This is a genomic window from Granulicella paludicola (assembly GCF_025685545.1).
In the GTDB taxonomy this organism is placed as follows: domain Bacteria; phylum Acidobacteriota; class Terriglobia; order Terriglobales; family Acidobacteriaceae; genus Granulicella; species Granulicella paludicola.
Genome location: NZ_JAGSYC010000023.1, coordinates 1 through 230686 on the forward strand (window position 1 = coordinate 1; position 230686 = coordinate 230686).

General features: G+C 58.7%; 189 protein-coding genes, 3 tRNA genes and 1 other RNA gene (1 of these 193 cut by a window edge). 93 read left to right on the forward strand and 100 right to left on the reverse strand.

All coding sequences use genetic code 11. The annotated features are described in order from the left end of the window. The first annotated feature begins 102 nt into the window (after nucleotides 1-102). From OHL14_RS07370 to OHL14_RS07395, 6 genes are all read left to right on the forward strand, one after another. Entirely contained in the window at nucleotides 103-1833 is a 1731-nt protein-coding gene (locus OHL14_RS07370; protein WP_263378695.1) for a phage tail tape measure C-terminal domain-containing protein, read from the forward strand. 59 nt (nucleotides 1834-1892) lie between these two features. Continuing rightward, nucleotides 1893-2525, forward strand: coding sequence for a hypothetical protein (locus OHL14_RS07375; RefSeq protein ID WP_263378696.1), 633 nt, complete (start codon nucleotides 1893-1895; stop codon nucleotides 2523-2525). Between the two features lie 2 nt (nucleotides 2526-2527). Continuing rightward, nucleotides 2528-3082: a hypothetical protein gene (locus tag OHL14_RS07380; protein WP_263378697.1), complete on the forward strand. Its 555-nt coding sequence runs from the start codon at nucleotides 2528-2530 to the stop codon at nucleotides 3080-3082. A gap of 2 nt (nucleotides 3083-3084) precedes the next feature. Then, nucleotides 3085-3525 carry a DUF6950 family protein gene (locus OHL14_RS07385; RefSeq protein ID WP_263378698.1) on the forward strand — a complete coding sequence of 147 codons (441 nt, stop codon included), beginning with the start codon at nucleotides 3085-3087 and terminating at the stop codon, nucleotides 3523-3525. Nucleotides 3526-3591: 66 nt separating this feature from the next. Further along, on the forward strand, nucleotides 3592-6435 hold the full coding sequence (locus tag OHL14_RS07390; protein WP_263378699.1) for a phage tail protein: 2844 nt from the start codon (nucleotides 3592-3594) through the stop codon (nucleotides 6433-6435). Between the two features lie 41 nt (nucleotides 6436-6476). Beyond that, complete coding sequence (locus tag OHL14_RS07395; RefSeq protein ID WP_263378700.1) at nucleotides 6477-6659, forward strand: glycoside hydrolase family protein; 183 nt, start codon at nucleotides 6477-6479, stop codon at nucleotides 6657-6659. Between the two features lie 98 nt (nucleotides 6660-6757). Here the strand turns inward: OHL14_RS07395 and OHL14_RS07400 are convergent, their stop codons facing one another. Both OHL14_RS07400 and OHL14_RS07405 read right to left on the reverse strand, forming a co-directional pair. Further along, entirely contained in the window at nucleotides 6758-7813 is a 1056-nt protein-coding gene (locus tag OHL14_RS07400; RefSeq protein WP_263378701.1) for an LPO_1073/Vpar_1526 family protein, read from the reverse strand. Nucleotides 7814-8108: 295 nt separating this feature from the next. Further along, a complete protein-coding gene (locus OHL14_RS07405) occupies nucleotides 8109-8861 on the reverse strand; it encodes an SOS response-associated peptidase (protein ID WP_263378702.1) in 753 nt (250 codons plus the stop codon). A 229-nt stretch (nucleotides 8862-9090) separates the two neighbouring features. Here OHL14_RS07405 and OHL14_RS07410 point away from each other — a divergent pair, with 229 nt between their 5' ends. Beyond that, entirely contained in the window at nucleotides 9091-9753 is a 663-nt protein-coding gene (locus OHL14_RS07410) for an ELKS/Rab6-interacting/CAST family protein (protein ID WP_263378703.1), read from the forward strand. A gap of 19 nt (nucleotides 9754-9772) precedes the next feature. Here the strand turns inward: OHL14_RS07410 and OHL14_RS07415 are convergent, their stop codons facing one another. The 7 genes from OHL14_RS07415 to alaS all read right to left on the reverse strand — a co-directional run bounded on the left by OHL14_RS07415 (nucleotide 9773) and on the right by alaS (nucleotide 21623). Further along, complete coding sequence (locus tag OHL14_RS07415; RefSeq protein ID WP_263378704.1) at nucleotides 9773-11752, reverse strand: ATP-binding protein; 1980 nt, start codon at nucleotides 11750-11752, stop codon at nucleotides 9773-9775. 111 nt (nucleotides 11753-11863) lie between these two features. Beyond that, complete coding sequence (locus OHL14_RS07420) at nucleotides 11864-12598, reverse strand: hypothetical protein (RefSeq protein WP_263378705.1); 735 nt, start codon at nucleotides 12596-12598, stop codon at nucleotides 11864-11866. 149 nt (nucleotides 12599-12747) lie between these two features. Next, nucleotides 12748-13914 (reverse strand): tyrosine-type recombinase/integrase, encoded by a 1167-nt coding sequence (locus tag OHL14_RS07425; RefSeq protein WP_263378706.1) that lies wholly within the window; start codon nucleotides 13912-13914, stop codon nucleotides 12748-12750. Nucleotides 13915-14185: 271 nt separating this feature from the next. Further along, nucleotides 14186-15400: an ATP-grasp domain-containing protein gene (locus tag OHL14_RS07430; protein ID WP_263378707.1), complete on the reverse strand. Its 1215-nt coding sequence runs from the start codon at nucleotides 15398-15400 to the stop codon at nucleotides 14186-14188. A gap of 20 nt (nucleotides 15401-15420) precedes the next feature. Further along, the gene (rfaE1, locus tag OHL14_RS07435; RefSeq protein ID WP_263378708.1) at nucleotides 15421-16890 is read right to left on the reverse strand and encodes a D-glycero-beta-D-manno-heptose-7-phosphate kinase; all 1470 of its coding nucleotides are present in this window, start codon (nucleotides 16888-16890) and stop codon (nucleotides 15421-15423) included. 42 nt (nucleotides 16891-16932) lie between these two features. Further along, entirely contained in the window at nucleotides 16933-18042 is a 1110-nt protein-coding gene (locus OHL14_RS07440) for a glycosyltransferase family 9 protein (protein ID WP_263378709.1), read from the reverse strand. A gap of 443 nt (nucleotides 18043-18485) precedes the next feature. Continuing rightward, entirely contained in the window at nucleotides 18486-21623 is a 3138-nt protein-coding gene (gene alaS, locus OHL14_RS07445) for an alanine--tRNA ligase (RefSeq protein WP_263378710.1), read from the reverse strand. Nucleotides 21624-21705: 82 nt separating this feature from the next. Between alaS and OHL14_RS07450 the strand changes: the two genes are divergently transcribed. Further along, nucleotides 21706-22452 (forward strand): YqaA family protein, encoded by a 747-nt coding sequence (locus tag OHL14_RS07450; protein ID WP_263378711.1) that lies wholly within the window; start codon nucleotides 21706-21708, stop codon nucleotides 22450-22452. Here the strand turns inward: OHL14_RS07450 and OHL14_RS07455 are convergent. After that, a complete protein-coding gene (locus OHL14_RS07455) occupies nucleotides 22433-23122 on the reverse strand; it encodes a DUF2306 domain-containing protein (protein ID WP_263378712.1) in 690 nt (229 codons plus the stop codon). The genes OHL14_RS07450 and OHL14_RS07455 overlap by 20 nt on opposite strands. Nucleotides 23123-23201: 79 nt before the next feature. Here OHL14_RS07455 and ffs point away from each other — a divergent pair. Both ffs and OHL14_RS07465 read left to right on the forward strand, forming a co-directional pair. Continuing rightward, an RNA gene (ffs, locus tag OHL14_RS07460) (signal recognition particle sRNA small type) lies at nucleotides 23202-23300 on the forward strand. A 165-nt stretch (nucleotides 23301-23465) separates the two neighbouring features. Continuing rightward, a complete protein-coding gene (locus OHL14_RS07465) occupies nucleotides 23466-24482 on the forward strand; it encodes a beta-ketoacyl-ACP synthase III (protein ID WP_263378713.1) in 1017 nt (338 codons plus the stop codon). A 146-nt stretch (nucleotides 24483-24628) separates the two neighbouring features. Here the strand turns inward: OHL14_RS07465 and OHL14_RS07470 are convergent, their stop codons facing one another. Beyond that, entirely contained in the window at nucleotides 24629-26416 is a 1788-nt protein-coding gene (locus OHL14_RS07470; protein ID WP_263378714.1) for a MutS-related protein, read from the reverse strand. 145 nt (nucleotides 26417-26561) lie between these two features. Here OHL14_RS07470 and OHL14_RS07475 point away from each other — a divergent pair, with 145 nt between their 5' ends. From OHL14_RS07475 to OHL14_RS07490, 4 genes are all read left to right on the forward strand, one after another. Then, nucleotides 26562-27596, forward strand: coding sequence for a pectinesterase family protein (locus tag OHL14_RS07475; protein WP_263378715.1), 1035 nt, complete (start codon nucleotides 26562-26564; stop codon nucleotides 27594-27596). Between the two features lie 84 nt (nucleotides 27597-27680). Then, the gene (locus OHL14_RS07480) at nucleotides 27681-28004 is read left to right on the forward strand and encodes a hypothetical protein (RefSeq protein WP_263378716.1); all 324 of its coding nucleotides are present in this window, start codon (nucleotides 27681-27683) and stop codon (nucleotides 28002-28004) included. A 257-nt stretch (nucleotides 28005-28261) separates the two neighbouring features. Further along, a complete protein-coding gene (rimO, locus tag OHL14_RS07485) occupies nucleotides 28262-29857 on the forward strand; it encodes a 30S ribosomal protein S12 methylthiotransferase RimO (protein WP_263378717.1) in 1596 nt (531 codons plus the stop codon). 26 nt (nucleotides 29858-29883) lie between these two features. Then, complete coding sequence (locus OHL14_RS07490) at nucleotides 29884-30345, forward strand: GyrI-like domain-containing protein (RefSeq protein ID WP_263378718.1); 462 nt, start codon at nucleotides 29884-29886, stop codon at nucleotides 30343-30345. A gap of 210 nt (nucleotides 30346-30555) precedes the next feature. On the opposite strand, the gene OHL14_RS07495 is transcribed toward OHL14_RS07490, so the two are convergent. Then, the gene (locus OHL14_RS07495; protein ID WP_263378719.1) at nucleotides 30556-30894 is read right to left on the reverse strand and encodes a hypothetical protein; all 339 of its coding nucleotides are present in this window, start codon (nucleotides 30892-30894) and stop codon (nucleotides 30556-30558) included. A 283-nt stretch (nucleotides 30895-31177) separates the two neighbouring features. Between OHL14_RS07495 and OHL14_RS07500 the strand changes: the two genes are divergently transcribed. The 5 genes from OHL14_RS07500 to infB all read left to right on the forward strand — a co-directional run bounded on the left by OHL14_RS07500 (nucleotide 31178) and on the right by infB (nucleotide 37868). Then, nucleotides 31178-31408, forward strand: coding sequence for a DNA gyrase inhibitor YacG (locus tag OHL14_RS07500; RefSeq protein ID WP_263378720.1), 231 nt, complete (start codon nucleotides 31178-31180; stop codon nucleotides 31406-31408). Further along, complete coding sequence (locus tag OHL14_RS07505; protein WP_263378721.1) at nucleotides 31408-31902, forward strand: phosphatidylglycerophosphatase A family protein; 495 nt, start codon at nucleotides 31408-31410, stop codon at nucleotides 31900-31902. The genes OHL14_RS07500 and OHL14_RS07505 overlap by 1 nt, the downstream gene beginning before the upstream one ends. A gap of 243 nt (nucleotides 31903-32145) precedes the next feature. Beyond that, nucleotides 32146-32727 carry a ribosome maturation factor RimP gene (locus OHL14_RS07510; protein ID WP_263378722.1) on the forward strand — a complete coding sequence of 194 codons (582 nt, stop codon included), beginning with the start codon at nucleotides 32146-32148 and terminating at the stop codon, nucleotides 32725-32727. A gap of 125 nt (nucleotides 32728-32852) precedes the next feature. After that, entirely contained in the window at nucleotides 32853-34481 is a 1629-nt protein-coding gene (gene nusA / locus OHL14_RS07515; RefSeq protein ID WP_263378723.1) for a transcription termination factor NusA, read from the forward strand. 213 nt (nucleotides 34482-34694) lie between these two features. Beyond that, nucleotides 34695-37868 (forward strand): translation initiation factor IF-2, encoded by a 3174-nt coding sequence (gene infB, locus OHL14_RS07520; RefSeq protein WP_263378724.1) that lies wholly within the window; start codon nucleotides 34695-34697, stop codon nucleotides 37866-37868. A 334-nt stretch (nucleotides 37869-38202) separates the two neighbouring features. On the opposite strand, the gene OHL14_RS07525 is transcribed toward infB, so the two are convergent. After that, nucleotides 38203-39840, reverse strand: coding sequence for a S53 family peptidase (locus tag OHL14_RS07525; RefSeq protein ID WP_263378725.1), 1638 nt, complete (start codon nucleotides 39838-39840; stop codon nucleotides 38203-38205). A 267-nt stretch (nucleotides 39841-40107) separates the two neighbouring features. Next, on the reverse strand, nucleotides 40108-40842 hold the full coding sequence (locus OHL14_RS07530) for a hypothetical protein (RefSeq protein ID WP_263378726.1): 735 nt from the start codon (nucleotides 40840-40842) through the stop codon (nucleotides 40108-40110). Nucleotides 40843-40975: 133 nt separating this feature from the next. On the opposite strand from OHL14_RS07530, the gene OHL14_RS07535 reads away from it, so the two are divergent. Genes OHL14_RS07535 through OHL14_RS07545 form a run of 3 tightly spaced genes read left to right on the forward strand, consistent with a single transcriptional unit; the run spans nucleotide 40976 to nucleotide 42793 of the window. Beyond that, a complete protein-coding gene (locus OHL14_RS07535; protein ID WP_263378727.1) occupies nucleotides 40976-42166 on the forward strand; it encodes a M24 family metallopeptidase in 1191 nt (396 codons plus the stop codon). Nucleotides 42167-42200: 34 nt separating this feature from the next. Beyond that, nucleotides 42201-42623: a DUF6677 family protein gene (locus OHL14_RS07540; protein WP_263378728.1), complete on the forward strand. Its 423-nt coding sequence runs from the start codon at nucleotides 42201-42203 to the stop codon at nucleotides 42621-42623. Beyond that, nucleotides 42623-42793 (forward strand): hypothetical protein, encoded by a 171-nt coding sequence (locus tag OHL14_RS07545; RefSeq protein WP_263378729.1) that lies wholly within the window; start codon nucleotides 42623-42625, stop codon nucleotides 42791-42793. The genes OHL14_RS07540 and OHL14_RS07545 overlap by 1 nt, the downstream gene beginning before the upstream one ends. A gap of 27 nt (nucleotides 42794-42820) precedes the next feature. Here OHL14_RS07545 and OHL14_RS07550 read toward each other — a convergent pair whose 3' ends face one another. The 9 genes from OHL14_RS07550 to OHL14_RS07590 all read right to left on the reverse strand — a co-directional run bounded on the left by OHL14_RS07550 (nucleotide 42821) and on the right by OHL14_RS07590 (nucleotide 52276). Continuing rightward, nucleotides 42821-43738: a type II secretion system protein gene (locus tag OHL14_RS07550; protein WP_263378730.1), complete on the reverse strand. Its 918-nt coding sequence runs from the start codon at nucleotides 43736-43738 to the stop codon at nucleotides 42821-42823. A gap of 33 nt (nucleotides 43739-43771) precedes the next feature. Then, nucleotides 43772-44449, reverse strand: a complete 678-nt coding sequence (locus OHL14_RS07555) for a hypothetical protein (protein ID WP_263378731.1) — start codon at nucleotides 44447-44449, stop codon at nucleotides 43772-43774. Beyond that, nucleotides 44446-45138 carry a hypothetical protein gene (locus tag OHL14_RS07560; protein ID WP_263378732.1) on the reverse strand — a complete coding sequence of 231 codons (693 nt, stop codon included), beginning with the start codon at nucleotides 45136-45138 and terminating at the stop codon, nucleotides 44446-44448. Before OHL14_RS07560 ends, OHL14_RS07555 begins: the two co-directional genes overlap by 4 nt. Then, the gene (locus OHL14_RS07565; RefSeq protein ID WP_263378733.1) at nucleotides 45135-45998 is read right to left on the reverse strand and encodes a PilN domain-containing protein; all 864 of its coding nucleotides are present in this window, start codon (nucleotides 45996-45998) and stop codon (nucleotides 45135-45137) included. The genes OHL14_RS07560 and OHL14_RS07565 overlap by 4 nt, the downstream gene beginning before the upstream one ends. Beyond that, nucleotides 45999-46991 (reverse strand): type IV pilus biogenesis protein PilM, encoded by a 993-nt coding sequence (locus OHL14_RS07570; protein WP_263378734.1) that lies wholly within the window; start codon nucleotides 46989-46991, stop codon nucleotides 45999-46001. A 93-nt stretch (nucleotides 46992-47084) separates the two neighbouring features. Further along, complete coding sequence (locus tag OHL14_RS07575) at nucleotides 47085-48722, reverse strand: GspE/PulE family protein (protein WP_263378735.1); 1638 nt, start codon at nucleotides 48720-48722, stop codon at nucleotides 47085-47087. A 46-nt stretch (nucleotides 48723-48768) separates the two neighbouring features. Continuing rightward, complete coding sequence (locus tag OHL14_RS07580; RefSeq protein WP_263378736.1) at nucleotides 48769-49965, reverse strand: type II secretion system F family protein; 1197 nt, start codon at nucleotides 49963-49965, stop codon at nucleotides 48769-48771. A 92-nt stretch (nucleotides 49966-50057) separates the two neighbouring features. Next, the gene (locus OHL14_RS07585; protein WP_263378737.1) at nucleotides 50058-51791 is read right to left on the reverse strand and encodes a 30S ribosomal protein S1; all 1734 of its coding nucleotides are present in this window, start codon (nucleotides 51789-51791) and stop codon (nucleotides 50058-50060) included. 98 nt (nucleotides 51792-51889) lie between these two features. Further along, nucleotides 51890-52276 (reverse strand): HesB/IscA family protein, encoded by a 387-nt coding sequence (locus OHL14_RS07590; RefSeq protein WP_263378738.1) that lies wholly within the window; start codon nucleotides 52274-52276, stop codon nucleotides 51890-51892. 169 nt (nucleotides 52277-52445) lie between these two features. Here OHL14_RS07590 and OHL14_RS07595 point away from each other — a divergent pair, with 169 nt between their 5' ends. The 3 genes from OHL14_RS07595 to OHL14_RS07605 all read left to right on the forward strand — a co-directional run bounded on the left by OHL14_RS07595 (nucleotide 52446) and on the right by OHL14_RS07605 (nucleotide 53624). After that, nucleotides 52446-52610 (forward strand): hypothetical protein, encoded by a 165-nt coding sequence (locus OHL14_RS07595; protein ID WP_263378739.1) that lies wholly within the window; start codon nucleotides 52446-52448, stop codon nucleotides 52608-52610. A 226-nt stretch (nucleotides 52611-52836) separates the two neighbouring features. Further along, nucleotides 52837-53118 (forward strand): hypothetical protein, encoded by a 282-nt coding sequence (locus OHL14_RS07600; RefSeq protein WP_263378740.1) that lies wholly within the window; start codon nucleotides 52837-52839, stop codon nucleotides 53116-53118. Between the two features lie 233 nt (nucleotides 53119-53351). Next, nucleotides 53352-53624: a hypothetical protein gene (locus OHL14_RS07605; protein WP_263378741.1), complete on the forward strand. Its 273-nt coding sequence runs from the start codon at nucleotides 53352-53354 to the stop codon at nucleotides 53622-53624. 81 nt (nucleotides 53625-53705) lie between these two features. Here OHL14_RS07605 and gnd read toward each other — a convergent pair whose 3' ends face one another. After that, entirely contained in the window at nucleotides 53706-55169 is a 1464-nt protein-coding gene (gene gnd, locus OHL14_RS07610; RefSeq protein ID WP_263378742.1) for a decarboxylating NADP(+)-dependent phosphogluconate dehydrogenase, read from the reverse strand. A 267-nt stretch (nucleotides 55170-55436) separates the two neighbouring features. Between gnd and OHL14_RS07615 the strand changes: the two genes are divergently transcribed. Then, nucleotides 55437-56597, forward strand: coding sequence for a pyridoxal phosphate-dependent aminotransferase (locus OHL14_RS07615; protein ID WP_263378743.1), 1161 nt, complete (start codon nucleotides 55437-55439; stop codon nucleotides 56595-56597). A gap of 70 nt (nucleotides 56598-56667) precedes the next feature. On the opposite strand, the gene OHL14_RS07620 is transcribed toward OHL14_RS07615, so the two are convergent. Then, nucleotides 56668-57537 carry a prephenate dehydratase gene (locus OHL14_RS07620; RefSeq protein WP_263378744.1) on the reverse strand — a complete coding sequence of 290 codons (870 nt, stop codon included), beginning with the start codon at nucleotides 57535-57537 and terminating at the stop codon, nucleotides 56668-56670. A 235-nt stretch (nucleotides 57538-57772) separates the two neighbouring features. Here OHL14_RS07620 and OHL14_RS07625 point away from each other — a divergent pair, with 235 nt between their 5' ends. Beyond that, nucleotides 57773-57922 (forward strand): lmo0937 family membrane protein, encoded by a 150-nt coding sequence (locus tag OHL14_RS07625; RefSeq protein WP_263378745.1) that lies wholly within the window; start codon nucleotides 57773-57775, stop codon nucleotides 57920-57922. Nucleotides 57923-58053: 131 nt separating this feature from the next. Beyond that, nucleotides 58054-58341: a CsbD family protein gene (locus OHL14_RS07630; RefSeq protein ID WP_263378746.1), complete on the forward strand. Its 288-nt coding sequence runs from the start codon at nucleotides 58054-58056 to the stop codon at nucleotides 58339-58341. Nucleotides 58342-58433: 92 nt separating this feature from the next. Here the strand turns inward: OHL14_RS07630 and OHL14_RS07635 are convergent, their stop codons facing one another. From OHL14_RS07635 to OHL14_RS07650, 4 genes are read right to left on the reverse strand one after another with little or no spacing between them, the layout of a single operon-like run. Further along, complete coding sequence (locus OHL14_RS07635; protein WP_263378747.1) at nucleotides 58434-59300, reverse strand: UbiA-like polyprenyltransferase; 867 nt, start codon at nucleotides 59298-59300, stop codon at nucleotides 58434-58436. Nucleotides 59301-59343: 43 nt separating this feature from the next. Beyond that, nucleotides 59344-63606: a translocation/assembly module TamB domain-containing protein gene (locus OHL14_RS07640; RefSeq protein ID WP_263378748.1), complete on the reverse strand. Its 4263-nt coding sequence runs from the start codon at nucleotides 63604-63606 to the stop codon at nucleotides 59344-59346. Then, on the reverse strand, nucleotides 63603-64394 hold the full coding sequence (locus tag OHL14_RS07645) for a SurA N-terminal domain-containing protein (RefSeq protein ID WP_263378749.1): 792 nt from the start codon (nucleotides 64392-64394) through the stop codon (nucleotides 63603-63605). The genes OHL14_RS07640 and OHL14_RS07645 overlap by 4 nt, the downstream gene beginning before the upstream one ends. 4 nt (nucleotides 64395-64398) lie before the next feature. After that, complete coding sequence (locus tag OHL14_RS07650; protein WP_263378750.1) at nucleotides 64399-67506, reverse strand: outer membrane protein assembly factor; 3108 nt, start codon at nucleotides 67504-67506, stop codon at nucleotides 64399-64401. A gap of 410 nt (nucleotides 67507-67916) precedes the next feature. Here OHL14_RS07650 and OHL14_RS07655 point away from each other — a divergent pair, with 410 nt between their 5' ends. From OHL14_RS07655 to OHL14_RS07670, 4 genes are all read left to right on the forward strand, one after another. Next, entirely contained in the window at nucleotides 67917-68972 is a 1056-nt protein-coding gene (locus OHL14_RS07655; protein WP_263378751.1) for a ThiF family adenylyltransferase, read from the forward strand. Between the two features lie 393 nt (nucleotides 68973-69365). Further along, nucleotides 69366-70004, forward strand: coding sequence for an RNA polymerase sigma factor (locus OHL14_RS07660; RefSeq protein ID WP_263378752.1), 639 nt, complete (start codon nucleotides 69366-69368; stop codon nucleotides 70002-70004). Continuing rightward, complete coding sequence (locus tag OHL14_RS07665) at nucleotides 70001-70276, forward strand: hypothetical protein (RefSeq protein ID WP_263378753.1); 276 nt, start codon at nucleotides 70001-70003, stop codon at nucleotides 70274-70276. Before OHL14_RS07660 ends, OHL14_RS07665 begins: the two co-directional genes overlap by 4 nt. 132 nt (nucleotides 70277-70408) lie before the next feature. After that, complete coding sequence (locus tag OHL14_RS07670) at nucleotides 70409-70831, forward strand: hypothetical protein (RefSeq protein WP_263378754.1); 423 nt, start codon at nucleotides 70409-70411, stop codon at nucleotides 70829-70831. Between the two features lie 315 nt (nucleotides 70832-71146). On the opposite strand, the gene OHL14_RS07675 is transcribed toward OHL14_RS07670, so the two are convergent. After that, nucleotides 71147-71818 carry a hypothetical protein gene (locus OHL14_RS07675; RefSeq protein ID WP_263378755.1) on the reverse strand — a complete coding sequence of 224 codons (672 nt, stop codon included), beginning with the start codon at nucleotides 71816-71818 and terminating at the stop codon, nucleotides 71147-71149. Nucleotides 71819-72132: 314 nt separating this feature from the next. Between OHL14_RS07675 and OHL14_RS07680 the strand changes: the two genes are divergently transcribed. From OHL14_RS07680 to OHL14_RS07710, 7 genes are all read left to right on the forward strand, one after another. Beyond that, on the forward strand, nucleotides 72133-73083 hold the full coding sequence (locus OHL14_RS07680; protein WP_263378756.1) for a TIGR03435 family protein: 951 nt from the start codon (nucleotides 72133-72135) through the stop codon (nucleotides 73081-73083). Between the two features lie 285 nt (nucleotides 73084-73368). Further along, complete coding sequence (locus tag OHL14_RS07685; RefSeq protein WP_263379070.1) at nucleotides 73369-73926, forward strand: shikimate kinase; 558 nt, start codon at nucleotides 73369-73371, stop codon at nucleotides 73924-73926. A 193-nt stretch (nucleotides 73927-74119) separates the two neighbouring features. Then, the gene (locus OHL14_RS07690) at nucleotides 74120-75187 is read left to right on the forward strand and encodes an AI-2E family transporter (protein ID WP_263378757.1); all 1068 of its coding nucleotides are present in this window, start codon (nucleotides 74120-74122) and stop codon (nucleotides 75185-75187) included. 124 nt (nucleotides 75188-75311) lie between these two features. Next, nucleotides 75312-75869, forward strand: a complete 558-nt coding sequence (locus OHL14_RS07695; protein WP_263378758.1) for an RNA polymerase sigma factor — start codon at nucleotides 75312-75314, stop codon at nucleotides 75867-75869. After that, complete coding sequence (locus tag OHL14_RS07700) at nucleotides 75866-76402, forward strand: anti-sigma factor (RefSeq protein WP_263378759.1); 537 nt, start codon at nucleotides 75866-75868, stop codon at nucleotides 76400-76402. The genes OHL14_RS07695 and OHL14_RS07700 overlap by 4 nt, the downstream gene beginning before the upstream one ends. A gap of 71 nt (nucleotides 76403-76473) precedes the next feature. Further along, nucleotides 76474-76995, forward strand: coding sequence for a Spy/CpxP family protein refolding chaperone (locus tag OHL14_RS07705; protein ID WP_263378760.1), 522 nt, complete (start codon nucleotides 76474-76476; stop codon nucleotides 76993-76995). Nucleotides 76996-77221: 226 nt separating this feature from the next. Next, nucleotides 77222-78478, forward strand: coding sequence for an SGNH/GDSL hydrolase family protein (locus OHL14_RS07710; RefSeq protein ID WP_263378761.1), 1257 nt, complete (start codon nucleotides 77222-77224; stop codon nucleotides 78476-78478). A 240-nt stretch (nucleotides 78479-78718) separates the two neighbouring features. Here OHL14_RS07710 and ndk read toward each other — a convergent pair whose 3' ends face one another. The 4 genes from ndk to sucC form a co-directional block, all read right to left on the reverse strand. Beyond that, the gene (gene ndk, locus OHL14_RS07715; protein WP_263378762.1) at nucleotides 78719-79135 is read right to left on the reverse strand and encodes a nucleoside-diphosphate kinase; all 417 of its coding nucleotides are present in this window, start codon (nucleotides 79133-79135) and stop codon (nucleotides 78719-78721) included. 181 nt (nucleotides 79136-79316) lie between these two features. Then, nucleotides 79317-80204: a succinate--CoA ligase subunit alpha gene (gene sucD / locus OHL14_RS07720; protein ID WP_263378763.1), complete on the reverse strand. Its 888-nt coding sequence runs from the start codon at nucleotides 80202-80204 to the stop codon at nucleotides 79317-79319. A gap of 31 nt (nucleotides 80205-80235) precedes the next feature. Next, nucleotides 80236-80826: a GIY-YIG nuclease family protein gene (locus tag OHL14_RS07725; RefSeq protein WP_263378764.1), complete on the reverse strand. Its 591-nt coding sequence runs from the start codon at nucleotides 80824-80826 to the stop codon at nucleotides 80236-80238. A gap of 5 nt (nucleotides 80827-80831) precedes the next feature. Beyond that, the gene (sucC, locus tag OHL14_RS07730) at nucleotides 80832-82004 is read right to left on the reverse strand and encodes an ADP-forming succinate--CoA ligase subunit beta (RefSeq protein WP_263378765.1); all 1173 of its coding nucleotides are present in this window, start codon (nucleotides 82002-82004) and stop codon (nucleotides 80832-80834) included. Between the two features lie 220 nt (nucleotides 82005-82224). Between sucC and trpD the strand changes: the two genes are divergently transcribed. The 6 genes from trpD to OHL14_RS07760 are packed head-to-tail and all read left to right on the forward strand — an operon-like array spanning nucleotide 82225 to nucleotide 86739. Beyond that, nucleotides 82225-83250: an anthranilate phosphoribosyltransferase gene (gene trpD / locus OHL14_RS07735; protein WP_263378766.1), complete on the forward strand. Its 1026-nt coding sequence runs from the start codon at nucleotides 82225-82227 to the stop codon at nucleotides 83248-83250. A gap of 20 nt (nucleotides 83251-83270) precedes the next feature. Next, nucleotides 83271-83651 carry a VOC family protein gene (locus OHL14_RS07740; protein WP_263378767.1) on the forward strand — a complete coding sequence of 127 codons (381 nt, stop codon included), beginning with the start codon at nucleotides 83271-83273 and terminating at the stop codon, nucleotides 83649-83651. A gap of 60 nt (nucleotides 83652-83711) precedes the next feature. Then, a complete protein-coding gene (locus OHL14_RS07745; protein ID WP_263378768.1) occupies nucleotides 83712-84203 on the forward strand; it encodes a MarR family winged helix-turn-helix transcriptional regulator in 492 nt (163 codons plus the stop codon). A gap of 52 nt (nucleotides 84204-84255) precedes the next feature. Then, nucleotides 84256-85200: a VOC family protein gene (locus OHL14_RS07750; RefSeq protein ID WP_263378769.1), complete on the forward strand. Its 945-nt coding sequence runs from the start codon at nucleotides 84256-84258 to the stop codon at nucleotides 85198-85200. A gap of 58 nt (nucleotides 85201-85258) precedes the next feature. Beyond that, on the forward strand, nucleotides 85259-86032 hold the full coding sequence (locus OHL14_RS07755; protein WP_263378770.1) for a 3-keto-disaccharide hydrolase: 774 nt from the start codon (nucleotides 85259-85261) through the stop codon (nucleotides 86030-86032). 32 nt (nucleotides 86033-86064) lie between these two features. Next, nucleotides 86065-86739 carry a 1-(5-phosphoribosyl)-5-[(5-phosphoribosylamino)methylideneamino]imidazole-4-carboxamide isomerase gene (locus tag OHL14_RS07760; RefSeq protein WP_263378771.1) on the forward strand — a complete coding sequence of 225 codons (675 nt, stop codon included), beginning with the start codon at nucleotides 86065-86067 and terminating at the stop codon, nucleotides 86737-86739. 17 nt (nucleotides 86740-86756) lie between these two features. Here OHL14_RS07760 and OHL14_RS07765 read toward each other — a convergent pair whose 3' ends face one another. Continuing rightward, nucleotides 86757-87212 (reverse strand): cytochrome c oxidase assembly factor 1 family protein, encoded by a 456-nt coding sequence (locus tag OHL14_RS07765; RefSeq protein WP_263378772.1) that lies wholly within the window; start codon nucleotides 87210-87212, stop codon nucleotides 86757-86759. A gap of 38 nt (nucleotides 87213-87250) precedes the next feature. Next, complete coding sequence (locus OHL14_RS07770; RefSeq protein ID WP_263378773.1) at nucleotides 87251-88324, reverse strand: VWA domain-containing protein; 1074 nt, start codon at nucleotides 88322-88324, stop codon at nucleotides 87251-87253. A 286-nt stretch (nucleotides 88325-88610) separates the two neighbouring features. Between OHL14_RS07770 and OHL14_RS07775 the strand changes: the two genes are divergently transcribed. Both OHL14_RS07775 and OHL14_RS07780 read left to right on the forward strand, forming a co-directional pair. Further along, nucleotides 88611-89903 (forward strand): VWA domain-containing protein, encoded by a 1293-nt coding sequence (locus tag OHL14_RS07775; RefSeq protein ID WP_263378774.1) that lies wholly within the window; start codon nucleotides 88611-88613, stop codon nucleotides 89901-89903. Further along, complete coding sequence (locus OHL14_RS07780) at nucleotides 89903-90772, forward strand: DMT family transporter (protein WP_263378775.1); 870 nt, start codon at nucleotides 89903-89905, stop codon at nucleotides 90770-90772. The genes OHL14_RS07775 and OHL14_RS07780 overlap by 1 nt, the downstream gene beginning before the upstream one ends. A gap of 2 nt (nucleotides 90773-90774) precedes the next feature. On the opposite strand, the gene OHL14_RS07785 is transcribed toward OHL14_RS07780, so the two are convergent. Together OHL14_RS07785 and OHL14_RS07790 are read right to left on the reverse strand one after the other, a co-directional pair. Continuing rightward, nucleotides 90775-91653 (reverse strand): polyphosphate kinase 2 family protein, encoded by an 879-nt coding sequence (locus OHL14_RS07785; RefSeq protein WP_263378776.1) that lies wholly within the window; start codon nucleotides 91651-91653, stop codon nucleotides 90775-90777. A gap of 127 nt (nucleotides 91654-91780) precedes the next feature. Beyond that, nucleotides 91781-92008: a Sec-independent protein translocase subunit TatA/TatB gene (locus OHL14_RS07790; protein ID WP_263378777.1), complete on the reverse strand. Its 228-nt coding sequence runs from the start codon at nucleotides 92006-92008 to the stop codon at nucleotides 91781-91783. Between the two features lie 377 nt (nucleotides 92009-92385). On the opposite strand from OHL14_RS07790, the gene OHL14_RS07795 reads away from it, so the two are divergent. Continuing rightward, nucleotides 92386-93144, forward strand: a complete 759-nt coding sequence (locus OHL14_RS07795; protein WP_263378778.1) for a hypothetical protein — start codon at nucleotides 92386-92388, stop codon at nucleotides 93142-93144. Between the two features lie 96 nt (nucleotides 93145-93240). Here the strand turns inward: OHL14_RS07795 and glgC are convergent, their stop codons facing one another. The 3 genes from glgC to OHL14_RS07810 form a co-directional block, all read right to left on the reverse strand. Further along, entirely contained in the window at nucleotides 93241-94497 is a 1257-nt protein-coding gene (gene glgC / locus OHL14_RS07800; RefSeq protein WP_263379071.1) for a glucose-1-phosphate adenylyltransferase, read from the reverse strand. A 234-nt stretch (nucleotides 94498-94731) separates the two neighbouring features. After that, nucleotides 94732-95046 carry a hypothetical protein gene (locus OHL14_RS07805; RefSeq protein ID WP_263379072.1) on the reverse strand — a complete coding sequence of 105 codons (315 nt, stop codon included), beginning with the start codon at nucleotides 95044-95046 and terminating at the stop codon, nucleotides 94732-94734. 221 nt (nucleotides 95047-95267) lie between these two features. Beyond that, entirely contained in the window at nucleotides 95268-95411 is a 144-nt protein-coding gene (locus OHL14_RS07810) for a hypothetical protein (protein WP_263378779.1), read from the reverse strand. Nucleotides 95412-95539: 128 nt separating this feature from the next. Here OHL14_RS07810 and OHL14_RS07815 point away from each other — a divergent pair, with 128 nt between their 5' ends. The 3 genes from OHL14_RS07815 to gcvT all read left to right on the forward strand — a co-directional run bounded on the left by OHL14_RS07815 (nucleotide 95540) and on the right by gcvT (nucleotide 97873). Beyond that, on the forward strand, nucleotides 95540-96043 hold the full coding sequence (locus OHL14_RS07815; RefSeq protein ID WP_263378780.1) for a hypothetical protein: 504 nt from the start codon (nucleotides 95540-95542) through the stop codon (nucleotides 96041-96043). 63 nt (nucleotides 96044-96106) lie between these two features. Then, the gene (locus tag OHL14_RS07820) at nucleotides 96107-96652 is read left to right on the forward strand and encodes a hypothetical protein (RefSeq protein WP_263378781.1); all 546 of its coding nucleotides are present in this window, start codon (nucleotides 96107-96109) and stop codon (nucleotides 96650-96652) included. Nucleotides 96653-96712: 60 nt separating this feature from the next. Next, a complete protein-coding gene (gcvT, locus tag OHL14_RS07825) occupies nucleotides 96713-97873 on the forward strand; it encodes a glycine cleavage system aminomethyltransferase GcvT (protein WP_263378782.1) in 1161 nt (386 codons plus the stop codon). Between the two features lie 66 nt (nucleotides 97874-97939). Here the strand turns inward: gcvT and OHL14_RS07830 are convergent, their stop codons facing one another. The 3 genes from OHL14_RS07830 to OHL14_RS07840 all read right to left on the reverse strand — a co-directional run bounded on the left by OHL14_RS07830 (nucleotide 97940) and on the right by OHL14_RS07840 (nucleotide 100135). Beyond that, on the reverse strand, nucleotides 97940-98443 hold the full coding sequence (locus OHL14_RS07830) for a MarR family winged helix-turn-helix transcriptional regulator (RefSeq protein WP_263378783.1): 504 nt from the start codon (nucleotides 98441-98443) through the stop codon (nucleotides 97940-97942). After that, on the reverse strand, nucleotides 98440-99081 hold the full coding sequence (locus OHL14_RS07835; protein ID WP_263378784.1) for an alpha/beta hydrolase: 642 nt from the start codon (nucleotides 99079-99081) through the stop codon (nucleotides 98440-98442). The genes OHL14_RS07830 and OHL14_RS07835 overlap by 4 nt, the downstream gene beginning before the upstream one ends. Before the next feature lie 70 nt (nucleotides 99082-99151). After that, a complete protein-coding gene (locus OHL14_RS07840) occupies nucleotides 99152-100135 on the reverse strand; it encodes a ring-cleaving dioxygenase (protein WP_263378785.1) in 984 nt (327 codons plus the stop codon). Between the two features lie 165 nt (nucleotides 100136-100300). Here OHL14_RS07840 and gcvH point away from each other — a divergent pair, with 165 nt between their 5' ends. The 4 genes from gcvH to gcvPB all read left to right on the forward strand — a co-directional run bounded on the left by gcvH (nucleotide 100301) and on the right by gcvPB (nucleotide 104120). Continuing rightward, a complete protein-coding gene (gene gcvH, locus OHL14_RS07845; RefSeq protein WP_263378786.1) occupies nucleotides 100301-100690 on the forward strand; it encodes a glycine cleavage system protein GcvH in 390 nt (129 codons plus the stop codon). 79 nt (nucleotides 100691-100769) lie between these two features. Then, on the forward strand, nucleotides 100770-102134 hold the full coding sequence (gene gcvPA, locus OHL14_RS07850; protein ID WP_263378787.1) for an aminomethyl-transferring glycine dehydrogenase subunit GcvPA: 1365 nt from the start codon (nucleotides 100770-100772) through the stop codon (nucleotides 102132-102134). Nucleotides 102135-102173: 39 nt separating this feature from the next. Beyond that, nucleotides 102174-102518, forward strand: coding sequence for a hypothetical protein (locus tag OHL14_RS07855; protein ID WP_263378788.1), 345 nt, complete (start codon nucleotides 102174-102176; stop codon nucleotides 102516-102518). 54 nt (nucleotides 102519-102572) lie between these two features. After that, nucleotides 102573-104120 (forward strand): aminomethyl-transferring glycine dehydrogenase subunit GcvPB, encoded by a 1548-nt coding sequence (gene gcvPB / locus OHL14_RS07860; protein WP_263378789.1) that lies wholly within the window; start codon nucleotides 102573-102575, stop codon nucleotides 104118-104120. A gap of 67 nt (nucleotides 104121-104187) precedes the next feature. Here gcvPB and OHL14_RS07865 read toward each other — a convergent pair whose 3' ends face one another. Next, complete coding sequence (locus OHL14_RS07865) at nucleotides 104188-104757, reverse strand: DUF2911 domain-containing protein (protein ID WP_263378790.1); 570 nt, start codon at nucleotides 104755-104757, stop codon at nucleotides 104188-104190. Nucleotides 104758-104840: 83 nt separating this feature from the next. On the opposite strand from OHL14_RS07865, the gene OHL14_RS07870 reads away from it, so the two are divergent. Continuing rightward, nucleotides 104841-104917, forward strand: a tRNA-Arg gene (locus tag OHL14_RS07870). 22 nt (nucleotides 104918-104939) lie between these two features. On the opposite strand, the gene OHL14_RS07875 is transcribed toward OHL14_RS07870, so the two are convergent. Together OHL14_RS07875 and bcp are read right to left on the reverse strand one after the other, a co-directional pair. Further along, a complete protein-coding gene (locus OHL14_RS07875) occupies nucleotides 104940-105674 on the reverse strand; it encodes a polysaccharide deacetylase family protein (protein ID WP_263378791.1) in 735 nt (244 codons plus the stop codon). 76 nt (nucleotides 105675-105750) lie between these two features. Continuing rightward, nucleotides 105751-106206, reverse strand: coding sequence for a thioredoxin-dependent thiol peroxidase (bcp, locus tag OHL14_RS07880; protein WP_263378792.1), 456 nt, complete (start codon nucleotides 106204-106206; stop codon nucleotides 105751-105753). Nucleotides 106207-106799: 593 nt separating this feature from the next. Between bcp and OHL14_RS20215 the strand changes: the two genes are divergently transcribed. After that, entirely contained in the window at nucleotides 106800-106937 is a 138-nt protein-coding gene (locus OHL14_RS20215; protein WP_396271096.1) for a helix-turn-helix domain-containing protein, read from the forward strand. A gap of 298 nt (nucleotides 106938-107235) precedes the next feature. Then, entirely contained in the window at nucleotides 107236-107706 is a 471-nt protein-coding gene (locus tag OHL14_RS07885; protein WP_263378793.1) for a PA2169 family four-helix-bundle protein, read from the forward strand. 101 nt (nucleotides 107707-107807) lie between these two features. Here OHL14_RS07885 and glgP read toward each other — a convergent pair whose 3' ends face one another. From glgP to OHL14_RS07900, 3 genes are all read right to left on the reverse strand, one after another. Beyond that, on the reverse strand, nucleotides 107808-109577 hold the full coding sequence (gene glgP / locus OHL14_RS07890; RefSeq protein WP_263378794.1) for an alpha-glucan family phosphorylase: 1770 nt from the start codon (nucleotides 109575-109577) through the stop codon (nucleotides 107808-107810). A 340-nt stretch (nucleotides 109578-109917) separates the two neighbouring features. After that, nucleotides 109918-110208, reverse strand: a complete 291-nt coding sequence (locus OHL14_RS07895; RefSeq protein ID WP_263378795.1) for a hypothetical protein — start codon at nucleotides 110206-110208, stop codon at nucleotides 109918-109920. Nucleotides 110209-110329: 121 nt separating this feature from the next. Beyond that, entirely contained in the window at nucleotides 110330-112021 is a 1692-nt protein-coding gene (locus OHL14_RS07900; RefSeq protein ID WP_263378796.1) for an adenosine deaminase family protein, read from the reverse strand. 279 nt (nucleotides 112022-112300) lie between these two features. Here OHL14_RS07900 and OHL14_RS07905 point away from each other — a divergent pair. Then, a tRNA-Phe gene (locus OHL14_RS07905) sits at nucleotides 112301-112375 on the forward strand. A gap of 238 nt (nucleotides 112376-112613) precedes the next feature. On the opposite strand, the gene OHL14_RS07910 is transcribed toward OHL14_RS07905, so the two are convergent. The 5 genes from OHL14_RS07910 to OHL14_RS07930 form a co-directional block, all read right to left on the reverse strand. Beyond that, on the reverse strand, nucleotides 112614-113468 hold the full coding sequence (locus OHL14_RS07910; RefSeq protein WP_263378797.1) for a M48 family metalloprotease: 855 nt from the start codon (nucleotides 113466-113468) through the stop codon (nucleotides 112614-112616). 44 nt (nucleotides 113469-113512) lie between these two features. Next, nucleotides 113513-116623, reverse strand: coding sequence for a DUF2339 domain-containing protein (locus OHL14_RS07915; RefSeq protein WP_263378798.1), 3111 nt, complete (start codon nucleotides 116621-116623; stop codon nucleotides 113513-113515). A gap of 345 nt (nucleotides 116624-116968) precedes the next feature. Beyond that, a complete protein-coding gene (locus tag OHL14_RS07920; protein WP_263378799.1) occupies nucleotides 116969-118267 on the reverse strand; it encodes an alkaline phosphatase family protein in 1299 nt (432 codons plus the stop codon). A gap of 161 nt (nucleotides 118268-118428) precedes the next feature. After that, nucleotides 118429-119787, reverse strand: a complete 1359-nt coding sequence (locus OHL14_RS07925; protein WP_263378800.1) for a hypothetical protein — start codon at nucleotides 119785-119787, stop codon at nucleotides 118429-118431. Next, the gene (locus tag OHL14_RS07930) at nucleotides 119784-121856 is read right to left on the reverse strand and encodes a TonB-dependent receptor (protein WP_263378801.1); all 2073 of its coding nucleotides are present in this window, start codon (nucleotides 121854-121856) and stop codon (nucleotides 119784-119786) included. The genes OHL14_RS07925 and OHL14_RS07930 overlap by 4 nt, the downstream gene beginning before the upstream one ends. Before the next feature lie 264 nt (nucleotides 121857-122120). Between OHL14_RS07930 and OHL14_RS07935 the strand changes: the two genes are divergently transcribed. Beyond that, complete coding sequence (locus OHL14_RS07935) at nucleotides 122121-123548, forward strand: hypothetical protein (RefSeq protein WP_263378802.1); 1428 nt, start codon at nucleotides 122121-122123, stop codon at nucleotides 123546-123548. Between the two features lie 153 nt (nucleotides 123549-123701). Here the strand turns inward: OHL14_RS07935 and OHL14_RS07940 are convergent, their stop codons facing one another. Then, nucleotides 123702-127241, reverse strand: a complete 3540-nt coding sequence (locus OHL14_RS07940; protein WP_263378803.1) for a TonB-dependent receptor — start codon at nucleotides 127239-127241, stop codon at nucleotides 123702-123704. A 300-nt stretch (nucleotides 127242-127541) separates the two neighbouring features. On the opposite strand from OHL14_RS07940, the gene OHL14_RS07945 reads away from it, so the two are divergent. Next, on the forward strand, nucleotides 127542-128630 hold the full coding sequence (locus OHL14_RS07945) for a hypothetical protein (protein ID WP_263378804.1): 1089 nt from the start codon (nucleotides 127542-127544) through the stop codon (nucleotides 128628-128630). 193 nt (nucleotides 128631-128823) lie between these two features. Here the strand turns inward: OHL14_RS07945 and OHL14_RS07950 are convergent, their stop codons facing one another. The 3 genes from OHL14_RS07950 to OHL14_RS07960 form a co-directional block, all read right to left on the reverse strand. Continuing rightward, on the reverse strand, nucleotides 128824-131730 hold the full coding sequence (locus OHL14_RS07950) for a glycoside hydrolase family 2 protein (protein ID WP_263378805.1): 2907 nt from the start codon (nucleotides 131728-131730) through the stop codon (nucleotides 128824-128826). A 314-nt stretch (nucleotides 131731-132044) separates the two neighbouring features. Further along, entirely contained in the window at nucleotides 132045-134951 is a 2907-nt protein-coding gene (locus OHL14_RS07955) for a M14 family zinc carboxypeptidase (protein ID WP_263378806.1), read from the reverse strand. Between the two features lie 168 nt (nucleotides 134952-135119). Beyond that, the gene (locus OHL14_RS07960; RefSeq protein WP_263378807.1) at nucleotides 135120-135785 is read right to left on the reverse strand and encodes an Ig-like domain-containing protein; all 666 of its coding nucleotides are present in this window, start codon (nucleotides 135783-135785) and stop codon (nucleotides 135120-135122) included. A 134-nt stretch (nucleotides 135786-135919) separates the two neighbouring features. On the opposite strand from OHL14_RS07960, the gene OHL14_RS07965 reads away from it, so the two are divergent. Beyond that, on the forward strand, nucleotides 135920-136918 hold the full coding sequence (locus OHL14_RS07965; protein WP_263378808.1) for a hypothetical protein: 999 nt from the start codon (nucleotides 135920-135922) through the stop codon (nucleotides 136916-136918). Between the two features lie 11 nt (nucleotides 136919-136929). Here the strand turns inward: OHL14_RS07965 and OHL14_RS07970 are convergent, their stop codons facing one another. The 3 genes from OHL14_RS07970 to OHL14_RS07980 are packed head-to-tail and all read right to left on the reverse strand — an operon-like array spanning nucleotide 136930 to nucleotide 138643. Continuing rightward, nucleotides 136930-137487 carry a Spy/CpxP family protein refolding chaperone gene (locus OHL14_RS07970; RefSeq protein ID WP_263378809.1) on the reverse strand — a complete coding sequence of 186 codons (558 nt, stop codon included), beginning with the start codon at nucleotides 137485-137487 and terminating at the stop codon, nucleotides 136930-136932. Next, nucleotides 137484-138011 (reverse strand): anti-sigma factor, encoded by a 528-nt coding sequence (locus OHL14_RS07975; protein WP_263378810.1) that lies wholly within the window; start codon nucleotides 138009-138011, stop codon nucleotides 137484-137486. Before OHL14_RS07975 ends, OHL14_RS07970 begins: the two co-directional genes overlap by 4 nt. Then, nucleotides 138008-138643: an RNA polymerase sigma factor gene (locus OHL14_RS07980; RefSeq protein WP_263378811.1), complete on the reverse strand. Its 636-nt coding sequence runs from the start codon at nucleotides 138641-138643 to the stop codon at nucleotides 138008-138010. Before OHL14_RS07980 ends, OHL14_RS07975 begins: the two co-directional genes overlap by 4 nt. Before the next feature lie 157 nt (nucleotides 138644-138800). Here OHL14_RS07980 and ku point away from each other — a divergent pair, with 157 nt between their 5' ends. Together ku and ligD are read left to right on the forward strand one after the other, a co-directional pair. After that, complete coding sequence (ku, locus tag OHL14_RS07985) at nucleotides 138801-139730, forward strand: non-homologous end joining protein Ku (protein WP_263378812.1); 930 nt, start codon at nucleotides 138801-138803, stop codon at nucleotides 139728-139730. Between the two features lie 78 nt (nucleotides 139731-139808). Continuing rightward, a complete protein-coding gene (gene ligD, locus OHL14_RS07990) occupies nucleotides 139809-142649 on the forward strand; it encodes a DNA ligase D (protein ID WP_396271104.1) in 2841 nt (946 codons plus the stop codon). A 61-nt stretch (nucleotides 142650-142710) separates the two neighbouring features. Here the strand turns inward: ligD and OHL14_RS07995 are convergent, their stop codons facing one another. The 7 genes from OHL14_RS07995 to OHL14_RS08025 all read right to left on the reverse strand — a co-directional run bounded on the left by OHL14_RS07995 (nucleotide 142711) and on the right by OHL14_RS08025 (nucleotide 156603). Further along, entirely contained in the window at nucleotides 142711-145200 is a 2490-nt protein-coding gene (locus OHL14_RS07995) for a TonB-dependent receptor (RefSeq protein WP_263378814.1), read from the reverse strand. 468 nt (nucleotides 145201-145668) lie between these two features. Then, nucleotides 145669-148455 carry a M14 family zinc carboxypeptidase gene (locus tag OHL14_RS08000; RefSeq protein WP_263378815.1) on the reverse strand — a complete coding sequence of 929 codons (2787 nt, stop codon included), beginning with the start codon at nucleotides 148453-148455 and terminating at the stop codon, nucleotides 145669-145671. Nucleotides 148456-148505: 50 nt separating this feature from the next. Continuing rightward, complete coding sequence (gene rbsK / locus OHL14_RS08005; protein WP_263378816.1) at nucleotides 148506-149453, reverse strand: ribokinase; 948 nt, start codon at nucleotides 149451-149453, stop codon at nucleotides 148506-148508. A 22-nt stretch (nucleotides 149454-149475) separates the two neighbouring features. Then, nucleotides 149476-150468, reverse strand: coding sequence for an AcrB/AcrD/AcrF family protein (locus OHL14_RS08010; RefSeq protein ID WP_263378817.1), 993 nt, complete (start codon nucleotides 150466-150468; stop codon nucleotides 149476-149478). 121 nt (nucleotides 150469-150589) lie between these two features. Next, nucleotides 150590-151528, reverse strand: coding sequence for a metallophosphoesterase family protein (locus OHL14_RS08015; protein ID WP_263378818.1), 939 nt, complete (start codon nucleotides 151526-151528; stop codon nucleotides 150590-150592). A gap of 27 nt (nucleotides 151529-151555) precedes the next feature. Beyond that, entirely contained in the window at nucleotides 151556-155044 is a 3489-nt protein-coding gene (locus OHL14_RS08020; RefSeq protein ID WP_263378819.1) for a TonB-dependent receptor, read from the reverse strand. Between the two features lie 215 nt (nucleotides 155045-155259). Beyond that, complete coding sequence (locus OHL14_RS08025) at nucleotides 155260-156603, reverse strand: TonB family protein (RefSeq protein ID WP_263378820.1); 1344 nt, start codon at nucleotides 156601-156603, stop codon at nucleotides 155260-155262. 154 nt (nucleotides 156604-156757) lie between these two features. On the opposite strand from OHL14_RS08025, the gene OHL14_RS08030 reads away from it, so the two are divergent. The 3 genes from OHL14_RS08030 (at nucleotide 156758) to OHL14_RS08040 (ending at nucleotide 159936) form a co-directional block, all read left to right on the forward strand. Beyond that, complete coding sequence (locus OHL14_RS08030; RefSeq protein ID WP_263378821.1) at nucleotides 156758-157438, forward strand: response regulator transcription factor; 681 nt, start codon at nucleotides 156758-156760, stop codon at nucleotides 157436-157438. Beyond that, complete coding sequence (locus OHL14_RS08035; protein WP_263378822.1) at nucleotides 157435-158838, forward strand: sensor histidine kinase; 1404 nt, start codon at nucleotides 157435-157437, stop codon at nucleotides 158836-158838. The genes OHL14_RS08030 and OHL14_RS08035 overlap by 4 nt, the downstream gene beginning before the upstream one ends. Nucleotides 158839-158910: 72 nt before the next feature. After that, nucleotides 158911-159936: a YncE family protein gene (locus OHL14_RS08040; RefSeq protein WP_263378823.1), complete on the forward strand. Its 1026-nt coding sequence runs from the start codon at nucleotides 158911-158913 to the stop codon at nucleotides 159934-159936. Nucleotides 159937-159984: 48 nt separating this feature from the next. On the opposite strand, the gene OHL14_RS08045 is transcribed toward OHL14_RS08040, so the two are convergent. From OHL14_RS08045 to OHL14_RS08055, 3 genes are read right to left on the reverse strand one after another with little or no spacing between them, the layout of a single operon-like run. Then, on the reverse strand, nucleotides 159985-163095 hold the full coding sequence (locus tag OHL14_RS08045; RefSeq protein WP_263378824.1) for an efflux RND transporter permease subunit: 3111 nt from the start codon (nucleotides 163093-163095) through the stop codon (nucleotides 159985-159987). Then, complete coding sequence (locus OHL14_RS08050; protein ID WP_263378825.1) at nucleotides 163092-164375, reverse strand: efflux RND transporter periplasmic adaptor subunit; 1284 nt, start codon at nucleotides 164373-164375, stop codon at nucleotides 163092-163094. The genes OHL14_RS08045 and OHL14_RS08050 overlap by 4 nt, the downstream gene beginning before the upstream one ends. A gap of 4 nt (nucleotides 164376-164379) precedes the next feature. Beyond that, a complete protein-coding gene (locus tag OHL14_RS08055) occupies nucleotides 164380-165726 on the reverse strand; it encodes a TolC family protein (protein ID WP_263378826.1) in 1347 nt (448 codons plus the stop codon). Between the two features lie 204 nt (nucleotides 165727-165930). Here OHL14_RS08055 and OHL14_RS08060 point away from each other — a divergent pair, with 204 nt between their 5' ends. Together OHL14_RS08060 and OHL14_RS08065 are read left to right on the forward strand one after the other, a co-directional pair. Further along, a complete protein-coding gene (locus tag OHL14_RS08060) occupies nucleotides 165931-167271 on the forward strand; it encodes a Gfo/Idh/MocA family protein (RefSeq protein ID WP_263378827.1) in 1341 nt (446 codons plus the stop codon). Nucleotides 167272-167295: 24 nt separating this feature from the next. Continuing rightward, a complete protein-coding gene (locus tag OHL14_RS08065) occupies nucleotides 167296-168711 on the forward strand; it encodes an FG-GAP repeat domain-containing protein (protein WP_263378828.1) in 1416 nt (471 codons plus the stop codon). A 105-nt stretch (nucleotides 168712-168816) separates the two neighbouring features. Here the strand turns inward: OHL14_RS08065 and OHL14_RS08070 are convergent, their stop codons facing one another. The 4 genes from OHL14_RS08070 to exaC all read right to left on the reverse strand — a co-directional run bounded on the left by OHL14_RS08070 (nucleotide 168817) and on the right by exaC (nucleotide 176580). Continuing rightward, on the reverse strand, nucleotides 168817-170361 hold the full coding sequence (locus tag OHL14_RS08070) for a sulfatase-like hydrolase/transferase (RefSeq protein ID WP_263378829.1): 1545 nt from the start codon (nucleotides 170359-170361) through the stop codon (nucleotides 168817-168819). 18 nt (nucleotides 170362-170379) lie between these two features. Next, a complete protein-coding gene (locus OHL14_RS08075; RefSeq protein WP_263378830.1) occupies nucleotides 170380-174261 on the reverse strand; it encodes a carboxypeptidase-like regulatory domain-containing protein in 3882 nt (1293 codons plus the stop codon). A 409-nt stretch (nucleotides 174262-174670) separates the two neighbouring features. After that, nucleotides 174671-175033, reverse strand: a complete 363-nt coding sequence (locus tag OHL14_RS08080; protein WP_263378831.1) for a DUF779 domain-containing protein — start codon at nucleotides 175031-175033, stop codon at nucleotides 174671-174673. A 14-nt stretch (nucleotides 175034-175047) separates the two neighbouring features. Next, complete coding sequence (exaC, locus tag OHL14_RS08085; RefSeq protein ID WP_263378832.1) at nucleotides 175048-176580, reverse strand: acetaldehyde dehydrogenase ExaC; 1533 nt, start codon at nucleotides 176578-176580, stop codon at nucleotides 175048-175050. 197 nt (nucleotides 176581-176777) lie between these two features. Between exaC and OHL14_RS08090 the strand changes: the two genes are divergently transcribed. Next, nucleotides 176778-177797: a helix-turn-helix domain-containing protein gene (locus tag OHL14_RS08090; protein ID WP_263378833.1), complete on the forward strand. Its 1020-nt coding sequence runs from the start codon at nucleotides 176778-176780 to the stop codon at nucleotides 177795-177797. 572 nt (nucleotides 177798-178369) lie between these two features. Here the strand turns inward: OHL14_RS08090 and OHL14_RS08095 are convergent. After that, entirely contained in the window at nucleotides 178370-181360 is a 2991-nt protein-coding gene (locus tag OHL14_RS08095) for a glycoside hydrolase family 2 protein (RefSeq protein WP_263378834.1), read from the reverse strand. Between the two features lie 579 nt (nucleotides 181361-181939). On the opposite strand from OHL14_RS08095, the gene OHL14_RS08100 reads away from it, so the two are divergent. Further along, nucleotides 181940-183247, forward strand: coding sequence for an MFS transporter (locus tag OHL14_RS08100; RefSeq protein ID WP_263378835.1), 1308 nt, complete (start codon nucleotides 181940-181942; stop codon nucleotides 183245-183247). On the opposite strand, the gene OHL14_RS08105 is transcribed toward OHL14_RS08100, so the two are convergent. The 4 genes from OHL14_RS08105 to OHL14_RS08120 all read right to left on the reverse strand — a co-directional run bounded on the left by OHL14_RS08105 (nucleotide 183231) and on the right by OHL14_RS08120 (nucleotide 186461). Continuing rightward, nucleotides 183231-184277, reverse strand: coding sequence for a ComEC/Rec2 family competence protein (locus tag OHL14_RS08105; RefSeq protein WP_263378836.1), 1047 nt, complete (start codon nucleotides 184275-184277; stop codon nucleotides 183231-183233). The genes OHL14_RS08100 and OHL14_RS08105 overlap by 17 nt on opposite strands. A gap of 4 nt (nucleotides 184278-184281) precedes the next feature. Continuing rightward, entirely contained in the window at nucleotides 184282-185076 is a 795-nt protein-coding gene (locus OHL14_RS08110; RefSeq protein ID WP_263378837.1) for an SDR family NAD(P)-dependent oxidoreductase, read from the reverse strand. After that, complete coding sequence (locus OHL14_RS08115) at nucleotides 185066-186142, reverse strand: galactitol-1-phosphate 5-dehydrogenase (RefSeq protein WP_263378838.1); 1077 nt, start codon at nucleotides 186140-186142, stop codon at nucleotides 185066-185068. Before OHL14_RS08115 ends, OHL14_RS08110 begins: the two co-directional genes overlap by 11 nt. Before the next feature lie 226 nt (nucleotides 186143-186368). After that, nucleotides 186369-186461: transfer RNA gene (locus OHL14_RS08120), tRNA-Ser, on the reverse strand. A 212-nt stretch (nucleotides 186462-186673) separates the two neighbouring features. Between OHL14_RS08120 and OHL14_RS08125 the strand changes: the two genes are divergently transcribed. Then, entirely contained in the window at nucleotides 186674-188101 is a 1428-nt protein-coding gene (locus tag OHL14_RS08125) for an APC family permease (protein WP_263378839.1), read from the forward strand. Between the two features lie 177 nt (nucleotides 188102-188278). Here OHL14_RS08125 and OHL14_RS08130 read toward each other — a convergent pair whose 3' ends face one another. After that, the gene (locus tag OHL14_RS08130) at nucleotides 188279-189238 is read right to left on the reverse strand and encodes an AraC family transcriptional regulator (RefSeq protein ID WP_263378840.1); all 960 of its coding nucleotides are present in this window, start codon (nucleotides 189236-189238) and stop codon (nucleotides 188279-188281) included. A gap of 197 nt (nucleotides 189239-189435) precedes the next feature. On the opposite strand from OHL14_RS08130, the gene OHL14_RS08135 reads away from it, so the two are divergent. The 4 genes from OHL14_RS08135 to OHL14_RS08150 all read left to right on the forward strand — a co-directional run bounded on the left by OHL14_RS08135 (nucleotide 189436) and on the right by OHL14_RS08150 (nucleotide 192668). Further along, nucleotides 189436-190338, forward strand: a complete 903-nt coding sequence (locus OHL14_RS08135; protein WP_263378841.1) for an SDR family oxidoreductase — start codon at nucleotides 189436-189438, stop codon at nucleotides 190336-190338. A 68-nt stretch (nucleotides 190339-190406) separates the two neighbouring features. Beyond that, complete coding sequence (locus OHL14_RS08140) at nucleotides 190407-191291, forward strand: SDR family oxidoreductase (RefSeq protein WP_263378842.1); 885 nt, start codon at nucleotides 190407-190409, stop codon at nucleotides 191289-191291. Between the two features lie 98 nt (nucleotides 191292-191389). After that, nucleotides 191390-191800: a nuclear transport factor 2 family protein gene (locus tag OHL14_RS08145; RefSeq protein WP_263378843.1), complete on the forward strand. Its 411-nt coding sequence runs from the start codon at nucleotides 191390-191392 to the stop codon at nucleotides 191798-191800. Nucleotides 191801-191870: 70 nt separating this feature from the next. Next, on the forward strand, nucleotides 191871-192668 hold the full coding sequence (locus tag OHL14_RS08150; protein WP_263378844.1) for a GAF domain-containing protein: 798 nt from the start codon (nucleotides 191871-191873) through the stop codon (nucleotides 192666-192668). A gap of 83 nt (nucleotides 192669-192751) precedes the next feature. Here OHL14_RS08150 and OHL14_RS08155 read toward each other — a convergent pair whose 3' ends face one another. Further along, nucleotides 192752-195661, reverse strand: a complete 2910-nt coding sequence (locus OHL14_RS08155) for a M14 family metallopeptidase (RefSeq protein ID WP_263378845.1) — start codon at nucleotides 195659-195661, stop codon at nucleotides 192752-192754. Between the two features lie 440 nt (nucleotides 195662-196101). Further along, nucleotides 196102-196635, reverse strand: coding sequence for an inorganic diphosphatase (locus tag OHL14_RS08160; RefSeq protein WP_263378846.1), 534 nt, complete (start codon nucleotides 196633-196635; stop codon nucleotides 196102-196104). A gap of 331 nt (nucleotides 196636-196966) precedes the next feature. Between OHL14_RS08160 and OHL14_RS08165 the strand changes: the two genes are divergently transcribed. The 5 genes from OHL14_RS08165 (at nucleotide 196967) to hemG (ending at nucleotide 202151) form a co-directional block, all read left to right on the forward strand. Further along, nucleotides 196967-197500: a hypothetical protein gene (locus OHL14_RS08165; protein ID WP_263378847.1), complete on the forward strand. Its 534-nt coding sequence runs from the start codon at nucleotides 196967-196969 to the stop codon at nucleotides 197498-197500. Nucleotides 197501-197777: 277 nt separating this feature from the next. Next, entirely contained in the window at nucleotides 197778-198404 is a 627-nt protein-coding gene (locus tag OHL14_RS08170; protein WP_263378848.1) for an outer membrane beta-barrel protein, read from the forward strand. A 67-nt stretch (nucleotides 198405-198471) separates the two neighbouring features. Next, nucleotides 198472-199560 carry a uroporphyrinogen decarboxylase gene (hemE, locus tag OHL14_RS08175; protein ID WP_263378849.1) on the forward strand — a complete coding sequence of 363 codons (1089 nt, stop codon included), beginning with the start codon at nucleotides 198472-198474 and terminating at the stop codon, nucleotides 199558-199560. A gap of 30 nt (nucleotides 199561-199590) precedes the next feature. Beyond that, nucleotides 199591-200739 (forward strand): ferrochelatase, encoded by a 1149-nt coding sequence (locus tag OHL14_RS08180; protein WP_263378850.1) that lies wholly within the window; start codon nucleotides 199591-199593, stop codon nucleotides 200737-200739. Further along, entirely contained in the window at nucleotides 200736-202151 is a 1416-nt protein-coding gene (gene hemG / locus OHL14_RS08185) for a protoporphyrinogen oxidase (RefSeq protein ID WP_263378851.1), read from the forward strand. The genes OHL14_RS08180 and hemG overlap by 4 nt, the downstream gene beginning before the upstream one ends. A 106-nt stretch (nucleotides 202152-202257) precedes the next feature. On the opposite strand, the gene OHL14_RS08190 is transcribed toward hemG, so the two are convergent. Then, on the reverse strand, nucleotides 202258-203010 hold the full coding sequence (locus OHL14_RS08190) for an SDR family oxidoreductase (RefSeq protein ID WP_263378852.1): 753 nt from the start codon (nucleotides 203008-203010) through the stop codon (nucleotides 202258-202260). A 106-nt stretch (nucleotides 203011-203116) separates the two neighbouring features. On the opposite strand from OHL14_RS08190, the gene OHL14_RS08195 reads away from it, so the two are divergent. The 3 genes from OHL14_RS08195 to OHL14_RS08205 are packed head-to-tail and all read left to right on the forward strand — an operon-like array spanning nucleotide 203117 to nucleotide 205785. Beyond that, nucleotides 203117-203773 carry a TetR/AcrR family transcriptional regulator gene (locus OHL14_RS08195; protein ID WP_263378853.1) on the forward strand — a complete coding sequence of 219 codons (657 nt, stop codon included), beginning with the start codon at nucleotides 203117-203119 and terminating at the stop codon, nucleotides 203771-203773. Nucleotides 203774-203791: 18 nt separating this feature from the next. After that, nucleotides 203792-204838 (forward strand): cyclic dehypoxanthinyl futalosine synthase, encoded by a 1047-nt coding sequence (gene mqnC / locus OHL14_RS08200; protein WP_263378854.1) that lies wholly within the window; start codon nucleotides 203792-203794, stop codon nucleotides 204836-204838. A 5-nt stretch (nucleotides 204839-204843) separates the two neighbouring features. Then, nucleotides 204844-205785, forward strand: a complete 942-nt coding sequence (locus OHL14_RS08205) for a VWA domain-containing protein (RefSeq protein ID WP_263378855.1) — start codon at nucleotides 204844-204846, stop codon at nucleotides 205783-205785. Between the two features lie 112 nt (nucleotides 205786-205897). Here the strand turns inward: OHL14_RS08205 and OHL14_RS08210 are convergent, their stop codons facing one another. Next, a complete protein-coding gene (locus tag OHL14_RS08210) occupies nucleotides 205898-207682 on the reverse strand; it encodes a DUF885 domain-containing protein (RefSeq protein WP_263378856.1) in 1785 nt (594 codons plus the stop codon). Nucleotides 207683-207836: 154 nt separating this feature from the next. On the opposite strand from OHL14_RS08210, the gene OHL14_RS08215 reads away from it, so the two are divergent. Further along, nucleotides 207837-209453, forward strand: a complete 1617-nt coding sequence (locus tag OHL14_RS08215; RefSeq protein ID WP_263378857.1) for a cellulose synthase family protein — start codon at nucleotides 207837-207839, stop codon at nucleotides 209451-209453. A 242-nt stretch (nucleotides 209454-209695) separates the two neighbouring features. Here the strand turns inward: OHL14_RS08215 and OHL14_RS08220 are convergent, their stop codons facing one another. Next, nucleotides 209696-210736, reverse strand: coding sequence for a hypothetical protein (locus tag OHL14_RS08220; protein WP_263378858.1), 1041 nt, complete (start codon nucleotides 210734-210736; stop codon nucleotides 209696-209698). A gap of 233 nt (nucleotides 210737-210969) precedes the next feature. Between OHL14_RS08220 and OHL14_RS08225 the strand changes: the two genes are divergently transcribed. After that, nucleotides 210970-211677, forward strand: coding sequence for a YggS family pyridoxal phosphate-dependent enzyme (locus tag OHL14_RS08225; protein WP_263378859.1), 708 nt, complete (start codon nucleotides 210970-210972; stop codon nucleotides 211675-211677). Next, on the forward strand, nucleotides 211674-211976 hold the full coding sequence (locus tag OHL14_RS08230) for a DUF167 domain-containing protein (protein ID WP_263378860.1): 303 nt from the start codon (nucleotides 211674-211676) through the stop codon (nucleotides 211974-211976). Before OHL14_RS08225 ends, OHL14_RS08230 begins: the two co-directional genes overlap by 4 nt. Here OHL14_RS08230 and OHL14_RS08235 read toward each other — a convergent pair. Together OHL14_RS08235 and OHL14_RS08240 are read right to left on the reverse strand one after the other, a co-directional pair. Continuing rightward, the gene (locus tag OHL14_RS08235; RefSeq protein WP_263378861.1) at nucleotides 211973-212191 is read right to left on the reverse strand and encodes a hypothetical protein; all 219 of its coding nucleotides are present in this window, start codon (nucleotides 212189-212191) and stop codon (nucleotides 211973-211975) included. The genes OHL14_RS08230 and OHL14_RS08235 overlap by 4 nt on opposite strands. Before the next feature lie 39 nt (nucleotides 212192-212230). Next, a complete protein-coding gene (locus OHL14_RS08240) occupies nucleotides 212231-213505 on the reverse strand; it encodes a glycoside hydrolase family 28 protein (protein WP_263378862.1) in 1275 nt (424 codons plus the stop codon). Nucleotides 213506-213637: 132 nt separating this feature from the next. Between OHL14_RS08240 and OHL14_RS08245 the strand changes: the two genes are divergently transcribed. Both OHL14_RS08245 and OHL14_RS08250 read left to right on the forward strand, forming a co-directional pair. Beyond that, nucleotides 213638-214945, forward strand: coding sequence for a POTRA domain-containing protein (locus OHL14_RS08245; protein ID WP_263378863.1), 1308 nt, complete (start codon nucleotides 213638-213640; stop codon nucleotides 214943-214945). A gap of 124 nt (nucleotides 214946-215069) precedes the next feature. Beyond that, nucleotides 215070-215546, forward strand: a complete 477-nt coding sequence (locus OHL14_RS08250; protein WP_263378864.1) for a hypothetical protein — start codon at nucleotides 215070-215072, stop codon at nucleotides 215544-215546. A 53-nt stretch (nucleotides 215547-215599) separates the two neighbouring features. Here OHL14_RS08250 and guaA read toward each other — a convergent pair whose 3' ends face one another. From guaA to leuS, 4 genes are all read right to left on the reverse strand, one after another. Then, on the reverse strand, nucleotides 215600-217186 hold the full coding sequence (gene guaA, locus OHL14_RS08255) for a glutamine-hydrolyzing GMP synthase (protein WP_263378865.1): 1587 nt from the start codon (nucleotides 217184-217186) through the stop codon (nucleotides 215600-215602). 58 nt (nucleotides 217187-217244) lie between these two features. Then, entirely contained in the window at nucleotides 217245-217418 is a 174-nt protein-coding gene (locus OHL14_RS08260) for a hypothetical protein (RefSeq protein WP_263378866.1), read from the reverse strand. A 58-nt stretch (nucleotides 217419-217476) separates the two neighbouring features. Then, nucleotides 217477-218415, reverse strand: coding sequence for a hypothetical protein (locus tag OHL14_RS08265; protein WP_263378867.1), 939 nt, complete (start codon nucleotides 218413-218415; stop codon nucleotides 217477-217479). A gap of 95 nt (nucleotides 218416-218510) precedes the next feature. Next, a complete protein-coding gene (leuS, locus tag OHL14_RS08270; RefSeq protein ID WP_263378868.1) occupies nucleotides 218511-221117 on the reverse strand; it encodes a leucine--tRNA ligase in 2607 nt (868 codons plus the stop codon). A 104-nt stretch (nucleotides 221118-221221) separates the two neighbouring features. Between leuS and OHL14_RS08275 the strand changes: the two genes are divergently transcribed. After that, nucleotides 221222-222790 carry a carboxylesterase/lipase family protein gene (locus tag OHL14_RS08275; RefSeq protein WP_263378869.1) on the forward strand — a complete coding sequence of 523 codons (1569 nt, stop codon included), beginning with the start codon at nucleotides 221222-221224 and terminating at the stop codon, nucleotides 222788-222790. 66 nt (nucleotides 222791-222856) lie between these two features. Here OHL14_RS08275 and OHL14_RS08280 read toward each other — a convergent pair whose 3' ends face one another. After that, nucleotides 222857-223717, reverse strand: a complete 861-nt coding sequence (locus OHL14_RS08280; RefSeq protein ID WP_263378870.1) for a deoxyribonuclease IV — start codon at nucleotides 223715-223717, stop codon at nucleotides 222857-222859. A gap of 167 nt (nucleotides 223718-223884) precedes the next feature. Here OHL14_RS08280 and OHL14_RS08285 point away from each other — a divergent pair, with 167 nt between their 5' ends. Beyond that, nucleotides 223885-224325, forward strand: coding sequence for a DUF6526 family protein (locus tag OHL14_RS08285; protein WP_263378871.1), 441 nt, complete (start codon nucleotides 223885-223887; stop codon nucleotides 224323-224325). Nucleotides 224326-224417: 92 nt separating this feature from the next. Here OHL14_RS08285 and OHL14_RS08290 read toward each other — a convergent pair whose 3' ends face one another. Next, on the reverse strand, nucleotides 224418-225599 hold the full coding sequence (locus tag OHL14_RS08290) for a diflavin oxidoreductase (protein WP_263378872.1): 1182 nt from the start codon (nucleotides 225597-225599) through the stop codon (nucleotides 224418-224420). A 194-nt stretch (nucleotides 225600-225793) separates the two neighbouring features. Next, the gene (locus tag OHL14_RS08295; protein WP_263378873.1) at nucleotides 225794-226111 is read right to left on the reverse strand and encodes an HU family DNA-binding protein; all 318 of its coding nucleotides are present in this window, start codon (nucleotides 226109-226111) and stop codon (nucleotides 225794-225796) included. Nucleotides 226112-226576: 465 nt separating this feature from the next. Between OHL14_RS08295 and OHL14_RS08300 the strand changes: the two genes are divergently transcribed. Further along, nucleotides 226577-227398, forward strand: coding sequence for a dolichyl-phosphate beta-glucosyltransferase (locus OHL14_RS08300; RefSeq protein ID WP_263379073.1), 822 nt, complete (start codon nucleotides 226577-226579; stop codon nucleotides 227396-227398). Between the two features lie 342 nt (nucleotides 227399-227740). Here OHL14_RS08300 and OHL14_RS08305 read toward each other — a convergent pair whose 3' ends face one another. The 3 genes from OHL14_RS08305 to OHL14_RS08315 form a co-directional block, all read right to left on the reverse strand. Further along, complete coding sequence (locus OHL14_RS08305; RefSeq protein WP_263378874.1) at nucleotides 227741-227962, reverse strand: helix-turn-helix transcriptional regulator; 222 nt, start codon at nucleotides 227960-227962, stop codon at nucleotides 227741-227743. After that, complete coding sequence (locus OHL14_RS08310) at nucleotides 227962-228390, reverse strand: hypothetical protein (RefSeq protein WP_263378875.1); 429 nt, start codon at nucleotides 228388-228390, stop codon at nucleotides 227962-227964. Before OHL14_RS08310 ends, OHL14_RS08305 begins: the two co-directional genes overlap by 1 nt. 139 nt (nucleotides 228391-228529) lie before the next feature. Beyond that, nucleotides 228530-229264: a hypothetical protein gene (locus tag OHL14_RS08315; protein WP_263378876.1), complete on the reverse strand. Its 735-nt coding sequence runs from the start codon at nucleotides 229262-229264 to the stop codon at nucleotides 228530-228532. Between the two features lie 190 nt (nucleotides 229265-229454). On the opposite strand from OHL14_RS08315, the gene OHL14_RS08320 reads away from it, so the two are divergent. After that, nucleotides 229455-230075 (forward strand): ATP-dependent Clp protease proteolytic subunit, encoded by a 621-nt coding sequence (locus OHL14_RS08320; protein ID WP_263378877.1) that lies wholly within the window; start codon nucleotides 229455-229457, stop codon nucleotides 230073-230075. Nucleotides 230076-230282: 207 nt separating this feature from the next. Here OHL14_RS08320 and OHL14_RS08325 read toward each other — a convergent pair whose 3' ends face one another. Further along, a protein-coding gene (locus OHL14_RS08325; protein ID WP_263378878.1) for an IS1595 family transposase crosses the window boundary here: on the reverse strand, nucleotides 230283-230686 show its 3' portion. 190 nt of this gene lie beyond the right edge of the window; the window shows 404 of its 594 coding nt (coding positions 191-594); the start codon falls outside the window, past its right edge; its stop codon occupies nucleotides 230283-230285.

Genomic DNA, 230686 nt, shown 5'->3' on the forward strand with positions numbered 1-230686 from the left:
GGGGTGTGGGGAGGCGGGAATCGCTACGCTCATCCCGCCTCCCCACACCCCTAATGGCGGTTATCTGAACACAGAGATAGCTGCGCTACACTAACACGCAAGATGGTTCAAAAGCTCGGGCAGGCCAAGGTGATGCTGGGCGAGCATAATCGCTATGTCCAACAAGCCGGTAGCGTACAGGATCAGTTCAACGAATCCACAAGCTATGCCCGCGCTCTTCAAACCCGTCTTGCTGAGTTGCAGCGGATGAAGAAGACCAATGAAGATACGCAGGTCTCCGCAGCAGAATCTGGCTCCGGTGGTACAGCGATCCTTACTCGCTACGACGAGGAAATCAAAGCCGTCCAGCAGTTGATGAAGTGGCAGGGTCAGGAACAGCAGAACATCCAGAAGACTATAGACCTTCAAAAGCAGGAGGCTGCTACACAGACTGCGCGTGATCAGCACGAACAGGGTGTTGCGGATCATTCCGCTTCCGAGGCTGCGAACAAGGCGGCTGAAGCTCGCCTAAAGGCGATGGAAGCGACGGTCAACCAGTGGAAGACAAATGCACCTGTTACCGCAAAGGCCATCAACGATTATTGGGAGTTGCAGAAGTCCACTTTCTCATCAAAGTCTAGTGAGTTCAACTCCATCGTTGCGAAGCAAGCTGACCTCGCAGAGGCAGGCGCTCGTGCTGCTCACGAGCAGATGCAGAAGCTGCGCCAGTCACTCAAGCAAGACTCCACCGGTACTCCTGCGGGTATCGACCGCAACGTTGACTTCCTCGGGAACACGGCTGAATCCGCTCGGTCGCTCAATCGTGCTGGACTCACCAACGCACTCGGCGATGCTGAGGCGCAGGCCACGATTGATAAGACCAGGATCTCTATCGAACTTGCTTCAGGCTCAATTTCTAAGCTGACTGCGGACCAACGCCTTGCAGCTATAGAAGCTGAGCTACACGCCAAACGTCTAGCAGACCTCAATACGCAATTGCACGACTTGCAGCAGAACTCCGGTACATACAACAGCGTGACGGGTATGTTCGGCTCGGATAGAGATCAGCAACAGGCGAACTCACTCCAGAGTCAGATGGTGAAGGAACAGGCATCTGCGACCGTCGACGCTATGAAGTCAGCTGCTGACATCGCCGGTCAATCATGGCAAACCGCCCTAACGAATGCGAATGCTATGTGGGTGCAGAACGCACAGGACACCGCTGCACAAGTCGTGTCCATCTACCACCAAGCGATAGACGGCCTCAATGACAACCTATCAAACCTGATAGTCGGCAAGAGAGCCAACTTTGCCGGGATGTTCCAAGGACTCGGTAAGAGTCTAGGGAACGACGCGTTACAGCAGGGAGAGTCATCTCTGCTTGGCAAGTTTGGTATCTCCGCTGGCAAGCCTGACGGCTCAGCGTCAAAGCCCTTCAACGTGAGAATCGTAGGGAGCATGACGGGTGCAGCTAGTGGCTTGGGCAGTCTGTTTAGCCAGTCGTCAAGCTCCTCTACAACTCAAAGCGCGCTGGGTGGTATCGGTGGTTTCATCGCTCATCTCTTTGGTGGTGGTCGAGCTATTGGCGGAGGCGTGAGCAGTGGCACAACCTATCTAGTAGGTGAAGCTGGCCCGGAACTGTTTAGCCCTGGCACCTCTGGCACCATCATCCCAAACCATGCACTGAGTGGCGGCAATGCCTACTACAACGTTCAGGTTGCAAACGGCGTAACGCCTGAGCAGATGAACATGCACATGCAGACGGTGCTCCAGCAGTACCACGGCACTGTGATGAAGGATTCGGTTGCAGCGAATAAGAATCACGCGCAACGTCGTCCCTCGATGGCACGGTAACTCAATCAACACTTAGCCCCTGTTTCGGCGGGGGCTTCCTCTTTTAAGGCAATCGCAATATGGCAATCACAGGCACCTTCAACGGCGCGCAAATAGTCGCGCTTCCGATTAAGCCCAGCATCAAGCAGATCGAACTCGCGATGAACGACACCGTATCGGCCTCGCGCTCACCCTTCTCCGGTGCAACGCAGTTGCAAGTCTGGCCCGGTGCCGACTGGTGGGAAGCAAATATCACCCTGCCTCAGATGGTGGAGTCGGATGCGATGGTCTGGACAGCTTTCTTATCCGAGTTGCGCGGCATGATGAACTCTTTCTATCTTGGCGACCCTCTTCGCGTGCAGCCCAGCGGCTCAGCACTAGGTTCCCCTGTCGTGAATGGCGTAAACGCTGCGATGGCTACCACGCTGAACACACGTGGCTGGACGGCCAACTCAACTGGATTGCTGCTACCCGGTGACATGTTGCAGATAGGTGTGCGTCTTCATCGGGTGCTGGACGCGGTAAATGCCGACGCCAATGGAGACGCCTCTATCTCTATCTGGCCTTCGATCCGCGAAGCGACTACAGACGGACAGGCAATCATCCTCAACAATCCGCAGGGTCTGTTCCGCCTCGCAGAGAATCGCCGCTCCTCCCTCACCACAGAGACCCGCTTGAGTGGTATCAGCTTCAAGGCTGTCGAGGCACGATAACCATGCCAAGAGCACTCGATAGCAACATGCAAGCGGCTCTGTCCGCTGGCGTCATTCAGCCTGCGATTCTGGCCGATCTCACGTTCTCTACCGGCACTCAGTATGTGTGGACTGGCGTCGGCGACCTTCTCTATAACACCTTCACCTACAAGGGAGTCGGCACACTGGCCTCCCTCGGCACCATCACTGAAGGCACCGCAATTAGAGCCGATGGTACCAGCGTTGGCCTATCAGGTATCGACCCGACCTTGTATGCAGACTGTCTGAGCGAGATTCAGCTCGGCGCGCCTGCTGTGATTCGGTTGGCGCTACTTACGCAAGGCACCATCATCGGCGCTCCCTACGTGCTGTTCAAGGGACTTGTAGACAAACCCACCATTAGTGCTGGCCCCGACGCCATCAGCATCTCTCTCGCGCTGGAAAGCCGCATGACCAATCTTCAGCGAGCGTCCCAACAGCGTTATACGTCCGCCGATCAGCACATCAAGTATCCCGGCGATACCGGTTTCGGCTGGGTCGAAATGCTCAATGACATCGCTTTGCTGTGGGGTTCCTAACCATGCCAATCAAACGAACAGAACATTGGGCTACCCGCGAGCTAGATCAGTATCTCCGCGACCATGCAAAGGACGAGTTTCGGTGGGGTGTACAGGATTGCTGCTTGTTCGCTGCGAACTCAATCGAGGCCATGACCGGCGTAGATATTGCTGACGACTTCCGGGGCAAATACAACACACAGGCTCAGGCATTCGCGCTGATAAAGAGTCTCACCGGCGGTGCCACGGTAGCTGATGCCGCAGCGCACTGCGCTACAAAGCATGGCCTCACGGAATGGTCGTCGCCACTTCTAGCTCAGCGAGGCGACCTCGTTGTGATTCAGGACGGAGATCAGCTCATCGCTGGAATCGTTCATCTGAATGGTCGCCACGTCATCAGCATCGGTGCGGGCGGTCTCAAGAGATTGTCCATCCGCAACGTCACTCGCGCTTGGAAGGTCTAAGCCCTCCCTCTATCAATCTTCACCAAGCCGCCTATCCGGGCGGCTTTTTCTTTTAAGGATCACCCCATGTCAAAAGCCATAGAGGGAGCTGCGCTCCTCGGAGGAGCACTCATCGCTGCAACTGCCGCTGCGATCTATGACCCCGCACTCTTCTTCACTTCACCTCTGTTTGACCACGCTCTTGAGTCGATGGTGCTGATGGGCGTGTCGATGGAAGCTGGTGCTATCGCAGGCGCTCTCACGGCAAACCGTGGCATGAACATCACCACGCGTCAGCCAGCGTCCTTCAGACAGATCGTCTATGGAACTCAGCGTATTGGTGGTGTTGAGGTCTATCGCTCCACAACGGGAAGCCATAAGGATCAGTTCAATTACGTCATCGTTCTGGCGACGCATGAAGTGGCTGGCATCACCGGTCTCTATCTCGATGGACGCAAGGTCAACTTCGTCAACGATACGAACCATGGGACTACCACTAGCTCTGGTGGCGTAACTTTTGGCGGCAATGCCGACTCGAACACCTACACCGGGCCGAATGGCGCACAGTACAACTTCGGCGGGGCTGTCTACTGCGAAGCCTACTACGGTACTCAGACCAGCGCACCGAACACTACTTCGGGTGGCGGCTTCTCTACCGGTTTACAGGCCAATGACCCCACTTGGTCACCAACGTCAGCGGGTACTCCGTACCTCGGTGGCTGCACGTATGTATATCTGAAGATCGAGTACAACACCACCCTGTTTCCGGGTGAACCAGAGATACGTTTCGACGTGCTGGGCAAGCCCGTATACGATCCCCGCACTCAGAGGACTGCCTACTCGTCGAACTGGGCACTCATCGTCAACGATGTTTTGACCGATCCTGTCTTTGGTCTAGGTGACTCCAGCGTCAATCAGGATCAGCTTATCGCTGCTGCCAACGTATGCGACGAACTCGTGACCCTAGCTGCTGGTGGAACAGAAGCCCGCTACGGCTGTCATTACCACTACGACACATCACAGGCACCCGGCGACGTTCTCAACACCATCATGTCTGCCGCAGCCGGAAGACTCTCGCGCATCGGTGGCGAGTGGTATATCTGGCCTGCTTACTATCAAGGCCCGACGGCCTCGTTTGATGAAAGCTCCCTCACCGCTGCTGTTCAGTGGATGCCGACTCGCTCCTTCCACGAACTCATCAACCGGGTGACCGGAACCTACGTTGCACCGAACTATCCATACAACACGGCGGGCAATCTCTACGACGCGAACGGCTGGTATGACGGCACAATCGCCAGCACGTTTAATTTGGCTTTCCAACCTACTAACTTCCCGCAGTATGCTGCCGACGTTCTCCACGGCTATGCTGCTGACGAATATCTGACGCAGGACGGTGGTGTTGAGCTACCGCATGAGATGGGTCTGCAATGCGTTCTGTCTGTGGCGCAGGCACAACGTCTCGCGAAGATCACGCTGCTTCGGAACCGTCAGCAAGGCACCGGAACCTTTCAGATGTCTCTGGCAGCTTTCCAACTTCAGCCTTGCGACACGTTCAACATGACGTTCGCGCAGAATGGTTGGGCTGGCAAGCTGCTGGAGGTCTCATCTGTTCAGTTCAAGGTGGACTCGCAGAGCGGCCAAGCCCCGCAAATCTCTCTCACGGTAGGCGTCAACGAAACGGACGCCTCAGTGTATGAGTGGAGCGCGGCTGAAGAGCTTACGATCTATGACGTTCCAGCTCTATCCACTCAGGCTCCGTACACCCCGGCTCCGCCTACAAACATGGTCGTCACTTCCTCCTCAGCAACTGCCTTAGTGGGAGCGGATGGCATCGTGACTCCCCGCTTGCAGGTGTCCTGGGATACGCCTTTGGACATCCGCGTTACCGGCATCCAGCTTCAATATCAGTTGGTCGGTTCCGGCGCGTGGCTCGATGGTGGCACCGCTGACGTGAGCCTGAATGCTGCCTTTATCGGCCCGGTCGTTGCCGGTCAGCAGTACAACGTCCGCATTCGTTCCGTTCGTGCTGCTGGCACAACGTCCGCTTGGGTCGAGGTAGACGGCAGCACCGCTGGTTTGGTTCTGTCGATTACAACCACTTCGGGTATTGGTATCGGCTCCATCGTTGGTGAAGCCTATACGGATGGCACGGCTGGTATCGAGTGCAACCCGTTCACGGCAATGCTTGGCAATGCGTCAGTATCGTACTTCCCCTCTGGCCCGGTTCCGCTGTATGGGCTGACTCAACAGACGCTCTATTACGTGTATGTGGTCGACCCAAACATCACAGGCGGCAACCTCACACCGATAGCGACGACGAATCAGTCGGACTATCTCGGCAAGCTCGGTTACTTCTTGATTGATTCGACGGTGACACCATACGCGGCGAAGGCTGGTTCAAGCTCAAGTGGTTCGTTGTATTACCCGACGACCTCAAACGACTTTGGGACACGTACCACGCTGACTCCTGACAGTGCGTTCGATGGCGACTTGAACACGTTTGCGAGTGTCTCTGGTTCTTATATCCAGAGACCCACAACCACTCCGACTCAGCCGGACGAGCCAAGCTCCGACGGCATTTCCGCACAGGTCGAGTCTTCTCCGACTGATACACCCACGTATACGACTGGCGACTGCACATGGTCAGGGTGGCCGACTATGACCCTCACCGCAGCATCTACGCTGACGGTTGTTGCTGCGGCCACTGTCTTCAACGGTGGTGAGCTAACGATCACGGCTTTGGTCGGCAACAGCACAACCATCATGGCCGATCTCACAACTACTACCGCACAAGCAACGTACACGCTATCCGTCGCGGCTGGTGTTGACCTCAGCACTCTCACTGTCGAGTGCTCGGCTTCGGCTGATAGCCCGACAGGGACGAGTGCGACCTGCTCTCTGCGGGTCTACGAGATTTACGTGCAGAGCTAGAGCTAACCCAAGCTGAGTTTGACAGGCTGGTGGACTTCGCCTTGAATGCTGATATTGGGGCCTTCTTGGGCTCCACTCGGCTGAAGGATCTTAAAGCTGGCAAGATCGTCGAGGCCGAGGCGCAGTTCGAGGCGTGGGATAAGGTCTCGGGTAAGGTGGTGGCTGGTCGGTTTCGTCGGAGGCTGGCGGAGGAGCGGCTGATTGAAGGTACGGCTGCTGCGTAGAACGCAAGTGAAAAGAAACGATGAGACTCCGGTGATGAGCCGGAGCCTTTCATTGACATTCTTGCCACAGCTTTGCGTTTAACGCGCCGACAAAATGATCAATTAATCCATTGGGAAAGCTCGGCAAACTTCCTACCGAGCACGCGCTGAACATTCGCATGACCAATCGCGATGCCTACACTCGTGAGAGTCATCTTGCCGATAATTGACGCTGTCCAAACTTCAAAAAGATCTTTCAAGTATGGACGCACACTTTCGCATTTTGTTCTTATCTCCGGTCCACTCATCTTGTTCTTGTCGAATAAAGTCTTGATTTGAGCAGCGACTTCATGAGGGATAGATTGAGTTGATAGTTCGGCGGTCAGCGACACTCCATTTAGTGCATTCACTTGGATCTTTGTCGGATCATTTAGGCATTGGATGAAAAACATTTTCTTAGCGATAGCCGAGAGTCCCGAAGGTATATCGCTGTTGTCGAACCCTTTGCAGAACAGGCCTTGGTATGTCACGGCAATTTGATTAGAGAGTGAGTTGTCCATCAAGCCGTTGATGGATGCGCACCCCGTGAACGCGATGTGCTGATAGCAAGCATCACTTCGCACAATCTTAGGAATGAACGGCAGTACATGATCGTCCAGATAAAGGCCGAAATTAGCGTGGTTAGTACTCGCATGGTTCATCGTATTGCGGAAAAGAAAGACTAGCGCGAGGGCGGCAAGTTGGCTTTCGGTAAGCTTCGGAGCAGTGTTAAGAGCTTCATTCAAAACAATCTGAATGATTTCTCGCTTCTCTTGCTTACTTCGATCTACCAACAGTTCTACCAGCAAATCTCCTAACTCTTTATTTCCGCTACGAGCGTACTCTTTTTGGACAGTCAGCAGCGCGTACTGAAAGTCAGGATCCTGAGACTCCCCTATTCCTGCCGGATTGTCCTTCTGAAGCTTTTCTAAAAACTGATCTGTAATCTCTTCTGCGCGAGCAGACGCGATCTCTCCCGCTTTATTCGCGAGTTTGTAGAAGTTCGCATGAAACGTGTCAAGCGCGATGTCACGTACTTCAGAATATGACAGGCCGCTTTCAATTGTTACATTGCCTCCTGATTGGATAGCGAGGCCGCCAGCCGCGACCTTTTGATTTTGATCGCTATTCGCCATCTCGTCCCCTTGTTATATTCCCGACTCTTACATCTCCCCCTGCTTGAACGCCGATTGCAGACTTAGCCACCTTTTGACGTTGCTGCGTGCGTTCAGTTCGACGTTTGACTCCAACGAAAGTGGTGGCAAAGGTAGCGAGCGCGGCGAACGCCGCGAAGACTGAGTCATATCCGGGTCGCTGATGAACCCATGCTAACGAAATAATGAACGCAATTGCGGCGGTGATTCTTACGTAAACAATCATCTTAATGACCTTTAGGATAGGGAGAAGTCAGTCTACATCGGCTGGAGGGTTTTAGGCACTATTCAGCGGTAGCCCTGGAATCGGCTGCGGACATTCCAGCATCTCCGGCCCATTGTTCTTCACATTGCCCACCAGTGGATTGCAAGGGTTCATCTCCATCAGGTCTGACTCGTAAGGTCTGAGTAGGTCGATAGGTGGCTGCTCTGTCACCGTGCGGTCTAGCCACCGCGCCCAATCCCTCTCATGGAGTATCACCGGCATACGGGTGTGAATCTCGCTCATCAACTCATTCGCTTCCGTCGTGATGATGCTAAAGGATTGCAGCCATGTGTCCGGCGTGTGCAGCGTGGAACCGGCTGGCTTCGGTTCCTTCCATGCGTCCCATAGGCCAGCGAAGGCGAACGGCTCACCGCTCTTCAGGCTGATCGCATAAGGCTGCTTCACCGGCTTCTTCGCACCTGTATCGAGGGTCTTCCACTCATAGAAGAGATCAGCCGGAACAATACAGCGGCGAGACTTAAATGGGCCGCGCCATGTTGCACTGCTGGTAATGGTCTCGGCCTTGGCATTGATCGTGCTGAAGCCTTTCCACTCAGCTAGCGACTTAGCGAAGAACGGAACCAATCCCCATCGCAGTTTCACCATCTCCCGCTCGGTAGAGTCTCGCTCCTCACGGATGACCGGCTGGAACGTGGATGGCGCAATGTTGTAGTTCGCTGTGAATGGTTCCTCGAAGATCTTCCCTACGTGGAAGGCCTCAGCGATCTGCTGCTTCTGTCGTCGGGTTGCATATCGTCCACACATGGATCGAGGTCCTCCTTTTGAGACTGAAATGCTATCGCGAACAAAGCGTCGGTGTCATGGCACAGTGTCCTCATCTGTTGGCATGTGCCAAGCAATGTCCTTGTGTCTAAAGAATTCTGGCTTACGTCGAGTCGCTGCGTCGAGCAATCGACTAGCGATCTTTACCGCAAAATCAAGCTCTGCCTCCCAATCTCTGTTCGAAAGATTCTCACTGTACTCAGGCGGACGCTTGGCAGTACGTATCGCAAGGATGATGCTGGCCGAGATCATCAGGGTGGGGCCTAACCTCTCAAGGTCGATCTCTCTGTTGTATCCGCCGACCTTCATGGCTCACCATCCTGCGAACAGCATAGGAGAATATAAGGCGAAAGTCATCAACAACGTTTTCCGCACCTGCAACCCCTTCATTCCACTTCACATGACCTCTCAGAAAGGCCCAGCCACCAATGGACACATCATGCTATTCGCTCCCCCATCACTGATGAGCATCATCAGCACCGCCGTCACAACAGTTCTCTGCCCTCTCATTGTTTGGGCCGTCCAGAAGCTCGTCCATCTCCTCGACCAGTTCACCATTCTTGAGGATCAGTTCATATCCATGCGCCAGGAGGTGAAGGCCCTCCAAGAATCGGACAAAGCCTCTGACCGCAAGTTGATCCTCCTGGAGGAAGCGATCACCGAGATCTCGGCGTTACGTGAACGCACCGATGAGCAGTTCTCGGAGATCAAAGCCGATCTCAAACAGCTGCCGCGCATCCTGACATTGCTAGAACAGTATGGTCAGGCAATCGCCAGCAGTGTTCCCCGCAACGAAGTGGAATCACGGCTCAGAGCCACTGAGGATCGGATACGCATGGTTGAGCAAGACATCAGAACGGGCAAGCAGAAATAGAAAAATAGTTGAGTTGGAATCAACCTCGATATGCCTGCTTTTGTCGAGCCTCTTCTGACTGCGGGTCGATCATCCAATTCATTAGATCTTCGAGAACGAGTACTTCGAAAATAGGTTGAGAAGATCCATCAACGAACGCTTTATGTGTTGATCCAAAGATTTGACGAGTCGATCCCTCATCTCCAACCAACAGAGATTCAAGCGTGAATCGTTCTCGGTATGCTTTACCAGCGGTCCAGCACACAACGAAATTGATGTGTTGCACGAACTTCAACTCTTTACCGAAGTCCGCCACTAGTCCATCAAGGGAGAATTTATATTCGAGAGTCTTTGGTTCAGTTTGGCCTTCTGGGAAATCACGGCTGATACCAAGACGCTGGGACTGACTTTCCCAGTAGATTGAGTCTTCTTTCCTGTAGTCCATCATGAAAAGTGAGTCATATCTATCGATTGGAGATGTTGCGAAGAACCTAAAGCCTCTTAGCGTTTGCGCTCCTACCAATTCATGAAACAAGGCAATCACATCTTGCTCTTGCTGCGGCGTCGATAAGAGGCTGATAGCGGTATCGGTAGACCTTCTAACAAGAGGGTGCTCATCGCGAAATCTTTCTTGCTCTCTCTTCCAATCGTAAAGAGCTTTATCGGGCGTTATTGATTGTGCTCCAGAATCTGCCCGAAGATGCGATATAAATCTTCGAAAGATTGTCACTACACGTTTGGCAAGTTCTTCAGCGAGATCAGTAAGCTCTGGTTGGAATACCTTTCTTCCCATATCTGGACTTCCGTCCTGAAAATGGACAATGATGTGAGAGTTGTTTTGATATCCAATCGCGCTTGTCAACGGGATCACACTCACTTCACCTTGAGCCATGTTGTCCGAAGCTAATTGCATTCCCCCGTGCATGATTCTAAGTGCTTTTCTCAACCCGAGTACTTCGTCGTTAAGCCGATTCCACGTCTTCGCAGTGCTCAGGAATGCACCGTAAATCGCCACGTTATGCTTCTCGATGAGTTCGCGACCTTTCTCGTCTATAGCTGAGCCGAAATCGGAGTCGTCTGCAAGGAGTGCATCTTTGTCCCAAATTTCCCAGATACAATCAAGTCGTTTAAATTCTTGCGGAAGACTCTTGAATTTGGTGCTGGCGTCTCCTTTAACAAGATTCTGTGATCGGATGATGTCTTCCAACTGTTGGACTTTCATGTCCGGAATTTCGTGAGGATAGTAGTACTCGGCTCTGTTCGTTTGAACCACCGTGGGTTCGGCTTTCGACGCTATCACTTTGATCTCAATTTGAGGAGCAAAAGCGATACCGGAAAGGTACACCCCGCCAAGTGGAGTCTTGATTCTGAGCACATCAAGCCACTGCTTAGCTGAATAAGCACCGATCCAGGTGAAATCTCTGGGGCGCTCACCAGGGGCCTTGCCGCAAATGATTTCGAGACAAGTTCCTGACGGCTCGTTGACGAGTTCTGGTACGGCAAAGCCTTGAGACTCAAATGTGGGGCGTGGTATTACGCCTCTCTCGTCCTCTGCCCATTGTCGTCCCTGACGCAAAATTGCAGCCAACTCAGAGCCGTTCTTCTTGCTTTGAAGAGAAATGAATGAGAATCCATAAGCCAAGAAGGTTGCTCCGACGCCCTTCTCGCCGCGAACATTGGCTTGTTTCTTAAAGCTCACGTTCGGTCGAAAGCAGTACTTAAACTGATCCAAATCCATTCCCACACCATTGTCGACGATGCGGAAACTAGAGCCTGGTATGTCAATGGTGATCCAAATCTTCGGGGAGTAGCGTTCGCCTCTCTCCCTAGAAGCGATCTCCACGGCATCGAGAGAATTCTGAATGGCTTCAGAAAATAGATCGTAGAAGCCCGTATAGCTTCTTAGAATGTTGTGGACTACTCGCTTCGTTGCGTCCTCGAAGATCGCAGAGCCGCCACTGATCGTTTCATCCCCATGAGATAGTAGTGGATCAAAACCCTTCAAATCTTCCGTTGCCATTCTTACCCTCTATGTACTCGTTGTCATTACAACACAGCATAGTTGAGCCACTATGCACATTCACACAATCTCAGCGTTGCTGAGCGTGTGTGTCGGGTCTGGGAAGCTGCTTTACCATTTCGACAATGCTGAGACGAGGTTGTAAAAATACCAGCCTTCGTCCATCATTCCTAGCTTGCTCGGAATGAACACCTTCCCAGGGCCGTGGTTTCCATGTATTCCGAAGCCGTCAACAAACGACTCAAAGCGCAAGATGGAAGGGTAGGGGAGACGAAAATTTCTGTGCTGGCCGCTGTAAATGATGGACTTCGTTGTGATCACCATCAAGCCATCATCAATCGGCACAAGGCCTGTCTGGGACGTTCGCGGCTGTGACATTCCTACACGATAGTAGAGGCCTCCGCCAATGGGGAGACCTACCGACTGGAAGCTTCGTCCAGTAGGTATAGATCGATATTCAGCCAAGGTGGCGTAGCGGCGAAGGATAGGAAACTCATCATGCTGGAAATTGAAGTCATCAAAACCGCCGGGTTGCGCGTATGGAACCTGACCGTGAAGTACCTGATAAAGAGTGTTCGCATGTAGTGCCGAAAGGAAACCGGGGAAGTTTGCTCGTTCCTTAATGTCCCGCTCTGACCACTTTGAATCTGCTGCGCTGTAGTAGCTTCCTAGCCGTTCAAGTTCGTCATCACTGATGGGTTTCGATAAGACAGCTTCCAGAATCGCTGCATCCGATGAACGAAGCATCAACTTGCGAACCTCCTCTTCGAGGAGACGACCTTCGAACTGAAGCCTCGCTATAACGGGCGCTATCTTCGCCGGTTGCTTCCCTGTGGCTACTGCCATTTTCACAGCGTCTGCAATTTGCCTACGCGCAGCTTCAGCCTCTGCGGCGCACGCCGTGTGTTCACTCTTAAACAGTCCTGCTTTCTCGCGACAGTAGGTACAATTTGCCATCTCTACGCTCCTACGCTAGTTGCAGAGATCATACCGACTCAAGCTGCCTTATGGTTCAACACAGCCATAGCGTCCAAGACCTGAGACGGCGCAAAGTGAGCGTACCGCATCGTAGAGGCGATGCTGCTGTGGCCCGCTGCCTCTTGTACGACCTTCAGATGAACCCCAGCTTGGACCAGCCGCGAGCAGAATGTATGCCGATTGTCATGCCAGCGGTAGTTCTCGATCTTCGCCTGTCTTAGAGCCTCAGCCCACCACTTCTTATTCTCACCCTTGGCAAAGACTGAATCCTTTGGTGCTGTACTAGGCTGTTCTCTGGATCGCCCCCGACGTTCAAGGCTCAATAGCAATAGTTCATTTAGCGCCTTTGCTACATCGTCAATGATGTATGCGTTCCTGGGCTTCCCATTCTTCGTCACCCGCAGTCGCATCACACGCCGATTGAAGTCGATATCGGGCCAGACTAGGTTGTATTGCTCACTCTTACGAATACCTGACTTGACGGAAACTTCGAACTCCAGAAGACGCTGGATCGCCTCTTTACGAAGCTGGGGATGTTGTTCTGGATCATACTGCTCTATCCAGCCATTCAGGACCGCCCGAAGGCGCTCTTCTTCATCAGCTGACAGGAATCGTTCAACGCCATTCCCTACATGCTTCAGCGGTACGTCAACCGCCGGATTCACATCAACCTGGTCCTTACGTCTGCCATGCCTATAAATCTTGGAGAATGTGCCGCGCAGTTTATTTATCGTGGCGTTTGCGAGTTCCCTGTCCTCCTGAACCGCATCGAGCCAGTCCTCAATTTCGCTAGACTTGATGCTTGCGGCTGGCCGATCCCCAAACTCATCCTTGATTTCCCGAATGCGTCGGGGAGGGTTCTTCTGATCGCGGTACTCCTCAGGATGGGCCTTCACATAGGCAAGGAAGTCATCACAGAGTTTGCCTAACGTAATCCCGGTGGCGTGGCGGTTCAGCTCTGTGAAGGTCAGAACATGTTTCTTGGCGCTGCGAGGGAGAACGCCCTCGCCAGATCGCCTGATAGTTCGAGCTTTCTCCGCATAGGAGACAGCAGCAGCATGATCCTCGCCGAAGGATTTGCGGACCCATTTCCCATCTACGCGGTAGCGGGCATACCAGTTGCCGCTTCCCTCAGGCCTCTCATAGACCCCTTTCACTTTCAGGTGCTTCCGACCTCTCGCCATTGTTCTCCGACGCCTCCATGCTCCTTAATTGTGGCATGAAACTGTGTCACAATTGAGTCACTTTTTGCAGGTAGTTCCGGCGACGCTGTGCGACACGAGGCGACAGAAGAATTGTCATATACCATTGATTAATATAGGGTTATTTGCATTGATTGCCGACGGGTGCAACAGAGTGCTGTCACCAATTTTCGTCCTTTTAAGGCGCTGGTCCTGGGTTCGAACCCCAGCCCGCTCACCACTTTCCCATTTCCAATTAAACCCGCAAAGCGGATCAGGACGTCGGCTTGTCCGGCACGTCCATTCGCGTGCAGAACTCGTCCAGAAATCGCTGGCTGTACGCGTCTAGCAGCGCCTGGACTTTCTCTGCCGACGATGACTTTACGATCAGACCAGCGTGATGGTGTTTGTGCATCCGCAACACCACCTCCAGCGCATCGTAGCTCGAAATATCCGGCGTTTCCTGCTTAGCAAGACAAATCACGCTGCCCGCGTAGTCGGCGCTCAGGAGTGGCAGCTGATAGACCTCGCCGCGCAGCTCAGCGACCTCGATCTTCGCCCACTCTGCCCAGGGATTGACGCCTGCCGCAAACTCCACGACCTCGGCAATGTAGGCCCCGCCCACGCGGGCAGCTGTCTCCAGGAAGTAAAACCTGCCGTCGGTATGAGCTCGGATGAACTCGGTATGCGTAATACCTGTGACAGCGCCAAGAGCAGCAATCGTCTGAGCATGAATCGCAAACAAAGCCTTCGCCTCTTCGCCTTCACGGTCGAGCGTACGCGTGGTGAACACACCGCCTTCGTGCATCGTCTGCATCGGAGGTCGCCCGTACTTATGAGCAGCGGCAAACTTCAGCTCGCCATGCCACCAGATGGCGTCTACGTGGAAGACCTCACCTGGCACAAAGCTTTCCAGCAGGTGATGGCTTGCCTCATCACCAAGCTGCTCCAGCACCGGCCAGATCTCCGCTTGGCTGGCGATCTTCTTGATGCCGATGGCCGAAGCGCTCGAGCGTGGCTTCAATAACCATGGGCCGCGCACTTTCTCCATGAACGCCCACAACGCATGATGATTGGCCACGGACGAAAACGCCGGCACTGCGATGCCTCCGCGCAGGGCGCCCTCGCGCATCGCCAGCTTGTCGCGAAAGAACCTCGTCGCCGTCTGTCCCATGCCCGGCAGCCGCAGATGCTCGCGTACCAGCGCGGCCAGCTCCAGGTCGAACTCATCGAGCGCCACCACGCGCCCATAGTTGTTATGCCGAAACAGCCGCGTGACAAAGGCAAGTGCCTCATCCAGATGCTCGAAATTGTCTGGCATGAAGTGGACCTGGCTCAGCGAATCCCACGGCCAGTCCGCGTGGCGCAGTTTCTCCACTGTCAACAGTGTCACAGGTACACCTGTCTGCGCTGCGGCGCGAAGAAACGCCTGTCCTTTTTCGTAGGTACTAATGCAAAGAATTCCCGGCTGCTTCTGCTCTTCCACCATCGCAACGCCTCCGAAGTTGTTTACGTATTCTCCGTCATCTTTTTCACGATACTGGTCGTCGAAAAGCCCTGTACAGTTGGGACAATCGCGACACGACCACCCGCGGCAATCACAAGCTCATGGCCGACCACCGTCTCCACGCTGTAGTCGCCGCCCTTTACGAGGACGTCCGGCTTCAGCGCTGCGATCAGCTCCAGCGGAGTATCTTCGTCGAACAATACCACGGCATCGACCGCGGCTAAAGCGGACATCACGCGTGCCCTTTCGCGTTCACCAACAACTGGTCGCGTCGGCCCTTTTAGCCTCTGCACCGAAGCATCCGTATTCAGCCCAAGGACCAGCTTCGATCCAAAGCCGCGACATTCTTCAAGTAACGTCACATGACCGACATGCAGGAGGTCGAAGCAACCGTTGGTGAAGACGATGGTCTCGCCCGCTGCGCGCCACTCAGCCACGCGACGCGACGCCTGATCGATCGTCAACACCTTTTCACCGCTGCGAATGCCGCTCGAAGGCGTCAGCGCAGCCACCAGTTCATGACTGGCAATCGGAACGGTGCCGACCTTGCCGACGACGATGCCTGCGGCAAGGTTGGCAAGCTCGACTGCCGACTCCATCGGCAGACCGCCAGCCATCGCTGCTGCCAGAGTTGCGATCACCGTATCGCCCGCGCCGGAGACATCGAAGACCTCGCGCGCGCGGGCTGGCGATTGATGCACACCAGATTCCGACAGCACGCGAATGCCCTTCTCGCTCATCGTCACGGTGAGGTACTCAATGCCATGATTGAGTCGCTGGATTTCACCAGCCACCATGAGGGCATCGAGGCGGTGCGCGTCCACGTCGGTCGCCAGCGCAAGTTCGCCGAGGTTGGGGCAGACCATCGTCGCACCTGCGTACTTGCCGAGATCTGGCGTCTTCGGGTCAGCAAAAACCGGGACTTTCAGCTCGCGAGCTTTTTCGATGATGCCCGCGCACAGCTCACGCGTCAGAACGCCCTTGGCGTAATCAGACAAGATGACGGCGTCAACCTTTTCGAGCAGCGGATTCAGTCGCTCCCACAAGCGTCGACGATCCTGCACGGCGGGCTGCTCGCGGCTTTCGATATCCAGCCGCAACAGCTGCTGTCTGCGGCCTACGATGCGGGTCTTCGAGATCGTCGGCAGTGAGGTTGTTACGACGCCGACAGTGTCGACCTTGGCTTCTTCGAGGATGGCTGCGAGTTCATGTTGTTCACCGTCGTCGCCCCAGAAGCCGGCCAGCATCGCCTGGCAGCCGAGACCTGCGAGGTTCATGGCGACGTTTGCGGCTCCGCCTGCGCGCTCGTAGCGCTGTGCGTGGCGCAGGACAGGAACTGGCGCTTCAGGCGAGATACGATCGACTTCACCGAGAATGTAGCGGTCGAGCATGAGGTCGCCGACGACCAGCACCTTCAGGTGGCTGAAGCCAGATTCCAGCAACCCGAGCACTGCATGAACGTCCTTCAGCATTCGATCCGTCTCCGTTCACCATCATCGCATCTGCGAGGATTCCTAGTGCTTTGGCGCGACCATCTCCAGAGCGACGCGCACCTGATCCATTACCTCGTCCACCGTGATCGAGAGCAGGCAACGCTTGCCTTCGTCGACGCAGGTCTCCAGACCGCAGCCTGCGCACTCGACCTTGTGATAGATCACGCGATGCTGCGCGCCCATTGGAAACCATTGGCCCGGGATGTTTCTAGCTGCGAACAGAGCGACGCAGGGCGTGCCAACGGCGGCGGCGAGATGCATTGGGCCGCTGTCGTGGCCGACGAAGATCTGCGCCAACTGCAGAGCAGCTGCGCTCTGGCGCGGGCTGAGGCGGCCGCAGAGGTTGACGACTGGACCGCCGCCGTTCAATCGCCACGCTGTGGCGGCGAACTCGCTTGCGGCAGACTCTTCGGGAGCGCCAACTAGCAGCAGCGTGCGGCGCGGGTATTCGTCTGCGATGCGTCCGACCAGCGTGCGCCAGTTCTCTACGCCCCAATCCTTTGCCTGGACTTTGGTGCCAACGCAGACGGCGAGGGGACGCTTTTCGAGAGCCTCTGCGCCGATCTGGCGGCGCGCTTCGGCGTTTTCCTTGTCGTCGAGGTGAAGGTCCCAGCTGGAGATATTGTCGACGCGGGCGTCGCCGAGCTCGCGGATGCAGCGGGCGAGGCGCTCGGCTTCGGGTTCCCAGTTGTCGACGCATTCGGCGTCGGTGTCGGCGCCGTAGAAGTTGCGCTGCGTGGCTTCGGTTGAGGGAAGTCCGATGATCTGCTTTACGCCGCACCAATCGAAGAACTTTGCGTCGCGCTCGACTGTTTCGAGGCCGCGCGCGGGGCCGAGGTAGATCACGACCTCCGGTTTCCAGCGGCGGATCGACCAGACCAGCTTCGCGAGCTCGAACCAGCTGCGCGTGCCTGCGGGATAGCCGAAGTAGCCGCCGATGAGGCCGATTCCACCGAGGACGGCTTCGGCTGCGGGAGCCTTCGAATGGACGGGAAGGTTGGTCAGCAGGCGACGATCGGCGTCAGGAAATGCGCGCGCGATGAGGTGCAGGCTGGGGAGCGCAACGACCATATCGCCGAGGCTTCCGAGGCGATAGATGAGTACGCGGCGCGGCTTCGTACCGATCTCCAAACAGGTATCCCCCCTCCCCCCCCCTACTTAGTGGCCCAAAGTCTTGATTCGGGGCAGGATAGGTCTGGAGAGTTGTGCGCGTAAGAAAGCCGCCAGGTCGTGGAGGCCGGCGGCTGCTCTGTTGCTCTATTTCTATTATAGCGAGCGGGAGAGGGTGAACATGCAATTACTTTTGGGCGCGAAAAGCCGCATGGTTGCTGGGGATTTCGAGTTTTCCGAGTTTTGCGGGGGTTGACAGCGTTTGGAGGTAGCGGCGGGTCGAGATGCAGATTCCTCCGCTTCGCTACGGAATGACAACAAAAAAGCTGCGCTACCGAAGGACAACAAAGCTTCGCTACGGAAGGACGACAAAGCTGCTACCGAAGGACAACAAAGAGGGGGGCGAGGGATGGGTTCGTCGCCCACGTCTCAGAAGCGAGACGTGGGGCACCCGAGTGGTTGGCTTAGCCGAGGAGGTCGCTGACGATGTCTTTGGCTGCCGAGAGGGTGGCGTCGAGGGCAGAGGTATCGCTGCCGCCGGCTTCGGCGAGGTCGGGACGACCGCCGCCTTTGCCGCCTACCTTGGCGGCGAGAGCGCCGACGATCTTGCCGGCCTGCAGCTTGCCAGTGAGGTCCTTGGAGACGCCGACGATGAGCGAGACCTTGCCTTCGTTTGCGGCACCGAGGATGACTACGCCGGAGCCGAGCTTGCCGCGCAGTTCGTCGACGAGGTTGCGCATCTGGGACTTGTCGAGGCCGTCGACGCGCTGGGCGAGGACCTTGATGCCCTTGACCTCAACGGCTGAGCCTGCAGCGTCAGCGGTTGCGGCGGAGGCGCTCTTCATCTTGAGCTGCTCCAGCTCGCGGCGGAGCTTCTTCATCTCTTCTTCCTGCGCGTTGACGCGGGAGCGAAGAGCTTCGGCGCTGAGATCACTGCCGCCGACGAACTGGCTGGCGACCTTTGAGACTTCGGCATCGCGACGGAAGAGATCGAGAGCACCGGTACCGCTGACGGCTTCGACGCGACGGACGCCAGAGGCGACGGCACCTTCGCCTACCAGCTTGATGAGACCGATCTCGCCGGTGGCGGAGAGATGGGTGCCGCCGCAGAGTTCGGTGGAGAAGTCGCCGATCTTGACGACGCGGACACGGTCGCCGTACTTTTCGCCGAAGAGGGCCATCGCTCCGTACTCGTGAATGGCTTCGTCGATTGGAACATCGACAAAGGTCTGCACGGTGGAGTTTTTGAGGATCTGAGCGTTCACGATTTCTTCGATCTCGCGCAGCTCTTCTTCGGCGACGCCGGTGAAGTGCGAGAAGTCGAAGCGGAGACGATTGGGGTCGTTGAGCGAGCCAGCCTGCTTGACGTGGGTGCCGAGCACCTGACGCAGAGCGGCGTGCAGGAGATGGGTGCCGGTATGGTTGCGCATGACGGCGGAGCGGACCTCGCCGTTGACCTGGGTGTCGACGGTGTCGCCGACGGCGATGGTCTGCTTGGCGATGACAGCGTGGGCAAAGACGCCCTGGACGGGCTTTTTGCAGCCGGTGACCTCGGCGACGATGGTGTTGTGGTCGCCGGAGTAGAGCCAGCCGACATCGCCGACCTGACCGCCGGAGTCGGCGTAAAAGCTGGTGGCGTCGAGGACGACCTCGCCGGTTTCGCCGGGCTGGAGGGTGGCGACACCGACGCCTTCTTTGACGAGAGCGAGGACCTTCGCGCCATCGACGCGGAGGGCGGAGTAGCCTTCGAATTCGGTCTTGGGGAGTTCGCGGTAGACGGGGGCTGCGGACTTTTGATTGCCGCCTTTCCAGGAGGCGCGGGCACGGGCTTGTTCTTCTTCTTTGGCGCGCTCGAAGCCTTCGAGGTCGAAGTCAAGACCCGCGTCACGTGCGGCATCCTGAATGAAGTCAAGGGGAAGCCCGAACGTTTCGTAGAGATTGAAGGCGTCTTTACCTGCATAAACAACGGGCTCACGCAGGATGTGATTCGTGCCTCCTTCATCGCCCCAATATTCACCGTTGAAGTCCGGTTGGTACTTCTCTTGAATGTTGTAATAGGCCTTATTCAGCGCGCTTACTTTTGCAACCTGCTCTTGAGATGAATCCTCTCCCGGTTTCGGGTGAGGTCCCGCTTCGTGAGCCGCTTCGGCGCGCTTGAACTCATCAAATAGTTTCTTGCGCTCGATCAATGCCTCTAATTGCTCATCGAGTTTTCCAAGAGCAGATGCAATCACCCGCGCGAACTGCTGCTCTTCTGCGAGGACGACCTTGGCCACGCGCTCTGCTGATTCCTTCAACTCCGGATACGCCGCAGCCATCTCATCGCGGACGGCGTAGACCATCTCGTGCATGAAGGGCTTTTCCTGACCGAGGAGGCGACCGTGGCGGATGCCGCGGCGGAGGATCTTGCGCAGGACGTAGCCGCGGCCTTCGTTGGCGGGGAGCACGCCGTCGGAGATGAGGAAGGTGCTGGCACGGGCGTGGTCGGCGATGATGCGGAGCGAGGCTGCGTGCTTGTCGTCGGAGACGGCGAGGTGGGCGATGTCGGCGGGGGTGAGGGTGGCAGAAAGCGGTTGGGTGGTGGCGGCGCGGTCATGAGCGTCGGGGTTCTTCGACTGCGCGTCACGATGAAGCTGTGACGCTTCGCCCAGAATGACGGCATTCGTGGGGGTGTCGGCAGGGGAAAGTCCCTCAGGGGCTAAAGCCCCTCCTTCAGGTTGCGCAGTAACGGACGGGCTGAAGCCCGTCCCCTTCAAAGCGGGCGAAGTCCCGTTACCTGCGCCGGAGTGGGTGAGGCGGGCGGCGGCGGCGATGAGGGGGGTGAAGAGGTCAGACTCGTAGTTGGAGAGCTTGCCCTGGAGAACGGCGCTGAGGCGTTCGAGGCCCATGCCGGTGTCGATGCTGGGCTTGGGCAGTGGGGTGAGGGTGCCGTCGGAGCTGCGGTCGAACTGCATGAAGACGAGGTTCCAGATTTCGACGTAGCGCTGGTCGTCCTGCGGGAAGGGTTTGTCTTCACCTGTTTCGCTGGCAGCGAAGCCGAGGTCGTAGAAGATTTCGCTGCAGGGGCCGCAGGGGCCGGTGTCGCCCATCTGCCAGAAGTTGTCCTTGGCGGACATCTCGAAGATGCGTTCCTTGGGGACGCCGATTTCGATCCAGAACTGCTCGGCCTCGTTGTCGCGCGGGACAGAGTCTGTGCCTTCGAAGATGGTGACGTAGAGGCGGTCCTTGTCGATGGCGAACCAGTCGGGCGAGGTGAGGAGCTCCCAGGCGAAGGCGATGGCGTCGCGCTTGAAGTAGTCGCCGAAGCTGAAGTTGCCGAGCATCTCGAAGAAGGTGTGGTGGCGGCGGGTGAAGCCGACGTTTTCGAGATCGTTATGCTTGCCGCCGGCGCGGACGCACTTCTGGCTGGTGGCGGCGCGGGAGTAGGGGCGGACCTCGGCGCCGAGGAAGACGTCTTTGAACTGGTTCATGCCAGCGTTGGTGAACAGCAGCGTCGGGTCGTTGGTGGGAACGAGGGAGGACGAGTGCACGCGGCGGTGCTGCTTGGTTTCGAAAAACCTCAAAAACTCTTCACGAATCTGGTTGCCGCTCAAGTTGCGCATAGAGATTAAGTTTATCAGTGCAACGGATGGCAAAAACTTCCCCGAGACTCTTCGCGTTCAGGTAGCGTCATATCCATTAGCTATGATCCTGGCCCCTCACGCGCTCGCTTTCCTACTCGCCGCACCGGCGGCTCATGCTTCTGCGGCGCACCATGGCGGCAATTCTTTTGTGCATTTTCTGTTTCGGTTTGGGCTGTTCGGGTTGCCGTTGATTTCGGCGGTGGACAGCTCGTTTGTGCCGCTGCCGATTCCGGGTGTGACGGATATCTTGATCATCGTGTATGCGGCGAGCAAGGCAAACCTGTTCCTACTGGTGGCGCTCGCGACGATCGGGTCGGCGGCGGGTGGGCTGTTTTCCCATGCGGCGGGGCGGGCCGGTGGGCTGGCGTTCCTGGAGAAGCATGTGTCACCCGCGATATTGAAGCGGGTGACGGAATGGATGGACAAGCACGCGATCCTGGCGGTGGCTCTGCCGGCGCTGCTGCCGCCGCCGATGCCGCTATCGCCGTTTGTGCTGGTGGCGGGGGCGGCGCATATGTCGCGCAGGAAGTTCATGACGGCGTTTACGATCAGCCGCTTTGTGCGGCACTGCCTGGCGGCGTGGATCGGCGTGCATTATGGGCGGCATGTGATCCATCTGTGGAACCAGTTTTCGGCAAAGTGGGGCGTGACGATTCTGGTGGTGCTGTGGACGACGATCATTCTGTTTACGGCGATTGCGATCTGGCAGCTGTATAAGACGTCGCGGGATTTGAAGCAGGGTGGGGCTTCGAGTGGAGCCGGTTCGCAAGGAGCGAAGTCTCAGGGAGCTAAGCCGCAGCAGGCATAGGGGTTCGGGGGGCGAACTTGCGCTTGTAGTAGGCGGTGGTGAGGACGATGGCGGGGACTCCGAGGGCGGTGGGCCAGAGCCACAACCACAGATGGTTTCCGAAGAGGCGAGGCAGCGTGACGACGCTGAAGGCTGTCCACGCTGCGATGTAGCTGCCGATAAAGTTGCCGAGGTGGGTGTACCACCAGAACATCTTTTCGGTGGGTTTGCGGAGAAAGCTTTTCATCTGGACGAAGGCGAGGCGCATGCCGAGCAGGCCGAAGACGATGGCAACGGGGCCCATGTTCTGGACGACGGCGTTGTGGAAGGCTCCGAGATAGGCGAGCAGGAAGCTGGAGGCAAAGGTGAGGCCGCCGGCGATCCAGTCGATAGGTTTGGCGTGGCCGCCGCGGGTGAGGTCTTTGAGCTTGAGCACGCGATAGCCGGAGAACGCGGCATAGAAGCTGAAGACCGCAACCATCGCAAGGAAGAGCACAGGACGATAGAGCGCCATGGGGAGCGCGGTGATGGCGACGCCGCCCATCGCCCAGAGATAGACCATGCCCCAGCGCTTATGCAGCTTGCCGCCTTTGGCGGTGGCCAGCGCGACGGGTGCGAGCAGGAAGGAGCCGAAGCCGCAGGCGATGTGTATGGCTAGCAAGGTCTTCATCCAGAGTGGATCGGATGCCATGGTTCACCTCGGGTGTTCGGTGTGCGGCTGTCTGCAGACACTATATCCACAAACGTGGGCAATGCTAAACTTGTCCATGTGCCGGGTCCTACGCGACGTATTCCCGCCAACCCCGCCAGGTCCGGAAGGAAGCAACGGCAACGGGCCAATATGGGTGCAGTAGGGAAACCCGGTACACTTCCCCCAACTACAATTTCAGCTTTCATGCCGTTTCGGTGCCTCGGGGTTATCGACAGGATGAGGCTGTGTGGTCCTTGTTGAGCAGCGTTGAGTGGTCGGAACGCGATACCATTCACATTGTTGTTCTTTTGCCTAATGCTGTTTGTACCTGGAGGTTGAAGTTTTGAGTCTGTCGTTGAAGCCCCGCCACTCGGTCCGTGCCAAGATTTCAGCTGTCGGAGCGTATGTTCCGCCTCGCCTGCTCACCAATGCGGACCTGGAGAAGATGGTGGCCACCAACGATCAGTGGATTACTGAGCGGACCGGCATCCGGGAGCGGCACATCGTCGAGCCGGGAACGCCGACGAGCGATCTGGCGACGGAGGCGGCGAAGATCTGCCTGGCGAACCGCGGGATTGGGGCGGAAGAGGTGGATGCAATCATCGTGGCGACGGTGACGCCGGACATGATGTTTCCGGCTACGGCCTGCCTGGTGCAGGCGAAGCTGGGAGCTACGAAGGCCTGGGGTTTCGATCTGTCGGCGGCGTGCTCGGGGTACCTGTACGCGCTGCAGATGGGGGCGAAGCTGGTGGAGTCGGGCGCACACAAGAAGGTGCTGGTGATCGGAGCGGACGTGATGAGCTCGATCATCGACTATACGGACCGATCCACGTGCATTCTGTTCGGCGACGGTGCGGGAGCGACTCTGATTGAGCCGTGCGAAGAGGGTGAGGTCGGCTTGATCGATTACCTGCACGAGGTGGATGGCTCCGGCGCGAGCGCGCTGAATATGCCGGGTGGCGGCAGTCTGCATCCGGCGACGCATGCGACGATCGATGCCAAGCAGCACTTTGTGCATCAGGATGGCGGCTCGGTATACAAGGTGGCGGTGCGCAAGATGGCGGAGCTGGCTGAAGGCGTGCTGAAGCGGAACGAGATTACGGGCTCAGACATCGACTGCTTTATACCGCACCAGGCGAACCGCCGCATCATCGAGGCGACTGCAGACCGGCTGGGGATGCCGCTGGAGCGGGTGGTGATCAACATCGACCGCTACGGCAACACAACGGCGGCGACGATTCCTCTCGCGATGGATACGGCGATCAAGGAAGGCCGCCTGAAGAAGGGCAGCCTTGTGCTGCTGGCCAGCTTTGGTGGCGGATACACGATCGGGTCGACGCTGCTGCGCTGGGAGTTCTAGCGTCGCGTCGGTAGAGTATTTGCATTTTGGGTCGGACCTTCGGCCCTCTGGTTCCGTTGCGACTCTGAACCCAGGCCTGCGGCCTGGGTTGTTATGTGACCGCGCCGTTGGCGCTAAACAAAAAAATCCGACTCGTCGAGCATGGGCTATTCCATCAGACCCAGCAGGCGCACTATCGCCAGAGCGTTGGTAGTGCGGTTGACGCCGGGTTTGAGCAGGTAGTCGAAGCCCAGCGGGTCGTCCTCGTTGGGGCTTGCCATGTGGACGTTGCTGCCGCGCAGTTCTTTGATCTCGGCGAGTTCTGCCAGGGCGAGATCGTGCGTGGAGAGAGCGCCGATAGCTCCAGTGTGGAGCAGGCCGCGAACGACGGCTCCAGCTGCTTCGCGCCGGTCGGCAGAGTTGGTGCCACTCAGGATTTCATCGATCAGGAAGAGACATTGCGAGGGGTTCTCGCGAGCGAGAGTAAGCAGAGAGCGAAGGCGTTCGACCTCGGCGAGGAACTTGGATTTGCCTTCGGCGAGCGAGTCGCGAACGGCGAGGGAAGCTCCTACGCGCAGGACACTGAGGCGCAGCTTTTTTGCAGGGACTGGAGCGCCTGCGAGGCCTAGCACCGTATTGATGCCCACGGTGCGGAGCAAGGTGGATTTGCCTGCCATGTTGGAGCCTGAGATGAGCAGGAATTGCGTGTCGCCGCTGAGACGGACGCTGTTTGCCACCGCCTTACCACGCGGCAGCAGAGGGTGCCGCATAGCGACGGCGTCGAAGACAGCAGAGCCTTCGACGATTTCGGGGTAGACGTTTTGATCGTGTTCTGCGGCGTAGGTTGCGAGGGCGAGCAGGGCTTCGAATTGAGACCACGCTGCGACCCATTGCCGCATCGGTTCGCCGTAGCGTGCCTTCCAGTGGCGAAGCGCGTAGGCGGCGTGCGTGCCTCCGCAGAGGATGACGGATAGCGTGGAGAACCATTCCTTGTCGCGATGCTCGACGACCATCAGCCAGCGTTCGAGGTAGCGGAGCACCTCGTCCTGATTGACGCAGGCGCGTTGCAGTTCGAGGAGCAGGTCCGATTCGAACCTGGCTTCCTGCAGAATCTTAAGGCCACGGCGAAGGATGGCGGTTTGTCCGAGGAGTTTCTTGGCTGCCTTGAGTTCCTTGACGACGTCGGGCTTGAGCCAGAGGCACAACATGCCCTGCGCCAGCAGCAGCGATTCGATGAAGCGGAGATACTTTGTGAAGGCTCCATAGCGAAGTTCGCCGAGCAGGAGAAGCGAGATCCAGGCGATGTTGACGGCGACCAGCAATGGGCGAATCCATGGCGCGGGAGCGGGGGTTTCTACGTCGAGCCACTGCTCGTAGGTCTCTGCGGGGATCTCTTCGAACTTCGAGGCACCGAGCAGGGCGACGCGCTCGCGTAGATCGAGCGCAGGGGTTAGTTCTTTGACGGCTTCTTGTCGGCGGCGCGTCTCCGCTGCGGTGGTGGAATCGAGCAGCAGACCGACGAGCGCCTTCTGGCCGATGGCGGTGCGTGTCGTTGCCAGCAGACCTACGAGAGACTCGGGGCCGACGACATCGAGATCCCAGGCGCAGAGATGGTCGTAGGAGACGAGAGCTTCGCCAGTATGTCCGCTCTGGGTTTCGACTTCGTTGACGCGGTCGAGCGCGGTTCCGTAGAGGCTCGAGAGGCGCATGGCCTTCTGCTCCTGCGCGCGGAGCATGCGCCAGTAGATGCCCACGGCCGCTAATGGTACGAGGACCGCGAGAACGGCCCAGTAACTGCCGTGCGCGAAGATCGCAAGGTAGCCCTGTCGGCAGGCCATCGCTACGAGTATCGCTACGCCGAAGCCATACATATCACCTCGGGTCTTAAGCCGCGCAAACTCTCCGTTCGCAGCCGACCTGCGCCGCTCGTACTCACCAACGATCTGTTCTGCCATGTGCTCAGGATAGCCTTTATGGCGAAGACAGATGCAAACGCAGAACCCCCTTCGGGGATGACGAGCAAAGATGACAAACAAAAAGCGAGGGCAAGAGCGCCGGGAACGCTTGCCTGTTTCGAGAGGAAACACATACCCTTGCGCCATGCGATTGTTCCTCTTACCGCTGGCCCTTTGCGCAACGTCTGCGCTTGCTCAGGATGTCCACGTGAAAGTCGATCCGAACGGCGGCGGCAGCATTGCCAGCACGGATAACTTCCCTACGATTCAGAATGCACTCGATCATCATCCGTTTGCGCCGCCGGGGTATCGCGTGGTCATCTCGATTGCGCCGGGGGTGTATCACGAGCGCATCGTTGTGACGCAGAACCATAGCGACATCACGCTGATCGGTCTTGGGAGGTCGCCGGAGGATGTGGTGATTACGAATTCGCTGAATGCGAAGACGGCTGGCGGCACGTATGTGACGGAGACGGCCGAGATCAATGGCACGGCGTTCGAGGCGGATAATTTGACGTTCGAGAACGCTGCGGGGAACACCGGGCAGGCGGTGGCGATTGCCGTGCGGAGTGATCGTGCAGTGTTCAAGCATGTGCGCTTTCTGGGGCACCAGGACACGCTGTTCGCCGACTATGGGCGGCAGTATTACGTGGACAGCTACATCGAGGGTGGGGTGGATTTTATCTTCGGCAATGCGGCTGCGGTATTCGATCGCTGCGAGATTCATGCGAACGGCCCAGGGTATCTGACGGCGCAGTCTCGCACCGATGACAAGCAGTCAACGGGGTATGTGATTACGCACTCTCGGGTGACGACCTCGCTTGAGGCGACGCCTCCTCCGGCTGCAGGAGAGGCTGGTGCGGCGTCTACTGCTGCGGCGAAAAACATGACGGCACTGGGTAGACCGTGGCGACCATTTTCGAGGGTGGTGGTGATGCATACGGAGCTGCCAGCGCAACTGAATCCGGCAGGGTATACGGTGTGGAAGCGTGGCGATGCGGAGCCTCCGCAGGCGTATTACGCGGAGTATCAGAACTCTGGCGATGGGTGGCAGCCGGAGAAACGCGTGAGCTGGGAGCACATGCTGACTGCGAAGGAGGCGGCTGCTTTCGAGCCGCGGGTATTTCTTCGTGGCAGCGACAAGTGGGACGCCGTTGCTGCGGCGGCGAAGCTGCCTTAGGCTGCCAGAATCTGGTAGAAATGCAGAAGGCAGGAAGCAGACCTCTATTGCATGCTTCTTGTTTGCTACGCCCTGTTTCCGCTTATGCATCACATTATTGCCGCTATCAAATCCGGAACCGATCCTGTTGCGCCGCTTCCGCCGGGAGCCTTTACGCGTCAGCTTGATGAGGCGATTTACTGCCCGAAGTGCAGCGTGTATTACCTGCTGCATGCCGACTATGAGGCCTCGGTGAACCGATTCTTCGAGCAGGAGACTCGGCGGCATCTTTCGATTCTGAAGAAGGCTGTGATGATGGGTCACGAACTCGATCATCGCGTGACGCACTTCGAGACGAATGGCGTGACGGTGGTTCGGCATGTGCCAGAGAAGATCGAACTGCCACCGATGCCTCGGCGGGTGATGTAGGGTGTTGGATCAGGAAGTGTCTAACGAATCGTTGCGACCTCAATGGTGGGTCCAGCCGCAGCTGTCGCAGACTGTTGGGCTACGGCACTTCCGCCAAGAGTCAACGTCAACGCCAACAACATCATCCGCATCCGCACACCTCACTTCTACTCTAAGACGCGCAGGAGCGGCATCGGTCTCTTATCGGGACGGAGGCACCCGTCCGCAGGGATCGTTCGAACACGAAACCCATATAAAACCTGCTAAAATAAACCTCTGTGAGCCTTACCCCCACCCTCGAAATCCCAGTCGCAGAGTCTGAGCAGAAAGCCCGCCCCAAGGTCGGCTTCGTCTCCCTCGGCTGCCCCAAGAACCTCGTCGACTCCGAGGTCATGATGGGCCTGCTCCATCGCGGTGGCGCGGAACTGACGCCGCGTGCGGAGGATGCCGAGATTCTGGTGGTGAACACCTGCTCCTTCATCGACTCTGCCAAGCAGGAGTCCGTCGACACCATCCTGGAGATGGTGCAGCACAAGATTGGGAATGGCGGCAAGGCGCAGAAGCTGATCGTTGCAGGCTGCCTGGTCGAGCGCTACCGCGACGAGATCCGCAAGAACATTCCCGAGGTCGATGCGGTGGTGGGCACCGGCGAGCTGGAGGCGATCCTGGAGGCTGCAGGGTTGAACCGGCCAACGGCTGCCGAGAACAACTCGCCTTTCGCGATTTTGACGACCGCTCAAATTGAGCGCCATGCTTCTGCGGTGAATCAACATTCGCGGCCTGAAGGCACCGGCGACCAGATCGTCAACGAGACCTCCAGCCGGCCCGAGGGCGATGCCCGCGAACAGGCTGGCCGCTTCTCTCGCGAGGCTTGGGATGGTGCGACGGCGGCCCTGCCGAGCTACCTGTACTCAGACGAGACGCCGCGTATTTTGACCACGCCGCGCGCTTCGGCGTACATAAAGATCGCGGAGGGCTGCGATCATCCGTGCAGCTTCTGTATCATCCCGCAGCTACGCGGGAAGTTCCGATCGCGGCCGCTTGCCTCGATCGTTGCTGAAGCAAAGTCGCTGATTGCGCAGGGCGTTCGCGAGATTACGCTGATCGGTCAGGATACGACCTGCTACGGCGAGGACCTGCCGAAGAGTGAGACTACCGGGAAGCGGCCGGAGCTGGCGGACCTGCTCGACGCGCTGGCGCCGCTGCCGGGGCTGAAGTGGCTGCGCTTCTTGTACGCGTATCCGAACAAAGTCACCACGCGCCTGCTGGAATCGATTGCGAAGCACGACAGTGTCGCGAAGTATCTGGATGTGCCGCTGCAGCATGCGAGCGCGAATGTGCTGCGTCGCATGAAGCGCGGAGGCTCTGCGGATCGCTTTCTGCAGATCATCGAGAAGGCGCGTTCGATCGTGCCAGGCCTGGTGCTACGGACGAGCTTTATCGTCGGCTTCCCAGGCGAGACCGAAGACGACTTCGAAGAACTGATGGCGTTTATTCAGGCAGCGAAGATCGACTGGCTTGGCGTGTTCAGCTACTCGGATGAAGAAGGTGCGGGCGCGTTCGAGTTGGACCAGAAGGTGCCGAAACGGACGATTGAATCGCGCCGCCGCAAGTTGATGAAGTTGCAGCAGAAGATCAGTAAGAAGGCACGCAAGCAGTGGATTGGGCGTGAGCTCGACATCCTTGTTGAGGGCGAGAGCGAAGAGACGGAGCTGCTGTGGCAGGGCCGCTCGCTCGATCAGGCACCGGAGATCGATGGCAAGGTGCTGATCAACGATTTTGGGCCGCATGAGGTGCTGGTACCCGGCACGTTCTACCGCGCCGAGATCACTGAGTCGCATGATTACGATGTTGTGGCTCGCATCATCGAGTAGGCGATTCGGAGTAAGCTGAGCAGACCATGGCTGACCTCTCTTCGAGCTTTCGCGATCTTCCTATGTTTCGGCTTGCGGGGATTCGCCGTTTCCACGATCTGGCGACTGCGCCTGCGACGATTCCCGATCAATGGCACGACCTGCACGCGAGTGGACTGCCCGGGCTGGCTGACGCGACCGTCACCTATGGCGCTACGTGCCAGGTGGATATGCCGAACCAGCGGCTGGAATATCTTGCAGGGTACGAGGTGCTGGACTTCGAGAACATTCCGGTGGATGCACGCATGATCGTCCCAGCGGCGCACTATGCAGTCTTCGAGATCGCGACGGTGGCGGAGGTTCGGCCGTTCTGGCAGCAGTTTTTTGAGGAGTGGCTGCCGGCATCGGGTCATCAGCCTGCCGATACGCCCAACTTCGAGCGCTATGACGAGCGGTTCGATCCGGTGACGCGCGGGCCGTTTGAGATTTGGATACCGATCCAGCGGTGAGGTTTTGGGGACAGGCTCGTGCTTCGCACATCGCTACTGCAAATACTGAGGTTTCTCCACTGCGCATCGCGATGAAGCTGCGATGCTTCGGTCGAAATGACAGGCTTATGGGAAGAGGAGGAAGTCAGCTTTCACTCTTCACAAAGTGGAAAAGAAAGGCCCCCATTTGGGGGGGCCTTTCTCACATCTCAACTTCGCTTTGCAGCGAAATTACATGCCACCGTTGCCGGTGTTGTGAGCTACAGCTGCCTTGTAGCCCTGGGTGAAGGTGCTGCGGTATGCATCCTTGTCAGCTCCCTTTACGGGCGGGTGGTTGTAGAGGTAGCTCTTGGAGGCTTCGACGGGGCGCTTGGCAACCGTGTCCAGCTTGGCGGCTTCGATGCCGTCCTTGTAAGCCTGTGCCTGCTCTGAACCTGCGGGGGGCGTCATCCAGTCTTCCTGGGCCGCTGCCTGTGTCTGGTTCTGAGAGCTCTGGGCCGCCATCATCATCGGGGCGGTCATCATCGTCACTGCCATCAGTGACGTAGCGATACGGGTCATCATCTTCATGGGTCTTGCCTTTTACTGCATTGATACCGTCGACGTCGTGGTCGAGGCTTGTTGCTGGGCGGTGATCTGCACAATCAAACAGACGAAAGATACGCCCGCAGAGTTGCCATTTGCAAGTGGAATCTCAGTAAGAAACACTCTTTTAATGCAAAAGGCTTCGCAGTAATCGTCTCGCGATGCGATTTAGCGATTGCGGCTGGACTCTATTCCGATCTGGGCGACGTGGATTATCCTTGTAGATGCCGTCGCGGGTGCCTCCCTCCTGCGACCTTAGGAAATCGCCATGCCAGCTACTAAGCCTATCTTTTGCCCCATTTGCCGAAAACTCGTTGAGCCAACGAACGAGGACTTTCCGTTCTGCTCCGACCGATGCCGCGTGATCGATCTGGGCAAATGGGCCTCCGGAGACTACAAAATCAGCTCGCCGATCCTCGATCCCGACCTTCTAGAAGATCTGGAGCATGCGCAGCAGCAGAACCACCCGTTTTCGGACGATTCGAAGTGGAAGAATTAGTGGCTACCCCGGTCGCAATCGGTCGTAAGACTCGCTGGGCATGGCTCACGGGGACATTCTTTGGCGCGGGCTATCTGAAGCCTGGGCCGGGCACCTATGGCAGCGTCGCCGCGATGCTGCTCTGGTATGCGGCGGCGCACGCGATTCCGTCGAGCGCGACGGCGCTTTCGATCGCGACGGCAATTTCTGCTGTGGTGGTGACGCTGATCGGGATTCCGGCTTCGACGATCGTCGCCCGGGAATCGGGGCGCGAGGATCCTGGCTTTGTGGTCGTGGACGAGGTGGCGGGGCAGCTTATTGCGCTGATCCCGATGCACGCAGACTGGCGGCATGCGCTGATCGGGCTGCTGTTGTTTCGGCTTCTGGACATCTTCAAGCCGTGGCCGATACGCCGTTTCGAGGCGCTGCCGGATGGGACCGGGATTATGCTCGATGATGTGGCTGCCGGGTTGATCGCGCTGGTTCTGGGGGCGGTGGCGCAGCACTACGCCTGACAATCACAGGCTAGGGTTGAATTTTCTCCGCCGCAGGCCTAGACTGTTACTAGCAGACGAGTTTGTTCTGCCGCAGTCGTCCAAAGTATCGGCGACATAGCCGTGAACGCACCGGCAAAAACGGCGGAGTAGATGAGTGAGCGAAAGCTCACTTTTTGTTTGCTCTAAAGACTGTTTTCATTCCGGCTGCCGATGCCGGAGAGTTCGAACAAATCGGCAAGCACCCGCACCACAAGACGACCCATGGCCCTGCAGATAGAGACAATTCGCGCCACCGCCGACCGCGTAGCGGCATCCTTCCACCTCGACGTCGTCGACATCGAGTTCACCGGCGGCAGCAAGCACCGCACACTCCGCGTGTTCCTCGAGAAGGACGCCGAGGCGCGGGCCAAGTTTGCTGCTGAAGCCGCAGCGAGCGAAGAGGCTGGTTTGCCCAAAGGCGTGCCGGTCGAGCAGCTTTCGTTCGTTACCCATGAGGACTGCGCTGATTTCGCTCGCGACTTTGGCACAGTGCTTGACGTGGAAGACCTGATTCCAGGCGCGGAGTACACGCTCGAGGTGAGTTCCCCGGGCCTCGAACGAAAGCTGTTGAAGCCCGCAGATTACACCCGGTTTATCGGTTCGATCGCGAAGCTGCAGACCTTCACGGCAGTGGAGAATAATCGCCACTTCACCGGCCGCATTACCGCCTTCGCGGATCAGACCGTTACGCTCGACCTGAGTGCGGTCAAGCAAAAGGGCAAGAACAAGAAGGCGCCCGCCCAGCATTTGGTTAATCTGCCTCTCGCCAACATCGAGAAGGCCAACCTGGTCGCTGAAATTTAGAACGAGTTGTCTATTCTCAGTTCCCAAGAAAGCAATTCAACACTGAGAACTAGCAACTGAGAACTGACTATCGGAACACCGCATCACACAATTTCATAGCCGCACCACAGAAACGAGAACACATTATGGCAAGTCCGCTATACCAGTCCATCGAGCTCCTGAGCCGCGAGAAGAGCATCGATCCCGAGATCGTCGTCACCGCCGTTGAAGATGCAATGGCCCTGGCCACGCGCAAGTTTTACAAGACCGTCGAAAACATGCGCGGCGAGCTCGATAAGGAAACCGGCGAGATCCGCGCCTACGTCTACAAGACCGTCGTTGAAACGCCGGAGCTGGTCGAAGATCCTGACAACCAGCTGACGCTGGAGCAGGCGCGCGAGATTGCGCCCGAAGTTGAAGTCGGCAGCGAACTGCGTTTTTACAAGGACACCACTCCGCTTGGCCGCATCGCTGCCCAGATGGCGAAGCAGGTGATCTTCCAGAAGGTCCGCGAGGCAGAGCGCGATACCGTATTCAACGAGTACGGCAGCCGTACGGGCGAGATTCTGAATGCGACCGTCAAGCGCCTTGAGCCGATGGACGTGATCTTCGATATTGGTAAGGCGGAGGCACGCATGCCCAAGCGCGAGCAGTCGCGCCTGGAGCAGTTCGCTATCGGCGAGCGCGTTCGCGTGGTGCTGCTGCGCGTCGATCGCGCGGCCAAGGGACCGCAGGTGATCGTCTCCCGTGCCGCGCCGGCGCTGGTGCAATCGCTCTTCCAGAGCGAAGTGCCCGAGATCTACGACGGCACCGTCAGCGTGCGTGCCATCGCACGTGAGGCCGGCGAGCGTACGAAGATCGCTGTCCAGAGCCGCGATAAGGACGTCGACCCGGTCGGCGCCTGCGTGGGTATGAAGGGTATGCGAGTGCAGTCCATTATCCGCGAGTTGCGTGGCGAGAAGATCGACATCATCGAATTCTCGGAAGAGATTACGACGTTCGCCGAGAAGGCTCTGCAGCCTGCAAAGGTCAGCCGCGTCAGCATCACTGACCTGGCGGAGAAGCAGCTCGAAGTGATCGTCGATGATACGCAGCTTTCGCTGGCCATCGGCAAGAAGGGGCAGAACGTCCGTCTTGCTGCCAAGCTGCTGCAGTGGAAGATCGACATCAAGAGCGAAGAAGAGAAGCGCCAGGAGGTCGAACAGCAGATGTCCGGCATGGGCGGCGGACCTTCGACGCCCATCGAGCAGGTCGTCGAGCTGGGCGAGTCTGTAATGGAGAAGCTGATCGCGGCGGGTATCACCACGGTCGAGAGCCTCGCCGACATGACTGCCGAAGAGCTGGGAGAGATCCCGGGCATCGGTGAGAAGACGGTCGAGAAGATTGCTGTTGCTGTTCGCCACTACTTCGGTCAATACGAAGAGGGCGAAGAGCGTCCGGCAGCTCCGACTCCGCTGGTTGAGCCGACGCTCGCAGCCGGTGAGGAGGCGATTGCCGCCGCAGCTTCTGACGGTGAAGTCGCATCTGATAGCCCTGAGGTGCATTCCATGACACACACGCCCGAAGAGATCCTCGCCTCGCACGCCGGTGAGGGCACGCTCGAAGAGATCGATACCGTTTCGTCGGAAGATATTGCCGACGAAGAGGACCGCGAATCCCTCTCCGACGCGAACGACGAGAACGATGCGCGCGAAGAGCGCATCGAGCAGGACAACGACACGATCGATACGCTGGTCGACGAGGCGCAGGAAAACTCGAACGAAGGCATCGACTAACCCAGTATTTGAAGGGGACGGACTTCGGTTCGTCCCTTTCATGCCCTGAAAGCGTGGGGCAGACCCGGATTCCCGGCCTTAATTGGCTGAAATCTTAATCATTTCAAGGGATAATAGCCTTGAACCCAACTTCTGCTCGATTGAGGCTCTATGAATAGCTAAGTGCCGCAGGAACAGACATCGCCCGGCTAACGCCGGAACCAGAAGGATTGAATGAGCAAAGTTCGCATCAACGATCTTGCACGAGAGCTGGAAGAAAAAAGCAACGCCATTCTCGATGCACTCAAAGCGGTAGGCGTCACGGAAAAGAAGACGCACTCCAGCTCCATCGAGGCTGATGAGGCCGAGAAGGTGCGTGGCTACTTCAAAGGCGGATATCGCCAGACGGCCAATCGGGCACCTGCCGAGCCCAAGAAGCTTGACCTCTCTGCCGCTTCCAAGCCCGGCGACATTGCGCGCGCCATCCTTGAGCGCAAGCAGCAGGCAGAGGCCGCAAAGAATGCCCCACCGCCGCGGCCGTCCGTCGCTGTCGTCGCTCCCGGCAGGCCTCCTGTCGCTGTCGTTCCTCCAGCTTCCGTGCCCGCTGCTGCCGCAACATCTCAGACCGCTCGGCCTGTAGTTTCGGTGGCTCCGCCGCCCGCAGGTTCCACGCAGACGCCCGATGGCCCACCGCCGCCGCGGCGTATCGTTCCCATTCCGCGTCCACCTGCGCCGGTCTATACCGTTGCGCCGCCTCGGCCCCCTGCTGTTGTGGTTCGGCCTGCCGCTCCGGCGGTCGCTTCGACCACTCCCACGGCACCTGTCGTCGTGAAGCCAGCGGCTCCCGCACCGACAGCTCCGGTCGCAAGCGCAGCTCCGGCGGTCGTTCCCTCCGTCGCAGCAGCAGGGACATCTGCTCCCGCAGCTCCGGCTGCGCCTGTGGCCCCATCGACGCCGGCGGCTGAACCCGCTGCCGCAGCCCCTGCGGCTCCGGTCGCACCCGCAGCGCCTGTCCGTCGCGTCATCATGCCGCAAACCGGCCCGCGCCCCTCTTATAACGCTCCCCCGCCGCCTCCGGGTGGTCCGCGCACGCCGATCTTTCAGCGTCCGCGCCCCGGCTTTGCAGGTGGTCCTGGCGGACCCGGCGGTCCCGGTGCACGTCCTGGAATGGGCGGCAGCATGGCTCCCGGCGCTCGCCGCCCCATGCACCCCACACGTACCTTCCCGGGCGGCCCTGGTGCTGGTCCTGGAGGTCCCGGTGCACGTCCTGGCTTCGCGCCCGGCGGTCGTCCCGGCTTCCCGCCGCGCCCCGGCTTCGGTGGTCCGCGTCCTGGAGGCCCAGGTGGCCTGCTACCGCCGACCGAAGGAGCTCCGGCACCCGGTCGTCCCGCTCGTCCCGGCCCAGGCCGTGGCGGTCGTGGAGCACCACGCTACGAAAAGAACAAGGAAGTCGCGCTCAAGGGCTATGCCCCGAGCCGCGGTGCTGCGCACATCCCGATGGGCGAAGTGCCTATCACCAAGACCATCACTGTCACGGAAGGCATTTCGGTAAAGGATCTCGCCGAGAAGTTGGAAGTTCGCGGTAAGGACCTAATCGCCACTCTTCTTATGAAGGGTGTCATGGTCACGGTGAACCAGTCGCTTGACGGCGAACTGGTGAAGGAAGTCGCCCGCCAGTTCGGCGCCGACGCTACCGTCATCTCCGTAGAAGATCAGCTCGAGAACGAAGCTCTCGAAGGTCTTCTGCAGGACACCACCGGCCTCGTCGAGGTTGTGCGCGCGCCTGTGGTCACCATCATGGGTCACGTCGATCACGGTAAGACCTCGCTGCTCGATGCCATTCGTTCCACCGACGTCGCCGCTGGCGAAGCCGGAGGCATCACCCAGCACATCGGTGCCTACAAGGTCCACGTGACGAAACCCGATTCGCCGGCCTTCGGTCGCGAGATCGTCTTCCTCGATACACCGGGTCACGAGGCCTTCACCCGCATGCGTGCTCGCGGAGCGAAGATCACCGACATCGTCGTGGTCGTGGTCGCTGCCGATGACGGCGTGATGCCCCAGACGCTCGAGGCCATCGATCACGCTCGCGCTGCGAAAGTCCCCATGATCGTCGCCGTGAACAAGATCGATAAGCCCGAAGCCGATGCCTCCCGCGTGATGCAGCAACTGGCCGCTCGCGGTGTGCAGGCTACCAGCATGGGTGGCGACATCGAGTTTGTCGAAGTCTCCGCGAAGAAGCGTCTCAATCTCGACGGACTGGAAGAGATGATCTGTCTCGTTGCCGATACGAATGAGCAGAAGGCTACGCCGGATCGTCCCGCAGTCGGAACGGTCATCGAAGCCAAGCTCGATCGTGGTCGCGGTGCAGTTGCGTCGATCCTTGTGCAGAACGGAACTCTTCGCCTGGGAGACAGCTTCATCGTCGGCAACACCTTCGGCAAGATCCGCGCCATGTTCGACGATCGCGGTAAGGAGATCAAGGAAGCCGGACCCTCGACCCCCGTCGAGATCCTCGGCCTCGAGTCCATCCCGGATGCGGGCGATACCTTCCTCGTCATGGCCGATCGCGATCGTGCCAAGGAGATTGCCAAGTACCGCAGCATGAAGGAACGCGAAGCTATGCTCGCCAAGTCCTCTCGTGTTTCGCTCGAAGGCCTCGCCGAACAGATCAAACAGGCGGGCGTCAAGGACCTCAACCTCATCCTCAAGGGCGACGTGCAGGGCTCGGTCGAAGTGCTGGCCGATTCGCTGCAGCGCATGTCGACCGAAAAGGTACGCGTCAAGGTGCTGCACTCCGGTGTGGGTGCCATCACAGAATCCGACGTGCTGCTGGCGACGGCTTCGAACGCTGTCATCATAGGCTTCAACGTCCGCCCCGACCGCAACGCTGCGGAAGTGGCTGCCCGCGAGAACGTCGAGATTCGTCTGCACTCGATTATCTACGAGCTGCAGGACGAGATCACGAAGGCGATGTACGGCCTGCTCGATGCCGTCTACAAGGAGAACTATGCGGGCCGTGCAGAAGTCCTGCAGGTCTTCAAGATCACCAAGGTCGGTCAGATCGCAGGTTGCATCGTTCGCGATGGTCTCATCAAGCGCGACGCGCAGGTACGCGTTCTCCGCGATGGCACGGAAGTCTGGAAGGGCAAGATCTCCAGCCTCAAGCGCGTCAAGGAAGATGTGTCCGAAGTCCGTCAGGGCGTCGAGTGCGGTATCGATCTCGCCGGCTTCAAGGACATCAAGGCAGGCGACGTCATCGAGGCCTACACCACGGAGAAGCTGGCCGACGAGCTCGGTCGCAACTCCGCGGAAGCCAAGAAGGAACGCGATGCCGAGGCGCTCAAGGCTGCGAAGGATGCAGCCAACGAGGCAGCCAGGGCCGCGGAAGAGACTGCCAACGCCTAAAGCATCACAACTACATAACAGGAAGGGCCGGGATACTCTCCCGGCCCTTCCTGTTTGCGTCGCGGCCAAGGGCGCTCTTGTGGACTCAGCCCTCTTCGGAAGCAAAGATAACAGCAACTTCGAAGATCTCGAGGATCAGAGTATTGCTGGGTTTATGGCATCACGCCTGGCTTTGGCGTGAACAGCGGCGTGGAAACAGGATTGGGGGGCGCCGGTGACCTCCGTCATGGACGAGTTGCCCTGGTTGGCGACCCACACGAATTTCAGAGGGTCTAGAGATGTCCGGGCGGCGGCTGCTCCAATGCAAGCGAGCAGCTCCGACTCGTCAGGCTATTTAGCTTTTTTTCTTCTTTGCCGGAGCGACCGCGGCTACGAGCGCCGCGATGATTCCTGTACCGATGGGTGTGCCGAGGCCGGTGCAGGCGTCCCAGCCGGGGCCAGCGCTGAACGCGCCATTGTTACCCGAGGTGATGTCACGAAAAGCTTTCTTAGCGCTCGCCGCGTAGAGCACAGGATTCACAAAACCGACGGGGGTCTTGCTCTGGGCGTTCGCTAAGGCGATGAGCCCCGCCCAGAGCGGGGCCACAGCGCTGGTGCCGCCGATAACGGTGGTAGAACCGTCTACACGGACCACGTAACCTGAGGCAGGATCGGCATCTCCGGCAACATCCGGCACACCGCGGCCGCCACCAGCTGCGGAAGCCGCCGGCACTCCTGCGTTCGCTTGCCACGCGGGCAGTGGAAAGATGGTGCTGACACCGCCGCCCGTTGCGCCTTCGTTGGAAGCGAGCTCGTTCCAAACGACCTCGCTGGTAATCGTGGAACCTGAGCCGGCGATTTTAGTGCCACCGCAGGCCAGGACATTCGGGCTGGACGCCGGGAAGTCTACGTTGTTGCCGGTGCCACCATCAGTAGAGCCGTCATCACCGGCGGCCACTGTAATCGTGACCCCCAAGGCTGCGGCTGCCTGGCAGGCGGCGTTCAGTGACTGGATGGATTGCGACGTCCAGCTGGCTTCAGGGCCTCCCCAGCTGATGGAGATGACGCTGGGCTTGTTGGTCGTGTCATGCACGGCGGTAGTGATGGCGTCGATAAAGCCCTGGTCCGTGTTGGGAGCGAAGTAGACGGCAAGGTTGGCCCCCGGAGCGACGGCAGCGGAGACTTCGATGTCGAGCATCACCTCACCGTCGGCTCCGCTGGCGGTGCTGGGGGAGTTCTTGCCACCATCAACGGAGATAGCAACAACCGAGGGCGCCGTCTGCCCTAGGGTCTTGAAGTAGGCGGTGAGGTCAGCCGTCTTATAGCCGCCGCCCAGCTCAATCAGGCCGATGGTCTGCCCTTTCGCGGAGGCTCCGGCGGGGAAGCCGTAGAGCTGCGCGATCTGGACGGGAGTAAACGAGTTATTGGTCGCCTTTTTGCCGGCCTGTCGAAAGTGCGGTTTCGCCTGCGGACGGTTGTCCAGACCAAGGACAGCCAGCACGAGGCCGTCGAGCGACTGCGGAACGTACACGACACCTTCGCGGACACGAAAGGTTCCCTCGTTCGTCGACACTTGCGACAGCGTGACACCGAAGGCTTTCTGGATGTTGGCAGCAGTGCCCTTCACCTGCACGATACAAGGTCCAGGGCCATTGGTTGCTGTGAGCCCAAACTCTTTCGCGAAGGACTTCACGAGCTTGACCGAAGCCGGATCAGCGCCGTAATTCTTCGCGAACGCCGCGCGCGACATGCGTTCGGAAGGAGTTCCCTTCTTCAGCTTCAGCTGGTCTTTGGGGTTCAGCACCAGCGATACCGTGATGCTGCCTGAAATTTTCGCGACTTTGGGGCTGATCCCGCCAAATGCTGGCTTGTCGCTGCCTTCGATTGCTACCTTCGCCTGTGTCGCAAAGCTTGCTGCCGCTGCCTTTTTCGCTGGGCTTTTCTTCGCTGCACTCGTCTTCACAGACTTCTTCGCCGCCACCTTTGTCGCCATGATGAAACCTCCCGTTCTCTGTATTGGTAGAGCTGAATCATAGACGCTGAGAGTCATGCAACCAGGAACGGACAGCAGGTCCTACCCTGCGGTCAGGATGCCGCTTCCATCCGTTCAAGACGATAACTGCAACAGAGACTACCTATGAAACGTGCCCTAGTAAGTGAGGACCCGCCGAACATCGGACATTCGGAGACTACACCACCCTTGGATGCCACGCACCAGAAAGAAGGGAGACCGGACGCACCTGTCTCCACTTCCTCCACCCTACTTCAACTGATTCATGGTCTCGATCACGGTGCGTTCGGGAGTTTCTCCGAGAGCGACCTTGAGGATTTGCGCCTGCATCCATAGGTAATCTTTGCCAGTGGAATCTTTCTGATAATGCTGGTTGAAGTAGGTCGGCACATCCTGCCCTTCGGGTACGGGACTCGGCTCCTTATCGAGCGCGGCCGCGATGATTGTGAGCTTCGCAACGACCTCGGGATCGTGCTCTTTCCAGTAGGCCAGCGCCACGCGAACGCCCGCGAGCTCGCGCTGGTAGGGCGTCAACTTCAGGGTAAGGTTCTTGCAGTTCTCCCACCAGTGCACGGTTTCGGCAACGACGATCCACTGGTGCGCGTAAACATCGAAGAGTTCCCTGGCCTGCGCCTCGGTGGCTCCAGCTCCGGCCAGGTTATAAAACACCGCGGACTCCTCAGGCTTCAACTGCTTCCAATCGGGGGTCACAAGGGTGTCCGTAACTTTTTCGTATTCGCCGAAGAGCGGTGTATCGGCGACCACAATTCCCGGCGCAGGGAGGCGACAGTAGAAGCCGTCCTCACCGATACGATCGATGAAGGCGTCGCGGACGTCGATGCTGGTCTGCAGGGTCTGTGGGTTCTTGAACGCGTACTGCGGTTCTTTGGGGTTCTTCATCTTGTCAGAAAACTGCCCATAAAGTGCAGCGCTACATCCCTGAACCAATACCGTCGCAATTGCAATCCCGCGCAACCAATTCATCCAACAACACCTCGCTAAACCTTCTACTACCTACAACTCTTAGATGCATCTTCGCCCAATCTCATCGCTGTCATTTCCAGAACCGAACAGGGAACCTCACTGGTCACCCCTTGCGCCGGTACAATCGAAACCGATGAACCTCGAAGCCCTGCAAACCGCTCTGCGTGACGCCAACCTCGACGGCTGGCTTTTTTACGACCACCATCACCGCGACCCCATTGCGTACCGTGTACTCGGCCTGGACGAAAATAGCTTCGTTTCGCGGCGCTGGTTCTATTTTGTGCCTCTTACGGGCGAGCCGAAGAAGCTTGTCCATCGCATCGAATCGAGCAAGCTCGACACACTGCCCGGGAGTAAAGATGCTTACTCCAGCTGGCAGGAGCTCGAGAGCAAGCTCGAAGCGATGCTTGGCGGGTCGACGACGATCGCGATGCAGTATTCGCCCCGGAACGCCATTATGTACGTCGCCATGGTCGACGCGGGTACGGTTGAGCTAGTGCGCGGATTCGGCAAGACGGTGGTCAGCTCTGCTGATCTGGTTAGCCTCTTCGAGGCTGTTCTGACGGAGGAACAGATCGATTCGCATTACGCCGCACAGCAGAAGGTCGACGCGATTCTTGCCGCCGGCTGGCGACGTATCGGCGACAGCGTCCGCGCAGGCACTGCTATTGGCGAGATCGACGTGGTGAACTTCTTCCTCGACAGCTTCCAGCGTGAAGGCTTGTTCACCGATCACGGCCCGAACTGCTCGGTGGGCAACAATTCGGCGGATTCGCATTATGAGCCAACGAAGGAGACATCCCGCCTGATCAAGGCAGGCGACTTCGTCCTCATCGACATCTGGGCGAAGATCAGCTCGCCCGAGGCCATCTGGTACGACATCACCTGGACGGGCGTAGTCGGCCGCGAGCCCTCCGAACGCGAGCACCTGATCTTCAACACCGTGCGTGATGCCCGCGATGCAGCCATCACTACCGTGCAGGAAGCCTATGCCGCAGGCAAGGCCATTGCTGGCTGGCAGGCGGATGACGCGGCACGCAACGTCATCCGCAACGCTGGTTTTGCGGATGCCTTCACGCATCGAACGGGTCATAACATTGAGGTTTCGCTGCACGGCAACGGAGCTCACCTAGATAACCTGGAGACGCACGACGAGCGGCTGCTGCTGCCGAACACCTGCTTTTCGGTCGAACCGGGACTCTATTTTCCAGGTGCCGCAGGCGATCCCAATGCCTTCGGCGTGAGGAGTGAGGTCGACATGATTACGCGGCCCGGGAAAGCGGTTGTGACCGGTCCGGCGCAGTCTGCGCTGCTTCGCATCTGAAGCTCCACCGTTCGCACTGATAGAATCATCCTCGATGGCCACTCCAGCTCCCCTCACCGCGAAACCGCTCGCCACGAAGAAGAACTCGTCCTTCCCGATGATAGTACTGCTTGCCGGATGGCTTGTACCCGGCCTCGGTCATCTGCTTGTTGGGAAAAAGATTCGTGCGTTGCTACTCTTCGCCGCAATCGTGCTGATGTACATCATCGGTATCTCGCTGGCGGGCAAGGTCTACACGCCGAGCACCGGCGATTATCTCGATCTGCTAGGTTTCGTCGGGCAGTTGGGGCTTGGCCTGCTGTACGTTATTGCCCGCGCCTTCGGCCTCGGAGCTGCCGCTGCCGTGAGCACGATTGGCGACTATGGCACCAAGGCGCTGCTCATTGCGGGGCTGCTCAATGTCATCACCGCGGTGGATGCGCACTCGCTGGCTAACGGCAGAAAGGCTTCGTTCTAATGACGCACTTTCCTGCTGTCCTGCTCTTCGCTCTCTGCATCTCGGTGGTCTTTGGCATCACGCAACGCGCTGAACCCAAGATGATGATCCGCTTTGGAGCCTACTGCTTTGCGCTGTTCGTGGGCAGCGTCATCGTGATCAGCTGGCTGATGTGGGCCATCAAGCACTAAGCAATTACGACTTCAGCTAGATGACGCTTATGGGAACGGGTTGGTCGATCCGGTGCTTCCGGTCGAGCCCATAATCCCTGTTGAGCCCGTGCTGCCTGTTGAACCGAAGGCACCGCTGGTTGAGTTCGACTGGCCGTTCAGCCCGACGCCGAAGCTACTTGCAGCCTGCGAGGATATGCCGCCACCGGTGATGTTGACGGACTTCCGTAGCAGTTCGATGCGAGGGTCGTACCAGAACTCCCAGGTGTCATAGGTCGTCTGCTGATTCGGGTTGGTGATGGAGTTGCCGCTGCGCGCGGTGTCGACGCCGACGATGATGCCACCCGCGCCGCTATCGCCGAACATGCCGGTGCCGCTGTCAGAACTGCCGGTGCTGCCTGTACTACCCGTCGACCCAGCTGTACCTGTCGTTCCACTGGCTCCCGAAGCTCCGACTGTGGTTGCACCGCCAAAGCCCGCGTTGAGCGCATTCGTGCTGCTGACGGTGGACGAGCCAAAGCCGCTGGCACCGGCGGCTGGAGAGGCGATTCCCGCGGCCGAGCCAAGCCCAGCAGAGACCTCGGCAAGCTCCTTGCCAAAGAAGACGTGAATTTTAGTTTTCTGCTCGCCTTGATGTATGAGTTTCCAGTCCGACTTGCCTGTCAACGGATCGACGTACTTCTGACGCAGGAAGCGAACGTTGTTCGTCTTCTCCAGAGCCTTAAGCGACCCTGGATAGCTGCCCACCTTGCGGTAGTAGAGCTGGATGGCCCGCACGTACTGGTTGGCCCGACGCTGACTTTCCAGCTCCTTGTCGCGGCGCAGATCCTTGGCAATCTCCGGTGCGGCGATTGCCAGGGCTACAAGGACCAGAGCAACCATCACCACCACAGCAAGCAGCATGTAGCCCTCTTCACCAGTAGATGGGTTAAGAACCGGTTTTTCGGTCTGTGCGTGTGATCGCATTTTCAGGGTCCTTCTACTCCCTGTTCCTTGCTCTTAGTTCGTCTGAAGCGGGAGCGTCTGGGTGTTCGTGTTCGAGAGGTCTTCGACCTTGACGCCGCTCGCTGTGATGCTGACAATTTTATATCGTCGAGCGACTATATCACCTTCCGACGCCATGTATACGTCGTCGTCATGCAGAAGGAACGCCTGTCGCTGTCCGTTAGACTGCACAACCGTGCCAAAGTACTTCAGGTTGATTGGAGCGCAGGTTGGCGGGCAGGTTGGCGGAGGTGGGGGTGGCAGAGGAGGTCCTGCCGGAGCGGTGTTGCGCGGATTTGGCAGGTTTTTGGGCTGCTCAGCGACCGGCACATAGGCTGCCTGCGAGAAGATATTGCGACCATTACCGGCGTAGACGAGGCTTTCGGTGCGCAGCATGGCGCGCTCGTCGAGCGTAGGGTCGAGACTGCTTGAGGTGCTCGCCATTTTCGTAGCAGCGACGCCAGCGGCCACGCCCGGACCGCTGTTGGGAGTTCCCGTCTGGCTTCTTGTCGCCACGACAGGCTTGTTTGCCTCCGCCGGGTCGATCGGACGCTGCACCGTCGTTTGTGGAGCCGGTGAATTATCGGCAAAGTTCGTCTCGTACTCGTAGATGCCGACGCCGAGGAACACCAGACCGAAGGCAACGTACGCGATCAGCTTCTTGCGCTCTTCCTGCTGCTGAGGACTGCTCATCGGGCACCTCCCTTCGCGTCGCCATCCGTGGCGGGCCCGGAGGCGGTGTCCGACATGCTCTCCCGCACAGTCTGCGTGCGGAGGTAGGTGGTCATCGTCAGCCTCAGGTTGACCTGCCCTGTCTGCTGGCCCGAGAGATTGATACCGCGGATAACAAAGAAGAGCTTGTCGCGTTCCACTGCGTTGATGAACTGCACGATCGGGCGATAGTCGCCGGTTACGTTTGCGTCAAGCCGCAGCTCGGTCAGCGCGTAGTTGTCTTTGAGCACCGGGCTCTGCGCATACTGCACGTGCATCAGACGCACGCCCGACTTCTTCGTCAAGAGGCCGAGCTCTGTCAAAACCTGTGAGTAAGCGAAGGGCAGGCGGTCCTGGTAGAACCTGTCGGCGTCAGCCGTGGAGGCAGCAAGTTTGCCGTCGAGGCCACGCAGTGGCTTTGCTGCTATCTCCGCGGCTTTCATCTGCGCGCGAGCCTGGTCCATCGCGGCGTCGTTACGGGAGTTCAATCCCTGCCACACAAACAGTAGCTGCGCGCCGAGATAGAGCGTCAGGATGGCGAGCGCCGCCACACCGGCGAAATGAAGGTTCAGCTCTGTTACCAGTGCTTTGGCGCGCTCGGTCATCTGCGGCACGCGTCGCAGCAACGAGTTATTGCTATCCGGAGAAGGTGTCGTCACAATCGTGCTCACGCCACACCTCCGCTCTGGAACTCGCTTTGCATCAAGTAGAACGCGGGCATCTGCAAACTGGCTGCAGGACTTTGCCCGGTCGGGGTTTGCGGACTTGGCTTATGCGGCTGGACAGGAGGGTGAGGCTGCATGGGCGGCATCTGCTGCAGGATTACACCCGGCCGACCTGCGGGCGCAGCATTTGTATGCTGCACCGGCTTAGGCTGGGTCAGCAACTTCGGCGAATCTGCGAGTTCAGCAGCCGCCTTGATTCTTGGAAAGGATTCACCCTCCGGCAAGGGGTTGTAGTTGGCTAGAATTTCGAACTCGACGTTGCCTGCGGCCATCGCCGCGCTGGCCTGCGACTGATCCTTGGCTTGCACGGCTTCGCTGTTCAAGCGAGGCTGCAGGAAGCGCTTCGAGTGCTCAAGGTTACGCACCAGCTGCACGGCGCGATCACGATCGCCGGCCACGCGCAGACGGATGATGACATCTCCATCGGCTGTGACGGAGGGTTCAATCGAGGTGACCTGCACGCCACTAGGCAGCACCGTCTCAAGATCCATCATGACCGCCGTCCAGGAGAAGCTCTTACGCAGGAAGGTCGTGTTAAGGAAGTGTGCGCGGTCGAGTACAGCAGCGTTGGCAGGCTGGCGCATTCGGCGCTCGTTAGCCTGCTTTTCGCTGACAGCGGCGTTTGTCCGCGATTGGATCGCGTTCATCTTTGCCTGAGCGTCGTCAAACTGTTTTTGCAACACATGCGAGGTCACAATCAATGCCACCGAGGCGATCGCAAGGCCCCCCATGATCCAGCGCAGCCGCAGGATGTAGGGCCGCATCTCAACAAAAGGGCGTGTCGCAAGATTGACTTGAATCTTCATCTAAGCTCGCAGCGCCCCCGTCACACTCGACAGCCACGCTCGCGATACAGCGGTCGCATCTGCCAGCAGGGCTGAGGTATCGACGAGTTCACGCACCGTAAGTCCGTCCTCTGGCCCGACGCCAGCTTCGCGCAACATCCTTCCCAGACGCTCTGCACCGAGCGGGCCGGCGCTCAGCACGAGCGCGGGCGACTTTGCCAGGGTATCTTCGAAATAAGCAGCGGCCACGCTCACAGACTGCGCAATCTCAGTTCCCAAAGACACCTTCTGCAGATCTCTTGCTGCCTCTTCGGCAGAGACCTCCTCAATGCCTTCGAGGATCTCACCTTCGTGGTGCTGCAGGTCCACGCTGCGATGCAGCAGCAGGATACCGCTCTGCACAATTGCCGCGGTCACGCCTGTCTTATTTGCATTCACCAGCAGAGAGGTCTCCTCGCCATCCAGCGCGGCGAGAGCGGCAAGTGTACTGGGGATTACCGATCCCGGCTCGAAGCCTGCCTCGCGCACGGCTGTTTCATACTCGCTCAACACATCGCGTGGAATTGCCACGGCCAGCACGCGGACAAGGCCGCGGCTGGAGCTCATGATCTGGTAGCTCACCATGGCCTCATCGGCATCGAAAGGCAACAACTTCTTCAACCGGAAGCGCACGAGAGGGAGTGCCTCAGCCTGCTTCGTGGTCAGTGAATCGAAGTCCAGCAGCAACACACGCACCGCCGGATCTGGAATGACGAGCGTGATGTCCGCATTGCGCGAGTTCGGCTTCGCGTCGATGCTTTCGAGCGCACGCCGCACCGCTGCCGCTACGGCCACACGGTCCACGACATTGCCCGGACGCAGGCTTGGAACCACCGCCCCCTCAGCGAGGTCGACGCGCGCCACCGCCGCCAGGGGTGACGAAGCGTCTGCGGAGCGCGCCGCGACGACACCTTGCGGCGTAATCTCGCAGGCCACGCGCGGCCGGTTTCCTGAGGCTGTGGGAAGTAGGTTCATGAAGCTCTATCTAGAGTACCTTGTGCAAGGAAATGAGGGCAGCCCTTGTGCTTGGACGTTTCAGATCCCGTGTCGTTTAGGGCACGCCGCCGCTTATCTTCCTGTCTCGATAAACGTGACCTTGTTGATCTCTTTCAAGGTCGTAATGCCATCGCGTACGCGCTCCAGCGCCGAATCGCGCAGGAAGGCCATACCTTTTTCCTTGGCTTTTTTCCGGATTTCCGAGCCAGGACGCTTCTCCAAGAGCATCTCGCGAATCTCGTCGTCCAGTTCCAGCAACTCGTGGATTGCGGAACGACCGCGATAGCCGGTGCCGCCGCACTCGATGCAGCCTGTGCCTTCTTTGAAGGCGACGCCCTGCCACTCGGAAGGGATCAATCCGTTTTCGACCAGTTCTGCGTCTGAGTAGAAGACATCGCGCACGCAGAACTCGCACACCTGGCGGACGAGACGCTGGGCAAGGATGCAATTAAGCGCGGAGACGAAGTTATAGGGTTCGACGCCCATGTTCAAGAAGCGACCGAGCACGTCGACTACGTTGTTGGCGTGGACGGTGGTGAACACGAGATGGCCCGTGAGAGCGGAGTTGATGGCAATCTGGGCCGTTTCTGCGTCACGGATTTCGCCGACGAGGATCTTATCGGGGTCGTGACGCAGAATCGAGCGCAGTCCACGCGCAAAGGTGAGGCCCTTCTTCTCGTTCACCGGAATCTGGGTAATCCCGCGAATCTGGTACTCGACCGGATCCTCGATGGTGATGATCTTATCTTCTTCACTCTTGATCTCGTTCAGCGCGGCATAGAGCGTCGTTGTCTTGCCTGAGCCCGTCGGTCCCGTGACGAGCACCATGCCGTACGGCTCTTTGATGTAGCGACGGAAGCGCACGAGGTCCTTCGCGGCGAAGCCCACCACGTCGAGTGAGAGCTTGGTGAACTTCTCCGACATAGATTCTTTATCGAGCACGCGGAGTACAGCGTTTTCGCCATGCACGGTCGGCATGATCGAGACACGGAAATCGATCAGACGGCCTTTGTAGCGCACACGGAAACGACCGTCCTGCGGTACGCGACGCTCAGCAATATCAAGTTCGCTCATAACCTTGATGCGCGACAGGATTGTCTGGTGGTGCTCACGCGCGATAGGAGCCATCGCTTGCTGCAGCACACCGTCGATACGGTACTTCACAAGTAGCGAGTCGTCGAAGGTTTCGAGGTGAATATCCGAGGCGCGGCGTTCGAGTGCGGTGAAAATCGTGGTATCCACCAGGCGGATGATCGGCGAGATATCGTCGTCGGCAGTCAGCTTCTGGATGGAGAGGGTCTCGTCAGGATTGTCCTCGTTCGTGAGCACGTCAAAGGCGAGGCCTTCGCTGGCTTCATCGAGCACGCGCTGCGACTGCTCGTTTTTCTTCAACAGGTCGGTGATCTGGCTGAGCGTGGCCACGCGCGTAACAATGCGCGCACCCAGCAGACCAGCGATCTCGTCGATCACCATGAGCTTCGAGGGGTCGGCAACGGCGATGGCGAGCTTGCCTTCGCTTTGTTCGAGTGGCACAAAGTTATAGCGGAACATCATGTCCACCGGCACGCTCTTGAAGAGCTCGTGCTGGATCTTGAAGTTTTTGAGGTCGACGAACTCTGCGTGATAGCGGCGGGCCAGCATCTGCGCGCGCTCGGTCTCGTTGAGCGGATCGCCGCTGTACGGAACAATCATCGGAACTGTACTTGCCATAGTCATCCTCTGCAGAAGTCGATCTGAAATCCGCTACGTCCGCGGTCTAGCTACCACCCACGCCGTTCAAGCTGAAGATCGGCAGATACAGTGCAATCAATACGACGACCACCACCAGGCCCATGCCGATCAGGATCAACGGCTCAATCAGGCTCATGATCGCCGCTAGAGACGCCTGCACGTCTTCTTCGAAGAACTCGGCGACAGAATTTAGCATCTGCGGCAGCGCGCCGGTGCTCTCGCCGACTTCGATCATTTCAATGGCAAGCTCGGGGAAGACCTTGGTTTCGTCCAGGCTGACCGAAAGACCCTTGCCTTCGCGCACGGTCTCAACCGAGTTATATACGGCCTTCGCGATTTGCTTCGATTCGATGGACTTGGCCGCCGTCTCCAGACTCGGCACTAGAGGAAGACCGCCGGTCAGCAGCGTCGCCAGGGTTCGCGAGAAGAGCCCAACCTGGTACTTGAGCCACACACCACCGAGTACAGGGGTGGCGATTCGGACGCGGTCCACAAAGCTGTTGCCAGCTTCGGTCTTCGTCCAGCGCATCAACAGCCAGATCAAACCAGCGATCACCGGAGCTACGAAAAGGCCGTAGTGCTGCATGTCCTGACCGAGTTGCAGCAGCCACACCGTAAGTGTCGGCAGCTTGGTGCCGAGCTGGTTATAGAGGTCGGCAAAGCGCGGGACGACGAAGGTAATCAGGAAAATGAAGAGGCCGATCACCATCACGATCAGGAACGCGGGATAGATGAGACTGGCTTTCAGCTTCTTGCGAAAGGTGAGCGAGACGCGCTGGAAGTCGAGGAAACGCTGCAACACCTCTTCCAGATTGCCGGAGCGCTCGCCCGCCAGCAGGGTCGTGGTGTAAACGACAGGCATCGTGCCCTGCGCTTCAAAGGCCTCGGAGAGCGATTGACCTGTCTTTACACGCACGGTCACATCTTCCAACTGCGCGCGGAAACCAAGGTCTTTCTGGCGCCTTGCCAGCAGGTCCAGCGACCCGAGGATCGGCAGACCTGCCTTGATCAGCGTAAGAAACTGCTGGTTGAAGACCAGGAAGACATCGAGCTTGATCTTTTTCTTGCTGGAGCCACCAATCGCCGATCGCGCCTTGACTGAATAAACGAGATACCCGGACTGAGTGAAACGAGAATGCAGCTCTTCCGCTGTCGCAGCGGCGTGAATCTGCTCCTGGATGCGTCCCCGTTCGTCGGCGAGTTTTACGGTGTATTCAGTCATGACAGCTTGTCTCGCCAATGGTCGGGTATAGCACTCTACTGGTTGTACCTGACCGTTAGACGAGTAAAGATGAAAAGCGCTTTCACTCCGCCCTAAGCTAGTTCAATCTCGATCTTCTTGGCTTCCAGATCGAGTGTTTTGATCTTGAAGCTGCGAATCTGTCCGGCAGATAGCGGCTCCGGCGCACTGCCTGGGGCAGCAGCTCCGGTCTTCCACTTGTTGTTCAGCATCGAGGTTAGGGCCGACAGATCGAGCCCTCCGGTGGCAGGTTTTGCTTCTGCAGGTGCAGCCGCGACGATCTTGCAGGTCGCGACAATTCCCTCACCCAGCTCAACGAATGCGACATCGCCGCGAACATCCACCACACGACCCGAAACGGCATCGCCGACCTTGTGCTCTTCGAGGTACTCACCCAGACCCGTGGGCAACAGCTGCTTCATGCTCAGCTTGATCTGGCGCTTCTCGCTGTCGATAGCCAAAACCTGAGCTTTAACGACCTGGCCAATGCGGACCTCGTCCGACGGATGATTGACACGCTTGTCGGCGACCATCTCGCTGATGTGAACGAGGCCTTCGATGCCCTCAGCTACCTGCACGAATGCGCCAAACTTCATCAGCTGCGTGACGGGGCCTTCAATTTGCGAGCCGACCGGGAACTTCAGTGCGACATCGCTCCACGGATCGCCCAGCGTCTGCTTCAAGCCCAGCGAGATGCGCTTCTCTGCCACATCCACCTTCAGCACGGCGACCTCGACCTGCTCGCCCACCTTCAGGATGTCTTCAGGCTTGCGAACCTTCTTGACCCAGGACATCTCGGAGACATGGATCATGCCCTCAACGCCCGGCTCCAGCTCGACGAAGGCGCCGAAGTCCATCAGGCGGGTGACGGTGCCAGTGACACGCTGGCCGACGATGTAGCGATCTGCCGCGCCATCCCACGGTTCAGCTTCGAGCTGCTTCAGGCCGAGCGAGACTCGCTTCGCGTCTGCGTCCACCTTCAAAATCTTCAGCGTCAGTTGCTGGCCAACCTCGAGCACATCCTCAGGCGCGTTGATACGGGTCCAGGAGATGTCGCTCACGTGCAGCAGACCGTCCATGCCGCCGAGGTCGACGAACGCGCCGTAGGTGGCGAGGCTGCGCACCGTACCGCTGACGATATCGCCTTCGCGCAGAGTCGCAAACCGTGCCGCCTCGTGCTCCTTGGCCTCAGCCTCTACAATCGAGCGGCGGTCGACAACGACGTCCTGCTCTTCGGTATCGAGCTTGATGATGTTGCAGGTGATCGTCTGGCCGACGAGCTTCTCCATCTCTGCGGCATCGCGCGTGCCCGTACGAGAAGCGGGCATGAAGGCGCGCACTCCGACGTCAACGGTGATACCACCCTTCACAACGCCAGTTACCACACCGGAGACAGGCGTCTTCTCAGCAAACGCCTGCTGAAGTGAGGTCCAGTCGGTCGGCTGCGCCACACGAATCCGCGACAGTTCGTAGTAGCCTTCGCTGCGGCCACGGACCGAGACCAGCATGCGATCGCCAACCTTTACGTCCTCCGCGTTGTTCGGGAAGGTTGAGCGTGCGAGGATTCCCTCAGTCTTGAAGCCGATGTCGAGCACGACATTCTCTGCGTCGATAGTCACGACTGTGGCGTCGATCTGCTTGCCATCTTCGGCCTTGCGCTTATTGGAGCGTTCGAACTCGGCAAAGGCATCCCCGAACGACTCGATCTCCTCGGGCGAGGTCCCGGTGGCGCTGGTTGCGGATTCCGTGGCAGCTGTGGCAGCTTCTTCAACGATGGGCGAGGTGGGTTCGAAGGTCTCTTCAGGCATGATGTCCCTTCTATTTTGTCACGAACACGCTTCTTTCCCGCAGATGCAGAAAGGCCTCGCCGAGGCGAGGCCTTTTGCAAGCTCAAAGCGGGAAAGATCTATACGCTGAAGCTCGATCCGCAGCCGCAGGTCGACTTCACCTGGGGATTCTCGAACTTGAAGCCGGCAGCCTCGAGCGTTTCCACATAATCCACCGTGCAGCCGTTCAGGTACATCGCGCTGGTCGCGTCGACGAACACCTTCAGGTCACCCACGCGGACAACCTTGTCCATCATGCCCGCAGCGTTCTCGAAGCTCATGGAGTACTGGAAGCCCGAACAGCCACCACCCACGACACCGATGCGCAGACCGGCCGGAATCGGCTCCTGCGTCGCCATAATTTCCTTCACCTTTGTAACAGCAGCCGGTGTCAGAACAACGGGTGCCGTCGAGGTTGCGGGCGCGTTGACAACTTCAACATTCGGGGTCGTTGCGGCAGTAGCCATGGTCTCAATCTCCTTCGTCCTGCACCTCAGTCTTGCGGACTGAGCAGGTCGCATATTCAATAGTCTAGTCCTCACCGAAGGTCTCAGCAAGCGGGATTCTTCATTCGATGCCAACCGGTTCCTCAGCGATTCGGCAAGCGGTTGGAATTCAACGGAGTACCATCAGAAAATGCGGCTATTGGAAGCTCTTGCGTCTGCTTTTATCAACACCTTTGGCATCACCCAACCGACCGAAAAGACTCGCAGGCAGGTGGCCTGGTTCATTCTTGGCCTGCTGGTCCTCGTATTTGCGGGTTTGCTTGCTGTTGGCTTCCTGCTGCTCCGCATCCTCTAAACTCCCGAATCTCTTCGTTTTTATGGCTTGATTCCCGAAATCTGCCCGGCATTCCCGCCGTGTGGGACAGTCGCGAGTACATTACTTCAGTTTTTCCCGAATTTGCTATCGCTTTTCGATTTCTCAGAGTACTTTTGTACCGCTAGCCTGAATCAACTTTGCCACCCCTTCTGAAAGGGTCTCTGAAGATGTTTCGGCTGCAACCTCGTATCTTTGGGAGATTCGTATGAACGCTCTTTCCGTACTCACCGTCCTCTGGAGCCTTACCGCTGCGGTCTTCGTCGGCCTGATGGTGTACCGAGCCAATCTGGCAAACCATGAAACCGATCAGCTTTTCCTCAACGACGAAGAGACTGTTTCGGCAACCCACCAGGAAAACGACCGCGTCGTTCACCAGCTCGACGTTCTTTTGCCCCTCTGCAAAGGCACCGGGGGAGCGGCGGCTCTGCTCTCGATCGCGATCGCCGGCATCTGGCTCTCGCAACTGCTTGCCGTCCGCGGCGCTTAGAACCTTCGTTTCATTCAAATTCGGCCCGCTCACACCTCTTGGGCGGGCATCGCTTTGTCTGAACGCGCATAGACGTTGACCCTATGCGAGCTGTCAAATAAATCTTCCCTCGCAGCATTCTCCCGGCGTATAGTTCTTCGCAACTGGCCCAGCCTACCCCGAGCCCGCGCCAAACGCGGACCCGCTCGGTATCCGGGACCTCTTGCAGATTTTTAGATCTCTGGGGGCTTCTCATGAATGCATTTACCGTCGTTGCAACTATCTGGGGCATCGTCGCTGTCGCCTTCATCATCGTCATGGTGTACCGCGCGAGCCTCGCTAACCACGAAACAGACCAACTCTTTCTAAACGACGTCGGGACAGTCTCCTCCACCCATCAGGAGAACGATGAAATTGTCCGCCGACTCAACTCGCTTGCCCCAGTGTGCAAGAGTCTGGGTGGCGTCACTGTTCTGCTTACCCTGGCTGTCGCGGGTATGTGGGTTTCCAGCATCCTGCCAAAGTAAGAACGTTTGCCTGCTTTTCCCTTTCTGCTCAATGCACAACGCCCGTCTCCTGAGAGACGGGCGTTGTGAGCCTTTGGTCGGCTATGCGTTATATGTCGTCGACGAGACCCTGCCACCGCGCCCAGTCCAGTTGGTGTGGAAGAACTCACCGCGTGGTTTGTCGAGGCGTTCATAGGTGTGGGCTCCGAAGAAGTCACGTTGCGCCTGAAGCAGATTTGCAGGCAGACGCTCTGTGCGATAGCCATCGTAGAACGCCAGCGCCGTAGAGAACGCCGGAGTCGGCACGCCGAGCTCAATCGCATGGATCAACGCCTTGCGCCAGCTCGCCTGATACTTGTTCAGCGCGCCGGAGAAAAAGTCGTCGAGCAAGAGGTTCGTCAGCTTCTCATCCTTGTCGAAGGCCTTTTTTATGTCGCCCAGGAACGCCGAACGGATGATGCAGCCGCCGCGCCACATCAACGCGACGCCGCCCATGTTCAGCGTCCAGCCCTGCACCTTCTCGGCCGAGCGAAGCAGCATGTAGCCCTGCGCATAGCTCACCATCTTCGAGCAGTACAGCGCGCGGCGCACTTCTTCAATGAACTCGGCTTTGTGCTCTGCCGGGATCTTCTCCTGCTTGGGTCCGTGCAATACCTTACTCGCCACGACGCGCTCGTCTTTCAGCGCGCTCAGGCAGCGAGCGAAGACGCTTTCACCGATTAGCGTTACGGGCATGCCATTGTCCAGCGCGTCGATCGCAGTCCATTTGCCGGTGCCCTTCTGTCCCGCGGTATCGAGGATCTTGTCGATGATCGGCTGACCGTCGTCATCCTTCTTGCCAAAGATCGTCGTCGAGATCTCGATCAGGTAGCTGTCGAGTTCACCCTTATTCCACTCAGCAAACACGGCCTCAAACTCATCGGCCGTCAGACCGAGCCCGTCCTTTAGCAGCTGGTAGGCCTCGCCGATCAGCTGCATATCGCCATATTCGATACCGTTGTGCACCATCTTCACGTAGTGGCCTGCGCCGCCTTCGCCAACCCAATCGCAGCAGGGAGTGCCGTCCTCGACCTTGGCCGCAATCGCCTGAAAAATTGGCTTCACCGCTGGCCATGCCGCAGGATCTCCTCCGGGCATGATCGACGGACCGAACCGCGCGCCCTCTTCGCCGCCCGAAACTCCAGTGCCGATGTAATGCAGGCCCTTTTCGGCGAGCTCCTTCGTGCGGCGGTTGGAATCCGTAAACAACGAGTTGCCACCGTCGATGACGATGTCTCCCTTTTCGAGGTATGGCAGCAGGCTTTCGATCGTCTTATCGACGACGTCTCCAGCCTTGACCATGATCATCACGCGGCGCGGCGTCTTCAACTTCGAGCACAGTTCTTCGAGCGAGTGCGCCCCCTCGATCTGCGTCCCCTTCGCCTCATCGGCGAGAAACTCATCCACCTTGCTCGTCGTGCGGTTGAAGACGCACACCTTGAAGCCGTGATCGTTCATATTCAGCACAAGGTTCTGGCCCATCACTGCGAGGCCGATCAAACCGATGTCACATGTAGCTTCCGCCATGCTCTCGTCTCCTGCCCACAGCTGCGTGAGTCGCAGGCGGGCTTTGAATTTGAAGTGGTTGCGTTTTGTCTCGCGACAGAATTCTGAAGACTGCCCGGCCTCTCTGCGCTTTCACCACGCAGGAAGGTGCTCTGCCTCAAGCGCCAACACCCTACCTGCATAGACCGGCGACTGTAAAGACATCGCGTCAACAAATCGCCGCAGCGCGTCCCGCCTATGCGAGAATCCCAGTATCCTCAATCACGCCAGCACAGGAGCCACCAAGCCATGCCGAACGCATCCACTCTCTGTAGCCCTCCAACCGGTTCCACCTCGCGCCGCTCCTTCCTTCGCTTAGCCGGGCTCGCCGCCTCCCTGCCGGTGCTCACCGAAAGCCGTCTGGCCTGGGCCGCCATGGCCGACGTCTCTCCCGCCACAGCGCTGGATCCCGCCAAAGCCGTAATGATCAATGCCAACGAGAATCCCCTCGGCCCCTGCGAAGCCGCGCTCAATGCCATCCGCGCCGCAGCCGCCACCGGAGGTCGATATGACGCCTCCAACTCCATCCCAGAGCTTTACTCCGTCTTCTCCAAGCAGCTCGGTCTGCCCGAAAACTACCTGACGATCTATGGCGGCTCCAGCGACCCGCTTCAGTTCTCCGCCGCCGCCTTCACAAGCGCGGATAAGCCCTTTGTCGCAGCCGATCCCAGCTATGAGGCCGGTTACTGGGGTGCCAAGGCCGCCGGACACGCCATCAAGCTGGTCCCTTTGACAAGCACCTACGCGCATGACGTTAAGGCAATGGTCGCCGCCAGTCCCAACGCGGGTCTGCTCTATATCTGTAACCCAAACAATCCGACCGGCACTCTTACCCCGAAGGAAGACATTCTGTGGGCGGTACAGAACAAGCCGAAGGGTTCCATCATCATCGTCGACGAGGCCTATATTCACCTCTCCGAGGCTCCGAGCTGCATCGACCTCGTGAAGGCGCACCAAGACGTCATTGTGCTGCGCACCTTTTCCAAGGTCTACGGCATGGCTGGTATCCGCTGTGGCGCGGCAATCGGCCGCCCTGATCTGCTCGAAAAGCTGAAGCAATACGGCGGCGACAACCCTCTGCCGATCACCGGCATTGCAGCCGCTATCGCCAGCCTGAAGGACAAGGACCTTGTCCCGACGCGCCGCAAGATCATCGCCGATACCCGCAATCAGACCTTCGCCTGGCTCACAGCCAAAGGCTATAAGTTCATCCCATCGGTTTCGAACTGCTTCATGATCGACGTAGGCCGGCCCGGCAAAGAGGTCATCAAGGCGATGGCAGACCGAAACGTCTTCATCGGTCGGAGCTGGCCGGTGTGGCCGAACTATGTGCGCGTCAGCGTAGGAACGCCTGCCGAGATGGCAGCGTTCCAGACTGCCTTCGCGGATGTGATGTCAAAGCCCGCCTAGCTAAATCTGAGGCAAGCGAAAGCGGCACCTTCTATAGAGGGTGCCGCTTTCGTTTGGACCGCCGAGATGCTCAGGCTGCTTTATAACGTCCCAGCTCTTTCACCATGCCGCAGTGGGGCCGCAAAGCAGCGATGGCAGTGTCAGCCATCGCATTGTCCGCGATCCTGAGATCGACATAGAACACGTACTCCCACGGCTTGCCCGGCACTGGCCGCGACTCAATCTGAGTGAGATCGACGCCGGCCTGCGCCAGCGCCTGCAACGCGGCTACCAGCGTTCCAGGGCGATGCTCCACCGCAAAGGAGACGCTCATCTTGTCCGGCTGAGGCAGCCCGGCCTCGCGCGGGTCGCTTGCCCGGCGCAGCAGATGAAAGCGTGTGAAGTTCTGAGCGTGATCTTCGATGCCGCGGACAAGTACGTTTGCTCCATACTCTTCGGCAGCGAGTTCAGGCGCGACGCCTGCAGTATCGCGCAGACCCTCCGACATCACATGCTTCACGCTGCCTGCAGTGTCGTAGAACGGGATTGACCTTACTTTGCGAGTTGCGGCCAATTCAGTCAGATAACGGCGACACTGACTGAGCGCTACCGGATGACTAAGAACATTGCGCAGCTCATCCAACGTCACTCCTGGCGCGGCAATCACATTGTGCCGGATTCGGAGCAGGCTCTCGCGGTCGATACGCACGGGTTGCTCCATAAGCAGATCGTAGTGCTCGGCCACCGAGCCGTGCAGGCTGTTTTCAATCGGCAGAACCGCTGCATCAACGCGCCCGGTGACCACGGCCTCCACCACTTCAGCAGAGACACTGCATGGAATGATCTCTACCGTTCCGAGCATCTCCAGAGCCGCCATATGGCTGTTCGATCCACGCTCTCCCTGGATTGCGATGCGCAGTGATTTTGCGTGCAAGGTTGCCTGCCCCTCAGCAATATTCATCCTTCGTCTGGCCTTTCTATACGTCGCCTTTTGGACTTACAACCATATCTTGTAAGCAGGACAACCAACCCACTCGGGTCGGCAACTTACCATACTGTGTGTAAACGTGCAGTACCTGCTGAAGATTGCATCTACACGTAACGATACGCAAAGATGCATCGGCATGCACCTCGTTTCATAAGGGTTTACGCATCACGCAGTCTCAGGTTGGCTAACTTAAGGGAGATCGAACGCAATGCTCTGGACAATCACCGTCATTCTTGTACTGCTCTGGCTCGTAGGCCTCGTCGGCTTCCCCGCTCTCGGCATGTGGATTCATATCCTGCTCGTGCTGGCCATCGTCTCACTCATCTTCAATCTTTTGAGCGGGCGCAGAGCTCTATAGCGGCAGTTGAAGCTTTAGCTCAACTTAGGTTTGCGCGGTTGCACTTTTAGCTGTGATCCAAACTTGCACTCTCTCTTTCGGCGATGCCGACTAAAGACATTTCTTCATATATCAACCCAAGGAGATACTCCATGACGACCACCACTACCGTACACGGCAAGATTGATGAAGGCACGGGCAAGTTGAAGCAGACCGTTGGCGAGGTGTCCGGCAACGAAAAGCTGGCGAACGAAGGCGCGGCCCAACAGATCAAGGGTCACGTTGAGCAGGCGTGGGGCTCGATCAAGGAAGCGGTGAAGGAATCCCACGACCGCCACGAACCTGAACGTCACGACATTCGAGAGAAGCTCGTTTCGACCGCACAAAACGTAAAGGAAAAGATCCAGCACGCCGTGAGCCCCGACAATAAGGACGTTTAGTCGAAGATCTAACTTGTTATTACCTATCGATTGAAGGGCCCGCTGAATAGCGGGCCCTTGGTTTTAGTAGTGATTCCTGAACTCTGTACTCACTACCTTTTAATAAATACATCCGCAGCCACAGCAAGAAAGAAGACCACCGAGATGATTCCGTTCAGCGTGAAGAAGGCCGCATTCATTCTGCGCAGATCCTTCGGGCTGATGATCGAGTGTTCATATGCCAGGAGCAAGGTCACTATGCACATACCTGCAAGTGCAATCGACCCAAGAGCAAACGCATGGATCAGGATGAAGATGAGCACCACTGCGGCCAGATGCATCACACGCGCAATCCAGAACGCTCTCTCGAGTCCGAAAGTTGCTGGCACACTGAATAATCCGACACGGCGATCGTAATCGAAATCCTGGCACGCGTAGAGCACATCGAAGCCGCCAACCCACAGCATCACGATCGCAGTAACAAGCAGCATCCGCACATCGTAACTACCGCGCACAGCAATCCACGCTGCCGATGGAGCGATACCCAGAGCCAACCCCAGCACCAGATGCGACCAGCGTGTCAAACGCTTCATATAGCTGTAAGCGAGCACCACCAGTAGCGCGATCGGCGCCAATTCCAGTGTTAGCCGATTCAACATTGCAGCTGAGCCAATGAAGATCGCTGCTGCAAGCGCGGTGAAGGCTGCGACGAACCCGGAGGAAAGCTGTCCCGCAGGGATTGCGCGCATCGCCGTCCGCGGGTTCGCCGCGTCAATCTTTGCATCGACCAACCGATTGAACGCCATCGCCGCTGAGCGCGCGCTGACCATACACACCAAAATCCAGCCTAATACCGGCAGCCGAGGCCAGCCACCCGCTGCAAGCACAGCCCCAGTAAGAGCGAACGGCAACGCGAAGATCGAGTGCTCCCACTTGATCATCTCCAGCGTCACGCGCGTATTTCGTAGAACGCTTTCCATACCTCTATGTTAGCCCCGCACGCGCTTCCGCGCGCAAAGGCCGCTAGCGGTACCGTTTGCGAATCTTGTAAACGATAGAGAAGACGCCATTTTCATCTCGGGTCAGCACCAGCGCGGTGCTCTGGTTGATCTGATATGCCACCTGGATCAGTTCCTGCGCCGTCTGATTCACATTGGTCGCAAACGTCAGCGTCACCTGCTTGGAGATCGGCTCTACCACCGTAATTCGCGCAGACGAACCGCCCAAAGTGCCTACATATGTAGGATCGATCTTCACCGAGCCTGCACCGAAGAGCTTGTTTACCCGACTCAACACTGTCGCGTTCAACGCTCCGCCCAGCACAGCGTTTGTTGTTGAATCCGAACCTGCCTGCTGCTGTTGCTGCTGATAGATCTGCGCCTCTTCCTGCGTGCGGCCCAGCGCCAGCAGGTTGAAGATATCCGCTTCCGTCAATGGTGGCTGCGAGCGATAGGTTGGATGCAGGCTGTTCATCGTTCCGTGCAAACCAATCGTAATGTCATAGGTCTCGACGCGGGCCTGCGCATCGAGATCGATCACTGGATCGATGCGCACGGGATTGCTGAACGTGATGCTGCCTCGCGTCAGCTCATAGCTGGTGCCTGCGAAGGTCGCCTTACCCTCGGTGATCTGGATGCGGCCGAGGATCGACGGGATCGCGACGGTTCCTCGCACGGTCAGGTCAACCGAACCAGCCAGCTTCGCATAGGAGTTTTGAAAGTCGAGTTGCGGCGCACTCTTTACTCGAACGTCGAGATGGATCTTGTTGGTCGCCGCGTCGGGAGATGGCGGGATCGACGGCCCGGAGTTGAATGCAGAGAAGTCAACGTCTGGTCCAATGCCGAAGCGGGTGACAAGCACGTTGCCAGAGAGCTGCATGGACTGCGGAGTTCCCTGCAGCCGCAGGTTCGCCGTCGCGGTAGAACTGAGCCCATAGAGGCGAACGCGCACCGCTTCGCCCGTCGCAGTGAGGTCTGCGAACAATCCCTTTTGATACGCGAGGTAGCCACCTATCTTTAATTGTCCGCCGCCGGTTGTCGCCGTGAGGTTCTCCACATTGAGGCGGTCTTCGTTGAACGCGAGCGTACCGTTCATATTGCTGAGGCCGTTCGCGACGCCGTCAACGGCCAGGTTTACATTCTGCACCTGCACGTTGCCTGTCAGCTGCGGCTTCTTCATGCGCCCCTGCACTGCCATCTTGAACGTCAATTTGCCTGACGTAATCAGATCGGGGTCGAAGCTGTGCGCAAGCGCCGTGTTGACGTTGCCGCTGGTGCTGATATTCAACACGCCACCCTGGGGGTTCGTGTCGCCAAACACATGCGCCGTGCCTGAAGCGCGAAGGTCCGTATCCTGCCCGGTGATGTGCAGTGCATTCAAGGTCAGCGTTCCGCTGTTCAGGCTCGCGCGCAGGGGTTCGGCCGATTTCAGCTCGACGCCAGCCAGCGTCACATCGATGTTCTGAAACTCTGCTGTACCCGAGAGCTGCTGCGGCTTAGCCAGCGGACCGCTTACGGTCACGGTACCTGAGAGATCTGAGCTGCCTTTGATTGAATCCGGCGCGAAAACTGCAATCGCGTTCGCTATGTTAAGTCCGCTGAGCGTTAACTTCGCCTGCGTCTGATAGTCGCCGGTCACGTTTGTCTGACCAGTCGCTGCAACCTGCGCGCCAATCAAGGTCGAGTGCAGCTCGTAGTTCACATTCGAGCCTGTGCTCGTTGCTGTCGCAGTCAAGTTGCCGAGTGCTTTTCCGTCCGTCACCACATTGTCGAGTTTCAAGTTTGCCTTCAGTCCCGGTTGCTCGAGGGTTCCGTTGGCTGAAACTGTAAAGCTCAGCGATCCATCGGCGTTCGCATTTAGTTTGTTATACGCAACAAGCTTGGAAAGCTGAATCTGATTGCCCGATAGCTGCGCCCGGATGATCTTGCTATCGAGGTTGTAGCCGCCGCTGCCGGTGACGGTCATGTCGTGTGCGCGCACGGTGAGCTTACTGACATCGATCTGTTGACCTTCCATTCCCAGGTCCACCGACACCAGTTGATAGGGCTCGTCATACGCCACGCCGTTGGCGAGCGTCACACTTCCGGTGCCGTGAATATCTTTGACCGTACCCTGCGCATGAGCGTTCAGGTTGACAGTTCCGGTGACCGGGATTTTCTGCTGTTGGCCCGCCATCGTCAACAAGTCGATGGCCTGCGCATTCGCCAGCTTTGCGGTTACGTCCATCTCACCCTGATCGTCCCACACGTAATCTACTGTGCGGCGTCTCGTCACGACCTTATGCGGTTTGTACGAACCGGCTACATTGAGCACGGTCTTGCCCTGCGTCACAGTAGACGACGCTACAGCTATGCCTGCAAAGGGCGAGTACTCCGCATCGGCGATGACGTTGTCGATATGAATGTCAGCCTCTGTGCCCAGCTTGACGGCTAGGTTGTCCGCGCCAAGATGCCCCTTCACATCAAGATTGCGGATCGGCCCTTTCGCAGTGCCCGCAAAATTCATCGTGCCGTGGAGCACAACAGGGATAGCCGCCGATCCCTTCTTGCCGTTCGCCTCGAAGCCCAGCGTTTGCAGCAACTGATCGAACTCGCCCAGGTCGCGTGCCTGCAAATCGGCCTGCAAGTTCGTCAGAGGATCGCCGTCACTCACACCGAGAACGCCGCTTGCCTTCAACGTAGTCTGCGGTGTCTGAAACAGCACCTGCTGGATGTTTACGACTTCCGTTCTACCGAGGTACTTGGCAATCACGGAGCCGGAGACAGGAATGTTCGATAGCGCGCCTTTGCGTCTCGTCCCTGTTGGCGAAAGAGCCAGATTGGCCCCCACCTGCACCGTCGTTGAAACATTCGGCACAGCACCGATCCATTCAACCGACACAGGTCCAGTGATCGAGGTATCGAAGCCGAGGTCACCATAATGCTCCGGAGCTGTGACGTCCATGATGGTGCGTAATGGGATCCTCGTCACCGTCGCATTTACATAGGCATGATTTGGCGCTGGTACCACTTTGCCTTCGAGTGAGCCATGCGTTGCGTCGACTGGAGCCGTACCTAGCCAGTTCTCGATACGCAGCGACCCCTGTGCCTCACCGCCCGTTGGAAACACACCAAGCAAATCCGGGAACGCAAGGGTCTCCGGTGTGATGTGCAGGACAGCATGACCGTTAATGCCGTGCAGTCGCACATCCTCGGTCACATAATCGGCACCATGCAGCAGGATGTTCCCGCTCACCAAGTAGGCAGTGTTGCAATCAGGCGCGGCGGCTGGAACCTTGCTCGCCGGTATCGTCGCTTTGCGTTTTTGCCAAAAGTGGGGCTTCTTTGCGGGCGCAGGCGGGCTCGCCAGGCAGGTGTGTCCCTGCATGTCGATGTCTGCAAGGCCGCCGTTTAATCCATCGACGTCCGCAAGATATCCCACCTGCTTCAGGTCGACCTTGCCCTTCGCAAACACCTTCCACGCTGGTTTATTGAAGTGGTTCAAACTCCCAGCGATCGTCAGCTTCGTATCCGTGCCGGAAGCGAAGGTGAGCGTCTTCAAGTCGGCCGCGTCGCGACCCACTTCCGCAGAGAGATGCAATCTGGACTGGACCTCGGGCTTCACTGCCATCTGCGTGCGCAGGTTGCCAAGATCCACCGTGATGCCATAGCGATCCGACTTGCGGATGTATGCTACCTCCGCTTGCAGGTCGTTTGCGGCGAGGTTTAGTGGGATTGCCTTGTCGTTCACCACAGTAATGCCGTTGACCAACTCCACCTTCGTTGCCTGCAAATCGAGCAGCGTGTCTTGAATGGGCTCTGTACTGGCGCTGGGGTGCTTCGGTACCGGTGCGTTCGTGTGCCCGTCTTTATCCACGATCAGGTGGAAGTGAGGCTGCTCTACGCGAAGCAAATTTAAGCCGATGCGCGAATGCACCGTCTGGCCCGCAACGTGATTCATGAAGGTGTTGATCTTCACGCGAACAAGAATTTTGCCGACCGACAGGTAGGGCGATTCACCAGCGGGCTCGCTGCCGTGGACGACGAGGTTGTCCGCTTCGATTGCAAGGTGCCACAGGCTGAACTCGATGCGACCAAGTTCTACGTGGCCTCCCAGTGAATCTTCCAGAAGGCTGGTCACCTCTTTTCCAACGCGACGCTGGAAATCATCTGTGGTGGTATAGAGAGCCGCCGCTCCCAGAAGCACCACGATGCCTCCGACCACCCACGCGAGTAAGGTCAGCACACGCCGAGTTACAGAATGCGTGGGCGGAGTCGCGTTCGAGTTAGTCTCCGGTGTCTGAGTCATGGCGCTGGCTGTCCTGGGTGAAAGATGACGACACCGCCCTGAGCACGCAGGGTCTGCAGCCAGTCGTTCAGAAGCTTCGAAACCTCCTGCTCGATGAGCACTTGCGCGATACGGTCCTGCACCTTCTCTAGCGGCGGTGCCTGCGCCTTCGCGGCTTTATAACGCGGCAACATCGTCTTCTCGTAGTAGTCCGCAACGGTCTTGTCGTCGACTCGAACGCCGCTGCGGAACCGCGCCTCGATGAACGAAAGCACCTGCAAGCGCAGTCGCCATTGATCCCGAAAACTAGCTGCGGTAAACCCCTGAGTGTTCAAGTATTGATTCCAATTTGTGTCGCTGTCGCATTGGTGTTGCGAACACGCTGGAATCGTCTGCCGCAACAAACCAATCTGTTTGTCGAGTTCGTCATCCGCGATGGGAGGCTGGTCCTGTAATTGGATCTGCTGCAGAATGAGCTGCCGATTGATCAATCGCTCAATCGCCGCATCGCGTGAGGAAGCCACAGTGTGCGAAGCTTCTTTATCCGCGTTGGGATCGAAGTTCAATTCCTGGAAACGCAATTCCTTGTCGACATCGCTATCGAGAATCAGATCGCCATTCACCACCGCCACCGAGCGGTCAAATTGGTTCGACCCATTCGAACTATCCGCTACCGAACGAGCGGGCGTTATCACCACCGGCTTCTTCGGAGCAGCCGATGTCTGCGCACCGCAAGGAAGCAGGAACAAGAGCGCCAGAGCCGGCGACAGCGTGAGGGCTTGCAAACGAGTTGGAAAGATGCGGCTCATACGCTTAGAAGCTCTGACCGATGCTGAAGAAAAAGTTGAAATGGCTGGCCTGTCCTACATACGGCAGAGCGCCGGTATAGTCGTCGAAGACCGGATAGATCGGCGGATTGAGGTTATAGCTGAAATCTGCACGTAGAGGCCCAACCGGTGTGTTGTATCGAAGCCCAACTCCGAGGGCATGGGAGTAGTAGTTGAAGCTGCAGGTTCCTACAGCGTTGTCCTGCTGCGTTGCGGTAGGAGTCGTTCCTGGAGCTACGCCTGCAATAGTCAAATTACGGCAGGTCCCGCGATTGGGCTGGCGGAAGTTTTTAATGCTCTTGAACATGTCCCCGGGCTTCTGGAAGGCATTTCCCATGTCGTGAAATAGAACGAAGGAGACGCTATCGCCGACAATGGGCAAGGTCGGCGGAGGCAGGCGCAGTTCGAATGAATTTACGACTACCGCAGAGCCACCGACCGGGTAGCCCGTCGTAAGATCGCGGGGGCCGGCGTCGTTGATACCGAAGCCGCGGTGGGAGGTTGCGCCGCCCGCGTAGAGGCGCTCCGGTAAGGGAATCGCGTTGCAGGTCGGGTTGGTGTTGAGCAGCGTGCCTGCGCAGGCGGTGGAGCTGACGCCAATCTGTCCGCCGGCGTTATCGGCGTTGGGGTTGGGCCCCCAGCTGTTCTCAAATCCGATGCGCGTGTTGCGGGCAAACACATACTTCTTCTTGCCAAAGGTGTAGTACGTCGACTCTGACAGATCGACCTTATTGAAGTCCGTTCCAGAACCGAACTTGGACGACGCGAAGAACTCCTGCAACGAAAAAAATTGCCCCTTGCCCGCATTCAGCGGGCTTGGATCGCGCGTATCGTGCAGCCATGTGAATGCCGGACCGCCTACGATCACCGGCTCCGAAAGCTGGTTGATGAGGTTCGGCGTGATCTCCAGCGAGTTCTGGTCGATCGACACGCGCCGATATTGGAAGTCGTAGATAAAGGTGTCCGCGCGCTTTACCTTCTCCGTGATGCGGAAGTCGCCCTGCAACGTCTTGGAGGAAAAGGTCGTGATGTCCTGCACGTTGGAGTAGCCGCCCGAAAGCGTAGCCGTGAGCTTCGGACGTCCAAAGAACTGAGGGCTGTTGTAGCTCAGGTTGGCAATCTCTTCCAGCAGACCGTAGGTCGTATGCAGCGTGATCGAGTCTTGCGTTCCGCGCACATTGATGCGGGATATATCCAGCGAAACCCGTGGACTGACGCCAGCCTTGCCATTTTGCGCCGCAGTCGAGCCGCGCGTCTCGCCCGGCACAACGGCAGGCGTTCCCGTCTGCGCCTCAAAGCCGAAGCCATAGGTTACGTCCCAGCGCTTTGCCTCATAGAGCTGCACCAACACGTTCTTGTACGGAGCGACACCATCGGGGTCCTGCGTGGCGACGTTGACCTCGTTGAACTCGGCCAGGTTGTACAAGTTGCGCTGCGTCTGAAGCAGTGCTGCCTGATCCAGCGGCTGACCTGCTTTTACCTTTAGCTGGTTCTGCACCACTGACGGTTTCGTGTGCTCGATGCCCGTCAGCAGCACGCGGTCGATGTTGACCTTCTGGCCTTCCACGATCTTCAGCGATACATCCGTCTTATCGCTGCCTTCCACGTTGCTGTCACGAGCAATATCGACACGCGCGTGATCGTAGCCAAGGGAAAGGTAGTAGCTGAAAACCGCATCGCGGTCACCTGAGAGAGTTACGAATGAAAATGGCTGACCTGTCTGCGAGTTCAGCAACGCCTTCACCGCATCCATTCGAGCCGGATCGACTCCCACAAGCTGTACCATACCAAATTTGCGTTGCTTACCTTCTGCGACCTTGAAAGTGACCTGGATCTGCGCGGTTTTCAACTTCCGGCCATCGGACGCGGTGTCCATGTCCTTCACCGTCGGCGTGACCTTGACATCTTCGAAGCCATTGGCGCGATAGAGACCTTCGATGGAGGAGACATCGGCGCTGAGAAGAGTCGAGCTGTAGCGTCCACTACGCTGGTAGTTATCGCCCTTCTTCACGCGAAGCAACTCTTCAAGGGTGTCGTGGTCGAAGTACTTGTTGCCGACGATCGAAACCTGCGTGACCTTATGTGTCGTTCCCGGCGTCACGTCGTACTGCACAGTGACCTTCTTCGTATCTTTGCCGGTCATGGCGACGGTGACCGTCGCGTCGAAGTACCCTCGCTGCTGCAAGTAGTCGCGGATGTTGAACGACCCTTCGTTCAGCAGGTCGTTATCGACTGTGCCTTCCTGATAGATCGGCACCAGCAACTTCATGCGTGACTTCGAAAGCTTGGCACCGTTGATTATGATCTCGACAATCGGACCCTGGTTCGCGGCAAAGTCATAATCCATCTGGCTGCGCGGCTGGTTATAGGCCGAGTCCTGCAGACTGATCGTGCCTTCAAGCCGCTGGTTCTTCTGGTAGTACGAACGCACGCCCGATAAGGCATTGCTAACTGTATTGCGTGTCACCTTGGCATGGCAGGTCTTGTTCAGCTTGGTCGCGATGCGGCCACAGTTCAGGCTGCCCTTCTTGCGGAAGTCCGTTACCGAAATACCCGCGTCAGCACCATCAACCTTCACATCGCCTACGCGTGCCTGCACGCCAACGTTGACGGTAAAGGTCGCATCGACCTGGAAGCCTAGATCATCCACTTTCGTCTGCTGTGTGATGACCGGCTCTTGATAGCCATTTTGCGCAAGCACCTGCTTGATGCCGTCGACTGCGGCGGGAAGGTCAGCCTCAGAGAATGGTGCTCCGGGGTCGAGTTTTGTCGACGACTCCAGCAGCGAGGAGAGACGATCTTCCCTGACGCCAATGATGGTGACACGGCCCACGAAGTATCGCGGAGTTCCGGAGAAGACCAGCACCAGCGTCTTGCCGCTGTTTGCACCGGGCTGCCCGTAAACGGAGATGTCGCGATATCTCCCCGTGGCGAAAAGCTTCCGCAGATCAGCGCGAACATCTTCGGCGTTCAGCGGCGTGCCAGCCTTCTGCTTCAGGTCGCCGATGATGGGGTCGGTATCGCTGAAAGTGACACCCTCGAAGCGAACCGCTTCTACCTGAACTCCCTGCTGTGACCAGATGCTGCTAGACAACGCGGGCAGAGGATTTTGAACAGCTGTGTCTGCTGCTGGCTGTGTCGTGGCAGCATCAGGCGATTGAGCGAGAGCAAGATTCGTGCAAAGCGCAAATGACGCGGCACAGAGGAGCGCAGGCAGTCGATACGCCTTGCGTGCAAGCACCCAGGGAGAGAAGAGATGATGTCCGTTTTTTTGAAAGAGTGCAAATACCGGACGAGCCACCGGGAAATCCTCTCAGACTTTGGCGTGCAATCTACAGTTTGCGGTAGTGAGAGGCGAGCTGCCCATAACCGACGGAGAGGACAATTTCAGCTTCTAATATGAGCCGCGTCAGATTCTTCGTATCTAATCTTACAGATACAGGTTCGGTCTCGCAGGTTGCCTGATCGCGACTGTGCGGTGTTGACGACCTTATACTTTAGACGATGCCTGTTTCAGCTCATGACCCCGCCGTGATTGACGATCGAGAGAGATATTCGCGCCAGGTTCTGTTTGCCGGGATCGGCGATGCGGGACAGCAGCGGCTCAGAGCTGGTCGCGTCGCGATTGTGGGCGTTGGAGCGACTGGAGCGGCGACTGCGGGGCTCCTGGCGCGCGCAGGCGTCGGTCAGCTGACACTGATTGATCGCGACTTCGTAGAGCCTTCGAACCTGCAGCGGCAGATGTTGTTCGATGAGCAAGATGCGCTGGATGCATTGCCAAAGGCTGAGGCAGCGCGGAGGCAGCTAGGACGGATTAATTCGAGCGTGTCGGTAAACGCGCAGATCGCTGATCTCGTTCCGGCGAACATTGAGGCGCTTTTGTCAGAGAGCGATCTGGTTCTGGACTGCACCGACAACTTCGAAACACGCTATCTGCTGAACGATTACGCGGTTGCCAACGGAAAACCGTGGATTTATGCGGCAGCTGTTGGCGCTTTCGCGGTGACAATGAATATTCTGCCTGTGGGCGAAGAGCGGACAGCTTGCCTTGCGTGCATCTTTCCGGCGATGCCGAGCGGAAATGTGGAAACGTGCGATACAGCTGGGATTTTGTCGACTGCGGTGAATTATGCAGCGTCAATCCAAGTGACTGAGGCGATGAAGTTTCTGACTGGGCAAGCGAAGCTGATGCGGCGATCGCTGATCTCGGCTGATCTTTGGAGCGGCGAACGATCTGAGATTGCGACTGGAAAGCCGCGGAAGGATTGCGATGTTTGCGGAAAGCGCGTGTTCAAGGCGCTTTCAGGCGAAGGAAGACCTCACATTACGCTTTGCGGGCGGAACTCGGTGCAGATTCATGAGCATTCGCGGCCGACAGATTTAGCGGCTTTGAGAGCGCGATTGGAACCTTTGGGAACTGTTCGCGCGAATGGAATGCTTTTGCGGTTTGAACGTTCGCCTTACACAATTACAGTTTTTCCGGATGGAAGAGCTTTAGTTCAAGGAACGACTGATGTTGGTTTGGCGCGGTCGCTGTATGCGCGATTCATCGGCAGCTGAGATACCCCTCTCCCTCCCATACTTTTGGAGCTAAACTCTTCTAAGGATTGGATTTAGGTCTGGACCGGAGGTGCAGAGAGATTGAACCCACCGTTCTTTCTCTCTGCTGTTATTTTAGCAGTGGGGTCGGTCTTAGTCGAGCAAATTCTCGCGCTGGCGAGCGACGAATCACCAGCTTAGCTGACGGTAAAACTGTTCGCGCTGAAGGGGCATCCAGGGTTGCGGGGACCCGAGTTCCACAGGCAGGATGCAACCTTCGGCGGAAAGGCTGCCTCTTAGCCTTATAGACACCCTCTGCACTGTTCCGATAATTTCGGTATGGTGAAGTTGCGGTTCATCTTGCTTCATTCCGCAAGGCAATCGATTTCCATGAACCTACAAGGCACAACAAGCATGCAGACCAAAGCCGCACCTGGGTTCTTTAAGCGGAACCCACCGATCGAAGGCGAGGCAGAGGCCATCGAGCGCGCCAAAAATGGCGACGCCGAGGCGTTCTCGTTCCTGTACGGGTTGCACAAGCGCCGCGTATATACCCTGACCCTGCGTATGCTGGGCAACGTCTCCGAGGCGGAGGACATGACGCAGGAGGCTTTCCTGCACCTTTTCCGCAAGATCGGCAGCTTCCGCGGCGAGAGCGCGTTTTCGACCTGGCTTCACCGCCTGACGGTGAACCTTGTGCTGATGCACTTGCGCAAGAAGGGCCTGCAGTTGGTCTCGCTCGAAGAGACGATCAATCCTTCCGAGGATGATGCTCCGAAGCGTGATTTTGGCGCGCGCGACCCGAGCCTTGCCGGATCAGTGGACCGTGTGACGCTCGAGCGCGCGGTGGCTTCCCTGCCGCCGGGATACCGCATGGTGTTCCTGCTGCATGACGTAGAAGGATTTGAGCACAACGAGATCGCAACGATGCTCGAGTGCTCGACTGGCAACAGCAAGTCGCAGCTGCACAAGGCCCGCCTGAAGCTGCGCGAGCTGCTGCGCCAGCCCGAAAACCTGGTCGCGCTCGAAGCCATGAAGGAGGCGAAACGATGAAAGACCTCTCGACTGCAAACTTTGACACGATGACGACGGACGAGTTCCAGGAGTACCTGCCGGAGCTGTTCGCCGAAGGTGGCGGCAACGTCAGCAAGGACCCGCGGTTCGCGAAGTTTCTGGAGAACAATCCGGTGTGCGCCGAACTGGTGCATGACCTGGAGACGATCGCCGAGACGGCCAAGAGCCTGTTCGAGCCGACGCACGAGCCCAGCGATGATCTGTGGAACAAGATCGCTGGCAAGCTGCATGAGCCTGAAGAAGAGAACTAGTTTGGTTGATGGAAAGGCCCCGCGAGAGCGGGGCCTTTTTTGCTTTGTTTGCCCCTTACAAACATCTGGCCAAATGTCACATTGTTGGTACACTACCGGCTACCACAACCCTGATGAGCAAAGTGGCTTAAGATGGCTACGACGCATTTCTATGGCGACGCAGAGCGATGGAATCGATTGCTGCTCTGGCTCGGCTTCAGCGTTCTCATGTCACTGGCACCGTTGGGTATCAACTTTCTTCTCGTGCGTGGCGAAGCAGGGTTCAACTTTGCCAAAACCTACGATAAAGGTGAGTTGTTTCTGATCGCCACGGCGCTTTGCGCCGACGCGACGGGCAGGCTATTCAATCACAAAGGGAATACAAAGGTCCTGACGACCCTGTTCATGATCGTGACTGTCTTTCTTTTGTGCTGGAGTACAATCGAGTGCGGATTGGTGGCGAGGCAGGTGTATCTAGATCAGCCGATCAGCCTCACCATAGGCAGCGATTCCCTGAAGTGCTTTTTAGGAACTGTCTGTGTCGGTCTTGGCGCCATTCTGTTGGAGGATTCATGATTCCTAATCTCGCTCTTTTCGCTGGAGTTATCTCGCTACTGGCAGCTGTAGCGAAATACAGTATGGATCGGCATCGAGGGCGGGCGGGTTCCTCGAAGCTTAGGGTATCCATCGGAGATCAGTCGATTGATGTGAGCAATCTATCGGCTGAACAGGTGACCGCTCTGGTAACTGCTTTGACAGAACAGACCAGCACGCGAAAAGCTGCATGAGCCTGATTTAGAGAAATGGGTTTTGATTTTGAGAAGGCCCCGCGAGAGCGGGCCTTTTGTATTTGAACGAAGTTGCGCAGAGCTAACCAAACAGTCGGTTTTGTTAGCTAACCTTTGGTTTCGATCGAGGAAGCGGCGCTATCAGCGGTTGATCAAAAAGATACTTCATAAGGCCAGGCAAGTCCGCAAAACCATAGAGTTCTGCTTTTTTTGCATCTGGGAATCGAGCCCATTGATGGATCTTGAAAATCTGATGTTGGGTCAGCAACATGCTGCGCTCAGACGCTTCCGCACCGGCAGCGATGACAGCTTGTATGAAGGTCGCTCCGAAGAGCACTTTCCAGCAATAACGGGCCTGCCATCTTCCTTGATCGGTGTGGAAGTGGCCCCAGACTGAACTAATTTTATGGGTTTTCGCATCGCTCTTTCGGAAGCCAGGGAGCATCACGGGGGTCACTTCTATCATGGCTCCCCACTCATCACAGGAGTATCCTTCGACGCGAAGCAAAGTGACCTGCCTCAGCTCGATCAAGACACCGAAGGTGCCTACACGGGCGTCGGCCACGGTCATGAATCTCAGGTGAGCTGTCTTATCGAAACCCTTGAGTTTTTTTTGTAAGGCTACTGGCGAATTTGCCCGACGCGCTGGTGGGGCATCCTTGCTCTGCAAATTTATTTGTAGAGTGGATGGGCCGCTCTCGATCTCCACGAATCTTCGAATCAACCACACGAGGAATAATGCGATGGAGAGGGTCGGGAAGGAAAGATGGGCCATATCAGCGATACCAAAACTCCGGTGTCAAATGGTCAGTCGTCAAGCCTGTTTAGCTTTCAATCGCGGAACGTATTTCTTCCTCCCTGCATTCGCCCGTGTGACTCTTCGCCGCTTAGCTGCTGCGATGGCAAACACCATAAAGACGGAAATGAACGTAAGCTCGACGAGAATCGCGGTTATGGCTCAGCTCCGAGTCGATGCTACTCCAGTTTGAAAGGTAGACCAACGAGTTTGGATCAGGAGTTTTCGGAGAGGGTCTTATCGAACTTGCCGATAATCCGACTTTTCGGGACTCGAACCGTCTACTGAATATTATGAAAATTCTGGCTTTTTGTTTGGCGATGGCTGGCGTGTTTCCAACCTCCGCAACGAGCATGGCAGCGCCATCTGCGCGGGACCAAAACAACGCGTCTCCCTCCCCCGGTCTATCTTTTGAGGTGGCAACCATCAAGCCTGTTGATCCCTCATATCATTTCGATGGCACACGTTTCTGGGCTCACGTAAATCCGGGAGGCGCTGCTTATTGGTACATGTCACCCATCACCCTTGTTGCGTACGTCTACGATGTAGATTCATTCCAGGTCGTCGGCCCGGAATGGGCGAAGACCGAGCACTTCGACATTGAAGGCAGATTCCCGGAGGGAGCTGATCAGAAGGACGACCGCAAGATGCTGCTGGCCCTCCTGAAAGACCGCATGAAACTGGCTTTCCATATTGAGAAAAGAGAGTTGGAAGGCTACGCTTTGGTTGTTGGGAAGCACGGCGAAAAGTTGAGGCCGTCGCCTCCTGATCCGGTGAGTCCTAACGCCGAGTCTCCTCTCAAGTCAGGGGACAACAATGCTGGCGAGGTATCCGCGAAACCGAAGGCAACCAGAAACCCGGATGGTTCCAGCACCATCGACATGGGTAAAAGAGGAACCCAAACGGTGAAGTTCGACCAGGAAAAGTGGGTCGCCCATTGGGAACGCAGCAAAATGACGATGGCAGAACTGGCTCAGATTCTGACCCCCTGCCTGGGCAGTGGTGAACAGAAGGTCGCAGATGAGACCGGATTGACGGGGATGTATCAGGTCGCGTGGGACTGCCCCTTGGCAGTGAGACGGCAATCGTCCGCAGGCACAGATGCTAGCGCAGCGCCCTCCGATCCGCAGGACGCCTCCACGCTCTTTCGGTCGCTTGAGGCGATGGGGTTAAAGCTGGAAAAGCGCAAGACGCTACAGGACGTCTATGTCATCGATCACGTTGAAAAGCCATCAGCGAACTAACAAGGTAAATAGTGTTGCAATTCCCATTGGCGAGGCGTACATTCGCTAGCGATGACGATGTTTTCGAGCTACGCGCGATTTACCTATGGCTACTGGTGGCAACCAGCGGCTTCGCGTAGCAGTGCCCGTCTCCGAACGACGTAGAGGTACCCCGAGACAAAGTAAGCACACACTACACCGAGCCGCCACCCCCAAGGGTTGCGGCTTTTTCAGTTTTGTCAGCAAAACCGGCAGCACGGAGAGACGACGATGAGTGCAAGGGCAACACTGGAAGCTGTGGACGAGATGGAGATAACGAAAACGGGCGGACGGGCGAGCGGGCAGGTGAGCCTGCCGGCGACGGTGGATCGGGTGGTGCTGACCGGGTTCATGGGGTCGGGCAAGACGACCACCGGCAAGCTGCTGGCGGAGTTGCTGGGGTGGGAGTTCCGCGACCTGGACCGCGAGATCGAACGGCGGGACGGGCGGACGGTGCCGCAGATCTTTGCCGAGAGCGGTGAGGAGGCCTTCCGTCGGCTGGAGGCGGGGGCGCTGGCTTCGCTGTGCGGCAGGCGGCGGGTGGTGATCGCGCTGGGTGGAGGCGCGATCGAGGAGCTGCGCAGCCGGCTGCTGCTGGAACAGACGCCTCGGACGGCGGTGGTGTACCTGCAGGCTCCGCTGGAGACGCTGCTGGAGCGGTGCGCGAAGGATGAGGGGACGGCGAGGCCTCTGCTGGGCGAGGCGGAGGCACGGTTCAAACGGCGGCATCCGCTGTATGAGCGGGTGGCGCGGCATAAGGTAACGACGACGGAGCTGGCGGCGGAGGCGGTGGCGGAGGCGGTCGTGGCGGCGCTGCGGGGTTGAGATGGTTCAGCCCACCTTAGCGACGATAAGGCCGCCGCGAAGATGGGGCACCCAAAGGTGTGGGAGTTCATGGGGCGGAATAAGTTTGTGGAGCCTTCGTGTGACATAAACCAGTCGGCGAGTTGGGGCACCCGGCGTTAGGGTTTCGTGCATCTGAAAGCAAATAAAAGCTCAGCAGCAAGAATGGGGACCGATGAACGCGACGAACGAGAACGAGTGGCAGGACAAGATCAGGCAGGGACGGAGTTTGATCCTGTTCGCGTTTGCGGTGGCGCTGGGGTTGGCGCTGGCCTGGCGGCTGCGGCCGGTGCTGGAGCTGGTGTATGTGAGCGCTCTATTTGCCGTGGTGCTGATGCCCATGGTGCAGCACATTATGAGCTGGAGGATTCGCGGGTGGAGCCCGTCGCGGGCTGTGGCGATTGTGGTGCTGGTGGCAGGGGTGTTCCTGGGGCTGACGCTGTTCCTGGTGATTGCGCTGCCGCCGGTGCTGAAGGATATCCAGCATTTTGCACAGGATCTTCCACAGCGGGTGCCGGAACTGATCGGCAAGTTGAAGCAGAAGGTGCCGGTGACGAACAAGATTGGCGTGGACTCGATTGCGATGAAGGCCGAGGGGATGGCGGCAAGCTTCGCGCAGTATGTGGTGAGCGCGGCTCCGGAGCTGCTGGGCAAGGTGTTCGACTTGGTGACAGCGTTTATCCTGTGCCTTTACTTCATGATGGAAGGCGAGTTTGCGTACTACTTCTTCTTGTCGCTGTTCCGTGACGAGACGCGGGACCGGCTGTCGAAGACGCTGCTGAAGGCTGAGCTGCGGATGAGCAAGTGGCTGATCGGGCAAGGGTTGTTGATGCTGACGCTGGGTGTGACCAGCACGATCGTGTTTGGAGCACTGCATCTGCGGTACTTCGTGTTGCTGGGTGTATTGATGGGACTTTTCAACATCATCCCGATTGCGGGTGGAGTGATTACGATTGCGCTGGCGGCGGGGGTGGCGGCGCTGGATTCGTGGAGCAAGATGGCGGGGGTGCTGATCTTCTACCTGATCTACACGCAGGTGGAGACGGGATTTCTGACGCCTCGGATCATGCGCAGCAGCGTGAATCTGATGGGGCTGACGGTGCTGATCGCGCTGCTGGCGGGTTCAGAACTGGCGGGAATTGTTGGTGCGCTGGTGGCGGTGCCGACGGCGGCTCTGGTCGCGGTGCTGGCGCAGGAGTACCTTGTGCAGAGTGAAGAGCCGGAACCGATGAAAGAGGAGTAGAGGCAGCTGAGAGGAAAACGCGGTATTTGCCTGAGAATGGCGGGAAATACCGCGTGATCCGATGTAATCTTGAGATATTAAGCACACGTCTATTCAAGATATGCAGCTAGCTCTCGAAGCAACTATGCAGAGTGTTCAAGGCGCGGAACGGACCGGCTCAGAGCTGGACGATATCGACGCGCTGGTGCGGACGTATCGTCCGCGGCTGCTGCGGTTTGTGACGTTTTCGATCGGCGACCAGGACATGGCCGAATCGATCACGCAGGACTGCTTTCTGAAGGCTTACAACGGGCGGGCAAATTTTCGCGGCGATTGCTCGGTCAATACGTGGCTGACGAGTATTGCGGTGAACCTGATCCGCGACCAGCAGCGGCTGCAGAAATTTCGTTTCTGGCGGCAGGCGCGGGCGACGGCGATTGACATTACAGACGCAGCGAGCTTTCTGCCAAGCGCGGAGTGCTCACCCGAGAACCGGATGCTGGTGCAGGAGAAGGCGCAGCAGGTGCAGACTTCGTTGCTGGCACTTTCCGAGAAGCAGCGGACGGTGTTCCTGATGCGTTTCATCGAGGAGATGGAGTTGTCCGAGATTGCTGCGGCGACGAACATGCCTCTGAACACGGTCAAGACGCATTTACATCGCGCGCTGAAGTCAGTCCGCGCGCAGGCGGGGAAAACGATATGACAGGTGCGACGATGAACCACCTGACGGATGAACAGATAGACGATGCCCTGCTGGGCGATCTGGCGGCGGAGGCTGCCGGGCACCTGGCATCGTGCGCCGTGTGCCAGCAGCAGTTGATCGCGGCCCGGATGCCGCTGGAGAGCTTCAAGGCGGTGACCCTGGCGTGGAGCGAGCGTCGGTCGGCGACGATGCCTGCCTCTCTGCAGGAGCGGATGCTGCATAACGCGAGCGGATCGCGTCGACGAGCCTGGGGGACAGCAGCGGTAGCTGTGCTGGCGCTGATGGTGGCGCTGCCTTTCGGTATGCATCATGCGAATGGAGTGCGTGAGCAAAGTTCGACGCAGGCGGCTGCGCCAATTGCGCAGTCGCTGCAGACTGAGGCAAGCGCCGAGCAGATCGACAGCGATAACCAGATGCTGCACGAGATTGAGACGGAGTTGAGCTCCAACCGGACGAGTTCCGAGGCGATGGAGTTGCAGGAGATCGGCGACCAGGGTGACGGACATGGGTCGGCGCGCATGGTTCGAGACTAGCTGGTTCGTTTACGACATAGAGATAAGACTGCTCCCGGGATAGAGGGCGGCGAAGTTTCAGGAAGGCACTTGTGAGGCAGTTCAGAACAACCCGGCTGATGGTGCTGGCAGGCGCGCTTTCGTGCGCGGCTGCGGCTCATTCTCAGCATGGGGGTGGAATGGGCGGCATGGGTGGTGGTCGCATGGGCGGCGGCATAGGGAACATGAACCGCGGCCTACGGGGCAACAATGCCTCCAATCCATCGCCGGGAGCTCATCTGGGACTTTCGGGACGCTGGTGGGACGAGCGGAAGACGATCAAGTCTCTGAACCTGAGGGACGATCAGAAGCAACGGATGGACGAGGTGTTTGCCAGCAATAAGGGCTCCCTGGTAACGCTGCTGGGCAATCTGAAGCACGAAGAAAACGCACTTTCGTCGATGAGCAAGCAGGACCGGCAGGACGAGACGAAGGTGTTTGCGGCGATCAATCGCGTAGAGACGGCCCGAGGGGAGCTGGCGAAAGAAATTGCACACGTGCAATTGCAGATACGGCAGCAGCTTGATCCCGACCAGGTGATAAAGCTGGACGCAGCGATCGCAAGTCAGCAGTAGGCTCGGTTGCTTTTAGTCAACTGATACGTGACGGTCGACAGGCATCTACCAGATAAGATCCCTCCTTCCACCTTCGCCGACGATGAGACTATCAGCGAAGATGGGGCACCCAGCGGTTAGACAGCTACCTGAATTGCAATAGGACACTTGTTTCACGATAGGATGGATGCGCTGAAGACCTTCGTTCCACGAGGTTCAGCGCATCTTTTCTTTGCAGGAGTTTCCCTTGTTCCTTTCGCGATTCGCTCAGCACAGACAGCTACACAAACAGCTACTTTCTGTTGTATCCACCGGTATTCTGCTGGCCGGGATGTTGCCGATGGCGCAGGCCCAGGGAGGAGATGATCACTGGGTTGGAACGTGGGCGACCTCGCCGATGGGATTTCCGAATAAGGGCGGCTCACTGGGAGACGATAAGGGGACGACGCTGCGGGAGATCGAACATATCTCGGTGGGTGGGTCGACGGTGCGGGTGACGCTGAGCAACGAGTTTGGCGTGGAGCCGTTGACGGTGAATGCTGCTTCGATCGCTGTGCGTCAGAGCGGGAGCACGGTGAGCGGAACGGTGCCGCTGCTGTTTGGCGGGCGACCTGCGGTGACGATCCCAGCGGGGGCGCTGGTGGTGAGCGATGCGGCCGCGCTAACGGTGAAGCCGCTGAGCGATGTGGCGGTGAGCCTGTTTCTGCCGATGCAGCCGCAGACGCTGGTCACTCGTCACGGATTCGCGGACCAGACGAACTACCGGGTAAGCGGCGATGCGACCTCGAGCGCGGAGCTGACCGAGGCAAAGACCTTTACCTCGTGGGAATATGTGAAGGGCATCGATGTGAAGGGGGATGCGAAGAGCGCGTCGGTGGTGCTGTTTGGCGACAGCATTACGGATGGCGCACTGAGCACGCTGGACAAAAACGCCCGGTGGCCGGATGTACTGGCGGCGCGGCTGGCAGCGGATAAGCGGACAGCGAAGGTGGGCGTGCTGAACGAGGGTATCGGCGGCAACCGCGTACTGCATGATACGACGGGGCCGAGCGCGCTGGCACGGTTCGATCGCGACGTGATCGCGCAGACCGGGGTGAAGTACGTGGTGATTATGGAGAGCATCAACGACATTGGCCATGCGGCTGATCCTGACCCGAAGAGGCGCTACGACATCATCACGGCGCAGGACCTGATCGTCGGGTTCGAGCAGCTGGCGCGGCGCGCGCATACGCACGGCATCAAGGTCTATGGAGCCACGCTGACACCGTATGTCGGAGCGAAGTATCAGTCCGATGAGGGCGAGGCGATGCGGCAGGCGGTGAACCAGTGGATCCGGACGTCGAAGGATCTCGATGGCGTGATCGACTTCGACAAGGTGACGACGGATCCTGCGCATCCGGGGGTGTATCTGCCGGCGTATGACAGCGGCGACCATTTGCACCCGAAGGACGCGGGTTATAAGGCGATGGGCGAATCTGTCGACCTAAAGTTGTTCACGAAGTAGCCGATAGAAGGTTCAACGGCGAATGCGGCCTCCTCTCCGAAGGCGGCAGACGCTCCTCGACAAACCTGGGAACTCTCATGGGCGATCGCTGGCAGGCGGTCGCCCATCTTTTGTCGGTGATGGCTGAATGGAAATGCAGATTCCTCCGCTGCGCTGCGGAAGGACAAGTTTGAAAGGTATGCGAATGCAAACAGGCCCTGCGCTGAGAAGCGCAGGGCCTGTTGTTTGTTGCGGCGAAGTTTAGGCGAGCTCGAGGCCGGCGAAGAAGTAGCCGATCTCGAAGGCTGCGGTCTCTTCGGCGTCAGAGCCGTGGACGGCGTTCTCGCCGATGGAGGAGGCGTACTTCTTGCGGAGGGTGCCTTCGTCCGCCTTAGCCGGATCGGTCGCGCCCATGAGGGTGCGGAGGTCGGCGATGGCGTTGTCCTTCTCTAGAACCATGGGGAAGATGGGGCCGGAGGCCATGAACTCGGTGAGTTCGCCGAAGAAGGGGCGAGCGGCGTGGACATGGTAGAAGCCCTCGGCCTGGGCCTTGGAGAGCGAGATTTTCTTGATGGAGACGATCTTGAAGCCCGCCTTTTCGATGTCGGCGAGGATGGCGGCGGCGTAGCCCTTCTTGACTGCGTCCGGCTTGATGATGCTGAAGGTGCGTTGTGACACGAGATTCTCCTGAGGCTGTCGGTGATATACGGGCGACTTACAGAGGGGATCGCCTGCGTTTGGACAGCTCTACCAGTGTAACTGGACTGGAGCGCCGCTGCGGAATCGCGGGGGGAGCTTAAATGCCACAGCCTGCCTGAGGGGCAGGCTGTGGTGCGTAGAAACGCTTGTCTGCAAACGGCTACTTGCCGAGGAGCTTTGCCATCGCGTCGCCGATCTCAGCTGGGGATTTGACGACGGTGATGCCGGCGGCGGCCATCGCGGCCATCTTGCTGGCGGCGGTGCCTTCGCCGCCGGAGATGATGGCTCCGGCGTGGCCCATGCGACGGCCCGGAGGCGCCGTCTGGCCGGCGATGAAGCCGACGACGGGCTTTTTGACGTGGGCCTTGATGTACTCGGCTGCGGCTTCTTCGGCGGAGCCGCCGATTTCACCGATCATGATGATGGCTTCGGTGTCGGGGTCTTCGTTGAGGAGCTTGAGCGCATCGATGTGCGTGGTGCCGATGATGGGGTCGCCACCGATGCCGATGGCGGTGGACTGGCCGATGCCGCGCTGCGTGAGCTGGTAGACGGCCTCATAGGTGAGCGTGCCGGACTTCGAGACGATGCCTACCTTGCCTTGAAGATGGATGCGGCCGGGCATGATGCCGATCTTGGCCTTGCCGGGCGAGATGACGCCGGGGCAGTTGGGGCCGATCAGCGTGGACTTCGAGGCTTTCACCACCGGGTAGACCTTCGCCATGTCGAGCACAGGGATGCCCTCCGTGATGCAGACGACGAGCGGGATGCCCGCGTCGACGGCTTCGAGGATGCCATCGGCAGCTGCCGGGGGCGGGACGAAGATGACGGTGGCGTTTGCGCCGGTGGCGGCGACGGCTTCCTCGACGGTGTTAAAGACCGGCCAGCCTTCGTGGGTCGTGCCGCCCTTACCGGGGGTCACGCCGCCGACGACGAGTTTGTTTCCAAACTGCTTCGCGTACTCATCGCAGCCCTTGGCGTGGAAGGTGCCTTCGCGGCCGGTGATGCCTTGAACAATGAGTCGTGTTTCTTTGCCTACGAGAACTGACATATGTCTTTACCCTCTGTGTTTTACAGAAATGCTATTTGGCCTTGATGCGCAACGTCTTACGGAGCGCTGCGGCCGGTTTTGGCTCGGGCTCATTCCGGCTTTTCTGATCGGTATACCCAGGCACACGGAGCTTTTCAAAAAACCGCTTGTGACTTGAATTGAGCAAATCCGGATTCTTGGCACGGCACGCTCCTATAAGAGCGAATTCGAGTTCCTTAATAGAAGGCACAGGCTTACGACTGCGACGTTTCTTCTTTGCTGCGGCCTCACCCCTCACCTTCTTGGGTTGCACAAGTTTGTCTTTGTCGGTCACTCTTCCTATAAGCAAAATCTCGACGTCACCAGCAGGAAAGAGGTCTGCCAACTTTCGGAAGAGTGGCTTCTTTATTTTGGAGTTGTAATGCTGATCGAAGCGCTTTGCAAAACCCTTGTCAGTTCTACCGACATATAAAGGGATAGTGTCACCATCCGATTGGACCGAGATGATGTAAACGCCTATCCCACGACAAATATCTTTATCGGCTACCTCTACGTCCTTCCAGAACTTGCTCAGCTCGCTCGGGCTTACAAATGCAGCCCTCCGCTTGATTCGATACGGCCCATAAGTAGCGAACCTTGGCATTTGTCTTATCCCTTCGCGGCAGCCACAGCCAAGTCGGCGGCTTCCTTCATGGTTGCGCCGATCTGAACCTTAAGTCCCGAATCCGCGATGATCTGTCTTCCCTCTTCGACATTCGTGCCTTCGAGGCGGAGGATAATGGGCAGCTTAACATCCAGCTTGCGAGCCGCTGCGACGACGGCCGTTGCCAGCACATCGACGCGGAGGATGCCGCCGAAGATGTTGATGAAGATGGCCTTCACGTTGGGGTCGGAGAGCAGGATGCCGAAGGCGTTTTCGATCTGCTCCTGGTTGGCGCCGCCGCCTACGTCCAGGAAGTTCGCTGCCTTGCCACCGGCGTATTCGATGATGTCCATCGTCGCCATGGCGAGACCTGCGCCGTTGACCATGCAGGCGATCGAGCCGTCGAGCTTGATGTAGTTGAGCGCGAACTTCGAGGCTTCGACTTCGAGCGGGTCTTCTTCCGAGATGTCGCGGAGTTCCTTCAGGTCCTTGTGGCGGAACATGGCGTTGTCGTCGAAGTTGATCTTGCAATCGAGCGCGACCAGCTTGCCATCCTTGGTGGTGATGAAGGGGTTGATCTCCATCAGCGTGCAGTCGGTCTCGATGAAGGCTTTATAGAGGCCCATCATGAACTTGACCGCCTCGCCAACCTGCTCCTTGGTGAGTTCGAGCTTGAAGGCGAGCTTGCGGGCCTGGTAGGCCTGCAGACCAAGGCCTGGATCGATGTATTCCTTGAAGATCTTTTCGGGGGTGTCGTGCGCTACCTCTTCGATCTCCATGCCGCCGGCCTGCGAGGCCATGAAGACGACCTTGGAGGAGGCGCGGTCAAGGACGAGACCGAGGTAGAGTTCGCGATCGATCGCAGATCCCTCTTCGATGAGCAGGCGCTGGACTTTCTGGCCTTCGGCACCGGTCTGGTGCGTGATCAACTGCATGCCGAGGATCGCCTTCGAGGCTGCATCGGCTTCTTCGATGGTCTTGGCTAGCTTGACTCCGCCGCCCTTGCCGCGGCCACCGGCGTGGATCTGCGCCTTGACCACGACGACCTTATTCCCAGCGGAGAACAGCGCCTTGGCGGCCTGATCGGCCTGTTCCAGGGTGGTGGCCATCTCGCCGTTGGGGACGGTGACGCCGTATTTGCGAAGGATCTCTTTGGCTTGGTACTCGTGGATCTTCATGCTGGCTCCGTGTTGGTGCGATGGTAGCGAAGGCGACTGCTTGCGATGTCATGGTAGCGAGTGGCTGCAAGGTGCGGCAAGCGAGCTCTCCGATTATCGGCAGGGATGGGCGAAATGCTACTCTTCACGCCTTTCGCGCTTTTCCATTCGAACCCTCAGACCTCAGCATTCTGCTTTGAAACACGCAGGCCCCCAAGCGCTTTGATAGGCTCAGAGGGTTATGTCCATTCAGCTAGAGTTGCGTCGGATTGTCGAGGGGCACGAGACCCTCACGTTAGAGGAAGCCTCGACGCTGATGCGCAGCATTCTGCTGGGCGAGGCGAGCGATATGGAGCTGGCGACCCTGCTGGGCGCGCTCGCTGCTCGTAAGGAGACCGCTGCGGAGGTCGCCGGATTTGTATTGGCGATGCGCGAGGTGGCACAAACCCTGCCGCTGACCGACGCGGAGCGCGAGGTGCTGGTTGATACCTGCGGAACCGGTGGCGATGCCAGCGGCAGCTTCAATGTGTCCACCGGGGCCGCGCTGGTGGGCGCTGCTGCCGGAGCGACCGTGGCCAAGCACGGCAATCGTGCTGTCACCTCGACGTGCGGCTCTGCCGACGTGCTAGAGGCACTGGGTATTCCCATTCTGCTGCCTCCCGATCAGGCAGCCGAGGCGCTGCGGCGGCACCGGTTCTGTTTTCTGCTGGCACCCTCGCACCATCCAGCTATGAAGGCCGTGCTGCCGGTGCGGCGAGCGATCAAGGTGCGCTCGGTGCTGCATGTGCTGGGGCCGTTGCTGAACCCTGCTGGAGCGCGGCGACAGGTGATGGGCGTGTATCGCTCGCGGCTGATCCCGCTGGTAGCGGAGGCGATGACTTTGCTAGGCACGGAACACGCCTTTGTCGTGCATGGCGATGCCGGACCGAACGGAGGGCAGGATGAGTTGGCGCTGAGCGGACCGAGCGAGGTGGCAGAGGTGCGCAGCGGTGCTGTAAACAGCTACGTGGTGACTCCCGAGCAGTTTGGTCTACAGCGGGCGCCGGTGAGTGCACTCGAAGGCGGAGATGCCAGCTTCAATGCGGGAATTCTAACGAGTGTGTTTGCCGGAGAAGCTGGACCTCGGCGAGACATCGTGCTGTTGAATGCGGCAGCGGTGCTGGTGACCGCGGGGCTGGCGAAGGATATCGCGAATGGCGTGCACACGGCGGCGGAGGCGGTTGATAGCGGCGCTGTGACCAAGCTGGTTGAAGCGCTGCGCGTATAGTTGCTCGCAGAGGTGCTGTAATGGCTCGAGTAACCGGTGTGGGTGGTGTGTTCCTGCGGTCGAAAGACCCCGGTGCGATGGCGAAGTGGTATGCCGAACACCTCGGTGTGGTGCTGAACGACTTCAACGGCGCGGCCTTTCAGTGGAGCGACGAAGTTCCGAAAGGCACCGGCATGACGGTGTGGTCAGCGTTCCCGGAGAAGACCGAATACTTTGGCGAAGGTCAGCAGGCGGTGATGCTGAACTATCGCGTGGATGACCTGGATGCGCTGCTCGAATCGCTGACGGCCAAAGGTGTGTGGGTGGACCCGAAGCGGCAGGACGAGGGCTATGGCAAGTTTGCGTGGATCAAGGACTGCGATGGGAACCGCGTGGAGCTTTGGGAGCCGCTGGCGGATTAGCAGCGATCTTTCCCGGAGCAACCTGTTCTACGGCAGCCGAAATTGCGGGACACTTTAGCTATGACTTCGTCGAAGCGATCGTCGCTGGCTGCGGCCATCAAGCAGAGCAAACCGTTCAAATCTCCGCAGCAGGAGTTGTACGTCAGCATCGCGAAGACCGCGTCGGAGCTGTCGCTGTCGATTGAACGCTTTATGCGGACGTATGGCATCACGCAGATTGCCTACAACGTGCTGCGCATCCTGCAGGGGAGCGCGCCGGAGGGGCTGGGGCGGAACGAGATCTCGGAGCGCATGATTACGGCTGCGCCGGACATGACGCGGCTGCTCGACCGGATGGAGCGGGACGGGCTGGTGGTGCGGACGCGAGGCCAGGAAGACAAGCGACAGGTCGCAACGACGATTACCCAGGCGGGGAAGGATCTGCTGGCGCGGGTGGAAGCGCCGCTGCTGAAGCTGCACGCCGACCAGTTTGCAAAGTTGTCGGCGGCGGAGGTGCGGGCGGCGACCCAGTGGCTCGGCGTGCTGCGGGATGCGAACTCTGGAAAAGAGTGAATCCGGAAGCGTGTTACAACACTCATATGGATGTTGAAGCACGGAGGTCCCCATGCCTGCATCGCAATCCGCACCCTCGATCTCTGACGACATCGGCCTTCATCCGCCGAAGTATCGCCTACCTGCAAGCACCCATGTTGGGCGGGTGCGGCTGGCGGTGTCCAGCCTGGGGCAGTCGATTGCGTTTTACTCGCGCGTAATCGGGCTTTTCGTCCTGCGGCAGGAGCCGAGGTTTGCGCAGCTGGGGGCGCGGGGTAGCGACGAGGTGCTCCTGGAGCTGGAAGAGATGGCGGAGGTCACGCCGATCACGCGGCGGTCGCGGCTGGGGCTGTATCACACGGCGTTCCTGCTGCCCAGCCGCGAGGACCTGAGCAGCTTTGTGCGGCATCTGGCGGCGCAGGGTATGCAGTTCGGCGCGGGAGACCACATCTACAGCGAAGCGCTATACCTGACCGATCCGGATGGGCTGAGCGTGGAGGTGTATGTCGACCGCCCGAAGAAAGACTGGCAGTATGAGGGCCGCGAGATTGTGAGTGCAACGAACCCGGTTCGGTTCGAGACGCTGCCGCCGGTCGCTGAAGATAGCTGGCAGGGAGCGCCTGCCGGGACGACGATCGGCCATCTGCATTTTTATATCGGCGACCTGAAGCAAGCAGCGGCTTTTTATAACGCGGGACTCGGGCTGGACATTGTGACGTGGCGGTATCCGGGTGCGTTGTTTACGTCTGCTGGTGGATATCACCATCATGTGGGGCTGAACGTGTGGGCTGCGGGCTCTCCATCGGCAACGAGCGAGGACGCTCGGCTGCTGTTCTGGGAGATGGTTCTGCCGACGGAGCAGGAACGCGAGCGAGCTTTGCAGAACCTGCTGGAGGGCGGCTTTGCGCGAGTAGAGAGCGCCTATGGCAATCCGTCTGTGGTCGATCCGTGGGGCATTACGGTGTCGCTGGTGGTGCGTGCCGAGGCTGAACCGAGTCTCGAGAGCTCAGGCGTTTAGCGAACAGAGATTCTGTTTGATGGCCTAGAATGGCTGCGCACGCCATCCCGGAGGGCGCATGTCGTCTCAATCGAAGCTCAGGACTATCCAGCAGGCCATCTTTCTTCTCGTAGTGTTCTCTGCGGCTCTTTCGAGCCCGGCGCAGAAGGTGCCACCGCATAAAGCAGCCAGCGTTCTGTTCAACGGCCACGATCTCTCGACCTTCGATACCTACATCCGCGGCGAAGGGCTCAACTCCGATCCGAACCATATCTTCACCGTGGAGAAGGGTCTGATCCATGTCTCAGGGAATGGTTTTGGCTACCTCATCACGCGCGAGTCGTACAAGGATTTTTATCTGACGGCGGACTTCAAGTGGGGTGACGGTACCTTTCTCGAACGCCATGGACAGGCGCGTGACTCCGGCATCCTGTTCAACGTGCAGGGCGAGCAGAAGGTGTGGCCGCGCTCGATCGAGTTCCAGATCACCGAAGGCGGGACCGGCGACTTCTGGCTTACTGACGGAGCGGCGCTGACCGGCATCGCGAAGGACGGCACGGTGTTGCAGCATGTGACGGGGCCTGCGGGTTCGGCGGTGAATATTCCCCGGTACAACAAGGGGCAGGCACCGAACGTCACGGGAGTACGCGACCCGACTGGTGAGGTGGAGAGACCGCATGGCGAGTGGAACCACCTGGAGCTGATCTCGCAGGGAGGACACATCTGGCAGTACGTGAATGGCAAGCTCGCGAACGAGGGCAAGGACGCCTTCCCGGCTGACGGCAAAATTCTCTTCCAGTCGGAGGGCGCAGAAGTGTTCTACCGCAACCTGAGGCTTTACCCGCTGAAGTAGGAGACACGCGCCCGACCCGGTAAACTAGAGGGATGCTGATTCCTTCGATTGACCTGATGGGCGGGCGGATTGTGCAACTCGTGCAGGGTGAGACGCTAAAGCTCGCCTTTGATGATTTTGATTACTGGATTGACCGCTTTTCGAAGTACCCGCTGGTACAGCTGATCGACCTGGACGCTGCGATGCGGCAGGGATCGAACGCGGAGCTGGTGGCGATGATCTGCAAGCGGCTGCCGTGCCAGGTGGGCGGTGGGCTGAAGACTGCCGAGGATGGACAGCGGCTGCTCGATGCCGGTGCGAAGCGAGTGATCTATGGGTCTTCGCTGTTTGGTGAGGGCGGCGTGCAAAAGGCATTTGCTGCGGGCCTGAAGAAGGCGTTGGGCGAAGAGGCTCTGTGCTTCTCGGTCGATACCAAGGGTGGCAGGGTCGCGGTAAAGGGCTGGAAGGATTCGGTAGACCTGACGCCAGAAGAGGCTGTGACCTGGCTCGAAGATTACTGCGCGTCATTCCTGTACACGCACGTCGATACGGAAGGCACGATGCAGGGATTTCCGATGGATGCGGCAGCGATTCTGCGGGCCTGCACGGCGCGACAACTTATCGTGGCGGGCGGCATCAAGGAACGCGCCGAGGTGGATGCACTCGATGCCATGGGCGTGGATGCAGTGGCGGGGATGGCTGTGTATTCGGGGGCTATGGAGGCGTAGTCGGGCAGTTTGCATCTTCAGTCACAACCTGAAGGCTCTGGAAGAATGTTTATGCGTTCGCCGCCGACACGAACGTTGAGTACCTGCAAATACCATGTGCCTTCCAGTCTGGTTGCGACTACATGCATGCGGCCGGCGTTCTTCGGGCCGGAGACAGAGAAGTCGAGATCGGCACTACCTTCGGCGTTCGTGGTTCGCATCCCGCCGTTGATAAACCACCCGGCTTTGAGCGGTAAGCCGAGGCTTTGCACTACGCATGGCGAGAGTTCGGCGTCTTGCATGGCGAGTCGATAGGCATCGCTGTGTCGCATGCCAGCCGAGATGAGAAAGATCATCCCCGCGGCACAGCAGCCTCCGAATAGCGCGATGAACCCCACTAAAAGAGAGATACCCAAACACCCCAACGACGGCTTGCGCTTGCCGGACGGGGGTTCAAGCTCGTCGCCAGGGGCTGGCTGCGTCGTGTGCGACATGGTTGCCGCAATGATACACATCCCCGCAGGTTGGGAGCCTACTGATCCAGGTTATCGCCGGCAATGGCGTAGTAGCCCTTGCGGGCCTGGATATCGAGGCCCTTGCCGCAGTCGAGCTTGATCTTGCGGAACTTGCCGTCGGCGTTCTTGTTTTCGGGCGTGTAGCTGGCAAGATATTGCGTGCGCAGTTCGTCCTGGATCTGGTCGAAGGCGTCTTCGAGCTTGCGACCGTTGTTGCCAACGTCGATGACGCGGCCGCCGGTGTCGTGGGCGAGGGATTCCATCTGCGAGCGACCGTTGAAGGCTCCGCCCATGCCGCCATAAAACGGGTGGTCCGCGATGAGGATGACGTAGATGATGGCGTTGGACTTCTGCGCTGCCTCGGTGGCAGACTTCAGGGTCTCCTGCGAGCCCTGATCGCCGCCGTCGGTCAGCATGACGATGATCTTGCGACCGGTCTGGGCACTGAGTTTGTCGTGTGAGGCGAGGTACACGGCGTCGTAGAGCAGCGTGCCGCGTGGGTTGTTGGTGGGCAGCGGGCCGCCACCGATACCTGGGATTCCGGCAGAGGAGCTGGCGGTATTGATGCTGGCCTTGTCGATGGCGCGACCCAATTCGCGGGGCGAGTTGGTGAAGTCGGCGAGGAGATCGACGTTCACATCGAAGGAGATGAGGAAGGCCTCGTCCTTGGGGGTAATAACCTCGCGCAGGAAACGGTTGCCGGACTCCTGCTCCAGCGGCAGCACATGCTGCTGCGAGCCGGAGGTGTCGAGCAGAATGCCGATGGTGAGCGGCAGGTTCTTTTCCGCGGTGAGGTTCTTGATGGTCTGAAGCTTGCCCTCTTCATAGAGCTGGCACTCGTCTTTGCTTAGTCCGGTGACGAAGCCATTGTGGTCCTTGGCGGAGAAGTAGATATCGACGAGGTTGACGCTGACCTTGAGGGTCTGCGAGGGGTCGATGATGACCTCTTCCTGCGGCTTGGCCTTGCTGGGCGGCGGTGGAGCGTCCGGTGAGATGGAGTCCTGGGCGCGCACGGCGAGCGGCGCGGCAGCAAGGCCGAGCAGGACGACCAACGGCAAGGCGAGGCTGAAGGGACGGCGAAGCAGGGTCATATTGACCTATTAGACGACGAGCGGTGCGGTTTTCGCTACAGGTGCGTCTATAGGAGGAGGTGCCCATAAAGAACCGGTGTTGATGCAACGGAAGTCCTGCGCTGGTAGTCTCAAAGGGTATACGCATTTGGTTCGATGGGAGGCGGCGCGGTTCGCAGCAGCCCCCCCTCCGCCCAAAGCAGAAGCCTGCGGACAGGCGAAGGAAAGAGGATTACGGATGGTGTTCGGCAAAGAGATCTTCAGTAGACAGCGAGTGGGAACACACGCAGGAGCAAACCGCGTGGGAATGAAGCTGGCTGCTATGGCGGTGTGCGGCGTGATGAGCGGGGCCCTGTGGGCACAGGCGCAACAGCAGGTACCCGATGCTCCGGCACCGCAGCAGCTGCCCAAGCTGAACACCTTGACGGGAGTGGCTCCAGCGCTGCCGAATGCTCCGACCGCGGCACCGATCACGGCTGATCCGAACGCAGTACCCAGCTCACTGCAGAGCACCAAGCCGGCTCCTCAGGAAGAAGAAAAGCATCCGGATGACGGGCAGGCACCGGACATCAATAGCTACCAGGCCTTCAAGCTGGCTCCCGTTACCGTTCAGTTCGTCCAGATCCCTTTCACGGTAAAGGACAGCAAGGGCAAGCTGGTCCCGGGTCTGACGTGGCGCGATGTACGCATATACGAGAACGGACTGCGTCAGTCGCCAAAGTTCTTTACAACCGATCCCTTCCCTCTTTCCGTTGCTCTCGTCATCGATCAAAGCGTGACACAGGACACGATGGAGAAGATCAACGACTCGCTGAGCTCTCTGCAGGGCGCGTTTTCGCCGTATGACGAGGTCGCGGTGTTCACGTACAACAACGGCGTGACCAAGCAGACCGACTTTACGGCTGCGCAGAGCGCTCGGCTGGGCGTGATCCTGGAACGGAGCAAGGGCGTAGGCCGCGAGGCGATGATGCCTGGCGGTGGTCCGCTGGCGAGTGCCGGTACGATCAACAATCGCCAGATCGACCCGAACTTTAACCGGCAGGAACAGAACGGCATGCAGCTGAATCCGCCGAAGGAGTACCACACGCTGCGCGACGCTATCTTCGCTGCGGCGCAGAGCACGTACAAGGTTGGTCGTGAACGTCGTCGCCTTGTGTATGTGATCTCCGACGGCAAGGAGTATGGCAGCAAGATCACCGAGAAACAGCTGATCAAGTATGCGCAGACCAACCACGTCGAGGTGTACGCGACGTTGGTGGGCGATTCGGCTGTCCCGGGACTCGGTTTCCTGGATCGCATCCATCTTCCGATGACGATGCGGGATGACGAACTGCCGCGCATTGTGGCCCAGACCGGCGGGCAGACCGATCCCGAGTTCCGCCTGAAGGGCATTCAGGCCAGCTTTGCCAAGATCACCGAAGAGGTACGTACGCAGTACACCATCGGCTACTACACGCATGAGTCTCCCTTCAACGAGAAGTTCCGCAAGGTCGAGGTCCGCGTCCTGCGTCCTGGCCTGACGGTCATCGCTCCCGACGGCTACTATCCTTCGGCGGCTGACAGCAAGCCTGCTGCGGTGACGCCTTCGGCTGCCCCGTAGTGCCGGGACTGGATCCAGCTGCGCTGATCGCGCTTGCCGCCGCCGCCTCATGGGGCGGCGGCGACTTTTGTGGTGGTATGAGCTCGAAGGCCGTGGACGGGGGCATGTCCGCGACGATGCGGCTGGTCATGCTGGCACAGGGATCGAGCCTTGCGGTGCTGGTGGGGCTGCTGATCGCGCAACACGCGGCGCTGCCGCATGGCGCACCGATGCTGTGGGCGCTGCTGGCGGGCGTCTGCGGTGGTATCGGCTCGGTGGCGTTCTTCAACGCTCTCAGCCGGGGGGGCATGGGAGCTCCTGCGGCAGTCAGCGGGTTGCTGGCTGCCGCGCTGCCGGCGGCAGTTTCGATTGCAATGGATGGAGCTCCCGGTGCGTTGAAGCTGGCGGGGTTTGTGATTGCGGCCGTCGCCATTTGGCTAGTGGCAGCGGGAGAGTCTCCCGAGAGCCCGACTGGCGGACGCGGAGCAATGGGACTGGCGATCTTTGCGGGCGCTGCGTTCGGCGTCTATTTTCTCGCGCTGAAGCTGGCGAATCCGCTCGGCACCCTGATGCCCGTGGCTCTGGCGAGGAGCGGTGGCATTGTTTCACTGGCCATTGCGTTGATCTTCACGCGCAATCAGCCCGCAGGCGTGCGCTGGACGGCAGGCTGGCGATGGGCGATGGGGCTGGCGCTGCTCGATACCGGCGGCAACCTGCTGTTTATCGCCGCGACCCGCATCGGTCGGCTGGATGTGGCTTCGGTGTTGGCGGGGCTGTATCCGGCGGGGACGATCCTGCTCGCCGCGTGGCAGCTGCATGAGCGGCCAACGCGGCGACAGATGGTAGGAATGGTGAGCGCGCTGGTGGCCGTGGTGATGATTACTGTCTAGGTCTACTTCTTCTTTCTTGCCTTGGCAGATTCCTTTTCCATCGCCCTCGCCGCAGCGGCCTTGTCGGAAAGCTTGTTCAGATCGATGCCACTCGGGTTGAAGCTGGGCTCGGGATACGTCAGTTTGAGTGAGCGCATCGCCTCAATGACGATGGTGCTGACCGCTGCGTTGCGATACCACTTGTGGTCGGCGGGGATGACAAACCACGGCGCATCCTCGCAACTGCTGTTCGAGAGCAGATGCTCGTACGCGTTCGTGTATTTGTCCCAATACTGCCGTTCGACCAGATCTGCGGCGGAGAGCTTCCAGTGCTTGTTCGGATCGTCGATGCGTGCCTGGAGGCGGGCGGTCTGTTCTGCGCGCGAGACGTTCAGATAAAACTTCAACACGACGACGTTATTGTCGACGAGAGTCTGCTCCCACTTGTTGATGTCGTGCAGACGTTTTTTCACGGTCTTCTTGTCGATGGTTCCGTGAACGAAGGGTGCGAGGACGTCCTCATAGTGGGAACGGTTGAAGATGCCGATCATGCCACGGGCGGGGGTCTGCGACTGGATACGCCAGAGGAAGTCGTGGCGCGCCTCTTCGGGTGTAGGGACCTTGAAGCTGGAGACGTTGCAGCCCTGCGGATTGATGCCGGAGAAGATGTGGCGGATGACGCCGTCCTTGCCGGCGGTGTCCATGCCCTGCAACACGATCAACAGGGCTTTGGTTTGCGACGCGTAGAACCGCTGCTGTAGTTCGGAGAGCTCCTCGGTATGCTTCGCGATCATGAGCTCGCCGGCGGCTTTGTCCTTGATGCCATCCGTGGTGGTGGTGGAGAAATCGCTGAGACGAACCTTCTTACCGGGCTTTACGAGATAAGGCGACGAAAACTTCATAGAGATTTGGATGCAACGAACTTTGATACAGCGAACATGGTTGGCGATTATCGCTGAGGTTTTTGAGATTCAAAAGCAAAAGGACGAGCCCTTGGCTCGTCCTTCGCAGAAAGTATGGATGTCGCGATTAGGCGACAGGGGGCTTGATGTCATCGCCGGGCTTCGGGGTTACGACGTGAGCGTCGGTAGGCTTAGAGGCTTCCTTCACTTCGTCGGTGACGCCCTTCATGCCTTCCTTGAAGCCGCGGAGACCTTCGCCGAGACCCTTGCCGAGCTCCGGCAGCTTGCGGCCACCGAACAGCAGAACAGCGATACCAGCGACGATGATGAGGTGCCAAGGTTGAAAGAGTTCCATGGTGGTGATTCTCCTTGCGTGGCCGACTGCGCCGGTCCATAAACTTAGAACTTGCGGAACAGTCCGCTAAAACGACCGAGTCCCGAACACTGCCATTGTCGCACGTTCGGAGACTGTCTGTGGGGATACGCGCCCGGCGAGGGATTGGATGCGCCATTGAGTGCGCCGGGGAGAGCTTTGGCGGTATATCCTGAAGGGGTTCGGATTTTCGACAAAGACGGTGGATCGTGAAATGGCGATTGCCGACACTTGTGGCTGTTGTGCGTCTAATCAGATAGTCGCCACCGTCAGAGATTTGGGCACCACCGAGTTTGGTTCTATCCAATTTGCAACCCCATGCGCGGAAACTGCGCGCCAAGAGGAAGATGCTTCAACCGATGAAGACCATGATTTTGCCCGCAGGGCGTAGCCTGCGCCTTTTTGCCACTTGCGCCAGCCTGATGCTGGCTGCGATCTTTAGCAACAATGCCTCCGCCCAAGTAGCAGCGCCTGGCACAATTGCAGTGAAGCCAGGCTCGGCCGCGGCGCTGGCTCCGGGAACAGGCCCAAGCTACGACAACAGCTGGGACTTTTACGGCGGTCTGAGTTTTATGAACGGCCAAGCCGGACAGCAGCTGCCCAAGCGGTACAACATGGGCGGCGGCGAACTGGAGGCCACGTACTGGCTCGGTACGCCTCGCAACGGCGGTTACCTGAAGCGCCACCTTGGCGTAACGGGCGACGTTCGGTTTGAGGCCGGTACTACGCCTGTGCTACCCAACCAGTACAACCTGAACCGCGTATTGGCGCAGCAGGCCATCGGCGCTGGCGGCGTGAGCCTGCGCGGACCGAAGAACCGCTACGTCGCCATCGATCTGCACGCCATTGCCGGCGCTTCTCACGGTGTGTTCGATCATGCAATCACAGGCTACCCGCCCAGCAGTGTGGGCGTTACTCCCCCCACGGTCGACACTATCGGCGTCTACAGCAACCGGACGACTCCATGGGGCGCCGCTGGCGGTAGCATCGACTTCAACCAAGGCAAGAAGTGGGCCGTGCGCCTGTCACCGGACATGATCTTCGAACATTTCGGTACAGAGACACGCGAGTACTTCTCGATTTCGATGGGCGCACTGTATCGATTTGGAAAGAAATAGCAAAAAAGTAAAGAGAAAGCAGTAAAAGTATGGCCGCCCTCATGGAGGGCGGCCTTCTGCATTTGACGCACTTGCTACTTTCTACTTATCGCTTCACTACTTCTGATCCTGCAGAAACGCTGGCGACACAGGGTTCTCATAGATCGAGTAATCGCGTGTAACCACAGTGAGGCCGCCGGAGGAGACGAAGTAGTTCTTCTTGTCCTGCTCCGGGTCGTAGCCAATAACCGTGCCATCCGGGATGTGGACGTCGCGGTCGATGATCGCATTGCGGATGTGGCAGTGGCGACCGATATTGACGTGCGAGAAGATCACACTGGAGTCGACATCGGAGTAGCTATTGACGCGCACATCGTGCGAGAGCACCGAGTTGCGAACGACCGAACCCGAGATAATGCTGCCCGAAGAGACGATGGAGTTGATACCCATGCCCGTGCGGCCCGGTTCGCCGAAGACGAACTTCGCCGGCGGGTACTGGTAGGCGCGCGTACGCATCGGCCAGGCTTTGTCGTAAAGGTTGAAGACTGGCGAGACGGAGGCGATGTCCATATTGGCGTTGAAGTAAGCGTCAAGTGTGCCGACATCGCGCCAATAGAGCGCGCGCTGCTTGTTCTCATCAACGAAGTTGTAGGCGTTGACCTTGTAGCGGCCGAGTAGCTTGGGCAGGATGTTATGGCCGAAGTCATGCTTGGAATCGGGGTCTTCCGCATCCTTGACCAACTCCGGCAGCAAAACATCCGTATTGAAGAGGTAGATGCCCATGGAGGCATCAACCATCTCAGGATTGAAGGGCGAGCGGATATCGGTGGACTTCGGTTTTTCTACGAAGCCGACGACCTCACCCTGACGAGATACTTCGACAACGCCAAACTCGGCGACTTTGTCGGGATCGATCGGCAGCGTGGCGATGGTGACGTCTGCGCCTGAGTCTTTATGCTGTTGCACCATCAGGGCGTAGTTCATCTTGTAGATGTGGTCGCCGGAGAGGATGAGCACGTACTTCGGTTCTTCCGAGCCGATGGAATAGATATTCTGGTATACCGCGTCGGCTGTGCCCTGATACCAGGATTTCGAGACGCGCTGCATGGGTGGCAGAATTTCGATGAATTCGCCGAGTTCACTCGCGACGACTGGCCCCCATCCCTCACGGATGTGTCGGTTAAGGGACAAAGCCTTGTACTGCGTCAGGATGTAAACGTGACGAAGATCGGAGTTGATGCAATTGGAGAGGGTGATATCGATGATGCGATATTGCCCAGCGAAAGGTACTGCAGGTTTAGCGCGATCGCGCGTGAGCGGGAAGAGCCTTTCGCCCGCGCCACCAGCGAGCAACACACCAAGAACGTCTCTCATCATCCACCATCCTTACCGAACTGAAGCCAACCTCAAACAGGCCGAGCAAGGCGGGCCCACCGAAGTCCATGTACCCAAGCCATACGATGCCAGATTGCGCGACTATGCCGCCCGAGTGTAGCACCCGAAAGTGTTGGCCTGTCCAGCAAGAAAATGCTGGAGAGATGGAAAGGGCAAGACCTATCGATACAGATCGTAGAAGAAACAAGGCGCGAGGAGGCGGCAACGATATCGTTACTGGCTGCCGTCGCCTAACGCTCCCTGCCGGGGGACGTCATGCTCTTCCGTAGTAATGCGCAGTGAGCGTAAGAAGTTGAGGTCGTTGTTCGTGAAGGGACCATCGGCCACCTCCTCGCCTGACTCGGCATCTGCCACTTCGGCGTCCTCGGCTACTTCGTTGAGGCCAATTGTGGCTTCCAGCATCAGGAGGACGTCAAAGCCCTGTTCACGGATTTCGCGAACGACGCCGGAGATCTGGTCCGACTCACTCACTGACTCGTGAATCGCTTCGCCTAACTTCTGGATGAGTTCTTTTACCTGCTGGTTCAATGCCACCTCCCACGTTCTCCGCGGAAACCCTTTGTTCACCGGAGACCCAGGCGAGACGCGACCGTCTGGGCTGCCGTATACCACCGCAATGGGTATTCCCGTATGACCTGGGAACGGCAGATGCGATGGTTTTAAGATAAACCCGATGCGGTATACCGCCAAGACCCAGTTTTCCAGAGGGCAACCATTCTTTCAGCTGGAGCTCCGCAAAATCAAAGAAATCAGGCGATCGTGTGATGGTCAGCCCAGGCGTCCTCGAGACGATGGGCTAGCTCAGGTACCGCCGGACGGCTCTTGCTGTTCCACACCAGGACGCCCACCACTGCTGCGCAGGCACCGCCGACAAGCCAAAACAGGTTCTTCATACAATTGCTCCCGGGCTGGTCAAATTCTCGTCTCAGCCAGCACTTTTTGATGCACAAATGATCGGAGGGATGCCTTCTGATGTCCCTGCGTGCACGACGAAGCTTTCACTCCGTACACTGGAGGAACCATGGATCGAGTGAAGTTTGGACGAGCACTGGGGTACGGAGCGCGCCACGCCGCGAAGGCGCTGACGCAGGCAGTCGATGCCGCCACAACGCCGAGTGCTGCTCCCGCTCCTTCGCGGCCAACGTCGACGCAACCCGTTTCCACGGCGCCGCGGCATGACGTTCGGCAGGACCTCGCCGATGCTGCACGGACGGTGATGCAGACCCATCAGAGCGTACAGCAGACGAAGTCGCGCGTCCGGGGCGCGGCGAAGATGGCAGGCAAGTCCGCGCTGGCTCCGGTGGCAAAGTTTTCCAGCGTCCTGTGGCTGGAGGTGACGGGCACGTTCTTCGCGCTCGTTGCTCTCGCGATGTGTGACGCCGTGTGGAAGCTGCGCGGAGCGTGGAAACTGCCCGCCATCAACAACGAGCGGCTGAAGCTGTATTTCTGCGCGGCGCTGGCGACGCTGTTTCTCTATTTCACCATCAGCAACTTCGTCCGGGCCGCCCGGCGTCAGCGGCGCTAACTTTTCCGAGACTTTTCCTCAGCGCCCCTCGTCGATTGCAATGAACTCTCACGGAGGCTTTCGATGCGAAAGGCTTGGCTGTTGGCGGTAGTGGTGGCGGTGCTCGCAGCACCCGGAATGAGCGCGCAGGTGCGCATGGCGCACGGGTCGGGTTCGACAACAAAAGAAGCAGACCGACCGCAAGGGACTAGCGCTCCGCTGCCGGGACAACTATCGCAGGTGAAGCGAGTGTTCCTCTCGAACGGCGGTTCCGATGCTGGACTGTTCCCTCACCCGTTCACAGGAACGCAGGACCGCGCTTACGGCTACTTCTACGCAGCTTTGGCGGGCAACACGCGATACCAGCTGGTGAGCCAGCCTTCGCAGGCGGATGCTGTCGTTGAGTTGGCACTGGCCGCTCCGCTGGGCTCGCTTGGCGGCGACAAGAGCAAAGGCACCACCGATCCGCTGCCGACCTTCAAGCTGACCATCTACGATCGGCCCACACATTACGTGCTTTGGACGATTTCGCAGACGATCGACCCGGCGAACCTACAGAAGACCCACGATAAAAACTTTGATACGGCACTGGACTCCTTACTGAGTCAGTTTGAGGCGGTCACAAAGTAGCGAAGCTGGCGGTTACACTTGAAGCTGCCGCGCAACCCGCGCTGTAAGTGAGTGAGACCTATGACCGAAACCGCCAACATCATGGATGCCCTGCCTCTTCGCAAGACAGCCCTTCACGCAACCCACCACGGCCATAAGGCCCGTATGGTCGACTTTGGCGGCTGGGACATGCCTGTGCAGTACAAGGGCCTGATCGAAGAGCACATGGCCGTGCGCACCGGCGTCGGCATCTTCGATGTGAGCCACATGGGCGACATTCAGCTGCGTGGACCGAACTCGCTGGCCGCTGTGCAGAAGCTGCTGATGAACGATGCCAGCAAGCTGCAGATCGGTCAGGCGCACTACTCGGCGATGCTGTATCCGAACGGTACCTTCGTGGATGACGTGGTGCTGCACAAGCTGGGCGAGAATGATTACCTCATCGTGATCAACGCAGGCACGCGCGAGAAGGACGTGCAATGGGTGCGGCAGACGATCGGCTCGATGGGCGGCCTACACATCACCGATGTCAGCGACTACTACACGCAGATCGCGATCCAGGGGCCGAAGGCGAAAGACGTACTGCAGAAGCTGACCAAGACCGACCTTACGCCGATCAAAAACTACTGGTTTACTTGGGGCGAGGTCTGCGGCTGCGCCAACACCATGATCGCCCGCACCGGCTATACGGGTGAAGACGGCTTCGAGATTTATATCCCCGCCGACGAGGCGACGAGTGCCCGGGTGTGGGGCGAGATCCTCGCAGCCGGCGAAGAATTCGGGATCATGCCGTGTGGGCTGGGCGCTCGCAACACGCTGCGACTCGAGTCAGCGATGGCACTATATGGCCACGAGATTTCGGACACGATCAACGTCTTCGAGGCGAACCTCGGGCGCTATTGCAAGCTCGACAAGGGCACGGACTTCGTTGGCCGCGAGGCTCTGCTAAAGGTTCAGGAAGAGGGCGGACCGAAGCGCCGTCTTGTGGGGCTTGAGATGGTCGACCGCGGCATCGGACGCGATGGCTATCCGGTGCTCTCGCTCGACGGTAAGGTGATCGGCGAAGTGACCTCCGGCTCGCCGGGACCTTTCATCAAGAAGAACATTGCGCTGGCCTACGTGCCGATGGAGTACACAGAGCTGGGCACCGAGGTCGCGGTAGAGATTCGCGGACAGGGCGTGAAGGCGAAGGTGGTGCCGACCCCCTTCTACAAGAAGCCAAAGCCAGCATCCGCTGTATAGCTTGTACAAGCAGAAGAGGCCTCGTCAGTGCAATGGCGAGGCCTTTTGCATGTCTGCTGGAAATTACTACCGGTTTCGAGAAGCAGCCTGGGCCGCGAGGCCAATGGTCTTGAGGCCTCGCCGCAGTTCTGCACGTTCGGCTGGCGGCACGTCCTTCATCACCTCGTCGAGGTCCTTCAGATGACGCGGGTAGAGGCGCTTGATGAGCGCTGTGCCGTCCGGCGTGAGTTGCACGAGTCGCACGCGGCGGTCGGTCTTGTCGGCCGTGCGTTCGACGAACTTCTTCTCTTCGAGGCGATCGATGGCCGAGGTCATCGAGGCATTTGCCAGGAGCGCAGCGTCGCATAGCGCGGTCATCGTCATGGGGCCCTTATGCAGCAGTGCTTCGAGGATCATGAAGTCGCTAAGGCCGATGCCCAGCGAGGCGACGGAGTGCTCGACGAAGCTTTCCATCGCGCGGTAGGCGCGGGCGAGCACGACCCATAGAGCTGCGCTGCTTCCTGCATTGCCGGTCGTATCGTTCGCCTGCGCCATCGTTCCCTCGCTCTGCATCATGGTACGCGTCGTCATGCGCCGAAGGCTTGCTGTAGCAGCTTGCGAGCGTGCTCGACTTCGGGCATAGACACCGTGTGCGGGCGACCGGGGTAGCGGATCGCCTCGACGACTGCACCCATGCGGTTCAGCTCACGGGCGGAGTCTTCGACGCGCTGCCATGGGACGTGCGGATCGGGGTCTCCGCTGAGTAGGAGTGCCGGCGTTCCGGCAAGCAGGCCTTCATGGTGCAGATCCATCTCGGGTGGGCCGATCAGGCCGCCGGTGAAAGCGATCAGGCCTGCGTACCGCGCGGGGTTGGCCGCGACGAACTCCGTGGTGAGGCATGCGCCTTGTGAGAAACCGGCGATCACGATGCGGTCGCGCGGGATACCTGCGGCTTCGATGTCCGCGACGACAGACGCGACCTTGGCAAGCGCAGACGACAGGAAGGGCTCGTTGGCTGCGCGGGGCGCGAGGAACGAATTGGGATACCAGGTGTGCCCTGCGGCCTGCGGTGCGACGAGCGCGAGTTCTGACCGCTGGAAGGCTTCGCCAAGTGAGAGGATGTCTTCCGCAGACGCTCCGCGGCCGTGCAGCAGAACGATGGCGCCCTTCGCGGAGGCGAGCGGCGCGCCTGCGTAGCGGACGGGTTGAGCTAGGTGTGGGCTGGTCATTTTCATTCCTTTCAGGGATCGCTGCGAGCCCATATCCACTTCTCTGGCTATGGGCTCGCAGGCACTCAGATTACTTTTGCGAGGTGGAGCTCTGGCTGAGAGTGATCGGCAGTAGACGCGCCTCGATCAGCGAGCGGCTGGCTTCGAGCCACTGCGGCACGAGCAGCGCCTCGCCGAGTGTCTCGATTGGCTCGTCGATGTCGAAGCCAGGGTTGTCGGTTGCGAGTTCGAAGAGCACGCCGCCGGGCTCACGGAAGTAGATCGAGTGGAAATAGTCGCGATCCTGCACCGGCGTCACCGAGAGGTGCTTGGCGATCTCCTCGCGCCACGCCGCCTGTGCTGCATCGTCCGATGCGCGGAAGGCGATGTGATGCACCGATCCAGCGCCGCTGCTGCCGTAGTTCGCGCCTGGGTCAACGACCACATCGATGTGGTTGCCCAGCGTCGTTCCATCGGGAGAGCTGAAGCGAACACGGTTGCCCTCTTCGGCGACCTTCTGGAAGCCCAGTACATTCAGAGCTTTCTCCGTCGGAGCAAGCGCGGTGTGCAGCATCGTCACGCCGAAGAAGCCGCGCAGAGCATACTCGCGTGGAACATCGGCATAGCGCGCGGGCTTGATGTCGGGAGCGTTCACATGGGCGACTAACTCAAGCTTCATGCCGTCAGGATCGGCGAGCGTCAGCACCTCTTCGTCGAAGCGCTTGCCGGTGCGCTCGGCGAGGATGCCATTGTCCGCGAGGCGCTTCTCCCAGTAATCGAGCGAGCCAGCAGGCACGCTATAGGCGGTGTGCGTTGTCTCTCCGGCACCGGCGCGGCCGCGGCGGGCGCTCGGCCAGGGAAAGAACGTGATGATCGTGCCGGGCGAACCGGCGTCGTCGCCGAAGTAGAAGTGGTAGGTGCCGGGATCGTCGAAGTTCACCGTGCGCTTGACGAAGCGGAGACCCAGGACCTCGGTGTAAAAGTCGAGATTGCGCTGCGGGTCGGAGGCGATGGCGGTGACGTGGTGCAGGCCGACGATGGGGGTAAGGATCGGGTTTGAGGTCGAGGTCGTCATGGGTTGGGTGCTCCTTTCGAGCGGGCTGGCGAATTACTTTCACTCAATAAGATTCGATACCGTAATAAAAGATTCAAAGTCCGATTTCCTATCACCCGCAGCCTTCGGAAGAAAGCTTTGGGCTGAGCAAAACCCGTCTTCAAAAGACGCTCTACAATTAGGGTTATGAGCTATCCCGAAAAGTACCGTTACGCGAAGTCGCACGAGTGGGTGGAGCTGGATGGCGCCACCGCAACCATCGGCATTACTGACTACGCCCAGAGCTCGCTGGGCGACATTGTGTTTGTCGAGCTGCCGAAGGTGGGCCAGGAGCTGACCGCCGGGTCGACCTTTGGTTCGGTTGAGTCGGTCAAGGCCGTGAGCGACCTGTATTCGCCTGTAACAGGCACAGTCACCGCGATCAATGAGCCCCTGAACGACGCGCCCGACACGATCAACAGCGACGCGAACGCGACCTGGATGATCAAGGTCGAGACCAAGGGCGCGGATGATCTGAGCTCGCTACTTTCGGCTGCGGACTACGAGAAGTTTGTCTCGGAAGAGACCGGCCACTAAGAAGAACTGGTAGCCCGGGTCCGAGAATCCGGACCCGGGGCACCCGGACCCAGTACCCAGATTTGAGGGAGTACAAGAAATGCGTTACCTGCCCAAGTCCCCCGCTGACCGCGAGGCGATGCTGGCCGAGATCGGCGTGCCGTCGATCGAGAGCCTGTTTGAGACAATCCCCGCCGAGTACCGGCTGACCGAAGACCTGAAGATCCCGCGTCAGCACAGCGAGAGCGAGGTGCTGGACCGCTTCCGCGCCTTCGCAGGAAATGTCGCGAGCGGTGACATCGCCGAGCTGGCGACGAAGCCCGCCGCGAAGGCGTATGCGAGCTTCCTTGGCGCAGGCGCCTACCGCCACTACCGACCGGTCATCATCGATTCGCTGGTGCAGCGCGGCGAGTTCCTCACCAGCTACACGCCGTACCAGCCGGAGATCTCGCAGGGAACGCTGCAGGCGATGTTCGAGTTCCAGACTATGATCTGCGAACTGACCGGCATGGAGATTGCGAATGCCAGCATGTACGACGGCTCGACTGGCGCGGCTGAAGCGATGCTGATGGCCTGCCGCGTGACCGGACGCCTGGGCGCGGTCGTCGCGAAGACTGTCCACCCGGAGTACCGCGAGGTGATGAAGACCGCCACGCAGCACCAGGGGATTCCCATCTCCGAGTTCGGCTATGACGCGAAGACCGGCCAGGTCGATCTGTTTGCTCTGGAGGCTTCCATCACCGACGAGACGGCTGCGGTGCTGATCCAGTCGCCGAACTTCTTCGGCGTGATTGAAGATGTCGCCGCGATTGCAGAGATTGCCCACAAGAAGGGCGCGCTGCTGATCGTTTCGATCGCTGAGGCTATCTCGCTCGGTATCGTGAGGCCTCCGGTTGAGGCGGATATCGTCTCGCTCGAAGCACAGAGCTACGGCGTTGCTGTCGGCTACGGTGGACCGTACTGCGGCGTCATCGCCTGCAAGGAGAAGTTCCTGCGCCAGATGCCGGGGCGGCTCGTGGGCGAGACCAAGGACAAGAACGGCAAGCGCGGCTTTGTGCTGACGCTCTCGACTCGCGAGCAGCACATTCGCCGAGAGAAGGCGACCAGCAACATTTGCACGAACCAGGCGCTCGTCGCGATGATGGTGACGATCTACCTGACGGTGTACGGCAAGCAAGGCCTGCAGGACCTGGCGGAGCAGAACCTTGCGAAGTCAGAGTACCTGAAGGATGCGCTCGCCAAGGCTAGAGCCAAGTCGCTGTTCAGCGGACCGACCTTCAATGAGTTCGCGATTGCTCTACCCGCCGCTGCTGATGCGGTGAATGCGAAGTTGCTCGAGAAGCAGATCATCGGCGGTGTGGCATTAAAACAGTGGTACCCCGAGTTGAGCGAGAGCGCTGCGCTTTGGTGCGCGACCGAGCTGACGACGAAGGTGCAGATGGACGCAGCAGCGGCGATTCTCTAAAGCAAAGGCAGAACGCAAACGTACGCAGAGGAAGACACGATGGATGTAACTGCAATCGAAGGACGGGAGCTGACGGCAGTCGAGTTTGTGCGCGATCATCTGCGGCTGTGCTTCGATGATCCGACGTTTACACTCTTCGCCTGGCCGCACCTTCTGTTCGAGGAGTTTTCAGTCGCGTACGGTGAGCCGGAATACAGGAATGCCCTCTGCTCGCTCATTGGCGAGACGGTCGCGAAGGCTTCATGCGAAGAGTTCGAGGCCCTGACGATCGAGTTCGATACAGGCACGGTCATCGCGCTTAGTCTGCGCGAAGAAGATCTGGAAGGGCCTCAGTCGGGAAGCTATTCAGAGTCAGGCAGAACCGAGGACGAAGAAGAGTTCTAGCAGCACATTCCTCCGCCTAGTTGCGGAGCGCAAGGTTTAAGTTTGGAGATTCCAATGGCAGACGAGAAGTTTGTAGGCACACCGCGCAAGGTGACGACGCACGTCAATCAGAACGAAGACCTGATGTTTGAGAAGTCTTCCGCAGGCAAAAAGGGTTACCGTCTGGCAGAGCTGGACGTACCCGCTGTCGATGCCGCTTCCCTGCTGGGCGCAGCGAAGCGCACCGACGGCCTCGGCGTGATGCCAGAACTGAGCGAGATTGAGATCGTGCGCCACTTCACGCGGCTTTCGACGTGGAACTATGCCATCGATCTCGGCATGTATCCGCTGGGCAGCTGCACAATGAAGTACAACCCGCGCATCAACGAGGCCGTTGCTCGCCTCGAAGGTCTTGCCGAGGCGCATCCCTATCAGCCGGAGTCGCTGTCGCAGGGCGCGCTCGGCATCATGAAGATCCTGAGCGAGGCGCTGATCGAGATCACCGGCATGGACGCGATCACGCTGCAGCCCGCTGCCGGCGCACAGGGCGAGTTCACCGGCATCCTGCTGGCGCGCGCGTATCACACGGCCAACGGCAACCCGCGCAAGAAGATCATCGTGCCGGACTCCGCGCATGGCACGAACCCCGCGACAGCTGTGATATGTGGGTATGAGGTGGCGAACCTCAAGTCGAACGCGCTGGGCATGGTGGACCTTGCCGAGCTCGAGCGCATGGTGGATGAAGATACCGCCGCGCTCATGCTCACGAACCCGTCGACCATCGGTGTGTTCGAGAGCGACATCCATAAGATCGCGGATATCCTGCACGCGAAGGGCGCGTTGCTGTACATGGACGGCGCTAACATGAACGCGCTGGTGGGCAAGACGCGGCCGGGCGACTTCGGTGTGGACGTAATGCACCTCAACCTGCACAAGACCTTCTCGACCCCGCACGGCGGTGGTGGCCCGGGTTCGGGCCCGGTGGCATGCAAAAAGCACTTGGAGCCGTTCCTGCCGAAGCCTGTTGTCGTGACGAAGGCCGATGGCTCGCTGGCGCTCGACTTCGATCGTCCGCAGACGGTAGGCCGTGTTCGCGCCTGGTACGGGAACTTCGGTATGTTTATCCGCGCGCTGGCGTACATCCTTGCGAACGGTCCGGATGGCCTGCGCCTGACGACGGAAGATGCCGTGCTGAACGCGAACTACATCCGCGCCAAGCTGCTGGACACCTTCGAGCTGCCGTTCAAGTCGCCGTCCCTGCATGAGGTCGTCTTCAGTGACAAGCTGCAGGCGAAGAACGGTGTGAAGACCGGCGATATGGGCAAGCGCCTGATCGACTATGGTTTCCACGCCTACACGGTGAGCTTCCCGCTGGTCGTATCGGGCGCGATGATGATCGAGCCGACGGAGAGCGAGAGCCGCGAGGAGCTCGACCTGCTCATCGACGCGCTGAAACAGATTGCGCGCGAAGCCGAGGAAAATCCGGAGCTGGTGCAGAGTGCGCCGCATACGACGCGCCTGCAGAGGCTGGATGAGACGACAGCTGCCCGCAAGCCTGTACTGCGCTGGAAGGGACCCGCTGAGGATGGTCTGACGCTGGGGACTGCCGCTAAGGAGTGGTAGTTTTTGGAAGCAGCAATAGCGAAAGGCCCGGCATGGATGCCGGGCCTTTCGCTTGCCCTAAAAAAAGCTACTTCGTAGCCACAACGGGGACGTAGACGTCAGTCGTCTCCCATTTGATGTGTAGCTGGGTCTTGTTGCCCATCGTCTTCTCGAAAGCGACGGTCATATCTTCCATCGGCGAAGAGAGCTTTTCTTTCTTCATCGGTGTGCGGCCGAGGTCGCTGCCCTTGGGGTACGGGATGCCCCACTCGCCAGTCTTGGTGCTGACGATGAACTGCCAGACGCCCTCGCTTGGCAGCGTGAAGAGCGTGTAGGTACCGGCCGGGACCTTGAGCGTGCCGATCATTAGATCAATCGGGGTGATCAGCGTGGTGGCGGGGTTTGCTCCCGTACGCCACTCTTCGCCATAGGGGACGACGCCACCCATGATCTTGCGGCCGCGCATCCGCGGAGAGTTGTACTTGACGGTGATGGTCTGTCCGGCGAGCTGAACCTCGGCGGTGGCAGCGGGCGAGGCCAGCGGCTTGCCGTTTTCGGAGACGCCATGGTCGGTCATGGGCATATCCTGCGCGAAGAGCGCAGTAGGAATGGCGAGGAGGCTGGCGGCGAGGAGGGTACAGCGTGCGAGTGTCTTCATGGGCTTATGCTACTCCGGTCAAGGTAGGTTCTTGGTGTAGACGTTTCGTCCGATGGAACGTTTCTGCTAGGCTAGTAAGCAGGGCACCCGTAGCTCAGCTGGATAGAGCGGCAGCCTCCGAAGCTGTAGGTCAGAAGTTCGAATCTTCTCGGGTGCACCATTTTCCTTTTTTACAACTGAGTTCAACCCCAGGCGTCAACCGTGACGGGCTTGATGCCCTGCTGTGACCAGCGCTGCAGCAGGGTCGCAGTGGCAGCGATAGTGGCGGAGCGATCCGCGCCCATCGCGATGTCTCCGCCGTCGTGCAGCAGAAGATTTGCGCCTCTGCCGCGTTGCTGAGCACGTGCCATGCCGCGGTCAAGGTTTGCCACTATGCGCTCGGCCCCGATGGGCCGCCAATCTAGTCCCATCGCGTTCCACTGGACCACCTTCAGCTCAAGCTCCTCTGCCGCGCGGAAAACGGCCGGTCGACGCGCCCCATGCGGTGGGCGGAAGTAGTGCACGGCGCAGCCAAGGGTGTCTTCGATGGCATGCTGGCAGCGCTGGAGTTCTTCGCGGATGACGCGGTCGGACTGCCAGGCGAGCCAGGGATGCGTCTCGGTATGGTTGCCGATGAGGTGTCCAGAAGCGTGAATGCGGCGGACTAGCGCGTGCTGCTGACGGACGTATTTGCCGATCATGAAAAAGGTCACGCGGGCGTTGTGGGCTGCGAGGAGATCGAGCAGATCGTCGGTCACGGCATCGTTCGGGCCGTCGTCATAGGTAAGTGCGGCTTCGAGTGGGTTGTTGCCGGCAATGATCGTGCGACCGAAGAGCTGCGAGCCCGGGTGCAATGCTGCGTACGTCAGCGTGCCTCCGATGGAAGCGACAGCGGCGGTGGCAGCAGCGGCGATGGCAAGCTGTTCAGTGGGACTCAAAAAAGTTCCTTCGTGACGGATATCCGAGATGAAGAACGGCCCAAGGCTATCGCCTTGGGCCGTGTTGAGGCAATGCCTACTTGCTGAGTAACGCCAGAACCTCTTCGGCGTGGCCTTCCGGCTTCACGTTCTCGAAGACGTGAATCAATTTCTGGTCGGGACCGATGAGATAGGTGGTGCGGGCAACACCGGTCACGGGCTTGCCGTACATCTTCTTCTCTTTGAGAAGGTCGAAGCGCTTGATGAGTTCCATCTCGGCGTCGGCGAGCAGCGGGTATTGAATGTCGTACTTGGTGGCAAACTTCTTCTGCTTCGCGACGGTGTCTCGCGAGATGCCGAGGACGACGACGCCTGCCTTCTTGAGCTTGGCGAAGTGGTCGCGAAAGCCACAAGCTTCGATGGTGCAGCCGGGAGTGTCGGCGCGAGGGTAGAAGAAGAGAACGACGGGCGAGCCGGCGAAGCTGGAAAGGGTGATCGAGTTTCCATCCTGGTCAGGGAGGGTGAAGTCTTCTACGAGGTCGCCGGGCTGCATGGTGTCTCCTGCAGAGATTATAGCGAGTGGTTTGAGCTCTGCCGATAGCGAACAGCTGGTGCGGGCGGCAGTCGATGTAGCCAGTGAAGACGGTCTCAAATAAAACGATCGCGGTGTGCAAATGAGCACAGAGACGGCTCCGCACGTTCGGATAATGTCAACTCAACGCCGGACTCCGGAAATCCAGTAAGGAAATTTATGCCTCTTAAGCAAGTTGGCCAGTTCGTGCATCGACTCCAGCTTGATGGAACATTCGATTCCATTTGCCTTCATTGCTTCTGCACCGCGGTTCGATCCAAGCAGGAGCGAACACTCGAGGTAGAAGAAAAGTTTCACCGATGCGATCCCGCGACCTTGCGGCGACTCGAATTGTTCAACTCTGGATATACACGAGCAATGCACACGGGCCAGATTGTTGAGCTTGACGAAATCGGAGGAACTTCACATTGCACCAATCCATGAGCATGACGTCTCAGCAGACGAAGTTGGCACCGACTTCCGAAGATATGGGACTTCGCAGAATCAGCCTCGAAGCACGTTTCGGACAACGGCTCCGTGAGCTACGCCGCGCACAAAATATGACATAGCTTCGCATGGCAGTGGACTTCGGAATCGACCGAAGCTTTATCTCGGATGTTGAACGAGGGAAAAAGTCCATCTCACTTGTGTTTCTCGATGTGATAGCGCTCGGTCTCAAAGTTGAGCTCTCCGAACTTCTCCGTGGTGTGTAGAGATTCACGCATAACTCGATACCTTGTCTGGAAGTCACATACGTTCTTTGTGCGGGATTCCCAGTGCTGGCGAATCCTATGCGCCACACGCTCACAATCGGCATCGACTCAGCCGACCAGAGCGGTGGGAATCAGAACAGGTCTGAGCGACGCAAATAATCCATCTCATGAAAGTTCATACGGCGATGGCTGGAACTTCACAATGCGGGCAGCTAACAGTAGATGAGTTGATGGCATCTAGCTAAAGAACGGATCGCGGCACTCTAGTTAGTGGCTCGATCAACAAGGAGAATTTCGAATGGCGAATACATTGGATGGATCGACAAAGAACAAAGAGATGGAGAGCGTTTTGCTCGATGTAATTAAGAGCCTTCAGGATGGCCAGAAAGGTTTCTCCGATATCGGTGAGCACCTGAAGGATGACAAGCTGAAGCGTTACTTCCTAGCTGAGAGCTTGAAGCGCGCAGAGTTTCGCGGCGAACTGGAAAGTGAGCTGCATCGCGCAGGCATTGCTGATATTTCTGAGTCCGGCTCCACTGCGGGTTCGTTCCATCGCGCCTGGGGTGAATTGAAGGCCAAGTTGGGTGGCGGCGACCACACGCTTTTGGAGACGGCGGAACAAGGCGAGGATGAGGCCAAGAAGGCTTATAAGGATGCTCTGGAGCATGACCTTCCTTTGCCGATTCGCGAGCTACTGACCACGCAGCAGGCACACGTGATAAACGCGCACAACTACGTGCGTGACACACGCGATGCTCTCGCAAAATAACTCAATAACTCAATCAGTTTGGTACGAGAAAAGGCGGCCAGAGATTAGTCTCTGACCGCCTTTTCTTAAACGAAAGCAACGCTCGATGTTGAGGCCGGGCCTTACACCAATGCGGCCTGATAAACCTCTTCACGCATAGCGCTGCGATCGATCGTCGGGTTTGAGGCTTCGAGCGGGAAGTAGGCGTTGGCGATGTACTGCGCCAGCATACGGTTGGTGTTGAAGAAGCTGCCGTTCATGCCGATGCAGTGACGCCGCATCTTGGCCCAGGCCGCTTGATCGGCGAACAGGGGCGCAATGGAGTGCTCTAGCTTTGTGTAGAGAGCGTCGGCTTCGTCAGCTTCGTTGTCGAGGTCGGGGATTGCCCATCCAGTGGCGCCTTCAGCACAGCCCTCAATCCACCAGCCATCGAGTACAGAGAGAGAAGGTACGCCATTCAGTGCCGCCTTCATGCCACTCGTGCCGGAGGCCTCATAGGGACGAAGCGGCGTGTTGAGCCACACGTCTACACCGTTGGTGAGTTGTTCGCCGAGATCCCAGTCATAGTTTTCGAGGTAAAGGATGCGCAGCTTGGAGTTGTTAAGCTTGGCTGCATCGGCGAAGACCTCGCGGATGAAGGCTTTGCCAGCATTGTCGGCGGGATGTGCCTTGCCAGCAAACACAATCTGCAGGCCGCCGAGTTTTTCGGCGATCTCGATCAAGCGTTCCGGAGTATGGAAGAGCAATGTTGCGCGCTTGTAGGTGGCGACGCGGCGGGCAAAGCCGAGTGTCAGCACATTGGGGTCGAGCTCGATGCCGGTGCGTTCCTTGATGGTGGCAAAGAGGCGCTGCTGGCCGCGCTGATGGGTCTGCTCGATAATCTGTGGCTCGATGCCGTAGACCGAGCGGAAGTAGTTGTTGTCGGTGCGCCAGTCGGGGATGCGCTTGTCGAAGAGTTTCTGAAAGTCCGCTGAGAGCCAGGTCGCCGCGTGAACGCCGTTGGTGATGGCATGGACATCGTACTCGGGGAACATAGCCTGCGAGACCTTGCCGTGCTGCATGGCGACGCCGTTTATGTAGCGGGCGAAGCGGAGGGCGAGGTAGGTCATGTTGAGCAGGTTGTTGTGCAGACAGCCGAAGCGGTCGATGGTGGCAGCGCGCTCGTGACCGAGGACGTTGACCATCTGGTCGACACCGAACTTGTCATGTCCGGCGGGGACGGGCGTGTGGGTGGTGAAGACGCACTGCTGCTTGATGGCCTCGGCGTCGGCATCCGTTGCGGCAGATAGCGGCGACGGAGCGAGGCGAGCTTCGAGCAGGCCGATGGTCAGCAGTGAGGCGTGGCCTTCGTTCATGTGGCAGACTTCGGGCTGACAACCGAGAGCGTGCAGCAAGTGGATGCCGCCGAGGCCGAGAATAGCTTCTTGGCAGAGACGGTAGTAGGTGTCGCCACCGTAGAGGTGGTCGGTGAGGCGACGGTCCCAGGGATCGTTGCCTTCCACATCAGAGTCGAGCAGGAAGACGGGGATGACATGGCCCGTGACACCAACGACATCGAAGCGCCAAGCCTGGATGGCGATGTCCCGGCTCTGCAGGCGGAGGACGATAGTCTGCCCGGCAGAGGGCAGCGACTCAGGCTGCCAGGGCACGTCGGTTTCGGTCTGCTGGCCAACGGCATCGAGGTGCTGTTGAAAGTAGCCCCGGCGATGCACGAGGGAGACTGCGACGAGGTTTGCGCCCATGTCCGCTGCGGAGCGAAGGGTATCGCCTGCCAGCATGCCAAGGCCACCGGAGTACGTGGGAAGGCTCTTGGAGAGGGCGATCTCCATAGAGAAATAGGCTATTTTGCGCTCTGTAATGTCGAAGGGGGAAGAGGCGGGGGTAAAGGTCATGGATTAAGGAAGTCCTTTGAGTCGGCTAGTCTCGCAAATGCTTACAGGCGGTTCAAGGTAGTGCGGTGAATCTTCGAACTCGTGCCATGTGCCAGCCGCAGGGGCGGGATCTGTTGTAAGCCCGACTGCCCTGCCTGATGTTTACCAATGTAGCAAGGTTTGAGAGCAAAAGAGCTCTTAATCGGTGCTCGTGAGGGGCATAGGTGAGTGCCCCTTTTGTGGGGAGCTATCGGACATTCTTGACGGGGAGATACCGGCGTCGCATTTCAGCACACAGCGGGGCCGACCGCCATCTATGGCGGGATGCGATGCATCTTTCAAGTGGTTTGAAGAGAGCCAGTTAGAGGCTACGGAAGGGAAACTTCGAGGCCAAGCCGATAATTAGCGCGAGAACCAAGGCGATGGTGGAGTTGATGGCGGCCCGCGGGAAGCGGCGACGGGCTGCTCCGATAGCGAGGAGCAGTATATACAGGAAAATCAGAAGGTATACGCCGTCGAGGACAAATAGACCCGAGGGGCTAGTGGTGACAGACCACAGCGGCAGGATATGGAAGACAGGCAAAAAGGAGCCGACGAGGAAGACGACGAGCATCAGCAGGAACTGAAAGAAGATGATGAGGATGCGCTTCATGGTCGGTGCCTTTCAGGCGTGGTGAGGTCAGTATAAATGTGGGCAATTGAATAGCTGTAGTGGTGGCGACAGGAAAGCAGATTCCCTGCGGGAATGACAAAGCAAAGAATCCTAGCTGAGTTTAGTGCTGCTCTGCCTCGAAGGTGGCAAAACGGAATTCGAGCTCCAGTTCCTGGAGAGCTTTCTCATTGGCCATGACGAAGTCCTTACACGCGCCGGTAAGGTGACTGGCGGGTGCAGGGGTAACGGAGCCGCAGACAGCCTTGCGATGGGCGAAGTCGTCCGGCTTCGCCCAAAGGCTTTCGCCGGCGAGGAACGAGTGCTCCAGCGCGGTGCGAGCGGAGCGCTTGAGGTCGGCGTAGGTGAGGTTCTGCTCGAAGGCTCCCTTGACGTATTCGCGGGTGAGATCACTGCGGTTGACGCCTTCATCATCGGTGGAGAGCGCCCAGGGAACGTGCGCGGCCATGTAGCTGTGCAGCGGATGGTCGATGCCCTTCACGCCGAGGATGCCGTCGTTGGAGGTGAGGTTGATCTCGACCATAGTGTGCTGGTCCGCCATCTGCTTGAGGAGCGCGGCAGGATCAGTCTCGTACATAACGTCGACGCCATGGCCGATGCGGGAGGCATGGCCGAGGTCGATGGCCTCACGGATGTGGAAGCTCATGCCGTCGGGGGGTACTAAGCCCGGAGCCAGTTCGCCCGCGTGCAGCGAGAGCTTTACGTCGGGATAGACGGAGTGCAGATAGTCGAGCATCTGCATCTGCAGGTGATAGTCAGCCATGGCGCGGCGGTCGTCTTCTGGCTGCACGAAGTTGATGCCAACGACGATCGGGCTAGCGGGGTTGGCCTTGAGAGCAGCTTCAGCAACTTCGAAGCCGAGGAGCGTCTGGGCGAAGACCTGCTCGGGTGGGAAGGCGCGGAGGATCTGGTAGAGGAAGTGGATCTGGATAGAGCACGGCGCAAAGTGTGGATGAGCCGGATCAATCATCAGGATGGAGCCGCCACAGTGCTCAATGGTATTGCGCGCGTTGAGAGATGCCTGGAGGTCGTTGATGTCGGTGAGAACTTCTTCTTTGAGGCCGTCGGCGAGGAGTTTGCTGCGCAGGTCGGCGAGCTGTTCGCGTGAGATGTGCTCGGTGGCACCCGCGGGCCAGCCGAGTTTGTAGCCGAGACCAGCGGCGTGCGCGAAGGGCGGAGTCTGCATGATCTCGAGGTACTGCTCGTTTTGGGCAGCGGCGCGGGTGGCGACCTCGTCGAGCCATTGGCCGGGGTTCTTCGCAGCGCCGAAGCGAGCGAAAGTGGCGAAGAACTGGTCGTGGCCGGTCACGCCGGGCGTGGGAACAAAGCCGCGCATGGAGAAGCTGTCGATGAGCGCGTCGTATAGGTGCTGGTCTTTGAGGACGAAGCTGGCAGCGATTTCACCCTTCGCGCAGTCATGATCCTTCTGCGCAACGTCTAGCGAGAGCGTGGCGGGGTTGACGCAGAGGCCCTGATCGACGGCTTCGCGCAGAAAGGTCTCAGCGTAGATGGCGCCGGACAGATGCATGTGGAGATCGGCCCCCTTGGGCATGGACGCGAGAAACGCATAGAGAGCGGGGGTGCCGGTCTTCTTCGCGGCTTCGAAGGCGAGAGAGGTCCGCGGCTCGGCGTAAGGAGCTTGCGCGCAGAGCGAAGTGCAAGCGGCGAAAAGCAGGAGCGACGTAGAGATGCGGCGGGCGAGGAGAGACATCGTAAAGCCTCCGAGAGCGGCGGGTGGGTTGGCTTCCATCGTACCTGCTGCGGCGATGTGGACGGCAGATTCACGCCGAGACAAAAGCAGGTCCTTCGGCTACGCCTCAGGATGACAATCGATAGGGTGAGCGAAATGCGGCTGGTTTGCACAGGTCAGTAAGGATGGGTTTGGCGCGAGGGCGAAGGCTTGCTATACTAAGTATGACGTTCTCGATGGCGGCGCGGTGACGGAGTATGACCCGCAAAAGCCAGTTCCCCTCCCCACAGGCAGGCGACGTTTCGAAACGCACGAGCTTCACGGGCGGACTTGGCTGCGTGTGAAGTAGCTCGGGGGATTTCCCTTGCGCATGTTTCTCCCCAAGGCCAGATAGCTCAGTGGTAGAGCGCGGCCCTGAAAAGGCCGGCGTCGGCGGTTCGATCCCGTCTCTGGCCACCACTCCCACATATCCTTGTGTCTCCTACGGTAGCTTCCGCCTAGCGATCAGCGGGAATGGTCGCAAAGTCTTCCCGGGTGCCCGCGGCGGTGGTCGATCGGTTGAACCCAGGCCGAGGCAAATGCCATTGTAAAGACGATCCAGCTCTCATACACTTTCTCATTACCCTTTGACATGCGATCCCATGCCACGCGTCCGTCTCGGGTGAATCCGAGTAGGGATGGGGTCGCAAGCAAAGTATCAAGGCGAACGGAATAGTCGCAACGCAACCAGAGGAGGGCTCTGCCAGTGGTTGGAGGCAATGAGATGTGCGATCTGCTCGGTTCTTTCAGTGACGGGTGGGTGGCTTCGAAAGTAGCCGCCCAAAGTAGCAAGTGAAAGGTGGGCTGCCTCGTCAAGGGGATTAGTGGGTGAGGCAACATCGGTGCGCTCGAGTCTTGCAAACTCGGCGAAGAGTTGCAGAATGCCCTGGGAAGAGTAGCCAGCTTCGACGGCGAGTGTGGTGCCATCGCGGTCGGCTTCCAACTCCTGATCTTTGCTGTAACCAGCCATGAAGATATCCACGGGGAGAGAGAATAAGCCGCCTGTGGGGTCGAGGTGACGGAGGTGGGCTTCGGTCTGATAGCGGTCGGCGCAGTGGCGGAGGTCAATGTGTTCGATCTCGTGACCGAGCACTGCGGCGAGCGCATCTTCGGAGTGCATGAGTGTGAGCAGACCAGCGCCGACAAAGACGTGTCCACCGGGAAGAGCGAAGGCGTTGATGAAGTGGTCGTCGGGGATGTAGTGGAAGCGCCAGGGTAGGGTGCGCCGGGTGTGGGTGGCAGCGCGAAGGCCGACGGTTCGCAGGTACTGCTCGATAGCCTTGTTGCGGGCGGAGTCTTTGATGGTGTCGAGTTCGCTGGAGTAATTCGCGGCGAGGGTGTTGCCGAGGGCGATCTCGTCGGAGTCGGACATAAGATCAAAGTGGGTGGGGATGCGGACGAGCTCGTGTTGCGCGTCGGCTGCTGCGGAGAGAAGAGCTTGTGGAGAGGGCTTCGTGGTGATGTGCTGGCGCTGCACGCGCACGATGGCGAGGATGCCAGTGAGCAGAATCATTGCGAGAGGGAGCAATCGTTTGCGGGATTCGTTCATGGTGTTGGTCAGAGGAGCTTGAGGAGAGTCTCGCGATAACGGGAGTAGAGAAAGCTGACGAGGAGCAAGGCGGCTCCCATGATGATGAGGGTAAGGTAGCGCTCGTTGGCGGGGACGTGCCAGACGTCCCATAGCAGGACCTTGGCGACGCCGAGGAGGAGGAGCGCGAGGCCGCAGAGGCGGTAGCTGCGTTCCTTGACGGCGAGGGCAAAGAGGAAGGTGAGAACTCCGAGGGCGACCCACGCTATGGTGATGGCTCCTCCCGTGAAATGGACGTAGAGAAGGAGCGTGAGAAGCAGCAGTGGCGCGAAAAAGAAGGGCTGTTCGGGGTGGTGGAGGATGGTTGAGAGCGAGGAGACGGTCCCAAATGCAGGGATCTTTCCGCCGCGGCCTGCGGCCTCCGGTCGAGATGTCAGCAATGTCGTGAAATGGTTGCGGAGGTAGAAGGCGATGGGGAGCGCGAGCAGCAGGAGTGCACTGGTGAGGCCGATGGTGAAGAGGCGCGAGGTGATGAAGGTGGTCGCGAGTGGAGCGGGGTAGAAGAGGTGGTAGGCGATGCCTCGGCCAGTGACGAAGAGGAGCGTGAGGAGTGATTGCGCGATGAAGATCGTGCGCTTGAGGATGGCTGCGAGTGCGAGGACCGCGATGGAAAGCAGTGTCCACGCTAAGAGGATCCAGCCGGGGCGTAGTTCGAAGTAGAGAAGCGTGCCTGCGGCGATGAGGGCGCACCAGCTGAAGAGGGTGCCTGCGTACAGATCGAGAGTAGAGTGTCGAACTGTAGGACTGTCTGCTACGCTGCCGTCTGGTTGAAAGGACAAGCTGTTGGCGGAAGCAAGTGATTGCGTGCGTTCGTAGAGGTAAGCGAAGGCGGCGATGAGGGGAAGAACCGTGTAGAGGCTGGGGCTGAGGTCTCCACTGGTGTCAGGGACTTGCATGTTTGCGAAGAAGATGCGGATGAAGGCCGCGAGGAGCAGCACGTAGGACTGGTGGCGCAGGTAGCTTCTGCGGAAGAGGATGCCGAGTTCAAAGAGAACGAGTCCGAAGATGCCCCAGGCGACGGCGACGCTCACGGGTTCGAGCTGATACCAGCAAAGCAGAGCGGCGAGCGCGCCTGCGATCCATGTATAGGCGGGTGCGATGGCGTTGGTTGTGAGTAGGTAGCTTGCGGCCTTTCGGCGCATGGAGAGATAGAGCAGCGCTGCGAGGATGCCGACGGTGAGCAGGCGCGTGGAGAAGCCGTGTGTGTGTTCGGTGTTGAGGAAGAGATTGACGGCGCAGGAACGCACGATCGCGGCTAGTGCGAGGAGGTCGGCCTGCGTTGCGAGGTGGGTAGAGCGCAAGCGATCTGCGGTGAAGCTGAGAGCGAGCGCTAGCAGCATCCATGCGATGCCGAGCCATGCAGAGTTAGGATGCAGCAGGAAGGCGAGGCCGAGCGCTGCGAGGATTGGAGCGAGGTAGCCGCTGAGATGGAGAGCGCGGAGGTCGAGTACGTTGTGGGAGGTTGACCAGCGGCGTGTGGTGAACTCGGCGTTGAACCAGACGAGGAGGGCTGCGGCGAAGAGGACAACGACCTTGTGACCGATGAACGTTGCAGCCGCGGCGGAGTCGATGAGGAGGACCGATGAGACCGCGATGACAGCGAGGGACGCGAGGAGACTGGTGGCGAAGCCAAGGCGACGGAAGACGACCTCTGGAATGCGGATGCCGGTGAGAAAGAAGGCTTCGGCTTCAAGGAACCAGAAGAGGATCCAGCTTGAGCCATGGAATTTAAAAGGGATGGCCGCGAGGAGCAGCACGCTGGCAAGCGTGGAAAGCGTGATGAAGGCGATGCGGTTGGGCTGCGCCTCGGCATCGGACATGAGGGAGCCGCGAGCGACGAGAGCGAGCGCCAATTCTGCAAGGCCGATAGCGATCAGCCCGTAGAAAGCCCATTCGGGGTGGCTGGACTGGTATTTCATGAGGCCGAGGAGGCCTGCGGAGTTGAGCAGAGCGGCTAGCGTTGCGAGTGTGTGATTGGCGTCGTGCGAGGCGTCGTTCTGCGGTGGGCGAAGGACGTAGATGAGGCGGAAGATGAGCCAGTAGGCAAGCAGGAGCAGGGTGCTTGGAAGGAAGTCGGAAAAGGGGTGACCGTACTGATGCAGGTAGGCGATGCCGCCGCCCGGCAGGACTCGGTGCAGCCAAAGGAAATGGTTGGTGTAGACGCCGATGAGTCCGGCGAGGCCGAGCGCGTACCAGCGCTCGCGGTAGACGATGAAGGCGAGTGCGGCAGTGAGGAGCGCTCCGGCGACAAGCGAGAAGAGCGTGACGTTGCTGAGGCCGACGGTGATAAAGGCCAGCAGGAACGCGAAGGTGGTGACCACCTGGGAGTGGTAGCGCAGAGAGTGCGCGACCATCGCAGCGGCGACGGCAAACATCAGGACGAGGTCGAGGGTTTCGGAGTGCAGCACCTGAAGCAGCGTGACGTTGTAGAGCGCATAGCTGAGGAAGAAGGTGAGCGCCCAGCCTCCGCCGATGAGCACGCGCGCAAAGAGCTTGTACGCGGGTTTGCGTTCGAGGAAGATGCCGAGGCCAAGGATGCCAATGGCGAGCGCGAAGCCGATGGCGTCTTTGCCTGCCGGGCCGATGTTGACGATGAGTTTGCCCAGGCCAAGAGCGAGGCCGATGACGAGCGCGGTGATGCCGAGCTTGTTGAGCCAGTTCTGGCCGAGGCGCGCTTCGAGCGAGAGGTGCGGCTTGGGAGAGACCGGTGTGTTGAAGGTCGGAGGTGGCGGCGCAGGGCGACGCGGCGATTCCACCTCTGGCGAGGGAGCAGCGGCAGAGGGTTGTTCAGAGGGTGTGGCTGTGCGGAGAGGAGCAGCGGCAGGCGGTGGTGTTGGGGCAGGTGGGATGAAGGCAGGCTTGTACGGGGATGCGGCTGGCGAAGCGATGTGCGCGGCGGCCGGCTGCGCCGAGTGAGCGATAGGCGGGGGAGGTGGGAAGGCCGCTGTCCGCTGTGCGGCAGGTCTGGGTGTGCGCGAGAGTTCTTGCTCGAGATCCTTGACGCGGGTGCTCAGACGGCTGACGCGGATAGATACCCAGACGAACGCAACGACGAGTACGAACAGCAGAAAGTCTTCCATGGCTTTGCGAAGAGTATTCCATAGAAACAGAGTAAGGGAGCAGTGAGTATCAGATTCCATGCTGAACTGGCAGCGCTGATCCCGCTCTTTTACAGGACAAGATCAACGATGAGGAGATGTGTCTGCTCCAGATTCACAGGGCATACTGCGGGTGTCTGCTGCGGGTGTTCGAACAAGAGCAACGATCTCAAGCCACGAGGATGACAGGCGGATTAGCTGACGGAATTTCGGCTGCCGGGGAGCGATCCGCAGGCTCTGTCATCTGGTGACAGGCCGATACGCCCAGCGCAATGCCTTCTACCCCTTCGTTGGATCTCTAGCCATGTGATGGGCACGTCTCATCAGCTAACGAAGCATCTCGTTCAACGGCGGTAACTCAGCCTCGGGAAGCTGAATCCCTAGTATTTTCGCAATCGTGGGCGCCACCCGCAAATTCGAGATTGCATCCATTTTGACGCCGGGGCGAATAGCAGCTCCCGAGGCCACAAATAAAGCTTGCATGTCTGAGTTTGAATTCAGGTAACCGTGCGCTCCTTTCGGTGGATGCGTCGTTATTAGCTCCCCGTCTACGTTGTCGCCGAATGCGAAATCCGGCTTGGCTGTCAGGTACAGCTGAGGTGCCTGATCCGTATCTCTTTCGGAAGGCATGCCAATCGAGCGCGCTTCTTCGTTCGTGTAGGCATGTTGGATACCTTCGACTCTCTCAAAATATGACTTGAGCTTCGGAACGAGTGCTGCGCGTTGCTTTTCATTACGAATGAACAACTCCGCCGCGCCACCTTCGGCCTTGACCCAGACGTCTCCGAAGTATGCGCTGTTGCTCTTGCGCAGCAGTCCCATCTTTACGAGGGCTGCGTTCGGGCTGATCGTGTGCGTGTACGTCGAGAAACCATGATCGGACAGGACAAAGAAGGTGGTGCGATCGAGCGCTCCCGTCTCACGTACGGCATCCACTACTCGTTCCAGGCAGTGATCGGCATACGCGTACGCAGCGTATGCAGCTGGCGTCAGGGGCGCGTATGCGTGCTGAATGGAATCAGTCTCCAGCAGATGAAGAAGAAGCAGATCTGGCGTGTGGTGCTCGATCATATCCACGGCCGCGTCCGTCCATACCTGATCGCGCCAGGCGGGACTGCTCTTTTCGCCAAACTCCAAGACCTCTTCGCGAGTCACCATCCCACTCGTGATCAGTTCGCGCGCGATCGGGCTATCCGCATTCGGCTTCTCACCAAACTGCCAGTTGACGCCTTTCGCGCCATAGATGGCTACCCAGTCCACCTGCCCTGTGGTCAAACCCTTAGCAGCGGCAGCTTCATAGAGTGTCTCTGCGTGGACCAGCTTTGACTTATCCGTCCAGGGTTCAATCGTCGGCTGACCTTGATCGTCCGGAAATGTAATCAGACCATTGGCGACTACGTGGTGCTTGCTGGCATCCACTCCTGTAATCAAGGTCGTGTGATTCGGCCAGGTCACGGTGGGATTGATCGGCTGCATGCCGCTTGCCACCGTACCTTTCGCAATTAGAGCCCGCAGCGTCGGCATGGGGAGGCGCGGGTCGAGAAGAGCTCGTGCAGGAAAACCATCCAACGTGATCACAATGACGACGGACTTCTGCGCGTCAGGCTTTGACACTTTCTGAGACATGCTTGCAGCGCTGGTGACCAAAGCTAAAGCGAAAAGACACAATCCTTTTTTCAACACTGCTCATTTCTGCGGCTCACCCTCATGCAACCTCCTGCCGCGATGGATATTTGATGGAGGAATTGAGGAGCCACCTCTTGGCAGCTCCTCGCCAAGATGCAGTTTTAGAAGAGGAGCTTCAATCCGAACTGGACCTGCCTGGGTGTGTTGGCCTGGGAAGTGATCTGCCCGAAAGCCGTATCCGTTACACCCGTGTCCGGATTGCCGAACTGCACATGGTTGAACACATTGAACGTCTCTGCACGGAACTGCACCTTGAGTCTCCAGACCGGACTGAACTCTTTGAATAGCGAGAGGTCTGTACTGTCCAAACCGGGACCACGAAGGTTGTCATAATAAGCCGGACCATTGCCCAGCGTGAAGGGTGCGGGCTGGCTGAAGACTGCCGTGTTGAAGTACTTCTTCAGCCTTTGATGGATATCACCGTGCAGGGTGGCGTTCTGACCTGTGGTGTTCGCGAAGAGAGTTTGGAAGTCGAAGTTGGAAAGCGTATTGCTCGCAGATATCTGCAGAGGCGTTCCTCCCTGCACGGTTGTGATGCCGTTGACCTGCCATCCTCCCAGTACAGCGTCTTCGGCCCTGGAGATATGGCTACCGAACATGCGTCCTCGTCCAAAAGGAAGATTGTAGATATAGCTCACAATGAAGCGCTGGTGGATGTCATACGAGGCGACAGCGTAATCCTTCAGCGGATCGAAGCTGTCTTGGTGGTTGGTTCCGTTGTCATAGATCTTTCCGAGCACATAGGAAGCCTGCACCTGTAACCCTGCGGCAAAGCGCTTGTTGAGGCGAAGCTGCAACGCGTCGTATTGATTGTCGCCGCCTGAAAGAAACAGTGGGAGCATGCTTGTGTATTGCGGATAACGAGTAAGCAGTTGCGCACGAGTCGTTTGCGGTCCCGTGAGAGCGGCTCCGTTGGTAATCGCACCGTAGAAGGGGTTTGCGACGGACGCTTGAAGTTGTGACCCCAGCGCGAGATCAGCAACCGGCAGCTGATCAAAGTCGATGCCACCTTCCCTACTCTGTTGTTGTTTGCGACCACGATCTCCGACATAGGCGACATCGACAGTCGTGTCGTACGGAAGAGCCTGCTGGATATCGAGGTTGTATTGGATGACATACGGTGTCGGCGTGTTCTGCAATACGCCTTCGATCTGTCCGCCAATACCGGTCAAGAGACCATTCGCGGCTCCCGGTGGCGGTTGGAAGCCCTGAGGAATCGGATTATCCAACAAGGTGCCGTTGGGGGTGATGCCGTTATTATTCGTCGTGCTAACCCAGTTGGTCTGTACGCGGAAGCCGTAGGGTCCTACCGTTCCAGCCGCTGCCTGCGCTGAAGGACCGTACACGATCGCTCCGCCACCATGGATGACCGTGTTCTTGATGGGCTCATAGGAGAATCCGACACGCGGGGCGAGGTTGTTTGCATCCATGTGGTACTGATGACGGCTGTTGCCATTCACACCGACAAAGACCAGCCCCCTTGAAGACCGGGAACGTAGCTTGCCAGGGGCGATGCAATTGTTGGATTGAAATAATTCATCCGGTTGAAGCGATCAGTGCGTGGCGTGTCAATGTCATACCGAAGACCGAGATTCAACGTCAGCTTTGGGTTCACGCGCCAGTCGTCCTGACCGTACCCTGCAAGGTAGTAGCTCTGCGAGGCGTCATCCTTATACTCCTGGATCACGTCGCCCGTGCCGATGCCAAGCAGAAACGTTGCGAGTCCGTTACCTGATGTTGAATTGGCAATATTGGGAAGCTGAGTAAAATTCGTTCCAAAGCTGAAGTTGCCCGCACTGTCCGCGCTCTCATGATCGTTCACGCGAATCAACCGGCCATCAAATCCCACTTTGACCGAATGGGGGCCATGTACCCACGTGAGAGAGGAGACAAGGCTGTAGGTCATGAAGGCATTGTGGCGATTGCCATTATTTCCGAGTCCCGTATAGCCCGCCGGCGACAACACCGGGAATAGCGGAGTGCTGGTTGCCGCGTCAATATTCGAAGGCAGACCCAGCGTTGAGTCCTGAAACCCAAGGCTGTTGTTCAGATAGTTGTAGAGTGTGCGCGCAAAGCCGATGCGAGCGTCGTAGATCATGTTCGCCTTCGGAAAAGCCGTGTATCCAATCGTCACACCACGCGAGAAATCCTGACCATCGATCAGACCTTCTGCGACGGCGTCTGCTGCCGGCCAAAGAGCTTCGGGATAGGACTCATAGAATCGATTCGAGTAACGAGCGAAAACTTTCTGCCTCTCGCTAATCGTGTGATCGACGCGAACGTCCCACGCTGTCGTCTGTGTTGGCTCGCCTCCATTCGCAAAATAGTTATTGGTCGCTCCTGCACCCGGCACGTTTGGTAATGGGTAGTACGAGATCGCCTTCAGAGCAACAGCATTCAGTGGGATATTGATCTTTCCACCTGCAAAGAGGGAGCGGGTGTAGCCGCTGGTGCATGGGTTCTGTCCCGCGACAATGCAGGTAGTGGTGAACGGGTTATATATCTGTATGGGTTGGCCGTTGGGTGCCAGGGTCTGAGAAAAGTCACCAGTGCGTTGCAGGGCTGTCGGCACCGTGGAATACCCTTCATTCTCCTGATTGGCGCGCAGCAACTCCGTCGAAACCATGAAGAAGGTTTTGTTCTTATAAATGGGTCCGCTCAACTCGCCACCGTATTGGTTGCGATGGAAGAGCGGTAATGGAACCTTGTTAAGGTTGGAGAAATAGCTGTTTGAATCCAAAGCCGAGTTGCGGATGAACTCAAAAAGCGAACCATGAAACTGGTTTGCTCCAGACTTGAAGACGACATTAATGATGCCGTCAAGAGACCGGCCATATTCTGCAGGATAGTTCTGCTCAAATACATGAAACTCGCCGATCGCGTCGATGGAAGGAAAGACGCCGATACCCGCATTCCCATTGACCGTAGGAAAACCTGCCGGCGTTCCATCGACGATGGTGTCGTGGTAACCCTGGCGCCCACCGCTGAGCGAAAAACTATTTGAGTTGTAGTCATCACCGACCGAGCCGGAGAAACCCGGGATTAGTTCCAGTAGTGCAAACGGATTACGAGCATTGAGCGGCAGGTCACGAAGGGACTGGCCGTTGACCTCATCGCTGATGACCGAAGTCACTGTATCCAGTCCCGAGACGTCCGCATTGACGCTGATTGTTTGAGAGACCTGGCCTAGCGCAAGACTGACATCCTGGGTTGCATGCTGGTTCAGTTCAAGCCGGATACCGGTCTGGTCATAGCCCCGAAAGCCTGATGCCTCGATGTGAAGTGAATAGGTTCCGGGTGCAAGGTTCAGAAGCGAATACTCACCTTTGCCGTTGGCCTGCTGGGTGGTTCGCGCGTTAGTGCCTACATCCGTAGCAGAGACAGTCGCCCCCGGCACCATGGCGCCAGCGCTGTCTCTAACGATACCGACGAGGCTTGCGCCCGTCTCCTGTCCAAAGCTTGCATGAGCGAATATCGCTACGAAGAGCACGCTCAGAATTCGTAGTCGAACTGAATCGAGGTATTTCATATTTGTAGCCTCCACTAGCCAAAAGCGATCAGCGAATCGAAAAACTCGTGCCTGAAGTCATCTCCAGACGCCATCGCGAACGTAGTCGATGTGTCGAAGTAAAGTTCAGTGATTTCTCCGAGATTTACTGTCGTTGCAAGCTTCCTGCAGAAAAGAAACAGTACTCGCCGATCCGAGAGCTCAAGGTTTTGGGGGGTGAAGCGGAGGTGATTTACAGATCTGTAACCGCAGCTCCGTTACAGTGAAGCAACAAGGCGACAGGCAATGAATACGGGGTTCCCATCAGAGGCGCTCGAACAGAAAGAAAACATGAGCGCATTGTGGGCGAGCGACCCACGCTATCAGCTAGCGCAGCGGATCCTTGCAACCCCTGATTTCGTTCGCTCGCCGCAACTCGCCAAATTCCTTCTCTATATCTGCACCATCGCTTTTGAAGAAAATAGGCAACCACTCACTGAGCAACATATCGGGGTGACGGTCTTCGGACGAGAACCCGGTTACGACTCCGCGGCAGACACAATCGTTCGCTCTCACGCGCTTCGTCTAAGGCGTCGCCTTGAACAGTACTTTCAGAAAGCGGGTCGGCACGAAGTCCTGCACCTCACCATTCCAAAGGGTAGCTACACTCCTCTGTTTGTTCCGGCACCGCCTTCGAACAGTCCCGATGCGCAATCATCAGAACGAGGCCTCACGGAAACGGAGTTTCAAAGAGGCGATCTCGAAGCCGTGCCGCTAACCCCATCCATCTCTGACCAGCCAGTGGCGGAAGCTCTCCGCCCAACTGCTTCCATCGCTCCATGGGTCGGGGTGCCGAACGGAAGCAGAAAAAGCCTCTCGCTCGTTTGGCGATATAGAGTAATCACTGGTTTCCTCGTTGCATTTTCGTTTGTGGTGACTATTGTCTTTGCTCTCCACCTAAGAACACACCTGCGACAGAGCCGGCGGCATATCCTTTGGGGCAGACTCTTCAATGAAGATCAGCCGACGCAGATTGTTCTTGGCGATTCGGGGTTGGTCCTCTTCCATGCGGTCACGAAGCAATATGTAAGCCTGCACGACTACTTGAGCAACGACTACAGCAAGCAGATGCCCTACGTTCAGCACACCGATCCTGAATTTGCTGACTTCCTTCGGCATCGCAGATACACGTCGATGGTGGACGCACTGACACTGGCGCATCTCGTTCGTCTACCTGAAGCGGCCCCGGAGCGCACGCTAGTGCACTATGCGCGCGACATGCACATCGAGGATTTTAGTAGTGATAATTTGATCTTGATTGGAGCGGAGGAAGCTGTTCCGTGGGTCGAGCTCTTTGAGAATCACATGAACTTTGTCTTTAGCATCGATCATCCAGACCGGCATTCGTCGTTTATCAATCGCCGTCCTTTACCTGGAGAACTCGGAGAATACAGTCCAGACTCTGACGGGAAGAAAGGGAAAGCTTACGGCGTCATCGCGTTCCTACCAAACCTCGGTACATCAGGCAATGTACTCATCCTCGAAGGCCTCTCCATGGTAGGTACCGAAGCAACCACCGATCTGGCGATGGATGATAAGAGGCTGCTTCCTTTACTCAACAGCATGCGAAGAAAGGATGGATCGTTACCTCACTTCGAGATGCTGTTGGAGAGTGACTCTCTCGGCGATGGCCCCGGACCTGCACGCGTGGTCGCGATCCATCTGCACGACTGAAAGTCGGTTCGCCTAATTCCTGCCATAAATTTCCAGAAAGGCATCCACAGCGGATTCGGCTACAGCTTCCATCTGGCTTCGCATCGCGATCGCCGCCTGCCCGAGGGCCCGAGCTGATGTAGCCCGGGCCCCTTTTTTCTAGAGCGGACAGCCTTAGAACTCGACACGGACGGAGACCTGTCCGGTGCGAGCTCCACCGAAGTCCGAGCCTCGCGCTGAAGTAATGACCCCGAAGTTGGGGTTTGAGATATCCAGCTGCGGATCGGCGAGGTTGGTGTGGTTTAGAACGTTGGTAAAGGTGCCCTCGGCCCGCAGCTTGACGCCCGCAGTAATCGCAAAGCTCTTGCTCAGGCCCGCCGAGAGGTTGACAGTGCCGGGACCGACGATGTCGCCCACCTGGGCGTTGCCGAAGCGACCGATAGGGGCCGGTGCGGTGTCGGACTTGCCATCGGCAAACTTCTGCGTGGTGCCAGGCGCTGCACCCGTGATGCAGGGGTTGCCGGGCTCCCAGTTCGGATCGCCTGGGCAGACGAAGGAAGCTTTGTTGATCCAGTTCGCGCGGCCCTGATTAGCAGGTTTGGCCGCCCCTACCCGGTCCACATGCTGAGCTCGGCCTGGGTAGGTTCCGCCCTGGAAGTTCGAGCTCAAGCCTGAGCCGGTACCGGAGGGATCGCCTTGTCCACCGCTGAAGTAGGGCGTGAGGAACGGGCCCGTCTGCAGCAGGAAGATGCTACTGACCTGCCAGCCGCCGAGCAGCGCGTCTTCAAAGCGGTTGATATTGTTGCCGAAATCCCGGCCCCGACCATATGGAAGTTGATAGACCACCGTTGTGTTCCAACGATGACGGCGTGTGCCATAAACCTGTCCGAAGTCGATGGCTCGATTGGACGCCCAGGAGGCGCGAGCGCCGCCGGTCTCGCCGGAGAAACTACCGCTGTTCGGGCCCTGGTTATCGGCGAGATTCTTGGCCAGGGTGTAAGTGGAATCGAAGGTGAGACCGCGTGAGGCGTGATGACTCACATTGATCTGCACGGACTGATAGTTGGCATTTGCACCAGTAGAGCGAGAGTTGACGATACCCCAGTTCGGGAAGGGGCGAGCGCTCAGCGGCTGGTTGTAGGCCGAGGTCGTCTTCGACTCACTGGTGAGGTCGTTGTAGTTCGGAGCCCACTCCAGATCGTTCGACTCCATCCCGATGTACGAGATCCGAGTGCCGTAGCCGCCGGCAAACTCGTGGTCAATGGAGAGCGTGGCCTGCTCCGAGTAAGGGTCCTTCCAGTGGATGTCGTTGGCTGTGCCGAAGTAGGCTGTGCCGAGTGTTGCGGTGTTGGAGCTGGTACCCGAACCGGCAAAGATCTGTGGCCAGCTGTAGGCAGGACCCTTTGCTGTCTCGCTGTTTGCATAGATCGTTGTACCGGACTGGAGAGTGCCTGTCAGCGAGTAGAAGCTGCCACCAAGGCTAGAGATGCTGTACATGGCGAAGCCGCCACGAATGGCTGTGCGCGCATCGTTGAACGGACGGTAAGCGAAACCGAATCGCGGCATGAAGCGCTTTGTCTCGGTTGTGCGCAGGCTGGAGGAGAGACCGGCCTGCGTATTATCGAGCACCGGCGTGCAAGGCGCGCCATTCGCCGAAGCGCCCGTGGTCGTGCCGATCGCGCAGGCGTTGAACGAGGCAAGATAGCCCGCGTTCAGGTTCTGCTCGCCGCCATCGGGGTAGATCACTTGGGCGGAAAGGGGCACCGCGGGATTGAAGTTGCCGATGTTGCGGCCGCTATCGTGGTAGCCGGGCTGCAAATCGTAGCGAAGTCCGAAGGTGAGTGTGAGGCGCTGTGAGGCCTTCCACTGATCCTGGGCATAGAAGGAATAGTGCATATCCACGCCGTCGTTGTCTGACGTGACGACGTCGTACGCGGTGGCCTGTGGAACACCGGCGAGAAAGTCGCCGAACTCCTGGCCGGTGAAGGTCTGTGCCTGTGCATAGTTGAAGGTGCCATAGTTGTCAGCGCCGTAGAAGCCGAGCGGCGTGAGCGCCTCAAGATGGCGGACATCGGCACCGAACTTCATGGTGTGGGCACCCTTCGCCCAGGTGAGAGAGTCGGCGTATTGAAAGAGGCGAGACTTCGTCGTCGAAGCAAGCCGGTCGGCATTCAAGCTGCTGAGTGTCTTGAAGTCGAGTTCGGAGATGCCGTTGAAGAACAGGTTCTGCAATCCTTGAAGACCTGTGCTGGCGGCAAAGGAAGAACCGTTGAAGCCGTTGGAGGTGCCGGTTGTGTCCAGCGTGAAGCCGAAGCGAAACTCGTTCACCAGATTCTGCGTGAAAGAGTAGTTCGCCGCCGCGACGAAGACGCGATCCTGGCCAATGGACGAACCGGAGGGAACATTAAGCGGCTCGGGATTAATCTGATTGATGTTCTTCCAGGTATAGCGGGCGAAGACGAGCGCCTTCTGGCCAATGTACTGATCTCCGCGCACGTCGAACTGATTCGAGTTGTATGTGTTCGCTTTGCTGACGATGTAGTTGTAAGGCGTCGTCGCCGGGTTGTAGACGGTCGGGTCTCCGATGTTTGGGTCCGGGAAGAACTGCAGGAAAGGCTTTGCGGCGGCGTTGACGGGGATCGTGTCATTCGCATACGGAGCGCCAGTGAAGGGATTGACTACCGTTGCAACATTGGTGAAGATTCCCTGCTTCATCAGCGTGCTGGGAACGAGCGCCTGCTGTGTGATGGTGCTGGGGAGACGAAAGCCTTCATACGTGGCAAAGAAGAAGCTCTTGTCGTGGCCGTTGTAGAAGTGGGGGATCACGACGGGGCCACCGATCGTGCCGCCAAAATCATTGCCTCGAATGTGTGGCTTAATAGATCCGAACGGAGTGGCGTCCAAGGCAGAGTTCTGGTCGTAGAGGAAAGCGGACCCGTGGAGCTTGTTGGTGCCACTCTTGCTAATGAAGGTGACCTCACCCGGCTGACCGTACTCAGCGTTGTTGAGCACACCATCCACGCGAACCTGCGAGATCGATTCTCCCGACGGAAAGGCGTTTGCCAGGGGCGAGTTGCCGGTGGTGCTCTGTGCGCTCACGCCGTCCACCGTGGTATCCGACTGCGAAGGCAAACCACCCTGCACGGAGAACTGCACGCCTGTGCCATTGGACGATCCGGTATCGGCCTGAACGCCCGGCAGCGTCTGGATGAGGTTTAGCGGACTTGTGCCGCTGATGGAAGCGCGATAGTTCGCAGGCAGGTTTTCGACATCGACAGCGGAAAGTGTCGCGTCGATGGAGGCTGTCTCCGTGTTGATCGCGCCAGCGGAAACTGCACTGACCTCTACCTGCTGTGCGACTGCGCCTACATGCAGTGTCGCGTTGGCGCGCAGCTGCTGACGCGCCGCAAGGGTAAGATTTTTCTCGTTCTCGCCGTCGAAACCAGCAGCAGCGATGCTCACCGAGTAATGGCCTTCAGAGAGGTTGAGTACCTCGTAATTTCCGGACTTGTCCGTCTTCACCGTACGCGATACACCCTCGTCCGCATTCGTGACCGTGACAATCGCGTTAGGAACCGCCGCGCCGCTCGCATCAAGCACTGTTCCCAGGATCGTCCCCTGGGTCGACTGCGCGAGGAGAGCTCCAGGCAGGCAGGAAAGTAGGACGACGGCTGTGAGACGCAGCAGGTGGCCTTTGCGGCCTTGAATGAACATAGTTTGACCTTCTGAGCTTTGTTTTGATGTTGCCAGAACCTTCCGTAACCGAATGAGAAACTCAACTGGAGACGAATGTTCGTAGCGATCTTGAGAAGAGTGTGCGGGGATGTCTTTGCTAGACAGTAAATTTCTGCCGGTCGCGTGACGACAATCGGACAAAGCCATCGAAAATTAACAAAGCTGCGACATCATGGAACCATGCCAGATGCAAGCTCTTCGAGAATCAACAACGTGAAAAGAGGTTTAGCTGTAATGAGGTGGATGTCCGCTGCGATCCTGTGCTGGAGTTGTGCTCTTTTGTCTCCTGCTTCTGCTCAAACCCGGCAGGAGGCGGCCGCTGCCGACCCTGCGAAGGAACACGTGATCTGGGTCATGAGTGATGGCCTGCGCTGGCAGGAGGTTTTTCGCGGGGCAGACCCATCGCTCCTGATTCCAGCCAACAACGATGGTCAGCCCATAGATTCCTATGCGAAGCGGTTTGTCCGCGCGACTCTGGACGAGAGCCGTAAGGCACTTATGCCGTTCCTCTGGAGCGTGATGGTGCCACAGGGCGAGATCTACGGGAACCGCGATAAGGGTTCGGACGCGTATGTGACCAACGGGCTGAACTTTTCATATCCCGGCTATAACGAAACCTTGACCGGCCATGCGGATCCACGTATCAGCAGTAACGACAACATTCCCAATCCAAATGTCACAGTGATGGAATGGCTCGATCGCGGATGGAAGAAGAATGAACCCGGGGCGCACAACCTGACCGCGGGTTTCGGCGCATGGGAGGTGATAGGCGGTGCACTGAATGCGCAACGGTGCGGCTTCACGGTGAACGTCAGCTACGATCCTCTGACGTCGATTCCCATGACGCCGAAGCTGGACCTCCTGAATCGCTGGAAGCTCGAGAGCCCGCGCATCTGGCCGGATGAGGCATTCGACGCTCCCACGTTTTACACGGCGATGGAGTATTTGAAGACCCAGAAGCCACGCCTGCTCTACATCTCATTGGGTGAGACCGATGACTGGGCACACGGGAACCGCTACGGCTTCTACCTGGAATCGGCAAACCGTGTCGATAGCTATCTCAAGCAGCTTTGGGATTTCGTTCAGTCCGATCCGGAGTATCGCGGGCATACGACGATTTTCTTCCTGCCGGACCATGGTCGCGGATCTGCACCTACCGGCTGGCAAAGTCACGGCAAGGACCTGCCGGAGTCGAAGTATATTTTTCTGGGAGCAATGGGAGCAGGCGTGCCTGCTCGCGGCGAACTGGGTGCAGGAACGCCGGCTATGCGGCAGAATCAGGTAGCCGCTACCGTTGCGAAGCTCTTTGGACGCGACTGGGTGAAGGAGACGCCGGAGGCTGGCAAGCCTCTGCCGGAGATACGTTGAGTGCATTGACGATTTGTCACCACTTTAGGAACCCTGAGAGGAGCCGATGATCTCCGTCGTCGATGGATTTGCCCCACTCGTCTCCTCTTGCTTTGCCACATTGGTAGAGTCAGCCTCCAGCCTTCACACTCCTGGCGCCGCCTTGAAGAAGTTGGAATCATGACCAACGTCTCTTACTAGACACTTCGGCAAATCAGGGCAGCGGAAGTTTTCCGAAGAACAGTTCGATCTGGCCTGTATAGTCCCCGTGGCCTTGGGCCGGTTGTCCCGATGGGCCCATTGTCAGCGGTCCGACGAATTTGGTGCCGATGGCGGGAATGGCGTGCAGGAACGAGAGTCCGCTGGGCGGGAACGGTACGTAGGCCTGCCCGACCAGAGCTGGCGGTGGGGTCTTCGGAGTCAGGATCTGCACATAGATCGGAGAGTCCTGTCGCTGTTCGATCCGAGCCGTGATTGCGCCTTGGGTCGTATCGAGCTGGAGCCAGCGGATACCGGCGTAAAACCCCTTGAAAGTGGGATAGTCGAAGTGCTCTCCCGGCTTGAGGTCGTCGGGATTTCCGACCATGGTGTTGTTATAACGCCGGTTCCAGACGTCGAGCGTGTCGCCCGCCAGTCGATCTTGATACACCGGCGAAGGACCCTGACCAAGGAAGCGCATGCCTGTCACCTCAGCCTCTGGATAGTCGAATCCAATGCCGAAATATTCCTGCGCACCGTGGATGACATAGGTGTACTGGATCGACAGCCAACCGTTGGGCTTCAACCGGTAGGTCAGCGACTCCATGGGGCCGTCGAAGGCCGCGTGGATCAACAGATCGTTTCCTTCAGTTTGATGGGTGAGTGACGTAAGTCTGGAAGCCGCAGTCATCACGGGTGGTGGTGCTGGCGGCGGAGTCTGCGGAGCTTGGGGAGTAGGCCTCCGCACCGGAGCGGGCCTCGGCCCCATAGATAGAACACGAGGTCCATTGGCAAGAGGAAAGGACATCCCATGCCGAGAAGCAGAGAGCAACAGGCCGGTCGTCTTGCTAAACGCAAGAGACAGATCGCCCGCGCTTGCTGTAAGCGTATCGCCGCTCTCGGTCACGGTGGGTGTTACTCCGCCGGCCGCCTGATCCATGCGGTCGAGCCGCTTATCAAGGCCAGCGATTGGCCATACGTACGTCTGAATCACCCGACCGGTCGAGTCCTTGATGATCAGCCGTGTAGCGTCGGGCATCCTCTTTCCGCTGCCGCTTGAGGTTAGTGTTGGCGGTCCCCAATCGTCCCAACTGGCCGATTCCCCCGGAGCCAGCGAACGGCCGTGGTCTGTCCGCGATGAAAGCACCACCGATCCCGAATCTGCGTCGCTGGGTTGGTAAAACGCGATTGTCTGCCACTCATAGGTGCAGCTATCGGCGTTGAGGAAGCTGTAACGGTTGCTGACGATGTAGGAATGCGAGCTGGCCGTCGGCGGCGTCACGATAATGGGCGACCAGATCTGTTTCACAGTGTAGAAGCTGCCTTCCCGCTCACGATACGGGCCAACGACACCGTCAGGAGCGTTGTTGCCCGCTGAGTCGAGAATGCCGCCCTTGTCGACGCGCTTTACATCTTCATCCACAAACGACCAGATGATGCCGCCGGCACCCGCCTTGCTTTTGAGAATGGCGTCCCAGTAGTCCTGCAACCCGGCACCGACGCCGCCATCATAGAGGCCATGCAGCATCTCGGTAGGGAAAAAGACGGCCGGCTCGGAGAGCTTTTGCTGCAGCAATTCAAAAGTGGGATAGTGCTTGGTATCGGCGATGCCTGGAGGATAAGCCGCCCATGGATGCAGGACGGTCCGCTTCTCAGGGTCGTACTTTGCGTATTCGCCGTCCAGATCGAAGTTGAATCCACCTTCGTTGCCGTTGTCCCAGAACAAAATCGATGGGTGGTTGACGTCGTGCTCCACCATCTCTTTCACGAGTTTTTTGCCGACCTCGGTGTCGTAATGGGCCTGCCAGCCGGTGAGTTCGTCGAAGACATACAGTCCAAGCTCATCGCAGGCATCGAGGAAGTGCTGGTCCGGCGGATAGTGGCTGGAACGCACTGCGTTCGCGTTCATCTCCTTCATCACATTGATATCGTCCCGCGAGAGCTGTGGAGACAGGGTTCGGCCGGAGTCTGGCCAGAACGAATGGCGCGCAAACCCTTTCAGAAAGATGCGATTGCCATTCACAAAGAGACCTTCGCCAGGACGAAGTTCAATGCTTCGGAATCCGAATTTCTGGTGAACGGTGTGAACCACGGAGTCGCCTACCTTGAGCCGCACTTCGAGTACATATAGATTCGGCGTCTCTGCGGTCCAGAGTCGGGGATGCGCTATCTTGCCCGCCAGGTGGGCTTCCTGGTTGAGGTCAACGTCCTTGAGAGTGATTACCGGATATCCAGCAGGCTTACCGTTCGCTTCGAGCACGCGCATCTCGACGGAAGCACGCGGGCTGCTCCCGGCTGCCGCCATGTGCCGGTCAGCAAGCTTCACATCCACATCAAGCGCGCCGCTTGCAGTCGCGTCGATGGCTACATGATCGATAAAGGTTTGCGGCACCGCATCCAGATACACCGGACGAAAGATGCCGCCGTAGTTCCAGAAATCGCCTCGCCGCTCCGCATGATTGACGGATTCATTGCTGGATTCATCGTCCACATCAACCTGAATTTCGTTGGGCTGACCGGCGGGCTTCAACATGGAAGTGATGTCGTATCGGAAGGCATAGTAACCGCCCTGATGTGCCGGTCCAGCCGACTGACCATTGATGGTCACCTTGGTATCCGTCATCACACCTTCAAAGTGGATGAAGACAGTCTCGTCGCGCCACGTTGCAGGCGTCGTGAAGGAACGTTTGTAGGTGCAGTGGACGCGAGGCCATCCCTCCGGATGAGCTACCCTCCCGTAGGTGTAAACCCCGAACCCCTGAAGCTCCCAATTGGAGGGAACGCCGATCGTCGACCACTTGTTGGCGTTCTGACCGTTGTCACACTTGATCTGCCATGAAACTGGATCATCCTTGCCAAGGCCTGAAAGATATTGGGTTTTGGTTTCAACAGCCTCTGCCGATGAAGCAAGAAGCAGGAGCAACCAGCAAGCACCGCAAGTCAACCGATTCATCGCAACATCCCCAATAGCCGAAATCTCGGACACCGAATCATGACATCTGCTGACTACGTTGCCAAGTAAGGCGCGATGGAGTGATGTGCCATCAGAAGTGCCTCAATGACTAGCACTACTTCACTTCGCGCCCTTCAAAATATGGCAACGATATCGTCCCGGACTTGAGAGTATTCGGCATCGGGCTTGTTCTCTTTCCAATCTGACATTTACATCTTGGCCTGAAAAAGAGGCACCCTCCGCAGAAGGTACCTTTTCTCCTTAACTCACCGGGAATCGAGCAATCAATCAGCGGGCTGAGCTGCCTTGGGCTTCGCCTTGCCGGCATCCAGATGGTCCCAGTTGACGATGGTATTGAAGCCGAGAGCGAACGTTCCCTGCGTCTGCCAGCGCCAGAACGGACGAATCGCAAACATCACCACGTGCCCATTGCCGACAGGCTGATCCACAATCATCGCCTTGCCCGTTAGAGCCGAACCTCCGGCTAACTCACCGGAGAGCAGAATGTCCTCCGGCTTCGACGGAAACTCAAGCACCACTCTTGGCGTCTCCTCCGCCGTCGCCGCTCCTGCCTGCCCACCGCCAGTTCCACCTCCGCCGCCACGACCGCCGCGGCCAATCGCTGCCCGTGCCGCGGCGCCGTCAGCCTCAAGCGAGGGCAGGCCCTTGCTCTCCACCGCTGCATCCACATCCGGGTTATACGGAGACAGCGCAATCGGCGAAGCGTTCGGCGTAATGTCCACGCCCACTCCCGGCACCGACCGCGCGCCGCCGCCAAAACCGCCCACACCACCGCGACCGCTCGCAGCCGCCAGCACTGGTTCCTGGCTGAAGTACACCGGCAGCTGCTTACCTGTGTAGCCATACAGAATCGGGCTCTTGCCATCCGCGATGATGCCGCGCATCAGCGCACCCTTCGCATACAGATTCGACGGATGCTCCACCGTCACACTCGTCGTAATGCCATAGTCCGGCAGGATCGTCGACGTCGAGCCCTCCGTGATCAGCGTGCCACCCGCCTGCACAAACTTCACCAGCTCGGCGAGACCTTCGATGCCCATCCCACCGCGAATGTCCTCCGACGAATCCTCCGCTCCAAGATTCGGCGTCAGCTTCGTCTTCATATACGGCACCGCAGCCTCACCCGGCACCTTCGCAATGCCATTCACCTGCGACACCGATGTGCCGCCGGTCGAAGGCAGCAGGATCACATCGTACGTCTCGCGCAGATGCCCCTCGCGCAGCTTCTGATCCGCAAAGTACGTGTACGGAATCCCGTAATGATCGAGCGCCGCGCGCACCCAGCCCTCATCCTGCGTGCGTGCCCACGAGTGCACATACCCGATGCGCGGCACCGTCAACGGATGCGTCTTCACCGCAGGTGCAGCCGTCGCATACGCCGTCAGCCCCAGCTCCTGGATCGACTTCCTCACCTCGGCATTGCCTGCGTCGTGAATCACGAACGCACCCGCGCGCAGCTTGTGTCCGTCGATCTCAAAGTCCTCCTCCGCAGCTTCCATCTTCACCGTCGGATGCTTGAAGCGGAACGTCGCCAGCACATTGTCGGTCGTGTTCTCGACCACCAGCGTATCGCCAGTCCCATTCACCACGCCCGGCACAAAGATGTCCGCCTTTACTGGAGCGGACGGATCTGCCAGCACAGCTTTATCCATGATCGGACGCACCGTGATATTGCGCATCAGCGGCATCGTCCATCCGGTATCGTCATACGGAATCGGGTTCGTCACCGGGTAGTTCTGCAGGCTGAAATAAAGGTCCACCAGCGTGCGATACGGCTGGTCTGCGCGGATCACATAGTCCCCCGTCGTGACCTTCACGGCACCATACGTCGCATCCTTAGCCGCAACCTGCACCTCGACACCCTGATGTCGCAGATCGTTCACCATCTCTGCCGCGTTCACGCGATGCAGCTGAGCCGCAGGAATCACCCAGCCAAACGTCGGTCCATCGGTTCCCTTCTGCACCGTGCGCTTGGTCTTCATCCAGTAGTTTTCGAGATAGAGCTGATGGTCCGTCGCCACCTTGTTCAGTGCGATCAGGATCGCCGACTCCTGGATGTCCGTATTCGCACGCGGTCCCCACTTCACCGTCGTCAGTGGAGGATTCGGGCGATACCACTCGCGGCTCGTCTGCGTTGCTCCAAGCTGCAGATGATCGTTGTTGTCCGGACCATACGACTGCACCTCGTAGAATCGACCGAACGAGTTGTGCGACTCCGCAATCCAGAACAGGTAGTTCGGCACCCAGCCATCGTAGTAGCCGTAGGTCCACACGCCCGGAACGCCGCGCTTGGTCATCTCCATGATCTCGGTCTCGGCGAGCATCCACCATTCGTCCACCGCAATCGGATCGATCGCAGGGTTATACGGCCCCGTGCCCGTCGACGTATACAGATACGACTGCGCCTCGTGCAGATCGTGCAGAATCGTCGGGTGCCACTCCAGCATGCCTGACGTGATGTTCTGCGTCAGGTGCAGTAACTGTCCCATGCCGTCGCGGTTGTTGTCGTGTGCCACGTATTTGCCCCAGTACATCATCGGCGGCTTTGTCTTCTTCGTAGTCTTGCCGTAGTAGTACGTGTCCACCTGCTTGTCGCGACCATCCGGCTCGACCACCGGCGTGATAAACACGATCGCGTTGTTGCGGATGTTCTGGATGAACGGCGACTCCTCCACAATCAGCCGGTATGCCAGCTCCACCAGCATCTGCGGGCCGCCCGTCTCCGGTGAATGGATCCCCGAAGTAATCCAGTAGATCGGCTTCGACGTATGGATGATCTTCTGCGCCTGCTCCTCGGTCGTCTTGCGTGGGTCAGCCAGCGCAGCCAGGTCCGCCTTGTACTTATCGAGGTCCTTGATCGACTGCTCGCTGCCGATCGCGATCACGCCCATCTCGCGACCCTCTTCCGTCTTCAGCGGAAACTTCCAGAACTTCGCTCGCGGTGAAACCTTCGCCAGCTCCGCATAGTATCGATTGATGTCTTCGCTGTAGTACAGCTCCCCCGGCTGCCCCGGCATCGTCCCCAGGAACTTCAGCGGCGTCGGCACCTTCGTCGACGCGGGTAGATGATCCACCAGCTCTGTCGAGAACCGCGGATCGGTCAGGTACTCCTTGATCTTCGCGGTGTACTCCGGATCGTCAGCCTGTTTCGTCGTCGGCTTCTGAGCCATCACAACCGAGGAGAGCAGAAGGCAGAAGGCAAGCGCAGACCTGCCCCGACTGGAGTGCAAAGAAAGTTTTCCCATGCCATAGAAACTATCGCAATCCAGAAAAAGTGCAACAAGGATTAGCGCATGCCTATAGAGCGGATGCGAAAACGGCCAACAGACCGATCCTCCTCACTGAATCGTCTCTGAAATCGCCGTGGATGTACTCGTGGCATACGTACTGTCGCCGCTATAGACCGCCGTCAGCGAGTCCGTCCCGCTCGGCAGCGCCGTCGTGGACAACGTTGCCGTTCCCACGGCCACCGTGGCCGTCCCCACCACGATCGTCCCGTTGTAAAACGTCACCATCCCCGTCGCAGCCGTCGGTGAGATCGTCGCCGTCAGCACCACCGCACTGCCCGCGTTCTGCGTCGTCGGCGAAGCCGTCAAAGTCGTCGTCGTTGCCGTCAGCGCGCTGCTGATCACCACCGACACCGCAGCCGAGTTACTGCCATCGTAGTTCGAATCCCCACCATAGTCCGCCGTCAGCGAATGCGTTCCCGCAGCCAGCGTTGTGTTCGTTAGCGTTGTCGAACCAGTGCTCAGCGTGCCAGTCCCCAGACTTGTCGTCCCGTCGTAAAACGTCACCGTCCCCGTCGCAGCCGTCGGCGTCACCGCCGCTGTCAGCGTAATCGAGGTGCCCGCAATGGCGGTTGCCGCGGAACTCGTCAGCTTTGTGCTCGAATCCGTGCTGATAAAGAAGTTCCCGCACCCAGCTAAACAGTTCGCCGCTATAAGAGCCACCAGAGCCAGCCCTACGCCGCGTACACACCCCACCCGCCCTATGACTGAACTCAAGCTGCAACCTCTTTCCTGTTCATCCTGCCGGAACTCTCGCTATAAGACGTGTCTACCAAGCGTTTTGTCTACACGCGCTCGCCATGGGCATAAGGCGAATCCGATAAAATGGGAACTGACCGGAGAGACCAGGTTTGGCCACAGCTTTATCCCGTTTCCTTTGCCTGACCGCATGCCTCGCCGGCAGCCACCTGCTTGTGGCGCAGGGCACCAGCGCCTCTACCATCCAGGTCCCGCCCAGCCCCACCACCCCTGATCACTCCTACGAACTCAAAGACTTCGGCAGCTACTTCCACAGCTTCAATGCCGCCCTCACAGCCTCCGGAGTCCATGACTCCGCCAATGGCTGGACCAACGTCCTCACCCCCGTCGTCAGCTACTCGTTCTCGCAGCATTATCTCTTCGACGCCAGCATATCGGTCTACCCGTACCACTACGCGACCGTCCAGGCCAACGCCACTCCTCCGTCTTACAGCAACAGCCTCGTCTTCGATGGCGGTGACGTTGGCGACGTTCTCTTGGAAGGCCACGCCGTCTTCTCGACGAAACACCTGCGCAATACCTCAACTTTGGCCGTTACCGCTCCCACCGGCGATCGCGCCGATGGCCTCGGCACCGGTCGCGCCACCTTCAACATCAGCAACCTCACCGAGCGCTACTTCGGCCACACTGGCCTTCTCGTCAATATCGGCGGCGGCAACTCCTCTGGCCTCATCAACCGCTTCGTCACGCAGGAAGACAACTCCCTCGGCCCTCTGGCTCAGTTCCAGGCTGGAGCGGAGACGTGGCTAACCCATGGCGTCTTCGCAGAAACCGTCGCCTACGAGCAGCTCCCCATTGGCGACCAGAAGACCTACGGCATCTACTATCTACAAGGTCGGCCCACAACCGTCGTCACCGGCCAGCGCGTCAGCGAAGATAACGGCTTCAACACCTCCGTCTTCATCCCGCTGAGCTCACACCTCACTCTGTCGAGCTCCTACAACCGAAGCCTGCGCTTCCATCTAGACACCGTCTCTACCGGCCTCACCTGGGTCTTGCGCGGCACCCGTCGTCAAAGCGACTCCCTCATCGACCGCGCCATGCGCGAAGCCGAACGCGAGACCACCACCACCCCCATGGTCAAGAAGTAGCAGCAGAAGCTCTAAGGCAGACTTTCCAGCTTCCCCACCTGCTCTTTTGTCAGCTGTTCGCGAATCTGCAGCAGCATCTGCGTATTCGCCTTCTGCAACGCCGCCCGGGCTTGGTTCACCGAGTCGATCGCCGCAAATAGCTGGCTCTTGTCCGCGTTCGGGTCCTTGCTGAGAGCCTCTACCTTCGCCTGCTGCGCCTGCCAATCCTTGTAGGTCTCGATGATCGCGGGCTTGTTCGCGTTGAAGATCGAATCCATCCGTCGCTGCTGATCGCGGCTGATATTCATCGTCTGCATCATCGACCGCTCGTCCCACCAGCGCCCCGTCGGCCCCAGCTTCACGCCGTTAGACGTTACGGTCGCAGGCCGGTTCGGTGCAGTCCCCGCAGTCGAACTACCCATGCCGCCGCCCGTCGGAGGAGGTCCACCCGGGCCACCACCCATGCCCGGCGGTCGGCCCGGCCCCTGTCCGCCGGGGCCATGACCACCCGGTGCCTGCGCGCGTGAGCTTCCACCTGCCACCACCAGCAGGAGCGCAAACATCCAACCGTGCCACGTTCGCACCTTCATTGAACTCTCACTCCCCGATGATCTTTCATCCGCTTGCCCGTCAAATCTTCAATGCGATACTCGCTGAACGGCGAGGGATCGTCAGCCTGCAGAGCGACATCGACTGATTGCATCAGGTCGTTATCCTGCAAAATCTGCTCCGCCGAATCCTCTTGCACGGCGAGCGGAGCCGGCTGACGCACAGCCACCGCCTGGTGCTCCCGGTGCCAGATCGCCGGTACGCTCACCGCCAGCACCAGCACCCCAGCCAGCACCCACCCCGCATGGGCCAAAATATGCCGTCGGCTGGTTACCACCTTTACCGGCCCAATCGTCAGAGATCGTGGGCTGAACGTCGGCTGAGCCTCACTCCACGCCATCGCGACCTCGCTGAAGCTATCCATCGACTGCGCAAAGCCGTTCAACTCCTGACGGCAGGCCTCGCACCCATCCAGATGCGCCTGCACCTCCGCAGGCACAACGCCGCCCAGAAACGAGTCTGCGAACTGCTCGTCAGTCAGATGGTGTTGGCCCTGCATCGTCATCGCTTCGCTCCCTGCTTCCCTGCCGTCGACGCCTTCGTCTCTTTACCGCCCAGCGCCTTCGCTCCCAGCTTCGCCCGGATCGCCGTGATCCCCCGGTGCATATGCGTCTTCACCGTGTTCGCTGGCATGCCCGTCGCCTCTGCAATCTCTTCTATATTCATTCCTTCGAAGAACCGCAGCAAGACCACCCGCCGCTGGTTCACCGAAAGTTCCTCCAAAGCTGCCTTCACACCCTCAACCTGCTCGGTCGCCAGCAGCTTCGTCTCCGCTGACCGCTCCGCGGATGGCAGAAATGATGCCATCTCCTGTACATCGACCGAAGTGCGGTGCGCCTTGCGCCAGAACTGAAACTTCTTCAGCCGTACCTGGTCCTGCACCAGGTTGTTCGCAATCGCAATCAGCCATGTACTCACCGCACAATCGCCGCGGAACGACGCCCGACCGTTATAAGCCTTCAAAAAACAGTCCTGCGTGATGGTCTGGGCCAGATCGTCGTCATTAATTGAAAACGAGACATACCGCAGCACCCGTGGCCAGTACGTCGCCACCAGCGCGTCGATGTCCTCCAGTTCGCTACTGGTATCCACCCGGCATCCCGCATAAATCATAGCGGCATCGATTACGTTTTGCATATCACTGCGTCGGACGATAGACCGACCTCTCGGTGGTTACAACTCAGCAAAATTCTTCCTCCCACGGCCCCTGGTCGCTGCTCCCTTTTGCCTATTCCCTGCCCCTAGGCATCCCCGCACCCCCGCCAATCCTCTATATCAATTGGAGATACCCCACATGCTGCGTCCCTTCTGGTCAGGCCACATGCAAATCTCGCTCGTTTCCTTCGGCGTCAAGCTCTTCCCTGCCACCGAAGCCAAGAGCGAGATCCACTTCCATCAGCTCTCGCGCAAAACCGGCGAGCGCATCCGCCACCAGAAGGTCAGCAGCAGCGACGACGCCACCCCTGTCGAAAAGGACGAGATCGTGAAAGGCTACGAGTATCGCAAGGGCGAATACGTCACCGTCGAGCCCAGCGATATCGAGCACATTCGCATCCCCTCACGCCATTCCCTCGAAGTCGCGCAGTTCGTCAACGTCTCCGAACTCCGCCCTGAGCTCTTCGAGAAGCCATACTTCGTTGTGCCTGAAAACGACCAGCAGGCCGAAGCCTTCGCCGTCGTCCGCACGGCCATGCAGACCGAAGGCAAGGCCGCACTCGGCAAGATTGCCTTCGGTGGCCGCGAACACCTCGTCGCTATCACCGCACCCGACGACAAAGCAGAAGAACGCGGCATGATGGCCTACACCCTGCGCTACGCCGAAGAACTTCGCGATCCTGCAGAATATTTCGGCGAGATCAAGAAAACTTCTGTCGACAACGACCAACTCTCGCTTGCCAAAGAGCTCATCAAGCGCAAGAGTTCACCCTTCAAGCCCGACGCGTTCAAAGACGAATACGAAGTCGCCCTGAAGCAGATGGTCGAAGCCAAGGTGAACAACGCTCCTCTGCCCGCCGAGGAGCCCGCTCCCAAGTCCGGCAAAGTCATCAACCTTATGGACGCCCTGCGCAAAAGCATCGCCCCCGCGTCGGAGCCGAAGCCCTCTACGCCAGCAAAGAAGGTTGCAGAAAAGCCTGCAGAGAAAAAGGGCCCACGCCTCGTGAAACCCACACCGAAGGCTGCGGCCAAGGCCGCAAAGTCGAGCAGACAGCGCAAATCCGCCTGAGGGTTACCCATGACGACTGCCAGAAAATCTTCGGCGAAGAAGGCCGTCGTAAAAAAGACTGCGCCGAAGAAAACATCCGTGAAAACGAAAGCTGCGAAGAAGTCTGCTTCGCCGTCGGCTGAGATTGATCGCCAGCTGGCTCTCTACCAGTCCATGCGCGACTTCAGCATCACCGCAGAACCAAGCGGCAAAGAGACGCCATTCACTGCGAAAGGCAAGCTTCCCTTCGTCATCCAGAAGCACGCCGCCTCGCACCTCCACTACGACTTCCGCCTCGGCTGGAACGGCGTCCTCAAGAGTTGGGCCTGCGCCAAAGGCCCCAGCTACTTCCCCGGCGATCGCCGCCTCGCCGTGCAAGTCGAAGATCACCCCATAGGCTACGGTGGCTTCGAAGGCATCATCCCGCAGGGCCAGTACGGCGGCGGCACCGTCATGCTCTGGGACCAGGGCACCTGGGAGCCGCAGCCCGGACACACCGACGTCGACGCCGGTCTCCGCGATGGCTCGCTCAAGTTCACCCTCCGCGGGACCAAACTCAATGGCAACTGGACACTCGTCCGCATGGGCGGCAAGGCTGCGAACGAGAAGAAACCAAACTGGCTCCTCGTCAAGGAACACGACGGCCTCGAACACAGCGAAACCGACATACCCATCATCGACTCCCAGCCGAACAGCGTCGTCACCGGTCGCTCCCTCGAGCAGATCGCCGCCCAGCAGGACCACACCTGGAACTCGAACGACCCTCGCGCGAAGCAGCAGAAAGAACCGCCGGGCCTCGTAGCCAAGCCCGCGGCGAGAGCCGCGAAGTCAGCCCCCAAACCCAGCCCCACCGAAGTCCCCAAGTCCCCCAAAGAGAAACTCCCAGCCTTCATCCCGCCGCAGCTCGCCTCGCAGGCCACCACGCCACCCGACACCGGCGCATGGCTGCACGAACTCAAGCTCGATGGCTACCGCATCCAGGCACGCAAGTCAGGCGACAAGGTCGAACTCCTCACCCGCACCGGCCTCGACTGGACGCACCGCATGAAGGCCCTCGCCGCCGACGTCGCGAAGCTCCCCGCCCACGACTGCCTCCTCGATGGCGAGGTCGTCGTCCTCGCCGACAACGGCACCACCAGCTTCGCCGACTTGCAGGCCGCCTTCCAAAGCGGTGGCAAAGCCCAGCTCACCTACTTTGTCTTCGACCTCCTTCATCTCGACGACCACAACCTCCGCGACCTCCCGCTTCTCGAACGCAAGAAGACCCTGCAGCAGCTCCTCGCCAACGCTCCTGCCGAGATCCGCCTCAGCGAACACCTCGATACCGACGGTGCAGCCATGTTCCAGAAGGCGTGCGAACTCCATGCCGAAGGCATCATCTCCAAGCGCGCCGACAGCCGCTATATCTCTGGCCGTAGCTCGTCCTGGCTCAAGCTCAAGTGCATCCGCGAGCAGGAGTTCGTCATCGGCGGCTTCACCCTCCCGGCCAAAGGCCACGCCGGCATCCACGGCATCGGCGCTCTCCTGCTCGGCTACTACGACGACGCTGGCCACCTCATCTACGCGGGCCGCACCGGCACCGGCTTCACCCAGAAGCTCCACAACTCCCTCCGCACCCAGCTCGAAAAACTCAAGCAGACCACTACCCCCTTCACCGATCCCCCCGCCGAAGCCCGCCGCGGAGCCGCCTGGGTCAAGCCCACGCTCGTCGCCCAGGTCCGCTTCGCCACCTGGACCTCCGACAACCTCCTCCGCCAGGCCTCCTTCCAGGGTCTCCGCGAAGACAAGCCCGCCAAAGAAGTCGGCCGCGAAGAACCCGTCGCCAAAACACCGACGAAAACTCACCAGCAATCCTCTTCGAAGGGTAGGCCTTCCAAGGATGGGGCTTTGGAGGGTGCAGCTTTGAAGGGTACGGGCTTCAGCCCGTACATAAAAGTCCCCAAAAAGACTGGGGCTTCAGCCCCGGAGGGTACGGATCTTCGCACCCCGAAAAGACTCAATCCGAACGCCTCCAAAACATTTGCAACCCACAAGGAAGCCAAAGTCACAGCCAAGCCCACCACCCAACACGCCCCCATCCGCCTCACCCACCCCGACAAAATCATCGACCCCGAATCCGGTACCACCAAGCAGCAGCTCGCCGATTACTACTGGGCCATCGCGCCCTACATGCTCCAGCAGATCGAAGGACGCCCGCTCTCCATCGTCCGCTGCCCCGAAGGTTCTATCAAGCCCTGCTTCTTCCAGAAGCACACCAACACTACGCTGCCTCCCGGCGTCGAATCCATAGACGTCCCCGACAAGAAGACCGGCAAGCCCGAAGCCTATATCACCGTCCGCACGCCCGAAGCCCTCGCCGGCCTCGCGCAGATCGGCGTCCTCGAAGTTCACCCCTGGGGCTCGCAGAACGACGACCTCGAGCACCCGGACCGCATCATCATCGACCTCGACCCCGACGCCGCCATCTCCTGGCCCACCCTCGCCGCCGCAGCCGCCGAGGTCCGCGCCCGCCTCAAAAAACTCGGCCTCGAATCCTTCCTCAAATCCACCGGCGGCAAGGGCCTGCACATCGTCGTTCCCATCGCACCCGACCACGACTGGCCCACCGTCAAAGCCTTCGCTCATAACTTCGTCCTGCAGCTCGAAAAAGATAACCCCCGCCTCTACCTCACCAAGATGTCGAAGGCCGCTCGCAAAGATCACATCTATCTCGACTACCTCCGCAACGAGCGCGGAGCCACCGCCGTCGCCGCCTTCTCCCCTCGCGCCCGCGCAGGCATGCCCGTCTCTCTGCCGCTCCCGTGGTCCGACCTCAAGCTCCCCGAGCGCCCGCTCTTCTACCTCTCCAACTTCGCCGACTGGAAGTCCCGCCTCCGCTCCAACCCCTGGAAGCAGCTCCCCACCCTTCACGATCAGACGATCCCTACACCGCAGGGCTAATCGCCAAAGACCTCATCGTGGCGACCTCCCTGCCTCTCTCTTCTCTCCAGAAACACCTCCCCTAAAAAGCAAACTGAAGCGAAGTCGAGATCGTCCGAGGCGCTCCCAGGTGCGCCGTGTTCGCACTTGCATTCGAACCCGTAATATCCCCCGCCGCAATCGTCGAGTAGTACCGCGTGTCCGTAATGTTGTTGCACGTGAACCGCAGCGTGGCCAGCTTCGTAAACAGCGCATGCTGGTATCGTGCGCCGAAGTCGAACGTGTTGTAGCCCGTCGTCGTGTGCAGGTTCTGATCATCCTGAGGACGCTTGCCCACAAACTGCCAGTCCCCCGTCAGGCTCAGGTTCGCCACACCTGGCACGCGGTACTCGCTTAGCAGGTTCGACTTGTACGCCGGGATACCCACGAACCGCTTGCCGTTCGTCGAGGCCACGTTCGTATCGTTCAGCCGCGCATTCAGTGCAGTAAAGCCGCCATCGATCAGCAGCCGGTGAAACACCGTGCCCTGCGCCGAAATCTCCGCGCCATAGTTCACCTGCTGCCCGGCAATCGTATAGATCGTCTGCGTCGCGCTGCCGTTGTAGGCCAGCGTATCGGCAAACGGTCGCTGCAGCCGGAACAGCGCCGCCGTCACCGCCAGCGGACGGGCCTCGGTCTTTACGCCAATCTCCCACTCCTTGCTGCGGTACGGAGCCAGCGACTGGTTCGCGTTCACCAGTGTATTCACGCCATTCACGATCGTGCCGCCCGGCGCAATATCGCCCTGCTGCAAGCTGCTCGCATACGTGCCATACACCGTGGACCAGCTCGTAGGCTTGTACATCACGCTCGCCGAAGGACTGATGCCCTGCTTGTTCGATCCGCTCGTCCGCGCCGTCGCCGAGTTGTTGTCCACGCCGATCCAGTCCTGGCTCGCCGCCAGCCGCACCAGGAAACGGTTCTTCCAAGAAAGCAGATCGCCAAGGTTGAACCCCTGCTGATGCACGACAGCCGACTGGTACAGCCCATGGTTCTGTGGCAGCCCTGCCAGCGGAGCGTTGAAGATCTTCGGCGCATTCACGTTCGCCGAACCCAGCGCCAGCGTCGCCGCCGCAGGCGAGGTATACGCATACTGGTTGAACCGGTATCCCTCGCTCGCCAGAACCACATCCTGCTTGATGCCCCACCTCTGGATCACGCCCGTGATGTATCCCAGGTCGCTCTCCACGCCAAAGCGCGGCGCAAAGCCAGCCGCCAGCGACGAGTTGTAATCGCCTGCGTTATCGCTGATCGTGTTCACCGGCGTATCGATAAAGCGGTCCAGCCGCTGCGCCAGTCCACCCGCCATCGCATGCCAGTTTGGCGTAAAGTCATGCAGCAGCCGAACGCTCGTGCTCTGCGTCGTCAGGTTCACACCCGCGTACGCCTGCCCATAGCCACGGACCGTCGGGTCTGGCGCACTCGGCAGAAGGAAGTCCGGCGCAGCCGCGTTCGTCTTCGACGAAGGCCCGTAGCTGAACCAGCCCGGACAGCCGCGCTGCACAATGTCATACACGCTGTAGTGCGCATCGATCGTCGTGTGATCGGTCGGTCGCAGGTCGAATGCGAACTCCGCCAGCCGACGACGCAACCGGCTCGCCTCTACAAACTGCGTGCCATCCCCGTACAGCAGATTTGAGCGATAGCCCAGGATCTTATGCGGCCCCAGACGGCCACCGAAGTCGCCATAGATCGTGCCCACCGTGCTGCTGTCCTGCTCGAGATAGATGTTGTTAGTGCGCTCTTCCGTCGGCCGCTTCAACACGAAGTCGAACATGCCCGACGGGTTCGCGGGGCCATACATCGCAGCGCCCAGGCCGTTTTCCACCTGCAGCTCCTGGTACTGCTCCATCGCATTGCCACCGGTAATCGCGATCGCCATGCCATCCATGCGCGTGTTCTGCGCGATGCTGCCCTGCACGCCGCGCGTCGCGGGTCGCAGAATCTCCGGACCCTGCTGCTCCGTGTACGACACCAGCGGAAGGTACTTCATTGTGTCCTTGAAGCTTTTCACCTGCGTGTTCTGGATCTCGTCCGCCGGCATCACCGTAATCACATACGGCTGGTTCACGATCGGCGCATTGCCCATCACCCCGCGGTCCACCTGCGCCACGGAATACCCATTCGCAGCAGTACCCGAGATCCCCGCCGTCACCGTCACCGAAGCATTCGCACCCGAAACCTGCAACGCCACATCGCGCGTCACGCTCTGGCTCGCCACCACCACGCCGTCCACATCGACCACCGCGAACCCGTCCTTGCGGGCCTCCAACCGATACGTCCCAGCGGGCACGCCGCCAAACCGATAATGCCCCGCATCATCCGTCGTCGTTCGTAGACCGCTCGACCGCATCCCGCTCGACAACGTCACCACCGCATGGCTGACCGCTGACTGGTCGGGATCGCTCACCGTCCCACTCACACTCGCCTGCGCCCATGCCTTCGCCCCACCAAACGACAACAGGCAAACACCCCCCACCAGAGCCAACCGCCAACGACAGCCAGCTTTTGCAACCTCAGAAATCTGCTTCATGCGCTCCTCAGAAAAACTACCCACTCGTCACGACCGTCGACAGGCCGGCAAACATCGCCCGCCGCGTCGTCGTTTCGAGCTTTTTTGCTTAGTTTCGGGTTCGAACAAAGAAGGGCACTCCCTTCATTCGCGTGTGTTCAAACCACAGGACAGGATTGACCTATGCAGATGTCGACATACGACCCAATACTCTATATAACGTATCAAACCGTATAGAAACGTCAAAGCTTGGGCACGCGCTACTTCCCACCGGTGTCCCTCTTTCCCGCCAATTCTTGTCAAGCCCCCGCGACTGTAACCTGTTCATTGCAAAAGGAATAAAGTTGCATGTTTACCTTTTCCAATCTGCTATCATTAAGTTATAGAGGCAAGCGAAGAGGCCAGGGATCAGATCCCCGGCCTCTTCGCTTCTGGATGGACTTATCTGCACCAGTTTGGCTCTTATTTCCAGACCTAACCGGCTCCCTTTCAATACTTTGACCTCGAAAGTATGGGGGGAGAGGGGGGAGGGGGAGTATCAGCCTTTTCCGCCGACCCTTCTACTTGAGCCAGATTCCGGAAGTTCATCAGCGTGTTGAACATCATTCGGTACTCGCCAAGGTTCTGCCAGCGCCACACCGGATTCGTCGTAAACATCACAACCTCGCCCTTTCCGACAGGCGCAACGACCACCGCAGCGCGGCCCTTGATCTCATCCGCGCCGTTGAACAGACCGCTTAATACCGACTTCTCCCCGCCTGGAAACCGCATCAGCACATTCGTACGGTTCATCTCGGCAGGCATTCGCAACAAAGGCCCATTCGCATAACGCACGGGAACCGTCTTCTCCGAGTAGCCATAAAAAATCGGATTCTCCGGATGCGTAATCTCCGCCTCCACAATCGGTCCCGGAGCATAGAACTTGCCAGCCGGAGTTCCGCTGTCGATCGTCGGCGTCATCCCGAAGTCCACAGGAAACGCACTCGAAGTCCCCAGCGTCACCAGAAGTCCACCGCTCTCGGTAAACTTCTCCAGCTCCACAACGCCCGCAGCTCCCATTCCGCCGGAGATGTCCTCCGACGATCCGTAGTCGCCGAGAAACTTGAACTTCTCCGACTTCACATAAGGCAACGGCTTATCGCCCTTGGGAATATCGACGACCATCGCCTTCGCATTCCGCACCTGGTTCGGAATCAGCACCACGTCATAGTCCTTCGCCAGATCGCCCTTCAATACGCGTTCCTTGAAGATCAGGTCGTAAGGCACCTTGTACTGATCGAACGTATAACGGACCCAGCCAACATCCTGCGTTCCGCTCCACGTGCTGAAGATCGCCAGCCGCGGCAGCGGAGCCTCATGCTTCTCTACCTTCGGCATCGCCGCAAGCGCAGTCACATTCAACCCGAGCTCCTTCGCCAGCGGCTTCAACGCACCGCCAGCGCTGGCTGGAACCAGGAACGTCCCCGCAGCAAACGTCGTGCCATCCACCGCAAACGGCTTCTCGGCGATCTGCACCGCTGCGTCCTTCAATCCGTATCTCAGAGTCACGAGGTTCGGCGAACCATGGTCCGCAACCGCGTAAACAGCAACTGAAGCCGCATCTTTCAGGGTTCCAACCGGCTTTGTCGCCTCCACCAGATCCACCGCGACCGCCTGTACCGCAATGTCCTTCGTCGGCTTGATGACCGTGTTCGTCATCAGGCTCATCGTCCACGCGCTGTCGTCGTAGGTCGTCAACTCAGGATCAGGATCGACCTGCTTGCCCAGCAGCGTCTTCGCGAGCGGTCCATAAGGCTGGTTCGACTTCACAATCAACGAACCAGCAGGATACTCACCATCGCTCAACTTGATCGCCGACTTCGCGCGACCCACCTCGATGCCCTGCATCCGAAGAATGTGCAACACGAACGCCACGCGCGTCGGGTCTTCCTGATCTGCCGGAATCACAAAGCCGTAAGGCGCATCTTTGGTACCGGCCGTAACCGCATTACGGCTTTTTACGTAGTAGTCCTCAAGCAGCACCTGCGGAAACGCCGACGCGAACTGCAGCGACGTCAGCACGCCCGTCTCGGCATAGTTCGTGTTGTTCCGCATCGACCACAGCACTTCTTTGTATGGAGGATTGGGCCGGAACCATTGCCGCTTCGTCGCGTCGCCGCCCGCTCCTCCGCCTCCACCAGTTACCGCGGGATTTGGGTTCGAGATGGTCCGCTGCATCGTCGTCGCTCCAGCGTTGCCCATAATCTCGTAGAAGCGCATCAACCCGTTGTGGTTCGTTGCCATGATCGCTACGTATCCCGGCGACCACGCATCGACATAGCCATGCGTCCACACGCCGGGCATTCCATACTTCGTCAGCTGCGACATGTCCCAGTTGGAAAGCATCGGAAGCTCGCCATAGACGATCGGATCCCACAGCGGGTTCTGCGGTGCCTGCCCGCTGTAGATATAAAGAAACGGAACAGATTCATGCAGATCGTGAATGATCGGCGGATGCCATTGCAGATACCAGTTCAGAAAGTTCTGGTTCGCCGCTCCCGCATAGTTGATGTCACGATTGTCGTCATGCTTTGTGTACTTGCCCCAATACGGAACGCTGGACATCTTTTCATAGTTCGTCACATCCACGTTGTGCGCGAAGTACCAATCAATCGAGCGGTCACGGCCATCGGGATCAGCCACCGGCAGGATCGCCACGACGACCTCCGAACGTATCTTCTGGATCAGCGGCGAATCCTCTGTCACCAGTCGATACGCCAGTTCCATCAGCATCTCCGGAGGTCCTAACTCCGCGCTGTGCAGACCGCCCGATAGTGTGTAGATCGGCTTCGTCTTCGCAATGAGCGCATGAGCCTCCGCATCGCTCAGCCCACGCGGATCTGCCAGCCGCGCCAGGTTTTTGCGGTTATCTTCCAGATGAGCTATCGAGTCCTCGGAACCTACGAAGACGATGACCGAGTCGCGACCTTCCTCGGTCTTGCCGATCCGCATCACCTTCACGCGACCCGTATGCGCTGCCAGTGAGTCGTAGAAGCGGAGCACGTCGGCATAGTAGGTCAATTGCTTGGGCGCGCCAATATGATGACCCAACACATCCTTCGGCGAAGGCACTTGGGAACTCGCAGGCAGATGGTCCACCAGCGGGCTCAGAAACTCCGGCTTTGTCGTCCAATCCTTCACGCTCGCGGCAAAGTCGGTGTCCATGGTCTGGGCCACGCAGGCTGCGGAAGAGGCGACAAGAAACACGGACAACACCGCTGATAGGCGCTTCGGCATAGGAACGTTCTCCACCTTTAGAGGATCTTCGCCCTATACTAACGCGCCGCTTACCTGGCGGACGACGCGGTGAGTAGCTTCGTCACTTCCTCCAGCGTTGGCATCGACGGCTGCGCTCCCGCACGTGTTACCGAGACCGCTGCAACTGCGCACGCAAATCGGGCCGCCTCAGCGGGCACTTGTCCTTGCGTCAGGGCATAGGCAAAGCCACCATTGAAAGCGTCACCCGCAGCGGTCGTATCGACGGCCTGCACCTGGAAAGGCTGTATACGCACACTCTCTACATCCAGGCCCTTCAGGTAAACGCCGCGGCTGCCCAACTTCAGAATGACGTTGCGAACACCTGTTTCCAGCAAGCGATCCGCAGCTGCTGCTGCAGACGCATCCTCCGCAATCTCGCTCTCGATAGGCTCTCCGAGGAAGCCTAGCAGCAACTTCGTTTCGCTCTCGTTTGGCGTCAGCCAGGTGACGTTCGTCAACAACTCAATGGGGAGTCTCTGCGCGGGTGCGGGATCGAGGATGAACGGAATGCCGTACTCTGTTGCCATCTCTCCGAGCCGAACGATAGTGTTCATTGGCACCTCAAGCTGCGCGAGAATGACTGCGGCATTTCGCAGCAGGTCGGCATGTTTCTCCAGCTCTGCCGGTGTGAGCGCATGGTTCGCACCCGGGATGACGACGATGGAGTTGCCACCTGTCTCGGTGACAAGAATCACCGCTGTGCCCGAAGGCTTCTCGACAGAAAGCACGGCGGTCGCGTCCACACTGTCCTTCTGCAACGCCTGTCGCAACTGATCGCCGAAGCCATCGCTGCCGAGGCGTCCTACCATCGCTACATTGGCACCAAGCCGAGCTGCGGCCACGGCCTGATTGGCTCCCTTGCCACCGGGAAAGGTCGCGAAATCATTCCCCGTAAGCGTTTCACCCTCAAGAGGCATGCGCGAAAGATAGGCGACAAGATCAAGGTTCAGACTACCGACGACTACGATGCTCTTCATGCTATTGATATCTCCGAGCAGGTTAGTGCGAGACGAGCGGAGCAGCCGCGATACAACCGAGGCCCGCGAGAAAAAAGAAAAACATCCAGGGAATGAGTCGTCGCGAGGCCTGCGGCGCTGTCGCGAACTCCTTCCACACGAAGACACCCCAGATCGCTGAGACCATCGTTGCGCCTTGCCCAATGGCATAAGACACAGCAGGGCCCACGAGATTCGCCTTGGAGGCGACGAAGCTGGCGACGGCCCCGGTGCACCAGATCGCGCCTCCGACGGCTCCCCAGAAGTGCCACGAACCCTTTGCGCCGGCATATTGCGAGAACGTCGTTGAACGCTCGCCGGTTAAGGAATATTTCATCAACACACTGTTCAGCGGGACCGTACAGATCGCTACGCCAAGCGCGAAGATGAATGCTACGACATACGGTCCAAGCGCGTGTTCTCCAAGTGTGGACTTGGCGACCAGCGGAAAGAACGTCCCCATGAGCACACCGCTGACGATGCTCAACATAACTCCCCGACGACTGACAGTGCCGCTCGCTTCGCGGCGCTTGTAAGCCATAGCGTCAAGCAGAATGGCGACGCCCACCAGCGCGACTCCACCGAAGATCAGCAGTGGATTGCCCGCAGGGTTAAGGATGTAGTTGAGTACAACGCCAACTATGAGTGCCAAGCCAATGCCTACAGGAAATGCCACCGCCATACCGGCGACGTCAATGGCTGCAACCAGCAACAGGTTCGCAATGTTGAAGACAACACCACCGGCCAGAGCATAGAGCAGGTGATGTCTGTCGCTCTTGTGCAGGTTTGCGAGGAATGCTGTCGGGCCGCCGTTCAGGCTGCCGAGTGTGAAACCCCAGAGGAGACTGCCGAGGATTATGCCAATTACGTAGTCCCAATAGAAGAGCGAGAAGGAGTAACCGTGCGTCAGCTTGCGGGTATTGGCCCATGATCCCCAGCACAACATGCTGGTGAGCATGACGACGAGAACGGTTCCGTACGCTTGCGGCTGAAACAAGAGACACCTCGAAGAGCAGTTGCACACGCTCGTTTGTGCGAACTGTCAGCATACCCCAGACAAAGCAAAACGAGACAGGAAAGGATTTTCCTGTCTCGTTCGTCGGGTGCTGCGTTGAAGGCTAACCGATGTATGGTTTGGCGTAGTGCGTGGACCACTCGACCAGATCCGCATTCATAAAGCGCCAGGTGCCGTGCTTCGTGTCGACCTCCATAAGCATGTACGCGTTGGGATCGTAGCGAGTCGCTGCCATCACATAATGCTGAGGGCCATAGGTACGGCCGTTGTCGATCCACTTGTGCTTGTGGCCGGAGATGACGAGCTGGATCGTGTCCTTGTATTTCTGTAGCAGCGGATAGAGGCCATAGTCAGCGAACTCTGTCGGCTCATCGAGATCGAGCGGATAGTGAATAAAGACAAAGGTCGGTTTGTGCTGCTGCAGTTGCGCTTCGAACCAGTGCAGTTGCTCTTCACCAAGAGAACCGCGTCCGGGGTTGAAGTTGCTCGCCGTATTGTCCTGCGTGGAGCCGAGAAAGTTATTGAGGTGGATGAACTTGTAGCCCTTGTAGTCCAGCATCGAGTAGGGCTTGGCGTTGAACTTGGCCTCGAAGAGGCGATGGCTCAGCTCACGCGGCACACGCTTCACGTCGTAGTCGTGATTGCCAAAGCCCAGATGCACCGGCATCTTGAACTTGTCGGTGATGGCTTTGGCGTTATCGAGCCTTGTGGTGTTCTCGAAATAGAAGTCGTAGTCGATCGACGGATAGTTGTGAAAGTAGTCGCCGAGCAGAAAGACCTGCTCGATACCAGGGTTGAGCGAGTTGATGAGGTCGCGCGCAGAGATGAGACGAGGCGTGGTGAGTAGGATGCTCTCATTGTCCTCCACTCCGTTCTCGCTGCCCTTTACGTAGAAGTCGTCAATGATGTGCGTATCGGCGACAAGCGCGAAGTAAAACTTGTTGGAGGTGTGGGCCGCGCGAACCTGCTCAGCCCAGAGTTGCCGGGTGAGCAGGTTGCCGAACGACGCAGCGCCAAGTGCAGAGAACTGGCGACGATTCATGTTTGATCTCCAGATTCGAGACGAACGTTAGAAGACGATCTTACCGGCGAACTGCAGAACACGTGCCGGGAAGGCCGAAGTCACACCGGACGCGAGTCCGAAGCTGCTGGAACCAACCGTCTCCGAAGAAGGACCTTCGTAGTTGACTTTATTGAGAAGGTTGAAGGCCTCAGCGCGGAAGTCAAACTTCACGTTGCGAACCAGATCGAACTGCTTGTGCAGCGCAAAGTCCAGGTCGTAGTAAGGATCGAGACGCAAACTATTGCGGCCAGCATTGCCGTAGGGCTGGTTGGCCGTGGGCAGGCTGAACGAAGCCGAATTCAAAATCAGCTCCGTCGTGTTCGTCTTGACGCGCTGCGACTTCGGTAGAACGCCGACGCCGGTCTGGTTCGGACGCTGGTTCAGAATCGTGCTTACCTGCTGGGCCGCGGTGGGCGAGTAGATCACGTTGAATGGCAAACCACTGTTGATGTTGTTGATGGCGTTGACCTGCCATCCGCCGAGAATCTCCTGCATCCAGATGGGAGAGTCGCCACCAAAGGTGCGGCCCTTTCCGTAAGGAAGGTCGTACACGATGGAGAGCGTTTCATTCAGCGGCTGATTGTAGCCGGAAGGTCCACGCTCGCCGCGCGGGTTCGCCAGATTGATGCGCGAGTTATCGCCATCGTTGGTGTCGAGATGACCACCGGCGTTATCAATGGCACGCGACCACGTGAAGGAGTTCAGCAGGTACAAGCCGTGGCTGGTACGGTGCTCGAACTTGGTCTGCAGAGCGCTGTAGAGCAGGTAGCCGGCAGGCAGCGTCTCTTCGATCGTGTTGAACGTCTGAATGGGACGACGCGCCGCGAGCGAGAGGCAGCCTGTGGTAACGGTAGCATTGCAGGTCGCTGTTACAGGATTCGGCGAGGCCTGGTTCAGATCGGCCAACGTCTCAAGCTTCACGCCATGTTCGCCAACATAGGCAACCTCGAGGGTGTCGTGGCTGCCAAGCTGACGTTGCACAGTGAGATGGTAACTCTGTACGTAGCCTGTCGGAAGATTCTTTGGCAAGTAGCGGACCTGGGTGTTAAGGGTGCTAGCTGCAGTGACATTGGCAGGGTTGGCGAAGTTGGTGGGGTAGCCCTGGTAGCTTGCGCGGAAGCAGGGGTTTGGGTTGGCGGGATTGTAAGCAACAGCAGCCTGGGCCGTGGTGCAGAGCCCAAGCGAAGGGGTCTGCGTGATGGAGGTATTTACGACGTACGGAATGTTGTAAACGAGCAGGTTCTCGCCGCCTTCGCGGTTGAACTGCGCGTAGCCGATGCCATAGCCCGCACGAATTACGGTCTTGTTATCGATCTGGTAAGCAGCACCGACACGAGGAGCAAAGTCCAGCTTCGGCATGTTTACGAGTGCACGGTTGTAGATGGAACCGTTCGAAGCCGTAATCATGGTTTGAGTGGAAGGATCGTAGTTGGCGAGATGGTTCGCAGACTCCCACTGCGGCGTCACGAGTTCATAGCGGAGACCAGCGTTGACCGTGAGCTTCGGTGTCAGACGAACATCATCCTGTACGTAGAAGAAGTGCATCCGCTGATTGAGGTTAGCCACCGTAAAGTTGTTGAGCTGGTAGGTATTGCGAGCACCGAAAAGGAAGTCGGCAAGTGCAACAGCTTCTTTGGTGCCGTTATCGGCTGCGGCCGTAGTGGTGGCACCGTTCGTCGAGCTGTAGTAGCCGGCGTAGGTATCAGCACCATAGGACGGGTTGAAGTCGTCGATGGTGGTAAAGATCGCTTGATACTCATAGCCGAACTTGTACGTGCTGCGACCCTTGGTCCACGTGTAGTTGATCTTCGGGTTGTAGACGTAGGGGTTCTGGAACTGGGGATTGCTGGTGAGCGAGCCAAATTGCGAAAAATTATTTACATTCTGCGCGTTGAGGCTGGTGACTTCAGGGCCCGTGGTGGGAAGACCGACGATGCCGCCTTCGAGGCTGGGGAGGCTGTGACCGTAGGGGGTCTTGCCGCCATCCGTGCGCGTAAAGGCAAAGCGCGCGTCGATGAGGTGATTGGCATTGAAGCTGTGCGTTACGCCGCCAGCAATCTGCTGGTTGAAGATGAGCACGTAGCCATTGCTGTTACCGCCGGCCGAACCCTGAATGGCCGGTGGCGAGAAGATATTGCTGAGGTGGTGGCTGTAGCGAACGAACGCCGTGGTCTTCGGGTTGGCTGTGTAGTCCACACGCACATCACCCTTGTCATCCTTGATGGTGTCGGACGGCAGAGAAACGTAGTTATTGGAAACGATACCCGCGAGGTTCGGGTTCGGAAGAGCAGTGATAACGCCCTTCGCGAAGCTGGAGATGCTGGGATCGGTGAACGGAATGAACGTGGGGTCCGTTGTGTTGCTGGTGCCCTGGTAGACGGTTCCATTGTACGGATTCGTCAGCTTAATCGCAGCGGGATTGGGAATCGCTGCTGTCGGCACAGCGTAGAACACGTAGCCACCCTTGGCAACGGCAATCGCGCTGGTGCCGTTCTGATCGGTGTCAGGTACGGTCGCCGTATTGATCTGGTGCGTGACCTGGCGCATGCCTTCATAGTCCGCGAAGAAGAAGAGCTTGTCCTTGATGATGGGACCGCCGAAGGTGGCACCGAACTGGTTGCGGTTCAGGGTGGGCTTCTGGGCTTTGCCGGTGACGGTGTTGGTCGGCGGCAGGAAAGGACCAATCGCGTTTAGCGATGTGTTGCGGATGTATTCGTACACGTTGCCATGAAACTGGTTGGTGCCGCTCTTGATCGATACGTTGATGACGGCACCGGCGGAACGACCGTACTCGGCGCTGTAGTTGTCGGTCTGCACCTTGAACTCGTCGATCGCATCAGGCGAGGGCTGGATGGCCTGGTTTGAGAAGTCCTGATTCGAAGTTCCGTACGAGTTGTTATCGACACCGTCGAGGAGGAAGTTATTGAACTCGCTGCGCATGCCGTTCACGTTGAAGCTGGCATCGCGGCTGGAATCGGATGTGGTGCTTTCGAGGATGTTGCGGCGAACGCCGGGAACGAGCGCGGCGAGATCGGCGTACTCACGACCGTTGAGGGGGATGTTCTGGACCTCGCGGGCGCCGATGACCTGGCCGCGATCACTCGCATCCGTCTCAAGGATTGCGGCGGCGGCGCTGACGGTGACGGTATCGCTCTGCGAACCGATCTGCATGGTGAGATCCACGCGCTGGTGAGCGGCGACCTGTACGGAGAAGTTCTCGGTCTTGCTCAGGGTAAAGCCGTTCGCCTCAGACGAGACACTGTACTGGCCGACTTTGACATCGGTGAACTGGTAGGCACCCTGGTCATTGGTCTTCACGGTGACCTTAGATTTGGTGCCCTGATTGGTGAGGGTAACGGTCGCGTTTGGAACGAAGGCGCCGGAACTGTCTCGAACGTACCCGAGCACAGAGGCGGTCTCAAACTGCGCCATCGCCAGAAACGGGCAGACGACGAGCAGGAGCAGCGAGATTGATAGACGTAGCAGATTGCGCATGGTTCTCCAGAAAAGTCTTGCAGGGGTTAGCTGACGAACTCTAGAACTCTATGGGGAGTGAGGTCAGGATGTCCATGCGTGACACTATCTGGAGATTGTTGCTAGACGATAAAAGTCCCGTTACAGTTCGCCGGTAGCTAGCCAATTTGCTGATCAACTATGGCGTTTTAGCCTCAAATGAATATTCAGGCGGAACCCTCAGGCTTGCGAGCTGTTTAGGGTAGCTGGAAGTCCATGACGACGGTAGCATTCATACCAATCGGTTTGTCGTTGTAGAGGTAGGGACGATAGCGCCAACGCTGCAAGGCATCGGCGGCGGCGGCCTGCAAGAGTGGAGGTCCGCTGATGATACGGGTGGAGATGACAGAGCCCGTCGGGTCCACCTCGGCTTCGAGCTTGACCTCTCCCTGAACATGCAGCGCGGAGGCCGCGGAAGGGTATGCGGGAGCCGGGCTGTAAGTGACATTGGCCGCCATGGAACCAAGCGAGGTAGCGCGGACGGTGGCCTTATGCACGACCCCGCCTATGGGGCTATTGTTACCTGGGCCAGCCAGCGGCGCGACATAGACAGGCGCAGGAGTCAGGTTCGGGCTGGAGGATAGAGCACTGGATGAGGGCGTGGGCGAATGGCGGAGAAGACGAGGGGAGCTCGAAGCTTCAGTCGGCGCAGACCTCGCCACAGCTGTGAGCTGTGTGGATGGCGAAGGTTTACCGTTCGGCCCGCTTGGAACGGCAGGTGGTGAGGCGATGCCGGATAACCTAGAAGCGGTGGGCCTTGAACGCGGCGTGAAACCGCTTGGCTGCGATACAGGCGGAGTGGAGATTGTGTGGCTAGGCCTTTTGTCCTTTGCAGGAGTGATCCCTTCTTGATTCTGAGAAGAACTGGCCATGCTTTTGCTGGCTTCTGCTGCCGAAGGAGCTTCGAAGGGTGTTGGCGAAACAGTTGTCGCGCTGGTGCCCGGGTTGTTTGGCGGAGAAGGACGGAAGAGCCAGAATCCGCCAAACAGCGCCAGTAGCAGGCAGGCAGCGACAGCGAACCAGAGCAACGGACGATGAGCATCTTCGTCCTGCGGCATCTCAAAGATGAGTGGAGTGTCTTCCCGCTCATCATTGGCGACGTGTGCAACAGCCGCTGTCGGAACGATGGCTGGAGCTTCTACCAGAGGGGCGGCGACCGGCGCCACGACAAGAGGCACGAAAGCGGTACGCGGAGCAACCGGGGTATCGAAGGCGTTCCGGGCATCCATTAGGAAACGCAGCAAAAAGTGGGCGTCGGCCTCGCTTGCCGAGGCGGCAAAGGCCGGGCCGGCAGAGGCGATCGCCAGCATCCCAAGCAGATCAGAGTAGCTGATCTGCTTATCGCTGGCATTAAGAAAGACCCATACATGCGAGGTGAGGTCGCGAGAGAAGGCACGGTCAGTACGGACACGCGTGGCAACAGAGCTAAAGCTCGCGGAGGTGTTAAGAGCCACACCGGCTTTGTTGAAGAAATCGCACAACTCCGCAATCTCGCTTGCGCAGCGGACGGACACCTCTTCGAGCTGGAGCGGTTGCAACATGTCTGCTTACCTTTCGTGCCGGTGAAACGCGGTCCTATTCTAGGTTAGACACAACGCCGGGCAAGATGTTGCCTTCTGTGTGAATTGGGCCGGTATTGGGAGGCCCGCAGTCGCTTTCAGGAAAAGTTAAGCCTGATGCGCGAGAATGGCGTGTATGAGAGTTCTCGTTGTCGAAGATGAGCTTAGGCTCGCGACAAATATTGTGGCAGGCCTGCGTGAGGCAGGGTTTGCCGTCGATCATGCGATCGACGGCATCGAAGGGCTGGCCTATGCAGAGCAAGGTCTATTCGATGTGATCCTGCTGGACCTGATGCTGCCGAGGCGCGATGGAAAGAGCGTGCTGCAGGCGATTCGCAATAAGGGTGTGCACAGCCCTGTGCTTATCCTCACGGCACAGGAGGGCAAAACCTCAGTCATCGACTTGCTGAACCTGGGTGCTGACGACTACCTGGCAAAGCCGTTCGATCTGGGCGAGCTGATCGCGCGGGTAAAGGCGCTGATCCGCCGCTCCAAAGGAACATCCTCTCCGCTACTGCGCGTGGTGGATCTCAGTATCGACACCGTACGACAGACGGTGACCCGGGGCAAGAAATCAATCGATCTCTCCCCGACGGAGTATCGGATACTTGAATATCTGGCTCACCGGCCGCGGGCTGTGGTTTCAAAAAAAGAGCTGCTCGAGCATCTGTACGACTATGACTGGGAACACCACTCGAATGTGATCGAAGCGCACATCTCCAATCTGCGACGGAAGCTGACGCTACCGGGTGCCGAGCCCATCATCGAGACATTGCGGCATCGAGGTTACCGTCTATACGCAGAGGGAGAGCTATGAAGACCAGCGCGTCGATCACGCGACGACTTATGCTGGCTGTACTCCTCATGCAGTGCGTGGCGGCTCTGGTGCTTATTGCAACGGTCGCAAATCATGAGCGTCACGTGCAGTTTACGGTATTCAAGACAAATCTCCGCGCTAGTGCAAACACATTGTTCGGAGCTTTGCAGGAAGCCGACGCGCGGGATGGAAGCATTGTGTTGGACCTGAACGGTCTGCCGCAACCATCCAAGGCGGTGTACAGCGCGATCGAAGCGGATGGCCGCGTGCTGGGTGCACAAGGCGAAGCTCCAAGACTTTCGACGGCCTCGGGAACGTTTACGGACGCGTACATAGGTAATGAGCACTATATCTTCTACGTGCTGACTGGCGAGCGTGCGATCGATCCAGGAAAGCCGTTTGCGGTCTATCACCATATTCGGATCACGTATGGACTGCCGATGGGCCGAGTTTGGCACGAGATCCTCGAGGCCATTCGCTTCTTCGCTCTTGCAACGCTGCTTTTGCTTGGCCTTACAGCAATCTTTCTTACATGGTTGATTCGGCGATTCTTGTTTCCCATACGAGAGCTCGCTACGGAGGCCGACCGGATCGACTCCGATAGCTGGGTCTTCGATGCCCCGCCGAGCAGCAAACACTTTATCGAACTGCGCCCTTTAGCCTCTGCTATGGAAAAGTCTGTGCTTCGCCTTCAGTCTTCGTTTGAACAGCAGCGAAGATTCACCAGCGACGCTGCACACGAACTGAAGACGGATCTCGCCATCGTCAAATCATCGCTGCAAGTGTTGAACATGAGGCGACGCTCTGTAGAGGAGTATGAGCAAGGACTTTTGCTGGGGCTAGATGACATCGGCCGTCTGGAGACGACCGTGCAGAAAATGCTGACTCTGGCACGTCTCGAACAAGCGCCGAGAAATTACAACCAGAGCTGCAACTTTGCAGAAGCTGTGCTGGAGGCAATAGCGCAAAGCCAGCCATTTGCAGAGCTGAAACAGGTCCAGGTGGAGGAACGCATTACTAAAGAGAATTTGTTCGTCGTGGCTAGCAAAGATGACGCGCTACTGCTGTGTTCAAACGTGCTAATGAACGCTCTGCAACATTCGTCCGCAAAGGAATCGGTAGAGATCTCGCTGACGTGTGAGAACGGCGTCGTCAGCTTGGCGGTTCGCGACCACGGCGCTGGCGTTGAACCCGAGGACCTGCCGTTCGTTTTTGGCGCTTTCTATCGCAGCGATGCATCGCGCAGCCGGAGGACAGGTGGTACTGGACTGGGTCTGTCCATCTGTAAAGCAATCTGCGAACGAGCGGGGGGCTCTATCTCCATTGCAAATCATGCCGACGGCGGAGCCATTGTGGAGATGAAGCTACCGATCATTGCGCCCGATCATGCTGGTTCTTAAGCGTCGTTTAATCCGTGAAGACAACACTGAAAATGGCCGGTTTGCGATGGGCCCCCAAGGAGGAGTGTTGCGATGCGATCGATCAAGGTAGGAATCGTGGCTAGTCTTATGGCTTGTCTTCAAACAGTGGCGGTGGCCGCTATGGGACAAAGTTACCGTGTCAGCGATCATTGGACGATCGGCGGCGAAGGCGGATGGGACTATTTATTGAGCGACGACGCAGCCCATCGGTTGTATGTAACGCACGGACCGCGCGTTGAGGTGCTCGATACGACAACCGGCAAGCCACTGGGTGCGATCACCGGGCTCAAGGGGACGCACGGCTTCGCCCTGAATCCCGATGGCAGGACGGGTTACATTAGCGATGGCGGTGCGAATCAGATCGTCGTGTTCGATCGAAGTTCGCTAAGCATCAAGCAGTCGGTAACGGCAGGAACCAATCCTGATGGGATCACATTCGAACCTGTAACGGGGACAGTCTGGGCCTTCAATGGCCGTAGTAAGAGTGTCTCCGTGATGAATGCAGCCAGCAACACGGTCGTCGCAACCATCGTGCTACCGGGTAAGCCCGAGTTTCCACAGGCTGACGGCAAGGGCAAGGTCTTCGTGAATATAGAGGACAAGAGTGAAATCGTCGAGCTCGATGCGAAGGCAAGGACCATCGTACGAAGCTGGCCACTGAATGGGTGCGAATCTCCGTCAGGAATGGCGATTGATCGCGAACTGCACCGATTGTTCTCGGTCTGCGATGGGGGCAAGATGGGCATATCCGACTATGCGGCGGGCAAACTCATCGCGTTGGCTGCTATCGGCGATTCACCGGATGCTGCGGCGTTCGATCCAAAGAGCAAGCTGGCGTTCTCCTCAAACGGTGAGGGCTCGCTGACGATCGTCGATACCAAGAAAGCTGGGTTTCCGGTGCTGCAGACAGTAGCGACCGTGAAGGGCGCTCGCACTATGGCGTACGACGCAACGACGGGACGCGCCTATCTCTCCGCCGCAAAGTATGGTCCGGTGCCAGCGGCGACGGCAGCTATCCCGCATCCTCGACCGGTAGTGCTGCCGGGCAGCTTCGAGATCGTGGTCGTATCACGTTAGGGGAAAGGTAATGCAGAAGAGGCCCGCATTCTGCGGGCCTCTTCTGCGTTAGGAGTAAACCTTGTCTTCCGTTTGAAGCTGATGCGTTCGCGAGGTCAGCAGGTAGTAGATGACAGGCGTGACAATCAGACTCAGCACCATCGAGATCACGAGGCCGCCGATAACTGCGATTGCCAACGGCTGAAGCATCTGTGACCCGGCCCCGAGAGCAAACGCCAGTGGCAACATGCCGCTTATGGCCGCAGCCGCAGTCATAAGGATAGGGCGAAGACGGCGCTGGGCAGCGTGCAGCATCGCTTCTCGTGCCGAAGTGCCTTCGCTGCGATAGCGCTCATCGGCATCAAGCAAAAGAATGCCGTTTTTGGCAACGATACCGATGACCATGATGACGCCCATGAACGATGCCACGTTGAATGTTGTCCCCGTAATGAGCAGCGCGAAGACGACGCCACCGACCGATAAGACAGAGGAAGTAAGGATCGCAATCGGCGCGGAGAAATTGCGGAACTCGATAAGCAGCACTCCGAAGACGAGCGCGAGCGATATCAGCAGTACCTGCAAGAGCTCGCGGAAGGATTTCTGTTGTTCCTGATAGGTGCCTCCGTAGACGACGCGGACTGAGGAAGGCAGGTGCATATTGCTAACCGCCTGCTGCACCTTCGTGATGGCTGTTCCGAGATCGGAACCCTGCAGCTGCGCTGTCACTACAATCATGCGTTGCAGGTTCTCTCGGCGGATCTCATTCCGCGGCGGCAGTTGCGTTACCTGGGCTAACGAGCCGAGCGTGGCTAGCTTACCGCTAGAGCTGTTGAAGACCACATTCTCGATGGAGTCCAGCGACTGTCGTGTCTCATCACCCAGGCGAATGCGAACCGTGTAGGGACGCCCGTTCGAGATAAGCGGTTCGGACGTGGTCACACCGTCGAGGATGGAGGTGGCATCTTCTGCGACCTCCTGCGGAGTGAACCCCATGCGCCCGGCGACGGTGGGGTTTACCTGGAAGTTAGTCGCAGGGCCGCTGATGGTATTTTCTATGCCATCTTCGACACTGACAACACCGGGTATCTTGCCGATGGTACCGCCGACGCGAGGTGCGACATCCGAGAGCAGCGCCGGATCGTTGGCGAACAGCTTAATCTGGATCGGCTCTGGAGCATTCGATAGGTCGTTGATGTTGTCCTGCAAAACCTGCGTAAATTCGACGTCCAGCTCGGGCTCTGTTTTCTTGAGCTCGGCGCGCGCGTCCGCGATCACGTCGTCGATCGCGCGACTGCGTTTGCTCTTGAGCTTGACGGTCATATCTCCATAGTTCGCTTCCGTGACAGCTGCGAGGCCCATCTGTAGACCGGTGCGGCGTGAGGTGCTATCGACCTCGGGGATCGAATGGAGGATATGTTCGACATGCTCCATCACACGATTCGTCTCCGTGAGCGAGCTGCCTGCGGGCATGATGTAGTCGAGGATGAAGCCGCCTTCGTCCATCTCTGGCAAGAGATCAGAGCCGAGCGACTGATAGCCGACGTAGGTGCCGACGACGAGGAGGCCGCAGAGTCCAAGCAGAAGGAACGGACGGGAGAGTGCCCAGGTGAGACCTTTCTCATGCCAATGAAGGACCTTCTTCATCATGCGTCCGTGCTCTTCCTGGGCAGGCTGCGTGGTCTTACGCTGCTTTAGAAGGATGAGGCTAAGAGCCGGCGTCCATGTAACGGCAAGCAACAGAGAGGTGAGCAGCGCGACGGTCATCGTAATGGCCAACGCCCGGAAAAAGCTGCCAGTCACGCCCGTAACCGAGATCAGCGGAAGAAAGACCACAACCGGTGTGATCGTCGACCCCACCAGCGGCACCGCGATCTCTTTCAAAGCAAGGCGTGCAGCATCTGCACGCGACTCTCCTGCATCACGATGGAGGACAATATTTTCGACGACGACGATGGCATCGTCGATTACTAGACCGATGGCAGCCGCGAGACCGCCAAGCGTCATGAGATTGAAGCTTTGTCCCATGCCCCACAGGACCAACACCGTGATAGCGACGGTGACAGGGATCACAAGACCTGCAACGAGGGACGAGCTCCAGTCGCCAAGGAACAGGAAAAGAATGACGCACGCGAGCGCGAGGCCGATGAGGATAGCATCGCGAACGCTGCTGATGCTTTCCCGCACCAACTCGGACTGATCGTAATACGGCTTCAGTTCGACACCAGCTGGAAGACTTTTCTTCAACTGTTCAACCTGTGCAGCGACTGCATCGGCAACCGCAACAGTGTTACTCGAAGGCTGTCGCGTGATGTTGAGCAGCACCGCAGGCTTACCGCCAGAGGTGACAGCCGTATAGACAGGCAGGACTCCGGGTTGCACCGTAGCTACGTCGGAGACGCGAATGGCGGTTCCGCTGGCAGTCGTCTTGACGACGAGCTGACCAAGCTCCGCAGCGTCGTGTGCCTGCGCGCCTACAAGGCCAAGCACCAACTGATGGTTCGCCTCATACAGACCGGGTGAATCGATGATGTTCGATGCCTGCACGGAGCTCATCAGGTCGAGGATGGTGACGCCTGCGGTCTGCATACGCGCCATATTAGGCACAATGTGAAACTCCGGCACCTTGCCGCCCTGGATTGTGACGGTGCTGACGCCATCGACACGGTTGATGGGTGGCTTTAGCTGGTAGGTCGCGAGTTCCCACAACTGCGTCTGCGACAGGTGATCTGAGGTGAGACTGTAGCCGAGGATGGGGAACGTCGCAAAGGTGAGGCGATTGGTGGTGATCGCCGCAGTTGCAGGCAGAGTCTGCCTCGCCTTACTGATGGCCGCATCGACGAGCTGCAGGGTCTGGAACATGTTCACGTTCCAATCGAAGAAGAGGCTCACCTCGGCAGAGCCCCGGCTCGTGGTCGAACGTACGGTCGTCAAACCTGGCACAGAATTCACTGCATCTTCGATGGGCTTGGTGACCGTGACCTGCATCTGGTCGACGGGCATTACACCGTTGTCGACGCCGATCACGACGCGGGGAAAGTTCGTCTCTGGGAAGACCGAGATCGGTACCTTCTGTGCGGCGAAGATGCCCGCGATCGACAGAACAATAAGGAAGAAAAAGATGGGGCCTCGGAACCGCACCAGCCAGTAGGAGTCGTCGCGCACTGCGAGTGGCTGCTTCATTCCTTCTCGTCTCCTTCGGCGCCTGGCTTGCTAATCTTTACCTTGCTTCCACCGCTCAGCCCGTAGGCTCCTTGCGTGATGACTGTCTCGGAACCGTTCAATCCTTTCGTTATCTGCACATCATCGCCATCGTTGATGCCGAGTTCCACGCTGACCTTATGCGCCGTGCCATCATTGCTCACCTTCATTACCGACTTCGACCCGTCCTCGGCGGTGAGGATTGCGGTCAGCGGGACTTTCACGGCGCGAGGAACTGACCGGCCAGCAATCGAGACCCGAACCGGCGTGCCCGCCTTATAGGCGCCTGCAGTGTTGTTGATCTTTAGCCAGACTTCGACCGTGGTACTCCCAGGATCGAGAGCAGGGCTAATAAGAGAGACCTTACCTGCTACGGGTTGATCTATGCCGGGAATATTGACCGATGCGTCGTCACCGAGACTGAGCCGCTGTGCCACCGTCTGCGAGAGATGCACCTTCGCGAGCAGCGAGGAGGTATCCATGACCGTAAGGAGCGGCGAGCCAACGGTGGCGGTCTCACCAGGGAACAAGGATCTGTCCGTGACGACACCGGCGATCGGACTACGAATCTGCGAGTACGAAACCTCTGCTTCGGAGGCCTCGTACTTACCCTTCGCGGAAGAAAGTTGGCCTTGCGCGAGTTGCTTTGAGGCTTCGTTGCTGACGTTGCTGAGCGCCTGAAGATGGTTTCGTGCGTTATCGTAAGCCGATTGCGCCTGGGCTAGAGCAGCAACAGCAGTATCGTAGTCCCGACCAGCGATTGCCCCTTGCTGGAAAAGCTTTTCGCGCGAAGCCGCAATCTCTTGCTGCAGATGAAGCTGGGCCTTAGCCTGGTCGACATCAAGTTGAGCCTTGGCAAATTCCTCAGGCACCTGAGCCTTTGTCTGCATCTCGAAGGTGGCCTGAGCTGCCGTGTACTGTCCCTTGCTGTCGAGAGCTTGCGCGGAGAGATCGCGGTTCTCAAGCACCGCCAGCAATTGTCCCTCCTTCACTTTTGCCCCACGCTGGACGTAGAACGTACGTACCGGTGCGCTGATCTTCGGCGATATCGCTGCCTGCGCGAGCGGCGAGAGCGTGGCATCCGCCATGATGCGTTCGGAAATCTCGCCAAGCTCTGGATGCTCAGCTGCAACCGTGACGACCGGCTGAGGCGTCTCGTCAGCGGCCTTCTTGCAGCCGTCCATGCCCGCTGTGCCAACCAATACGAATAAGAGAGCGAGATTGCGGCGAAGTTTCGGTGTGCGGTTGTAGCAAAAGGTCATGGGATTAGAGGCTTCCTGTAAGAACTTGAAGGGCGGCGCGCGCCGTCTCGAAGCGGACCAGACCGTCAGCGCGTGCAGTGCGAGTAGCAAGATCGGAGTTTTGAGCATCCACAACTTCGAGTGCCGTGGACTCACCCGCCTCATAGCGAAGTTTTGTCAGCTTCAGGCTTTCGTCTGCCGTCCGCACACTCTCCTCCAGCAGATCGAGTTGATCCCGCGCCGCGACGGCTTCGGCGTAACCCTCTTCCAGGTTGGCGATAAGGCGACGTTGGGCGGCGGTCAGGCTTACCTTGACAGCGTCCCGCTGGATCTCGCTCTGCTTGATCTTTTTCTGCGTCGCGAACCAGTCCCACACGGGGATATCAAGCGTGGCGCCGATGGAATAGCCAAGATTGCGCACATCGTCCGGACCGTGCTTCGCGAACTGCGGCGCGTCGATACCGTAGGCGAAATTCATGCCAAGGTCTGGCAGATAGGCGGCCTTTGCGGATTTCACACTGGCGTTGGCAGCAACAACATCCGCAAGCGCACTGCGAATCTCGGGGTTGTTCTTCGCGGCAAGTTGATTCACCTCTTCCCGCGTTGGGAGCACCACTGAAGAGGAGGGAGGTTCTGTTGTGTACGAAGTGCGCGGGTCTGGAAAGAGCAGAACGGCGAGTTCCAATCGTGCCTTCTCCGCTGCAACCGAGGCATCGCTGCTGTCACGCTGCCTTTGCTGCATCTGCAGTTGGGCCTTGATGGCGTCTGCATGGGCGACCTCACGTGCGGCCTCACGCTGTTGAGTGACTCGTGCAAACGCAGAAGCCTCTGCCAGCGCGTCGGCCTGCAGTTGCGCCTTTACCTGTGCAGTGGAGACCGAGTAATACAACGTAACAACCGCCGACACGAGGCCGCGCCGTGCAACCTCAAGTTCAGCTGTAGCACGTGCTGCATTCGCTGCTGCGACCTTGGCCTCGGCGAATTGTTTTACGCCGATGGTCTCGCTGACGACGCCCTGGCTAGTGTACTCGCGCACTGCATTATTGGCGATGAAGACAGGCGAGGCCTGCGCACCAACCTGCCCCCCTTGATTGGTCTGACCATTCGGCTGGGTGTAGAGCATCTGGTTGTGATACGTCACCGATGGAAGCAGCGCAGCCTTGGCGAGATAGCTATCGATGTGCGCAGACTTCTGGGCAGCCACGGCTGCAGCGAAGGCGGGCTCGTTGGCCTGAGCTCGCTTAATGGCCTCATCCAGAGTCAAAGGCCGAGACACGTCCAACACCTGCTGGGCGAGTCCGCTCGCGCCCAAACTGGACAAGAGAGCAAAGGCAAGAAAGTCTTTGGAGATAAAACTGAGCCGACGAGCCATGACATAAGGGTAGTAGCAACGACCTTAAACTTTCCTGAACTAACAAGAGAATCGGTAGGTATTGTTACTTCAAACATTTGAGGCACTTGGGTACGGGATTTCCCAGCGTACGAATCTTAACGGTAACGTTTCCATTAATGCACCGACTGCTCTATAGTTAGCGGGATCGAAAAGCTTTCCACCTCAGGAGATTGTGACCAGACGATGCGCACCTTCGACCGCAGAACCTTCCTCCAATCGGCTGCAAAAACAGCAGCTCTCGCCGGAACCGTATCCCGCCTGGATACCCTGTTCGCCCAGGCTGCGAAACGTTCCCCGAACGACAATATCCAACTTGCCTTGATCGGAGCAGGCATCCAGGGACAGGGGGACACAAAGTTTGCCCTTCAGGTCCCGGGCGTCAAGCTGGTCGCAGTAGCTGACTGCTATGACGGTCGTCTGACTCACGCAAAGGAGCTCTGGGGAGCTGATATCTTTACCACCCGCGATTACCGCGAGATCCTCTCCCGCAAAGACGTAGATGCCGTCCTGATCGCGACACCCGACCACTGGCATAAGCAGGCAGCCGTCGACGCCATGCACGCGGGCAAAGATGTCTACCTCGAAAAGCCAATGATTCATCTCTACTCCGATGGCCCGCAGATCATCGAAGCGGCGCAGTCGACGAACCGTATTCTCCAGGTAGGCAGTCAGCGCGTGAGCAACATCCTCTACGCCAAGGCGAAGGAACTACTCGCCTCGGGAGCCATCGGTAAGCTGAACATGATCACGGCTCGCTGGGACCGGAACTCTTCCACGGGCGCGTGGAACTACTCCATTCCTCTCGATGCTTCAACCGAGACTTGCGACTGGCCGCGCTTTCTCGGATCGGCCCCAAAGATTCCATGGAACGCCGAGCGCTTCTTCCAATGGCGCAAATGGAAGGACTACGGCTCTGGCGTTGCTGGCGATCTCTTCGTACATCTCTTCAGTGGCACGCACTTCATCACTGGTTCACACGGCCCCACGCGTGCCATCGCTACCGGTGGCCTGCGCTACTGGAAAGATGGTCGCGACGTAGACGACGTGCTGCTCGGTCTACTCGACTACCCCGAAGGCTTCAACCTCAGCCTGCGCGTGAACTTCGTGGATGGGGGCGAAGAGAGCGAAGGCTTCCTCTTTACTGGCTCCGAAGGTCAGATGGAGATCACCACGAGGGCCGTTACCGTCACGCGTAGCCCTATGTCGAAGGAGCCCGGCTACACCGTCTCCACCTTCGCCGACGCTATGCAGCGTCAATACATCGAAGAGTATCGCAAGAAGTATCCGCTGCCGCACCCTGACGGACCTCCGCCCCGCAACGTCGAAAGCTATGTCATACCTGACGGCTACGTAGACAGCTACGATCACTTCCAGAACTTCTTCGACTCTGTCCGCACACGCAAACAGCCGGTGGAAGACGCCACCTTTGGCTTCCGTGCCGCAGGCGCTGCCCTGCTTTGCAATCTAAGCGTCGATCGCGACAGCGTCGTGCACTGGAATCCTGAAACGATGAAGGTCGTCTAGCTTTTCAAATTTGATGGAGACTTTATGAAGCTACCTCTCAAGCCTCTCGCCCTGCTTCTTCCGCTGCTTGCGGTTCCCTTTGCACAGGCGCAAGATCCAGAACATGCCACGCAGTTTCGTATGCAGCATCCGGGCAATGGCCCCGGTGGTGAACCTCGCATCTCGTTCCTCGCTCATCGGCTCGGTACCGATCATGCAGAGGGTATCTCCGTGCTCGACATGAACGGTGATGGCTTCGCTGACCTGCTCAGTGGTGCCTATTGGTACGAAAACCCCGGCGCAAACGGCGGCGAATGGAAGCAGCACCAGTTCCGAACCGTTGGCACGCACAACGAGTTTGTCAGCGACTGTGGAGAGTGGATCGTTGATGTGGACCACGATGGGTTACCCGATCTCGTCACGACAGGCTGGATCTCGAATGGCCTTTGGTGGTATCGCAATCCTGGTCCAAAGGCCACTGCCGCAGGTGAACAGTGGAAGGCCGAGAAGATCACGGACAGCTTCGACACGGAAGGTGGCGCTTTTGCCGACATCAACGGCGATGGCAAGCCCGATGTCGCTTTGGCGCACTACAACCGGTCCGGCATCCTCTGGGTCGACTTCAGCGGAGCGAAGCCTCGCACGCATCACCTCGGCGATCGCGAACAGGACGGCCACGGCATCGGCGTCGCGGACATCAATGGCGATGGCAAGATCGATGTCCTCACCACTCATGGCTGGTTCGAGCAAATCGACGCGAACAATGACAAATGGACATGGCATCCGGACTGGAACCTCGACGACACCGGCTTTCCTATCCTTGGTTACGACGTAAACCATGACGGCAAGCTCGACCTGATCTATGGACAGGGGCATGGCTATGGACTTTACTGGCTCGAACAAGCAGGCACACCGACGCATCGCCTCTGGATTCGCCATACTATCGACGAATCTTTCTCGCAGTCCCATGCTCTAGCGCTGGTAGATGTTGATGGAGACGGTGTACCGGAGCTAATCACGGGCAAGCGTTATCGTGGTCACTCCGGAAATGATCCCGGCTCCTACGATCCAGTTGTCGTCTATGCGTACAAGCTGCCGAATGCTGCAGCCTTCGCCGCTATCAAAACCAAGCGCACGCAAGGCTCGGGTGTGTCCGCAGAGAAGCCCGCTATGAACACGATGCGGATTGCAAACAGCGCAGATGATCCACTCTTCACCCGCTATACGCTTTCCATCAACGGCACAGCAAGCGCCGGAACGCAGTTTGTCGCAGCCGACTTCGATCATGATGGAGATATCGATCTCGCCAGTGCCGGCAAGCTCGGCGTGCACTTCCTTGAGAACTTGAAGATCAACAAAGTGCCTAAGGATGTCCGTGAGGAGATGCAGCCTCTCAATCGCAAATGGCCCTTCCCTGGAGAAGGCAAAGAAGTCGAACAGGAAGACGGCCCCAAGCAGTAGCGAGACCGAGAATCATTCTTCTGAAATGAGCAACCGCCCGCTTTCGCGGGCGGTTGCTCATTTCACTTTACTCGGAGACGGAAGTTCCAGCATTCCCCGGTGGCCCTATGAGGCGTTATACCTGGCAATCTTTGCTGAAAGAGCACGTCGCGTTTCAGCGTGATCAGGATGCTCAGCGAGATTAACGAGTTCCAGCGGATCAGCTCGTTCATCGAAGAGCATGGCACCATGCTTCGCGCCTTCACCCGCCGCGCCAAACTCGACATAGCGGTACCGCTCAGTACGTACAGCAGTACCATGGATGGTCTTTCCGTCCTCACTCCAAATACTGAAAGCAGGTCGGTCCCAGGTAGAGTCGGGCTGCTTCAGCAAAGGAGCGAGGCTTTCGCCCTCCAAGCCATCAGGACGAGCGAAGCCCGCGAGTTCTACGAGCGTTGGGTAAAGATCCAGCGACTCTACTGTTCGATAACTAGCGCGACCGTTGCCCGCAGCACCCGGGGCTCGGATCAACAGGGGTACTCGCGTTCCCAGCTCAAAGAGCGAGCCCGCCTTCGACCATTTGCCACGTTCGCCGAGCTGATACCCGTGATCTGCGACGAATACAACGATCGTATTTTCGCGCAGCTCGGAATGATCGAGCTCTTCGAGAACCCGTCCGATGTTCCAATCCGCCCAGGTGATAGAAGCAAGATAGGCCCGCGTCACCTCCTTCGCCTCGCGCTCGCTGGCGCCACGACGGATGAAGAGGTCGGCGTTCTGTTTGCGTATAGCCGCAGCAGGAATATCCGGAGTTACGGTAGGCCAAGGTGCGAAGTTTACGGGCAGTTCGATCTTGTCCAGGTCGTAGAGGTCGATGAACTTCTGTGGCGCGGTGGGAGGGCTATGCGGACGCGAGAAGCCCACGGCGAGAAAGAACGGCTTCTGTCCGTGACGATGTTTGCGCAGGTAGTCGATGGCAAGATCGGCCGAGTGGTTTTCAGGGTGACCGGTACCGTCGTTTTCGACCACTACTATCCTATCGGAGCTCGCGGAATGGTCTGGATCCGCAGAGGGAGCTGGTGGGGTTGTCGGGGGACCCGGAATGCCAGGCGGTGGAGGGGGCACCGGCTCCGCCGGGATATGCATCGTGTGCTCCGCTGTGAATGGCGGCACGAAAGGCTGCTGCTCGTTGAAGCCGACTTCATTCCATGCTTTGGGATCGTCGATGCCACCATGAAAGATCTTGCCCGTACGATAGGTGTCGTACCCATGCTCTCGAAAGAACTGAGGCAGGCTCACCCAGTCAGGATGTGCTGTGCGGAAGTCGGTGCGATTGCCGAGGACGCCAGTCGTCGTTGGCTTGCGCCCATTGAAGAGCGAGGCGCGTGACGGATTGCAAAGGGGAAACTGGCAATAGTTACGGTCGAAGCGGACGCCTTCGCTGGCAAGGCGATCAAGGTTTGGTGTCTTTGCACGTGCGAGCGAGCCATAGCAGCTTAGCTCCGCGGCCATGTCATCCGACATAATCCACAGGATATTCGGTTGCTTCTGCTTCGGTACTGGCTTTGAAGCGGAGCCAACGGATGGCAAAGTGGTGGCTGCAGCAACCCCGGCCATCCCGGTAAGGAACTGGCGGCGCGAGGCCTGCGGTTTTGGATTCGATTTCTTCATCAAAGAGTGTCCTTGCTTTTAGAAGCGGATGCGTCCCGAAAACTGGAAGTCGCGACTACCGGAGTTGCTGGTGGCCGTGGTGACATCGCCAAAGGTGGTGCTGTTCACCGCCGTATTGATGCCGCCGAAGGTGACCTTGTTCGTCACATTCTGGCAATCGACCGCGAAGATGAACTTGAACCGTTCCGTGATGTCAAAGGAACGGCGTACGCCCATGTTTAAGTTATAGACGCTGGGGGCACGCAGTCCGTACGCAGCAGTACGCGGTGAATCGCCGATCATGAGAGAACCAGAGTTGCAGAATGGACCGGCAGTACTGGAGCATGCGATTCCTCCTACACCCGCACCGGGAGTTGTCCCACTCACCGCGCCCTTGATGTAGGAGAGCTTTCCAAGGTTCGCGGCCGTAGCACCTGTACCCCAACTGCCGTTCTGACGAACGTTGCCGCTGAAGTTTGGATTGACGTCAGGCATGCACTGCCCCTGTCCCGGCTCGGACGACGTGGTGCATGCTGTCGATGTAACTGCCAGAGGTGCGCCCGAGATATAGGTGAAGATCCCGGAGACATTCCAGCCACTCAGCAACACACGAGTCACCAAGTGTTCGCCACCAAAGTGACCTCTGCCTGCTGGGACTTTGTAGACACCATAGATGGAAAGGTTTTGCGGGAGGTCGGTGACACTCGGAGAGCGATCGATGCGATTCGCTTTCCAGGAGTTGCCGTTGAGCGTGGCGCTTCCTGGAATTGCGTATCCCGTGCGGATCGTGCCGGTGTCGTCGAGCTGCTTTTCGTAGGTGTAGTTCACGTTGAAGGTGAGACCGTTTGAGAGGCGCTTCGAAAGCGACACCTGCAGCGAGTGATACGAGGCGTTCGCCGTCTGGCTTCCCCACGTATCAGTAACGCCCGAGTACTGGGGCATCCAGGTCAACATCTGAGCGATGGTCGCATGTCCCGCGCCAGCAGTCGTCCCAGCCGCAGTCACGTATCCGGCATAAGGCGCCTGGATGCCGGGGATGATTGCAGCAGCCTTGGCGATGTTCGCCTGTGTTGCCGGAGACGTCAGGATCGACTGCCCCAGCACGAAGTACTTCGGATCGAGCTCACCCGATTGCAGGCCACGAATGTTGCTGGCACCTGCAAGGAAGTGGCTTTGCGAACCTGCGTAGTTCACCATGAGAGTGAGGTTTGGAAGAATCTCTCGCTGCACGCCGAAGTTCCAGAAGTCGAACTCGGGTGAACGACCGGATACATACGGATCAAGGTAGCTGATCGCGCCCGGTGTGACATACGTGCCAGCACTGTTGACGTAGTTGCCGGTATTCAGGATCTGGCTGGCCGCGCTTGGCGTCGTTATGGCAGGAACGGTGTAACCCGGACCTCCGAAGTTTGTGTTGGATAGACCGAGAGCCTGAAAGCCTGTGCTGTTGTTGAGATAGAAGGCCGGACCAGCACCTGTGCCTGCGCCCCCGTCAATGAAGGTCGGCGAAGACGTGAGGCCAAGCGAACCCGTTCCCTGATACGCACCGCCTGCGCCGCCTGTACCTCCGCCGTGTGAATACACAAGCGCATACGAGCCGCGAACAACAGTCTTGCTGTCCAAGGCATATGCGAAGCCAACACGCGGGCCCCAGTTCTTCAGGTAGTTCTTTGCCGGTGAGTTGCACTCGCAGCTTACGCCGGGCCCTCCACGGTTGCCTGCAAACTGCAGCGCCCCAAGGTTGCCGGTCGCGGCATTTGTAAGATTCGGATTGAGGAACGAGAAGCGATCCAGCACCTCGTTGTACGTGGGTAGGTAGTCCCAGCGCAGACCGATGTTGAGCGTGAGCTTTGAGTTGACCTTCCAATTGTCCTGAAAATATGGCGAGAAGGGACGGAAACGGCCGCCCAGCACCGAGAACGGGAGGACACTGACACCGGAGTTCGCAACTGCGCCAAGCAGGAAGCTCGCGTAGGAGTAGCCCGTACCGCTGGAGTAAGTCGTTCCGTTTACCGCAGCTGTCTCATTGATGCCCCATCCGAGCGTAATGCCGGAGGTCGGGCCGTCCTGTGCCGACTGGTTCAGTTCCAGCCATTGATACTGGAATCCAAACACCATCGAATGATTGCCCTTGACCCAGTTCAGGTTATCGAGCACGGTGTAGCTTTCATCGACCGTTGTCTTGCCTGTGCCGGGTGTGCCGTCTCCCCAGCCAGCTACCGGATTGCTGCCGCCGAAGGTCGAGGTTGGGAACTGGTTTGTCGCCTGTGAGTTCGCAGTCGTGGGAACACCGCTGAAGGTGATGCTCAGCGTGGTCGCCTCGTACTGCTGAACACCTTGCGTCGCGTTCCTTGACGGAGGGCCGCCGAAGTTGCTGAAACCATACTTGAGCTGGTTCACAAGGTTCGGGCGAATGGTAAAAACATCCTGAGCATCGGCCCAGTGACCACCCGTTTCGGTGTAATTCGACGCCGCATACGGAAGAGGCAGCAGAGCGCTTGCTGTAAACGGAATCGGATGCGTGTCACCGCCAGTGACGACGAAGGAAAGTCGATGGCGTGGCGAGATGTTGTAGTCGATACGGCCCGAGTAGAGCCAGTTATCAACACCTTCCGCATTCCCGCCAAGGTAGTTGCCTTGGATACCGCTCGTGGTGGGTGCTGGCAGAAACGCCTGCATGGCCTGGGAGATCGGTGAGATAAGGTTCGCAGGGATCACGTTCGCCGTAGGTACGCCGTTCTTCAAACCCTTGAAGGCTGCACGTGTGCAGTTACCAGCGGCAGTGCAGGTGAGCGTCGTGGGGTCATACAGCGTATAGCCAGGACCACCGTTCGCAGAGAGCAGCTCCGTGAAGTCGCCAGTACGCATCAACGTCGTCGGAATCGTTGTGGTCGCATACGCAGGTCCCGTACTCCCGTGCGTCCGATCGTAAGCTGAAAAAAAGAACAATTTGTCATGACCGCTGAAGAGATGAGGAATACTGATCGGTCCGCTGATGGTAGCCGTGAACTCATTCTGATGATCTCCTGGCTTGCCTGCAGGAACGGCGACCAGCTTTCCGCCCACGAGCTTTTGTACGGTGGCGGCAGGCGCGGTAAATCCCCATGTGTCGAAGATCGTATTGCGTACGAAGTCCGCGATCGTTCCGTGAATCTGATTAGCGCCCGAGGCCATGGTATAGTTCACCGAACCTGCACCCTGTGCATCTGCCGACTGTCCACTCGTCGTTGCGCCAATCTGGTCGATGGCTTCAGACGGAACGATGTTGAAGATGGGACGGTTGTCGCCTATCTGGCTGATCGTCGTGATGGGGATACCGTCGAGGTACACCTCTTCTACGCGGCTGGCTGTACCTGAAACTAGCGATGACCGAGCACCCGGTTGTGCGCCTGGTAGCAGGTTTGAAAATTGCGTAATGTCTCGCTGCTGGTTGCCCGCAAGCAACAGCGGCAGGTCCATGTATTCCTTATTTGAGATCGTTCCGCCGAGCGTAGCGTTCGTGGTGTCGAGCGCTGGCGGAGCATCACTGACGGTGACAATCTGGCTCTCCGTCCCATTCGGCAGCGAGAGATTGAGACCGAAGCTTTGAGACGCATTGATCACAATTCCCTCTTGCTTGATGCTCGAAAATCCGCTTGCAGTCGCCGTCACCGTGTACGTTCCAACCGGTACAGGGCTGATTCGATAGAGACCACTCGCCGAGCTTGGTCGCGTGAAGGCAACACCTGTCGCAGGGTTTGTTGCTGTCACCTGCGCATTGGGTATGAGCGCACCGCTGACATCCGTGATCGTTCCGGTGATCGCGCCTTCGCCGCCCGTCTGCGCCGTAAGGCGACGTCCTGATAGAGATGTGAGGAAGAGCATGATAAAGCTGAAAGCAACAGTGCTTCGCTTGCGGCGATGTGAATTCAAAACGTTCAAGTCTGGGCTCCGAAATATCTATGATTGCGTCATCTGTTCTAGGCCGCCCGACCGTCCAGTTTGCAGACATCTGAAGTCACATCCTCGCAACCAGCGCAGAAGTCCCTCAAGTCGTCTCTGCCTTTACGCGGAGGACCTTAAAAGTTGTCAGGGGAAATGGGGTGCAAAAAAAGCTCACCAAAAGGTGAGCGGCGTTCTTGCTTGTAGGACCAAACTAGGTCAGGCTACAACAGGCAAATTTGCGCGCACCACCATGTCGCTCGAAAGAGCAACAACAGTTCGCGTTAACAGACTTGCGGGTTAGGGTCATAACTCACCCCATCGTTGCATAAGTGAAAATGTTTCGTCAACAACATGATCTTCATGACAGGGCTTATAACCTGCCTGATTCCACACGAGATGTGCGGTTCTAAAGGCGCCCTGCAAAGCGCAAGGCTGCGACTTCTTCCGGAGTGAATACGTGCGAGCGCGTCAGGAACTGCAGCCCGCCGGGACCTTCTAGTGAGAAGGCTGCACCAAAACCAGGGACCACATCGATGATGAGCTGCGTATGTTTCCAGTATTCGAACTGCGGTGCAGAGATGTAAAACGGTGCACCGCCAATGTCGCCGAGTTGCACATCCCGGCTGCCGATGCGGAACTCTCCGAGCGGAAAACACATGGGCGCACTTCCCTCACAGCAGCCGCCAGACTGATAAAACATCAGCGGACCATGGGCGGCCTTGAGCTCTTGTATGAGCCGCAAAGCCGCCTCGGTTGCAATGACCTGCAAGGGCGTCTCCATGTCTAGAAAAGACCCAGCTTCGTGGTGCTGTAGCTGATCAGCTGACACTTTGTCTGCTGATAGTGGTCCAACATCATCAGATGGTTCTCTCGGCCAATACCGCTCTGCTTATACCCACCGAATGCTGCATGAGCCGGATAGTGGTGATAGCAGTTTGTCCACACGCGGCCGGCTTCGATGCCGCGACCAAACCGATAGGCGCGGTTCATATCGCGTGTCCACACGCCCGCACCCAGGCCATAGAGCGTATCGTTCGCGATCTCCAGCGCCTCATCGTCATTCTTGAAGGTAGTGACGGAGAGCACCGGTCCAAAGATCTCCTCCTGAAAGATCCGCATTTTATTGTTGCCCTTGAAGATAGTCGGCTCGATGTAAAACCCTCCGCTGAGATCGCCTTCCAGGCTGGTCGCCTTTCCACCAATCAATAGCTCGGCGCCCTCTTTCTGACCAAGGTCGAGATAAGACATGATCTTCTCAAATTGCTGCTTCGAAGCCTGCGCGCCGATCATCGTGGACATATCCAGCGGGTTACCCTGGCGGATGGTCTTTACTCTCTCTAGTGCGCGCTCCATGAACCGATCGTAAATAGACTCATGAATCAAGGCGCGGGATGGACAGGTGCAGACCTCGCCCTGGTTGAAAGCAAAGAGAGCCAGCCCCTCGAGCGCCTTATCGATGTAATCCTCTCCCTGCTGCATTACATCTTCGAAGAAGATGTTCGGCGATTTGCCGCCCAGCTCAAGCGTGACGGGGATGATGTTCTCCGAGGCATACTGCATGATCATGCGGCCCGTTACAGTCGAGCCAGTGAACGCAACCTTATTGATGCGAGGATTCGTCGCCAGCGAATGACCCACTTCACGGCCAAATCCGTTGACGATGTTGAGCACGCCGTCTGGCAGCAGATCCGCGATGAGTTCCATCAGGATGAGGATAGAAACTGGAGTCTGTTCCGCAGGCTTCAACACGACGCAGTTACCGGCAGCTAGAGCGGGCGCCACCTTCCAGGCAGCCATCAGCAGCGGAAAGTTCCAGGGAATGATCTGCCCGATCACACCCAGCGGTTCATGAAAGTGATAGGCGACTGTGTCGTGATCGATCTCGGAAATACCGCCCTGCTGTGCACGAATCGCGCCAGCGAAGTAACGAAAATGATCGGCGGAGAGCGGTACGTCCGCTGCTGTCGTCTCGCGCAGAGGCTTGCCGTTATCCCACGTCTCAGCAGCGGCCAGAAGTGCAGTATTTTCATCGATTCGCTGCGCGATCTGCAGCAGCAGATTGGATCGCTCCGTGACCGACGTCTTCGCCCACGCCACCTTCGCTTTATGCGCGGCGTCGAGAGCCTTCTCCACATCCTTATCGTTGGAGCGCGGCACCTGGCAGAGCACCTTTCCAGTCACCGGTGTAATGTTGTCGAAGTACTGGCCATCCACAGGCTCTACCCAGTGGCCACCGATAAAGTTACCGTAGCGTTTACGAAACGGCACCTCAAACCCAAAGTGCATCGGATCGATATGAACTGTTGCTGTCGCCATTTTGTCTCCCCAAAACGCTCGGCGTTCTTTCTTGATTCGTCCGAGCTATCTCGCGGATACATCCTGCGCCTGCCGGGAGACAGTTGCCAAGCGGAGCACAGCCGAGCGTCGCAATTTGCGACAATGTCGACAACCGCAACTCACCTGGCGTAGGCTCTCTTCGACGAGACGGAGAGGGAGGGAGCGACAGCCCGTTGATGCGAGTCACGAACCATGCTCTGCAGCCTCGTACGGCTGCCTCCGAATTGATCGCAGCTTCCTGGCTTCGATGCCGACAGCAAGGGCTCTCCTCGCATCTGCATGTTCAGCAGCTGCTGCTGGAGCGGCGCCCGCTTGAGCTGCAGCAGGAACGCAGCCGACAGCTTCGTTTATTCGCTCTTCGTGAAATGCATCTCCTCGCACCGATGCTCTTCGGCAGCGGCAGAGTCATGCTACTGGCAGACGCGGAAGGCGTTGTGCTCGACGCGCAAGGCGATGATACCTTCCTCGGGAAGGCCCGCCAGGTCTCACTCACGCCCGGCGCATCGTGGCGCGAGCCCGTGGCTGGGACCAATGCCATAGGCGCCGCCATCGTCGAAGATCACTTCGTTCAAGTCGTCGGTGGCCAGCACTTCTTCGATGAAAATCGCTTTCTCGCCTGCAGTGCAATGCCCATTCACACCCCGGGCGGAGCCCTTGCTGGCATTCTCGATATATCCGGCTATGCTCATGAGGCCGTAGCCCCCGCGGCACGGCTGGTTCGTCATGCTGTGGCGCATATTGAGCATTGCTGGGTCACTGAGTCGGCCCGAGACCTGCTGGTGCACCTGCATCAGCACCCCTCATGGCTGGGGACCCCCGATGAAGGTGTGCTGAGCTTTGAGGATGGGCTGCTGATAGGCGCCAACGGCCGAGCTCTGACCTTCCTCGGCCTTGCTCGCGCGGCGATCCGTAAGACAACATGGCGTGAGCTCTTCCAGCAAGAGCCACATCTGGGCCTACAGGAATTACACCCCATCTCAACCACTGGCCTACTGTACGCGAACATTGCACGCGCCTGCCGGGCGACTGCAAGAATCGCGGCATCTGAACCGCTGCACGCGCGGCCAAAGCATTTGGAGGATGTCAAGGACGAGGCCCTTCGGCAGGCGGTCACGTCTGAGCGCGGCAATATCGCAGCCGCAGCTCGCAAGCTCGGTATCCACCGCAGCACAGTCTACCGACGTCTCAATCGTTAACTGACACAAACCAGGCGCTCAGCGACAAGGCCTGCGGAGATGAGAGCCGTGCACGATCTTCGCTCTCTTCTCACCTAGAACGAGGTTGTATTCTTTGGGAATCACAATGCGAATGGCGTTGAGACTCAATCGCGTTCTTAGTCATCTTTATGCAAAAAATATTCCCTCGCTTTCGAAGTCAAAAGGCAAAAAAGCGATGAGGCGCACCTTTCATTCCGATTGGTGATACATCATCGTCTCTTGTGAGCTACGCTTATCGGCCGTTACCGATTTGCGTAAGTGCCCAGAGTCATGACCGGCGACGAGTGCCGTAAAAATCCTGCGTTGCTTTCACCGATGCCTCAACATAGTGAAGCCATCAGGGAGAAAGTGCATGAACGTAATTGCACACCCTATCCGGCTCGTTCTTTGACAGTTTCCGAAGAACGCTCGCGATCTCGCAATCGAGCGCAGAAATTGCACTCAGACGTTAGCTCAAATCTGCCAAATACCACTTCGACTAAGCGACTTCCGCGCGACGAGGTTCTCAAGGGATTGCTGCAATACTAAGCCTCTTCTACGCAGCGATGAATTTACTGCGTCTTCGCGTAAATATCCGCTTCGACAATGCCAAGAATCGGTTTCGCCGGGTTACCCTTCGGCTCCGCCTGATCAACCCTGCCATTCACCTCGACGAGCGGGTGCGTCTCATGCAGATCGAGCGGCAGACCGGTTAGCTCGATGCGCAGCTTTGTCCCGGCACGCTTCGCCGCAAGAGGCAGGTTGATGTAGCCGAGGCTGGTGGGAGTGAGCCCTTCGTAAACAAGTTCGCCATCCAGCGTGACGCGCAAAGGGTAGCGGCGAAGCCGGAAGGAGGTGAGCTTCAAATCCATCTCCATGGGCTCCGTCGGCTGGGCGAGCGTGTACTCGATCCACGCAGTCTGCAACGATGCCTCGACAGGACGCGTGTCAGCGGCAGCGTGCTTGATGGGCAGGCCGTCGGTGTCCATGTCCTTCAACGTAGTGGAAGCGTTAGTCCAGGCCGTGGTCTCGTTGTCATCATAGGACCTCGCAGCTTCGGAAGCATTCGCGCCAGCCGTCGCTGATGCGATCTCAACCGATCGCCGGATAACCTTGTACGACGGGCCCGCAGGAGTCGGACCCCGCTCCAGACGCAGCGGCAGCGCGGCCGCCGCATCGAAGTTACTCAAGCCGTCGTGTTCGACAACAGCGCTGCTCTTGACCGTGATGCTCGCTGGCGAAAGGCCCTCGGCGTGAGCAGTAAGCTCAATAGTGCCGGGCGTCGTCGTAGAGCGCACCGAGACCCTGTTGATGCCTCCTTCCACCGGAAGGTCCTGAGAGAGGATGTAATTATCCTCATGAAGGTACGGTGCGGCCTCCGTAGCAGCCATGCCGTCTGCCGCAACGGTCTGTGTATTTGCAGGCGCAGGCTTCGCCGATCCCTGCGCGATCCCGCCGCGCCACTCTGCCGGCCCCTTGAGTTGAAAATGCACCATGTTCAACGCTGTTGGTACGCGACGTCCCAGCACATCCACGACTTCTACATCCACCAGGGCGAGGTCCGATCCATCCGCATGCATACCGCCGGGAGCTAGATGCGGGGTCAGCTTCAAACGCGCGGGCTTGCCTGCCGTCTCAAGTTCCGCATGAGCAGCCACCTTGCCGCTTGTGTCGTAAGCAATCGCCTGCAACACGCCGGGCTCATACGCAACATCCGGGAACGTAAATAGGAAGTTGTTCGTAGCGTGCTTGCGACCCAATGACTGGCCGTTGAGCTTCAGCTCAACCTCCGGCGTATTCGCAATCACGTACATCGTGCGAACCGTACCCTTCGCATAGTTCCAGTGCCCGGTGATGAACACACGCGGCTTCTCAGGAAGCACCCATCCATCCCACATTACCTGATGCGCGAAGAAGGCGTCCTTCGGAATGCGCATGGCATCGACCTCACCAGAACGGCGATAGTTGTTGTCTCCGCGGAAGTGCGAGTTCTCGTCGATCCAGCTGATATTCACGCCGCCAGCAGAGACGCGCTTCCCTGTGCCAGGGCGTGCACGATAGTAATCATCCCAGCGATAGACATCCTCGAGCGTGAAGCTGTCCTGATTGCGGTTGTAGAGCGGCGAATCCACATGGAAGGGCTCGGTCTGTTCGTTCCAGAACTTGCGAGCTCCTTCATCGCGGTTGTACTCGTGCGCCCACAGCGGCTTTGTGGAGGACTTATCGATATAGAGCATCTCGCCGCCATACATCGCCTTCTGCGAGGCGAGCATCTCTCGCGATCCGCTCGCGCGACCTCCATGCGGATCGAACTGCTCGCGCACAGCGAGCATGTCCTTCATATGCTCTTCGCTAATTCCTTTATTGCCGGACTCGTAGAAGAAGATCGAAGGATTGTTGCGGTTGTAGACCATGCTGTCGCGCATCAACTCCACGCGCGCCTGCCACTGCCGCCCCTTGGGATCGCCCTCGGCATCGCCCGCAGGCATCGACATCGGCAGCCCGACACGGTCCAATGATTCGATGTCCTGCTTGGAAGGAGTTACATGCATCCAGCGAACAAGGTCGGCGTTATCTTCGACCATCAAACCGTTTGAAAAGTCCGAAACCCACGGTGGCACATCGGTACCGAGCCCCGGCCACTCATTGGTACTGCGTGCGGCGTATCCATGCACCTGCAGCACACGGCCATTCAAAAAGACCATGCCGTCGCGAAATTCCGTCTGCCTGAACCCTGTGCGGGTATTGACATCGTCCACGACATGGCCATCGATTAAAACACTCGTTACGACGCGATAAAGATAACCATATCCCCAGCTCCAGAAGTGCAGCCCCTTCCCTGCCATCTGCGTAGTAAATACCTGCGTCTGCCCCGGCGGCAAAGCGCTTTCCGGCGAGGTGGCCGTAGCGACCACTTTAGCCTGAGCATCAAGCACTTTCACTAGTAGCTTCACCTTGGCTGCGGAGCTTCCATCGTTGCGGACTTGCGACTCCACGTGAATGTCGGCGCGATGCCCAGGGAGATCAAAGTGATCAGCCCAGACGTAGACGCCGGTGGTGCCTAACGAAGAGTAGAGCGGCAGCGTCTGATAGACAGGCGTCGTAATGTGCAGCCAAACTCGCTTGTTGATTCCACCGAAGTTCGAATAGAAGTTGTTGTTGTTCCATTGGATAGTGGCGTTGGTAGCCTTCTCGCGATAATCCCAGCGATTGTCCGTGCGCACCGCGAGCACGTTTTCTCCATTTGTAAGATACGGTGTGAGGTCGAAGCCAAAAGCCGCAACGCCATTCTCGCTGAGCCCCAGCCGATGCCCGTTCAGATACACCTTGGCGGCCTGGCGCACGCCTTCGAACTCCACAAAGACCTTTCGCTCCCCATGAGCTGGGGGCAGACGAAAGTGCTTGCGGTACCAGGCGATTCCGGTCGGCTGATCGTGGATGGAGACGCGATAGGCAGAGTCCTCGTTCCATGCATGAGGAAGCGTTACATGCTTCCACGCAGCATCATCGAAGCCAGGTTCGGCTGCCCCCGCGGGGTCACCCGTCGCAAGCAGCCAACCCATATCGAAGTTACTGTGTGTGCGCTGCGCATGCAGGGTAGCAGTGAAGTACGCGAGAAGTAGAAGGCCAAAAATTGAGTGTCGAATGTCTCGAATTCCTTTGGATAAGGACCATTAAAATCAAGATGTTGTCCGCAGAAAATATTTATGGACTACCTGTTGCTTCCGGTTGTCGTCTTTTCTGTGGTGGTTTCGTCCCACGCTGCAAGGGTCGCAGCGCCAGCAGTTTCTTCCGCCGTTCACAGCCCGGTAACGCTGGTCGACGATGGTTGCTTATGTACGAACGCGGTGGAGCGGAATAGTCGACGTAGTTGCGTGTCTCCATGGCCAGCAGCGTTCGTATTGGAATTCAGATTCATGGGTTTCTCGCCCGTGTCGCCTTCAAATGTCTATCGAGGCGCGACATGAACGGTAGGGTACTCGACGCAGCACTGTCAATAGAAAATTTATTTCCATTCAGAACGTGTAGCCTTCTGGCGGATTCAGAGTGCTGTCGATGTTACGCACGTTTTCGCGTCAATGTCTCAGTGTGGTTTTATTGGAGAGCGAAAAACTCCCGCGGCATCAAGCGGCAAGGCCACCATGCAAAATACATCCCACCCTGAAACACGCCCGCCTCGGACTCGTCGCCGTTGGCGCATCGCATGGTTGCTTGGCTTCGGCGTCTTGGTGAATTATTTCGATCGAGTGAACCTGTCGGTTTCGCACGCAGCGCTGTACGCGACCTTTGGCATCTCCAACATCACCTTTGGCTATCTGTCCGGCGCTTACAACTGGACCTATGCCATGTGCCAGCTGCCTGTGGGCGTGCTGCTCGATCGTCTTGGGGTACGCAAAGTAGGAAGGCTTAGCACATTCCTATGGAGCATCGCTTCGTTTGCTGCAGCAATCACACCGAACATCGGCGGGTTCTTCGGGGCGCGGTTTCTTCTGGGGGTCGGCGAGGCTCCAACGTTTCCAGGGAATGCGAAGGCCATTGGCCTTTGGTTCCCGTCGCAGGAAAGGAGCTTTGCCACTTCGATTTTCGATGCCGCCGCTAAGCTGGCCTCCGCGATCGGTGTCCCGCTCATCGGTATCCTTTTGCTGAAGATTGGCTGGCGGATGAGCTTCGCCGCGACCGGAGTTTTAAGTCTTCTATATTTTGGACTTTTTACGAAGATCTACCGCGACCCCCAGGATGATCCGGACCTTAGCCAGGAGGAGCGCCTCTATATTGCGGACGCAGCAGATCCGACTGACGGGGCCAGCGAAGAACGGGGTTCGCTCGGATACTTGATCCGGCAGAAAAAAGTGCTTGGCTTGGCCATCGGCTTCGGAGCCTATAACTACGTCTTCTATCTACTGCTGACATGGCTGCCAAGCTACCTCTCCTCTGCCCTCCACATCGATCTTTTACACTCGTTTCTCTACACAGGCGTTCCCTGGATCTTCGCGACCTTCACGGACCTCGGCGCGGGTCTCGCATCCGACGCCCTGATTCAGCGAGGTTGGGACGCAAGCAAAGTCCGCAGAACGTTCCTGATTTGCGGCACGGCATTTGGGCTTGGCATTGTTGGAGCAGCCGAAGCGCACACCGCTCTGAGGGCACTCTTCTGGATCAGCATGTCGATCGGCGGACTCGCGGCGGCCTCCCCGATCGGATGGACTTTGCCTTCAATGATTGCTCCGCGCGGTCGAGCGGGCACAGTGGGAGGAATCATCAACCTCTCGAATCAGCTTTCGGGTATCGCTGCGCCGATCGTTACCGGCTATGTGGTGACGATCACCAAGTCGTACACGTGGGCATTCGGGATCTCTGCGATCTATCTTCTGATCGGCATTGCGAGTTACATCTTCCTGCTCGGCAAGATTGAACCTGTGCCGCCTGAGCCAATCAGCGAGTCCTTGTAGCCGCCGCATAATGCTTCACGGCGTGGGTGCGAGTGTTCAGTACCTCAAAACTGCCATCTGATTTTGCCGTTAGCTCCAGGGAATAACCCGCGTCAGTCCCTGGCAGATTGGCTATATATGCCAGCGCACTATTCTTATTCCCTGATTCGGTCGAGTAGTGAAGTTGCCATAGCGTTTCGAGGCTTGCAGAATGTGCATAAGTTTCGAACGTTGCAGGAGATCCGCCCTTGGCTTCGCCGTTATCCATGATCGCGATGCGCGGATGAATCGCGTAGACGAGCGCGGGGCTGGAACTCTGATACCAGCCGTGATGCGAGACGATATCGATGTCTACATCTCCCAGCCTATTCGTAGGACACATAAGCTGCACCTCTTTGTCCCAGGTCAGGTCGCCAAGATCAAGCACTCTCAGCCGACCGAAGGTAATCTCGACTCCAAGCGATCGAGAGTTCTCCGTCTGATCTGCGGGGCGCTGCTGTGTTGTCTTGCAGATCTCATTTGGCCGACCAGCGTCGTCGAGTGGCCGTTTCAGGAGTTCCCCATCAGCGCTGACGACTGTGACCTTCATTCCCTGAATCGGGAGGACATCGCCAGGATGAACGGTCAACCGCTTGAATGACCCTTGCGAGATGGCCTTTTGATACTCGGCAAAGCCATGCTCCGTGATGCCCTGATCGAACTCACGATTTGGACCGTGATCAATGAATGTGCCTACCGGAATTCTTGAGACCAGCTGGGGAACCCCACCCACATGATCGTCATGGTAGTGCGTCAGCAAAACGTAGTCGATCTTTGCTATACCCTCATGCTTCGCCGCTGCGACGATCCGATCAGCATCCCGACCTTTGTTTCCCGGCCAGCCCGTATCGATCAGCAGGGATTGACCCGCAGGAGTGATGAAGAGCGTCGCCTGACCGCCTTCAACATCTACGAAGACGATCTTCAAATCACGGGCGACCTGCGCGGACATAGGGACAAATGAGAAAGTGGCAAGCAGGACGAACGGCAACACCTTACGGAACAAAGTCATACCTTCACCTCTGAGGATTGGAAACGCTTGCACGAGTCGCACCTGTTGAGATGCCCCCGTCTACCAGCAGCGTCTGCCCAGTGATATAGCGGCTCGCTTCACCTGCAAGGAAGACGATCGCTCCATCAAGATCATGCGGCTCTCCAGGCCGCTTCAAGGGGATGCGATCGATGAGGTAATCGACCCACTCCTGATTTTGATAAAGAACTGTGTTCTGTGACGTGTGAAACCATCCGGGAGCGAGACAGTTAACCGTAATGCCATGTCGCCCCCACTCATCCGCGAGGCTCATCGTGAGTTGACGGATGCCTCCACGGCTCGCGGTATACGGAGCGAGACCAGCATAACCAAACACACTCGTGACGGAACCTATATTAACGATGCGTCCGTAGTGATGCTCGACCATCTGCTTTGCGATTTGCTGAGCAACGAAGAAACTGCCGCGAAGGTTCGTGTCAAGCACAAGGTTCCAGTCGTCCCATGAGACGTCACTGGCTGGCTTACGTACATTGCAGCCAGCATTGTTTACCAGGATATGGATCTGCCCTATCTTCGCGGCAGCCAGCGCCATGGCCTCGATGCTGGCGTGATCTCTCACATCGAGTGAAAGCGGATAGGCTTTCCTTCCCAGCGCTTCGATCTCTTTGATAAAGGGCTGCAGGTCCGCTGCGTTGCGGCTTGTGACGATAAGGTCGGCACCCGCACCAGCGAGCGCACGACCGAAGTACTGACCGAGACCTTTGCTTGCGCCCGTTACCAACGCGAGCTGTCCAGTCAGGTCGAAGAGCTTAGAGGACATGGGATTGCACCTCGGTTGGATGATCCATACGCGGGTCCAGAACGACCTTCATTATGTTCGGTTCGCGTGCATGCAGCCGCGCAAACCAGGAAGGCCCTTCGCTGAGCGGCGCAACGGCGGTTATCAGACGAGTGACATTCATTGATCCATCAGCGATGAGCCGCATGGCCTCGGGATATTCGCCCGCAGAGGCGCAGGATCCCTGCAGCCGAATCTGCCGCGAAACGACCTTCTGGAGAGGTAGGTTTACCTGCGGCGTGATATTACCGACAAGGGTCACGGTGCCGCCCTTGCGGACGCAGTCAATCGCCGTAGCAATCGTTTCGTCCCGTCCGACAGCCTCAAGCACTACATCGACGCCGCGGCCGTTTGTCTGACGAAGAATCTCATCCGTTAAAACTGCACCGGATGCGAGGAAGGTCTCGTTGGCGCCAAGCTCTGCCGCCAGTTTCAACCTTGTGGCGTCGACGTCAGAGACGAAGACGCGACTCACACCGCTGCTCGACGCGCGAGCCGCCTGCAATAGCAGGAGGCCGATCATGCCGGCCCCTATAACCAGAACGGTCTCTCCCCCTGCGAGGTGTGAGACAGCAATGCCATGCAGCGCCACGGAGACAGCTTCAAGCATGGCCGCCTCAGAGAAGGACAAATTCTCAGGCAGGGGAAAGACGACTCGAACGGGGATCGTGAGGAATTGAGCGAAGGCGCCGTTGCGCCGATACTCCCCGCAGGAGACGCCAATGACCTGACGATCATCGCAAAGGTTCACATCGCCAGCGCGACAGAAATCACACGCTCCGCAGAAAACGGTCGAGTCGAAGGTGACGCGGTCGCCGGGAGCGAAATCGGTGACTCCTTCGCCAACCGCGGCCACGATTCCAGCTGCCTCGTGTCCCATAACGATGGGCGGAATACGTCGACCGCTGGAACCGTCATACCCATGAACATCGCTGCCGCAGATACCGCACGCAGCCACCTCAATGAGAAGCTCCCCGTGGTTCGGGGCGGGAGTTGGAACGTCTTCCACTTGCAGATTTAGATACTCGGACAGCAACAGAGCTTTCATGCAGAGAAGGAGAACAGTTCGAGCAGATGTTCGGCAACTCCTCGCCGAGGCATTACATCGCACCGGAAATTTGGAGACGTAAGTTGCTCATAAAAGAACGGGGCTAGAGATAGATCTATTGGGCACATTCCCTGTTTCGGAAAGCCAACTTAGAAAGCCGCGGAAACGCCGGTGCTTCGGCATCTCTCACGGCTTCTTCGAATACTAAACTATTGATTCTAAATAGTGGCGGAGAGTGGGGGATTCGAACCCCCGATAGAACTTTTGGTCCTATAACGGTTTAGCAAACCGCCGCCTTCAGCCACTCGGCCAACTCTCCTTCGGGTGTGGTCTGAATCGACAAACCATTCCGGGCTACGTGAATTATAGCCTGAGCGCGCGACCCGTCACCATTGCGTTGTGCAGATGCTGTCCGCAGGCGGGATAATCCGCGTTATATTGCGTAGGAACACGTCATGCGTATTCCCGATCCGGAGGAACCTTCAAGCCATCGCACGTTTTGCCGATAGCTCCATCAGCCGAAAAAATAAGATGCGTCTTCTGCCGCTCATTGGAGCGACCTACTTTATGGTTGCCGGTGGACCCTATGGACTTGAGGACATCATCGGCAAGGCCGGGTATCTGCGGGCGCTGGTGCTGCTGGCGGTTATTCCGATCGTGTGGAGCCTGCCAACGTCGCTGATGGTGGGCGAGCTTGCGAGTGCGATCCCGGTTGAGGGCGGCTATTACGTCTGGGTGCGGCGAGCGCTGGGACCGATGTGGGGCTTTCAAGAGGCGTGGCTTTCGCTTGGAGCCAGCGTCTTCGATATGGCGATCTATCCGGTGATCTTTGTGGACTACCTGAGCCGCTTTGCGCCCGCGTGGACAGCGGGACATCGTGGAGTGATCTGGGCGGTTGCGGTGGTGGTCAGCTGCACGCTGTGGAACCTGCGTGGGGCAAAGGTGGTTGGCATCAGTTCGGAGGTGCTGTTCTGCGTGCTGCTTTCGCCGTTCGTGGTGCTGATTGGCTATGCGCTAACGCGTTGGCATGGACATGGAGCGGGTGCGCTGATGCGGTCGAGTGCAGCGCCTGATCTGGCGGGTGCGATCTCGGTGGCGCTTTGGAACTACATGGGCTGGGACAATGCGAGCACGATTGCGCAGGAGGTGGAAGAACCGCAGCGCAACTATCCGCGAGCGATGGTCGGAGCCGCCGCGCTGGTAGCTGTGACGTATATTCTGCCGCTGGCTGCGGTTGGTCTCGCGGGGTTGAGTGCGGACACGTTCTCAACGGGAGCCTGGACGGATGCGGCGAAGACGCTCGCTGGACCTGCGCTGGCGATGGCAGTTGTTCTTGGAGGCCTGATCAATGGTTCCGGGATGTTCAATGCGCTGATGCTGAGCTATACGCGTGTGCCGTTTGCGATGGCCGAAGATGGGCTAATGCCGAAGGTGATGCTGCGGCGGAACTCGAAGGGAGTTCCCTGGGTGAGCGTTATTTTCTGCGCTTGCATCTGGGGGCTCGCGCTGAACTTCAGCTTCGAGCGGCTGATCTCGATTGATCTCGTGCTGTATGGCGCGGCGTTGATGCTGGAGTTCGTGGCGCTGGTGGTGCTGCGACGGAAAGAGCCTGAACTGGAGCGGCCGTTCCGCGTTCCGGGAGGCATGTTCGGAGCGGTTGCGGCTGGAATTGGACCTGGCTTGCTGATTCTGTTTGCTGTTTATGCGGCGAGGCAGGAAAAAGTGGCTGGCGTGAATGCGCTGCTCTTTGCTGCCGGCGTCGGAGTTCTGGGAATGGCGGTGTATGGTCTGGTGCGGAGGATGTCACCCCCCCTCCCCCCCATACTTATGGCTCAAAATATTCAAAATTGGTCAGTTAGGCCTGGAGTTCCGGTCCCGAGTGTTGACTCGTGGAGCGATCGGCCGACAGGCGGGACGCGTCCAGTTCTTTGTCCCTATCTATCAATTATAAAAGATTGAACAGGGTGAACATGCAAATCTATTCCTCCTGGAATGTGCGACTTACGGCTTGCGGGGGTTGACAGCCTTTGGAGGCCTCCCAAGGGCGGGCTTACAGCCCGCAGATGTGTCCTGGTTCCTAGCCAGGGCGTTGCCTGGGCTTTTATCAGACGCGCCTTCGGCACTAAGACCAGAGGCTCAGACTGCGGTAAGGGCTGCGGCTTCGGGTGGGGCGACGGGGATGGCCGGTGCGTCCGAGATGGAGCGGCTGTGTTGGCGGGGAGAGGCGCCCATGACGCGCTTGAAGGCAGTGCTGAAGGCGCTTTCGGATTCGTAGCCGAGCGAGAGGGCGATGTCCGAGACGGAGTCGGCGGTGTGGGTGAGGCGGTCGGCGGCGAGCAGCATGCGCCAGTGAGTGAGGTAGTCCATGGGGGACTTCCCTACCGTCTCCTTAAAGCGGAGGGCAAAGGTGGAGCGGGACATGCTTGCGATTTCGGCGAGGCCGTGCAGCGTCCAGCGCTGCGCCGGGTTGTTGTGCATGGCTGTGATGGCTGCGCACATCTGTTTGTCGGCGAGAGCGAAGAGCCAGCCGACGCCACCGGTGAGACCTTCGGAGAGGTGAAGGCGTAGCGCCTGCACGAGCATCATGTAGGCCAGCTGCTGGGCGACGAGGACACCGCCGGGCTGCGGGTTGCGGAGTTCCTCCATCATGCGCTCGATGGACCAGCGCAGGGTGGCTTTGTCCGAATCGGAGCGCAGATGGACGATGGGCGGCAGCAGATCGAGCAGGATGCGGGCGTTGCCGCTGAGAGCGAAGTGGCCTCCGACGACGGCTGCCTTACCGCCGCCGTTGAAGACCAGGACATTGCCGTCGGCGGGCGTGCGGATGAGGGCCCGGTAATCCACGGGCGTCAATGCCGGGTCGGTCGTGAGGCAGAAGGAGCGACCACTGGGCAGCATGAAGCAGTCGCCTGCCGTGAGCAGGACCGGCTCCGGCATGCCCTCCATCACGAGCCAGGCCTGGCCGAATTCGATGGCGTAGCACTTGATGCCGTCGTGCGTTGGGAACTGGATGGAGAAGTCACCACCTACTTCAAAGCCGCGGGCGACGTAGCTACGAGGTTTGAGCAGAGCGAGGACGTCGGAGAGTGGATCCATGGCGTTTTGGATGCGGACGGTGGCAGAAACGCTTCGGACGATGGCGAAGGTATTACGGATTTTGCAGCATAGATCGTATGGATGGGGAGGCTTATGGTGGTGTTGGGTAAGGTTGGCAGTTCGCATCCCATCCGCGATGAGGCTGCGTATGGATGGGGCACCCGGAAGTGAGTTGGGTGGGTTGAGAGGAAAAGAGTATGACGAAGGTTCTTGTGATTGGTGCGTCGGGGTTTCTGGGGCGGAATGTGGCGAAGGGGCTGCTGGAGCAGGGGTGTGCCGTGCGGTGCTCGGTGCGGAGCCCGGAGAAGGTGAACGACCTGGCTGCGGCGGGGTGCGAGGTGGTGCAGGGCGATATCTCCGATGCAGCTTCGATGGCGCGGGCGGTGGAGTCAGTGAATGCGGTGTATGTGTCAATCCAGACGCTTTCGGCACAGCCTGCGGGCGGTGGTCAAGGGTACATGGACGTCGAGAGACAGGGCATGGAGAACATCGTAACGGCCTGCAAGGCGAGCGGAGTGCGGCGGCTGATCTATGTGACCTTCCTTGGGATTCGTCCTGATTCACCGAGCGCCTGGGTGCGCGGACGATGGGGCCTGGAGCAGTGGCTGCTGCAGACGGGGCTGGAGGTGACGGTGCTGCGACCGTATCAGATAGTGGGCAAGGGCGGGATGGGCTTCGACATGATGGCGGCGAATGCGAAGCGAGCTGTGGCGATCTCCCTGGCGAATGGGAAGCAACGTTGCCGGAACATTGCGGTGGGGGACCTGGTGTATTACATGATCGGCGTGCTGAACGAGCCGCGGTCGTACGGACATTGCTATGACGTGGGCTGCGATGACGTGCTGACCAATGACCAGATGATGGATGTGGCTGCGGAGGTGCAGGGGCACGGGCATCCGGTGAAGCTGCACGTTCCGGCGTGGCTGCTGCGGGCGACGGCTCCGCTGCTGGAGCGGGCGTCGGGAGCGTCGAAGGGAGCGATTCGCGCCTTCGTGGATGCAAGCGGAGATGCCGTGGGCGATCCGATGCCAATACGGCAGATGCTGCCGCGACCGCTGCTCAGCTATAGGCAAGCGGTGGAGCGCGCACTCAAAGTTTAGCGAGCCGCGGGTTTTGGCCGCTGCTTAGACAACAACGAACGATCAGAGGAGCAAAAGGAGCAACAACGATGCGTGTATTTGTGACGGGTGCAACTGGATTTGTCGGTTCGGCGGTGGTGCAGGATCTGTTGAAGCACGGGCATACGGTTGTGGGACTTTCGCGGTCGGAGGAGAACGCAGCGAAGCTGAAGGCTGCGGGTGCCGAGGTGTTGCCGGGCGACTTGACCGATCTGGAGAGCCTGAAGAAGGGCGCGGCGGAGTCGGATGGCGTGATTCACTGCGGATTCATTCATGACTTCCAGCGTTTCCCGGAGGTGTGTGCAGTGGATGCTGCGGCGATCACGGCGATGGGCGATGCGATGGCGGGAACGGACAAGCCGCTGGTGGTGAGCTCGGGCGTGGCGATCATCGCTCCCGGCAGGCTGGCGACGGAGGAGATGAAGGCGCCGGAGTTGCCGAACTTTCCGCGGGTCTCAGAGAAGGTGGCGTTTGCGCAGATAGAGAAGGGCGTGCGCGCGATGGCCGTGCGGCTGCCGCCGACGACGCATGGCAAGGGCGACCACGGCTTTATGGAGATCCTGATCAACACGGCGAAGGCGAAGGGCAAGGCCGCGTATGTGGGTGAGGGCGCGAATGTGTGGCCGGCGACGCATCGGTTCGACGCGGCGCAGGTGTATCGGCTGGCGCTGGAGAAGGGCAAGGCGGGTGCAAGTTATCACGCGATTGCGGAGCAGGGCGTGACCTTCAAGGAGATCGAAAACATGATCGGCAAGAAGCTGGGTTTGCCGGTGGAGTCGATACCGGCGGAGCAGGCGGCGGAATATTACGGGTGGTTTGGGCACTTTGCTGCGCTGAGCGCGCCCTCGTCGAGTGAGTGGACGCGGGCGGAGCTGGGATGGACACCGACGGAGATTGAGCTGCTGCCGGATATGGACGCGCACTACTTCGGTTGATCACGGGAAGGCCCGACCTGGAGACTTTTGCTGGTCTTGAGGTCGGGCCTTTGATTCTTGAAGTCTCGGCCTAGAATAAGCGGGAGGAGAGTTCACCGATGAGCACAGTGATTGCACCCCCGTTTACCGACCCCGAGCTGGCTGCGAAGAAGGTGCAGATGGCCGAGGACCTTTGGAATACACGCGATGCGGAGCGGGTGGCGCTGGCGTACACCGAGGACACGGTGTGGAGGAATCGGACGGAGTTTCTGACGGGGCGCGCCGAGGTGGTGGCGTTTCTGAAGCGGAAGTGGGAGAAGGAACTGGACTACAAGCTGAAGAAGGAGCTGTGGGGGTTTCGGAATAATCGGATGGCGGTGAAGTTTCAGTATGAGTGGCATGATGCGAACGGCCAGTGGTATCGGAGCTATGGGAATGAGTTGTGGGCGTTTGCGGAGTCGGGGCTGATGCAAAGGCGTGAGGCGAGCATTAATGACCTGGCGATTGGGGAGTCGGAGCGGACGCTGTAGAACGGGAAGTTGAAGGCCGCGCGTAGGCAAGGTGCTAGACACTCCCATTCCAGACTGGTACTAAATACGTATGTTTGCAAATGTGGAAGATACGGGTTTGGAGGTTGTGACGGCGCGTGAAGACGTGGCGTTTACAGCCCGTCGTCTGCATGTGCACGACATAGCGACCCAAATGGAAGGGTTGCAGCGACTGTCGCAGGCGCTGCTGAATCATCCGGACACGGTGCTGCAAGAGCTTGTAAATGTCGCCGTAACGCTTTGCGGGGCGGACAGCGCGGGGATCAGTATCCAGATCGAAGATGGGACGGATCGAGAGTTTTATCGCTGGGTAGCGACGGCGGGAGAGTACTCGGGATTTCTGGGTGCGACACTTCCCCGCTATCCGAGTGCTTGTGGGATGTGCCTGGAGCGCGGCAAAGCCCAGCACTTTACGGTGGACAAGCGATTCTTCGACATCTTGAACGTGGAGGCACCGCTGGTAACGGACGGGATTCTGTTGCCGTGGGACGCCGAAGGTACGCGGGGCACAATCTTCGTGATGGCGCATGGCCGCAAAGAGGCGTTCGATGAGAGCGATGTGCGGCTGATGGAGATGCTGGCGAACTTTGCGGCGATGGGTTTCAAGCAGCAAGCGCAGCAGAAGCGGCTGGTGGCGCAGGAGCGGGCCGCGGCGGCGGCGATGATGGCAAATGAGCTGGCCCACCAGATCAATAATCCGCTGCAGAGCATGACGAACATGGCGTACATGGTGGAGTCGGGGACTTCGGAAGACCCGAAATCGCTGGGGGCGGGACTGTCCCAAGAGATACGCCAGCTTTCAAGGCTGGTTGAGAAGATTCTGCTACTGCCTTTGGTGGAGGCCCGGTAACGAGAATGACTTAAAGAGAACCGCCGCTGCGGTTGGCTCCTGTTGTGGAGCGAACGCAGCGGCGGTTTTTTGTTCGTTGAGGGCTACAGTTTGGTGGGGGTGGAAGCTCCGTAGCCGATGCCGTTGAAGAGGAACTTGAAGGTTCCGTGGGGCTGGCCGCGGAAGGTGATCTCCGGACCGAAGAAGAAGACCTTGCCCTTGCCGAGTTTGGCTTCGACTACGGCGGAGGTGCCGTTGAGGTACTGCTGGCCCCAGGCCCAGCCGCTGTCGAGCACCTTGTCGCCCTGATACCAGGAGACAGCCGAGACGCCGTTGAGCGAGGCGCTGGGCAGAAGCTTGAAGGCAGGGCTCTTGTCGAAGAAGACATCAAGGCTGGTTGGCAGGCCATAGGCGAGCGGGGTCGTGTTATCGACCTGCGCGCGGATGAGCGAGCCGGGGATGTAGAACTTCTCGTTGGGGAGCGGCTTGGGGGTGCCGCCGCTCATCTCGGTGAGGCCGTTGACGAAGGGTAGATTCAGGGGCTCGCTGAGCGATGTGGAGGAGCCGATGGTGAGGATGGAGCCGCCAGCCTCGGCGAACTCTTTGAGCGCCGGGACGGACTTTTCTTTGGTGTAGCTGCCGAGCCAGGGACGGAACTCTGCGGGGATGGTTTCAGGCTTGGGAGGGGCTCCGCCGAAGCCGCCACCGCCGCCGCGGCCACCTTCCGGTGCGCCGAGACGAAGGATGCCGTCGGGGAAGATGATGACGTCGTACTTGTCCTTGAGCTTGCCTGCATCGATGGCCTGCGGGTAGACGAGTTCGTAAGGGAACTCGAAGTTTTCGAGGATGAAGCGGATCCAGCCGGTGGGCATGTTGCCGCCGTAAACATCGGCGAGACCGATGCGAACGGACTTCTGCTTGAGGGCGTCGCCGTGGGGTGCTTTGGCTACGCCGATGGCGGAGATGCCGAGATCGTGGACGGCGGTTTCGACTATGGGACGAGCCTTGGGGCTGGCGGGAATCCAGAGCGCGCCGGCGGACATCGTTTTGCCGTCGACCGCCTGCACGTCCTTCAGCCAGTAGACATCGCAGCCAGCCTTCAGGAGGCGGTTGGTGAGGGTGAAAGCGTCGTTGTATTCGTGGCTGACGAGGTAGCCAGCGGGTTTGGCAACGCCGGTGAGGGTGCCGGAGACGGGGATGGCGAGATCGGTGGAGACTTCGGCGAAGGGGCCGTCGAATTTTTCGAACTCGCGATCGAACTTGATGCCCATCTGGAAGGAGAGGTTATAGCCGGTGACGTCGTAGGGCGGCATGGGGGGACCACCGGGGTACTTGAAGTCGTCGGGGTGATCCTGCGGCTCGAACATGTCGAGGATCTGCGGACGGAAGGCCTGATCGGCCTTCACGACGTAGGAGTTCTTGGGATAGTGCTTGCCGTCGACGGTGAAGTCGGAAGTGGCCTGCAGGATGGTGACGCCGTTCTTCATCAGAGTGTTGACGAAGCGGGTAGCGGTGGGGAAATCGGGCTGATCAGAGGGCAGGATGTAGCCGCGGGGATCGCGCTTGGAGGGATCGTGCAGCACCTTCTCGTAGAGGTCGGCGGGGACACCACCGCTGCGACCGCCGGGGCCCATCGCGTCGGGAGCGGGCGTTGCAGCGGCACCGACGGCTCCGCGTCCAGCGCGACCGGCTCCGCGACCGGCGGGAGCGCCTTCGGCAGCAGGTGCAGCGGCAGCGGCTTCGAGGGCGGCGATACGCTTGGGCGTGACCGTCCAGGAGTCTTCTTCGCCGCGCTGGATGGAGTTTTTACCCATCTTGAAGAAGTCGTAGAGCATCGTCTCGCGGTTGATGGAAGCGTAGTTCATGATGGCGCGGTTGGCGGTCTGCTCGTACGCGATGGACTGCGAGAAGTGCCAGAGCTGCGGCGGGACGGGGAACGGGAGATCGTTGTGCGGGAGCTGCGAGGCGGGGACCAGGGGCAGCTGCTCCGGCGTGGGGTTGCCGATGATTTCGGTGAGGATACCAATGGTGTTGTGGAAGTAGGTGCTGGTGCGGAGACCGCCGTTGTACCAGGTGGAGTAGGTGGCGCCGGTACGCATGGTGGAGCCGGGCTTGTTCTCCTCGATGAAGCGCTGGTGGATGGCCATGCCTACGTTTTCGATGCCGATGGGGATGAGCGGATCGTAGTGGTAGTTGAAGGGATCGCGGAAGGGCGGGACGAAGATGACGGAGCCCGGAGGTCCGGTCTGGTGGTGGTTGTAGACGATTTGCGGGTTCCAGGTGCGGAAGAGCACGCGATCCATGTTGGTCGTCTCGATGAGGTTGGACATGAAGAAGTCGCGGTTGTCGTCGTGGCCGGCGTAGTGGTTCCACAGACGGGGCACGCCGCCGGGCTTGCGCTTGGCGGGATCGGACTCGCGGTTGTACCAGTCGGAGACGAGGTCCATGCCGTCGGGATTGCAGAAGACGGCAAGGATGATGTCGTCGTTGAGGAAGCGCATGGTTTCGGGATCGGTCTTGGCGTTGAGCTCGTAGACGAGCTCGACGAGCTGCTGCGCGCCGACGACCTCGGTGGCGTGGAGACCGCCGTCGATCCAGACGATGGACTTGCCTTCGTGGGCGAGAGCGCGGCCCTGCTCGTCGCTGAGGACCTTGTGCTCGGGAGTAAGGTCACGAGCGGTGGCGAGCTGATGAGAGATTTCGCGGTAGTGATCGAGGTTCTTGAGGTTCTCCGGCGAGGAGATGATCGCCATCCACTGGGTGCGGCCTTCTGAGCTCTTGCCCATGTCGACGAGCTTCATGCGGTCGGACTCGGCGGCTAGCTTTTTCCAGTAGGTCTCAGCCTGCACGTAGTTGGTGAGCTGGTAGTCGTCACCGATGTTGAAGCCAAAGGCCTGCTTGGGCGTGGTGATGCTGGCTTTATCGGGAAAGCCCTGCTGGGCGATTGCGACGGGCGCAAGAGCGAGCAGCAAGGCTGACGAGGCGATCAGAGTCTGGAGCCTGTTTTTACACATGGGCAGGTGTTTCCTCAATTAGGGTGCGTTGGGGTAGAGACGAGCGGCCTTCCGAAGAAGTCGCTGGCGAGCCTGAAAAATCCGGTATAGAGGAAATGTATAGGTTTGGCGTGCGGGACGGGGGCTGGCGTGATGCGGGCGATAGAGGATGTTTATGGGTAAGTCTGTGCTTCGCTCATCGCTGCTGTAGCGGCAGGTCTCTCCACCGCGGCGCAAAAAGCGCGCCTTCGGTCGAGATGACAGGGTATTTGGGGGAAGCAAAGGAAACGGCCCGCGGACGATTGTCGTCTGCGGGCCGTTCTGTTGAGTCAAGTTGTGTGGTTCCAGGGAAGCCAACAGACAAACCACAGCGGCTAGAGCCGATTCGTCGGAGAAGAACTTGTTGTCACGGCTAAAGCCGTGACCTACCGTCCGGGGCTTTGCCTAAACGCTCCGGAAGTCTACTTGGCTGCCTTCTTTTCGATGAAGGCTTTCTGCGACTTCTCGATGATGGTGTGGGCTTCGTCGATGCCGCGGAAGCCGTGGGTCTGCACGGATTTGCCTTCGAGATCCTTGTAAACGGAGAAGAAGTGGGTGATCTCCTTGCAGATGTGCGGGTAGATGTCGGAGATGTCCTTGATGTGGGCGTAGCGCGGATTGTCGTCGCCTACGGCGATGATCTTCTCGTCGCCTTCGCCCTGATCGGTCATGAGGAGCACGCCGATGGGACGCACGGTCTGGACGCAGCCGGGAAAGCTGGGGGTATCGACCAGCACGAGGACGTCGAGAGGATCGCCGTCGTCGCCGAGGGTGCTGGGGATGAAGCCGTAGTCACCGGGATAGTGGACCGGGGAGTAGAGGTTGCGGTCGAGACGGAAGACGTGCAGCTCTTTGTCGTACTCATACTTGCTGATGCCGTCGAGAGGAATTTCGATGACGGCGTTGACCAGCCTGGGAGAGTCGGAGCCAATGGGAAGCTCGAGGTAGTTCGGCATACGGAGGGTATCTCTTCTCCTGCTACAAAGGTAGGTCGGCTGGTTGGGAACAACCTGTGGAAGGTGTCTCGCGAAAAAAAGCCGCCGGGGAACAGTCTATCGCCTTTTGCAGCTGAGGGTGTTGCGGAGCCCGGGGGAGTGGTAGGACGATTTGTTACGTGTCAGATGCACCTACTCCTGTATAAAAGCCCTACTACACAAAAGAGACGTACGTATCTATCTTTGCCACTTAGGGGTTTGCTCGATGAGCTCTGCACGCACTGTAGTACTTTCCACATTTGTCTTGGTCCTCTGGCTTGGTTTTCTTACTGGGAACGCACGGTGTCAATCGGTGGCTACAGCCAGCCGTGGCGCGCAATTTACAGTCTTCGCCGGTTACATGCCGACCGAGACGGATTATGGCAAGTCGACACTGAATGGATACGGCGCCGGGTTGGATTTCACGATCTATCCGCGGTTTTTTCTGAAGCCCTCGATCGAGGTGCGTGGCGACCTGGCCAACAACGGGTTGGTAACGGAGAAGGATGTTCTGGTGGGACCGCGTCTGCAGATGGACGTGCGGAACCGGCTGCATCCCTATGGGGAGTTCCTGATTGGCGGCGGCGAGCTGGGTTACCACATCTCGCCGTACCCGGATTACACGGGAGACCGCAGCCGTGTGCTGGCCTATGGTGGCGGCATCGATATTGATGTGGGGAGGAACTTTGGGGCAAAATTCGAGTTTCAGCAGAGAAGCTGGAATCTCGGGTCGAATCCAGGGGTAACGCCGGCAGGCACCTACACGCTGTCTCCACGCATGGCGATGGTGGGCGTGACGTACACAATTCCATTTCGCAAGTTGAATCGGCAGGGCGACTTTCGATAAGAGAAGGTGTCTGCTTATAAAGAAGTACGGATCCAGCCGCGCCGCTGGACTCCCTGACGTGCTTATCGCTACACGATAAAAAGCGAAGCAGTTGATTCCAAAGGGATGTCATTTTTTTATCGAGAGCCCAAGTAACCCCTACCCCTTGGTTGGGCGTCCATCTCTGGTAATCGGTAGAGTCGACGGGCCACTTTCGTGGTTCCGGTTCAACCTCCATAGAACCAGCTAACCGCGTGGGTGCGTCACCACCGGAATATTCCGCCGGAGCCAAACCTTCATGAAATTTGTTCGTCTTGCGTCACTTACCGCTTTTTTATTCCTTGTAGCCGGGCTGATGCTGGCTCCTACTCTGCGTGCCCAGTCCCTGGCGACCGCCCGTCGAGGCGCGGAGATCACGGCTTTTGGCGGCTACAGCGTCTCGCATCCCGACTACGGGGGAACTTCCTATAACGGCGAGACGATCGGTGCGAATTTCACCCTCTTTAAGAATTGGTGGGTAGACCCCTCCGTAGAGGTGCGCTTCAACCACAGCTCGAACTCGATCATTTCTGAGAATGCCTTCCTGGTGGGGCCGCGCGTGCAGAAGGATTACGGCCGCTTCCACCCCTATGTGGATGCTCTGTTTGGCGTGGGTGTGATCTCGTATCATCCAGCCCCGACCTTCTCTCCTGACGATCATCAGGATAGTGGCAGAAACATTGCTTTCGGCGGCGGCGTGGACTTTGACGTAACGAGAAACTTCTCCGCGAAGGTCGACTTTCAGGAGCAGAACTGGAACCTAGGCAAGAACCCTCCGTTTCAGCCGGACGGCTCGAACTACACGCTTTCGCCGAGTGTGCTGACGTTCGGTGTGACGTATCACATTCCGTTCTCGGGTCTACGGAAACAGCGGGAGTTGCGGTAGGGCGGCTCCGCTTGCCAGCCGCGCATCGGAGTCGATGCTAGGCTGGTGAGTGGGAGTTACTTTTATTTTGAGTACAGAAAGCTTTGAGAACGATCTTCACCCGGCAGGCAGCAGCCGGTTTGTAAGGGCGTGTCTGCGTCAGCCTGTGGACCGTACGCCGGTGTGGCTGCTGCGTCAGGCTGGCCGCTATATGCCAGAGTATATGGCGGTGCGGAAGCACCACTCGTTGCTGGAGATTTGCAGGACGCCGGAGATTGCGTCTGAGGTGACGATCACGGCTGCGGAACGGCTGGGTGTGGATGCGGCGATTATCTTTGCGGATCTGTTGTTGCCGTTTACGCCGATGGGACTGGACTTCGAGTTTGTGAATGGCGAAGGTCCGGTGGTGCATCAGCCAGTACGTTCGCGTGAGCATATCGAGTCGCTGCGGACGGATCGTGCGGATGAGCTGAATTATGTGGCGAAGGCGATTGAGAAGGTGGCGGCTCACTTCTCTGCTCCGCGCGAGGATGGGGACCGGTTGGGGATCATCGGTTTCATCGGCGCGCCGTTTACGCTGGCGAGCTACATGATCGAGGGTGGAAGCTCTCGCAACTACATCGAGACGAAGAAGCTGATGTACGGCGATCGCGCTGCTTGGCAGCTGTTGACGGAGAAGCTGGTGACGGTGCTGGTGGCGTATGCTTCGCAGCAGGTTGAGGCCGGCGCCGATGTGATCCAAATTTTCGATTCATGGGCCGGCGCTCTGAGTGTTGCGGATTATCGCGAGTACTGCCTGGCGGCGACGACGGAGCTGGTGCAGCGCGTGAAGTCGCTGGGAGTGCCGGTGATCTACTTTGGCGTGGACACGGCGAGCCTGCTGACAACGATGCGCGAGACGACGGCGGATGTGCTGGGGCTCGACTGGCGGGTGCCGCTGGATGAAGGTTGGAAGCTGGCTGGACCGGGTTGCGCTGTGCAGGGAAATCTTGATCCGATCACGCTGTTTGCGCCTGCGGATGTGCTGGAGAAGCGCGTGCGCGAGGTGCTGGAACTGGCGGGCAATCGGCCGGGACACATCTTCAATTTGGGACACGGGATTGTGCCCGGAACTCCGGTCGACAATGTGATTCGAACTGTTGAGTGGGTAAAGAAGTATGGGAAGAACAGGCAGTAGGGAGTAGGAAATAGGGAGTAGAAAGAAAGTATGAGCACGACAATGACGACTGATTCTCCTGCAATCCTGCTGCTTGCGCATGGCACACCGGACCGGCTGAGCGAAATGGCCGAATATCTGGACAAGGTGACAGGTGGGCGGCCGATGCCTACGCATGTCGTGGAGGAGCTGCAACACCGCTATGCGGAGATCGGGCTGCGGGAGGAGCCGCTGCCGGAGGGGCCTCCGCTGACAAAGTGGACGCTGTTGCAGGGCAGGATGCTGAGCGAGAAGCTCGGGCGACCGGTGTATGTGGGGATGCGGAACTGGCATCCGTACATCGCCGATGTTGTTGCACAAATGAAGACGGACGGAGTGACGAAGGCGCGCGTGTTGTGTCTTGCGCCGCAGAACTCGCGGACGAGTGTGGGGCTGTATCGGCGGGCGCTGATGCAGGCGGTGCGCAACACTGAGACAGGCGCGGCGTTCGAAGTGGAGTTCATCGCTGGCTGGGCGGACGAGCCGCTGCTGGCTCAGGCGTTTGCAGAGAAGCTTTGGCCGGTGTGGGCTGAGGTGTGCGCGAGCACAGGTGAGCGCCTGCCGGTGTTGTTTACGGCGCATGCAGTTCCCTGCCGGACGATTATGAGTGCTCCGGTGGTGAGCGCGGAGAGTCCGTCTGCGGCGAGGCCCGGTGGGCCCGTGCCCGAGAACGGGATTCAAAACTATGGCGCGGCGGCGGCTCCTGATCCTTATCCGGTGGAGTGCAAACAGACGGCGATCCGGATTGCGGAGGCGATGAAGGTAGTCGGCATGAGCGATGCGGACTGGTTCTTTGCGTTCCAGAGCCAGGGGATCGCGGGGGCTCCGTGGATTGGACCGACCGTGCCGGACACGCTGAAGGTGCTGGCCGAGATGGGACACAAGGGCGTGGTGCTGCAGCCGGTGGGCTTCCTGTGCGACCACGTGGAGATTTTGTACGACATCGATATCGACTTCAAGCAGCAGGCTGCGGAGCTGGGTATGTCGTTGTGGCGCGCCGATAGCCTGAACGATTCGCCGACGCTGGTGCGAGCGGTGGAAGAGGCGTTGAAGCGCGAGCCTACGCCGGAGAGCGCGGCTGAAGCGGCTCCGCAACGGCCGGGGCGACCCGCAGCGGCGAAGAAGGAAGAGACAAAACCAGAGGCGGTTGCGGCCGAATGAAGCGTGTAGCGATTGTGGGTGGCGGCATTGCGGGACTGGCTGCGGCGTATGAGCTGGAGAAGCAGCGGCTTGCGGGCGCGGACCTCGACTGGCAGCTGTATGAGGCGAGCGAGCGGCTCGGTGGCACCGTCTCAACGACGAGGATTGAGGGCTTCGTGCTGGAAGACGGGCCCGATGGGTGGGTGACCGAGAAGCCGTGGGCGCGGGATCTGGCTGTCGAGCTGGGGCTGAAGGATGAGCTGATCTCCAGCAACGATGCCACGCGGAAGACGTACATCCTGATCGATGGCAAATTGGAAGCGATGCCCGGTGGCATGCGGATGATGGTGCCGGAGTCGCTGGAATCTCTGGAAGGCTGTGCGTTGTTCACCGAGGCTGCGCGCGCGGCGTATGCGGCGGAGTTAGCGCGGGCTGATGAATTGAAGGCGAGCGCACCAACCGAGGACGAGAGCGTATCGAGCTTTGTGCGAAGGCACTTTGGCGAAGAGGTGCTGGAGAAGATTGGAGCGCCCCTGCTGTCGGGCGTGTTTGGCGGCGATGTCGCGAAGCTCAGCGTACAGGCGGTGATGGCCGGGTTCGTGACGATGGAGCGGGAGCAGGGATCGCTGATTGCGGCGGTGCAGGCGAAGCTGAAGGCGCGCGGCAACAAACCGCATCCGCCGATCTTTACGTCGCTGCGGCGGGGCATGGGATCGCTGGTGGAGGCGATCGTGGCGAAGCTGCCTGCGGAGCGCATTCACCTGAGCCAGCCTGCAATGTCGTTGAAGCGCGAGGGCAAGCTGTGGTGCCTGAAGACGATGAAGGGCACCGGCAAGGCCAAGCGGCATTTTCAGCGTGTGCTGCTGGCGACTCCGATCGATGCGACCAAGGTTTTGCTGGAGTCTCTGAGTGCGGAGGCGGCTGCGCTGGTTCCGAACGACGCGAGTTCCGCGGTGCTGGCGACGTTCTGCTGGAAGCCCGAGGCAGCGAGTCAGTTCTTGGTGCCGACCGGATTTGGATTTCTGGTGCCGCCGGATGCGAGCGCGACAGAGTCGCTGCTGGCGGCGACGTTTGCCGACCAGAAGTTTCCGGGGCGAGTGCCGGAGGGGTGCAAGGTCATCCGCGCCTTCTTTGGCGGAGCGAGTGCGGCGGCGCTGATGGAGCAGTCGGATGAAGCCGTGACGGCTGCTGCTTTGAAGCAGCTAAGGGCTATCTTTGGCGAACTTCCGCAGCCTGAGGCTTCTCTGACGACGGTGCGCCGCTGGCCGCGAAGCCTGCCGCAGTATGCGGTGGGACATCTGGAGCGGATGGCGAAGCTGGAGACGCTGGTCGGTGAGCTCGGCGGGATCAAGCTGCTGGGCAATGCTTACAGGGGTGTCGGGGTGCCGGACCTGGTTAGGGATTCGCGCGCGGCGGTGCGGGCGGAATACTAATCCTCATCCCTCCTGAGATGATGTTCGGCGCGTCTCCTCCATGCCGTCAGAAGAAATATGGCCCCGAGTCGATTCGACTCGGGGCTGACTTGTAAGGGGGATGCACCTACCAGGCGATGGTTCCGTCTTCGTCGGAGTAGGTGCCTGTGGGGCCTTCGGGGCCAATCAGCGCCATCTTGACGGCCTGCTTCGCGCCCTGTTCAACGGTGCGGTGACCCTGGTGGTCGTTGAGGTCGGTTGCGACATAGCCGGGGCAGACGACGTTGACCTTGATATTGGTCTTCTCAAGCTCGATGGAGAAGGCCATGGTGACGGCGTTCAGGGCTGTCTTGGACGGGCTGTAGGCGGCGCCGAAGATGGGACGGTAGGGGTTGGCGGGATCGGAGGCCAGCTTGAGCGAGCCCATGGAGCTGCCGACGTTGACGATGCGACCGGCTGGGGCTTCGCGCAATAGAGGCAGGACGGCCTGGGTGAGGGAGATGACGCCGAAGACGTTCGTGTCGAAGACTTGGCGGATGTACTCGAGCGGAGCGACGCTGGGCGTATTGAACTTGAGGCGCTCTGCGAAGGGTGTTCCGGGAGGAAATTCGCCGACGGTGCCTGCGTTGTTGACGAGGATGTCAAGCCGACCGAACTCTTTGCGAATACGCTCGGCAGCAGCGGCCACCGAGTCTGCGTCGGTGACATCGAGCTGGATGGCGTGAGCTTTTTCGCCGATGGCCTTGGCGGCTATCTCTCCAGATTCGAGCTTGCGCGAACCGATCAGTACAGTAATGCCCTGGGCTGCAAGATCTTTGGCGATCTGCTGTCCGATTCCCTTGTTCGCCCCGGAGATCAGGGCTACGCGATTTTCCGACATGAGTGGAACTCCTTTTCGGCAACGGCGCTGCTGCGATATGCTGGAGGCACCGGAACCATGTTCCAGATAATAAGCGGAACTTTGTTCCGTTTGCAAGCGGCTGCGTATGAAAAAACAGACAAACGTCGAGATCCTTGAAGGCCGCATCGGGCCAGCTGGGGATGCCCCGCGGCCAAAGCGGGCGGATGCACAGCGCAAGATGAGTTCCCTGCTGGACGCGGCGGTTGCGGTCTTTGCGGAGTCGGGCGTGGATGCGCCGGTGCGGGAGATTGCGGAGCGGGCGCGCGTTGGACTGGGTACGGTGTACCGTCACTTTCCGCAGAGGTCAGACTTGATTGTGGCGGTGATGCAGAGCCGGATCGACGCCTGCGCGGACGCGGCTCCGAGGCTTGCGAGTGAGTACCCACCGGTTGAGGCGCTGTCGCAATGGCTGCAGGCCTACATGGAGTTCATCAGCACGAAGCGCGGGCTTTCGAAGGCGCTGCACTGCGGAGAACCGGCCTATCAGGCGCTGCCGGAGTACTTCAACAAGCGGCTGCGACCGGCGCTGATCGGCCTGATCGAGACTGCGGTGGCAGCGAAGGCCGTACGCCCGGGGGTCGATCCGGACGACCTGCTGACTGCGGTGGCGAATCTTTGCAGCGCGGGTTATGGACGGGACCCGGAACATCCGCGACGGATGGTTGAGTTGCTGATTGATGGCATGCGTTTTTTGGCGGCGCCTGAAAAGCAGGATCGACCTTTGGCTCAGGATAGCGAGTAAGCGGAGTAAACTGGATGTATGGGTATTACTCGCCAGCAGGCTCTTGATTGTTTCGCTTCGGATGATTTGATCGGTATCGGCATGGAAGCCGATGCGGTGCGTCGACGGCTGCATCCAGAGGGCGTGGTCAGCTACATCATCGACCGCAACATCAACTATACGAACTTCTGCACGGAGTACTGCACGTTCTGTGCGTTCTATCGTCCGCTGAAGGGCAAGCTTGCGAGCGAAGGGTACATCCTGGAGTTCGACACGATCTACGACAAGATCCGCGAGACAGTGGAGATGGGCGGCACGGGTGTACTGATGCAGGGTGGCATTCATCCTGAGCTGAAGATCGACTGGTTCGAGCGGCTGTTCTCGGGCATCAAGCAGCGGTTTCCGCAGATATGGCTGCACTGCCTGTCGGCTTCGGAGATTCTGGCGGTGGCGGAATACAGCGAGATCAGCCTGAAGGAGACGATCTCGCGGATGCGCGATGCGGGACTTGATTCGATTCCAGGTGGCGGCGCGGAGATTTTGGACGATGATGTGCGCAAGCGCATTGCACGTTTGAAGTGCCGTACGGAGGATTGGGTGAGCGTGCATCGCACGGCGCATGAGCTGGGGATGCGCACGACGGCGACGATGATGTTCGGCGTGGGCGAGACGATGGAACAGCGCGTGAACCACTTCGAGGTAGTGCGCAAGCTGCAGGAAGAGACCGGCGGATTTACGGCGTTCATTCCGTGGAGCTTCCAGCCGGGAAACACGGCACTGGGCGGTCGTGGCTGGGACGAGGCTACCTCGGTGGAGTACCTGAAGACGCTGGCTGTTTCGCGACTCTACCTAGACAACATTGAGAACGTCCAAAGCTCATGGGTGACGCAGGGTCTGAAGGTGCTGCAGATGGGGCTGCGCTTTGGCGGCAACGATGTGGGCAGCGTGATGCTCGAGGAAAACGTGGTGAAGGCCGCGGGCACGGCGAACTGCACGACCGAGGAAGAACTGCGGCGGATTATTCGCGATGCCGGCTTCAAGCCAGTGCAGCGGGATACCCTGTATCGCACGATGTTTTTGAACTAAAGGTGTTGAATAGGCGCAAGCGGCTGCTTGTGGCGGGTGTTGGATGCCTGCTGCTGCAACCGCTTTTTGCTGCGTCCGTGCTATGGGCGCAGGAACCGTACACGCTGAAAGTACACACGCAGGAGGTGGCGCTGTCGTTCCATGCAGAGGATGGGAGCGGGCGGGTGGTGAGCGATCTTTCGGCGGACGATCTGCGGATTCGCGACAACGGGAAGGCGCCGGAGAAAATCACCCGGTTTACGCATAACAAGGACCTGCCGCTGCGGGTAGCGATTGTGTTCGATGAGAGTGCCTCAATGGCGGGTGCGATTTCGCCGCGACGGGTGGCGCAGGCGCTGGCGAGCACGGTGATTCAATCGACGCGCGATCAGGCGATGGTGGTGCGGTTCGACTTCGAGACACAGGTGCAGCAGGACTGGACAAGCGATGAGGCTCTGCTGATTCGCGGCGCGGCGAAGGTCACGGACAAGAATGGAACGCGGATGGGCGGCACGGCTATCTGGGACACGCTGTATCGCGTGTGTCGCGACCATGTGCCAGCGCAGACACCGGGAGAAGAGGTGTCGGCGAATGCGATCCTGCTGTTTACCGATGGCGTGGACAACTGGAGCCACGCGCTGCCGCAGGATGTGGTGGATATGTGCGCGCAGCGACAGACGCCGATCTATCCGTTCGTGATCGACGATAAGGCGCACATGGACAAGGGGCAACAGATGCTGCGACAGATGGCGGAGCGCACAGGCGGGAGTGTGTTCTATGAGCAGGCTTCGGGTGCGAGTGTGGCGGCGTCGATTCTGCAGATCAACAGGGAGCTGCGCGATCGTTACACAGTGGTGTATCGACCGAAGACGATGAAGCTCGATGGGAGCTTCCATGCAGTGAAGCTGGATACGCCGAATAAGCCGGTGCGGGTGATGGTGCGGGATGGGTATTTTGCGGAGCCGTGATGCAGGCAACAGCGGAGGAAATTCTAAATGCAGATTCCTCCGCTGCGCTGCGGAATGACAAAGGTTAGCGACGGAGTGACAAAGATTAGCAGCGGAATGACAAAACGCTGAGCTAGTTCCCCGTCTTCTGTGCTGTGATCCAGCGGTCGGTGCGGGCTTCGAGAAGGTCGAGGGGGAGGGCACCGCCGTTGAGGATTTCGTCGTGGAAGGCCTTGATGTCGAACTTTGGGCCTAGTTCCTTCTTTGCGCGTTCGCGGAGCTCGCGGATTTTGAGCTGGCCCATCTTGTAGGCGAGGGCCTGTCCTGGCCAGGCGATATAGCGGTCGGTTTCGGCCTGGGCCTGCACGTCGTTGACGTCGTTCTCGTGCATACAGGCGATGACCTGGTCGCGCGTCCAGCCCTTGTCGTGGATACCGGTGTCGACGACGAGGCGGACGGCACGGAAGAGCTCGGAGTTGAGGCGACCGTAGTCAGAAACGGGGTCCTTGTAGAAGCCGATCTCTTTACCGAGCTGTTCGGCGTAGAGCGCCCAGCCTTCGGTGTAGGCGGAGTAGCCGCCGCGCAGACGGAACTTAGGCAGGCCGGTGAGCTGCTGGGCGACGGAGATCTGGAGGTGATGGCCGGGGACGCCTTCGTGGTAGGCGACTGCTTCGTCATCGACGAGCGACCGGTGGGTGGGGTCGGCAACTGCTACGGCTACGCGGCCCGGACGGCGGCCGTCCGGTGTGCCGGAGTTGTAGTGCGTGGCGACGGCAGCGTTGAAGTCGGGAATGGGTTCGACGTAGACAGGGCCCTTGGGCAGCAGGTTGAAGAGCGTGGGCAGCTTCGGTTCCATCTGGTCGATGTATTTCTGGAAGTCGGCGACGATCTGGGCTTCGCTGGTGGGCTGCCACTTCGGGTCTTTGTTGATGGAATCGCGGAAGGCAGCGAGGTCCTTGAAACCCTGCGACTTCGCGAGCGCGGTCATCTCGGCGGTGATGCGCTTGACCTCGCTGAGGCCGATCTCATGCACCTGTGCTGGCGTGAGGTCAGTGGTGGTCATCATCTTTACGGCTTCGGCGTAGCGGCGTTTGCCGTCGGGGAGGCTTTCGATGGAGATGTTGTCGCGACCGTGGGCGAGGTATTCGCCGGCGATGAAGGCGGAGAAACTGCGGTAGGCCGGGAGCACGTCATCGTTGACGGCGGCAGTAAGTTCGGTGGTGAGGCGCTGCTTGTCGGCGTCGGAAAAGCTGGCCGGAAACTTCTTCAGCGGCGAGAGGAAGGGGTCGGCCTTGATGATGCCATCGACCTGCGGGGAGACCTTGGCGACGATCATCTTGGGCGGCATCAGGCCGTCCTTTTCGCCGGCGCGCATGACCTCAATGGTCTGGTTGAGGACGCGTGGAATCTGGTGGAGGCGGGAGATGTAGTCCTCGTAGTGCTGGACGGAGTCGAAGGGCATGCCGTTGGGCAGGTCGGCGAGACCGCTGTGGATGCCGTTCTGCTGGTTGATCGGCATCTCGTAGTTCTTGAGATCGAAGCTGGCGTCGCTGCGAACGTACTGGCGCTCCATGAGCTGGTGCGAGAGGAGGTCCGTATCGTTCATGCCGGTGGTGGGTATGGCGCGAAGGCGAGCGAGGTAGGCCTGGCCCTCGGCGTGCTCTTTGAGGATGTGTGCCAGTGAGGCGTCGCCGAGGAGAGCGTTGTAGCGGTAGTCGCCGACGGAGGTGGCACGCTCGGGGTTGTTCTTGAGGCCGTTCTGGTAGATCTCATCAAAGAGGGCGTTCTGGGCGGCGACATTTTCGGCGACTGTCCTGGTGGTGGCTGGGGTGGTCTGCGCAAAGGTCACGACGGGCAGGGCGAGAGGCGTGAGAGCGACGAAGAGGGCCAACCGGCTGGAACATGGAAATTTGCGCATGAGAGACAAGTTACCAGAGGATCACAAAGCGTGATTTCGGCAGAGGACAGCGCCCCAGCCTGCGGGTAGAATCGAGATACCGCGTTCTACCTACCTGAACCGCAACGGAGACCCAGTTCTGATCAGCCAACTCAATGCGCTAGCGCTTTATCTTGTGTCGCAGCATGGACTTGGGCACTACTGGAAGACGCACTATGCCGACCATACCTTCAAGGGTGTGTATCGGTGGAATGCGTTCGATATCTATCTGCTGGTGCCGTACTTCATCGTGATGGTGATCCTGGCGTTCTATGGCGTACACCGCTATCAGCTGGTGTGGCTGTACTACCGCAATCGGCGCAACGAGGCGAAGAGCAACGAGCCGCCTTCGCGCTTTCCCGAGGAAGAGCTGCCGTTCGTCACGATCCAGCTGCCAATCTTCAATGAGCAGTTTGTGATTGATCGCCTGATGGAGGCGTGCTGCAAGCTGGACTATCCGCGCGACCGCTTCGAGATACAGCTGCTGGACGATTCGACCGATGAGACGGTCGAGGTGGCGAGTGCGATGGTGGCGCGGTTCGCTGCCGGAACGCTGGGCCTGGGGCCGCAGCCGGTGCACTACCTGCATCGCACGAACCGTTATGGCTATAAGGCCGGCGCGCTGGAAGAGGGACTGAAGACCGCCAAAGGTGAACTGGTCGCGATCTTCGATGCCGACTTTGTGCCGCCGCCGCAGTGGATTCGCCAAGTGGTGCATCACTTTGCCGAGCCGAAGGTCGGCATGGTGCAGACCCGCTGGACGCATCTGAACCGCAACTACAGCTTCCTGACGCAGGTAGAGGCGATCCTGCTGGATGGCCACTTCGTGCTTGAGCATGGCGGCCGATCGCGTGCGGGTGTGTTCTTCAACTTCAATGGCACGGCGGGGATGTGGCGACGCGCGGCGATCGATGAAGCTGGCGGCTGGGAGCATGACACGCTTACCGAAGACACCGACCTGAGCTATCGCGCGCAGTTGAAGGGCTGGAAGTTCAAGTACCTGCAGGACGTGGAGTGCCCTGCGGAACTGCCGATCGAGATGACGGCGTTCAAGACGCAGCAGGCGCGCTGGGCGAAGGGTCTGATCCAGGTGGGCATGAAATCGATGCCACGCATTTTGAAGTCCGACATCTCATGGCATCAGAAGCTTGAGGCCTGGTATCACCTGACGGCGAACATCAGCTATCCGCTGATGATCGTGCTGAGCACACTGCTGATGCCTGCGATGATCATTCGCAGCTGGCAGGGGCCAGTGCAGATGCTGCTGATCGACCTGCCGCTGTTCATGGCTTCGACGATGTCGGTTTCGACGTTTTACTTGGTCAGCCAGAAGGAGCTGTTTCCGAAAACCTGGTACAAGACGTTTCTGTATGTGCCGTTCCTGATGTCGCTTGGTGTGGGGCTGACGATTACGAATACAAAGGCTGTGCTGGAGGCGCTCGTGGGCCACAAGACAGCGTTTGCGCGCACGCCGAAGTACGCGGTAAAGAAGAAGGGTGAGGTGTCGCAGGCGAAGAAGTACCGCAAGCGGCTGGGCATCATCCCGTGGATCGAGTTGGCAATTGGCTGTTACTTTGCGGCAACGGTCTGGTATGCGTTTTCGACAGAGAACTACTTCACGGTGCCGTTCCTGCTGCTGTTTGTGCTGGGTTACTGGTATACGGGCATCCTGAGTATCTTCCAGGGACTGTTCGAGCGCAGAGGATCGCAGGGGGAAGAATTGCACGAGAAGCCATATCCGGTGGGGATTTAGGGATCGCTTGCTTTCGATATAAGTCAGTGTAGGGAAAGAGGAGATGGACGCGGCGAGTCCGCCGCAACAGCAGCGCGGTCGGGCCTAGGGCCCTGAATTCAGCGAACCAAAAGTTGCTTGAGGACGAGTAGTTGGCGATGAGGACGAGTTAGAGGCATCGCTTAGTTCCCTCCAAGAGGTGACTCTAGCAAGAAGAGGCCCGCATATGCGGGCCTCTTCCTTGTTGGATCTAATCGGGATGTTTAGAAGCGAATACCGAACTTGATCGGGAAGTAGCTGGTGCGGTTGCTGTTGGCGGGATACGCGTCGGCTTCCGATACCGTGGTGGCATTGACCGGCGAGTTGACCGTCACGCCTGTACGCTGTGAGTTGACAATGTAGACGTAGCGAGCTTCCCCGTAGAAGCGCTCGTTGGAGAATCGCGAGAACTTGTAGGTAAAGCCGATGCCTGCATCGAAGCCAGGAGCGTTCGAGGTGTAGTGATCGATAATCTGGTTCGCCTGGTAGGAGTAGCAACCGTAGTAGTAGTCGCAATACTCGCCGACCTCGGGGGTCGTGAAGTTCGTGACCTTGTGATAGAAACCAGCACCGGCCAGCACGTAGGCACCGACACCCTTGCCGCTGTAGATAGTGTAGGTGGGTTGGAAGGAGAAGGACCAGATGTGCGAGTTGCCATCGAGGCTGGTGAACGGCGTAATGCCGTTCGCATTGCAGGTGGCGGCATTCGCTGTGCAGTAGTAGTTGATCTGATTGTTGTAGAGAGCGAACTGGTTATCGAGGGTCTGCTTAGTGAGACCGAAGTTGTCCCATGAGAATTCGACCGGCACAGCAAAGTGGCTCGAGAACTGGCGACCGAAGCCGACATGGAAGGCCCAGCTGGGAGTGTCGTACTTCCAGGTGTTACCGACGGGCTGAGCCAGGCCGACGCCTGCGTAGCCGGTCCACTTGTTGGAGCCGTCGGCGTTGGTGTTGTTGCCACGATAGCGGGGAGCCCCGTAGCGGCGGCGCTGGCCGCCACCATACTGCATATAGTTCGCGAAGTTGACGCCGCCCGCCGGATTGAGCGAAGCTTCGGTGCTCGGAGCGTTCTGGTCGGCGCTGGAAGAAAAGAGCTGCGCGCTGGAACTGGAGGTATCCAAAGCCGGAAACTGTGGAGCTGCAGCGGACTGAGCGATAGCGGCACCGGCGGTAGCTACTGCAAAGAGGGTGGCCGAACGCAGCGCGGGGGCGACGAGCGGGCGGAAAGCCTCCGAAAGACGATTCTGGAATCGAGAAAAAGCCATGATGTATTCAACTCCTGTTTTTGATACGGTTTTATCCGTTGGCAGGAACCCTGACGGCTGGCATTAGTTGCGCTCACTGGCTGGCGCAGGCCGTTCGTTTTGTCAGGAAGCCCGCCTATTTGATTGGTTGGACGAGGAAAGGTAACAAGTGGATGCACCCGGATGCGGTGTCCACTTTGATCCTATAAGACCCACGAGAGCGGCGTCAGTTACCTCGTACACTGTTAGTACCCATGTCTGACGCAACAAGTTCGATCGCCGCCAATCTGGAACGTATTCGCAATGAGATCGCCGATGCCTGCGCACGTGCAGGTCGCAACACCGCTAATGTGGCGCTGATGGCCGTGAGCAAGGTGCATCCTGCCGAGGTGCTGATCGAGGCCTACGAGGCTGGACAGCGACTGTTTGGCGAGAACCGCGTGCAGGAGGCGCAGGGCAAGGCTCCGGTTATCGCCGGGTACGCCGGGCTGGAGCTGCACCTGATCGGTCCGCTGCAGAACAACAAGACGAGCAAGGCAGCGGAGATCTTCCAGGCGGTGGACACGCTGGACTCGGTGAAGACGGCGGAGCGGCTGAACAGCGCCGCGGCCGCACTGGGCAAGACGATGCGCGTGCTAGTCGAGGTCAAGCTGTCGCATGAGGAGAGCAAGCACGGCGTTGCGCCGGAGGAATTGCCAGCGCTGCTGGCGGCACTGGATCCGCTGAGCAACCTGCGGGTGGGCGGGCTGATGACGGTTCCGCCTTTCGATGAAGATGCCGAGACTGCGCGGCCCTTCTTCCAGCAACTGCGACGGCTGCGAGACGAGAATGTGGGCGCGTATCCGACGCTGACGGAGCTTTCGATGGGGATGAGCAACGACTTTCGCGTGGCGATTGAAGAGGGCTCGACGTGTGTGCGGGTGGGGACAGCGATCTTCGGAAAGCGCGTGTATCCGGCGTGAGCCTGCTGGCGTTCAAGGCGGCTCCCAATGGCTGCACGCTGCCGGTGCGGGTGCATCCGGGGGCGAAGCGGGATGCGGTGAGCGGCGTGCATGATGGGGCGCTGAAGGTGTCGCTGACGACGCCACCGACGGATGGGCGAGCGAATGCGGCGCTGATTGCGTTTGTGGCGGAGCGGCTGGGTTTGGCGCGGGCGCAGGTGACTCTGCTGACCGGGGCGGGCAGCCGGTCAAAGACTCTGCGCATCGTCGGATTGACGGTGGTTGAGGTCGAAGTACGGCTGCTGAGCGAAAACGCTTAGCGGCGGGGCTTGGGGCCGAACATCAGGATGGCGATGAGCAGGATGACCGTGGCCGCGCCGCCAGCGAAAAGCCCGGCGGTGTGCGCCGCGAGTACAGTTTCCGGATCGTAGCCAGCAGTGCGGACGTGCGCGTGCAGCATGATGACGTGCTCCGCCATCCAGAAGACAACGCAGAAGACCGTAAGCAGGAAGATGACGCGGATCGTCCAGAGCATGTAGGTAGAGTATCGCGGCGCGACTTCCCGTGCGCTACGTTACGGTTTTTTCGTGACCTTTGCTGTGGGGGCGATGATGATGTTGGCGCCGTCGTCTGACTTGACGGTGACGTGGTCGAGGATGACTTCGGCGTAGGCGATACGGAGGGCGGTCTTCGCCTGGATGTCGACGTTGGTGAGGATGGTGTCCTTCACCGGCGACTCCGGCAGACCGACGATCGTGCCTGCATTGGCTCCGCCGGTGGCATGGACGTTTTCGATGCGGATGTCGTGAAAGAAGGGGGTGAGACGGCCGATGGGCTCGGCGGGAACTTCGCCTTCGGGCGCGGGGTGGGGGTAATACTCGGTGATGAGGATGGCGGTTTTGACGTCGACCATGTCGATGTCCTTGAAGGTAATGTTGCGGACGTCGTGGCCGCGGTCGCGGTTGGCCTTGATGCGGATGCCCTGGTCGGTGCCCTTGAAGTGGATGCGTTCGGCGTGGACGTTATAGACGCCGCCGGAGATTTCGGAGCCGATGGAGAGGCCGTGGCCCTGCTCGAAGGTGCAGTCGCGGATGAGGATGTCGTGGCTGGGATCGTCGGGGCCGGGAGAGTCGATGGCGCCGGACTTGATGGCGACGTTGTCGTCACCGACGGAGGAGAAAACGTGGTCCATGAGGATGTTCGAGGAGCTGAAGGGGTCGATGGCGTCGGTGTTCGGCGACTTGGGGGCGAGCACCTTCATGTTGAGGAACTTGAGGTCATCGGAGTAGTAAGGGACGATCTGCCACATGCCTGCGTTCTGCATGGTGATGTCTTCCATGCGGATGTGCTTCGAGTGGTCGAAGACTATTCCGAGGGGACGCGGATGGTCGGTGCCGAGGACGCCGGCGTCCTTGACGCCCTTGATGTAGTCCCACCAAATGTGGCCGTTGCCGTCGATGATGCCGCCGCCGGTGATGACGACGTTTTCGGCGTGGTTGGTGCGGACGAGCGGAAGGACGGTGGTCTTACCGGCGAAGGTATAGGTGCCGAAGTCGGAGCGGTCGGGCGAGCCGAGTAGCGTGGCGTCTTTTGCGACGCTGAAGGTGATGCCGGACTTGAGCTCAATGGGGCCGGAGACGAAGGTGCCGCCCGCGAGGGTGACGGTACCGCCGCCTTTGTTCGCAGCGCAGGAGTCGATGGCCCTCTGGATGGCGGCGGTGTCCTTTGTGGTGCCGTCACCTTTTGCGCCGAAGTGGCGGACATCGCAGATTTTGGCTGCATGGGCCTGAGAAACAAGAGCCTGGGGGGCGATAAGAGCAGCAGCGACGACCAATCCTGACCAACGCATTGCGGTATACCTCGTAAAAATCTGTCTGACAGAGTGCGAAGCTATCTTACACACGAAGGTGCATTTCTGGCAGAGCGGAGGCTTACCGCCGGTTCTTGCAGAGGACGGCTGTTCGCATTACGATCAGTGCAAATGACCTTCACCCCTAGAGCTTTTCGTGCTGGCCTGAGCGTGTGTCTGCTTGCCTTTTCCCTTCCCTCGTTTGCACAACGTACCTACACCGCTGGGAAGATCATCTTCAAGAATCCGGGCGAGTTTTCGCAGGCTGAGCTGGAGAGCGTGCTGGGGATGCATGTAGGGGAGAACTTCAAACAGGATGACCTGAATGCCGCCGCGCAACGGCTGAGCGATAGCGGATACTTCGACAACGTTGGTGGGGCGTTGGAGGGGATGACGAACAAGATCACGGTGACGATCGAGCTGAAGCCTTCGACGCACGAAGAGCTACTGCATGCTGGGTTTCACAACTTTATCTGGCTGACTCCCCAGGAGATTACGACGGCGCTGCATGACAAGATGCCGCTGTACCGTGGCTATCTGCCGGAGGTGGGCGGACAGATGGAGAAGGCCGACGAGGTGCTGGTGGCAGCGCTGGCGGCGAAGGGCGTAACAGCCCAGGTGCAGCACGAGACGATCGAGCCAAGTCTCTCCCATCCGGAGCGCGTGGTGGAGTTTGTCGTTGTGAAGCCTTCGGTGAAGGTATCGAATGTGAAGTTGAGCGGCGTGACACAGGAGCTTGTGCCGTACCTGCAGAAGTCAGTGAATGCGACGGCGAAGACGAGCTATAACGCGGGGCTGGCCGGCAAGTCGACGGCGGTCAGCATTCTGGAGCCTCTGCTGGACGCGGGATATGTGAGTGCTATCTTGTCGGATGTGACGTTGACGCCGACGACGGTGGACGACAGCAACGTGACGGTGGTGGTGGCTTCGACGCTGAGCGCAGGCGGGGTGTATCACGTGGGCACGATCAGCTTTGCCGGGGCTCCGCTGATGAGTGCGGAGGCGTTTGCCGCGAGCGAGAAGGTGCACCCAGGCGATGTGGCCTCGCACAAGCTGCTGATGGAGACGCTCGCGCCACTCGATGCGGCGTATCGACGCAAGGGCTATATGGATGTAATTGCAAGTGCCGCGCCGACACTGGATACGACAGCGCTGAAGGTGGACTATGCGGTGTCGGTCGTGCCGGGTGAGCCGTACAAGCTGCGCGAGGTGACGACGCAGGGGCTTGAAGGCGATGCGCAAGCGAAGGCAGAGTTGGATCGCAGCCTTCAGATGAAGGCAGGCGATGTGTACAACCCGTACTCCGTGCTGCAGGCGCTGAAGAGTGATCCTTCGAGGCCCGCGCTGAGACCGTATAGCGCGGCGTTCAAAGCACAGGCGGATCCTGCGGCGCATACGGTGGATGTGCTGGTTACGTTTTATAAGGCGGGGGGACGGTAGTCAGCAAACTCTGGTAATGCCTATTTGGGCATAAGGCAAAACCATTTTTTTGGGATGAAGCTCAAAGCTCCTTGCCGCATGCTGTGCCAGCCGATATAACGGTGACACCTTTGAGGAGAAATTTATGCGTCGTTTGATTGCACTGATCCTATGCGTGGCATTCCCTGTGACTGTATTTGCGGCTGAACCTTCCAATTCCTACAAAGTCACCTACGATGGTGGTTCATTACTTGGGGCAAAGTCGGGCGACTCGGCAAAGCTGGTTATCGAGCCTAAGACTATTCGGATACTTGTAAAGAAGGATGCCGAACTCGTGGCAATTCCTGCGGATGCGGTGACGGAGATTTCGTACGGCCAGGATGTTCATCGCCGTGTGGGGACGGCCATAGGTTTAGCGGTCTTCAGCCTGGGTATTGGAGCCTTAATGCTGCTCAGCAAGTCGAAGAAACATTTTGTCGGCCTCACCTGGGCTGATGGCGATAAGAAAGGCGGCTTTGCGATGCAGTGCGACAAGAACGACTACCGCGGAGTTCTTGCAGCTCTCGAAGGCATTACAGGGAAAAAGGCCGTCGACTCGGATGCAATGAACGTCAAGAATTAGAAGTACAGCAGCAAAAAAGGGCTCGTGCGAATTGCACGAGCCTTTTGTTTTGCTTATTCCCACTCAATCGTCCCCGGTGGTTTGCTCGTGATGTCGTAGACGACGCGGTTGATGCCTCGGACCTCGCTGACGATGCGACTGGAGATGGTGCGGAGCACTTCGTACGGCAGTGCGGCCCAGTCGGCGGTCATGCCGTCTTCGGACTCTACGGCGCGGATGGCGCAGGTGTAGGCGTAGGTGCGCTGATCGCCCATGACGCCTACGGTTTTGATGGGGAGCAGGACGGCGAAGCTCTGCCACACCTTGCGATAGAGGCCTGCGCGCTTGATCTCTTCGACGCAGATGGCGTCGGCTTCCTGGAGGATGGCCACGCGGTCGGGTGTGACTTCGCCGAGGATGCGGACGGCAAGGCCGGGGCCGGGGAAGGGTTGACGCTCGAGGATCTCTTCGGGCATCTGCAGGTCGCGGCCGATGCGGCGGACCTCGTCCTTGAAGAGGTCGCGCAGCGGCTCGATGAGCTTGAGCTTCATGTCCGCAGGCAGGCCCCCGACGTTGTGGTGCGACTTGATGACGTGCGAAGGGCCGTGGACACTGGCTGATTCGATCACGTCGGGGTAGAGCGTTCCCTGCACCAGCCAGGCAATTTCCTCACCGGAGGACTTCTCGGCGTCGAAGATCTTCTTAGCCTCATCGTCGAAGACGGCGATGAACTCGTTGCCGATGGCCTTGCGCTTCTGCTCCGGGTCGGTGACGCCGACGAGCTTCGCGAGGAATCGTTCGGAGGCGTCTGCGGCGACTACGTTGAGGTGCAGGTCTTCGCGCATGGTCTTCTGGACCTTCTCAAATTCGTCCTTCCGCAGCACGCCGTTGTTGACGAATATGCAGGTGAGTCGGTCGCCAATCGCTTTCGCTACGAGCACGGCGGCGACCGAGCTATCGACTCCGCCGGAGAGACCGCAGATGGCGTGACCGGTGGGGCCGACCTGCGCCTTGATCTTTTCGACGGTGGTGGCGATGAAGTGTTCGGGGGTCCAGTCCTGCGAGGCACCGCAGAGCTTGACGACGAAGTTCTGCAGGAGCCGCATGCCGTCCTTGGTGTGGGCGACCTCGGGGTGGAACTGTACGGCCCAGATTTTGCTGGCGTCGTTGGCGATGGCGGCGATGGCGTTCGCGGTGGTGGCGGTGACGCGGAAGCCGGGAGCGAGCGACTCGGCGTGATCGCCGTGCGACATCCAGACGGAGAGCTCACTGGGCAGACCGTGGAAGACATTGTCGAGCTCAGTGACGGTAACGGCCGCGTGGCCGTACTCGCGCGCGGAGCCGGGGACGACCTTGCCGCCGAGGTGGTGCGTGATGAACTGGAGGCCGTAGCAGATGCCGAGGATGGGCAAGCCGGTGGCGAGCACGGCGGGATCTGCTTTAGGCGCGGAGTCGTCGTAGACGCTGGACGGGCCGCCGGAGAGGATGATGCCCTTCGGGTTGAGTGCGAGGACTTCCGTCAGAGGCGTGGTGCAGGGCAGCACGACAGAGAAGACGTTGAACTCGCGGATACGGCGCGCGATGAGCTGCGTGTACTGGGAGCCGAAGTCGAGAATGACGATCGTCGACGAGGTGGGGGTCAGGTTTGCTGGAGTGTCCACGCTTCCAGTCTAAATGGCTGGAAGCGGTGGAAGGCTGCGCCGGGTGGCCAGGATTTACCTAGGATTTATCGCGCTGGCGGGTGTTGTTGACCGCGCCCATGATGCCTGCTCCGGCGAGCACGATGCCGATACCAAGGGTCCAGGTCTGCGGCATGTGGGCGATGTGGCAGATGTAGACGACGCCGATGACGACGATGAGTGTTCCGATGAGGTAGATGCCAAACGAGGACATGTGGGGTCTTCTCCGTTGAGTGAGCTAACGGCTTGGATGCAAAAGCGACCCGACGCGGCTAGACAGCGGGCGGAGGATTGTAGACGCGATAGAGCGAGAGGTAACTGGCCGCGCGGACGACGTGGAAGTAGTCGTTGGCGGCGAGGTAGAGCAGAAGGACGCCAGTCCACCAGCACTCGAGAAACTGCTGGGTAGCGACTGTTGTGAACGGCAGCGGCGAAGCGGAGAAGACCATCGCCAGCACAATGAGCGCAATGCGCACGATGTTCATGACGAGGTTGATTTCAACGAGCTTGCCGCGGACGGGGCCTGCGGTGAGGGCGGCTCGCAGGGCGGCGACAGCACCGAGGTTGTTACGCATCGCGAGTAGCGGAGCGAGTTGCAGAAACCAGCTGAAGGTACCCCAGAGAACGTAGAGGAGCAGCGTGCCGCAGATGATCATGGCGGCGAAGAGGACGACGTTGGGCTCCTGGTTGCTCGCTGCGGGCGTGAGAATGCTGTAGCGCGCACTGAAGGCGACGTAACGGAAGTAGAGGAACCAGACGGCGAGGAGCAGGGACGAGCGCAGGGTTCCGAGGAGGAAGAGCGTGATGCGACGGGCGTGAAGTGTGGGGTCGAGGCGACATAGGACGGCGGTCCGGCCGACGGCGGCGATGACGTTCCAGAGGAAGAAAATAAGCGGAAGCAGCCATCGCGCTAGGGGCCATGCGCCTGTGAAGAAGTCAGCAATTACGATCGTGATGTTGTGAACGGCAAGAACTGGTTGAAAGACGGAAAGACCGCTGAGCCATCCTGTCCTATCTGTAAAGACCGGCGTTTGGAAATGGGTCGCCAATCCAACTCCCAGAAAAACTAAAACTCCGACAAGCCAGCGCCACAGAATTTCAAGCCCGGTGAGCGAGGGGCGACTCCAAACCTTACCCATGATGCTGACGAAGGATTGAGTGCCTCGGACGGGGGCCTTACCCGCGCTGTTCGTTTGCGGCATGTCTGGCATGGGTGAAGCACCCTCCGGGGCTGAAGCCCGCTTACTTTCACTGGCAGGGATGGACGGGCCGAAGCCCGTTCCCTTCAAAGCCAGATCGCCATTAATTACTTGACGACGATGTTGACAAGCTTGCCCTTGATGACGAGGTGCTTCACGATCGTCTTTCCGACGAGGCGTGTGGACACTTTTTCATCGGCGAGGGAGGCCAGCTTGATGGCGTCCTCGGCGGTGTCTGCGGGGAGCGTGAGTACGGTGGTGAGCTTGCCGTTGATCTGCACCGGCACCTGCACTTCGGATTCGCGGGCAAGCTCGGCATTGGCGACGGGCCATGCCTGCTTGAAGACGCTTCCCTGCTCTCCCAGCTCCTGCCAGAGTTCCGCGGCGAGGAAGGGAGCGAAGGGGACGAGCATCAGCGTGAGCTTGCGCAGCAGCTCGGCGATGGTGTTCGGCGAGATCTCGCCGGCTTCCATCACGGCGTCGGCTGCGATGATCTCGTTGACGAGGATCATGATGGCCGAGACGCAGGTGTTGAAGTGCCAGCGACCGCTGAAGTCTTCGGTGATCTTCGCGATGGTCTGGTGCAGCGTGCGTAGCAGCGCGAGCTCGGCGGGCGTATCCGATTCGAGCGCGTGGACGGTGACCTCGTCGCCGGTGGTCTTCGCCTCAAGCGAACGCACGACCGGAGCGAACTTCGTGGTGACGCGGTAGACGCGGCCGAGGAAGCGATAGACGCCAGCGACGCCGTCCTCCTGCCAGTCGAGATCGCGGTCGGGCGGCGCGGCGAAGAGAGCGTACATGCGCGTGGCATCGACGCCGTACTTGCCGGTCATCTCATCGGGCGAGACGACGTTGCCCTTGGACTTGGACATCTTCGCGCCGTCTTTGATGACCATGCCCTGCGTGAACAGGCGCGTCGCGGGCTCGGAGTTCTCGATCAACCCCAGATCGCGCATCACCTTCGTCCAGAAACGTGAGTAGATGAGGTGCAGGATCGCATGCTCCACACCGCCGATGTACTGGTCGATGGGGAACCAGTAGTTGGCCTTGGCGGAGTCGAAGGGAGCGGTCGCGTCGTGCGCATCCGTATAGCGGTAGAAGTACCAGCTGGAGTCGACGAAGGTGTCCATCGTGTCGGTTTCGCGACGCGCGGGACCGCCGCAGACCGGGCAGGTGGTGTTGAGGAACTCGGGCACGCTGGCGAGCGGCGAACCGCCCTGCTGCGTGATCGTGATCTGCTCGGGCAGAAGCACGGGGAGCTGTGCTTCTGGAACTGGCTGAATCCCGTGCTCAGGACAATAGACCATCGGGATCGGCGTGCCCCAGTAGCGCTGGCGGCTGACGCCCCAGTCCTTGAGGCGGTAGGTGTTGGTCTTCTTGCCGAAGCCCTTCTCTTCTGCGAGCGCGGCCATCTTGTCCTGCGCTTCGAGGCAGGCTTCGCCGGTGAAGTCGCCGGAGTCGATGAGGACGGCCTCTTCTTCGCCGGTGTAAGGCAGAGCGAGGTCGTTGGTGTCGAGATTCGGAGCGATCACGCGCTTGATGGGCAGGTTGTACTTCGTGGCGAATTCGAAGTCACGTTCATCGTGCGCCGGCACGGACATGATCGCGCCGGTGCCGTAGTCGGCGAGGATGTAGTTCGCGACCCAGATGGGCAGCGTCTCGCCGTTGAACGGATTGACAGCGCTGCGGCTGGTGGGCACGCCGTGCTTTTCAATGGAGCCGATGTCGCCAGCTTCCTTCGCGGCCTTCTGCTGCGCGACCATTTCGGTGACGTCGGCGGCGAGCTTCGCATCGGAGGCATTGTCCATGGCAGCCCAATGTTTAACGAGCGGATGCTCGGGCGCGAGCTGGATGCTGGTGGCACCGTAGATGGTGTCCACGCGCGTAGTGAAGACGGTGATGGTCAGGCCATCGGTGCAGCCGTCGACGGCGAAGGTGACCTCGGTGCCTTCGGACTTGCCGATCCAGTTGCGCTGCATGGTGCGCACCTTCTCAGGCCAGCCCGGGAGGTTGTCGAGGCCTTCGAGCAGTTCGTCCGCGTATTTGGTGATGCGGAGGAACCACTGCTCAAGCTCGCGCTGCTCGACGAGCTGATCTTCATGACGCCAGCAGTAGCCGCCGATGACCTGCTCGTTGGCGAGCACGGTCGCGCACTGTGGACACCAGTTGACCTTGCTGGACTTGCGATAGGCGAGGCCCTTCTCGACCATCTTGAGGAAGATCCACTGGTTCCAGCGGTAATAGTCGGGAAGGCAGGTGGTGACCTCGGTGCCAGCCCAGTCGTAGCTGAGGCCGAGGCGCTTCATCTGCACCTTCATCTGGGCGATGTTGTTCAGCGTCCACTGGCGGGGCGGCGTGTTGTTCTTGAGCGCGGCGTTTTCTGCGGGCAGACCGAAGGCGTCCCAGCCCATGGGGTGCAGGACGTTGTAGCCCTTCATACGCATGAAGCGGGCGAGCGCGTCGCCGATGGTGTAGTTGCGCACGTGGCCGATGTGGAGCTGGCCGCTGGGATAGGGCAGCATCTCCAAGCAGTAGTACTTGGGCTTGGAGCTGGTGTGTGGCTCGGCAGCATACAGCGTCGGGTCGGCATCCCACACGGCTTGCCAGCGGGGCTCAAGCTCGGCGGGGTTGTAGCGGTTGATGTCGCGCTCGGCGTCGTTCGGCGTTCCGTTGGGGATCGTGCCCTGCGCGTTGTCGTTCGTAGGTTCCGGCATAGAACTCTATTGTAAAGACTGCTGGCTATGCGTGGAGGCTGCGGTGGATGCCATGGGCGATAGCCGAGTGTTAGATTGACCTTGTTTGCTGAAGGAGTGACAGGATGCGTAGAGTGACAAGAGTTTTGGCTGGGGCGTTTTGGTTGGCGGCGGGTAGCGCTGGAGCTTTGGCTCAGGGAGTAGCGGCTCCGGTGGTAAAGGTAAGCGGCGGGTCGATCCAAGGCAGCGTCCTTGCTGCAGACGTGAAGGCATACCTGGGCGTACCGTATGCCGCGCCGCCAGTGGGCGATCTCCGCTGGAAGGCTCCGCAGCCGGTGGTGGGCTGGGAGGGCGTGCGACAGGCGACGCAGTTCGGGCATCGCTGCACGCAGTTTGGCGTGAGCCCCGACATGCAGTTTCGCGATGCGGGGCCGAGTGAGGATTGTTTGACCTTGAATGTGTGGGCTCCGGCGAAGGCGGAGAAGCTGCCGGTGATGGTGTGGGTGCATGGCGGCGGATTCGTGAACGGCGGCAGCTCCGAGCCGCGACAGGATGGGCAGTTTCTGACCAAGCATGGCGTGATCGTGGTTTCGATGAACTACCGGCTGGGGATGCTGGGCTTCTTTACGCACAAGGGGCTGGAGGCAGAAAGCGAGCACCAGTCGGCAGGTAATTATGGGTTGATGGACCAGGCAGCGGCCGTGGCTTGGGTAAAGCAGAACATCGCGGCCTTCGGCGGAGATCCGGAGAACATCACGCTGTTCGGCGAATCGGCGGGATCGTTTTCGGTGAGCGCGCTTATGGCGTCGCCGGTGAGCAAGGGGATGCTGGCGAAGGCGATTGGCGAAAGCGGCTCACCGCTGTACAACCGCACGCTGTCATTCAAGCCGCTGGCAGGCCGCGAGGTGCAGGATGCCGAGACGGTGAAGACAGTGCTGGGCACGGACGATCTTGCGGCGTTGCGGAAGATGCCTGCGGAGTCGTTTGCGGATGAGAAGCGACTGCAGCCTGCATCGGCGTTTCCTCCGGTGATCGACGGGTATTTTCTGCCGAAGCCGGTATCAGCGATCTATGCGGTGGGCGAGCAGGCGCATATACCGATGATGGCTGGCTGGAATGCGGATGAGATTCGCGGAACCGTGGTGAACGCGAAGGTGAAGACGACCTCTGCGAGCTTTGCGGCGACGGCGGACAAGGATTTCGGCACAGATGCGAAGAGCTTCCTGGCGGTGTATCCGTCCAAGACGAATGCGGAGGCGGAGGAGTCTGCCGGTGATTATGCGGGCGACAAGTTTCTTGTGTACTCGACATGGCGCTGGCTGGAGGCGCAGGTGAAGACGGGTGAGGCCCCGGTGTATCGCTATCGGCTGGACCTTGTGCCACCAACGGACAAGTACCATCCGGCGGGTTCAGGTGCGTTCCATTCGGATGACATCGAGTACGTGTTTGGCACGCTGGACAGCCGCCAGCAGGCGACGTGGCGGCCTGTGGACCGGGCGGTGTCCGAGCAGATTCAAACGTACTGGACGAACTTTGCGAAGACGGGTGATCCGAATGGTATGGGGCTGCCGAAGTGGCCCGCGTATGACGCGAAGGACGGCTGGATGCTGATGCACCTGGACGCGAAGTCGGCGGCGAAGAGCGATGAGCTGCGGAAGCGGTATCTATTTCTGGAGAGCGTGTGGGAAAAGTAGAGTTGAGCATAGCGGAGGGTCAAAAACAGATCCTTCGCTGCGCTCAGGATGACAAGATCAGCGAGGCTAGCCAGCCGAAAGCGCGCGGAGGGCCATCACATTGCGCATCTCATCGCCGGGCTCGTCTACTGGGGTTTCAGCGATGAAGGCGGCGTGGTCGAAGCGGGCGTCGTGCAGCAACCGCTTGAAGGCAGCGGAGCCGATGGTGCCTTCGCCGATGTGTTCGTGGCGATCGAGCTTGCTGCCCATCGCGGCTTTGGCGTCGTTGCAATGCCAGACGCGGACTGCGTCGAAGCCGATGGTATCGCCGATCTGCTTCATGGTCTGCTCATAGCCTTCGGGCGAGACAAGATCGTAGCCCGCAACGTGCGTGTGGCAGGTGTCGAGACAGACGCCAACGGGGGCGCACGCGCGCAGCGTGGCGACGAGTTCGGCGACCTGGTCGAAGCTGCCGCCGAGCGAGAACTCTGCACCCGCTGTGTTTTCGATGAGAATGCGCAGGTTGCGATCCTGCCACTTGATCCCGTCGATGGCTTTCTCGATTCCCTGCGCCGCGAGCTTCAGACCTTCGTCGCGGGTGAGGCCCTTCCAGCTGCCAGGGTGTAGGACGAGGAACTCGGCGCCCATATCCAGGGCGCGCTCGAACTCACCTCGGAAAGCTCCAATGGAGTTGTCGCGAACCGATTCGGTCTGCGAGCAGAGGTTGATGAGATAGCTGGCGTGGACGCAGACGGGGTTCACGTCGTGCTCCGCGCGGAGAGCGTTCATCTTTTCAGCGTCGGCGGGCTTTACGGGCGCGGCCTTCCAGGTGCGCGGGCTCGCTGAGAAGATCTGGAAGGTGTTCGCTCCGGCCTCGACCGCGCGGGTGACCGCTGTGTGGATGCCGCCGCTGGTGCCTACGTGAACGCCAATTCGCTTCTTTGCCATAGCCAAAGGGTAGCGCAGACGTCGGTGTGGATGCCTTGGGTCTGGCGTGACGACTACGCTGAGGCTGAGGTTCGATGGCGGTCAGAAATCACTGAAATCAAACAATATCCGCAGGGCTTCAAACGTTCTAGGATGTACAGACAAATCTATTGAGGAAACTTTCGCCTATGGCTTCGACACAGGACTTCAAGAACCACACACGCTGGGACCCGCCGTTTCACTACTTCCTGGCACCGGTTCTTGTACTGAACTTCGCCTTCTCGATCACCTATGTCGTGCGGCATTATCCCGACCACGCGAAGCTGGGTGGCTGGTGGATCGTGATGTCGCTCGCGCTCATCGTTCTGATGGAGAAGACACGCGGCTACGCGCTGAAGGCGCAGAACCGCGTGATTCGGCTGGAAGAGAAGCTGCGGCTTTTGCAGCTATGCTCGCCAGAGGAGCTGGTTGAGCTGGAGTCGCTGACTATCGACCAATATGTGGGTCTGCGGTTCGCCTCCAATCCAGAGCTGCCAGAGCTGGCGCGGCGCGCCATTCGTGAGAAGCTGACCCGCAAGCAGATCAAGGAGAGCATCAAGAGCTGGCGGGCGGATAACGATCGAGTTTAGACAGCAGTGAATAGACAGTAGTGCAAAGCAAAGGCCGCCTCAATGAGGCGGCCTTCGTCGTTCACTACTCACTACTGTCTACTCACTGGTCTTTAGTACACATCGAGCTGGTAACGCTTTTCCTTCTTCATCGTGGCCAGGTACTCGGCCGCGAATTCGAGGGTGCTGTTCGAACCCAGGGCGATGGCGTCGAGCAGGGTGCGCTCTACGTCCTTGGCCATGCGCTCGGCGTCGCCGCAGATGTAGAAGTAGGCGCCGCTCTCCAGCCACGCGTAGAGGTCAGCCGAGTTTTCGCGCATGCGATCCTGCACGTACACCTTGCTCTTCTGGTCGCGCGAGAAGGCGGTGTCGAGGCGGGTGAGGAAGCCATCCTTCTCCATCGTCTGGAATTGGTCCTTGTAGAGGTAGTCCGAAACCGAGCGCTGCTCGCCGAAGAAGAGCCAGTTGTCGCCCTTATGGCCCATGATCTGGCGGTATTCCAGGAACGAGCGGAAAGGAGCGATGCCAGTTCCAGGGCCAACCATGATGACCGGTGCATTGGTGTCGACGGGCAGGCGGAAGTTGTTGTTCTCGTGCAGGAAGATCGGAATCTGCGTGCCCACCGGCATGCGCTCACCCATGAAGCCCGAGCAAACGCCCTGGCGATCGAGGTTGTGCGAGTGGTAGCGAACGACGCGCACGGTGGTGTGCACCTGGCCGGGGTGGGCCTCATACGCCGAAGCGATGGAATACATACGCGGCGTGAGGCGGGCCAGCACCTGGAAGAGTTGCTGCGGCTCAGTGATGAGGCCGGGGAAATCGTTGATCAGATCGATGAACTCGCGTCCCCAGACGTACTCTTCGGCGATGGCCTTGTTGTCCGGGCCGAGATGAGCCTTCAGCGCAGCGGGAGCTTTGTCGCCGGCGATCTTGCCGAGCTGATTGACGGCGCTGCGGGTGAGCTTGCCGATTGCGAGGCGGCTCGAAAGGGCCTCACGGAAGGAAATCTCGACCTTGTAGTGGTCGAGCACGCGCTCCTCGCCCGTGCAGTTCAGGGCCTTCAGAACGGTGTCGACCTGCTCATCGCGATTGGTGGGGAGGACGCCGACAGCATCGCCTGGAAGATAGTGCATGCCCTCTTCGAGCTCAAGCTCGATGTGGATGGTATCTTTTTCCGACTCGGGGCCGGTGAGGCGATCATTGACCAGGACCTTGGATGAGTAAGGCTGGTTGCGCGTGTACTTGGGTGCGTGCTTCGCAGGAGCTTCGGTAGGTGCCACAGTGGTTTCAATCATGCCACTAGCTATTATATGAGGCTTACCGGCTAATTGCAGGAAAAAGAGCCGAGGTTGCTCTTTTGAGTACAGGCAATGCTGCTGTGTGTGGGGGTAGGATTGCGGGCCGCTCGTAGCGGACGGACTTGAACTCAAAGGGGAAGCCGTCGCCAGAGTATCGGGTGGAAGAAAAAAGAGCAGGTCGAGAGTTCTGATCAGGCAGGGTTCTCGTCGGTTACTGCAGCTGGCTTTGTCTCCCCTGGATTTACGAGGTCACGCAACTCTTTGCTGGGCTTGAAGTAAGGGACGCGCTTAGCCGGAACCGCGACAGATTCGCCGGTCTTTGGGTTGCGACCGATACGGGGCTTGCGCTGGCGGGTGCGGAAGCTTCCGAAGCCCCGCACTTCAACCTTGTCGTTGCTCTTGAGGGCGCTGATAACGGAGTCGAACAGTGTCTCGACGATGACCTCGCCATCGCGACGGGTGAGGTCGCCCAGAGCGATAACTTGGTCTACCAGATCGGCTTTCGTCATGGAGTCTCCTTGAAAAAGTAGGACGTTGCAAAGTCGGTGCGGTTTCATTTTGCCGATGGGCGAACCCAGGCGAAACAAGGTTTGAGAGTTGATTGTAAAGATGCCGACGACCGGGAGAGCAGACGAGAGGAACACAGAATGGGACGGTCGAAGTCCCTGAAACGATTCGAATTGTAAGGAATAATCCCAGCTGCTCCTTTCACGATAAACCTGTTCGGCGCAAGAGGATAGAGGGAATCGCCTAAGCGCAGGAGTTGCCTGTGGGTGGTGCCAAAGTGGAGACAACAGCGGCGCGTGAAAATACTTTGCGGCTAAAACCGCCCCTTGACCTGTCTAACCCATAGCGTATTCTTAGGTCGGTCTATCCTCGATTGCTCCTTATCTGAAAGAATGACTCGTCCTATCCTCGGTCGGATGAAATTGTCCGGGGACGACGCAAAGGTTTGCTTGAAGGCTTTTTCGGCTATGTCGCATCCACGGTTGAGCATTGTTATCCCGGCTTACAACGAGAGCGCTCGTATTGAGAACGCACTCGAGCGGGTGCTCGGCTGTGTTCAGGAGCGCGGCTGGGATGCCGAAATCCTGGTGGTAGACGACGGTTCGACTGACGATACAGTGGCGATCATCGGTCGCTGGATGGAGCGTCATGACCGTTTGCACCTGATTCGCAACCCTGGAAACCGCGGCAAAGGCTATTCGGTGCGGAATGGCCTGCTGCAATCGGCGGGCGAGCTGGTGATGTTTACCGATGCCGATCTTTCGGCACCGATCGAAGAGGCCGAGCTGCTGATCGCTGCGCTCGACGAAGGAGCGGATGTTGCGATTGGGTCGCGCTGGCTGGACAAGCAGAAGCAGACGATCACGCAGCCGATGTATCGCCGGTTCTTTGGGCGGTGTTTCAACTGGGTGACACGAAAAGTGATGGGACTTCCGTATCGCGATACGCAGTGCGGCTTCAAGGCGTTTCGGCGCGAGGCGGCGCAGACGATCTTCCGGCTGCAGACGATCGAGCGTTGGGGCTTCGATCCGGAGATCCTGTTCATTGCGCGTCGGTTACGGTACAAGATCGTCGAGGTTCCTGTGACCTGGGGACACGACGAGCGGAGTCGCATCAGCTATCTGAAAGATGGCATGAAGATGCTGTCGGAGATGGCAGAGATTCGGACCAACTCGCTGCGCGGGCGTTATGACGAAGCGATTGCGGCGATGAAGGATACGAGTACGATGGTTACGCCGCAGATCGATCGCGTGGAGCGGATCGAGCGCGCCGAGATGAAGGCCCAGTAACCCCCCTCTCCCCCCCCCCCGCAATTTAGATTCAAAGTATTGATTCGAGATCGCTTAAGTCTGAACTCTGGTCGCAATTGCGGTCCAGATACTACAAAAGCCGCTGGAGCCTCGAGAGGCTTGGGCGGCTTTTTGCTTCTATTTCTATTATAGCGGGTTGGAACGGGTGAACATGCAATTGATTTTCGCTTGAAAGGGTGCGTGGTTATTGGGGATTTCGAGTTTGATGGGCTGCAGGGGCTTGACAAGTATTCAGGGCCTGCCTCGCGAAGTCGACATTTGCATCCCACCTTAGCGATGATGAAACCGTCGCGAAGACGGGGCACCTGGCATTCCGGAGGGTCATTTCTGTTTGGTGCGGGGTGGGGCGTACTGGAAGACCTGGTCGAGGGGGACGGCGAAGACGTGGGCGATGCGGAAGGCGACCTCGAGCGAGGGGGAGTATTTGTCCTGCTCGATGGCAATGACGGTCTGGCGGGTGACGCCGATCCGGTCGGCGAGGTCCTGCTGGGTCATGGTGTGGGCGGCGCGGAGGTCTCGGATCGAGTTGCTGATGCCGGGCATTAGAGGGGTCTCCGGTAGGCGACGATCTGGGTGAGGGTTTTGACGATCTCGGCGAGCATGAGGACGGCGAAGAAGACGCTGAGGAAGTGCATCGCCAAGTGGGCGGGGTTGAGTTGGCCGAGCGCGGTGTGCAGCCAGAGCGCGGCCATGCCCAACATCATGAGGGCGATGACGGTGACGTATCCGGCGCGGTAGCCATAGAGGACGATGAGGCGGTCGCGCTCGTCCGTCATGCGGTTGCGGGTGGCGATGGCGATGATGGCCTGCAGGACGATCTGGGCGAGGATGAGGGTCGTGATGGCGCCAGCGACAAGGCCGAGCGACGGATGGGCGTCTCTGTGGATCAAGACAAAGTATGGGATGAAGACGGCGAGGTTGGCGAGGAGGGCGCCGTAGAGCGATTTTTCCTGGTAGGAGAGGCTGGGCATCGTGGGCTCCATGTCAAAAATGTTTGACATGGAGAAAGGTAACAGGGGTGGAAAGTGGTGTCAAATATTTTGGACATAACATACTTGACGCACAAATCGTCGGGGGGGGTGTCTAATCAGACACCGTGACAGGGCAGCGTTAGTTATCTTGGTCGTCGCTGGATTCGTTGTAAATTTGGCAACTGTTTACGTCATTCAGCGTGGGCAGAATTTTGTAGCAGAACGTAGTCCAGTGAACTCTTTGGAAAACGTCCTCGTACGTGATTTTCCCGAACATATATATGTCGAATGTCCCCTCTTTGTAGGGAGCCAGGGATGGAATAAGTTCGTTGGTGTTGGACGAAATTGGAACTTTAGAGTTGGGAAATATTACTCCGGTGTAAATAGCCTCAGAGCCTTCGGAAAGAGTCAGATCGGAAATGGAAGGTTGATGACCATGTGGCAAAATCTTCCATCCGGTTTTGGTGACTACCTTCCGAGCAGGACTGAGACCTGTATCCATGATGACGATTTTGGATCTAAACGGTTGATTGTCGCCGAACTGAAAGTTCGGGTCTCCGACTGCTATCCATGCTCTTTGTGTGGCCCGAAGATTGTCGGCACTAAACTTGTTAGCTTTTTGAGCTTCATCCCACTGGCCTTTATAAATCCATATAGCGCCGACAGCTACACAGAGAGCAGCAGCTTCCAAAATCTGCTTAAGAAGAGGAGTTTGATCGGGCTTGCAGTTCTGTTCTTCGCGGTGATGTTTTTTGGTTATCATGCTCTCCGCAATGGCATCGAAACTAACGTTCGGGTGATTGCTTTGTTGAGCGGTGTGATCGGGTGGGCGCTTGTTCTTGGCAGGATTTTGGGCGTTCCGCTGTTTAGTCATGGAGGGCTATGAAACACGAATACCACGAAGGCAAGTTGGCGCTAAAGAATTTCGAGCAAGGGATGTCCCGTCTTCTCAAAACGCCTAAAGAATCTCTGGTAGGCAAGAGCCCACCTAAACTTAAAACCAGTGTCCGGAAGACGAAGTAAAGCATAGAATTGGCAGACCACATCAAGGAGAGTTGGATTAGATGGGACTTCCGCCAGTCATTCAGCCAGTCGCTGCGCCAAATCAGCAAGTTCTTCTAGATATCAAGCCGCCCGCATATGTATCTTTTTCAGCCGAGGTAGTTCCTCAGACTATTGAGGTTCTCTTGGGGGCAGTTGCAAACCTTGTGAATCAGGGTCATACAGAGATTCATCTCTTATTGTCGTCGCCCGGCGGATCTGTAATGCATGGAATTACGGCGTACAACTTCCTGCGCGCTTTGCCAATCAAGCTCGTAACGCACAATATAGGAAATGTCGATTCGATCGGAACCGTTCTCTATCTAGCGGGCGAGGAACGGTATGCCTCTCCACACACTACATTCATGTTGCACGGTGTAGCCATGACAGCGCAGGCAGCGACGTCATTCTTCGAACGCAACTTGGCTGAAAAACTAGCGTCGGTGCAGGCCGATCAAGCACGCATCAAGGGCATCTACACCGAAAGATCGAACATCACCGAGGCCGAAGCCGAGGGATACTTTCTCGGTGAGATCACTTTGAACTCCGCAGACGCTTTGCAGCGGGGACTTGTTCACGAAGTCCGCCAACTCAGCATTCCCGCAGGCAGTCCCGTACTTCAGCTTGTATTCAATCGGCAATGAACTGTGCAAGTTGTCGCTCATATGAGTGCCACTCCATTGGCTTTGATCGGCAGTCCAAACAGAACGTTTAGACGTGATTACAGTATTTCATGGTTGCACCTCTGACAAGTCCTGATTCGGGGCATTCTGTCCAAAAGCAACACCCAGGCAGACCGTTGTGGCACCGGCAGGGGTTAGCGTCTATGCTTACCACGCCCCTGCCGCTTCTTAGTGTGCCGCTTGTGCGCCGGTCAGATCGGCGTAGGTGAGACGCTTGCCGAATATGCCAGCCATCACATTCTCAAACCGGATGCGGTCATTGCAGTCTCGGCGATTGTTGTAGCGAAACATCTGTTCGTCGATGTAGCGGAACAGGTGGAACGGCTCGACTGAAATGTACGTGCCGCCAAGCCCACGCTTCAACAGGCTCCAGAAGTTCTCAATACCGTTGGTGTGGATGTGACTGTTCACACAAGCCTCAGCGTGATTGATAACCTCGTGCTGTAGATCGACACCCTTGTATGCGCCAAGCTCATCCGTCATAAGCGTGGAACCGGGGGCGATATGCGTGTGAGCAATCTCCAACAGAACAGCCTTGATGCGCTCTGCTACGACGCCAGCGCGAACCTTGC

Excerpts from the sequence above, each read along its gene's own strand:
- OHL14_RS07370 (WP_263378695.1), top strand. The coding sequence starts at position 103 with ATGGTTCAAAAGCTCGGGCAGGCCAAGGTGATGCTGGGCGAGCATAAT.
- OHL14_RS07375 (WP_263378696.1), top strand. The coding sequence starts at position 1,893 with ATGGCAATCACAGGCACCTTCAACGGCGCGCAAATAGTCGCGCTTCCG.
- OHL14_RS07380 (WP_263378697.1), top strand. The coding sequence starts at position 2,528 with ATGCCAAGAGCACTCGATAGCAACATGCAAGCGGCTCTGTCCGCTGGC.
- OHL14_RS07385 (WP_263378698.1), top strand. The coding sequence starts at position 3,085 with ATGCCAATCAAACGAACAGAACATTGGGCTACCCGCGAGCTAGATCAG.
- OHL14_RS07390 (WP_263378699.1), top strand. The coding sequence starts at position 3,592 with ATGTCAAAAGCCATAGAGGGAGCTGCGCTCCTCGGAGGAGCACTCATC.
- OHL14_RS07400 (WP_263378701.1), bottom strand. The coding sequence starts at position 7,813 with ATGGCGAATAGCGATCAAAATCAAAAGGTCGCGGCTGGCGGCCTCGCT.
- OHL14_RS07405 (WP_263378702.1), bottom strand. The coding sequence starts at position 8,861 with ATGTGTGGACGATATGCAACCCGACGACAGAAGCAGCAGATCGCTGAG.
- OHL14_RS07415 (WP_263378704.1), bottom strand. The coding sequence starts at position 11,752 with ATGGCAACGGAAGATTTGAAGGGTTTTGATCCACTACTATCTCATGGG.
- OHL14_RS07420 (WP_263378705.1), bottom strand. The coding sequence starts at position 12,598 with ATGGCAGTAGCCACAGGGAAGCAACCGGCGAAGATAGCGCCCGTTATA.
- OHL14_RS07425 (WP_263378706.1), bottom strand. The coding sequence starts at position 13,914 with ATGGCGAGAGGTCGGAAGCACCTGAAAGTGAAAGGGGTCTATGAGAGG.
- OHL14_RS07430 (WP_263378707.1), bottom strand. The coding sequence starts at position 15,400 with ATGGTGGAAGAGCAGAAGCAGCCGGGAATTCTTTGCATTAGTACCTAC.
- rfaE1 (WP_263378708.1), bottom strand. The coding sequence starts at position 16,890 with ATGCTGAAGGACGTTCATGCAGTGCTCGGGTTGCTGGAATCTGGCTTC.
- alaS (WP_263378710.1), bottom strand. The coding sequence starts at position 21,623 with ATGCGCAACTTGAGCGGCAACCAGATTCGTGAAGAGTTTTTGAGGTTT.
- OHL14_RS07450 (WP_263378711.1), top strand. The coding sequence starts at position 21,706 with ATGATCCTGGCCCCTCACGCGCTCGCTTTCCTACTCGCCGCACCGGCG.
- OHL14_RS07455 (WP_263378712.1), bottom strand. The coding sequence starts at position 23,122 with ATGGCATCCGATCCACTCTGGATGAAGACCTTGCTAGCCATACACATC.
- OHL14_RS07470 (WP_263378714.1), bottom strand. The coding sequence starts at position 26,416 with ATGGCAGAACAGATCGTTGGTGAGTACGAGCGGCGCAGGTCGGCTGCG.
- OHL14_RS07475 (WP_263378715.1), top strand. The coding sequence starts at position 26,562 with ATGCGATTGTTCCTCTTACCGCTGGCCCTTTGCGCAACGTCTGCGCTT.
- OHL14_RS07480 (WP_263378716.1), top strand. The coding sequence starts at position 27,681 with ATGCATCACATTATTGCCGCTATCAAATCCGGAACCGATCCTGTTGCG.
- OHL14_RS07490 (WP_263378718.1), top strand. The coding sequence starts at position 29,884 with ATGGCTGACCTCTCTTCGAGCTTTCGCGATCTTCCTATGTTTCGGCTT.
- OHL14_RS07495 (WP_263378719.1), bottom strand. The coding sequence starts at position 30,894 with ATGAAGATGATGACCCGTATCGCTACGTCACTGATGGCAGTGACGATG.
- OHL14_RS07500 (WP_263378720.1), top strand. The coding sequence starts at position 31,178 with ATGCCAGCTACTAAGCCTATCTTTTGCCCCATTTGCCGAAAACTCGTT.
- OHL14_RS07510 (WP_263378722.1), top strand. The coding sequence starts at position 32,146 with ATGGCCCTGCAGATAGAGACAATTCGCGCCACCGCCGACCGCGTAGCG.
- nusA (WP_263378723.1), top strand. The coding sequence starts at position 32,853 with ATGGCAAGTCCGCTATACCAGTCCATCGAGCTCCTGAGCCGCGAGAAG.
- infB (WP_263378724.1), top strand. The coding sequence starts at position 34,695 with ATGAGCAAAGTTCGCATCAACGATCTTGCACGAGAGCTGGAAGAAAAA.
- OHL14_RS07525 (WP_263378725.1), bottom strand. The coding sequence starts at position 39,840 with ATGGCGACAAAGGTGGCGGCGAAGAAGTCTGTGAAGACGAGTGCAGCG.
- OHL14_RS07530 (WP_263378726.1), bottom strand. The coding sequence starts at position 40,842 with ATGAATTGGTTGCGCGGGATTGCAATTGCGACGGTATTGGTTCAGGGA.
- OHL14_RS07535 (WP_263378727.1), top strand. The coding sequence starts at position 40,976 with ATGAACCTCGAAGCCCTGCAAACCGCTCTGCGTGACGCCAACCTCGAC.
- OHL14_RS07540 (WP_263378728.1), top strand. The coding sequence starts at position 42,201 with ATGGCCACTCCAGCTCCCCTCACCGCGAAACCGCTCGCCACGAAGAAG.
- OHL14_RS07545 (WP_263378729.1), top strand. The coding sequence starts at position 42,623 with ATGACGCACTTTCCTGCTGTCCTGCTCTTCGCTCTCTGCATCTCGGTG.
- OHL14_RS07550 (WP_263378730.1), bottom strand. The coding sequence starts at position 43,738 with ATGCGATCACACGCACAGACCGAAAAACCGGTTCTTAACCCATCTACT.
- OHL14_RS07555 (WP_263378731.1), bottom strand. The coding sequence starts at position 44,449 with ATGAGCAGTCCTCAGCAGCAGGAAGAGCGCAAGAAGCTGATCGCGTAC.
- OHL14_RS07565 (WP_263378733.1), bottom strand. The coding sequence starts at position 45,998 with ATGAAGATTCAAGTCAATCTTGCGACACGCCCTTTTGTTGAGATGCGG.
- OHL14_RS07570 (WP_263378734.1), bottom strand. The coding sequence starts at position 46,991 with ATGAACCTACTTCCCACAGCCTCAGGAAACCGGCCGCGCGTGGCCTGC.
- OHL14_RS07575 (WP_263378735.1), bottom strand. The coding sequence starts at position 48,722 with ATGGCAAGTACAGTTCCGATGATTGTTCCGTACAGCGGCGATCCGCTC.
- OHL14_RS07580 (WP_263378736.1), bottom strand. The coding sequence starts at position 49,965 with ATGACTGAATACACCGTAAAACTCGCCGACGAACGGGGACGCATCCAG.
- OHL14_RS07585 (WP_263378737.1), bottom strand. The coding sequence starts at position 51,791 with ATGCCTGAAGAGACCTTCGAACCCACCTCGCCCATCGTTGAAGAAGCT.
- OHL14_RS07590 (WP_263378738.1), bottom strand. The coding sequence starts at position 52,276 with ATGGCTACTGCCGCAACGACCCCGAATGTTGAAGTTGTCAACGCGCCC.
- OHL14_RS07595 (WP_263378739.1), top strand. The coding sequence starts at position 52,446 with ATGCGGCTATTGGAAGCTCTTGCGTCTGCTTTTATCAACACCTTTGGC.
- OHL14_RS07600 (WP_263378740.1), top strand. The coding sequence starts at position 52,837 with ATGAACGCTCTTTCCGTACTCACCGTCCTCTGGAGCCTTACCGCTGCG.
- OHL14_RS07605 (WP_263378741.1), top strand. The coding sequence starts at position 53,352 with ATGAATGCATTTACCGTCGTTGCAACTATCTGGGGCATCGTCGCTGTC.
- gnd (WP_263378742.1), bottom strand. The coding sequence starts at position 55,169 with ATGGCGGAAGCTACATGTGACATCGGTTTGATCGGCCTCGCAGTGATG.
- OHL14_RS07615 (WP_263378743.1), top strand. The coding sequence starts at position 55,437 with ATGCCGAACGCATCCACTCTCTGTAGCCCTCCAACCGGTTCCACCTCG.
- OHL14_RS07620 (WP_263378744.1), bottom strand. The coding sequence starts at position 57,537 with ATGAATATTGCTGAGGGGCAGGCAACCTTGCACGCAAAATCACTGCGC.
- OHL14_RS07625 (WP_263378745.1), top strand. The coding sequence starts at position 57,773 with ATGCTCTGGACAATCACCGTCATTCTTGTACTGCTCTGGCTCGTAGGC.
- OHL14_RS07630 (WP_263378746.1), top strand. The coding sequence starts at position 58,054 with ATGACGACCACCACTACCGTACACGGCAAGATTGATGAAGGCACGGGC.
- OHL14_RS07635 (WP_263378747.1), bottom strand. The coding sequence starts at position 59,300 with ATGGAAAGCGTTCTACGAAATACGCGCGTGACGCTGGAGATGATCAAG.
- OHL14_RS07640 (WP_263378748.1), bottom strand. The coding sequence starts at position 63,606 with ATGACTCAGACACCGGAGACTAACTCGAACGCGACTCCGCCCACGCAT.
- OHL14_RS07645 (WP_263378749.1), bottom strand. The coding sequence starts at position 64,394 with ATGAGCCGCATCTTTCCAACTCGTTTGCAAGCCCTCACGCTGTCGCCG.
- OHL14_RS07655 (WP_263378751.1), top strand. The coding sequence starts at position 67,917 with ATGCCTGTTTCAGCTCATGACCCCGCCGTGATTGACGATCGAGAGAGA.
- OHL14_RS07660 (WP_263378752.1), top strand. The coding sequence starts at position 69,366 with ATGCAGACCAAAGCCGCACCTGGGTTCTTTAAGCGGAACCCACCGATC.
- OHL14_RS07665 (WP_263378753.1), top strand. The coding sequence starts at position 70,001 with ATGAAAGACCTCTCGACTGCAAACTTTGACACGATGACGACGGACGAG.
- OHL14_RS07670 (WP_263378754.1), top strand. The coding sequence starts at position 70,409 with ATGGCTACGACGCATTTCTATGGCGACGCAGAGCGATGGAATCGATTG.
- OHL14_RS07675 (WP_263378755.1), bottom strand. The coding sequence starts at position 71,818 with ATGGCCCATCTTTCCTTCCCGACCCTCTCCATCGCATTATTCCTCGTG.
- OHL14_RS07680 (WP_263378756.1), top strand. The coding sequence starts at position 72,133 with ATGAAAATTCTGGCTTTTTGTTTGGCGATGGCTGGCGTGTTTCCAACC.
- OHL14_RS07685 (WP_263379070.1), top strand. The coding sequence starts at position 73,369 with ATGGAGATAACGAAAACGGGCGGACGGGCGAGCGGGCAGGTGAGCCTG.
- OHL14_RS07690 (WP_263378757.1), top strand. The coding sequence starts at position 74,120 with ATGAACGCGACGAACGAGAACGAGTGGCAGGACAAGATCAGGCAGGGA.
- OHL14_RS07695 (WP_263378758.1), top strand. The coding sequence starts at position 75,312 with ATGCAGAGTGTTCAAGGCGCGGAACGGACCGGCTCAGAGCTGGACGAT.
- OHL14_RS07700 (WP_263378759.1), top strand. The coding sequence starts at position 75,866 with ATGACAGGTGCGACGATGAACCACCTGACGGATGAACAGATAGACGAT.
- sucD (WP_263378763.1), bottom strand. The coding sequence starts at position 80,204 with ATGTCAGTTCTCGTAGGCAAAGAAACACGACTCATTGTTCAAGGCATC.
- OHL14_RS07725 (WP_263378764.1), bottom strand. The coding sequence starts at position 80,826 with ATGCCAAGGTTCGCTACTTATGGGCCGTATCGAATCAAGCGGAGGGCT.
- sucC (WP_263378765.1), bottom strand. The coding sequence starts at position 82,004 with ATGAAGATCCACGAGTACCAAGCCAAAGAGATCCTTCGCAAATACGGC.
- trpD (WP_263378766.1), top strand. The coding sequence starts at position 82,225 with ATGTCCATTCAGCTAGAGTTGCGTCGGATTGTCGAGGGGCACGAGACC.
- OHL14_RS07740 (WP_263378767.1), top strand. The coding sequence starts at position 83,271 with ATGGCTCGAGTAACCGGTGTGGGTGGTGTGTTCCTGCGGTCGAAAGAC.
- OHL14_RS07745 (WP_263378768.1), top strand. The coding sequence starts at position 83,712 with ATGACTTCGTCGAAGCGATCGTCGCTGGCTGCGGCCATCAAGCAGAGC.
- OHL14_RS07750 (WP_263378769.1), top strand. The coding sequence starts at position 84,256 with ATGCCTGCATCGCAATCCGCACCCTCGATCTCTGACGACATCGGCCTT.
- OHL14_RS07755 (WP_263378770.1), top strand. The coding sequence starts at position 85,259 with ATGTCGTCTCAATCGAAGCTCAGGACTATCCAGCAGGCCATCTTTCTT.
- OHL14_RS07760 (WP_263378771.1), top strand. The coding sequence starts at position 86,065 with ATGCTGATTCCTTCGATTGACCTGATGGGCGGGCGGATTGTGCAACTC.
- OHL14_RS07765 (WP_263378772.1), bottom strand. The coding sequence starts at position 87,212 with ATGTCGCACACGACGCAGCCAGCCCCTGGCGACGAGCTTGAACCCCCG.
- OHL14_RS07770 (WP_263378773.1), bottom strand. The coding sequence starts at position 88,324 with ATGACCCTGCTTCGCCGTCCCTTCAGCCTCGCCTTGCCGTTGGTCGTC.
- OHL14_RS07775 (WP_263378774.1), top strand. The coding sequence starts at position 88,611 with ATGAAGCTGGCTGCTATGGCGGTGTGCGGCGTGATGAGCGGGGCCCTG.
- OHL14_RS07785 (WP_263378776.1), bottom strand. The coding sequence starts at position 91,653 with ATGAAGTTTTCGTCGCCTTATCTCGTAAAGCCCGGTAAGAAGGTTCGT.
- OHL14_RS07790 (WP_263378777.1), bottom strand. The coding sequence starts at position 92,008 with ATGGAACTCTTTCAACCTTGGCACCTCATCATCGTCGCTGGTATCGCT.
- OHL14_RS07795 (WP_263378778.1), top strand. The coding sequence starts at position 92,386 with ATGAAGACCATGATTTTGCCCGCAGGGCGTAGCCTGCGCCTTTTTGCC.
- glgC (WP_263379071.1), bottom strand. The coding sequence starts at position 94,497 with ATGAGAGACGTTCTTGGTGTGTTGCTCGCTGGTGGCGCGGGCGAAAGG.
- OHL14_RS07810 (WP_263378779.1), bottom strand. The coding sequence starts at position 95,411 with ATGAAGAACCTGTTTTGGCTTGTCGGCGGTGCCTGCGCAGCAGTGGTG.
- OHL14_RS07815 (WP_263378780.1), top strand. The coding sequence starts at position 95,540 with ATGGATCGAGTGAAGTTTGGACGAGCACTGGGGTACGGAGCGCGCCAC.
- OHL14_RS07820 (WP_263378781.1), top strand. The coding sequence starts at position 96,107 with ATGCGAAAGGCTTGGCTGTTGGCGGTAGTGGTGGCGGTGCTCGCAGCA.
- gcvT (WP_263378782.1), top strand. The coding sequence starts at position 96,713 with ATGACCGAAACCGCCAACATCATGGATGCCCTGCCTCTTCGCAAGACA.
- OHL14_RS07830 (WP_263378783.1), bottom strand. The coding sequence starts at position 98,443 with ATGACGACGCGTACCATGATGCAGAGCGAGGGAACGATGGCGCAGGCG.
- OHL14_RS07835 (WP_263378784.1), bottom strand. The coding sequence starts at position 99,081 with ATGACCAGCCCACACCTAGCTCAACCCGTCCGCTACGCAGGCGCGCCG.
- OHL14_RS07840 (WP_263378785.1), bottom strand. The coding sequence starts at position 100,135 with ATGACGACCTCGACCTCAAACCCGATCCTTACCCCCATCGTCGGCCTG.
- gcvH (WP_263378786.1), top strand. The coding sequence starts at position 100,301 with ATGAGCTATCCCGAAAAGTACCGTTACGCGAAGTCGCACGAGTGGGTG.
- gcvPA (WP_263378787.1), top strand. The coding sequence starts at position 100,770 with ATGCGTTACCTGCCCAAGTCCCCCGCTGACCGCGAGGCGATGCTGGCC.
- OHL14_RS07855 (WP_263378788.1), top strand. The coding sequence starts at position 102,174 with ATGGATGTAACTGCAATCGAAGGACGGGAGCTGACGGCAGTCGAGTTT.
- gcvPB (WP_263378789.1), top strand. The coding sequence starts at position 102,573 with ATGGCAGACGAGAAGTTTGTAGGCACACCGCGCAAGGTGACGACGCAC.
- OHL14_RS07865 (WP_263378790.1), bottom strand. The coding sequence starts at position 104,757 with ATGAAGACACTCGCACGCTGTACCCTCCTCGCCGCCAGCCTCCTCGCC.
- bcp (WP_263378792.1), bottom strand. The coding sequence starts at position 106,206 with ATGCAGCCCGGCGACCTCGTAGAAGACTTCACCCTCCCTGACCAGGAT.
- OHL14_RS20215 (WP_396271096.1), top strand. The coding sequence starts at position 106,800 with ATGGCAGTGGACTTCGGAATCGACCGAAGCTTTATCTCGGATGTTGAA.
- OHL14_RS07885 (WP_263378793.1), top strand. The coding sequence starts at position 107,236 with ATGGCGAATACATTGGATGGATCGACAAAGAACAAAGAGATGGAGAGC.
- glgP (WP_263378794.1), bottom strand. The coding sequence starts at position 109,577 with ATGACCTTTACCCCCGCCTCTTCCCCCTTCGACATTACAGAGCGCAAA.
- OHL14_RS07895 (WP_263378795.1), bottom strand. The coding sequence starts at position 110,208 with ATGAAGCGCATCCTCATCATCTTCTTTCAGTTCCTGCTGATGCTCGTC.
- OHL14_RS07910 (WP_263378797.1), bottom strand. The coding sequence starts at position 113,468 with ATGATTCTGCTCACTGGCATCCTCGCCATCGTGCGCGTGCAGCGCCAG.
- OHL14_RS07915 (WP_263378798.1), bottom strand. The coding sequence starts at position 116,623 with ATGGAAGACTTTCTGCTGTTCGTACTCGTCGTTGCGTTCGTCTGGGTA.
- OHL14_RS07920 (WP_263378799.1), bottom strand. The coding sequence starts at position 118,267 with ATGTCTCAGAAAGTGTCAAAGCCTGACGCGCAGAAGTCCGTCGTCATT.
- OHL14_RS07930 (WP_263378801.1), bottom strand. The coding sequence starts at position 121,856 with ATGAAATACCTCGATTCAGTTCGACTACGAATTCTGAGCGTGCTCTTC.
- OHL14_RS07935 (WP_263378802.1), top strand. The coding sequence starts at position 122,121 with ATGAATACGGGGTTCCCATCAGAGGCGCTCGAACAGAAAGAAAACATG.
- OHL14_RS07940 (WP_263378803.1), bottom strand. The coding sequence starts at position 127,241 with ATGTTCATTCAAGGCCGCAAAGGCCACCTGCTGCGTCTCACAGCCGTC.
- OHL14_RS07955 (WP_263378806.1), bottom strand. The coding sequence starts at position 134,951 with ATGGCTCAGAAGCCGACGACGAAACAGGCTGACGATCCGGAGTACACC.
- OHL14_RS07970 (WP_263378809.1), bottom strand. The coding sequence starts at position 137,487 with ATGAAGGTGCGAACGTGGCACGGTTGGATGTTTGCGCTCCTGCTGGTG.
- OHL14_RS07975 (WP_263378810.1), bottom strand. The coding sequence starts at position 138,011 with ATGACGATGCAGGGCCAACACCATCTGACTGACGAGCAGTTCGCAGAC.
- OHL14_RS07980 (WP_263378811.1), bottom strand. The coding sequence starts at position 138,643 with ATGCAAAACGTAATCGATGCCGCTATGATTTATGCGGGATGCCGGGTG.
- ku (WP_263378812.1), top strand. The coding sequence starts at position 138,801 with ATGCTGCGTCCCTTCTGGTCAGGCCACATGCAAATCTCGCTCGTTTCC.
- OHL14_RS07995 (WP_263378814.1), bottom strand. The coding sequence starts at position 145,200 with ATGAAGCAGATTTCTGAGGTTGCAAAAGCTGGCTGTCGTTGGCGGTTG.
- OHL14_RS08000 (WP_263378815.1), bottom strand. The coding sequence starts at position 148,455 with ATGCCGAAGCGCCTATCAGCGGTGTTGTCCGTGTTTCTTGTCGCCTCT.
- rbsK (WP_263378816.1), bottom strand. The coding sequence starts at position 149,453 with ATGAAGAGCATCGTAGTCGTCGGTAGTCTGAACCTTGATCTTGTCGCC.
- OHL14_RS08015 (WP_263378818.1), bottom strand. The coding sequence starts at position 151,528 with ATGAATCGTCGCCAGTTCTCTGCACTTGGCGCTGCGTCGTTCGGCAAC.
- OHL14_RS08020 (WP_263378819.1), bottom strand. The coding sequence starts at position 155,044 with ATGCGCAATCTGCTACGTCTATCAATCTCGCTGCTCCTGCTCGTCGTC.
- OHL14_RS08025 (WP_263378820.1), bottom strand. The coding sequence starts at position 156,603 with ATGTTGCAACCGCTCCAGCTCGAAGAGGTGTCCGTCCGCTGCGCAAGC.
- OHL14_RS08030 (WP_263378821.1), top strand. The coding sequence starts at position 156,758 with ATGAGAGTTCTCGTTGTCGAAGATGAGCTTAGGCTCGCGACAAATATT.
- OHL14_RS08035 (WP_263378822.1), top strand. The coding sequence starts at position 157,435 with ATGAAGACCAGCGCGTCGATCACGCGACGACTTATGCTGGCTGTACTC.
- OHL14_RS08040 (WP_263378823.1), top strand. The coding sequence starts at position 158,911 with ATGCGATCGATCAAGGTAGGAATCGTGGCTAGTCTTATGGCTTGTCTT.
- OHL14_RS08045 (WP_263378824.1), bottom strand. The coding sequence starts at position 163,095 with ATGAAGCAGCCACTCGCAGTGCGCGACGACTCCTACTGGCTGGTGCGG.
- OHL14_RS08050 (WP_263378825.1), bottom strand. The coding sequence starts at position 164,375 with ATGACCTTTTGCTACAACCGCACACCGAAACTTCGCCGCAATCTCGCT.
- OHL14_RS08055 (WP_263378826.1), bottom strand. The coding sequence starts at position 165,726 with ATGGCTCGTCGGCTCAGTTTTATCTCCAAAGACTTTCTTGCCTTTGCT.
- OHL14_RS08060 (WP_263378827.1), top strand. The coding sequence starts at position 165,931 with ATGCGCACCTTCGACCGCAGAACCTTCCTCCAATCGGCTGCAAAAACA.
- OHL14_RS08065 (WP_263378828.1), top strand. The coding sequence starts at position 167,296 with ATGAAGCTACCTCTCAAGCCTCTCGCCCTGCTTCTTCCGCTGCTTGCG.
- OHL14_RS08070 (WP_263378829.1), bottom strand. The coding sequence starts at position 170,361 with ATGAAGAAATCGAATCCAAAACCGCAGGCCTCGCGCCGCCAGTTCCTT.
- exaC (WP_263378832.1), bottom strand. The coding sequence starts at position 176,580 with ATGGCGACAGCAACAGTTCATATCGATCCGATGCACTTTGGGTTTGAG.
- OHL14_RS08090 (WP_263378833.1), top strand. The coding sequence starts at position 176,778 with ATGCGAGTCACGAACCATGCTCTGCAGCCTCGTACGGCTGCCTCCGAA.
- OHL14_RS08095 (WP_263378834.1), bottom strand. The coding sequence starts at position 181,360 with ATGGGTTGGCTGCTTGCGACGGGTGACCCCGCGGGGGCAGCCGAACCT.
- OHL14_RS08100 (WP_263378835.1), top strand. The coding sequence starts at position 181,940 with ATGCAAAATACATCCCACCCTGAAACACGCCCGCCTCGGACTCGTCGC.
- OHL14_RS08105 (WP_263378836.1), bottom strand. The coding sequence starts at position 184,277 with ATGACTTTGTTCCGTAAGGTGTTGCCGTTCGTCCTGCTTGCCACTTTC.
- OHL14_RS08110 (WP_263378837.1), bottom strand. The coding sequence starts at position 185,076 with ATGTCCTCTAAGCTCTTCGACCTGACTGGACAGCTCGCGTTGGTAACG.
- OHL14_RS08115 (WP_263378838.1), bottom strand. The coding sequence starts at position 186,142 with ATGAAAGCTCTGTTGCTGTCCGAGTATCTAAATCTGCAAGTGGAAGAC.
- OHL14_RS08125 (WP_263378839.1), top strand. The coding sequence starts at position 186,674 with ATGCGTCTTCTGCCGCTCATTGGAGCGACCTACTTTATGGTTGCCGGT.
- OHL14_RS08130 (WP_263378840.1), bottom strand. The coding sequence starts at position 189,238 with ATGGATCCACTCTCCGACGTCCTCGCTCTGCTCAAACCTCGTAGCTAC.
- OHL14_RS08135 (WP_263378841.1), top strand. The coding sequence starts at position 189,436 with ATGACGAAGGTTCTTGTGATTGGTGCGTCGGGGTTTCTGGGGCGGAAT.
- OHL14_RS08140 (WP_263378842.1), top strand. The coding sequence starts at position 190,407 with ATGCGTGTATTTGTGACGGGTGCAACTGGATTTGTCGGTTCGGCGGTG.
- OHL14_RS08145 (WP_263378843.1), top strand. The coding sequence starts at position 191,390 with ATGAGCACAGTGATTGCACCCCCGTTTACCGACCCCGAGCTGGCTGCG.
- OHL14_RS08150 (WP_263378844.1), top strand. The coding sequence starts at position 191,871 with ATGTTTGCAAATGTGGAAGATACGGGTTTGGAGGTTGTGACGGCGCGT.
- OHL14_RS08155 (WP_263378845.1), bottom strand. The coding sequence starts at position 195,661 with ATGTGTAAAAACAGGCTCCAGACTCTGATCGCCTCGTCAGCCTTGCTG.
- OHL14_RS08160 (WP_263378846.1), bottom strand. The coding sequence starts at position 196,635 with ATGCCGAACTACCTCGAGCTTCCCATTGGCTCCGACTCTCCCAGGCTG.
- OHL14_RS08170 (WP_263378848.1), top strand. The coding sequence starts at position 197,778 with ATGAAATTTGTTCGTCTTGCGTCACTTACCGCTTTTTTATTCCTTGTA.
- OHL14_RS08180 (WP_263378850.1), top strand. The coding sequence starts at position 199,591 with ATGAGCACGACAATGACGACTGATTCTCCTGCAATCCTGCTGCTTGCG.
- hemG (WP_263378851.1), top strand. The coding sequence starts at position 200,736 with ATGAAGCGTGTAGCGATTGTGGGTGGCGGCATTGCGGGACTGGCTGCG.
- OHL14_RS08190 (WP_263378852.1), bottom strand. The coding sequence starts at position 203,010 with ATGTCGGAAAATCGCGTAGCCCTGATCTCCGGGGCGAACAAGGGAATC.
- OHL14_RS08195 (WP_263378853.1), top strand. The coding sequence starts at position 203,117 with ATGAAAAAACAGACAAACGTCGAGATCCTTGAAGGCCGCATCGGGCCA.
- mqnC (WP_263378854.1), top strand. The coding sequence starts at position 203,792 with ATGGGTATTACTCGCCAGCAGGCTCTTGATTGTTTCGCTTCGGATGAT.
- OHL14_RS08210 (WP_263378856.1), bottom strand. The coding sequence starts at position 207,682 with ATGCGCAAATTTCCATGTTCCAGCCGGTTGGCCCTCTTCGTCGCTCTC.
- OHL14_RS08220 (WP_263378858.1), bottom strand. The coding sequence starts at position 210,736 with ATGGCTTTTTCTCGATTCCAGAATCGTCTTTCGGAGGCTTTCCGCCCG.
- OHL14_RS08225 (WP_263378859.1), top strand. The coding sequence starts at position 210,970 with ATGTCTGACGCAACAAGTTCGATCGCCGCCAATCTGGAACGTATTCGC.
- OHL14_RS08235 (WP_263378861.1), bottom strand. The coding sequence starts at position 212,191 with ATGCTCTGGACGATCCGCGTCATCTTCCTGCTTACGGTCTTCTGCGTT.
- OHL14_RS08240 (WP_263378862.1), bottom strand. The coding sequence starts at position 213,505 with ATGCGTTGGTCAGGATTGGTCGTCGCTGCTGCTCTTATCGCCCCCCAG.
- OHL14_RS08245 (WP_263378863.1), top strand. The coding sequence starts at position 213,638 with ATGACCTTCACCCCTAGAGCTTTTCGTGCTGGCCTGAGCGTGTGTCTG.
- OHL14_RS08250 (WP_263378864.1), top strand. The coding sequence starts at position 215,070 with ATGCGTCGTTTGATTGCACTGATCCTATGCGTGGCATTCCCTGTGACT.
- OHL14_RS08260 (WP_263378866.1), bottom strand. The coding sequence starts at position 217,418 with ATGTCCTCGTTTGGCATCTACCTCATCGGAACACTCATCGTCGTCATC.
- OHL14_RS08265 (WP_263378867.1), bottom strand. The coding sequence starts at position 218,415 with ATGCCAGACATGCCGCAAACGAACAGCGCGGGTAAGGCCCCCGTCCGA.
- leuS (WP_263378868.1), bottom strand. The coding sequence starts at position 221,117 with ATGCCGGAACCTACGAACGACAACGCGCAGGGCACGATCCCCAACGGA.
- OHL14_RS08275 (WP_263378869.1), top strand. The coding sequence starts at position 221,222 with ATGCGTAGAGTGACAAGAGTTTTGGCTGGGGCGTTTTGGTTGGCGGCG.
- OHL14_RS08280 (WP_263378870.1), bottom strand. The coding sequence starts at position 223,717 with ATGGCAAAGAAGCGAATTGGCGTTCACGTAGGCACCAGCGGCGGCATC.
- OHL14_RS08285 (WP_263378871.1), top strand. The coding sequence starts at position 223,885 with ATGGCTTCGACACAGGACTTCAAGAACCACACACGCTGGGACCCGCCG.
- OHL14_RS08290 (WP_263378872.1), bottom strand. The coding sequence starts at position 225,599 with ATGATTGAAACCACTGTGGCACCTACCGAAGCTCCTGCGAAGCACGCA.
- OHL14_RS08295 (WP_263378873.1), bottom strand. The coding sequence starts at position 226,111 with ATGACGAAAGCCGATCTGGTAGACCAAGTTATCGCTCTGGGCGACCTC.
- OHL14_RS08300 (WP_263379073.1), top strand. The coding sequence starts at position 226,577 with ATGTCGCATCCACGGTTGAGCATTGTTATCCCGGCTTACAACGAGAGC.
- OHL14_RS08305 (WP_263378874.1), bottom strand. The coding sequence starts at position 227,962 with ATGCCCGGCATCAGCAACTCGATCCGAGACCTCCGCGCCGCCCACACC.
- OHL14_RS08310 (WP_263378875.1), bottom strand. The coding sequence starts at position 228,390 with ATGCCCAGCCTCTCCTACCAGGAAAAATCGCTCTACGGCGCCCTCCTC.
- OHL14_RS08315 (WP_263378876.1), bottom strand. The coding sequence starts at position 229,264 with ATGACTAAACAGCGGAACGCCCAAAATCCTGCCAAGAACAAGCGCCCA.
- OHL14_RS08320 (WP_263378877.1), top strand. The coding sequence starts at position 229,455 with ATGGGACTTCCGCCAGTCATTCAGCCAGTCGCTGCGCCAAATCAGCAA.